The organism is Nonomuraea sp. B1E8, assembly GCF_039871515.1.
GTDB lineage: Bacteria > Actinomycetota > Actinomycetes > Streptosporangiales > Streptosporangiaceae > Nonomuraea.
In genome coordinates this window covers 113,579-342,457 of the sequence record NZ_JBDPLS010000010.1, presented here as the reverse complement: position 1 = coordinate 342,457, position 228,879 = coordinate 113,579, and the positions used below count along the sequence as shown (strand labels likewise).

Sequence of the window (228,879 nt, the reverse complement as noted above, 5' to 3'; positions counted from 1 at the left end):
CGAGCCCTCCGGCCCGTGCCACTCGCGCATCGTCCTCGTGAACGCGGCCGCCCGTTCCTTCAGTCCCGCCGGGTCGTGGAAGAGATGGGCCCCGTTGCCGTAGCCGCCGGCGGGCAGGTACTGCGTGCGCAGCGCCGTGCCGTCGGGCGCGACCCAGGCGAAGGCGTCGGTGGTCACCGAGGACGGCACCCCACGGTAGACGCAGGCGTGCAGCAGCCCCGCCCGGCGCAGGATCTGCGGCATCTGCGCCGCGTGCCCGAACATGTCGGGCAGGTAGCCGACCGGCATGGCCCCGCCGAGCTTGTCGGCCCTGGCCATGCCGAGTTCGAGGTTGCGGACGATGTTCTCGCCCGAGCACAGGAACTCGTCGAGCAGGATCTGCCACGGTCCCACCGCCAGGCGCCCCGACTCGACCAGCGCGGCCACCCGGTCGCGGTTCTCCGGGCGCACCTCCAGGTAGTCGTCCACGCAGGCGAGCTGCCCGTCGAGGGTGAAGTGGTAGGCGGGCTCGCGCTCCATCGTGTCGAGCACCTCGTCGAGCAGCGCCACGAGGCGCAGCCTGAACCGCTGGAACGGTTCGTACCACTCCCGGTCCCAGTGCGTGTGCGGTACGACCACGATCTCCGTGCTCACGCTGCCTCCCCTCCTATGGGCAGTCCATGTTGTACGGCGTAGCGGGCGGCGATCCGCTGGGCCGTCACGATGTCCTCGAGCGCGCCGCCCGCGTCGGTGAGCGGCGGCTCGCCATCGTTCACGAAAGCATGGAAGGCGGCCAGTTGTACTTCGAACGCCTCGGTCACCTCGCGCCAATGGGTGCGGCTCTCGCCGCCCTCGCCGCTCCCGTCGCCGGAGACGACGGTGAGCGTGGTGGGGGCGTTCATCAGGTAGGGCGCGGGGAAGACCAGTTCCAGCGAGCCCCTGTCGTGGTGAATGGCCACGGTCTCGCGGTAGGCGGGGTAGTCCTCCAGGTAGTGCCAGCGGATCTGGAACCGGCCGTGGACGGGCAGCGGGCCGGAGATCTCGATGGATCCGGGCGCGGGTCCCCACGTCTCAACGTGCGAGATTTCGGTGGGCGACCCGGTGAAGCGCCTCAAGAGCGACAAGTCGTGGCATATGGAGCCGAGCGCCACTCCGTACAGGTTCCGCACCGGCTCCGGCGCCGACTCCCCCAGCGCCCGCGAGACGAGGTCGCCCTCGGCGGCCCGCAGCGAGGCGAGCAGCCCGGGATCCACGTCACGGGCCTGCGTCAGGTTGGCGAAGGCGAGCTGCGACTCCCCGCTCGGGTGCAGCACGACCACCTCGACCGACCTGATCGCCTCGGGCCCGCCCAGCTCCGCCAGCAGCTTCTCGGCCCTGCGCACCGCCGGGTCGTACTGCTTCATGTAGCCGACCATCAGCCGCCCCTCGGGCAGCGCCGCCACCTCGGCCCTGGTCAGGGCGAGCGGCTTCTCGCACAGGACGGCGTACCCGGCGTTCATCGCCTGCCGCACGGCCTCGCCATGCGAGCCGGACGCCAGCATGACGACGGCGTCGAAGCCGCCGTCGGCCAGCATCTCCTCCAGGGCGGTGTACCGCCTGGCGGCCCCCAGCCGGTCGCCCACCGCGTCGGCCAGCGTCCGCGACAGGTCGCAGACGGCGCTCACCTCGAACAGGTCACGCCGCCTCGACAACAACGGCACATAGACCGCCTGGGTGACGGCTCCGCAGCCCACCAGGGCGATTCTCACCTGTGTCAAAGTCCCAGTTCCCTCAGTCGCTCGCGGTTGGCGGCCTGGTCGGCGATGTTCTGGGCGACCGTGCGGCGGCCCGGCAGCGTGTCCTGCTCGACGATGACCCAGCCCTCGTAGCCGATCTCGTCGAGCGCCGCGATCACCCCGGGCAGGTCCAGCTCGCCCTCGCCGAGGGAGGAGAACCCGCCGCGGCCCATGAGCTCGCGCAGGTCGACGCCGTCGTCCAGGGCCTGGGCCAGGATCTTGGTGTCGCCGTCCTTGATGTGCACGTGGCCGACCCGGCCGGCCCACTCGCGCAGCTTCGTCACCGGGTCTCCCCCGCCCAGCAGCAGGTGGCCGGTGTCGAGGCAGAGCTCGACGTCGGTCAGCTCCAGCAGCCGCTCCACGTCGTCGGGGGTCTCGACGTACGTGCCGAGGTGAGGGTGGAAGGCGGGCTCGAACCCGCGCTCGCGGCACCGGCCGACCGCCTCCTGCACGCGGGCGGCGTAGCCGGGCCACTCGGAGGACGGCAACCCTGGAACGCTCCCACCAGGGCGGGCGAACCTCTCGGGCGAGCCGGAGCAGCCCAGCGTGGGCCGCGGCGCCAGCTGCTCGGGCGCCGGCGGCGCGGCGGCGAACACGTCGAGCGTCCTCTCCAGCGCGGTCAGTCCCTTGCGGAACTCCTCGGCGTCGTTGTAGCGCAGGTCGGCCCAACCGCCGGCGAGCAGCATGCCGTCGAGCCGTTCCGCAAGGTCGTGGCTGGTGCCGAGGTAACCCACCGGACCCAGATCGATGCCCTCGTAACCGGCCTCGGACAGCGCGCCGACCATCTCGCCGGCGTTCAGCGGCGGGGGCGCGTCGCTCAGCTCGAACACGCCGAAACTCACCGGCGCGTTGGCGACCTTCCGCACTCGCGTGCTCATGACCTCACTCCGTTCGTCGGCACGTTCACTCGCATAGCGCCATCACCTCGTTCTCGTACGTTTCCAGCCGGTGGCGGCCGCCGGACGCGGGCAGGAGCGTACGGTCACCGCGGACGACCCGCCGCCGCCCGTCGGGGGCCACCAGCACCAGGCCGTCGGCGTCCAGCGCGAGCAGCTCGTCGCCCAGCCTGAGCAGCAGCGGCCCGTCGGGCCCGGCGGAGACGGCGGTGCGCCCCGCACGCACGCCGTCGAGCACCGTGGTGGTGTCCTCGGCCAGCACCCACGTCGTCGGGGCGCCGGGCAGGCCGTCGGAACCGTGGCGGTGGAAGTCGCTGCCGCCGATCACGGTCAGGTCGTGGCGCCAGGCGTCGGCCCAGGCCAGCGGCGCGCCCCAGCGGCGGTCCCACCAGCCGGAGTGCCACACTTCGGCGATCGCGGGCCGGCGCTCGATCGGCAGCAGCCAGGCGCAGTCGCCGCCGAGCGGGTGGTTGACGGACATCAGCCCGCCCGCGCGCTCGGCGTGCTCGGCCCAGGAGTCCGCGGGCTGCCGGAAGTCCACCCAGCCGACGTCGCCGAACACGTTCGCGTGGCCCCGGTCGGTCGTGACCTCCTGGCCGGGGATGAGCGTGATCTCGCGGTCGATCTTGGCCAGCCAGGGGTGGTGGCTGACGGTGTTGTGGTCGGTGACGGCCAGGAAGTCGAGCCCTCTACCGTGGGCGAGCTCGGCCAGCTCGGGAATGCTGAGCCCGCCGTCGCTGTGCAGGGTGTGGGCGTGGAAGTCGCCCGCGAACCACCGCAGCCCGCCGGCGTCGGGGATGGCGCGCCGCGCCGGGCGCTCGCCGTGCGGCGGCTCCGCCACGGCCGGCTCCGGTGGCGCGACGGTCGCGGTGGTGACCTCCAGCGTGTAGTCGAGGCCCTGCGGCGGGATGCGGTGCAGCCGCAGCCACACGTGCCACGTGCCCGGCTCGGGCTCGCCCGGCAAGTAGCCGGGGGTCGCCCAGTCCTCGCTGATCGTGTACGTGTCACGCGCGCCGCCCGACCAGCCGCGGAACCCGGCGGGTGAGCCGCACCCGAGGTCGATGACGCCCTGCGACCTGTCGTACGCCAGCCGCACGGTCACGGCGGCCGTGCCCGCGCTCACCTCGAAGGGCACCTCGCGCAGGATCTGCTCCAGCCTGTCGTCCAGGCTCCAGTGGCCTTCGATGATCACACCAGCTCACCGTCCCGGTAGACGAGGGCCCGGTCGCGGCGGGGCAGCGCGTGGCCGTCGTCGCCGACGGCGGGCTCGCTGCCCTCGGGCACGACGGCCTGCACCAGCACGTCGTTGACGTCCAGGGTCACGAGGTGGGACGCGCCCAGGTTCTCCACGATGGCCACCTTCCCGCTCAGCGCGCCCTCGGCGGGCCCGGCCGAGTAGGCCATGTACTCCGGCCGCACGCCGTAGACGATCTTCTCCCCGTCGGTCAGCCGGCCCTCGGCGGCGGCCGGGACCGCCACCTTGCAGCCCGCGACCTCCAGCGTGTCACCTCGTACGGTGCCATCCAGCAGGTTCATCGGCGTCGAGCCGATGAAGCCCGCCACGAACGTGTTGGCCGGCCGCTGGAACACCTCGGCCGGGGTGCCGATCTGCCGGATGTGCCCGTTCTCCATGACGGCCATCCGGTCGGCCATGGCCAGCGCCTCGGCCTGGTCGTGGGTGACGAAGACGGTGGTGACGCCCAGCTCCCGCTGGAGCTTCTTGAGGAACGTCCGGGCTTCGAGCCGCAGGCGGGCGTCGAGGTTGGACAGCGGCTCGTCGAACAGGAACGCCTGCGCCTGCGTGGCCATGACCCTGGCCAGCGCGACCCGCTGCTGCTGGCCGCCCGACAACTGCCCGGGCCGGCGGTCCATGAGGTGGTCGAGGCCGAGCCGCGCGCCGACCTCCTCCGCCTTCTCGCGGCGCGCGCCCTTGGCGACCTTCTTGATCCGCAGCGGGTAGGCGATGTTGTCCGTGACGTCCATGTGCGGGAACAGCGCGTAGTCCTGGAAGACCATCGCGACGTCGCGGCCGCCCGGCTGCACCCCGGTCACGTCGCGGTCGCCGATGACGACGGCGCCGCCGGTGGCCGTCTCCAGGCCGGCGATCGTGCGCAGCAGGGTCGTCTTGCCGCAGCCGGAGGGGCCGAGCAGGGCGAAGAACTCGCCGTCGGGGATGTCGAGGTCGAGTGAGTCGAGCGCTTTCACCCCGCCGGGATAGACCTTGGTCAGCCCGCGTAGTTCGATGGCGGCCATTAACGCTTGATCCCTCCGTGGAAGCGGAAGCCGTACTTCTTGCTGACGAACAGGTACATGAGCACCACGGGAATCGAGTAGAGCAGGCCGAACGTGGACAACATGCTGAGGTTGGCCTGGCCGCCCTCGGTGTAGAGCGTGTACGTGATCACCGCGGCCGGCTGCTTCTCGACGTCGCTCAGCAGCAGGTACGGCATCAGGAAGTTCCCCCACACGTTGGCCAGCGACCACACTCCGATCGTGGCCAGCCCGGGGCGTACCACCGGAACGACCACGTGGCGGACGATCTGCAGCGGCGAGGCCCCGAAGACCCGCGCCGACTCCTCGTAGGACTTCGGCGTGGAGTCCATGAAGTCCTTCAGCATGAAGATCGCCGCGGGCAGCAGGCCGCCGGTCAGGATGAGGATCAGCCCGAGCTGCGAGTCGATCAGGTTCAGCTCGACCGCGAGCTGGAACAGCGGCACCATGGCCGCCGTGCCCGTGATGATCGACGACAGCAGCAGCAGCGCGTAGAGCAGGGCGTCCCGGCCGGGCAGCCGCACCCGGCTCAGCGCGTACGCGGCCAGCGCCGCGAGCAGCACGACCAGCACGGCGGTGCCGACGGACAGGATGAGGGAGTTGTAGAGCGACGGCAGCGCGTACGGGTGCTCGACGACCGCCTGGAAGTTGTCCCAGGTGAAGTCGGGCACCTTGACCTCGTACGACGGGTCGGAGGTGAACGGCGCGGTCACCAGCCACAACAGCGGGATGGTGAAGAAGGCCAGCAGCACCGCGATGAGCGTGCAGAAGCCGATCCGGCCCAGGACGAAGCGCGTCATTTCTTGCTCCGGAGCAGCCGCAGGTAGAACACCGCGACGACCAGGTTGATCAGCAGGATGATCGTGGACACGGCGGCGCCGTACCCCAGCTCGCCGCTCTGCAGCGCGACCTTGTACACGTGCACGGCCAGCACCTCGGACCGGCCGTCGGGGCCGCCGGCGGTGATGAGGAACGGGGAGAAGTCGTTGAACGTCCACAGGCTGATGAGCAGCAGGTTGGTCAGGATGTGACCGCGGATGTGCGGGAAGACGACGTCCCTGAGCTGCTGCCAGCCGGAGGCCCCGGCCAGGCGGGCGCTCTCCAGGTGGGAGGGCGGCACGTTGCCGAGCGCGGCGCCGTACAACATCATCGAGAACGCGGTGCCGCGCCAGGTGTTGAAGATGATGATCGACAACATCGGGTGGTCGAGCAGCCACGGGAAGCCGGGGATGCCGAGCAGCGCGTTGAGCGTGCCGCCGTCGCGGTCGAGCAGCGCCACCCACAGGAACGACACGACGGCGCTCGGCAGGATCCAGGCCAGGATGACCAGGCCCTCGACCAGCCGCTTGAGCGGTCCGGCACGGTCGCGCAACATCCAGGCGATCGAGAAGCCGAGCACGACCTGGCCGATGACGGCCGAGCCGAGCACGAACTGCAGGGTCAGCCAGGTCGAGTTCCAGAACGTGGGGTTGGAGACCGCGTCGAGGAGGTTGGCGAGCCCGACGAACTGCGGCTCGGCCGCGGCGGCGCCGGTCAGGCGGTAGTTGGTGAGCCCCAGGTAGAGCACCCAGAGCGCGGGGAACACGAGGAAGGCGGCGATGAGCAGCAGGGCGGGGGCGACGAACGCCCCTGCCCGCAGGTTGCCCAGGCCCGCCGCGTCAGAGCTGTAGCCGCGGCGGGTCCGCTCGTCTTCCTTGACGACCTCAGGAGGCGATGTTGCCTGCGCCACCGACGATTCCTTCGAGTTTCTTCTGGTAGTCGGCCGCCGCCTGGTCGGGCGCGGTGCCACCGACCACGGCCGCGGTGGCCTCCTGCAGCGCCGCCGACACCTGCGGGTAGACGGCGACGGGCGGCCGGTAGGCCGTCACCGGCAGCACCTTCTCGGAGATGAAGGTGAGCAGCGGCTCGCCGGCGAGGATCTCCTTGTTGACATCGGTGCGCGGGGTGACGCGTACGTTGCCGTCCTTGGTCTCCTCCTTCAGCGCCTCGGGCGAGAGCGTGAAGGTCAGCAGCTCGAAGGCCTCCTTCGGGTGCTCGCTGTTGGGGTTGACCGTGCGCAGGGCGCCGCCTGACATGCTGACGAAGTCCTGGCCGCGCAGGCCCTTGCCGGGCTCCATCGCGGGGATCATGGCGTAGCCGACGACCTGGTCGCGGTCGTCCATCTTCGCCACGCCGGTCTTGGGGTTGACGACGCCGCGCCAGAAGTAGTCGCCCTCCATCAGGATGCCGACCTTGCCCTCGGCGAACTGCTGGAACGACTTGTCGCGGCCCTTGGCCTCCTGCTGGAGCTTGGGGTCACCGAGGCCGCCGCCGTAGATCTTCTGGTAGAGGCCGAGCGCGTCCTTCAGCGCCTGGGAGGCGCCCGTCCACTTGCCGTCCTGCTGCACCTCGCCGCCCGCGCCGGCGAGCAGCGGCAGCACGCCCTGCATCGAGGTGGCCTCGCCCATGGCGGTGCCGGCGTTGATCTGGATCGGCACGGGCACGCCGGCGGACTTCAGCTTCGTCCCCGCGTCGATGATCTCCTGCCAGCTCTTCGGCTGCCAGTCGGCGGGCAGCCCGGCCTTCTGGAAGAGCGTCTTGTTGAAGTAGAGCACCCGGCCGTCGGTGCCGACCGGCAGGGCGTACTTCTTGCCGTTGAACTCGGCCATGCCCTGGACGGCCTCGGGGATCTGCGACCAGCCGTCCCAGCTTTCGGCCTCCGGCCCGACCAGCTCCGGCAGCGGCTTGATGTAGCCCGCCTCGGCGAACTCGCCGGCCCAGATGCCGTCGATGTCCATGACGTCCGCGCCCTTGCCTGACTTGAGGTCGAGGGAGAGCTTGGTCTTGTACTGTTCGTCGTCGACTCCGCTGGGGACGAACTTGACCGTGACGTCCTTTCCCTTCGCCTTCTGGGCGGCCTCGAACTTGGGGATCACCCAGTCCTCGATGAAGGTCGCTCCGGCGGCGTTCTTGCCGCCCTTGATGGCGTTCTGGGTGATCGTCAGCTCGATGGCCTCACCCTCGCCTCCGCCGGACGACTGGCCGCACGCGGCGAGCCCCAGCCCGGCCGCGGCGAGGACCGCGACCACTCCCAGCGACCGTTTCCGCTCTGCCATGCATACCCTCCGACATGTCCTTAGGGGAGGAAGCCATGGGCCAATATGTCATGACATGCATATGACGTAAAGGCCCGCCCAAATCGCCGGGCCACGCTTCCGGACGTGCCCGTACGCTGTGCCTTTGCCCGAAGGAGAGGCTCAGCCGCGAGGATGGGCACGTCAGGCAACATAGCGGACATCCGAATGTCATGACAATATGCCATAGTGTCGAGAGAAGCCTCACCCTGGAGGTGCGTCAGGTGCAGACCCCGCTCCCCGCGACAGGCCGCCCGCCCGGGCCCGCCGTGCACGACCTGATCACGATCGGCCGCTGCGGCGTCGACGTCTACCCGCTGCAGACCGGCGTCGGGCTGGCCGACGTCGAGACCTTCGGCAAGTTCCTCGGCGGCAGCCCGACGAACGTCGCCGTGGCCGCGGCGCGCCACGGGCTGCGCCCGGCCGTGATCACCGCCGTGGGAGCCGATCCCTTCGGGGACTTCGTCCGGCGGGCGATCCGCGGTTTCGGCGTCGACGACGCCTACGTGAGCACCATCGAAGGCCCGCCCACGCCCGTCACGTTCTGCGAGATCTTCCCTCCCGACCACTTCCCGATCTACTTCTACCGCGGCGAGCATCCGCCCGACCTGCGCATCTCCCCCGACCTCCTCGACCTCGACGCCATCGCGGCCACCAGCCTGTTCTGGTTCTCGCTGACCGGCCTGAGCAAGGAGCCGAGCGCCGCGGCCCACGCCGCCGCCCTGTCGGCGCGCACCACGGGCTGGACGGTGTTCGACCTCGACTACCGGCCCAGCCTGTGGCCGTCGCGGGAGGCGGCGTACGAGGCGGCGAGCCGGGCGCTGCCCCACACGAACGTCGCGGTCGGCAACCTCGACGAGGTGGAGACCGCGGTCGGCGTACGCGACCCGGAGGCCGCGGCTCAGGCGCTGCTGGACGCCGGGGTGAAGGTCGCCATCGTGAAGATGGGCCCGGAAGGGGTTTTCGCCCGCACCGCCGAGGAGAGCGTCCTGGTGGAGCCCGTGGAGGTGAAGGTGGTCAACGGCATCGGAGCCGGCGACGCGTTCGGCGGCGCCCTCTGCCTCGGCCTGCTGCGCGGCTGGCCGCTGGAGCACACGATCCGCTTCGCCAACGCCGCAGGCGCCTTCGTGGCCGCCCGCCTGGCCTGCGCCGACGCCATGCCGGCGACGGCGGACGTGGAGGACCTGCTGAACGGCACCGAGAACGGGGATCGCTCTTGAGCGACATCACGCTGCCCAGAGCCGCCGGATACACGCGGCTCACCCACATCCGCGCCACCAAGCCGGAGGAGATCGCCGAGGCGGCGGCCCGGCGGCAGCGACGCGGAATGCCCGGCGAGGGCGAGCGGCTGCTCATCATCGCCGCCGACCACCCCGCCAGGGGGGCGCTGGCCGTACGCGACCGCCCGCTGGCCATGGCCAGCCGCGCCGACCTGCTCGGCCGCCTCCAGACCGCGCTGGCCAGGCCGGGCGTCGACGGCATCCTGGCCGCCCCCGACGTGCTGGAGGACCTGCTCCTGCTGGGGGCGCTGGAGGGCAAGCTGGCCTTCGGCTCCATGAACAGGGGCGGCCTGCAGGGCTCGGTCTTCGAGCTGGACGACCGCTTCACCGGCTTCGACGCCGCGGCGATCGACACGATGCGCCTCGACGGCGGCAAGATGCTCTGCCGCATCGACCCCGGCGACCACGCGACCGTGACGACGCTGGAATCGTGCGCCCGCGCGGTCACCGACCTGGCCCGCAGGCGCCTGGTCGCCATGGTGGAGCCGTTCTGGTCGCTGCGCTCGGAGACGGGCGCCGTCCGCAACGACCTGTCGCCCGACGCCGTGATCCGCGCGATCAGCGTCGCCCAGGCGCTCGGCGTGACCTCGGCCTACACCTGGCTCAAGATCCCCGCAGTTCCGGAGATGGAGCGGGTGATGGCGGCCACCACCCTGCCCGCCCTGCTGCTCGGCGGCGACCCACCGGACATCGACGCCGCCTACGCCGACTGGGACCGCGCGCTCGGCCTGCCGGGCGTGCGGGGACTCGTCGTCGGGCGCGCTCTGCTCTACCCTCCGGACGACGACGTAGCAACCGCCGTGGACGGCGCCGCCGCCCTGGTTCGAGAGGCCCGCGCATGACATACCTTCCGTACGGCAAGTCCGCCAACGGCCCCTGGGCGGTGGAGATCACCCCGTCCCTGGCCGGATGGACCTATTCGGGCCTGCGCGTCGCGAACCTGGCCGACGCCACCGTCTCGTTCGACACGGGCGAGGAGGAGATGCTCGTGCTCCCCCTGTCGGGCTCGTGCACGGTCGCCCTCGCCCCATCCGCCTCCCCGCCGCCCGGCACGCAGGGGCCCGATGCGGTGACGTACGAGCTGGCCGGGCGTTCCTCCGTGTTCGACGGCCCGTCCGACTTCGTCTACCTTCCGATCGGCGCCCACGTGACGCTCAGGGGCGACGGGCGCATCGCGCTGCCCTCGGCCCGCGCCACCCGCGCGCTGGAGCCCCGCCACGTGCCCGCCGCCGACGTCTCCGTGGAGATCAGGGGCGCGGGCCAGGCCAGCCGCCAGGTGAACAACTTCTGCGCCCCCGACGCCTTCGACTGCGACAAGCTCATGGCCGTCGAAGTGCTCACCCCCGGCGGGAACTGGTCGTCCTACCCGCCGCACAAGCACGACACCCCCAACCCGGGCGAGGCCGTGCTGGAGGAGATCTACTACTTCGAGGTCGCCGGCCGGGGCCTCGGCTACCAGCGCGTCTACTCCTCGGAACGCGGCCGGATCGACACCCTGGCCGAGGTCTCGTCCGGCGACGTCGTGCTGGTCCCGTACGGCTACCACGGGCCCTCCATGGCCGCGCCCGGCTACGACCTCTACTATCTGAACGTCCTGGCAGGCCCGGCGGAGCAGCGCTCGATGGCGTTCTGCGACGACCCCGGCCACGCCTGGATCCGCTCGTCGTGGGACTCCCAGCCCATCGACCCGAGACTTCCGTTCGGGAGGACACATGACTGAGCTTGCCGAGGTCTCCTCGGGGCCGGCGAAGGAGGTCTCATGACCACCCGGCTGACCGTGGCACAGGCCGTGGTGCGGTTCCTGGCGCAGCAGTGGAGCGAGCGCGACGGCGTGGAGCGGCGGTTCTTCGGCGGCTGCGCCGGCATCTTCGGCCACGGCAACGTCGCCGGCCTCGGCCAGGCGCTGGCCACCTCCGCCGACGACCTGCCCTATTTCCTGACCCGCAACGAGCAGGCGATGGTGCACACCGCCGCCGCCTACGCCCGCGCCGCCAACCGGCTGACGACCCTGGCCTGCACCACCTCGATCGGCCCCGGCGCGACCAACATGGTCACCGGCGCGGCCGGCGCGACGATCAACCGGCTGCCCGTGCTGCTGCTGCCCGGCGACATCTTCTCCACCCGCGTGGCGAGCCCGGTGCTGCAGGAGCTGGAGGACACGCGCTCCTACGACATCTCGGTCAACGACTGCTTCAAGCCGGTCTCCCGCTTCTGGGACCGGATCAACCGCCCCGAGCAGCTCCCGTCCGCGCTGCTGGCCGCCATGCGGGTGCTCACCGACCCCGCCGAGACCGGCGCGGTGACGCTGGCGCTGCCGCAGGACGTCCAGGCGGAGGCGTTCGACTGGCCGGACGAGCTGTTCGCCCGCCGCGTGTGGCACGTTCCCCGGCCGCGCCCCGAGCGCGCCGCCCTGGCCAGGGCGGCCGAGCTGATCACCTCGGCCGAGCGCCCGCTGATCGTCGCGGGCGGCGGCGCGATCTACAGCGAGGCCACGGACGAGTTGCGCGCCTTCGCCGAGGCGCACGGCATCCCGGTCGCCGAGACCCAGGCGGGCAAGGGCGCGCTCCCCCACGGCCATCCCCTCGCGATGGGCGCCGTCGGCGCCACGGGCACCACCGCCGCCAACACCCTGGCCCGCGAGGCCGACGTGATCATCGGCGTGGGCACCCGCTACAGCGACTTCACCACCGCCTCCCGGACGATCTTCGCCCCCGGCGCGCGGTTCGTGAACGTCAACATCACCGGCTTCGACGCCGCCAAGCTGTCCGGCCTGCAACTGGTCGCCGACGCCCGCGAGGCACTGGCCGACCTGGGCCAGGCGTGCGCGGGATGGAGCACGCCACCCGCCTACCGCGCCCAGGCCGCCGAGCTCACCCGCGCCTGGGACGCCGCTGTCGACGCGGCGTACGCGCTGGAGGGCTCGCCGCTGCCGCAGTCGGCGGTGATCGGCGCGGTCAACGCGGCGGCCGGCGACGACGGCGTGGTCGTGTGCGCGGCCGGATCCATGCCCGGCGACCTGCACAAACTCTGGCGGCCCAGCGGCCCGGGCAGCTACCACGTCGAGTACGGCTACTCCTGCATGGGCTACGAGATCGCGGGCGGCCTGGGCGTCAAGATGGCGGCGCCCGAGCGCGAGGTGTTCGTGCTCGTGGGTGACGGCTCCTACCTCATGATGGCTCAGGAACTGGTCACGGCCGTCTCCGAGGGCATCAAGCTGATCGTCGTCCTGGTCGACAACTCCGGTTTCGCCTCCATCGGCCGCCTGTCCGAGAGCGTCGGCGCCGAGCGGCTCGGCACCTCCTACGCCCGCCGCGACGGCAACCCGCTCCCCGTCGACCTGGCCGCCAACGCGGCCAGCCTCGGCGCCTCGGTGCTGCGCCCCGAATCGGTCGCCGACCTGCGCAAGGCGCTCGACGCGGCCCGGTCGGCGACGGAGACCACCGTGATCCACGTAAGCACCGACCGGCTGGCGGACGACGCACCCTCGTCGGAGGCCTGGTGGGACGTGCCCGTGGCGCAGGTGGCGACGACGAGCGCCACCTACGCCGCGCGGGAGGCGTACGAGTCCGGCAAGCGCTCCCAGCGCCCGCACCTCGCCCCGCCGGCCTGACCTGGGTTGCCCCCGATCTTCCGAGGGAAGGCCTCTGACCAGGCACGATCGAGGGGTGGGGCATGGGGCCGTGGCGGTTGCTCGGGTGGTTCGCGGTCACGGCGGTGGCCCTGTTCTGCCTGTACCACGTGCGTACGGTGGCCATCTCCATCATCATCGGCGTGTTCCTGACCGCACTGCTGCTGCCCCCGGCCCGCTGGCTCAGGTCACGGGGGCTCAACAGGGCGGCGGCCACCGCGGTCACGTTCGTCGGCGGGCTGGTGGGAGTGCGCCTAGTTACGCTGGTCGAGGACTTCGGCGATGTCGGCCAGGAAGGAGTCGACGTCCGCGATCAGGTAGCCGGACCGGAACATCACGGTGGAGAACGTGGCCTCCCGCACCTCCTTCGCCGTGACCGGATAGTCGGTCGTGCCGCGCAGGGTGGCCACGATCCGGTCGAGGAAGGTGTCGATCTCGTCCTCGTTGTAGCCGGTGCCCATGCGTCCGGGACGGAAGGCCACCCGCTCGACGCGGGCGGCCTGGGTCTCGAACCATTCCTCCCGCAACATCTCGCTGGTGGGCTCGGCCATGGCCAGGCGTACGGGCCGCTTGGCCTGTGTCTCCAGCGCCACCACGAACGCTTCGAGCGCGAAGTCGACGGCGGTCTCCTGGTAGCCGCCGCGTTTGGTGCGGAACGTCGCGCCGCGCACCTCGTCGGCGGTGACGGGCTCCATGGTGTGCGAGCCCCTGCCGAGGGTCGACTCGATCCGCGCGATCAGGGCGTCGACTTCGGCGGGGTCATAGCCTGAACGCATGCCCATGACCCGCGGAAAGCGGTTCAAGCCTTACTCCTCTTGAGATGGCGCCGGGACCTCTATTTTGACATTTCCCGCGTGTTCACTGATGCGGTCTTTTATCACGACGATGCGCCCCCGCCTATACCGTTGCAGCACCATGCGTCTCTCCCACGTGTCCTTCCGCTACCGGCGACGCGATGCACTGATCATCGAAGACGCCGACGCCGAACTCTCCCCCGGCGATGTGATCGAGCTGACCGGGGTGAACGGAGCCGGCAAGTCGACCCTGCTCCGCCTCCTCGCGGGCCTGGCCCGGCCGAGCGCGGGCACGATCACCGGCCGCCCGGCGGTCGTCGGCTTCGCCCCCGACCGTTTTCCCACGGGTCAGCCTTTCACGGTGACGCACTACCTGCGGCACATGTCGCGGGTGCGCGGCGGCGCCCGCTGGGAGCCGTGGGCGGAGCGCCTGGCCATGGGCCACCTGCTCGCTCTCCCGCTGGGCGAGCTGTCGAAGGGCAGCGCGCACAAGGTGGGGCTGGTCCAGGCGCTGATGGCCGAGCCGGGGCTGCTGATCCTCGACGAGCCGTTCGCCGGGCTCGACGCCGGCACGCGCGCGGCTCTGCCCGCGATCGCGGCCGAGGTGGCGGCCGGGGGCGGCATCGTCATCGCCAGCGACCACCAGGGCGGTCTGCGAGCCCTGCCCGGTGTCCGCCACTGGTCGATGGTCGCCGGCCGGCTCAAAGAGAGCACATCGCACGCCCCACCCGCAGTGAGCCAGGTCGCCACCACCGCGCAGGACGCCGCGGCCGCGCGGCGCTCAGGATGCTCTGGCGGCCCGGCCGAGCGAAGGCAGGCGACCGTGGAGGTGACGTTGCCGGCCGCCGACGTCCAGCGGTTCGTGGCCAGGATGCGCGGCGAGGGTTACCTGGCCCGCGAGATCGAGGAGAGCCGATGATCGCCCTGGCCGCCTTCCGCCTGGCCGCCTACGTCCGGTCCCACCGCGTCTACCAGGCGTTCCTGCTCGCCCTGGCCCTGCTCGCGATCCTCTACGGCAGCCGTGCCCCGAAGGGGGAGGAGACGTCCGTGCTCACCGACGGCGCCGTGCTGATCGTCCCGGTGCTGGCCTGGGCGGCCAGGAGCGTGCTCGACACCGAGCCCGACCGGCAGCGCGCGATGTCGGCGGTCCAGGCGGGCGGCCGGGGCAAGGAGGTGGCCGCGGGACTGATCGCGGCCTTCGCGGCGTGTGCCGGGCTCGCCGCGATCGCCTTGGGCTGGGCCCTGCTGCTCGGTGTGAGCGCCACCCCGCCGCGCGGGGTGCTGGTCGCCGTGATCGCGTTGTACGCCCTGGCCGCGCTGGCCGGAACGGCGCTGGGCGCGCTCACCAGCCGGGCGATCGTGCGCTCCCCCACCGTCTCGATCACCGTGCTGCTGCTCGGCTTCCTGGCGACGCTGCTGCTCAGCGCCTCATCCTTCTACTGGCTGACCGTGCCGCTGATCCCCTGGATGCGGGCCGCGAACGCCGGCGACCTGCTCGGCCGTTTCCCCGAGCTGGCCGCCCTCTCCCTGGCCTGGTGCCTGATCGGTCTGGCCGGCTATGCCTGGCGCCGCCTCAGGACGAGCTAGGTGCCGCCGGCATGTTCCTTGAGCCGGTGCCCATGAACGGGCCTGCGCTCACTCGGCGGCGGCGAGCTGCCCGCACGCGCCGTCGATCTCGCGCCCGCGGGTGTCGCGGACCGTCACGGGCACGCCGTGGAACTGCAGCCGTCGTACGAAGGCCCGCTCGTCCTCGGGCCGCGACGCCGTCCACTTGGAGCCAGGCGTGGGGTTGAGCGGGATCAGGTTGACGTGCACCAGTTTGTTCTTCACCAGCTTGCCGAGCAGGTCGGCCCGCCACTCCTGGTCGTTGATGTCCTTGATCAGGGCGTATTCGATCGAGACCCGCCGCTTGGTCCTGGCCGCGTACGCCCACGCCGCGTCGAGGACCTCGGCCACCTTCCACCGCGTGTTGATCGGCACGAGGGTGTCGCGCAACTCGTCGTCGGGCGCGTGCAGCGACAACGCCAGCGTGACCGGCAGCCCCTCGTCGGCGAGCTTGCCGATGGCAGGCACCAGCCCCACCGTGGAGACGGTGACGCCGCGCGCGGAGATGCCGAGGCCGTGCGGAGCGGGCTCCACCAGCCGCCGCACCGCGCCGATCACCTGCTTGTAGTTGGCCAGCGGCTCGCCCATGCCCATGAACACGACGTTGCTCACCCGGCCGGGGCCGCCCGGCACCTCGCCGGCGGCCAGGGCCCGAGCGCCGGAGACCACCTGCTCGACGATCTCGGCGGTGGACATGTTGCGGGTCAGGCCCGCCTGGCCGGTGGCGCAGAACGGGCAGTTCATGCCACAGCCGGCCTGCGACGACACGCACATCGTCACCCGGTCGGGATAGCGCATCAGCACCGACTCGACCAGCGCGCCGTCGAACAACCGCCACAACGTCTTACGGGTCGTGCCGCCGTCGGTGGCCATCTCCCTGACCGGCGTGAGCAGTTCGGGCAGCAGCGCGGACAGCTTCTCCCGGGACGCGGCCGGCAGATCGGTCATCGAGCCGACGTCGGTGGTCAGGCGCTCGAAGTAGTGGCGCGAGAGCTGGTCGGCACGGAACGCCTTCTCGCCCAGCTCGGTGACCGCGGCCCGCCGATCGGCCATCGACAGGTCGGCCAGGTGCCGTGCGGGCTTGGCTCGCCGGGGCGCGACGAAGGTGAGCTGGCCTGGGGGCTGGGACACGTTGCCGCCTTTGCTTGAGGGGTTGTCGGCCAGGGTAATGAACGTTGGGATAGGAGGTGGCATTCCTGGTGTTGGTTGGGCTCGCGTCGCGGTTGCCGCCCGATCTACAGTCATCTCGTATGGCGATTTTCCGGGCGGCAGCCGGCGAGGGTGGCGCCGAGGTGGTCCTCGCCGCGGGCAATCCGTACGGCAGCCGGACGCTCGTGGTCGAGCGTGATGAGGACTCCTCGGTAGCTTATCTGTGCTCGCCCGACGGCACGGTGCACGGCGCCGTGTGGCTGGCCAACCACCGCCCCGCCCCGCCCGTGGTCGACCTGGCCAGGATCAACGCCGGCCTGCCGCCGCTGATGCCGAGGGCCGGCACGCTGCACCCCGAGGGCCGCCGGCCGCTCGGGCAGCTCAGCGCGCTGTGGTTCGAGGAGGGCGACGGCGTGGCCCTCTACGAGGACGACGACCTGCTGGCGGTCATCCCCGGCTGGGCCGACATGAACCGGGGCATGCCCGGCTACGCGCGTGACGCGGTGGGCGAGTCGCCGTTCGCGTGGGCGCTGTCGGAGGCGCTCGAAGGTCTGCGCCCCCGCATCTCCAACGCCGAGTCCTACTGGCGCTGGCGGAACGGCGAGGGTTCATGGCCGTCGTTCCAGCAGTTCGTGATGGGCCACCTGGACCGCGCGCTCGGCCCGGCAGGCCGGTACTGGGACGCCGGCGGCGAGCGGCTGCCGACCGTGGGCATCACCGAGCGCCCGCCGCACCGCGATCGCGACTACACCGTCCTGTCGACGGTCGGGATGAGCTGCCAGCGCATGCCCACGGTGGAGCAGTGGATCGACAAGCCGGGCGCGTACGCCAGGATCGAGCTGGCCGTGGCCACCCGGGAGGATCCGAAGGACGCGGCGCTGCTGCTGGTGTGGTTGTCGCAATATCCGTGGCATTCGGTCACGTGGCTCGGCCACGGGCACACGGCGAAGTGGTATCACGAGCCCGCGACGTTCCCGCTGGGGCCGCAGTATTCGGGGGTGCTGATGATGCACAGCCCACCCCACATGCCCGACATGTCGGGGTTCGCGTTCGGGGGCGAGGCCGTACGGTGGCTCTGGCTGACCCCCGTCACGGCGCAGGCGCTGGAGACACACCGCTAGAAGAACAACGTCATCAGCAGCCAGGCCGGCACCAGCACCGTCACCAGCGAGTCGAGCCGGTCCATCAGACCGCCGTGGCCGGGCAGGATCGTGCCCAGATCCTTGATGCCGAGGTCCCGCTTGATCATCGATTCGATGAGATCACCCGCGGTCGCCAGCACCGCCGCGAGCCCGCCGATCAGCGCTCCCTGCCAGAGCTCGCCGCCGAGCAGCCACGTCACCAGCCAGCCGCCGACCGCCACGCACGCGACGAGCGACCCGGCGAAGCCCTCCCAGGTCTTCTTCGGGCTGATCACCGTCATCTGGTGGCGGCCGAACAACACCCCGGCGACGTAGCCGCCGATGTCGCTGGCGATGGTCACCGCGATGAAGATCAGCACCCGGTGGTCGCCGTCGTCCGGCTTGAGCAGCAGCGGCACGAACGCGGCAAGCAGGCAGGGGTAGAAGAGCGTGAACACCGACGCGGACGCGTCGCGTACGTAGCCCTCGGTGCCGTCACTGAACATCCGCCAGATCAGCAGGATGAGCGCGAACCCGGCGAACGCGGCCAGTAACCAGACGGAACCGCCCCAGTAGGCCGCCACCTGCATGGCCACCAGCCCGGCGAGCACGGGCGCGACCGGCACCTTGATGTCACGGGTCGCGAACGCCCTGATCAGCTCCACCGTGCCGACGCCGACGGCGCCCGCGACCACCACGAGGAACAGCTCTTTGACCGTGTAGAGGGTGCCGAGGACCAGCGCGCCCAGCACGACGCCCACCGCGATCGCGGCAGGCAGGTTCCTGCCGGTACGGCTGCCGCCGCTCGAGCTGGTGCCAGCCGTACTTTTTTCCACAGAGTTCTCCAAAGCCGCGGCCCCCGCCGTCCGGGCGAGGGCCGCAGAGTGCGTGCCCGCTGCCTTCGCCCCAGGGGCATGGGCCCACCGGAGGCGGCCCGCCGCCGGGCGCGCCGCTCAGACTTCGAGCAGTTCGGCTTCCTTGACCTTGAGCAGCTCGTCGATCTTGGCGACGTGCTTCTGGGTGATGTCGTCGAGCTCCTTCTCGGCCCGCCTGACCTCGTCCTCGCCCGCCTCGCCGTCCTTCATCATCTTGTCGAGGACCTCTTTGGCGGACCGGCGGATGTTGCGCACCGACACCTTGGCGTGCTCGCCCTTGTTCCTGGCGACCTTGATGTACTCCTTGCGGCGCTCCTCGGACAGCTCCGGGAACGTCACGCGGATCACCTGGCCGTCGTCGGTCGGGTTGACGCCGAGGTCGGAGTCGCGGATGGCCCTCTCGATGGCGGGCATGGAGCTCTTGTCGTAGGGCTGGATGAGCACCATGCGCGCCTCGGGCACGTGGAACGACGCCAGCTGCTGGATCGGCGTCGGCGTGCCGTAATATTCGGCGTTGATCTTGTTGAACATCGAAGGGGTGACCCGGCCCGTACGGATGCTCGCGAAGTCCTCCTTCGCGACAGACACGGCCTTGTCCATTTTGTCCTCGGCTTCGAGGAGGGTTTCGTCGATCACAGCGGCTCCCTGTCTTCTAGCTGGCGGTGTCGGGCTCGCTCGCTCATTTGCCTGCGGGACTGACCAGCGTGCCGATCTTCTCACCGCGGACGGCGCGCAGGATGTTGCCCTCGCCCATGAGGTCGAAGACCACGATCGGCAGATCGTTGTCCTTGCACAGGCTGATCGCGGTGGCGTCCATGACCGCGAGGTCGCGGAGCAGCACCTCGCCGTAGTCAAGGTGGTCGAATCTGACCGCATCCGGGTTCTTGCGGGGATCGGAATCGTAGATCCCGTCCACCTGTGTGCCCTTGAGCAGCGCCTCGGCGCCGATCTCGAGGGCCCGCTGGGACGCCGCGGTGTCGGTGGAGAAGAAGGGCGACCCGAGCCCGGCGCCGAAGATGACCACGCGCCCCTTCTCGAGATGCCTGATCGCGCGGCGCGGCAGGAACGGCTCGGCCACCTGCTGCATGGTGATGGCCGTCTGCACGCGTGTCTCCACGCCCCGCCGTTCGAGGAAGTCCTGCAGGGCCAGGCAGTTGATGACCGTGCCGAGCATGCCCATGTAGTCGGCCCTGGCCCGGTCGATGCCTCCTTGCGAGAGGGTGGCGCCGCGGAACATGTTGCCGCCGCCGACCACGACCGCGACCTGCACACCCTCCTGGACCGCCTCGGCGATCGAGTCGGCGAGGTGGTCGACGATCACCGGGTCGATGCCCAGCGGCTCGCTGCCGGCGAACGCCTCGCCGGACAACTTCAGCATCACCCGTTTCCACCGCAGCGGGTTAGGCGGGTGTGGAGACGAGGAAGCCGCCGTCCGTGGGGATTCGTGGGCTGGCTCCCGGTGTTCCTGCACGGCGGCGGCCTCCTTCGTTCGGCGGTTCGTTGAGCTGGCGGCTTGCCTAAGCCTAAGCCTGACCGACCTTGAAACGGACAAAGCCGAGGACCTCGACGCCGTTCTCCTCGGCGTACTTGCCCACGCTCTTCTTGCCGTCCTTGACGAAGGTCTGCTGGAGGAGGGTGAAGTCTTTGTACCAGCCGTTGACGCGGCCCTCGACGATCTTGCCGATCGCGGCCTCCGGCTTGCCCTCCTCGCGGGTCATCTCCTCGAAGAGCTTGCGCTCCTTCTCGACGACCTCGGCGGGCACGGAAGCCGCCTTGAGGTATTGCGGGGCCATCGCCGCGGCGTGCTGCGCGACGTCCTTGGCGACCTCGGCGTTGGGCTTGTCGAGCTGGACCAGCACGCCGACCGCAGGCGGCAGCGCCGGGTCGGTGCGGTGCATGTAGGCGCCGACGTAGCCGCCCTCCAGCACAGCGAACCGGCGGATCTCGATCTTCTCGCCGAGCGCGGCGTTGGCGGTGTCGAGGTGGTCCTTGACGGTCTTGCCGTCGAGCGAGGACTCCAGCAGCGCCGGCACGTCGGCGGGCCTGGTCTCGAGGATGTGCGCCACGACCTGGGCGGCCAGTTCCTGGAAGCGCTCGCCCTTCGCCACGAAGTCGGTCTCGCAGTTGAGCTCCAGGAGCGCGGCGGCGGAGTCGCCGTCCTGCTTGAGCGCGACGAGGCCGTTGGAGGCGGTGCGCGCCTCGCGCTTGCCCACGTCCTTGGCGCCCTTGAGGCGCAGCAGCTCGATGGCGCGGTCGAAGTCGCCGCCGGACTCCTCGAGCGCCTTCTTGCAGTCCATCATGCCGGCAGCGGTGATCTCGCGAAGCCGCTTGACGTCGGCCATGTTCACGGAAGCCATTGCTCTTATTCCTTGTGAAATTTCGTCGTCGTGGATCGGGTGGGCGCCGTGATCGGCGGCCCACCCCGGGGTCGGCACGGCGGGCGCGTGCCGTACAGGAACTCTGCCTCGCTCGGGGGCGCGCACCGGCCCGGCCCTACTGCTGCCTCGCCCGGTATGCTGCCCAGCCTCGCCGCGGCCTATCACCTGTGCGGGCCCGGCTTCGCCAGGCCGGGACGCGTCCCCGTCGGAGGGGACGCGTCCCTCGATCAGCTGTCAGGACTGCTGCTCGGGCTTGTCCTCGGCGGTGGCCGCGGGAGCGGTCTCGGCCTCGGGAGCGGCCTCGGCCGCGGGAGCGGCCTCGGCCGCGGGAGCGGTCTCGGCGGGAGCCTCGGCCGCAGCGGCCGGCTCGGCGGGAGCGGCCTCGGCCGGGGCCTCGGGAGCGGCGGCGGCGTCGGCCTCGCCCGCCGGACGCTCGCCGGTGCCCTGCTCGATGAGCTCGCGCTCCCACTCGGCCAGCGGCTCGGCGGCGGCCGGCTTCTCGTCACCGCGGGCGGCGCCGGAGCGGGCCATCAGACCGGCGGCGACACCGTCGGCGACGACCCGGGTCAGCAGCCCGACGGCGCGGATGGCGTCGTCGTTGCCCGGGATCGGGTAGTCGACCTCGTCGGGGTCGCAGTTGGTGTCGAGGATCGCGACGACAGGGATGCCGAGCTTCTTGGCCTCGCTGATCGCGATGTGCTCCTTCTTGGTGTCGACGACCCACACCGCGCTGGGCACGCGGCCCATGTCACGGATGCCGCCGAGCGTGCGCTCGAGCTTGTCCTTCTCACGCCGGCGCATGAGGAGCTCCTTCTTGGTGAGCCCCGAGGCGGCGACGTTGTCGAAGTCGAGCTCCTCGAGCTCCTTCAGGCGCTGCAGCCTCTTGTGCACGGTGGAGAAGTTGGTGAGCATGCCGCCCAGCCAGCGCTGGTTGACGTAGGGCATGCCGACCCGGGCCGCCTGCTCGGAGATCGCCTCCTGAGCCTGCTTCTTCGTGCCGATGAACAGGATCGTGCCGCCGTGGGCGACGGTCTCCTTCACGAAGTCGTAGGCGCGGTCGATGTAGGACAGCGACTTCTGCAGGTCGATGATGTAGATGCCGTTGCGCTCGGTGAAGATGAAGCGCTTCATCTTCGGGTTCCAGCGCCGGGTCTGGTGACCGAAGTGAACGCCGCTCTCGAGCAGCTGTCGCATGGTGACGACGGGGGCCATGTGCTGGTCCTCCAGGTCTGGGCGCCCTGCGGATGGGCGCGATTCTCGGTTGTGACGCGACAGCGCGTGTCTGCCGCCCTGATGCCCCGAAACCGCTCCAGCCGGGCGCCTGGCCCGGACCGATGGCGCGGTCCGCAATGAGGCATGCGAAGTCGGCCTGTGCCACAGGCCACCGGAAAGTCTACCTCCCACGCCGCCTCAGGCTGACCGCATGTGGTCGAACGGCACGGGTCAGCCCGGTTCCGCCTTCAGGTAGGCCAGTACGGCCATGACCCGGCGGTTGTGATCGTCGCTCGGCGGCAGTCCGAGCTTGGCGAAGATGTTGTTGGTGTGCTTGGCGACGGCCTTGTCCGTGACGAGCAGGCGGGCGGCGATCGCGGCGTTCGACAGGCCCTCGGCCATGAGCGCGAGCACCTCGCGCTCCCTGGGGGTCAGACGGCCCAGCGGTTCGTCGCGCTTCCTGCGGGTGAGCAACTGGCCGATCACCTCGGAGTCCATCGCCGTGCCTCCGGCCGCCACCCTGCGCACCGCCTCGACGAACTGCTCGACGTCGCCGATCCGGTCCTTCAGCAGGTAGCCGACCGCACCCGCCTGGTCGGACAGCAGCTCACGGGCGTAGAGCTGCTCGACGTACTGCGACAGGATCAGCACCGGCAGCCCCGGCCGGCGCCTGCGGGCCTCCAGCGCGACGCGCAGCCCCTCGTCGGTCAGGGTCGGCGGCAGCCGTACGTCGACCACGGCGACGTCGGGCCGGTGGCGAGTCAGCGCGCTGAGCAACATCGGCCCGTTGCCGACCGCCTCGACCACCTCGAACCCGGACGCCGACAGCAGGCGCACGAGCCCGTCCCTCAGGAGGGCGAGATCTTCTGCGATGACAACGCGCACGGTATCTCCACGATGAATTCGGTCGGCCCGCCGGCCGGGCTGCGGACGTCGAGCGTCCCGTCGAACGCCGACAGCCGGCGCCTGATGCCGTCGATGCCGGTGCCGCCCGGGTCGGCGCCGCCCCTCCCGTCGTCGCCCACGACCAGCCGCAGGACGCCTTTCGAGTGGCACAGCCGCACCCACGCGCGGTGGGCGCCGCTGTGCTTGGCCGCGTTCGTCAGGGCCTCGGCGGCGGCGAAGTAGACCGCGGACTCGACGGGCGCCTCCGGCCGGGAGGGCAGGTCGATGTCGACGTCCACCGTGAGGGGGACGTGCAGCGCGGCGGCCTCGAGTGCGCCGGCCAGGCCCCGGTCGGCCAGCACGGGAGGGTGGATGCCGTTCACCAGGTCGCGCAGGTCGGCCAGGGCCTGCCCGGCCGACTCCCACGCCTCCCCCACCAGCTCGCGAACCTGACCGGGATCGCTCGCCCGCCTGGCCAGGCCGAGGTTCATGCGCACCGAGACCAGCCTGGCCTGCGCGCCGTCGTGCAGGTCGCGTTCGATCCTGCGCAGCTCGGCCGCCTGCGCGCTCACCGCCGCGGCCCTCGACTCGGTCAGCTGCCTGACCCGGTCCGTGTCGCCGGGGCACAACAACAGCTCCGCCAGCCGCGCCTGCGTCCTGTGCAGGAGCGGGACGGCGGCCAGCGCGACGGCGACGATGGCGACGATCGCCAGCGACAGGGCGACCGTGAGCTGGGTGCTCGGCCGCACCGTCTGCAGCTTCCAGAGGACGGCGTCGGCCGACAGCACCCCGCCGACGACCAGCACGCCGCCGGGGCCGGTCACGGCCTGCACCGCGAGCCAGGCCGTCTCGCGGGCGTGAGCGCCCTCCCGCGACTCGCGTGCTCGAGCGTCCACCGGCGCCGCCGGCTCGTGGCCGAGCGCGCGGGCCGCCCAGGCCAGCTGGAACGTCGCCAGCGCGTGGACCATCGACCGCACCCCGGCCAGCGGGCGCACGCCGAGCCCGCCGATCGGGACCAGCGCCGCGCACCCGGCGAGCAGCAGGAGGAGCGCCCATGCCGCCACGCCGGCGGCGGCGTTCAGCAGCAGGCCGGCCACGGGCTCGGCCATGCGGCGCATCATGCTCACCCGAGCAGTCTGCCCGCTCCGCACGACCGGCGCGGTAGACCTGGGCCCACCATCATGGGTGGCCGAACTCCCCCGGCCCGGGGGACACAGGGCGATGGAGGCGGCGGCCCCGTTACGCGGAGGCTGGGCCTCATGATTGCAGTGACCGGCCTGACGATGCGGTACGGCGACGCCCTCGCGGTCGACGACCTGACCTTCGAGGTGCGGCCCGGCCTGGTGACCGGCTGCCTCGGCCCGAACGGCGCGGGCAAGTCCACCACGATGCGGGTGATCCTCGGCCTGGAGACGCCTGACGGCGGCACGGCCCTCGTGGGCGGACGCCCGTACGTCTCCTTCCGCCGTCCCCTGCGCGAGGTCGGCGCGCTCCTGGACGCGGGCGCGGTGCACGGCGGGCGTACCGCCGCCATGCACCTGCGCTGCCTGGCCCGCAGCAACCGCATCGGACGCGAGCGCGTCGGCGAGGTGCTGGAGCAGGTGGGCCTGGCCGAGGTCGCCGACCGGCGGATCGCCGGGTTCTCGCTGGGCATGCGGCAGCGGCTCGGCATCGCGGCCGCGCTGCTCGGGGACCCCGGGGTGCTGATGTTCGACGAGCCGATCAACGGGCTCGATCTCAAGGTCGCCGCCGCGGCCGACGTGATCAGTCCCGGCGCGGCCCCGGACTTCCCCAACTGGCAGCGCTTCGCCAGGTCCGTCGACCGCGCCGCGGCGGGCGACGCCTCAGGTTTCGCCGACCTCGTCGAGCAGGTCACGAAGAGCCTGAAGGTGCCGTCCTTCCGCGGCCAGAACGTCACTCACTGCACGGATGGGCTGGTGTACGCGGGCTACGAGGAGTTCCAGCGGCTCAAGGAGCTCGGTGAGCGGCTGTCGCCGAACTTCGCGGGCAACGAGCTCTGGCATCGGCTGGGGTGCGTCGGCTGGCCCTCGCCGATCATCAACCCCCCGGCCCCGATGCCCGCCGACCGGCTCCCGCCGATCCTCGGCGCGGGCACCTGGACCGACCACGCGGACGTCGCCACCGCCGCGGCCGGCGTGCCCGGCTCGGCCACGATCCGGTACGAGGGGCCGGGGCACGCGCTCTACCTGTCGGGCAACCAGTGCACGATCTCCCACGCCAACCGGTATCTCACGTACCTGCGCCTGCCTCCTGCCGGCACCACCTGCGCGCCTCCTCCCTCGTCGTGATCCTCGGCCCGGCGAGGTCGTCAGGGCGCGTCGTGGTCCTCGGCGGGCCGGCGAGGTCGTCAGGGCGCGTCGTGGTCCTCGGTGGGCAGGCCGGGGACCACCCGCTTCGCGACAGGGAACAGGCTGATCTGGGCCTCGGCGATCCTGGCTCCGCTCGGAGCTTCCTCCTGGCTGCGGAAGCGGGCGACGTACGGCTCGATCAGCTTCTTGATCTCCTCGTTGAGCCGGCCGAGTTCCTGGGCGTCGACCCTGATCCTGGTGCGGCTGAAACCGCTGGCGTAGCGCCACTCCTCCGTGTCGTCGTCGAGGTTGGCCCAGCTACGTTCCGCCTCCTCGTGGGCCTCCTTGTTGAACAGCGCGATCAACGACTTCTTCGCCTCGCGTACGTCCGGCGGGTCGCTGGGACTGACACCCACGCCGATCGGGGTGTCCACGACCTTCCACAATCGTTCCCTGCCGTCGCCGCGGGGCGGAGCGTCCTCGACGAAACCGTATTTGGCGAGCATGCGCAGGTGATAGCTGGCGGCGCTGGGCGTGATGCCCGCGTTCTCGGCCACCTCGGTGGCGGTGGCGCTGCCCTCGTCGGCCAGTCGGGTGAGGATCGCCAGCCGCGCCGAATGGGCCAGCGCCCGCATCGCCTTCGGATCGCTGAGCCAGCCAGGTTCCCGCGTCATGTGCCCACGGTACCTCTGTCCGTGAATATCTGAAAGGTTGCCTTCACAACTCTGAAGGATTAACTTCACATCTATGAAGGGAACCTTTCACACCCGGCGTGACCGTCGTGCCGCCGAGCGCCCAGCCGGGCTACCGCCCGGCCCGGACAGCCCGGCCACCGGGCCCGGGGCTCCTCCTCGTCCGTCCGGGCCCCATCTCGAAGCCGCCGCTCCTCTGCGCAAGCAGCGCGACTACCGCCTGCTCTGGACGGCCAGGACGGTCTCGATCACCGGATCAGAGGTGTCCAAGCTGGCCATCCCCCTGACCGCGGTGACCCTGCTGACCGCATCGCCCTCACAGATGGGCCTGCTGACCGCGGCCGCCTCGGTGCCCGCCCTGCTGTTCGGGCTGCAGTCAGGGGCGATCGCCGACCGGCTCGCGCGGCACCGTCCCCTGATGATCGGTTGCGAGCTCGTCTCCTGCGCGGCCGCCGCCACCGTACCCGTGGCCTGGTTACTGGGCGTGCTGAACGTCGCCTGGCTGATCATCGTGGCCCTCGTGATCGGCACGGCTGGAGTGCTGTTCAGAGCCGCTAACTTCCCCCACCTGGCGGCCGTCGTCCCCGCTGAGCAGCGCACCGAGGCGATGGCCGGCCTGCAGGCCTCCTACTCGGTGGCCTCCGTGAGCGGACCCGGACTGGCCGGGCTCCTGGTGCAGGTGCTCACGGCACCGCTGGCCGTCCTGGCGGAGGCGCTGTCGTTCCTGGCCTCGGCCCTGCTGCTGCGCTCCATCCGTACCCCGGAGCGGAACGAACCGGCCGCCTCCCGGGGGATGTGGCGCGACGTCAAGGAAGGACTGAAGGTCAGCGTCACCCATCCGGTCCTGCGCGCGCTGCTCGGCGCGGGCGTCACGATCAACTTCTTCGCGATGGCGTTCACGGCCGTCTACATGCTCTACATGGTGAACACCCTCGGCATCCCCAAGGGCCTGATCGGTGTCCTCATCGCGTTGAGCGGGGCGGGTGGCCTGCTGGGCGCCTGGCTCACGGCCCGCCTGTCCAAACGCTACGGCGAGAACCGGGTCCTGCTCGCCGCTGTCCTCTTCTTCCCCTCGGAGATCCTCGCAGTGGGACTGCTGACCGGCCCGCTGTGGTGGAAACTGTCGGTCCTGGCTGTGACGGGCACGCTCACGGGCGGCATCGTGGTGGCCTTCGCCACCTGCATGGGCGCGATCACCCTGAGCGAGACCACCGCCGAGTTGCGCGGCCGGGTCAACGCCACCATGACGTTCGCGGTGCAGGGCGTCCTCGCCCTCGGCGGTCTGCTCGGAGGCCTTCTCGCGGAGGCGATCGGGCTGCGTGCGGTCATCCTGGTCTGCGCCGCGGGGATCGCCCTGAGCACCGTGTGGATCTGGACGTCTCCGCTGCGTCCGCGCCGTACCAGGTTCAGGGCCTCGGGCGAGCCAGGCGCCGACCCGGCGCTCTCCTCGTCACTGAACGACCTCCTCAACTCCAAGCCCCAGGCCCACTGAACGACCCGCCGAGCAGCGTGGGCTCGCACCCCAAATCGGCACCCTGCCTGTGGACGACCCAGCGTCCTCCACAGAACGGCGTTCACCGACCCACCGCCAAGGCGCCGTAACCAAGACTCGCGCCATGAACGCCCACCCACCGACACACCGCCGCCCGCACCTCACCAGCACCGCCATCATCCGCACCGCCCTGACAGCCCTCACCACCACCCGCACCGCCCTGACGGCCGTCGTTTTCGCGGCCACCGTCCTCGCTGTCCCCGCGCCCGCAGCGGCGAGGGCCTCACCTCCTACATGGCGCTGGCCGCTGGACGGCCGCCCTCGCGTCATCCGTCGTTTCGCCCCGCCCCCGGAGCCCTGGCTGGCCGGTCACCGCGGTGTCGACCTGGCCGCCCCGGCAGCCGCCCCGGTGCTGGCGGCAGGCGCGGGCACGGTCCGATTCGCGGGACCGGTCGGAGGAAGGGGCGTGGTCACGGTCGAGCACGCAGGCGGCCTGCGCACGACGTACGTACCGGTCACGTCATCGGTGGCACAGGGCCAGTCCGTCGAGCAGGGAGCCGAGCTGGGCGTGCTCGAGTCGTCGACCGTTCACTGCCAGGAGCCGTGCCTCCATTGGGGTCTCCTCCACGACACCCGCTACCTCGACCCTCTCCTCCTCCTGGGCCACGCCCCCATCCGCCTTCTCCCCTTCTGGCAGGCGGACTCCACGGCAAGTCCTGAACCCCCAGGCCACCACGGTTCCCCGCCACCGTCAGACCTCCCCACCACGCCGCCACCGTCGGCGAGTTCAGGCACCGCTGCTCCACCGCAGGCGAGAGCGGCCGCGTTCGCCACTGTTCCTGCCGCGCGACCGGTCCACAAGGCACTGCCATCCACCACGCCCTCGCCGTTTCTGACGCGTTCGGCGTCAGCCACCCCACTCGTGAGCGCGATCGCCCTGGGCGCGCTACTGGGCGGGTTCCTTCTCCTCAGCCTCGCCACGACCGTACGCCGACGCCTGCGTTCCCGCCCCCGTCCCCGCCCTCGCTCTCGCCGACACGCCGCGCCACAGGGCCGCCACCGCAAGCAGCACCGCAGGAGAGGCACCCGCCGGCCGCACTGCGGTTGACCACGGACGACTGATGACCGGCACGGCCCTTATCCACAACCTCCCAGTAACCCACCCTGCCATCCCCAGAACCCCATTCGGCCGACCTCGCCCCACCCTCCATCCACGAGAGTCGGTGCCCGACAGCCAGACGGAGGTGGCACATGCCCGCGAACAAGAGACTCGACCTCGGCAGACAGGGCGAGCAGCTAGCCGTGACCTATCTGGAGGCACAAGGGATGAAAGTGATCGAGCGTAACTGGCGCTGCCGTGACGGCGAGATCGACGTCATCGCCGAAGAAGGCCCCAGCCTGATCGTGGTCGAGGTCAAGACACGATCGGGCACGTCCCACGGCACAGCCCTGGAAAGCGTGAGCCGGGCCAAGCTGGCCCGGCTCCACATGCTGGCGGCGAAATGGCTGGCCACGCAGCAACGCACCTTCGACACCGTGCGCGTCGACGTGATCGCTATCGAGCGCTTCGCCGGCGATTTCGCGCTGCGCCACGTACGGGGGGCGATCTGATGGCCGTGGCCCGCACCCGCAGCGTGGCCGTCGTCGGAGTCGCCGGGCGCACCGTCGAGGTCGAGGCCGACGTGGGCAACGGACTGGCGGGCATCCACCTCATCGGCCTTCCCGACACCGCACTCAGCGAGGCTCGTGACCGAGTCAGGTCGGCGGTCGTCAACAGCAGTTATCCCTGGCCCGATGCCCGCATCATCGTCAGTCTCTTCCCTGCCAGCCTGCCCAAACGCGGGTCCCAGTTCGATCTGGCCATAGCCGTGGCGATCCTGGGCGCGGCGGGAGTGATCCCTGCTGAGCGCATCGCGGAGCCGTTCTTCCTGGGTGAGCTCGGCCTCGACGGCCGCATCAGACCCGTGCGCGGCGTCCTCCCCTCGGTGCTCGGCGCCGCCGGACACGGTGGCGCCACGGTCGTCGTGCCGGCCGCCAACTCGGCCGAAGCGGCCCTGGTGCCCGACGTCAAGGTCGTTCCCATGTCCGGCCTGCGCCAGCTGGTCGAGTGGCTGCGCACCGGCGACGACCCGCCCGACGCCCGGACCGGCGACCTCGTGGAGCCTCAGAGGTCCGTCCCCACCCCCGCAGTCGACCTGTCTGACGTCGTCGGCCAGCCGGTGGCCCGCCGAGCCCTCGAAGTGTGCGCGGCAGGCGGCCACAACCTGTGGATGCTCGGCCCGCCCGGCACCGGCAAAACCCTGCTGGCCGAACGCCTCCCCACCCTCCTGCCGGATCTGGAGCTCGATCATGCCCTGGAGGTCACCGCCATCCATTCCGTCGCGGGTGTGCTGCCGCCCGACTCACCCCTGATGAGCAGGCCGCCGTTCGTCGCCCCGCACCACACGGCGACGTCCGCCGCGATCATCGGCGGCGGCAGCACGGTCGTGCGCCCAGGGGCGGTCTCCCTCGCTCACAGGGGCCTGTTGTTCATGGACGAGGCCCCCGAGTTCCCCCGCCATGTCCTCGACTCCCTGCGGCAACCGTTGGAGTCCGGCCGGGTGACGGTCTCCAGATCCGCGGGATCGGTCACATTCCCGGCCCGGTTCATGCTGGTCCTGGCCGCGAACCCCTGCCCCTGCGCCCAGGCCGACGACAGGAGCGAGACGTGTAAATGTTCCCCCACCACCAGACGCCGCTACCTCGGCAGGCTCTCAGGCCCGCTCCTTGACCGCATAGACATGAAGGTCACGGTCGTCCGCTCGTCAAGGCGCGAGCTCCTGGCCGACCGCCAGTTCGTGGAGACCAGCAAGACGGTGGCCGAACGCGTGCTGGTGGCCCGTGACCGAGCCGCCAAGCGCCTGGCCGGCAGCCCCTGGCGCACCAACGCCGAGATCCCCTCCTCCATGCTGCATGCCGACTACCGCCCAGGGGAGGCGGCCATGCGGTCCATGACGTCCTGCCTCGACTCCGGCATCCTCACCGCACGCGGCCTCGACCGGGTGGTCCGGGTCGCCTGGACCCTCGCCGATCTGGCAGGCAAGGACCGCCCGGAGGAGGACGAAGCCACCGGCGCCCTCAGTTTCTGGCTGGGAGTCACGTCGTGACACCGCCGAATCCGCACAACGGAGCCGCGATCGCCGCCGCGCCCCTTCCAGCTCGGACTTCCGGGTTCTTGAGAGGCCCTCCGGCCGGCCAGGGTCGACTGCAAGACCTCCGTACGCGCCCACCGCGTCCGAGCCCTGCGCCAGTTCTGGGCCGTCTCCGACGCCCCCGTCCCATCGTCCATCCCGCTCCACGAAGGCACCGTCAGCCCCATGCCATCCACTCCCGCCACCCCAGCGACCACGACGCCCCAGCCCTCTGCCTCCATTCCACCCATCCAGCCCACCCAGCAGTTCCACATCCAGGACACGAGTGCACAGACCTCTCCCATCCAGGAGGCTCCCACTGCGCCGGCTCCCAGCACGCCGGACGCCCGACCCCCACAAACCTGTCAACCCGCCGGGGACGGTGAGCGGGCCACGGTCGCCGTGACCCGACAATCAGGGCGGCAGGAGACAGACGAACTGGTGGCCAGGGCTGCTCTCATGCGCGCCGCCGACGTGGGTGACCCGGTCATGGGCCGCCTCGTCGCCCAGTACGGCGCATCGGAGGCGGCGGCAGCGATCCGTGCACGCGCCCTGCCACCCGACTTCGCCGCGCGGGAGGCCCAGCACGAGCGCCCGCCCGACCTGACCCGCCGGCTGAACGCCTGGTACGCCCGCCTGGCGACCGCCAAGCCCGCAGCCGACCTGGAAGCAGGCGAGAAGGCCGGAGCCAGGCTGATCATTCCCGGCAGCCCGGAATGGCCTACCCAGCTGGACCAGCTGGGGCCGAGCCGTCCCCTCGGGCTGTGGTTGCACGGCACGACCGACCTCCGCTTCGCGTGCCTCAAGTCCGTCGCCGTGGTCGGCGCCCGCGCCGCCACGTCATACGGTTCGCACATCGCGGCCCAGTTCGGTGTCGGTCTCAGCGAATCAGGCTGGACGGTCGTGTCAGGTGGCGCCTACGGCGTGGACGGGGCGGCCCACAGGGGAGCTCTGGCGTCGGATGCACCGACGGTGGCCGTTCTGGCCTGCGGCGTGGACGTCTGCTATCCGAGCAGTCACGACACCCTGTTCGCGGCCGTCAGGGAGCGGGGGGTCGTGATCAGCGAGTGCCCACCGGGCGTCCATCCCACCCGGGCACGCTTCCTCATCAGAAACCGTCTGATCGCCGCCCTGTCGAGAGGCACCGTGGTGGTGGAGGCGGCGTTGCGCAGCGGCGCGCTCAATACGGCCGCCCATGCGCTGTCCCTCAACAGGCACTTGGGGGCAGTGCCTGGCCCGATCACGTCGAGCATGTCGGCCGGCTGTCACCGGCTCCTTCGGGAGCGCAAAGCGGTGTGCGTGACGACCCCGGAGGAGATGATCGACCTCGTCGGCGTCATAGGCGACGACCTGGCCCCGCAGAGCCGGGTGGCCGCCGTTTCCAGGGACAAACTCAACGACTCCACCAAGAGGGTGCTGGACGCGGTCCCTGCCCGGGGCGGCGCCGGTCCAGCATCCATAGCGGTTGCTGCGGGAGTCGGCCTGGATGCGACCTTGAGCGCGCTGGGCGGCCTGGCAGCCGCAGGCTACATAGAACGCGCCGCCAGCGGCTGGCGCCTGCGCAAGCCGACAACGAGCTATCGCAAGGCTCCCGAATCAACTGCCCTGCAACCGCCGCTCGCCGCGGAAGCCGCCGAGCAGGCAGACGATCCTCCGTTTCCGGACCACCTGCCCCTCCCCCACCACGCGGCGGAGGGGACGGACGTCTGACGCCTCACGGTCCGCCTGACAGGCGTCGCGTCACCGGACCGCGGGCGGACATGGTGACGGCCACCGCGTGGTCCTTGGAGGGCCTGCATCAAGACCGTAGGAGAGCACCGCGATGGCCGCACACAACAGTCTGGCGTGTGTCCACCGGAAGGCGAAGAGAACCGCGCACCAGTGACTCCTACTTTTTGCTGACATAGTTGCGGATCACGACAATCGGTTGTCGAGGTTGCCTCTCGGCACATGAGGCGATGATGCGGGCAGTACGAAGCTCGCACCCACGACGGCGAAGGGAGTCGCCGGGCGCGGCACCCCGACCAGCGCCAAGCAAGGAGAACGCGGCATCATGACAGCGCAACCGGCTGCGATCGGCGCCGCGACATGACCGACCCGAAAGATGATGGTGACGTGGAAGACATGGCCCGGACTGACGGTGACGCGGCGGTGAGCAGGGACGACGTGCTGGCCGACTTCGGCCGGTATCTGCGGCTGGAGCGTGATCTGTCACCGCACACGGTCCGGGCTTACCTGACCGACATCACCTCTCTGCTCGATCACCTGGGCGGGCACCTCGCCTACCTGGACATCGGAGCTCTCAGGGAGTGGCTGGCCGGCCAGCATGAGGCGGGAAAGGCGCGGGCGACGCTGGCGCGCCGGACCGCCTGTGCTCGCACCTTCACCGCCTACTGTCACCGTCGCGGCTGGCTGTCCACGGACCCCGGATTGTTGCTGGGCACCGCCAGGACACCCCGGTCACTGCCGTCCGTGCTCGACCAGGAGCAGGCGCAGGCCGTGATGGACGTCCCCGCCACCGCGGAGCCGAAAGAACTGCGCGATCAGGCGTTGCTGGAGCTGTTGTACGCCACGGGTGTGCGGGTGAGCGAGCTGTGCGCGCTGGACGTCGACGATGTCGACCGTGACCGGAACGTCATCAGGGTTCTGGGCAAAGGGCGTAAGGAGCGTTCGGTGCCGTTCGGGCTGCCCGCTCTCCGAGCGCTGGACAGATGGTGTATTCACGGACGGCCGCTGTGGGCCCGGGCCAGGTCGGGGCTCGCGCTCTTTCTCGGGGTGCGCGGGGGCCGCATCGACGCGGGAACCGTGCGGCGGGTGGTGCACGCGCGACTGGCCCAGATCGATGGGGCGCCGGACATGGGGCCGCACGGTCTCCGGCACACCGCGGCGACGCACCTGCTGGAGGGCGGTGCGGACCTGCGTAGCGTTCAGGAGCTGCTCGGGCACGCGTCACTGAACACCACGCAGATCTACACCCACGTCTCTATCGAGCGTTTGCGGGCGGCCTACCGGCAAGCGCATCCCAGGGCCTGAGTGGGCTCACTGGCGTAACACCGGCAGGCTCCGGTACCCTCCGCGCGGTCACCCGGAGAAGCCCTCCTTGGGCATCTCCAGGTCTGCTTTGGCCAGTTCTTCGACGTTGACGTCCTTGAACGTGACGACCCGCACGTTCTTTACGAATCGGGCGGGCCGGTACATGTCCCACACCCAAGCGTCCTGCATCTTGACGTCGAAGAAGACGTCGCCGTTCTCCGCAGTGCGGACATCGAGATCGACCGAGTTGGTCAGATAGAACCGCCGCTCAGTCTCCACCACGTATGTGAACAAACCGACGACATCGCGGTATTCGCGGTAAAGCTGCAGCTCCATCTCGGTTTCGTACTTTTCGAGATCCTCTGCGCTCATCGCGGTCCTCCTGTCGTACCGGTCCCCCGGTTCGCCTGGTCAGGCAACCCCGGCCCCCATTTCATTTTCACCCATCCCCCTCGCCACCGTGACGAAGGAGTAACGGTGATCAGGACACGGACCATGCGTTTCCAGCGCCAGCCGGTGTCCTGGTGTGACATACCCCTTGTGCTCGGCGAAGCCGTACTGCGGGAAGCGCTCGTCCAGCGCGACCATCAGGCGATCCCTCGTCACCTTGGCCACGATCGACGCGGCCGCCACGCACGCGGCCACCTGATCCCCCTTCCAGACGGCGAGCGACGGCGCGGGCAACCCGGGCACCGGGAAACCGTCCGTCAGGATGTACTCAGGGTCACAGGACAACTGTGCGACAGCACGCCGCATTCCCGAGACGTTGCATTTGTGGAGACCTTTGGCGTCGATCTCCGTGGGCGGGATGGTCACGATGCCTACATCGGCGACGCGCACGATCGCGTCGTAGAGCCGTTCGCGCACCGCCGGAGCGAGCAGTTTCGAGTCGCCCAGGCCGTCGACCGGCTTGCGCAGGATGACGGCCGCGACCACGAGCGGCCCCGCGCACGCGCCACGGCCGGCCTCGTCGACACCCGCGATGGGGGTGAGGCCGCGGCGGGCGAGCGCCCGTTCGTAGGCGTAGAGTCCGGAATCTCGCCGGACGACGCTGGGGCGAGGGCGGAACGCAACTGTCATGACAGAGGCAGCGTACGCCTCATTCGCCGCAAACCGCGACCGGAAGCCGATCTACTTGACCTTGTCGAAAGCCTCGGGCTGAGAGAAGAGATAGCCCCGCGACAGCGGCCAATAGCGCACCACGGCCTTGCCGATCACCGCGTCTTCCGAGATGAACCCGCCACCCGGCTCCTCCATGTGCGCCCGTGAGTCGGCCGAGGCGCTGCGGTGGTCGCCCATCAGCCAGAGCTTGCCGGCCGGCACCTTGACGTCGAACTTATCGCCGGAAGCGTAATCGTCCGGGTAGAGGTAGGAGGACTCGTCAAGCGGCTTGCCGTTGATGGTGATGCGCTTGTCGGCGTCGCAACACTTGACGCGGTCGCCGCCGACCCCGATGACGCGCTTGATGGTGTCTTCGCCGTTCCAGCCCTTGAACACCACGATGTCGCCGCGCTCAGGCTTGCCAGAAAGCTTGTTGACGAAGATCCGGTCGTCAAGCTGCAGGGTGTTCTCCATCGACACGGACGGGATGTAGAACGACCCGACCACGAAGGCCTGCAGCAGCAGCGCGATGCCGACCCCCAGAACGAGCAGCAGCACCGTCTCGCGGAAGCTGCCCTTCTTTTTCTTCTCTTTGCCCACGCCCTCCGCCTTCTTGGTGACGGCCATCAGCGCTTCCTCCGCAGCCGGCGCCGAACCAGGACCAAGGGTACGGCCAGCCCGAACCCGGCGACCAGCGGTACGGACCCGCCGAGCGCGTGGAGCGCGGGTTGGGCGAACGTCTCGGGGATGTCTATCGAGCCGGCGCGGTCGAACGGCCACACGATCACGAACGCCCGTCCGATGACCTGGCCCACCGGAATGGACCCGCCGCCCGCGTCGCCGGTGTGGGCGCGGGAGTCGAGCGACACCGAGCGGTGGTCGCCCATCACCCACAGCCGCTCGGGCGGCACCGTGACGTCGAAGAACTTGTCAGAGGGCACGTTGCCTGGATAGAGGTAGCTCTCCTCGTTGATGGGCGTGCCGTTGACGGTGATGCGGCCTTTGGAGTCGCAGCACTTGACGTGGTCGCCGCCGATGCCGATGACCCGCTTGATGTAGTCCTTCTCGCCGGGGATGACGCCGAACGCCGTGCCGACCCAGCGGAAGAACGCCGCGACAGGGTTGGACGGCTCCTCCATCTGGAACTCGCCGTCCCAGGAATCGACGCCCGAGAAGACCACCACGTCACCGCGCTCGATGTCGCGCGTGTGGTAGACGAGCTTGTTGACGAGAACCCTGTCGTTGGTCAGCAGGGTGTTTTCCATCGACTCCGACGGAATGTAGAAGGCCTGGACCACAAAGGTTTTGATGATCAGGGCCAGCACCAGAGCGACAACGACAAGAACAGGAAGCTCTTTCCAGAACGACCCCTTCTTCTCCTTTTTTCCGCCCTTAGCCGGCTTCTGAGTCTCTTCGGCGACCACGTCCACCTCGTCCTCGACAGGGCGGCGCGCAGCGCCGTGCTCCTGGCTCTCGCTAGTCATCGCTGACGAGCCTAGATGATGTCCCGGCTCGACAAGCCTGGACCGACGTTACACCCACGCACGAGTCGCTCCACATAAAGGAAACGGCCCCGTAAAGCCGAAAGGCCCGCGCCGTAGCGCGGACCTCGGAAAGAGCAGGACCTACTTCGCGGGCGTCGTCTCGCGCTTCTCGCGGATGCGGGCGGCCTTGCCGCGCAGGTCACGCATGTAGTAGAGCTTCGCGCGGCGCACGTCGCCGCGGGAGACGAGCACGATCTTCTCGATGACGGGGCTGTGCACAGGGAAGGTGCGCTCGACGCCGACGCCATAGCTGACCTTGCGGACGGTGAAGGTCTCGCGGGCGCCGCTGCCCTGCCTGCGCAGCACGAAGCCCTTGAAGACCTGGATGCGGGAGCGGTTGCCTTCGACGACGCGTACGTGAACCTCGAGCGTGTCACCGGGGCGGAAATCCGGCACGTCGCTGCGCAGGGTCGCCTTCTCGAGCTCCTGGATCTTCGTGTGCATGAGAGCTGTCCTCAAGTCCTCGTGAGCACGCGGAGGTCCACCCGGCCATGGCTCGTGGCGGACACGCCTGCTGATGTGATGAAACCCAGGACCGTTTCCCGGGCATGACAGACCAACCACAACAGGTTGGCAGCGATTCAGTTTGCCATATCTTCCGGCTCGACGCGAAACGACAGCTCCTCGAGCAGTTTCCTGTCGTGCTTGTCGAGCGTCTCGGGGTCGAGCTCCGCCGCGAGTTCAGGCCGGTTTCGTACGGTACGGCGCAGCGCCTCGTCCCGGCGCCATCTCGCGATTTTTCCGTGATGTCCGGACAACAACACGTCGGGCACCTCGCGCCCCCGCCAGACGGGAGGCTTGGTGTAGACGGGCCCTTCGACGAGGTTGCGCATGGTCCCGGGGGCGAAGGAGTCGTCGACGGCCGACTGGGCGTTGCCGAGCACGCCCGGCAGCAGCCTGCCGACGGCCTCCACCATGACCAGCACCGCCACCTCGCCGCCGGCCAGCACGTAGTCGCCGATGCCGACCTCGTCGACCCGCAGCCGCTCGGAGTATTCCTCCACGACGCGCGAGTCGATCCCTTCGTAACGCCCGCACGCGAACAGCAGCCACGGCTCGCCCGCCAGCTCCTGCGCGAGCTCCTGGGTGAAGGGCCGCCCGCTCGGGGTCGGCACGACCATCCGCGGCGCGCCGTCACCGATCACGGAGTCGATGGCCTCGCCCCACACCTCGGGTTTCATGACCATGCCGGGACCCCCGCCGTAAGGGGTGTCGTCCACGGACTTGTGCACGTCGTGGGCCCAGTCGCGGAGCTGGTGCACGCGTACGTCGAGCGTGCCGCGCTCGCGCGCCTTGCCGATCAGCGAGACGTCGAGCGGCGCGAAGTATTCGGGGAAGATCGAGACGATGTCGATCCGCATCACAACAGGCCCTCCGGCGGATCGACGACCAGCCGTCCGGCCTCCACGTCGACCACGGGCACGAGGGCCTTGACGAACGGGATCAGCGCGTCGTCGGCACCGCGCCGGCGCACGACCAGAAGGTCCTGGCCGTGATGGAGCACATCGGTGATCTCGCCCACGGGCTCCCCAGAAGCGGTCTCGACCGCCAGTCCGATGAGCTGGTGGTCGTGGAACTCGTCGGGATCGTCGGGCGGCGGCACCTCGCCGGAGTCGATGACCAGCATGGTGTTGCGCAGATCTTCGGCCGCGTCGCGGCCGGCGACCCCGGCGAACGACACCAGCAGCATGCCCTTGTGCCAGCGGCGGCTCTCGACGACGAGCGGCCCCTTGCCGGCCGGATCGGTGGCGATCGACGTGCCGGGGGCGAAACGCAGCTCGGGATCGTCGGTGCGCACCTCCACGGTCACCTCACCGCGTACGCCGTGCGGACGGCCTATCCGGCCGACGACCAACTGCACGTGAATTCGCCCTTTCTCAACGCGAGCGCCCTCATCGGAAGGACCGATGAGGGCGCGCAAACCTGACGCTAACGGACTATTTCGTGCAGATCGAGCAGATCGACTCGCACGTACTTCCCGTCGGCCAGGGCGTTCACGACCGTGCGCAGCGCCTTGGCGGTGCGCCCGCCGCGTCCGATGACCTTCCCCAGGTCCTCGGGGTGCACCCGGACCTCCAGGACGCGCCCGCTGCGGATGCGGCGGGCGCGGACCCGGACATCGTCTGGATGTTCGACGATGCCCTTGACGAGGTGCTCGAGAGCCTCCTCGAGCACGTCAGGCCTCGCCCTCGGCCTGGGTCTCGGCGAGGGCCTCGGCCTCTTCCTTCTTCTTGGCCTTCTTCGGCGGCGTGGTGGCGGCCGTGCCGGTGTCGCCACCGGACAGCGCCTCCTTGGCCGCGGCCTCGTAAAGGGCGTGACGGTCAGGCGCGGGCTCGGCGACCTTGAGAGGCTCGGGGGCGGGCTCGCCCTTGAACTTCTGCCAGTCACCGGTGAGCTTGAGGAGCTTGAGCACCGGCTCGGTCGGCTGCGCGCCGACACCCAGCCAGTAGGCCGCACGCTCAGCGTCGATCACGATGCGCGAAGGGTTTTCCTTCGGGTGGTAAAGGCCGATCTCCTCGATCGCCCGGCCGTCACGCTTGGTGCGGCTGTCGGCGACGACGATGCGGTATTGAGCGTTGCGGATCATGCCGAGCCGCTTGAGCTTGATCTTGACTGCCACGGGTGTGGTCTCTCCTGCATTCGCATGTGGGTGAACGGCGCCTCGCCGAGTGGGGCACGACAGGACGACGCTCCAGGGACAGGCGTGTCCTGCGGGAGGTGAGAGGGCACCCGCCTGGTCACGATGTTCCAACATGTCATTCTGCCAGATCGACGACACTGCCCACGACCGTCGGCGGCACGTCGCCGCAAAGGGTCGGCAAGCTCCCGGCCTCACTTCCGTTACGACCCCATCGGCCCGGGTACGCCCCCATCCCGTGCCCATCACCACCCTCATCTGAGCGACCAGTGGACGGGGCTCGCGGGCGAAGCCCGAACCCTCACCGATGGGCCCGCCGGGCCTGGGTGTGCACCGGCGGGAGCGGGGTTATTTCTGGCCGGGGAGCCGGAGCTTGGAGGGGTCGAAGCCGGGCGGCAACTCCACCCCCGGGGGCAGTTTGCCGCCGAGGTTGCCGAGCACGCCGCCCTGCTTGGGCTCGGCGGGCGTCTCGGCGGAGGGCTTGCCCATGGCGGCCTTGCGAGGGTCGCCGCTGACGCGCCGCCCCTTCTTGGCCTTCTTCTGGGACTTGCCGCCCTTGCCGCGGCCGCCCCCGCCCGGCATGCCGGGCATGCCCATGCCGCCGGCCATCCGCTTCATCATCTTCTGGGCCTCGAAGAAGCGGGTCACCAGGTTGTTGACGGCGCTGACGGTGACGCCGGAGCCGGTGGCGATGCGGGCGCGGCGGGAACCGTTGATGATCTTGGGGTCCTGGCGCTCGGCCGGGGTCATCGAGCGGATGATGGCCGCGATGCGGTCGAGGTCGCGGTCGTCGATGGAGTTGATCTGGTCGCGCATCTGCCCCATGCCGGGCATCATGCCGAGCAGGTTTTTGATCGGCCCCATCTTCTGGACCATCTGCATCTGCTCGAGGAAGTCTTCGAGCGTGAAGCTCTCGCCCGAGGTGAGCTTGCCCGCCATCTTGGCGGCCTGCTCCTCGTCGAACGTCTTCTGGGCCTGCTCGATCAGGGTGAGGATGTCACCCATGTCGAGGATGCGGGAGGCCATCCGGTCGGGGTGGAAGGCGTCGAAGTCTTCCAGCTTCTCGCCCGTGGAGGCGAACATGATGGGCCGGCCGGTGATGTGCCTGACCGAGAGCGCCGCACCGCCGCGGGCGTCGCCGTCGAGCTTGGTCAGCACGACGCCGTCGAAGCCGACACCTTCCATGAACGCCTGCGCCGTCGTGACCGCGTCCTGGCCGATCATGGCGTCGACCACGAACAGGACCTCGTCGGGCTGGACCGCGTCGCGGATGTCGGCGGCCTGGCGCATCATCTCCTGGTCGATGCCGAGCCGGCCCGCGGTGTCGATGATGACGATGTCGTGCTGCAGGCGCCTGGCCTCGTCGATGGAGGTGCGGGCGACGCCGATCGGGTCGCCGACGCCGTTGCCCGGCTCGGGCGCGTAGACGGCGACCTCGGCGCGCTCGCCCACGACCTGGAGCTGCTGGACGGCGTTGGGGCGCTGGAGGTCGGCGGCGACCAGCATGGGCGCGTGCCCCTGCTCGCGCAGCCATCGGGCCAGCTTGCCCGCCAGTGTGGTCTTGCCCGCGCCCTGGAGGCCGGCGAGCATGATGATGGTCGGGGGCGTCTTGGCGAAACGGAGCCTGCGGGTCTCACCGCCGAGGATCCCGATCAGCTCGTCATTGACGATCTTGACGACCTGCTGCGCCGGGTTCAGCGCCTGGGAGACCTCTGCGCCGCGGGCGCGCTCTTTGACCTGGGCGACGAACGCCTTGACCACAGGGAGGGCGACGTCGGCCTCGAGCAGCGCGATGCGGATCTCACGGGTGGTGGCGTCGATGTCGGCATCGGACAGCCGCCCCTTGGATCGGAGGGAGGAGAAGACCGATGTCAACCGGTCGGATAGCGTCTCGAACACGTGGTTGGCCAGTCCTCGAAGCGAAGGTACGTCTAAGGGTCCAGCCTAGCCGCTCCGCTAGCCGCTCCAGCCGGGCACGGCCATCCGAACCGTGAGCGCGTGTTCGACCAGGTTGATCAGCGTGGCCTTCACGGAGTCCTTCGACCTGGCGTCGAGGCGCACCATCGGAATGTGCGGGGCCAGGGTCAGGGCGTCGCGGACCTCGGCGTCGCTGTGCGCGTACTGGCCGTCCCAGCCGTTCACTCCCACGATGAACGGCAGTTGCGCCTCCTCGAAGTAGTCGATGGCGGGGAAACTGTCGGCCAGACGCCGCGTGTCGACCAGCACCACCGCACCGATCGCACCCCGCACCAGGTCGTCCCACATGAACCAGAACCGATGCTGCCCGGGCGTCCCGAACAGATAAAGAATCAGATCACGGTCGAGCGAGACCCGGCCGAAGTCCATCGCCACGGTCGTCGTCGACTTCAACGGCGTCATACCCAGATCATCGATGCCCTTGGAGGCATCCGTCATGACGGCCTCCGTGGTCAACGGCATGATCTCCGACACCGCGCCGACGAACGTCGTCTTGCCCACCCCGAAACCCCCGGCCACGACGATCTTCGTCGAGGTCAAGCCCGGGCTAGAGCCTGCGAAGTCCACTGAGCACCCTTTCCAGCAGATTGACGTCCGGCCTACCCTCATCCAGCTGCGGTTGATGCACCCGGACCAGGCCCTCGGCGGCCATGTCAGCGATCAGAACACGCACCACGCCGAGCGGCATCCGCAGCAACGCCGAGACCTCGGCCACCGATCTGACCTGGAGGCACAGCTGGCTGATGGCTTTGTACTCGGGCGTGATGTGCGAGAACTCCCGGTGTTCGGCCGTGGCCGAGGAGACCAGGGCCTCCATCGCCAGCTTGACCCTGGGCGCGGTCCGCCCGCCCGTGACGGCGTAGGGCCGCACCGGCGAGGCCGGATCGGAGCTGGGGGGTTGCGGAGGGGGCGGGGGCTCCCAGCTGCCGCTGTTGTGAGAGTTCCAGCCGCCGCTGTTGGAGTTCCAGCCGCCGCTGTTCCATCGGGGGTCTGTCACCTACATCACCTGGTCTGGCTGGCGCGCAACTCCGCACGCACAGCCGGAGTCAGCACCTGACCGGCGCGATCCACCATCAGCGTCATCTGGTACGCCACCAACCCCATGTCACAATCCGGAGCCGCCAGCACCGCCAGACACGAACCATCACTGATCGACATGATCAGCATCAACCCACGCTGCATCTCCACAATTGTCTGATTGACCGCACCCCCCTCGAACACCCGCGCCGCACCCTGCGTCAAACTCACCAGACCCGACGCGATCGCCGCCAGCTGATCCGCCCGATCAGCCGGAAAACCCGACGACGCCGCAAGCGGCAACCCGTCGGACGAGACGACCACCGCGTGCGCGACCCCGGGAACTGAGTTGACGAAATCGGTGATTAACCAATCCACCCCGCGTGCCGACTGGCTCAGGTCACTCATGACCGCTCATCCCTGCTTTCAACACTCCTGGGGCCGGAGGGATACGTCCTGCCCTCGCTGATGTCATCACGTGCCGCCCGGAACCCCTGCTGGAAGCTGGAGAGCCGACTGCGCACCCGCTCCGGCGAGACCGCGGGCATCGGCGCGACGCCCTTAGGCGCGGAGACGGTGTCGGCGGAGCCGGGCACCAGGTTGGCCTTGGGCACCCTCTTGGGCAGCCCGGCGGCCGTCGCGCCGTCGCGTACGGGTTCGACGACGGCTTCGGCGGCGCTCCAGCCGGCGTCGGCCTTGGCGGAGCCCCAGGTGGCGCCGCTGTCAGGACCGTGTTCGAACCAGGCCGACTCGACCGAGGCGAAGATCGGCAGATATTCGTCCCCGGCGGAGGCGGGCTTCACGGCGGGCATCGGGCCCGTCGCGGCGGACTCGGTCTCGGGGAAGTCGTACCTTCCCGCGTCGGGGTCCGGTCTGCCGGCGTTCGCCCGGTCGCCGGTGGGCCGCTGCGGCAGCGGGTTGCTGCTGCTCATCCAGTTGCCGGGCGGGCTCGCGGGATTACGGGAGGGGACCCAGACGTCGGCGGTGTCGTAACCGCCGCCGTTGTTGCGCGGATCGGAGGGCCAGCCGGAGTCCGCGCTCCCCCGAGGGGAGAAGGAGGAGGGCTGCGAGGAGAACGACGGTTGCGACGGGAACGACGGCTCTGAGGGGAACGACGGGTGCCCGGGCCCCGGCTGGTAGCTTCCGCCCGCGCCCCACTGGGGGGCGGGCGGCTGCGCCGCGGGCTGGCGGGCTCCGAAGCTCTCGTCGAACGAGATGCTGTCCTGCTGGCCCATGCCGTTGTTCGCGGGGGTCGGGCCGTAGGCGGGGGCCTGCGAGCCCAGGAGCGCTTCCGGCATGAGGACCATGGCGGTCAGGCCGCCGGAGCCGTGGGGGCGCAGCTGCACCCGGATGCCGTGGCGGTGCGCCAGGCGGGCGACCACGAACAGGCCCATGCGCCGCGACACCGACACGTCCACGGTGGGGGCTTCCAGGAGGCGATCGTTGGCCTGGGCCAGTTCGTCGGGGGTCATGCCGATGCCGGAGTCGGTGATCGACAACATCACGCCGCCGCCGTCGATCCTGCTGCCCGACACCGTCACCCGCGTCTCACGCGGCGAGAACGACAGGGCGTTCTCCACCAGCTCCGCGATCAGGTGGATGACGTCGTTGACCGCCTGACCGGCCACCGACACCCCGTCGGGCACCTGCAACACGACCCGCTCGTAGTTCTCCACCTCCGACAGGGAGGCACGGGCGACGTCGACCAGCTTGACGGGTTTGCTCCAGCGGCGTGGCGGGTCCTGCCCCGCCAGCACCAGCAGGTTCTCACTGTTACGCCGCATACGCGTGGCCAGGTGGTCCAGCTTGAACAGGTTCCCGAGCCGCTGCTCGTCCTGCTCACCCTGCTCCAGACCGTCGATCAACGTGATCTGCCGCTCCACCAGCGTCTGACTACGCCGCGACAGGTTCACGAACATCGCGTTCACGTTGCTCCGCAGCCGCGCCTCCTCGCCCGCCAGCCGCACCGCCTCACGGTGCACCTCGTCGAACGCCCGCGCGACCTCACCGATCTCGTCGTTTGAGGCGACGCCGATCGGGGTCACGGGCCCGATCGAGTCTTCGCCGCTCTCGCGCAGCTGCTTGACGGTCTCCGGCAGGCGGCGGCCGGCGATGAACAGCGCTTCCCTGCGCAGCCTGCGCAGGGGGCCGCTCAGCGAGCGGGCCATGAAGACGGTGACCAGCAGCACGAGGAGGAGCAGAGCTGCGATCATGCCACCGACGATCACGGCGTTCTGCTGCTCCGCGCCTTCCAGGGTGCGGCTGCGCAGCACGATGGAGTCGGCCGTCTGCTGCTCGACGGAGCGCATCCCGTCGATGGTCTCGCTGATGGCGTCGAACCACGCCTTGCCGTCGCGGGTGAGGCCGAGCCTGCGGTCGCGCAGGGGCAGGCCGTCGTCCTGCAGGAGCAGGGCTCGGGCCAGCAGGACCTCGGCGCGGTCCACGGACCGGCCGCTGACGGAGTCGTCGTAAGCCTGGCGAAGCTGGAGGGAGACCTGCGACTTGAAGGTGGCGAGCTCGCTGTTCCGCTGGGCGCGGGCGGCGATGAAGGAGTCGAGCTCGGCCTTGCCGAACTCGCCGGTGGCCAGCGCGGCGACGAGCAGCGCGCGCTGGGTGGAGACGTACTGCTTGGCCCTGGCCAGGGCGGCGAAGCCGGACACGCTCGCGGACAGTTCCTTGTCGACCGCGCCCTGGTCGATCTTGTCGTTCAGCGAGAGGAGGTCGGAGATGGTCCGGTCGTAGAGCTCGATGACGGAGTTCACGTCGAGCTGGGAGGCGACCGCGGTCTCACGCGAGGTGGCGAGCTCGTTGAAGCGGTTCCAGATACGCAGGGCCTCGGGAGCCGCGGAGTTGTCGGAGGACATGAGGGACTCGATGCCCGGTGTGACCCCGGCGACGAGCTTGTCGACGTCCTTGTACTGGGTCGCGACGTCCCCGGGGACCTTCTCCCCGGCCTCGGCCTGGCGTCCCAGGGCGACGAACCGGGCGGTCAGGTCGCGTTCCCGCTCGATCTCGTGGGCGAGGGCGGTCAGCCGGCTCGCGAGCACGGCCACTTCGTTGACCTGGGCGTATTCACCGGCGGTGGCGATCGAGGTGGTGACGCGCAAGCCGCCGAACACGAGCGCGGCGAGGGTCGGGATGACGACGATGACCAGCAGCTTCGAGCGCACTCGCCAGTTGCGTAGGGAGAAGCGAGGCCCCGCCTGGCGTTTGTCGACCGCGTCCACGCCGTCCGGCTCGGACATCTCTGGCCCACGGGGGCCTTGTCGGGGGGCTTCTTCTGTTAAGCCCTGTTCGCCGCCCGTAGGGGGGACCACAGTCTTCACTTGCCTCCGCAACCTCTCCTCGGATGGCCTGGTGCACGTAGATCACGTCATTACGCATGTTTGCCATGTGACGCCGACGCACCCTTGGGGCGAGAGCTAATTGGAGCACATCTACCTGAGATCGGCCAATACCGCAAAGATCACAAGCAACACACGGCTCTGCATTTTACGCAATTCACCACGCCTGCCCCAGCAGTCCCAGGTCATGGACTCCAGATTTCCCGCTAAACGGACAAATCACCTCAAAATACCATATATGTGGATATATCTTGTTAATTTCCGGTGTTCCAGGTGACCTGGTAAACATGGCCTGCGCTAAGGTGCCAGCGTCGTTGAACACCCCGTTCGCACTCACCCCCCGGTTCAAAGGAGACCCGCAATGCGGTTCGGTGCATTAGGGCGTACTGCCCTGGTTGGGCTCGTGGCCACCCTCGTCATCACTGGGTGCTCCGGTTCTGACGACAAGGCCGAAGGCTCAGGCGCCGCCGCCGGTATGAAGACCGACCTGCTGATCGGCCAATATCCCGGCGCGGACTCGGCGCCGCTGTTCATCGCCATGGAACGAGGCTTCTTCAAGGAAGAAGGCCTCACCGTCAAGCAGGAGCCCATCCAGGCTCCGCAGCAGGTCCTGGGAAAACTTTCGAATGGCGCCATGGACGTCGTTCTCGGTAGCTACGCCACCATCCTGACGATCCAGGAACAGGGCACCGAGAAGTTCAAGTACATCGCCGACTCCTACCAAGGCGCGCAGGGCGCGTTCGGCATCATGGTGAAGAAGGACTCCCCCATCAAGAAGGTCGCCGACCTGAAGGGCAAGAAGGTCGGTGTCAACGCCTTGAAGGGTCTGGGCGTCCTCACCATGAACCCGCACTTCAAGGTCGCCGGTCTCGACCCCGACAAGGACCTCACGTACGTCGAGGTCCCGACGACCAACTGGCTCTCCTCGCTCGACAAGGGCGACGTGGACGCCGTCTGGATGACCGACCCCTACGTCAGCCAGGCGAAGAAGGAGCTCGGGGCCACCATGCTGGTGGACACGATGTCCGGCCCGACCGAGAGCCTGCCGATCACCGGCTGGGCCGCCACGGAGAAGTGGGTCGCCGACAACCCCAAGACGCTGGCGGCGTTCCAGCGGGCGATGGCCAAGGCCCAGAACATCGCGGCCACCGACCGTAGCGCGGTGACGAAGGTGCTGCCGACCTTCACCAAGATCCCGGCAGAGACCGCCGCCACGATCAACCTGGGCGCCTACCCGACCTCGCTGAGCGCGCAGCGCATCCAGCGCGTGGCGGACCTGATGCTCGACTCGGGCATGCTCAAGAAGGAGATGGACGTCAAGTCCATGATCTACACGGCTCCCACCCAGGGATGACAGCTACAGTCACTCCGGCGCGGCGCGAGCGGGCCCCGCTCGCCCGCGCCCGGCTGGTCAAGTACGCCCGCCACGCCGCAGGTGTGGCGGGCTTTCTGCTGATCTGGCAGGTTCTCGGCGCGTCGGGCGCCGTCAAATGGCTGCCTCCGGCCGTGGACACGCTGGCCAGGACCGTCGCGCTCGCCGTCGACCCGGAGTTCCTCGACCACCTGCTGGGCACGCTCACCGCCGCGGTCGTCGGGCTGCCGCTCGCCGTCCTGGTCGCGGTCCCGATCGGCCTGGTGCTGGGAACGGTCCCGGTGGTCGAGGAGATGACCCGGGTGTTCGTCGAATTCCTGCGGCCGATCCCGTCCGTGGCGCTGATCCCGCTGGCGCTGTTCTTCTTCCCTTCCGAGCTCAACGCCAAGGTCGCGCTCATCGTCTTCGCCGCGTCCTGGCCCATCCTGATCAACACCATGTACGCCATGCGTGACGTCGACCCGGTGAGCAAGGAGACGCTGCGCACGTTCGGGTTCGGCGCCGGAGCCGTGTTGTGGCGGGTGTCCCTGCCGAGCGCGGCGCCCTTCATCGCGACGGGAGTGCGGCTCGCCGCGTCCATCACGCTCATCCTGGCGATCAGCGTGGAGTACATCGTGGGCGGTTCGACCGGCATCGGCAGTTTCCTCATCCAGGCGAGCACGGGCATCGGCGCCGACGCCATGATCGACGTCCTGGCCGCCCTGCTGTGGGCGGGTTTCCTCGGGCTCGTCGTCAACACCGTGCTCGTACGGGCCGAGCGGCGTCTGTTCAGGTGGCGAACGACATGATGCGAACCTTGCTGAAGCGGCTGTGGCTGATCCCCGTCGTCCTCGGCGGCTGGGAGCTTCTGGCGCGCTCTCTCGACATCGCGTACCTGCCTGAGCCGACCCTGATCGTGACGCGGATGTACGAGATGTGGTTCTCCGGGCCGTACATCCTCACCGAAGAGGCCGTCGACAACTTCGTACCCAGCCTGGTCAGGGTGACGGGGTCGTGGGCCGTCGCCGTGGTCGTGGGCGTGGCGCTCGGCGTCGCGCTGGGCAGGACCGCCTGGCTGGCCGACGTCGTACAGCCGCTGGTCGAGTTCGCCCGGGCGGTGCCGCCGCCGGTCATGCTCCCCCTCTTCCTCGTGCTCTTCACGATGGGCACCCAGGTGCAGGTGGCGACGATCGTCTTCGGCATCATCTGGCCGATCCTGCTCAACTCCATCGACGGCGCACGCAGCGTCGACCGGCTGAAGGTCGAGACCGCCACCGTGTTCGGCGTGCCTGCCTCGCTCAGGCTCTTCCGCATCATCCTGCCCTCCGCGGCGCCGAAGATCTTCGCTGGCCTGCGCCTGAGCGTCTCGCTGGCGCTGATCCTCATGGTCATCTCCGAGCTCAAGGGCAGCACCGAGGGCATCGGCTACCTGCTCAGCCTGGCCAACAGCAACGCCGACATGCCGGCCATCTGGGCGGGCGTGCTGGTGCTCGGCGTGCTCGGCTTCGTACTCAACTCCCTGTTCCTCATGGTCGAGCGGCGCGTGCTGGCCTGGCACCGCGACGCCCACCGCATCGCTTAACCGCTTAGGAGAGACACTCCCCCGTGACCGAGCTGCTGCTGAAGAACGTGAAGGTCGTCACCCACGAGCACGACGAGCCCGTGGCGGCGGACATCGCCGTCGAGGACGGCCGCATCGTCCGGGTGGGGCCGGGGCTGACCGGAGCCGGCGAGGTGATCGACGGCGGCGGCAGGCTGGCCTTCCCCGGTGTCGTGGACGCCCACCAGCACTGGGGCATCTACAACCCGCTGCCCGAGGACACCGAGTCGGAGAGCCGGGCGAGCGCGCAGGGCGGCGTGACCACCGCGCTCACCTACATGCGGACCGGCCAGTACTACCTCAACAAGGGCGGCCCCTACGCCGAGTTCTTCCCCGAGGTGCTCAGGCAGGCCGAGGGCCGGGCCTACGTCGACTACGGATTCCACCTGGCGCCCATGTCGAGCGGGCACATCGACGAGCTGCCCGACCTGGTCGAGCGGTTCGGGGTGCCGTCGTTCAAGATCTTCATGTTCTACGGCGGGCACGGGCTGCACGGGCGCTCCGACGACCAGCGGGCGTTCCTCATGCTGCCGGAGGGCGAGCGCTACGACTACGCGCACTTCGAGTTCGTGATGCGCGGGGTGCAGGCGGCCAGGGAACGCCTGCCCGAGCTGGCCGGCGAGATCTCGTTGTCGCTGCACTGCGAGACGGCCGAGATCATGACCGCGTACACGAAGCTCGTCGAGGAGGCGGGAGACCTGAGCGGGCTGGCCGCCTACAGCGCCTCCCGCCCCCAGCACTCCGAAGGGCTGGCCGTCTTCATCGCCTCCTACCTCGCCCACGAGACGGGGCTGGCCAACGTCAACCTGCTGCACCTGTCGTCCCGCAAGGCCCTGGACGCGGCCGTCCGCATGGCGGCGACGTTCCCGCACATCGACTTCCGCCGCGAGGTCACGATCGGTCACCTGCTGGCCGACGTCGACACGGCCAGCGGACTCGGAGCGAAGGTGAACCCGCCGATCAGGCCGCGCGAGGACGTCGAGGCGCTGTGGGAGTACGTGCTCGACGGCACCGTGGACTGGGTGGTCAGCGACCACGCCTGCTGCCGCGACGAGCTCAAGTTCGGAGACCCGCGCGACGACGTCTTCGTGGCCAAGGCCGGGTTCGGCGGGGCGGAGTATCTGCTGCCCGGCCTGATCACCGAGGGCCGCCGCAGAGGCCTGCCGTACGGCAGGATCGCCGCGCTGACCTCCTGGAACCCCGCCAAGAGGTACGGTCTGCGCACCAAGGGCACGATCGCCCCCGGTTTCGACGCCGACATCTGCCTGGTCGACCCCGCGAGCACCTGGACGGTCCGGGCGCAGGACTCGGAGTCGACGCAGGAATATACGCCGTTCGAGGGTTTCGAGCTGACCGCCAAGGTGACGGACACGTTCGTGCGCGGCCACCACGTGCTGGACGCCGGCAAGGTCGTGGGCCGTCCGGTGGGACGCTACGTGTCCCGGCCGGCGTGACCCTTCACGCGCGCGTGCCCGTGGCGTAACGCACGGTGCGGGCCAGCAGGAAACCCTCCCGCGGCAACGACGCCTCCAGCGCGGCCCTGGCCTCGGGGCGCAGGGCCTCGGGGATGCTCTCCAGCGAGGCCCTGCGGGCGGCCGACCAGAGCCAGTCCCACACCTGCCCGGCCCCGACGGTCACCTCGAACACCACGTCCGCGCACTCGACGTCGCTCAGCCCGCCCTGCTCGAACAGCCCGGTCAGCTCCCCCGGCGCGCCCAGGGTGTGGTGGAACGGCGCGCTGCCCGCCCCCGTGGCGTAGGGCGCCAGCGCCCGCTCCACCAGCGCGAACAGCTCGGCCTCCGCGGGGCTCGACCGGACCAGCAGGCTGGCCGCCAGCCGCCCGCCCGGCCGCAGCAGCCCGGCCATGGAGCGCACGGCGGCGGGCGGGTCGGGCAGGAAGTAGAGCATCATCCCCGCCAGCACGATGTCGAACCGCTCGCCCGGCAGCAGGTCTTCTGCGTGCTCCGCGTCGCCGAGCACGACGGCCGCCTGGCTGAGGCCGTGGCGCTCCACCTCGGCGGTGGCGGCGGCCACCATCCCGGGTGCGAGGTCGAGACCGACGACCCGGCCGGTGGGGCCGACGGCCTGGGCGGCCGGCACGAGCGAGGCGCCGGTGCCGCATCCGGCGTCCAGCACGTGGTCGCCGGGGCCGGGGGCGGCGCGGCGTACGAGTTCGGCGGCGACGGGCGTGAAGAACGGCACACCGACGCGTTCGTAACTGCCGGACGCGCGGTCGAACACGCCGGCCATGTACTCCTTGGCATCCATCAGCTTTCTCGCAATCAGCAGGCACGCGGCCCGGGGGCGCCGTGCGGTGGGTCCGATGATCAGATGTGCCGGACCCGAGCTTGCCATGCCCATAGCTGATCGACAAAGGGCGAGTCAGACGAGATCGGCTACCGTAGGCTCGACGTCCTGACGACCCTCTGGGCACCCCCTTGTCCCCCAGAAAGGCAGAAGCGATGAAGCTGGCCAGGATACTAGCCGCGGGCATGGCGATCGCCCTCTCGCTGAGCGCGTGCGGAGGGGGCGGCGAGAGCGGTGACGGTGGCACAGCCGCTCCTGGAGGCTCGGCGGGCGGGCTGGAGAAGACCCAGCTGCTGGTCGGTGTGGTGCCGGTGCCGTCGTCGGCGCCGCTGTTCATCGCGGAGAAGCGCGGTTTCTTCAAGGAGGAGGGGCTGACCGTCAAGACGGAGATCATCCAGGCTCCGCAGGCGGTCATGCCGAAGATCCTCAACGGCAGCATGGACGCGTTCCTGACGAGCTACGTGTCACTGATGGCGATCAACGACTCCGGCGCGGCCACGCTCAAGCTCTTCCAGCACAGCCAGGAGGCCGCGCCCAACGTCGCGGGCGTCGTGGTGGCCGAGGGCTCGCCGATCAAGTCGGCCGCCGACCTCAAGGGCAGGACGGTCGCGGTCAACGTGCTGAAGGCGCTCGGGCAGACGCTGACCAACGCCCACCTGCAGGAGGCCGGGCTCAAGCCGGACGACGTCAAATACGTCCCGGTGCAGTTCGCCGACCAGATCAGCGCGCTGTCCTCGGGCAAGGTCGACGCCGCCTGGCTGGTCGAGCCGTTCCTGACCGCGGCGAAGAAGGACGGCGCCACCCAGATCATCGACACCACCGACGGCGTCACCGCCGGCGTGCCGATCGACGGCTGGGGTGTCACGGAAGACTGGCTGGCCAAGAACCCGAGGACCGCCGCCGCCTTCCACCGCGCCCTGGCCAAGGCCCAGCAGATCGCGGGCGAGGACCGCAAGGCCATCGACGAGGTCGTGCCGACGTACACGCAGATCCCGGCCGACGCGGCGGCGGCGATGACGCTCGGCACGTTCTCGCTCGAGGCCGACAGGGCCAGTGTGCAGAAGCTCGCCGACCTGCTGCACGGCTACGGCTACCTCAAGTCCAAGGTGGACGCGGCGCAGTTGTTCGCGCCGCTGGGCGGATGATCGACCGGCGGATCGCGCGGGCGGCGCTCGGCGTGCTCGGCGTGGCGGGTTTCCTCGCCGTCGCCGAGGCGGCCGGGCGCCTCGGGCTCGTCCCCGACGTGCTGCCGCATATGTCGCAGGTGCTGGTCACGGCGGCGCGGCTGCCGCTGGAAGCGCAGTTCAGGACCGACGTGCTGGCCACGCTGGAGGCGTGCGCGAGCGGGCTGGCGATCGCGATCGCGGTCGCCGTGCCCGCCGGGCTGCTGCTCGGGACGGTGCCGTTCGTGGAGCGGTCGGTACGCCCGCTGGTGGAGTTCCTGCGGCCGATCCCGTCGGTGTCGCTGATCCCCCTGGCCATGTTCCTGTTCCCGGTGAGCCACGACGCCAAGGTCGCGCTCATCGTCTACACCTGCTCGTGGCCGCTGCTGATCAACACGCTGTACGGCCTGGGCGACGTCGACCCGCTGGCCAAGGACACCCTGCGCAGCTTCGGCTTCGGGCCGCTGGCCGTGGCGCTGCGGGTGAGCCTGCCGAGCGCGGCGCCGTTCATCGCCACCGGCGTGCGCATCGCCGTGTCCGTCACCCTGATCGTGGCGGTGAGCGTGGAGTTGCTGGCTCCCGGCGGCGGCGGGATCGGCGCGTTCCAGTCGCTGGCGGGCAGCGCCAACCGGGCCGACCGCATGCTGGCCGCCCCGCTGTGGGCCGGGGTCGTCGGGCTGTCCGCCAACGTGCTGTTCACGTCCGCCGAGCGCCGCCTGTTCCGCTGGCACCGGGCGCGCGCGGGAGAGCCGTCATGACCGCCGCCGCCCGCCGGTTGGTGTGGTATTGGCTGCTGCCCGTGGCCGTGCTCGGCTGGGAGCTGGCCACCCGCTCGGCGGATGCCCCTTACTTCCCGCCGCCGTCGCGGATCGTCGTACGGCTGCACGAGATGTGGTTCTCGGGCCCGCCGTCGCGGGCGTTCCTCACCGACGAGGCCGTCGCCGACCTGCTGCCGAGCCTGGCCAGGTTGTTCGCCGGGTGGGCGGGGGCGTGCGCGGCGGGCGTGCTGATCGGCGTGGCGCTCGGCCGCTCGTGGCTGCTGTCGGCCCTGGTCGAGCCGCTGGTGCACTTCGGCCGCTCGGTGCCGCCGTCCGCGCTGGTGCTGGTGTTCCTGGTGCTGTTCAAGATCGGCACCCCGATGCAGCTGGCCTCCATCGTGTACGGCGTCATCTGGCCGGTGCTGATCAACTCCATGGACGGCGCCCGCCACGTCGACCGCCAGTACATCGAGACCGGCGTCGTCTACCGGCTGGGCCCCTGGCAGCGGCTCACCCGTGTCATCCTGCCCGCCGCCTCCCCGAAGATCTTCGCCGGGCTGCGGCTGAGCGTGTCGCTGGCGCTGATCATGATGGTGATCTCGGAGCTGGTCGGCAGCAGCGAGGGCATCGGGCACCGCATGCTGGAGGCGCAGAGCCAGTTCGACATCCCGGCGATGTGGGCGGCGATCGTGCTGCTGGGGCTGCTCGGCATCGCGCTCAACGCCGCGTTTTTGGGCGTCGAGCGGCTGGTGCTCTCCTGGCACCGCGGCGTCAGGGCCTAGCTTCGCCGTACAGCCGCTCGATCGCCTCGATCTGGCGGGCCGTGAACCAGGCCCGGTCGCGCGGCCCGGCCGCCAGGCCGCCGGGGCGCTCGCCGTCGTGGCGGGCATATTCCTCGGCCCACAGGCCGGTCTTCACGCGGCTGAGCAGGTTGCCCATCCCGGGGCGCCGCCGGTGCCGGCGCAGCGCCGTCAGGTCCAGCTCGGCGGCGGCCACCAGCGACTCGCCCGCACCCGCCCGCGCCAGCGCCCGGCCCTCGTGGTCGATCACCTCGGATCCGCCGTTGGTGGAGTCTCCGGGGATCGCGATGCCGGACAGGCCGCCGCTGTTGGCCGAGACGACGTAGGCGTGGTTCTCCACGGCCCTGGCGCGGCGGGCGATCGCCTTGGGCGTCAGCGCCGGCGAGGACGCCTCCGACGTGGGATGGCAGAAGACCTCGGCGCCGCGCAGGGCCAGCGCGCGGGCCAGCTCCGGCATGAGGACCTCCTCCGAGGCGAGCACCGCCAGGTTGCCGATCTCGGTGCGGGCCACCGGCAGCACCCCATCGATGCCGTAGACGTCGAGGTACCGCTCCCACACGTCGTACGGGGTCGGCGTGAACATCGAGTGCAGCCGGCGGTACCGCAGCACCGCCTCCCCCTGCGGGGAGAGGATCACCGACGCCTGGAAGTACAGCTCGGGGAAGTGCTCGTCGCGCTCGTACGCGTTCACGCACAGGAACAGCTCGTGCCGCGCGGCGATCTCCCCGAGCGCGCGGTATTCGGGGCCGCCGGGGTCGAGAGCGGCCCGTTCGCGCCACTCGGCGAAGCTCTCCCGCAGGGGGAAGCCGGTCAGCACGTATTCCGGCAACACCACCAGGCGCAGGCCGGGCCCGAGCCACGCCGCCGAGCCGCGGACCCGCTCGGCGATCCGCCCGACGGCGGCGGCGATCTCGGCCCGCGGATCGGCGGCCGCGTTGACGGCGCGGGTCTCCACCTGGAGGGCGAGCGCGGTGTAGGCGGTCATTCAGCCGACCCGCCGCTCGTTGATGAGGGTACGGCGCACGCACACGCCGTCGCGGATCCACTGCCAGACCCTGCTGCGGGTGTCGCCCGTCTCGCTCAGCACGATCAGCTCGAACAGCCGCAGGTCCTCCCCTTCCGCCTTGTACTGCCAGCGCAGGTAGATGGTGGACTCGTCCACCTCCCAGAACTCGCCCTTGAGCCGGTCGGTGTCGAACCCGCAGCGGCCGCCGCCGAGATGGCGGCCGGGGAACTCGTGCACCTCCACCCGGCCGTCGTCCCAGGTGTAGCGGTTGGTCTGGTGGTAGGCGGCGTCGCCGAGGATGGCGCAGGTCATCTCGACGCGGTGCCGGTCGAGCACGGCGCCGCCGGGGTCGACGTGCACGTACTCGCCCTCCCACCTGCCCTCGTGCCGCGCCAGCAGCGGCATGTCCTCGCGAAGTCCCACGCTCACTCCTTCTCCAGCGGGTGCCACCACGGGTCGGCGGCCGGCGACCGGTTCACCAGGAACGCCCGGCGGCGCACGAAGCGGCGGATCGAGGCGGCGCCCATGCGCGAGCGGCCCAGGCCGGACAGCCCGAACGAGTCCTTCGCGCCTTCGTGCACGAGGGCGGTCAGCGAGGCGTCGTTGACGCTGACCGCCCCAACGCGCAGCCGGGCGGCCACCTCCATGGCGTCCTGCTCCGAGGCGGCGAAGACGGCGGCCGACAGCCCGTAGACGGAGTCGTTGGCCAGGGCCACCGCCTCTTCGGCGCCGGCCACGGCCATGACCGGCAGCAGGGGGCCGAACGTCTCCTCCGTCATGACCCGCATCTCGTGGGTGACCCCGGACAACACCGTGGGCCGGCACCAGTGGCCGCCGCCGTGGCGTTCGATCTCCCCGCCTGTATGCACGATCGCGCCCCTGGCCGTCGCGTCGGCCAGCTGGGCGGCGATCACCTGCTCGTGTCCCGGCCGGATGAGGGGGCCTATCGGGCCGCCCTCGCATGTCAGCCCCACTCTGGCGGCCTTGCTCGCGAGCAGGTCGAGGAAGTCGTCGTGGACGTCGTGCTCGACGTAGACCCGCTCGATCGACTGGCAGGACTGCCCGGCGTTGGCGGTGCCGCCCCACAGGATCGCGGACGTGGCCCGGTCGAGGTCGGCGCCGGCCAGCACGATCGCCGGGTCCTTGCCGCCGAGTTCCAGGAACGCGGGCACGAACGCGCGGGCCGCCGCCTCGGCCACCCGCCGTCCTGTCTCGACGCTGCCGGTGAATACCACGGCGTCCACCATTCCCACCAGCGCCGCGCCGGTCTCGCCGTCGCCCTCGACCACCCTCAGCGGCAGCTCGGGAGGCACCAGCCGCATCAGCGGCTCGATGAACCGCGGCGTCATCTCGCTCGGCTTGACCAGCACGGAGCAGCCGGCCGCCAGCGCGGGAGCCGCGTCGATGAGGGCCATGAGCAGGGGGAGGTTCCACGGGCTGATCACGCCCACGAGATCGTAGGGGACCATGTCGCCGCCCACGACGATCCCCGGCGCCGACGCGGCGAACGGCTCGGGCGGCGCCAGCAGCGCGGGGGCCTCGCGGGCCCAGCGCCCGACCAGGTCCGCGGCGAGCCGCCGTTCCAGCGACGACTCCCCCACCCGCCCGGTGTCGGCCACCAGCGCGGCCAGCAGGTCGTCGTCGGCCGCCAGCGCGGCGGCGAACGCCGACAGGACCTTCTTCCTGTCCGCGCCCCGCCAGCCGCCGGCGCGCACGCGCAGCTCGGCCGCCAGGTCCGCCAGCCGCGCGGGCGTGGCGGGCATGAGCTCCCGCTCGGCCCAGCCGGTGAGCGGGTTGCGTACGGTGCTCATGACCGGCCGTTGGCGGCGCACCAGGCCGCCCAGGTGGTGGCGCCCTTGCCGAGCTGCTTGGTGTGGAAGGACGTCCAGGAGTTCTCGCTCGGGCCCGGCTCGGCGGGGGCGGAGGTGAAGCGCGGATGGTCCGCTTCGACCGCCGCGCGCAACCACGGCTCGACGTCGTCGTAGGAGTCGAGCGACCAGCCACGGGCGTGGTAGGTGAGCCCGCCGCGCACCTCGGTCTCCGCCAGGCACATGAACGGCGCCCACGGGCTGGTCCTGGCCCAGCTGACCTTGGTCTTCATCGCGCCGCGCGGGACGGTGCCGGGGACGGCGCGGGCGGCGACCTCGCGTGCGTCCACCGAGAAGTCGAACATCTCCTGCGCCGTGTAGACGCCGCCCACCAGGCCGAACCGCTCGCCGAGCGAGGCGCCCAGATCGGCGCGTACGGGGATGTCGCTGGTCCACACCGTCTCGTCGTGCAACCTCACCAGCGGGGGCCCCTGGAAGGAGGGCGTGATCGGGAACGGGCCGAAGTTGACCGCGTCGTTGTTGATGGGGACGACCGGGTACGTCCTGCCGTCGACCGGGTTCTTCCACTCGTGGACGATCCGCGCGGGGTCGGCGGGGTCGGTGTAGAACACGATCTCGCGCGAGAGCTGGTAGAGCTGGTTGGTGCCGGGCACCCGGTAGAGCCGCCGGATGTTGTAACCCTCGATGTTGAAGAGCTTCTGGCCGTGCCGCATGGCGGAGCCGAGGGTGTCGCCCGTGACGTCCGCGAAAACCGACCCCGAAATCCGGAAAACCATATCCTTGCCATCGGGCCGGCCGAAAGTCTGGAGCGAGAGCAGAGCACTTTTCCCGGTGACCGTTCTGAACACCGGACCGGGATGGGTCGGCGTCCCGGCCCCGGCATCCGCCGCCGCGCCGGGAATGGCGCCGCTCGCGAACAACAGGACGAGAGCAAAGGACGCCGTCAGTCTGCGTGTGAACATGGACGCTCCCCACCGAGAAAGCAGGACGACGCCTATTCTGATCATGCGCTCACCGGCATTGTCCAGCCGTGACTCCCCGCGGAATTCGGAGGTTCTTCCCTTTCGAGCACGGTGGAGCCGGGCCGCTCGCCGCGCGGGCGCGGCTGGAGCAGTCCGGCGCGGGCCATGTCCCGTCATGAGCCCTCCACCGGAGGCGTTCTCCACGGGCCGGGAGGCGGGGTGTTGCCCGTGCTGAGGTCGTCGCGCGCCGCGCGGACGCCCTGCTGGAAGCCGGCCAGGCGGTTGCGGACCCGGTCGGGCGAGATCCGGAGGATGGGGGCCACGCCCTTGGGAGTGGAGGCGCTGTCGGCGGTGCCGGGCACCAGGTTGGCCCTGGGCACGCGCTTGGGCAGGCCGGACGGGGTGACGCCGTCGCCGACCGGGCTGGCCGCGGCCTGCGCGGCGCTCCATCCGGCGTCCGCCCGGGGCGAGCTCCACACGTCGCTGCGGTTGCGGTCGAACCAGGCCGACTCCACGGCGGCGAAGATCGGCAGGTAGTCGTCCGCACCCCGCGCGGGCGGCCCCACCTGCAGCGGGTCGAATCCCGGTGATCCGGGCGGCGGGGCGGGGCCGTACGGACCGGGCGGGCCCGGCCAGGCCGGCGGCGGCGCGAGGTCCCCCGGTCCCGGGGCGTCCGAGGGGTCGGTGGCGAAGGACGGCCAGTTCGCGACCGCGGGCGTGGAGTAGGGCTCCGGCTCGGCGCCGGGCGTGACGTGCCGGGCCGCGGGCGTGCCGAAGGTGCCGCGCTCGGCGCCACGCGGGGTGTGAACCGCCGGCGTGCCGGAGTAGCCGGGCTCGGCACCGGGCGGGGTGTGAGCCGCGGGTACGCCGAACCGGCCGGGTCCGGAGCCGGGCGGGGTGTGCGGTCCGGGCGGGTGGGTGGTCCGGGGCGCGGGTGGAGAGGTGCTGGAGAAGGCGGGCGGTGGGGCGAAGAAGCCGGAGGGCCGGGCGGGCGAAGAAGGGAGGAAGGCCGGGGTGGCAAGGGCGGGGGTGGGCTGGGCCGGGCCCAGGTGGGAGTGGAGCAGGGAGCCGGGCAGGAGCACGATCGCGGTCAGGCCCGCCGCGTGCGAGCGCAGCCGCACCCGTACGCCGTGGCGCTGCGCCAGCCGGGCGACCACGAACAGCCCCATACGGCGGGAGACCGACACGTCCACCGTGGGCGCGCGGGCGAGCCGGGCGTTGGCCTGTTCGAGCTCGTCACGGGTCATGCCGATGCCGGTGTCGTCGATGGAGAGCATGAGCCCGCCGCTCTCCACGGTCCCGGTGGAGACGGTGACGCGGGTCTCGTACGGCGAGAAGGCCAGCGCGTTCTCGATCAGCTCCGCCAGCAGGTGGACGATGTCGTTGACCGCCTGTCCCGAGACGGCGACGCCGTCGGCGAGCTTGACCGCGACCCGCTCGGCCCCTTCGACCTCCGACAGCGCGGCGCGCACCACGTCGGCCAGGCCGACCGGCTCGTTCCACCGGCGGGGGGCGTCCTGCCCGGCCAGGACCAGCAGGTTGTCGTTGTTGCGCCGCATGCGCGTGGCCAGGTGGTCGAGGGTGAACAGGCCGGCCAGCCGCCGATCGTCCCGCTCGCCCTGCCCCAGCCCGTCGATGATCTGGAGCTGCCGCTGGACCAGGGTCTGGCTGCGCCTGGACAGGTTGACGAACATGGCGTTGACGTTGGCGCGCAGCCGGGACTCCTCGCCGGCCAGCCGGATGGCCTCGCGGTGCACCTCGTCGAACGCCCGGGCGACCTCGCCGATCTCGTCGCGGGAGTCGACTCCGATGGGCGCGGGCACGAGTCCCGTCTCGTCGCCGCGCTCGCGCAGCAGGCGGACCGTCTCGGGCAGGCGGGCGCCGGCGATGTGCAGGGCCTCGGTGCGGAGCCTGCGCAGCGGGCTGACCAGGGACCGGGCCATGATGGCCGTGACGATCAGGACCGCGAGCAGCAGCAGGAGGCTGTAGGCGGCGGCCAGGAGCGCGTCCTGGCGGGCGGCGTCCTTCATCGTCCTGCTGTGGACGTTGATCTCCTCGCCGAGCCGGCGCTGCATGGTCCAGATCCTGTTCACGGAGCCGCTGCTCGCCTCGAACCAGTGGTCGGCGTCGTCCTGGCGCTCCGGCTCGATGTCGACGCGGTTGCCGTCGGCGGCCTGGGCCAGCGCGCGCAGCCGGATCGCCTCGGCCCGGTCCACCAGGGCGCCGGTGACGGTGTCGTCGTACAACTGGCGCTGGTCCGGCGTGGCCACCGACCTGAACACGCTGACCTCGCTCTCCTGCCGCGCGCGGGCGGCGATGAACCGGTCGAGTTCGCCGCTCTGGAACCGCCCGGCGGCGGCCGCACCGGTGAGCAGGCCGCGCTGCTCGGAGGCGGCGTTGTACGCCCTGGACAGGGCGGAGAGCGCGGCCACGTCGCCGGCGAGCACCTCCTGGTCGCCTCCCTTGCCGATCTCGTCGTGGAACTGCGCGAGCACCGCGATGATCTGGGAGTACTTGGTGACGGTGGGCAGGGCGAGCAGGGCGGAGCCGAGCACGGTGTTGCGGGTGGCGGCGATCTCCGGCAGGCGGCTGAGCATCTGCCGGGTGAGGGTCGACGCGCTCTCGCCGTACGCGGGGGTGATGGTCGCGGCCTTTCTGCGGAACGCCTCGGCGGCGGCGTCCACGCGGCCGAACTGCGCGCGCAGCGGCTCCTCGCGTTCGGGGGTGCGGTCGGCGGCCACGTAGTGCACGGCGAGGTCGCGTTCCAGGGCCAGCTGGTGGGTCAGCTCGGTGACGGAGGCGCTGAGCTCGGATTTGTCCATGACGCGCTGGTATTGACCGGCCAGCGTCCACGACGTGATGACCTGCTGCGCGCCGACCACGATGCTCACTCCGGTCGGGATGACGATCAGGGCGATGAGCCGCGATCGTACCCGCCAGTCCCGGAACCGGAATTTGCGCCGTCCTTTTCCGCCGTTGCGGCCATGCGGCTTCGACGGTGAAGGCGGATGGGGACGGTGAACGTCCGCAGGCGATCGGTTGCTCACTGGTTCCACTCTCTGGCCTACATATACGCCGGCATCGGCACCTGATGCGCCCCCGAGACGAAGAGCAATTTCAACACACGCCAGGCAGGTTGCGCCAACCTTACAAATCACCTGACTGCCTGGAAATGATGACGTACTGCAAAACAACCCCCAGCGAAGCAGAGACGTCATGAAAGCCGGACAGCAACCGACAATCAGCGATGTTTCACTGAGCCGTGACTCAGCACCATTCATGGCATTAGCGACACTCCTGCTGTACGATCACCGCCTGCCGCCGCCTCCGGTTCCGTTTCCCGGCGTCCACTTCCCGGCGTTCACGGCGGCCTCGATGCCCCGGCCAAGGAGGACCATGCGATCCGGGCCCGCCCTCCGCGCCTGCGTGGCGCTCACCGCCGCAATCGTCCTCACCGCATGCGGCGGTGCCGACCCCGGACCGCCCTCAGGCAGTCAGCGGGGAGGCCTGGAGAAGACCGCGCTGACCATCGGCGTCAGCCCGACGCCCTCGTCGGCTCCGGTCTTCATCGCGGACCGCCGCGGGTTCTTCAAGGAGGAGGGCCTGACCGTCAGGACGGAGGTCATCCAGGCGCCGCAGGCCGTCATGCCGAAGATCCTCAACGGCACCATGGACATCTTCAAGGGCAGCTACGTGTCCCTGATCAACATCCAGGACAGCGGCGCGGCGAAGATCAAGATCCTGCACGACAGCCTGGCGGCCGCGCCGGGCATCGCGGGCGTCGTCGTCATGAACGACTCCCCGCTGCAGGGCCCGAAGGACCTCAAGGGCGCGACGATCGCCGTCAACTCGCTCGACAACCTGGGCACCATGTCGATGAGCGCCCACCTGAAGGCTTATGAGGTCGCCCCCGACCAGGTGAAGTTCGTCGTGGTGAACTTCGAGGCCCAGCTGGCCGCGCTCAAGGAGTCGCGGGTCGACGCCGCGTGGATGGTGGAGCCGTTCCTGTCGGCCGCCCAGCAGGCGGGCGCGCGGCTGCTGCTCGACACCAACACCGGCCCCACCGACGCGCTGCCGATCGACGGCTGGGCCGCGACGGAGGAGTGGACGGCCCGGCATCCGCGGACCGCCGCGGCCTTCCAGCGCGCCGTGTCCAGGGCGCAGCGCCTGGCCGCGACCGACCGCGCGGCGCTGGCCGAGGTCGTCCCGCTCTACACCCAGACCCCGAAGGAGGCGGTGATGACCATGGCGATGGGGACGTTCCCCACGTCGCTGAACGCCACGCGCATCCAGCGGGTGGCGGACCTGATGGACGAGTTCGGCTACCTGAAGTCGAAGGTCGACGTGGCCTCGATGGTCGTGCCCATGCCCGGGCGGTGACGCTCGCGCAAGCGGCTCAGCCGCCCCAGCCCGGCACGGCCATCCTGACCGACAGGGCGTGTTCGACCAGGTTGATCAGCGTGGCCTTCACGGAGTCCTTCGACCTGGCGTCGAGGCGCACCATCGGAATGTGCGGGGCCAGGGTCAGGGCGTCGCGGACCTCGGCGTCGCTGTGCGCGTACTGGCCGTCCCAGCCGTTCACTCCCACGATGAACGGCAGTTGCGCCTCCTCGAAGTAGTCGATGGCGGGGAAACTGTCGGCCAGACGCCGCGTGTCGACCAGCACCACCGCACCGATCGCACCCCGCACCAGGTCGTCCCACATGAACCAGAACCGATGCTGCCCGGGCGTCCCGAACAGATAAAGAATCAGATCACGGTCGAGCGAGACCCGGCCGAAGTCCATCGCCACGGTCGTCGTCGACTTCAACGGCGTCATACCCAGATCATCGATGCCTTTGGAGGCATCCGTCATGACGGCCTCCGTGGTCAACGGCATGATCTCCGACACCGCGCCGACGAACGTCGTCTTGCCCACCCCGAAACCTCCAGCCACCACGATCTTCGTCGAGGTGAGGCCGGGACTAGAGCCTGCGAAGTCCACTGAGCACCCTTTCGAGCAGATTGACGTCCGGCCTACCCTCATCCAGCTGTGGCTGGTGCACGCGGACCAGACCTTCGGCGGCCATGTCAGCGATCAGGACCCGTACGACGCCCAGGGGGATCCGCAGCAGGGCCGACACCTCCGCCACCGACCGGACCTGCCGGCACAGTTGGCTGATCGCCTGGTACTCCGGCGTGATGTGCGAGAACTCCCGCTGCTCGGCGGTCGCCGAGGACACGAGGGCCTCCATCGCCAGCTTGACGCGCGGCGCCGTCCGTCCGCCTGTCACCGCGTACGGGCGGACGGGCGACGCCGGGTCGGGACTCAGCGGCGACTGGGACTGGGGCTGAGGCGGAGGCACCCGGTCGCCGCTGTTCCATCGGGGGTCTGTCACCTACGTCACCTTGTCTGGCTGGCGCGCAGCTCCGCGCGCACAGCCGGAGTCAGCACCTGACCGGCGCGATCCACCATCAGCGTCATCTGGTACGCCACCAACCCCATGTCACAATCCGGAGCCGCCAGCACCGCCAGACACGAACCATCGCTGACCGACATGATCAGCATCAACCCACGCTGCATCTCCACGATCGTCTGATTGACCGCACCCCCCTCGAACACCCGCGCCGCACCCTGCGTCAAACTCACCAGACCCGACGCGATCGCCGCCAGCTGATCCGCCCGATCAGCCGGAAAACCCGACGACGCCGCAAGCGGCAACCCGTCGGACGAGACGACCACCGCGTGCGCGACCCCGGGAACGGTGCTGACGAAATCGGTGATCAGCCAGTCGACTCCGCGTGCCGCGTGACTCAGGTCTCTCATGCGTCCTCCTCCCTGTTGTCGTCCGCTGGGCCAGAGGGGAACGCCCTGCCCTCGCTGATGTCATCACGTGCCGCCCGGAACCCCTGCTGGAAGCTGGAGAGCCGGTTGCGGATCCGGTCCGGTGACACCGACGGCATCGGCGTCACCCCCTTCGGCGACGACGAGGTGTCCGCCGATCCGGGCACCAGGTTGGCCTTGGGCACCCGCTTGGGCAGCCCGGCGGCCGTCGATCCATTACGCACCGGCTCCACCACCGCTTCCGCCGCGCTCCAGCCTTCGTCCGCCTTGGACGGGCCCCAGCTCGCGCCGCTCCCGCCGCGGCCGAACCAGGCGGACTCGACCGCGGCGAAGATCGGCAGATAGTCGTCCCCGCCGGAGGCGGGCGGGGCTGCCGGGATGGACCCCGACGTGCCCGGATCCGGATCGTGGTGGTCGAACCCCGGCCGCTGCGGCGGCATCGTGTCGTTGCTCCAGCCGCCCGGCGGGCGCTCGGGCCCTGGCCGTCTGGGCAGGCCGCGGTCGCCGTTCAGCGCCGGGCCCCGGTGCGGGCCGCCCGGGTTCCACACGTCGGCCCCGTCGTAGCCGAGCGGCTCCTGCGGCCAGCCACCGGGCTCGGGCTGCCAGGGAGCCGACGGCGGCCAGTTGCCGCCCTGCTCCGGGTTCGACGGGAAGGACGGGTGGCCGGGGCCCAGCTGGTACGGGGGCTGCGGCCAGTCCACGGCCGGCGGGGCGGGATGCGGGCCGGAGTACGGCTCGTCCCTGGGCCCGCCGCTCGCCGCGCCCGCGAGGGCGGGAGGCTGGTTGCCGGAGAACGCGGAGGGCTGGTTGCCGGAGAGGGACGGCGTGCCGGTGAGGGGAGGCGCCTGCGTGCCCAGCATGTTCTCCGGGATCAGCACCATCGCGGTCAGCCCGCCGGAACTGTGCGGGCGCAGCTGCACCCGGATGCCGTGGCGGTGCGCCAGGCGGGCGACCACGAACAGACCCATGCGCCGCGACACCGACACGTCCACGGTCGGCGCGTCCGTCAGGCGATCGTTGGCCTGGGCCAGCTCCTCCTGCGTCATCCCGATGCCGGAGTCGGTGATCGACAACATCACGCCGCCGCCGTCGATCCTGCTGCCCGACACCGTCACCCGCGTCTCACGCGGCGAGAACGACAAAGCGTTCTCCACCAGCTCCGCGATCAGGTGGATGACGTCGTTGACCGCCTGACCGGCCACCGACACCCCGTCGGGCACCTGCAACACGACCCGCTCGTAGTTCTCCACCTCCGACAGGGAGGCACGCGCGACGTCGACCAGCTTGACCGGCTGGCTCCAGCGGCGTGGCGGGTCCTGCCCCGCCAGCACCAGCAGGTTCTCACTGTTACGCCGCATACGCGTGGCCAGGTGGTCCAGCTTGAACAGGTTCCCGAGCCGCTGCTCGTCCTGCTCACCCTGCTCCAGACCGTCGATCAACGTGATCTGCCGCTCCACCAGCGTCTGACTACGCCGCGACAGGTTCACGAACATCGCGTTCACGTTGCTCCGCAGCCGCGCCTCCTCGCCCGCCAGCCGCACCGCCTCACGGTGCACCTCGTCGAACGCCCGCGCGACCTCACCGATCTCGTCGTGCGTGTCCACGCCGATCGGGTCGACCGGCGGGACCGTTCCTTCCCCGCTTTCGCGCAGCTCGCGTACGGTGCCCGGCAGGCGGTTGCCCGCGATGTCGAGCGCCTCGCCGCGCAGCTTGCGCAGCGGCCTGATCAGCGAGCGGGCGATGAGCGAGATGATCGCGAGCACCACGAGCAGCAGCACCAGGATGAAGCCGCCGGAGATCAGCGCCGAGCGGTTGGCGCTCTCCTCCAGGGCCCTGGCACGCAGGATGACCGAGGAGGACAGCTCCTTCTCCACAGTGCGCAGCGCGTCGATCTTGCCGGTGCTGACCTCGACCCACGTGGCCGCGTCCTGGGCGGGCCGGCCACCGATGCTCAGCTCCTTGCCCTCGGCCGCCTGCGCCGTGGCCCGGAGTCTGAACAGGTCGGTCTGGTCGACGTCGTGGCCCACGACCGTGTTGCGGTAGAGCTCGAGCTGTTCGAGGTTGGCCAGGGTGGCGAACAGCGTCGTCTCGCTCTCCTCGCGCGACTTGGCGTCGGTGAGCGCGTCGAGCTCGCCGCTGTCGAAGCCCTTCCTGTCCAGCGCGCCGGCCAGGATGCCGCGCTGCTCGGACGCCTGCTCCTTGGCCCTGGCGATGGCGGCCCGCGAGCCGGCGCTGCGTGACACCTCGTCGTCCACCGCGACCTGGCCGACCTGGTCGTGGAACTGCAGCAGGGTCGCGATGATCTGCGAGTACTTCTGGATCATCGGCAGGGGCTGGATCTTCCCGTTGACCGCGGTGTCGCGTACCGTCCGGATCTCGTCGAGCCGGCGCAGCACCGGGCGTACGGCGTCGGCGTGGGTGTCCGTGATCGCCGCCGCCCGTTCCTTGGCCTCCTCGATGTGGCCGTTCACCGCGCTGTAGGTGGTGCGCAGCTGGGCTTCGCGGTTGTCGGGACGGCCCTGGGCGATGAAGAGCGCGGTCTCGTCGCGTTCGAAGGACAACTCGTGCGTGACGGTGCCGAGTTGCTGGCTGAACTCGGCGACCTCTCTGAGGGTCTGGTAGGTGTTGGCGTCACTGAGCGAGGTGATCACGTTCAGTCCGCCCAGCCCCACGGCCACGGCCGTGGGAACGACGATCAGCGCGACGAGCCGCGACCGTACGTGCCAGTTGCCCAATCCGAACCTTTTCGAGGTCGGCTGAGACAACCGTCGCTTCTCATGCCCGTGCGGCTCGCGGTCGGCGGAAGCTTCGGCGCTCTGCGTTCTCACTTGCCTTCGCAACCTCTCGCCTGGAGGGGGAATTCTCGGGGGCCGTGCAGGTTATTGCAGGTGGGGCAATATGTACGTCCAGATAAGCGCCATTTGAGCACAGGGGTCGCCAAGGGCCAACCACCACTAGTGCCCATATGGGGTGTTTATCCCTCAGTGTCCAGAAAATTCGACAGAATCGGTAGAGGGCCTCTCATCAGGCGAAACAGGCAATAGAGAACTGTCCGCGGGCCACCTCTTGACTCGCAGAAAAGATCGAATAGTATGCACCATCAGTTACTGATGTCTCGCGTACACCTCCAGCCCCAAAACGGACAAACATTCGGGCGCGTATCGGTCGCCAGAATTTCACGATAGAGCCCGAAACAGACATTGCAACCACAAGTGTTGTTCTCGCGATAATGACCGCTAATTTGGTGCTACGGTCGATCTCTGTTGTGCGTCAGGCACGCAGCCCCCCGGGAGCAGAAGCCCTCCGGTTCCCCCCTGGCTCCATCTGAAGGGAGTCCCTGACATGAGGCTTGGCCGTCCCGCCAGGACCGCCATCATCGGGATCGCTCTGATACTCGGTGTAGTCGCGTGCAGCACCGGCGGCTCAACAACCGCCGGCGCGCCATCGTCCGCATCCGCCAACGGCGGCCTGGAGAAGACGGAGATCAAGGTCGCCACCCTGCCCGCCATCGACAGCGCAGCCCTCTACGTGGCCATCGACCAGGGGCTCTTCGAGAAGGAGGGGCTGGAGGTCACCCCGCAGGTCGTCCAGGCCTCCCCCGAGGCCATCCCCATGATGCTGAACGGCGAGATCGACGCCATGTTCGGCAACTACGTCTCGATGTTCGCCGCCCACGACAAGGGCTCGCTCCAGCTGCGGATCCTGGCCGAGGGTTCGCGCGCCTCCCCCGACTCGCTGAGCATCATGGCGCTGCCCGACTCGCCCATCAAGGCGCCGAAAGACCTCGAAGGCAAGACGATCAACGTGAACGTCCTGCACAACTTCCAGGAGCTGGCGCTCACGCAGGTGCTCAAGGCCAACAACGTCGATCCGGCCACGATCAAATACGTGCAGGTGACGTTCCAGAACATCATGCCCTCCTGGAAGGGCGGCCAGATCGACGCCGCCTACCTCGGCGAGCCGATGGTCACCGCCGCCACGTCGTCCATGGGCGCCCGCAAGATCCTCGACCCCGCGTCCGGCCCAGCCGCGGAGTTCCCGATCTCCGGCTACGTCAGCACGCAGGAGTGGTACGACAAGAACCCCAAGGTCGCCGCGGCGTTCCAGCGGGCCATCCACAACGCGGGCAAGCTGATGGAGAACAACCGTGAGGTCGTGGCCAAGGTGCTGCCGACCTTCACGCAGATCAACGCCGCCACGGCGGCCACCGTCACCTTCCCCTACTTCTCCAGCAACGACAATCCGGTCCGCCTCCAGCGGGTGGCCGACTGGATGCTGGAGGCCAAGTGGCTGTCCAAGGCGATCGACGTGAAGACCCTCATGTCGCCCACCACGTCCGGGTGAGCGCCCAGACCCTGTCCCGTGCCCGTCCGGCGTCCACGGCCACCCGCTGGTCACGCCGGGCGGCCGGGGCGCTCGCCTTCGCCGCCCTGATCGAGCTGACGAGCCGGACAGGCCTGGCCGATCCGGAGTTCCTGCCCCCGGCCACGGAGATCGTCGGGCGGGCGGTCACGCTGATGGCCGATCCCGCCTTCCTCGGGCACGCCCTGACCAGCCTGCTCGCCTGGGCGATGGGGCTGGGCATCGCGGCGGCCATCGCGGTGCCGCTCGGCCTGCTGCTCGGCAGCGTCCCGATCGTCGACGCCGCGATGCGGTCGGTCGTGGAGTTCCTGCGGCCGATCCCGTCGGTGGCGCTCATCCCGCTGGTGGCCCTCGTCATCGGCACCGGGCTCCAGCTGCGCGTCACGCTGGTGGCCTACGCCTCGCTCTGGCCCATCCTCTACAACACGATGTACGGCCTGCGCGGTGTCGACCCGCTGGCCAAGGAGTCGCTCAGGTCGTACGGCTTCGGCCCGCCGGCGGTGCTGCTGCGCGTCTCGCTGCCGTCGTCGGCGCCCTTCATCACCACCGGGATCAGGCTGGCCGCCGGGGTGGCGCTCATCCTGACCGTCAGCACCGAGATCGTGGCCGGACGGGGTGAGGGCATCGGCGTGTTCATCTTCTTCGCCGGCATCGCCGTGCCCGCGCGGATGGCCGACATCCTGGCCGGCGTGTTCTGGGTCGGCCTGTTCGGAGTCGTGGTCAACGCGCTGCTGGTGGCCGCCGAGCGACGGGCGTTCCGCTGGCATCACGCGCAGTTGGGAGAGCGGCCATGAGGCGCGGAGGGCTGGGCACGGCGGCGTTCCGCTGGGTGGTGCTGCTCGTGCTCGTCCTGGTCTGGGAGGCGGCCACGCGGGTGGCGGGCAGCACGTTCTTCCCGCCGCCGAGCGCGATCGTGACCCGGATGCACGCCATGTGGTTCGCGGGCCCGCCGGATACGTTGTTCCTGACCGACGCGGCCGTGGAGAACATCCTGCCGAGCCTGGGCAGGATGGCCGCGGGGTTCGCGGGGGGCGCGCTGGCCGGGGTCGTGCTCGGGCTGGCGGTGGGGCTGTCCGCCAGGGCGTACGACTATCTCGACGGGGTGCTGCAGTTCCTGCGCGCGATCCCGCCGCCCGCGCTGGTCACCGTCTTCCTCGTGCTGTTCGGGTTCGGGCTGCGGATGCAGCTGGCGTTCATCATGTTCAGCATCGTGTGGCCGGTGCTGCTCAACACCGCCGACGGCGCACGCTCGGTCGAGCCGCTGCACCTGCAGACGAGCCAGGCGTTCCGGCTGTCGCGGGCCGAGCTGCTGTTGCGGGTGGTGGTGCCGTCCACGCTGCCCAAGATGTTCGCCGGGCTGCGGCTGGCCCTGTCGCTCTCGCTGATCGTCATGGTCTTCTCCGAGCTGCTGCCCGGCACCACCAACGGCATCGGCTTCCAGATCACCGACGCCTACTCGACGTTCGACCTGCCCGGCATCTGGGCCGGGATCGTGCTGCTGGGGGTGCTGGGATACTTGCTCAACGAGCTCTTCCTGGTCGCGGAGCGCCGGGTGCTCGGCTGGCACCACGCCGCCCAGCAACTGGCGGCTCCGTGAGCGTCCCCCATGGCGGTGGCGCCCGTGAAAGACTGAGATCACGTTCTCAATAGGTTACCTAACCGACATGTCCGGCAATTTACCCTCCGATAAAGTTGCTGTCCCCGGCTCCGCAAGAGCCGCCGTGCAATCCGCGGCCTCGCCCCCAAGGACATCCATTGCTCGAGATAGACAACCTCTCCCACGTTTACGGCGGCGGCAGCCCGAACGCGCACCACGCCATCGACGGGCTCAACCTGAGCGTCGCTGCGGGTGAGCTGCTGTGCATCGTCGGCCCCTCGGGGTGCGGGAAGTCGACGCTGCTGCGCTCGATCGCCGGCCTGATCAGCCCGACAGGTGGCGAGATCAGGGTCGAGGGCGACGTGGTGCAACAGACCCCCGACAACCTGGCCGTCGTCTTCCAGGACTACAGCCGCTCGTTGTTCCCGTGGATGTCGGTGGCCGACAACGTGGCACTGCCGCTGCGCCGCAAGAACATGGACAAGCGCCAGCGCCGCGAGGCCGCCCACGAGGCCCTGGAATCGGTCGGGCTGCAGGACGCGGGGCGCAAATATCCGTTCCAGCTCTCCGGCGGCATGCAGCAGCGGGTGGCGATCGCGCGTGCGCTGGCGTACCGGCCGACCCTGATGCTCATGGACGAGCCGTTCGGCTCGGTCGACGCCCAGACCCGCGAGGACCTGGAAGATCTGGTGCTCAAGGTGCGCGGCCACCACCAGATGACGATCGTGCTCATCACGCACGACATCGACGAGAGCGTCTACGTCGGCGACCGGGTGGTGGTGCTCTCCAAGGCCCCGGCGCACGTGGTGGGCGACCTCAAGGTGGACCTGCCCACGCCGCGCGACCAGATCTCCACCCGCGAGCACCCCGACTTCGTGCACCTGCGCGCCGAGGTCGGCCGCCTGGTCCGCGGCCACGCGACCGTGTGATCATCCGCACGTCCGCGCCCCTTCTGTCCGCAGCCACGCGGACTGCGACCATCCCTCTTCAGGGCCGCGTCCGGCCCTGGGGTCCGCAGCCACGTGGGCCGTGCGGAAAAACAGCATTCTTTACGGCTGGCGCCAAGGTCACCCTCACTCCAGGCAGGCGGGGCACCGTCGTGTTGCGGAGGGCCGGGGCTCACACGAGTTCCAGGCCGCCGTCGACGGTGAGGACCTGGCCGGTGATCCAGGTGGCGGTGGGGTCGGCGAGGTGCACGATCCAGGCGGCCACCTCGTCGGGCTCGCCACGGCGGCCGAGCGGGATGCGGGCGGCCTCGTCCTGCTTGATCTGCTCGACCGTGTCCTCGGGCAGCCCGGCGGCGGCCAGGGCCTCGCTCTCGGTCGGGCCGGGGGCCAGGGCGTTGACGCGGATGCCGTCGCGCGCGAGCTCCAGGGCCCAGCTGCGGGTCAGCTGCTCCAGGGCGGCCTTCGAGGCGGCGTAGTGGGCGGCGCCGGGCAGCGGGCGGTGCCCGTACGTGCTGGAGACGTTGACGATCGCGCCGCGGGCGGCCTTCAGGTGCGGCAGCGCGGCGCGGGCGAGCAGGCTGGGCGCGGTGACGTTGAGCGCGAACAGGTCTCCGACGCGCTCGGCGTCGGTGTCGGCCAGCGCCATCATGGCGGTGGCGCCGGCGCTGTTGACGAGCACGTCGAGACGCCCCCACCGCTCGATCGCCGCGCCGACGATCGTTTCCGGCGCGTGCTCGCCGCGGACGTCGGCGGCGCGGACGGCGATGCCGGGGTGCTGGTCCGCGGTCTCCCGCAGCACGTCGGCGCGGCGGCCCACCCCCAGCACGTGCGCTCCGGCGCGGGCGAAGGCGAGCGCGGCGGCGCGGCCGATCCCCGTGCCCGCCCCTGTCACGATCACCACTTTGCCTTCCATCCGGCCGCCTGGTCGATCGGTCACATCGTCCCCCCATGTTCGACGTTCGTGAAACGTCGAACAAGTTAGCATGGACGTATGCAGAAGGCACATCATCCCGAGTTGGGCGAGATCGCACTGACCGAGGTGATGGCCGCGCTGAGCGACCCGATCCGGGTCGGGCTGGTGCGCGTGCTGGCCGACGGCCGCGAGCGCGGCTGGGGGCAACTACGCGCACCGGTGGCCAAATCGACGCTCAGCCATCACCTGCGCGTGCTGCGCGACGCCGGGCTGACCCGCACCCGCCAGGAGGGCACCCGTTGTTACGTGACCCTGCGCGGCGACGACTTACAGGCCCGCTTCCCCGGCCTGCTCCAGGTCGTGCTCGCGGCGATGGAGATCGACGACGTGGGCTCCCAGGTCGGCCTGCGTGACGACGCCGATCGTTGACGCCCCGCCACACGCTTGCGGCGCTGTCGCGAGGCGAGTTACCGGTGGAGTCGGGGTTCTGACTGGTCCAGAGCCGGGGCAGCAAGCGGCCCGCCACCCCGGTCAGGCAAGGGTGGCGGGCCGTTGAGCCGGCTAGACCGGGCTGTGCATGCGGCGGGTCAGGGCGTGCTCGACCAGCGTGATCAATGTGCCCTTGACGGATTCGCGCTGCCGGGCGTCCAGCCGCACGATCGGGATGTGGCCGCCGATCGACAGCGCCTCGCGGATCTCCTCCTCCGCGTGCGCGAACTGGCCGTCCCAGCCGTTGATGCCGATCACGAAGGGCAGCTTGGCCTCTTCGAAGTAGTCGATGGCCGGGAAGCTGTCGGCCAGGCGGCGGGTGTCGACCAGCACCACCGCGCCGATGGCGCCGCGCACCAGGTCGTCCCACATGAACCAGAACCGGTGCTGCCCGGGCGTGCCGAACAGGTAGAGGATCAGGTCACGGTCGAGGGAGACCCGGCCGAAGTCCATCGCCACGGTCGTCGTCGTCTTGTTCGGTGTGAGCGAGACGTCGTCGACGTGCGCCGAGGCGTCCGTCATGACCGCTTCGGTGGTGAGCGGCAGGATCTCCGACACCGCACCCACGAACGTCGTCTTCCCCACGCCGAAGCCCCCGGCCACGACGATCTTCGTCGAGGTTAGGCCGGGGCTAGAGCCTGCGAAGTCCACTGAGCACCCTTTCGAGCAAGTTGAGGTCCGGCTTTCCCGCGTCCAGCGCAGGCTGGTGCACGCGGATCAGGCCCTCCGACGCCATGTCGGCGATCAACACCCGGACCACACCGAGAGGCTGGCGTAAAAGGGCGGAGATCTCGGCAACCGACCTGACGTTCCGGGTCAGCTGAATGATCGCCTGATACTCCGGACTAAGTAGGGAAATGTCTTGGTATTCCGATGTCACGGAGGACACCAGGGCCTCCATGGCGAACTTCATCCGCGGCGCGGTACGCCCCCCGGTCACGGCGTAGGGCCGTACCAGGGAACTCGGTTTCTGCGGACGGGGAACCGCCGGATGCGGCGGTGTACTATCACCAGCCCAACCCTGACCTGACACCATGATCTCCTGTCACCGCCCCCTAGCGGGGACGGGCCGCTTGCAGCTCCGCGCGCACTGCCGGAGTGAGCACCTGGCCCGCCCGCTCGACCAGCAGAGTCATCTGGTATGCCACCAGCCCCATGTCACAGTCTGGTGCGGCCAGCACAGCCAGGCAGGACCCATCGCTGATGGACATGATCATCAGGAGGCCCCGCTGCATTTCGATGACGGTCTGGGTCACCATACCGCCCTCGAAGACCCGAGCCGCTCCCTGGGTCAAACTGATCACGCCTGAGGCGACCGCGGCGAGCTGGTCGGCCCGGTCCTTGGGAAAACCCTCGGAAAAGGCCAGCGGCAGCCCGTCGGACGACACCACGACCGTGTGAGCGACGCCGGGCACGTTGTTCACGAAGTCCGTGATCAGCCAGCTGATCCCGCGCGCTCCCTGGCTCATTTCTCTCATTTGTCCTCCTCATTTTCTTCTCCGCGGGTGAACGCTCGGCCTTGCCGGACACCCTGCTGGAAGCTGGAGAGCCTGCTGCGCAACCGCTCAGGTGAGATCTGCGGCGCCGGTGATGTGGCCTGGGGCTCGGCGAGACCGGCCGTGCCGGGCACCAGGTTGGCCTTGGGGACGCGGCGGGGCAGCCCCGAAGCCGTCGTGCCGGCCTGCGCGGGCTGCGCGGCGGCCTGCGCGGCCTGGAAGCCGGTGTCCGCGGGCGAGGACCACGACGCGCCGGCGCCCGACTGCCCCGGCTTGCGCTGCGGCAGCTTGCCCGGCGTCTGCTGGGCGTGACCGGCGGGCGGCGGGTCCGCGGGCACCGCCGGGTTCACGGCGGTGGTCTCGGGCTCGGGCTCGGGCTGCGGCTCGTGACGAGGCAGCGCCTGCTCCGGATCCGGCCTGCGGAACCAGTCGGAGCCGACCGACGAGAAGATCGGCAGGAACTCCTCGCTCTGCTCCTCCATGGGCGAGTTGCGCACCGCGGGCAGCGGCCCGGTCATGTCCTGCGAGGAGTAGTCGCCCGGCCCGAACGGGTTGTAGCCGGGGTTCCCGTTCTGCTCGAACTGGTCGGCGGGCTTGGGCTCCTCCGAGAACGGCGAGTGGTACGACGGGTCGAACTGCGACTGCAGCCGGTCCTCCGCCTCGAACAACGACCTGCGCGGCAACGGGTCGGCGAACGACGACCACCGCGACTCCTCCTGCGGCTGCTGCTGCGGCGGCTCCGTCGCGAACGACGGCCAGCGCGGCTCGTCATCCTGCAGCGGCGGGGGCTGCTCGGCGAACGACGGCCACCGGTTCTCCGCGAACGGCTGCGACTCGGAGGAGGGCGGGGCCTCGTCCGAGAACGAGGGCCAGCGCTGCTCGCCGAACGGCGACGGCGTGGGCGGCGGCTCCTGGGCGAAGGACGGCCAGGCCGGCTCCTCCTGCGGTTGACCCGCGATCGGCGACGGCTGGTCGCCGAAGGCCGGCGGCTGCTCCCCGAACGCGGCCGGTTGTTGCTCGGGCTGCTCGCCGAAGGCGGCGGGCTGCTGCGGATCGCCGAACGACGGCCAGTTGCCGGTGCCCGGCGCGGGCAGCGACCCCGGCCACTGCGTGTCCACGACCTGCTCGGAACTCTCGCCCGAGGGCGCGCCGGAGCGGGAGCCCGATCCGTTCGTGGACGGCTGCCCGAACATGCTCGGGTCGAACGTCGTGAACGCTTCGTACTGGCCGCCCTGCTGCGGCGTGCCCGAGCCGTCGCTGATGAGCATGTCGGGCATCATGACGAGCGCGCTCAGACCGCCCGTCTCCCGCATGCTGAGCTGCACCCGGATGCCGTGGCGCAGGGCCAGGCGGCCGACCACGAACAGACCCATGCGCCGCGACACGGACACGTCGACGACGGGCGGGTTCGCCAGCCGCCAGTTGGCCTCGGCCAGCTCGTCCTGGCTCATGCCGATGCCCAGGTCGTTGATCGACACGAGCACGCCGCCCTCGACCGGCGAGCTGGTCACCTGGACCTTGCTCTCGCGGGGAGAGAACGAGATGGCGTTCTCGATCAGCTCGGCGAGCAGGTGGACGGCGTCGGTGACGGCCGGGCCGACGATGAGGGTGCCGGACGCGATCTGGATCTGGACGCGTTCGTAGTTCTCGACCTCGGAGAGCGAGGCGCGGGCGATGTCGACCAGCGGCACCGGCTCGCTCCACTTGCGCGCGGCCTCCTGTCCGGCGAGGACCAGGAGGTTCTCGCTGTTGCGGCGCATGCGGGTGGCCAGGTGGTCGAGGCGGAACAGGTTGGCGAGCCGCTGCTCGTCCTCCTCGCCCTGCTCCAGGCCCTCGATGAGCTGCAGCTGCCGCTCGACGAGAGTCTGGCTGCGCCGGGAGAGGTTGACGAACATGGAGTTGACGTTGGCACGCAGCTTGGCCTCGTCGCCGGCCAGCCGGATGGCCTCGCGGTGGACCTCGTCGAACGCCCGCGCCACTTCACCGATCTCGTCACGGGTGTTGATGCCGACCGACGGCATCTCGGGCACGTGGGCGCCCTCGCCGGACTCGCGCAGCAGGCGGACGGTCTCGGGCAGCCGGGTCGTGGCGACCTGGAGCGCTTCGGCGCGCAGCCGGCGCAGCGGGCGGACCAGCGAGCCGGCCACGCGGGTGGTGATGATCAGGACGAGGAGCAGCAGCACGAGGATCATCGCACCGGACATGATCGCGTTGCGCTGCTCGGTGTCGCTGAGGTCGCGGGTGCCGGCCACGATCTTGGTGGCCAGACCGTCCTCGACCTTGCGCATGGCGTTGCCGGTCGCGGTGGTGCTCTCGAACCAGCGCGTACGGTCGGCCCGCGTGGTGACGTCGAGGTCCCTGATCCGGTTGAGGGCGCGCACCTGGGCGAGCGCCCGCTGCCGCATGGCGTCGGCTTGGTCGACCTCCAGGCCTCGGAGGCCCTGGTGGTACGCCTCCAGGTCCGCCGGGTCGGCCTCCTGCTCGAAGGCGAGCTGCTCTGCCTGCTGCTTGTTCCAGGAGCCGAGGAACTCCGCCCAGTCGTCGCTGTCGAGCTCGCGCTGGACGAGCGTCACGAGGAGGATGATCTGCTGCCGCGACACCTCTTCCTTGGCCCGCTGGAGCGCGCCGAGCGCGGCCACGTCTCCCTGGAGGGAGTCGTCGGTGACGCCGTCGCCCATGCCGCCCTGGACCGACGAGAAGACGTCGATCATCGTGGTGTAGGTGCTGATGACGGCGCGCGGGGGCACGTTGCCGACCATGGAGGCGCGCAGGCTGTCGAGGCCGTCGAGCCAGCGGTTCATGCTTTCGACGCCCTCGCGGACGCGGGTCGAGTGGGTTGCGTCGATGGCCGAGGCCGCGTTGACGACGTCCTGCTTGGCCTTGTCGGTCGCCTGCCGCTGGGTCTTGACCTGGACGAGGCGCTGGGCCTTCCTGCGCTCGGCGATGTACCACGCGGTGAGCGTGCGTTCCTTGCCCAGCTCGTGGTTGAGCGCGCCGATGCGCTGCACCAGCTCGGCGACCTGGGTCAGCCGGCGGTATTCGGCGCTGGTGCCGATGGCGTCGGCCAGCTGGATGCCGGCGAGCAGCACACCCACGACCGTGGGGATGAGGATCAGCGCGACCAGCCTTGAGCGCACACGCCAGTTCCCCAGCCGGAACCATCCGCCTGTGTACTCCCCTGACCTCGTATGTCTGGGGTTATCCGTCCTCACTGACTCTCGCAACCTCTCGCCGGTACGTGCTCGAAAAAAATCAGACACGCGTGTGGCGCATGGGATTCTGTCCGGCTGGGTAATTGGAACACAACCCGTACCAGATCGGCCAACCGAACATATCCCATCAAACACGCCCAAAGCAGCACTTCGGGGCGTCTATCGCCGTACACGTTTTCAGGCGGGCCGGAACGAATCCCGCTCGGCCGGTGCCGCGTGCTTCACCATGAGGTGGCGCGTCACCGAATAGTCCTGCACCGCCTCCTGGCTCATGTCCTTGCCGAACCCGCTGCCCTTCACCCCGCCGTGCGGCGCCTCGCTGGCGATGGGCAGATGGTCGTTGACCCAGGTCACACCCACGTCGAGCCGATGCGACACGCGCATCGCCCGCGACACGTCGCGCGACCACACCGACGACGCCAGGCCGTATGTGGTGTCGTTGGCCAGCCTGACGGCCTCGTCCTCGCCCTCGAACGGCAGAGCGACCAGCACAGGACCGAAAAGCTCACCTTGGACGATCTCGCTGTCCTGACCGACCTCGCTGACAAGCGTAGGCGAATAGTAAAACCCCGGCCGGTCGATCGGCGACCCCCCGTGGAGAATCCGCCCGCCCGACCTCGAGACGAACCCGTGCACCCGGTCCCGGTGGGCCGCCGAGATCAGGGGGCCGATGTCGGTCGCCGGGTCCCACGGGTCGCCGACGGTGATATTGGCAAGAGTTGCCCGAATCGCCTCGACCGCGTCCGCGTACACCTCGCGGGCGACGTAGACGCGGGTGGCCGCCGTACAGTCCTGCCCGCTGTTGTACGTCGCCCCCATGGCCACGCCGTGAGCCATCTCGGCCAGATCGGCGTCCTCGAAGACCAGCGCCGGGGCCTTGCCGCCGAGCTCCAGATGGACCCGCTTGAGCGTGCCCGCCGCCCCGGCCATCACGGAGCGGCCGGTCTCCGTCGAGCCCGTGACGCTGACCATGTCGACTCCGGGGTCGGTGACGAGCGCCTGACCGACCTGCGCGCCTCCTGTGACCGCCTGGACGAGCCCTTCCGGCGCTCCCGCCTCGGCGAACAACTCCGCCAGCCGCAACGTCGTACGCGGCGTCTGAGGGGCGGGCTTGATCACCACCGCGTTGCCCGCGGCCACCGCCGGGCCGATCTTCCACACGGCCATGACGAAGGGGAAGTTCCATGGCGCGATCGACCCCACCACCCCGACGGGGCGGCGCAGCATGACCGAGGTGTAGCCGGGGCTGAACACGCCGGCGCCCGACCCTTCGAGCGAGCGGGCGGCGCCGGCGAAGAAGCGCAGGTTGTCGACGGCGAACGGCAGCTCTCCGTCTCTGAACACCGCGGCGGGCTTGCCCGTCTCCTCCACTTCGAGCCTGGTCAGCTCTTCGGCGTCGGCCTCCACCAGGTCGGCCAGCCGCAGCAGCAGGCGCTGGCGCTCGGCCGGAGTGGTCTGCGACCACGTCTCGAACGCCGCGCGCGCCGACCGTACGGCCGTCGCCACGCCCTCCACCGGCGTGTCCGGAATTTCGGCACACGGGAGTCCGGTGGCGGGGTTGATCAGTTCACGCATCGGAAGACTTCGCTCTCAGGGGTCGTGCTATTTGCCGAGCTGCTCGATCAGGTCGGCGGCCTTGCGCAGCCCGTCGCGGCGCCGGATCTCCTCGCCCGCGGCGGCCAGCCTCGCGCGCAGCTCGGTGTCGCCGAGCAGCCGCGCGACCGCCCCCTTCAGCTCGTCGTCGGTGAAGGTGTAGGTCGAAAGCCTGACACCATAGCCCAACTCATCCATTCTCTGGGCATTGTCGTACTGGTCCCAGAAGAGCGGCAGCAGGATCATCGGCTTGCCGAAGTGCAGCGCCTCGGTGGTCGTGTTGTTGCCGCCGTGAGTGATGACGAGGTCACACAGTGGGATGATCCTAGTCTGCGGAAGGAACTCCGCGCCCCACATGTTGGCCGGAAGATCGATCTCCTCGTGCAGCGGGCCCTTGGAGACGATGTACTGATGGGGGGTGTCGGCCAGCACGCCGATCACCCGCCGCATCAGCTCCACGTCGGACGAGCCGAGCGAGCCGAGCGAGAAGTAGATCAGCGAGCCCTCGCCACGCTGGAAGGGCAGCTCCCACTTCTCCTCCGTCTCGCGGACCGAGGAGTCGAGCCGGTGCCAGGTGCCGTCCAGCGGCCGGGCGTCGGCGTAGTCGGCCATCTCCGGATAGACGTAGAGGTTCAGGTCGCCGTTGTGCATGAAGTCGAGCTCGGGCAGCGGCTCGGTGCCCTGCCCGACGCACCACTCGTTCCAGGCGGTCCAGAGCTCGCGGTGGGTGCGGTCGTACTCCGCGCGGAAGGCCTCCCACTCCGAGCGGTCGCCGGCGGGCAACCCGGAGAAGACCGGCGCGACGTTCTCGCCGCGGACCTCGAGTGGATTGCAGGAGACGATGCGGACGAACTTCCTGCCCGCCGTGACCAGCGCCGGGAACGTGAGCACGTTGTCCTCGACGATGATGTCCGGCTGCACCCGCTCGATGATGGCCTTGAGCTGCGGCTCGCAGTATTTCGCGCCGTCGATCAGCTCGGCCCAGATGGGCTTGACGACGGTCTCGAGCTGCTCGCGGGTGCTCTTGCGGTATTCGGGCGCGGTCTCGCGGATGAAGTCCTTCCAGAACTGCCCGGGGTCCTGCTCCTCGGCGTCGTCGGGTGGGGGCGCGAGGTCGACCAGATCCTCCTCGAAGCCGAGTGCTTCGAGCTTGCCCTTCCACGACGCCTCGGCGGCGAAGACGACGCGGTGACCCCGGCGACGCAGGATGTCGCCGATGCCGATGCAGTTGTTGGTGGGACCGTAGGCGCTTTCAGGCATGAACAGGACGGTGAGAGACATCGAGACTCCGGAAGAGCTGAGCAATTTGAAGGGGAATTCAAAAACTCATCTAGCGTGAAGGTCAACTTACGGGCACTATGGTCACGGCCAACTGAACAGCAGCCGAACGGGTGAAGGTGGTGGGGGTGGCTCAGCGTAAAAGCCGGAGTGACCGGCGCATCGACTTGATCGAGGCCGCGCGCAGGGCCATCATCCGCCATGGCATCGACGGAGTACAACTCTCCCACGTGGCCGAGGAGGCCGGCCTGACCTCCGGAGCCGTGCTCTACCACTACCCCGACCTCAGCGAACTGCTGGTCGAGGCGCAGCACGCCGGCATGGAGCGCTTCTACGAGCAGCGGCTGCGCCGGCTCGCCGACTTCACCGATCCGGTGGAGAAGCTGGTCGTGACCATCAGGTCGGGGCTGCCGACCGGGCCGCTCGACCCCGACGTCCGCCTGCTCAACGAGCTGGGCGGGGCCGCGGGCCGCAACAGGGTCTACGGCGTGTTGCTCACCTCGCTCTATGACCGCCAGGTGTCGATGTACCAGGCGATCCTCGACACGGGGGCGGCGCTGGGGGTGTTCCGGCTGAGCGCCGACTCGCTGACGGTCGCGCGCAACCTCGTGGCGCTGGAGGACGCGTACGGCTACCGCATCACGGCCAGGCATCCGGTGATCGGCCCGGCCGAGGCGGCCGAACTGATCCTCTCCTACGCCCGGGCGGCCACGGGCAACGACCTGTCTCACTGATCGACCGCCATGATGACGGCGTCCTCGGCGTTCCAGCGCACCTTGACCTTGGCCCCGGCCTCCACCGCACTGGCGCCCTGGACGGCGACGAGCACCGGCTCGACCCGGCCCGGCACGTCCACGGAGATGTGCGACACGCCGCCGTAGAAGCTGACGTCGAGGACGCTGCCCCGCAGGCCCCCGGGCTCGCCCTCATCGACCAGCCTGACCCTCTCGGGGCGTACCGCGAGCAGTGCCTTGCCGCCCGCCGCGAGCTCGGCCATGGGCGTGCCCGCCAGCACGCCGAACTCCTCGCTCTCGAGCCCGTCGCCGCCGGCGACGCCCTCGAACAGGTTGTTGGCGCCGACGAAAGCGGCCACGAACGGCGACCGCGGCCGCTCGTACAGCGGGACGGGCTCGTCCACCTGGCACACCGTGCCGCTGTCGAAGACCGCGATGCGGTCGGCCAGCGACATGGCCTCCTCCTGGTCGTGCGTGACGACCACGAACGTGATGCCGACGTCGTGCTGCAGCCGCTTCAGCTCCAGCTGCATGTCGGCGCGGACCTTCTTGTCCAGGGCCGACAGCGGCTCGTCCAGCAGCAGCAGGCGCGGCCGCTTGACGATGGAACGGGCGAGCGCCACCCGCTGCCGCTGGCCGCCGGAGAGCTGGGCGGGCCTGCGCGAGGCGTGTGCGGTCAGCCCGACCGTCTCCAGCACCTCGCCGACGCGCTGCCTGATCTCCTGGCGGGGCAGGCGCTCCCGCTCCAGGCCGTAGGCGACGTTCTTGGCCACGGTCATGTGCGGGAACAGCGCGTACGACTGGAACATCAGGCTGATCGGCCTCCGGTTCGGCGGCAGGGCCAGCAGATCCTCCCCGTCGAGGGTGACCGTGCCCCGGTCGGGCGTCTCGAACCCGGCGATGATGCGCAGCAGCGTGGTCTTGCCGCACCCCGACGGCCCGAGCAGGGCGAAGAACTCGCCCTGGCCGATCTCCAGCGAGACGCCGTCGAGCGCGGTGACGTCGCCGAACCTGCGCGTGATCCCGTCAACCTTCAGCACGCCGTATCTCGTTTCTCATGGTCGAGTCCGCCTCACCTTGCACCTTGAGGTCCTCATGTGGTTCCCCCAGGTGTCCGGTTCGGCTCCCTCTCTCCGATTCTCGTCAGACGCTGGCCGGCGATCACCGCCACGAAGCTCACGAGGAGCAGGATCGCGGCCAGCGCGTTGATCTTGGGGGTCACGCCGAAACGGATCATCGAGTAGATGACGATCGGCAGCGTCGGCTCGGCGTTCCCGATCGTGAAGAAGGCGATCACGAACTCGTCGAGCGACAACGTGAACGCCAGCAGCGCCCCCGCCACGATGCCCGGCGCCAGCTGCGGCAACGTGATCTTCATGAACGTGACCACGTGTCCCGCGCCGAGGTCGCGCGAGGCCTCCTCCAGCGAGGTGTCGGCCCCGGACAGCCGGGTGCGCACCACCGCGGCCACGAACGCCATGGAGAACAGGGCGTGCGCGAGGACCACCGAGTAGTGGCCGAGCGTCAGCGCGATCACGCCGTAGAAGAGCAGCAGCCCGATCGCCAGAACCAGGTCGGGCAGCACCGCGGGCATCAGCGCGAGCGCGTCGAGGGCCTTGGACCGGGAGTGGCGGGCCAGGCCGACGGCCAGCAGCGTGCCCAGCACGGTCGCGATCGCGGTCGACCCCACGGCCACGATCAGCGTGTTGATCAGGCCGTTCCTGACGCGCTCGTCCGCGGCCAGCTCTCCATACCACTTGAGGCTGAAACCCTCATAGGTGTACGCCGATTCGCCGGCGTTGAACGACATGACGACGAGCACGACGATCGGCAGGTAGAGGAAGACGTACGTCACCCAGAGCGGGACGAACAGCAGCTTGGACCTACGCACGGCGCGCCACCCATGCCTGCGCCATCAGCAGCACCAGGAGCACCGCGATGAGCGCCAGCGCCAGCGTCGAGCCGAACGGCCAGTCGCGCGCCTTCAGGAACTGGTCGCGGATCAGGTTGCCGACCATGATCGACTTGTTGCCGCCCAGGATCTCGGGGATGACGAAGTTGCCGAAGCTCGGCACGAACACGAACAGGCAGCCGCTCAGCACGCCCGGGACCGTGAGCGGCAGCGTAACCTTCCGGAACGTGGTGAACGGCGAGGCGCCGAGGTTCGCCGACGCCTCTCTGAGCTGCGGGTCCAGCCGCTCGATCGCGGCGTACAGCGGCAGCACCATCAGCGGCAGGTACGAGTAGAGCAGCCCGGTGACGATCGCGCCCTGGTTGTAGAGCAGCTCGTACGGTCCGAGCCCGATCGCCGCCAGCCCGCTGTTGACCAGCCCGGGACCGCTGAGCAGGATGATCCACGCGTAGACGCGGATGATGAAGTTGGTCCAGAACGGCAGCACGATCGCGACCAGGGCGATCGTCTTCCACTTGGGTGACAGCCGCGCGATCGCGTAGGCCGTCGGATAGCCGATCAGCAGCGCGATGGCCGTCGTCAGGGCCGCGATGCGCAGCGAGCCGCCGACCACGCCCAGGTAGAGCGGGTCCATCAGGCGGGCGAAGTTCTCGGTGGTGAACTCGTACACGATGCCGCCGAAGCGCCCGCGCTGGAAGACGGTGTTGCTCAGCACCAGGGCCAGCGGCACCAGCAGCAGCACGACGAGGTAGGTCAGGCCCGGCGACAGGAACACGAACGCGCCCAGCCGGCGTCCGCGTGAAGGGGACGCCGGCCGGGCCTTGAGCTCAGAGGTCACCGCTGTTACGACTGCGCCGTGACTTCCGTCGACAGGCGGGTGTACTTCGTGGACGCCTGTCCGAGGTCGACGATCGACTCACCGTCGAGCAGCTCGTCCGGCTTGATGCCGAGCAGCGAGCCCTTGGGCACCTTCACGCGCTCCATGGCGGCCTTGTTGGGCACCTTGTAGTTGATGTTCTCGGCGGCCCAGCTGTGGTTCTCGGGGGCGAGGATGTAGTTGATGAGCGCGTGGGCGGCCTCCTTGTTCTTGGAGGACTTCATGATCACCATGGTGTCCACCCAGAGGTCGCTGCCCTCCTTCGGCACCTCGAACGCGATGTTGCCCTTCGGGTCGGTCGTCGGGCACCAGCCGTCCCACGCCTCGACCATGACGGCCTCGCCGGACTTCAGCTTGTCGCCGAAGGTCGTGTCGTCGTAGCCGAGCAGATGTGGCTTCTGGGCCACGAGGAGCTCCTTGGCCTTGGCGATCTCCTCGTCCTTGTCGGTGTTGACCGAGTAGCCGAGGGCCTTGAGCGCCGGCAGGGCCAGCCAGCGCTCGGTGGTCATCATGGTGACCTTCTTGTCTGCCCAGGCCGGCGGCTTGAGAAGATCGTTCCAACTGGTCGGCTTCTTCTTCACCAGGTCGGTCCGGTAACAGATGCCGGTCGTGCCCCAGGTGTAGGGCACGGAGATCTTGTTGCCCTTGTCGTGGGAGAGCTGGGTGGCCTCGGGGTAGAGGTTGGCCAGGTTGGGGATCAGCTCGGGGTGGATCGGCTCCAGCAGGCCCTGCTCGTTGAGCGCCTGGGCGTACTGGCCGGACACGAACGCCACGTCGACCCCGCTGTCACCGGAGGCGGTGAGCTTGGCCATCGCATCCTCGTTGGTGGCGTGCAGGGCGATCTTGATGTCCTTGACCTTGAGCTTGTCCTTGGCCCCCTTGGTGAACTCCTCGGGCAGGTAGCCGTCCCAGACGGTCACCTGGATCGACTGTTTGGTCAGGTCCGCGTTCGGCTTGAGGTCGTCGGCCGCCGCCGCGTTCGTGCCTTCTGGGCTTGTCGACGACTCACCGCCGCACGCCGCGACGGCAAGCGCGAGGCCGGCCACCGCGACGGTGGCCGGGAGACGACGGGTGAACCGGATACGGGACACGGCCGCTACTCCTTCTTGAATTTGCGGTGTTAGAGGGGTCGCGCGACCTTACCGGACACAGCGGACCAGATCAGGAGTGTTGCAGCAGATATCAACATGGGCAAGACTTTTTATGACATTGCTACCTGGAAGTTTGGCGATCGTGTTGAATTGGGATTCAATAGGGCCCCGGTTGATCTCTCTCGGTGAGAAGCCCCTCACCGGCCGAGATCGCGGGCTCACCACCGCGCTCGTGGGGCTGCTGGGCGAGGATCCGCCGCCGCCCTTCGCGGTGCGGCGCTTCCGCCCGCTGCCCACCTTCTCGTACGCCTCCGGGGATCTCCACACTGGGGCCCCAGGTGAGCGTGGTTTCGGCCCGCACGTGGACCAGACAAACTACTCCGTGGTCGTGGCCGAAAAGGTTGTTGTCAAGTGGCTGACCCCGCCGGCGCCCCTGCCGCATCCCGCCCCGGAACTCCTCGCCCATCTCGTTGAGGCGGGTTTCAACGACACCGCTCCTCCCTACGCGGCGCTGACCGCGGAGCTGGACGGCCGCGACCACCTCCTCGCCCTGGTCACGGGCTACCTGCCCGGGGCGCGCGACGGCTGGGAGTGGTGCGTCGACGAAGCCGCGTCGCCGGAGAGAGCCGGCGCCACCGCCTTCGCCACGCCGCTCGGCCGCCTGGCCGCCGACCTGCATCTCGCCCTCGCCACGCTGCCGCCGCCGCCCGGCGGGGCCGGTCCCGATCTGGCGGAGCGGGGGGCGGGCGCGCTCGCGCAGGCCCTGGAACTGACCGGCGGCGACGACGGCGAATGGCTGGCCACCAGGTCCGCCGCCCTCCGGCGCGACCTGGCCCCGCTGGACGTCTCCGCGACCGGCCCGCGCATCAGGATCCACGGCGACCTGCACGTCGGCCAGATCCTCCGGTGGGAGGGCGGGTACGCGGTGATCGATTTCGACGGCAACCCCACGGTCGCGGGCGCGGATCCGTACCAGCCGGCGGCCAGGGACGTCGCCCAGCTCACCACGAGCCTGGAGCACGTGGCGCAGGTGGCGATCAGGCGGCGGTCCACGCCGCCCGCCGAGGCCGCCGCGTGGGCGGCCGCCGCCCGCGCCGCCCTGCTGTCCGCCTACCGGGCCCGGCTGGCCGAGCGGGGCAGGCCCGACCTGCTGGACGACAGGCTGATCCGCCCGTTCGAGGTGGAGCAGGAGTGCCGGGAGCTCATCTACGCCGCCCGCCACCTGCCCCGCTGGCGCTACGCCCCCATGGGCGTCCTGCGCACCTGGTATCCCGAAGAGAACCCGGAGCAGGACCCCGAGCAGGACCCTGAGCAGAACTTCGAGCAGGACCCCGAGGAGAACGACGCGTGAATCCCGAGCTCTACCTGTCCGACCTGGAGGCCAAGCCGGAGGCGCTGCGGAGCCTGGCCCGCGCCCTGGCCGAGGAGAACCCGTTCCGCGCCCTGCCTCCCGGGGTCACGAGGGTGCTCTTCCTCGGCATGGGCAGCTCCCGTTACGCCGCCGGGGTGGCGGCCCTGCGCCTGCGCGCGGCGGGCGTCGACGCGTACGCCGACTACGCCTCCGCCGCCGCCACCTGGCCGGCGGGGCAGGACACCCTGGTCGTGCCGATCTCGGCCACCGGCGCCAGCGGGGAGACCCTCGACGCCACGGCCCGCTACGCGGGCGGCCCCTCCCCCGTCGCCGTGCTCACCAACACCCCTGGCTCGCCCCTCGCCGAGGCGGCCGACCTGGTGATCCCCATGCACGCGGGAGAGGAACGCGGCGGCGTCGCGTGCCGGACGTTCCAGCACACCCTGGCGCTCCTGCTGCTCATGGAGGCCACGCTCACCGGGCGGGACCGCGACGTCCCCGCCCTGGTGGAGCGGGCCGCCGAGGCCACCGCCGACCTGCTGGAACGCCGGGACGCCTGGCTCCCGCGGGCGCTGGAGCTGCTCGACGGCCCGCACGGCGTCTACACCGTCGCCCCCGCCGAGCGCCTGTCGTCGGCGGAGCAGTCGGCGCTGATGTTCCGCGAGGGCCCGCGCCGCCCGGCCGACGCGTGCGAGACGGGCGACTGGTCCCACGTGGACGTCTACCTCACCAAGACCCTCGACTACCGGGCCCTGCTCTACCCGGGTTCCCGCTACGACGACCAGGCCATGGACTGGGTACGCCTGCGGGGCTCGACCGTGCTGGCCGTCGGCGCGGAGGTGAAGGACGCCGCGGCCGCGATCCGCTACCGGCACGACGGCGACCCCGACGTGGCCCTGCTCACGGAGACCCTGGTGGCGGAGCTGGTGGCCGCCCACTGGTGGAGTGGACGGTAGGTCAGCCCGCGCGCACGGCCATGGCGTGTTCGACGAGCGTGATGAGGGTGTGCTTGACCGCCGGGCGCGCCCGCGCGTCCATGCGGACGATCGGCACGTTCGTCGAGAGCGTGAGCGCCTCCCGCACCTCGCTCTCAACGTGCGGGAACTCGCCGTTCCAGCCGTTCAGGCCGACCACGAACGGGATCCGCGCCTGCTCGAAGTAGTCGACGGCGGGGAAACTGTCGGCGAGCCTGCGGGAGTCGACCAGCACCACAGCGCCGATGGCCCCGCGCACCAGGTCGTCCCACATGAACCAGAACCGGTACTGGCCCGGCGTGCCGAACAGGTAGAGGATCAGGTCGTTCGCCAGGGAGAGCCGCCCGAAGTCCATGGCCACGGTGGTGGTGGTCTTGCCCGGCGTGTGGCCGAGGTCGTCGATGCCCGCCGACGCGTCCGTCATCACCGCCTCGGTCGTCAGCGGCAGGATCTCGGACACGGAGCTCACGAACGTGGTCTTGCCCACGCCGAACCCGCCCGCCACGACGATCTTCGTCGAGGTGAGCCGGCTAGAGCCTGCGAAGTCCACTCAGCACCCTTTCAAGCAGGTTCTTATCGGGTAATCCCGCGTTCAGCTGCGGCTGGTACACCCTGACCAGCCCGTCCGCCTCCATGTCGGCGACGAGCACCCGCGCCACTCCGAGCGGGACGCTCAGCAGCGCCGAGATCTCCGCCACGGACCGCACCTGCCGGCACAGCTCGCTGATCGCCCGGTATTCGCGGGTGTAGGTCGAACCGAGCCGGGCCGAGGTCGCCGACGACACCAGGGCTTCCATGGCCAGCTCGGTGCGCGGGGCGGTCCTTCCGCCGGTGACGGCGTACATGCGGACGAGCGAGCTGCGCTCGGGCTCCGGCTCGCCGTTATCCCACGATGCCACGGTCTACTCCCATCACCACGGACGCGCGGCGGACAGCTCCGCCCGTACGGCGGGCGTGAGCACCTGGCTCGCGCGCTCGACCAGGATCGTCATCTGGTAGGCGACCAGCCCCATGTCGCAGTCGGGTGCGGCCAGCACCGCCAGGCAGGATCCGTCGCTGATCGACATCACGAGCAGCAGCCCGTGCTCCATCTCGACGAGCGTCTGGGTGACCCCTCCACCCTCGAAGACCCGCGCCGATCCGTGCGTGAGGCTGACCAGGCCCGCCGCGATGGCGGCGAGCTGGTCGGCGCGGTCCTTGGGGAAGCCCCGCGAGTACGCCATGGGCAGCCCGTCGGCGGAGACCACGACGGCGTGCGCCACGCCGGGCACCTCTTCGACGAAGCCGGTGACCAGCCAGTTGACGTCTCTGGCGGCCTGGCTCAGCTCCTTCAAGAGTCCTCCTCGAGCTCGGCACGGCCCTTGCGCACGCCCTGCTGGTAGCTGGCCAGCCTGGAACGCAGCCGATCAGGGGACAGCGGTGGAGCGGGAGCGGGAGCGGGCGCCGGATTCGCGGTGCCCGGTACCAGATTCGCCTTCGGCGTCCTTTTCGGCAAGCCCGAGTTCGTGGTGCCGCTCTGGGCGGGCTCCGCGGCCGCGCCCGCGGCCTGCCATCCCTGGTCGGCGGGCGAGGTCCAGGAGGGATCGCGGTGGTCGGCGGTGGGGGCCGCCCTGCTGAACCAGCTGCTCTCCTCGACGGCGGTGAAGATCGGCAGGAACTCGTCCTGGGACGGCCCCGCCAGGCCGGGCGGCGGCTCGGCCGCCTGCGTGTACGGCGGCTGCTCGCCCGGATAGGTGTAGGGCGGCTGCTCTCCCAGGGTGGCCGGCCGGGTCGTCGGCGACGGGCCGAACCATGACGACGGCTCGGCCGCCACGGGTGCGGCGTCGAACGACGGATGCCCGGGCGGAGGGCCCGTGAGTGAGGCGGGCGGCGGTGTGTGCACGGGGGCGGCGAAGGAGTCGGCGGTTCCGAAGGACGGCGTACGCACCTGCGCCTGCCTGGGCACCTGGACCCGTGCCTGCGCGGGCATCGCGCTCGGCACCTCCGTGAGCAACATCGGCGGGACCAGCACCATGGCGGTCAGCCCGCCCACGTCCTGCGCCCGCAACTGGACCCTGATGGTGTGCCGCAGCGCCAGCCGGCCGACCACGAACAGGCCCATGCGCCGCGACACCGACACGTCCACGACCGGCGGATGGGCCAGCCGCCAGTTGGCCTCGGCCAGTTCGTCGGAGCTCATGCCGATCCCCTGGTCGGTGACCGACACCATCAGGCTGCCCTCGTCGAGGCGGCCGCTGGAGATGATGACCTTGGTGTCCCTGGAGGAGAAGGAGACGGCGTTCTCGACCAGCTCCGCGAGCAGGTGCACCACGTCGGTGACGGCCTGGCCGGCGATCGCGACGTCCGACTCGACCTGGATGCTGACCCGGTCGTAGCTCTCCACCTCGCCCAGCGCCGCCCGCACGATGTCCATCAGCTCGACCGGCTCGCTCCACTTGCGGGCGGCTTCCTGGCCGGCCAGGACGAGCAGGTTCTCGCTGTTGCGCCGCATGCGGGTGGCCAGGTGGTCGAGCTTGAACAGGTCGCCGAGCCGGGCGTCGTCGCGCTCTCCGCGCTCCAGCCGCTCGATCAGCGTGAGCTGCCGTTCGACGAGCGTCTGGCTGCGCCTGGACAGGTTGACGAACATGGCGTTGACGTTGGAGCGCAACCGCGCCTCGTCGCCCGCCAGCCGTACGGCCTCGCGGTGCACCTCGTCGAACGCGCGCGCGACCTCGCCCACCTCGTCCCTGGAGAAGATGCCGATGGGCGGCACCTCGGCGTCGACCGCGCCGTCGCGCGACTCCCGCAGGTGCTGCACGAAGTCGGGCAGCCGCCGGCCCGCGATCTCCAGCGCCTCGCTGCGCAGGCGGCGCAGGGGGCGTACGAGCGACCTGGCCACGCCGGTGGTGATCAGCAGCACGGCCACCAGCAGCGCGAGCACCGCGCCCGCGGTCACGAACGCCTTGCGCCGCTCGTCCGCGCTGAGCGCCTCGCTGCGGGCCACGATGCCCTCCGCCTGGCGCCGCTCGACCGTGCGCATGGAGTCGACGACCACGGCGGCGGCGTCGTGCCACTGCTTGGCGTCGTCGCGTTCGGCCTGGTCGAGCCCGCGCAGCGGCAGCTCGTTGGTGGCCCTGATCATCACCAGCTCGCGCAGGAACAACATGCGCTCGGCGGACCTGCCGTTGACGGTCTCGTCGAAGAAGCGGCGCTCGGCGGCGGTGGCCTCCTCGGCGAAGCCCCTGCGCTCGCTGGCCTCCTTGGACTGCTCGCCGAGGAACCGTTTGAGCTGGTCGGGGTCGAACGCCCCCTCGACCAGCACGATCGTGACCAGCGCCTGCTGGTAGGAGACGCTCTCCTTGGCCCGGGCGAGCGCGTCGAGCATGCGGGTCTGGCGGAACAGCTCGTCGTCGACGCTGCCCTTGACCAGCTCGTTGTGCACGGAGAGCAGGTCGGCGATCACGGTCGTGTAGAGCTCGACGGCCGGACCGGGCAGCAGGTCGGCGTCGAGCGCCTGCGCACGCAGGGTGCCCAGGTCGTTCAGGCGGCTGAGCAGGGTCTCGATCTGGTCCGCGGTGCGGCCGCTCACGTCGTTCAGCAGGGACTGCGCGAGTCCGCGCACCCTTCTGAGGGACAGGTCGGTCTGGTCCATCTGGGCGCGCACCGTGCCGAGCTCGCCCGCGGGCCGGTCACGCGCGATGTACCACGCGGTCCTGGCCCGTTCTGTGGACACCTGGTGGGTGAGTTCGCCCAGCTCCGCGGACATCCGGGCGAACTGGTTCGTACGGGCGTAGTCGCCGGCGGCGGAGGTCGAGGCGAGCACCTGGACACCGCCGAGCAGCACGGCGGCGGCCGTGGGGATGAGGATGAGCGCGACCAGGCGCGCCCGCACGCGCCAGTTGCGCAGCCGCCAGCGGCTCTCGCCGGCCTGCCTCTCGCCCAGCTGTGTACTCACCGAACGCACCTCGCCCGAATCGGCGTATATGAGGGGCATACGCCCCGGGGGAAATCAGCAAGTGCGGGTAATTGGAACACATCCCATACAGGACGGCCAACCGAACTTAACGCGACAAAAGTCGAGTCGTGTGACTCCTGAGGATAGAACTTGGGACACCATGCGTGAAGCACCCGGGCGAGAGATTAACCCACATCAAGATAGATGTCCGCTAATGAGTGGTTAGTACGTTTCGACGCATAACACGGAAGCCGCACCGTGATCTCTGGAGTGTCACAGCGTTGAGAATGTCGCTAATCACCACATATGTTGAGCCACGTCATAACGAGGAGGCGAGTGTGGGCGATTCTCACAGCGCGGCCATCACCGTCGACGGCCTATGGAAGATCTTCGGGCCCAAGGCGCAGAAAGTGCTGGACAGCGAGGACAGACATCTCGATCCCGCCGCGCTGAGAGAGAAGACCGGCTGCACCGCCGCGGTCAGGGACGTCGGTTTCGAGGTGCGCCCCGGCGAGGTGTTCGTGGTCATGGGCCTGTCCGGCAGCGGCAAGTCCACGCTCGTACGCTGCCTGACGCGGCTCGTCGAGCCCAGCGCCGGCGAGATCACCATCGGCGGCGAGGACATCGGCCGCGCCTCACCCGCCCGGCTCCGCGAGATCCGGCGGCACCAGGTCAGCATGGTATTCCAGCACTTCGGCCTGCTGCCGCACCGCAAGGTGATCGACAACGTCGCGTACGGCCTGGAGATCCAGGGCACCCCCAGGGCCGCCAGGCACGAGCGGGCCGAGGAGATCCTCACCCTGGTCGGCCTCGACGGCCACGCCGGCGCCTACCCCGACCAGCTCTCCGGCGGCATGCAGCAGCGGGTCGGGCTGGCCCGCGCGCTGGCCGTGGACCCGCAGGTGATGTTGTTCGACGAGCCGTTCAGCGCGCTCGACCCGCTGATCAGGCGCGACATGCAGGCCGAGGTCATCCGCCTGCACCGGGAAGTCGGCAAGACGATGGTGTTCATCACGCACGATCTGTCGGAGGCGCTCAAGCTGGGCGAGCGGATCGCGATCATGCGGGCCGGCTCGATCGTGCAGCTCGGCACCGCGGAGGAGCTGGTGGGCGCGCCGGCCGACGACTACGTGGCCGACTTCGTCCGTGACGTGCCGAAAAGCCACGTGCTGACGCTGCGCCGGCTCTGCCGGCCCCCCGAGCCGGGCGAGTCGCTGGACGGGCCCGAGTTACCGGTCACCACGGTCATCAGGGACGCCATCGCCGCCTCCGCCGCCTCCGCCCACCCGATCAGGGCCGTGGACGGCGACGAGCTGGCGGGCGTCGTGGACCGGGTCGACCTGCTGTCCTTCCTGTCGGGCCAGGAGAGCCCCGTGCGAGCGGGCGCATGAGCAGCGCCACGACCGTCGGCGGGCCGGCCTGGCCCGGCCTGCCGAGGTGGGCGGTCCCCGCAGGGGCCGCGGCCCTGGTCGCGGCGGCGTACCTGGTCTTCCGCGACACGGCGACACTGCCGCACAACAGGGAGGCGGCGCCGTTCCTGGCCGTCACCGAGCTGCGCGAGTGGATCGACGACAACAGGAACGACAACCCGCTCTTCCTGTACTTCCTCAACTACATCAGGCTGTTCGTCGGCGGGCTCTACGACGCCTTCCACACCGTCCTGTTCGCGCTCGGCTGGCCCGGCATCACGGGCGTCATGGGTGCGCTGGGCTGGTTGTCCGGCGGCCGGCGGATCGCTGCGCTCGCGGTGGGCGGCGTGAGCGCGTTCGGCCTGCTCGGCCTCTGGGAGTCGAGCGTCGACACGCTGGCCCTGGTCGCGGTGGCGGTGCTGCTGTCGCTGGCCGTCGGCATCCCGCTGGGCGTGTGGGCCGGGCTCTCCGAGCGCGTGCGCAGGGTGCTGACGCCGGTCCTCGACGTCATGCAGATCATGCCGACGTTCGCGTACCTGGCGCCGCTCGCGCTGTTCTTCCACATCGGCGCGCCCGCCGGCGCCATCGCGACGATGATCTACGCGATCCCGCCCGCCATCCGCATCACCGCCCTCGCCATCTCGGAGGTCTCCCCCACGGCGGTCGAGGCGTCCGCCTCGCTGGGCGCCACGGGCCGGCAGACGTTGTTCAAGGTCTACCTGCCGCTGGCCAGGTCCACGATGGCGCTGGCGGTCAACCAGACGATCATGATGGCGCTGTCCATGGTCGTCATCGCGAACCTGATCTCGGCCCCCGGGCTGGGCGGCGACATCATCCGCGGCCTGTCGCGAGCCCAGGTCGGCATCATGCTCCCGGCGGGCGTGGCCGTGGTGATCATGGCGGTGATGCTCGACCGGATGACGATGGCCCTGTCCCGCCGGGACGCGCACGCCCGGACCTCACGGGTCGACCTGGCCGGGGCGGGGGCGCTGGCGCTGGCCGGGCTCGCGCTCATCCCCGTGCTGCCGCGCGCCTGGCCGGAGACCCTCACCGTCAACGTCGTGGCGGAGGTGAACGCCGCCGTCCGCTGGGCCGAGACGACCTGGTACCCGGTGACGACGTTCATCAGGGAAGCCACCACCCAGGCCCTGCTCAACCCGCTGCAGTCGCTGCTCACCTCGGCCCCGTGGTGGCTGGTGGCGCTCGCGGTGCTGGCGGCGGCCTGGCGGGTGAGCGGGCTGCGTCCCGCGCTGACGGCGCTGGCCTGCCTGCTGGCCATCGCGCTGCTCGGCCTGTGGGAGCACAGCATGATGACGATGAGCACGGTCGCCGTGGCGGTGCTCGTCACGCTGGCCATCGGCCTGCTGCTCGGGGTGGCCGCGGCCCGCTCGCCGCGCTTCTCGGCCGTGCAGCGGCCCATCCTCGACGCCGCGCAGACCATGCCCGCGTTCGTCTACCTGCTGCCGGCGCTGGCGCTCTTCGGCACCACCAGGTTCACCGCGATCTTCGCCTCCGTCATCTACGCGGTCCCGCCGGTCGTACGCCTGGTCGAGGACGGCATCAGAGCGGTGCCCGCCACGGTCGTCGAGGCCGCCGCCTCGGCGGGCTCGACCCCGGGTCAGCTGCTGTGGAAGGTGCAGCTGCCCATGGCGAGGAGGGCCATCCTGCTCGCGGCCAATCAGGGCATCGTGATGACGCTGGCCATGGTCGTCATCGGCGGCCTGGTCGGGGCGGGCGCGCTGGGCTACGACGTGGTCCTCGGCTTCTCCCAGCGGACCGACTTCGGCATGGGCTTCGTGGCGGGCATCGCCACGGTGCTCCTCGGAGTCATGCTCGACCGCATCACGCAGGGCGCCGACAGGCGCTCTTCCCCCCGAAAGAGGAAGTTCACATGAAGATTCGCCTGCTCGCAGGCCTTCTCGCCCTGGGGCTCACCGCGATGGGCTGCGGCGGAGCCACGGTCGACACCTCGACCAGCTCGGCCGCGCCGGAGGCCGGCGCCAGCGCCTCGGGCGCCTCCGCCGGCACGGTGAAGATCGCCATCAATCCGTGGGTCGGTTACGAGGCCAGCGCCAACGTGGTGGCGTACCTGCTGGAGAACGAGCTCGGCTACGAGGTCGAGCTGCCCGAGATCAAGGAGCAGCTGGCCTGGGAGGGCTTCGAGACCGGCGACGTCGACGTCATCATCGAGAACTGGGGTCACCCCGACCTGAAGAAGCAGTTCATCGAGGAGAAGAAGGTCGCCGTCGAGGCGGGCTCCACCGGCAACAAGGGCGTCATCGGCTGGTACATCCCCAAGTGGATGGCCGACGAGCACCCCGGCATCACCGACTGGAAGAACCTCAACAAGTACGCCGAGCTGTTCAAGACCTCCGAGTCGGGCGACAAGGGCCAGCTGCTGTTCGGCGACCCGTCGTACGTCAGCAACGAGGCGGCGCTGATCAAGAACCTCAAGCTCAACTACAAGATCGTCACCGGCGGTAGCGAGGCGGCCCTGATCAAGGGCGCCCAGCAGGCGCAGGCACAGAAGAAGCCGCTGTTGTTCTACTTCTGGGACCCGCACTGGCTGTTCAGCCAGACCGAGCTGGTCCGGGTCAACCTGCCGCCCCACACCGAGGGGTGCGACGCCGACCCGAAGAAGGTGGCCTGCGACTACCCGGAGATGGACCTCGACAAGATCGTCAGCAAGAAGTTCGCCGACACCGGCGGCAAGGCGTACGAGCTGATCAAGAACTTCAGCTGGACCAACGCGGACCAGAACGCGGTCGCCGACGACATGACCAACAACGGCATGACCGGCGAGGAGGCCGCCAAGAAGTGGGTCGAGGCCAACCCCGCCAAGTGGCAGGCGTGGATCCCCAAGTAGCCCCTCGATGACCCGGGTCCCGGCGCGCGGGACCCGGGCACGGAGACCTCTGATGCGAACGAAGACGCTCGTCGGGCCGCTGGTCGCGGCCCTGCTCCTGACGGCCTGCACCACCGGGGAGCCCGACTCGGCCACCGTGTCCAAGGGGACGGTCGCCATCGACGTCCACGCCTGGGTGGGCTACGAGGCCCAGGCGGCCGTGCTGGCGTATCTGCTGAAGCACGAGCTGGGATACGCGGTGAAGACGCGCAAGGCGGCGGAGGCACAATCCTGGAAGGACTTCGAATCCGGCAAGGTGGACGTGATCGTCGAGAACTGGGGGCACAACGATCTGAAGAAAGAGTTCATCGAGGAGAAGAAGGTCGCCCTGTCGGCCGGTCTCACGGGGAACAAGGGAGTGATCGGCTGGTACGTCCCCGAGTGGATGGCCAAGAAATACCCCGACATTACGGACTACCGAAACCTCAATAAATACGCACACCTCTTCCGCACCCCAAAGACGGGAAATGCCGGACAGATCCTGGACGGCGACCCGTCGTTCGTGACCAACGACGAGACACTCGTCAAGAACCTCAAGCTCAACTACAAAGTCGTCTACTCGGGCAGCGAGGAGGCGTTGATCAGGGCGGCCCAGTCCGCGACGAGGAATCGGACGCCCTTGCTCATGTATTTCTACGAACCGCAATGGCTGTTCACCAAGGTCAAACTCGTCAAGGTCGCGCTGCCCCCGTACGCGGTGGGCTGCGACGAGGTCCCGGCCAAGGTCGCCTGCGACTACCCGCCCTACCTGCTCGACAAGATCGTCAGCCGGCGGTTCGCGGAGACCGGCGGGCCGGCGTACGAGCTGGTCCGCAACTTCAGCTGGACCAACGACGACCAGAACACGGTGGCCAGCGACATGATCAACGAGAAGCTGACCGCCGAGCAGGCGGCCGAGCGATGGGTCGCCGAGAACAAGATCGTGTGGAAGGACTGGATTCCCCGTTGAGGTACGACTACGTCATCGTGGGCGGCGGCAGCGCGGGCTGCGCCCTGGCCAACCGGCTCAGCGCCGACCCCTCGACGTCCGTGCTGGTGCTGGAGGCGGGCAGGCCCGACTACCTGTGGGACGTGTTCATCCACATGCCCGCCGCGCTGATGTTCCCGATCGGCAGCCGCTTGTACGACTGGAAATACGAGTCCGAGCCCGAGCCGCACATGCACGGCCGCCGTGTCTACCACGCCCGCGGCAAGGTGCTGGGCGGCTCCAGCAGCATCAACGGCATGATCTTCCAGCGCGGCAACCCGCTCGACTACGAGCGCTGGGCCGCCGACCCCGGCATGGAGCGCTGGGACTACGCGCACTGCCTGCCCTACTTCAAGCGTATGGAGACCTGCCTGGCCGAGCCCGGCACGGACTTCCGCGGCGGCGACGGCCCGCTGAAGCTCGAACGCGGCCCGGCCCGCGGCCCGCTCTTCGAGGCGTTCTTCGAGGCCGTGCAGCAGGCCGGGCACCCGCTGACCGACGACGTGAACGGCTACCGCCAGGAGGGCTTCGCCGCCTTCGACCGCAACGTCCACCGCGGCCGCCGGCTCAGCGCGGCCCGCGCCTACCTGCACCCCGTACGCCGGCGGCGCAACCTCACGGTCAGAACCCGCGCGTTCGTGGAGCGCGTGCTCTTCGACGGCACCAGGGCCGTCGGCGTGCGGTGCGACGGCGAGCGCGTCGAGGCGGGCGAGGTCATCCTGAGCGCCGGCGCCGTCAACACCCCCCAGCTCCTGCAAGTGTCCGGCGTCGGCCCGCGTGACCTGCTGGAGCCCCTGGGCGTGAAGATGGTGCACGACCTTCCCGGCGTGGGCGAGAACCTGCAGGACCACCTGGAGGTCTACGTCCAGCACGGCTGCAGGCAGCCGGTCTCGCAACAACCGTCGCTGGCCAGATGGCGCAGGCCCTTCATCGGCGCCGACTGGCTCTTCCGCAGGAGCGGCCCAGGGGCCACCAACCACTTCGAGGCCGGCGGCTTCATCCGCTCGAACGACGACGTGGCGTACCCGAACCTGATGTTCCACTTCCTGCCGATCGCGGTGCGCTACGACGGCTCCGCCCCGGCCGGCGGCCACGGCTACCAGGTGCACATCGGCCCGATGTACTCCGACGCCAGGGGCTCGGTGCGGATCACGTCGGCCGACCCCCGCCAGAAGCCGGCCCTGCGCTTCAACTACCTCTCCACCGACCAGGACCGCCGCGAGTGGGTGGAGGCCGTCAGGCACGCCAGGACCATCCTGGCCCAGCCCGCCTGGGCCGACCTCGACGCCGGCGAGCTCTCCCCCGGCCCCGCCGTGCAGAGCGACCAGGAGATCCTCGACTGGGTGGCCAGGGACGCCGAGACCGCGCTCCACCCCTCCTGCACCTGCAAGATGGGCACCGACGAGACGGCGGTGGTGGACCCGGGGACGATGCGCGTCCACGGCCTCGACGGGCTGCGCGTGGTGGACGCCTCAGCGATGCCGTACGTCACCAACGGCAACATCTACGCCCCGGTCATGATGCTCGCCGAGAAGTCGGCCGACCTCATCCTCGGCAACACCCCCCTGACCCCGGAGCCCGTGGAGTTCTACCGCCACCCCCGACCGGCCTGACCCGCGCTTCCTGGCTCCGGATCGTCGTTGCGCAGGTGCGCGACCACGCCCGACATCACACATGACTGCCGTACGGTGTACCGTACGACGGTGACCGTCGAGTACTCGGGCAAGGGCGACCCGGCGCGCAGCCTGGCGCTGCTCTGGCGCACCGGCGAGCGGGCCAGCCGCAAGGGCAAGCCGGAGCTGAGCGTCGACCGCATCGTGCGGGCCGCCATCGAGGTGGCCGACGCGGAGGGCCTGCAGGCGCTGTCCATGCGCCGCGTGGCCGAGCGGCTGGGCGTCGGGACGATGTCGCTCTACACGTACGTGCCCGGCAAGCCGGAGCTGTTCGACGTCATGCTGGACACCGTCTACGGCGAGACCGCCAGGCCGGAGGACGTGCCCGGCGGCTGGCGGGGCCGGCTGGAGCAGATCGCCAGGGCGAACTGGGCACTCTACCTGCGCCACCCCTGGTTGCTGCAGGTGGCGACGAGCCGCCCGGTGCTCGGCCCGAACGTCACCGCGAAGTACGACTACGAGCTGCGCGCGATCGACGGGATCGGGCTGACGGACGTGGAGATGGACTCGGTGATCACCCTGATCACCGGGTTCGTGCACGGCACGGCCCGGGGCGCGGTGGAGGCCGCGCAGGCCGAGACCCGGACGGGCATGACCGACGAGCAGTGGTGGGCCGCGCACTCGCCCTTCCTCGGCAGGATCGCCGACGTCGACCGCTATCCCACGGCAACCCGGGTGGGGCAGGCGGTGGGGGAGGAGCTCAACGCCGCCTACAACCCCGAGCACGCCTTCGAGTTCGGCCTCCAGCGCGTGCTCGACGGCATCGAGGCGCTGGTGGACAGCAGGCAGGCGCCGGGCGACGCCCGCCCGTAGGCCGGCAGCGTGTCCACGAGCACTAGCGCACGGGCGCGGAGCGCAGCCGTACGACGTGCTCGACCAGCGAGATCAGGGTCGACTTGACCGCCTCGCGGTTGCGGGCGTCGGTGCGCACGATCGGCACCTGCGGCGCCAGCGCCAGCGCCTCCCTCACCTCCTGGTCGGAGTGCGGGAACTGGCCCTCCCAGCCGTTGATGCCGATCAGGAACGGCAGCTTGGCCTCTTCGAAGTAGTCGATGGCCGGGAAACTGTCGGCCAGGCGGCGCGTGTCGAGCAGCACCACCGCGCCGATCGCGCCGCGCACCAGGTCGTCCCACATGAACCAGAACCGGTGCTGCCCGGGCGTGCCGAACAGGTAGAGGATCAGGTCACGATCCAGCGACAGGCGGCCGAAGTCCATCGCCACGGTCGTGGTCTGCTTGTGGGGCGTCAGACCGAGGTCGTCGATGCCCGCGGACGCGTCGGTCATCACCGCTTCCGTCGTGAGCGGAAGGATCTCGGACACCGCCCCCACGAACGTCGTCTTGCCGACGCCGAACCCACCCGCGACGACGATCTTGGTCGACGTGAGGCCGGGGCTAGAGCCTGCGTAGTCCACTGAGCACCCTTTCGAGCATGTTGAGGTCTGGCTGTCCCTCGCTGAGGTGTGGCTGGTGCAGGCGGACAAGCCCTTCATCGGACATGTCCGCCACGAGCACCCTGGCGACACCCAGCGGGACACGGAGCAGGGCCGAGATCTCGGCGACCGACCGGAACGTCCTGCACAGCTGCATGATGGCCTCCTGCTCGGGGGTGAGCAGGGCCATCTCGTCGTCCGGGATCGACATCGACGAGATCAACGTCTCCATCGCGAGGTGATAGCGGGGCTCGGATCGTCCGCCGGTCACCGCGTAAGGGCGGAACAAGGGCTCGTCGTCCCCGGTCCCGTCAACGCCGTACACGACCCTCTCCCATCCGTTCCATCACATCACCGCGTCCTGGCCGCCTGAAGCTCCGCTCGCAGGGCCGGCGTGAGCGCCTGTCCCGCCCTGTCCACCAGCAACGTCATCTGATAGGCCACGAGCCCCATGTCGCAGTCGGGCGCGGCCAGCACCGTGAGCACGGAACCGTCGCTGATCGCCATGACCAGGAGCAGGCCACGCTGCATCTCGACGACGGTCTGCGTCACCGACCCGCCCTCGAAGACCCTGGACGCGCCGACCGTCAGGCTCAGCAGGCCCGCGGAGACCGCGGCGAGTTGGTCGGCCCTGTCAGGTGGGAAGCCCTCCGACGCCGCCAGGCACAGGCCGTCGGCTGAGACGACGACGGCGTGCGCCACACCTGGCGTGTTGCGGACGAAGTCGGTGATCAGCCAGTCGAAGCGATGTGCCTCATGGCTAAGGGTTGTCACGCATCCTCCCCAGCGGGACGCTTACTCACTCTTGTTCCTCCTGTCCACGTACTTCCTGGCGGGCCCGTCGCACACCTTGCTGGAAACCGGCCATCCGGCTGCGCATCCGGTCTGCGGAGACCGGATGCGCGGGCGCCGGCCGCGACGGCTGTTGCTGCTGTGCCGCCTGGCCGGCCGCCGTGCCGGGGACCAGATTCGCCTTGGGTGTGCGCTTCGGAAGCCCGGCGGCGGTGATCCCGCCGAGACTCGGCTCGCTCGCGGCGGCCGCCGCCTGCCAGCCGGCGTCAGCGGCCGTTCGCCACGCTTCCTCCCCAGAGCGTACGGCCTGCCCCGGCGTGGCATCGCCGCCGCCCTCCGCCTGCGCCGCCTGCTCCTCCGGCGGCCTGCGGAACCAGGCCGACTCCACCGACGCGAAGATCGGCAGGAACTCTTCCTGCTCCTGCCCCACCGGCGACACGTCGACCGAGGGGACCGGGTCCGGCCTGCGCACGTCGTTCGTGGAGTACGACGGCGGCGGCGTCTGGAACGCGCCATTTCCGGATGGCGGAGAGCCCTTGCTCGGGTACGACGGGTAGGTCCCCGAGTCGAACGAGGCCGGCTGCCTGCGGTAGGAACCGCCGTCGGTGTCGGCGGTGAAGCCGTTGACACCCGCCCTGCCGGGGTCGGACGGGTGCGTCCCGAACGCGGGCCTCGGAGCCTCCGGCGCGCTGTCGTACGTGCCGGGGCCGGGCCGGGGCGCTCCCGCGGCCCTGCCGTTGGCGCCCGGATGGAAGGAGCCCGGGTCGAAGGAGTCGAAGCTGCCCAACGACCGGAATGTCCCGTTCGGGGCGGGCTGACCCGCCTGACCGGGCACCGGCGCACCCGCCTGCCCCGGGGCGGCCGCGTGACCTGGCATGGTCCCCCCGCCGAACGCCGGCCGCTGCGGCAGCGGCTGCTGCGCGCCGTCGGCGATCAGCGCGGGCGGCAGCAGCACCATGGCGATCAGCCCCGCGCCCTCGCCCTTCCTGAGCTGCACCCTGATGCCGTGGCGCAGCGCCAGCCGGCCGACCACGAACAGGCCCATGCGCCGGGAGACCGACACGTCCACGACCGGGGGCTCGGCCAGGCGGCGGTTGGCCTCGGCCAGCTCCTCCTCGGTCATGCTGATGCCGGTGTCGGTCACCGACACCAGCGCGCCGCCGCCCTCGATGAGGCTGCTGGTCACCGTGACCTGGGAGTTGTTCGGAGAGAACTGGATGGCGTTCTCGACCAGCTCGGCGACCAGGTGGACCAGGTCGTTGGCGGCGCTGCCGACCACCGAGGTGGCGCGGTGCACCTTGACCTGGACACGCTCGTAGCCCTCGACCTCCGACAGCGCGGCGCGTACGACGTCGACCAGCTTGGCCGGCTGGCTGCGCCGGCGGGTGGCCTCGTGGCCGGCCAGGACCAGCAGGTTCTCGGAGTTGCGGCGCATGCGGGTGGCCAGGTGGTCGAGCTTGAACAGGTCGGCCAGCCGGCCGCCGTCCTGCTCGCCCTTCTCCAGGCCGTCGATCAGCGAGATCTGCCGCTCGACCAGCGTCTGGGTCCGGCGCGAGAGGTTGACGAACATCGAACTGATGTTGCTGCGCAGCTCGGCCTCCTCGCCCGCCAGCCGCACGGCCTGCCGGTGCACCTGGTCGAAGGCCCTGGCCACCTCACCGATCTCGTCGTTGCCCTCGACCTCGATGGGGCGTACCTCGCCCACGGAGCCTTCGCCGCTGACGCGCAGCCGCCGGACCACGTCGGGGAGCCGGAAGCCGGCGATCTCCAGGGCCTCGGTGCGCAGCCGGCGCAGCGGGCCGACCATGGACCGGGCGATGGCCACGGTGAGGAGCAGGACGAGCAGTAGCAGCGCCACGATGAGCACTCCCGCGGTGACCGCGTTGCGGATCTCGGCGCTGCGCAGTTCCTGGCTGCGCAGGCCGACCTTGCCCGCCAGGTCCTCCTCGATGCCGTGGAGCACGTCGATGGTGGTCGTGTTCTGCTTGAACCACTGCTCGCGGTCGCCCGTGGCGGAGATCAGGTTCTCGGTGATCCGCGCGCCCGGCGACCGGCCGCTGACCAGGGTGATCGCGCGTGCCTTGGTGAGCTGGACGTTGACGTACTCCTCGGTGCCGGTCAGCCGCCTGGACAGGGCGAGCCCGACATCGGGGCCGGCCTCCGCGCCGACGGCGGCGATGTCGCTCTGCTGGCGCGCGTTGGAGGCGATGAACGCCTCGACCTCGTCGGCGCCCACCCGCTGGGTGTTGTAGGAGGCCTCGAGCAGCTGGACGCGCTGCCGGGAGATCTCCTCCTTGGCCGACGCGAGCGCGCTCAGCGCGCGGAACTGGCCGATGATCTGCGAGTCGTCGGACAGCAGGCTCAGCTCGTCGTGCAGCCTGAGCAGGGTGTCGGTGAGGAAGTCGTAGCGGACGGGGTCGGTCTGGCCCTCTTCCCTGATCTGCGCCAGCCGGCTCAGGTCGTATCTCGCCTGCTCGGCGGCCTTGACGATGCGGGGACCGTAGGAGGCGTCCATCGTGTCGAGGTCGGACCGCACGGCCTTGACCAGCGTGTCGACGGCGGCCTTGCGCTGCTCCAGCCGGGCGGCGAGCTGCTTGCGCACGGCGCGGCCGGCGCCCGCCCATCCGGCGGTGTCACGCTCCAGCCCGATCGCCTGCACGAGGTCGCGGATGCGCCCGGACTGCTCGGCCCCGATGGCGGTGCGGTCGTAGACGCCGATGCTCTGGATCGACTCGGCCACGCGCGCTCCCCCGAGCACGACGCCGGCGATGGTGGGCACCAGGATGAGCGCGGTGAGCCGCCACCGCACGCGCCAGTTGCGCAAGCCAAAACGAGGCAGTGACCGCCGTCCGCGGTCCCGCTGCGCGGCTGGGCCGCCGCCGGAGTTCCCCGTAGTCACTGCTTCCGCTACCCCTCAATCGTCCCCTCAGTCAACGGGCCCTCAAGCCGTCCACAAGGTATCCGCAGCATCCGACTTACCAGGCATTTCGGACACCATTGTTACAAAGATGTCCGCGAGTCGTGTGCTGTTGGTTATCTCAGTGCGGCAAGCACGTGATCACGGACTTGAGCCCTCTGCGCGTCGCCGCCGAGGGAGCGACCGGCGCGATCCACTACGTAGAAGACGTCCACCGCCTCCGCGCCGAGAGTCTCCACGCGGGCGGCCCTCACGTCAAGACCGCACTCGCCGAACGCCCGCCCGATGCGCCACAGCAGCCCCGGCCTGTCATGGGCCCTGACTTCCACCACGGTGGCGGTCGCGGAAGCGTCGTCCACCAACGTCACGCGGGGTGGGGCGACGGGCACGCGAGGCGGCCTCATGGAGCGTGTACGGCGGGCCAGCCGCTGCTCGATGTCAAGACGCCCAGCAAGGACCAGACGGAGATCGGCCTCCAGCGTCGCGGGGTCGGGCGGCGAGCCGTACTCGGGGATGACGGAGAACTCGATCACGGCCGTGGACCCCGCGGAGGCGGCCGAGGCCGAGCGTACGACGAGCCGGTGCGCGGCGAGCACGCCCGCGGCGCTCCACAGCAGGCCCACCCGGTCGGGAGCGACGACCGTGACCGCTCCCCCGTTGACGCGCACGGCGCCGCCGCCGTGCCGGGCGAGCGCGGCCTGCTCGGCCGAGAGCACGGGCGGCCTGGGCGGGGGCGAGCCGGCGAGCACGGACCTGACGCGGCGTACGAGGTCGGCGACGAGCCCCGCCTTCCAGCCGTTCCACGCCGCCGGGCCGGTCGCGTTGCCGTCGGCGACCGCCAGCGCGGCCAGCAGGTCGAGGACCTCCCGCGTGCCGACCGTGGCCGCGACCTTCTCGATCGTGACCGGGTCGTCGAGGTCCCTGCGGGTGGCGGTCTCCGGCAGCAGCAGGTGGTGGCGGACGACGGTCGCGAGGGTCTCCACGTCGGATGGGGGCAGGCCGATGCGGGTGGCGATGTCGCGGACCACGACCTCGCCGGTCACCGAATGGTCGCCGGGCCACCCCTTGCCGATGTCGTGCAGCAGCGCCCCGATCAGCAGGAGATCGGGACGGGAGACCTCGCGGGTGTGGCTGGCGGCGTTCGCGGCGGCCTCGATCAGGTGCCGGTCGACCGTGAACCGGTGGATCGGGTTGCGCTGGGGACGGTGGCGTACGCGCTCCCAGTCAGGAAGCAGCTTGACAAGGATGCCCGCCTGGTCGAGCTCCTCCCACACGGGCACGGCGGCGCGGCCCGCGCCGAGGACCGACACCAGCGCGTCGCGCGCCTCCTCGGGCCACGGCACCGGCATCGGCGGCGACTGAGCAGCCAGAACGGACACCGTGGCAGGGGCGAGCGGCAACCCCGAGTCGGCCGCCGCGGCGGCGGCCCGCAACACCAGGACGGGGTCCTTGCGCGGGTCGATCCCCCGGGCGAGCACCACCTCACCGCCGTGCTCGACCACGCCGTCCGCCAACGGGCGGCGGCCCCGGGGAGCGGGGCCTGACAGGAACCTGTCAACGGTGCGCCAGGTGGCGTCGAACGCGTGGGAGATGGTGCGGCCCGCCTCGGCGAGCCTGCGCATCAGCGCCTCGGCGTCGAGCAGGCCGAGCAGCCCGGCCACCGCGTCCTGCTCCTGCAACACCAGCCGGTCGGTGCCACGGCCGGTGACGACGTGCAGCGCGTGCCGCACGTCGAGGATGAGCTCGTACGCCTCCCGCGCCCGGGGGCCTGGCGCCGAGGCGACCCAGGCGGCGGACACGGCCTGCATGGCCTGGACGTCGCGGAGCCCGCCGCGGCCGTCCCTCAGATCGGGTTCGAGGAGGAAGGCCAGCTCGCCGCTGGCGCGGGCCCGCTGGTCGGCGGCGGCGCGCAACTCGCCGAGCCGGCGCCGGGAATCGGCCCGCCACTCGGCGAGCACCGCCTCCCTGGCCTTGCGGGTCAGCTCGGGATCGCCCGCCACGTGCCGGGCCTGGATGAGACCGAGCACGGCCTTCAGGTCCTGGCGGGCGACGGTCACCGCCTCCTCGACCGTGCGGACCGAATGGTCGAGGTTGACCGCCGAATCCCAGATCGGATACCAGATCCGGTCGGCGATCCTGGCGACGTCGGCCCGCCCGTTGTGCAGCAGGACGAGGTCGAGGTCACTGCCGGGGGCCAGCTCGCCCCTGCCCAGGCTCCCGACGGCGACCAGGGAAACGTGCCGGCCGTCGCCGGCCGTACGGAAGAGATCCTTGAGCCAGCGGTCGGTGTCCGCGGCCCGCTCCTTGCGCGCCGCGGCGTACGAACGGGCCTCGCCCCTCACTCCTGCGCCCCCTTGCCGAGCTCCGCCCGGACCCCGTCGTCCGGGCGTCGCCTGGGTTTCCTCACAGGGCCTCCGGGCCCCTCTCTCCCGTGCGCACGCGGATGACGGTGTCCACGGGCACGGACCAGACCTTGCCGTCGCCGATCTTGCCGGTGTGCGCGGCCTTGACGATGACGTCGATCACGTCCTCGGTGTCGTCCTCTTCGGCGAGGACCTCGATCCTGACCTTCGGCACCAGGTCGACCTGGTATTCGGCGCCGCGGTAGACCTCGGTGTGGCCGCGCTGCCGGCCGTAGCCGCTCGCCTCGCTGACCGTCATGCCCTTGATGCCGAACTGCTCGAGGGCGGCCTTGACGTCATCCAGTTTGAAGGGCTTGATGATCGCCGTGATGAGCCTCATGCGTCCACCTTCTTCGTCGCGGGAGCCGTGACGGGGCCGTTGGGCGAGCTCACGCCGGAGGCGTGAACGGTGCCGAGGTCATAGCCGGTCTCGGCGTGGGTGGTGATGTCGACGCCGGTGACCTCGTCCTCGGTGGAGATGCGGAAGCCCATCGTCCTGTCGATGATCTTGCCGATGACCCAGGTGAGAATGAAGGAGTAGCCGCCGACCGCGACGGGACCGAGCACCTGCAGGCCCAGCTGGCCGAGGCCGCCGCCGTAGAACAGGCCCTCGCTCTGCTGCTCCAGGAAGGGGTAGGCGGCCAGGAAGCCCAGGGAGACGGCGCCGACCACGCCGCCGACGAGGTGCACGCCGACCACGTCGAGGGAGTCGTCGAAGCCGAGCCTGTACTTCAGGCCCACGGCGTAGGCGCAGATCGCGCCGGCCAGCAGGCCGATGACCATCGCCGCCCACGGGTCGACGAAACCGCAGGCAGGGGTGATGGCGACCAGACCGGCGACCGCGCCGGAGGCGGCGCCCAGGCTGGTGGCGTGCCCGTCGCGCAGCTTCTCCACGACGAGCCAGGCGCCCACGGCGACCGCGGTGGCGACCTGCGTGTTCAGGAAGGCCAGGCCCGCCGTGCCGTCGACCGCGAGCTCCGAGCCGGCGTTGAAGCCGAACCAGCCGAACCACAGCAGGGCGGCGCCGAGCAGCACCAGCGTCAGGTTGTGCGGCCGCATCGGCTCCTTGCGCCAGCCCTGCCGCTTGCCGAGCACGAGAGCGAGCGCGAGCGCCGCGGCTCCGGCGTTGATGTGCACGACGGTGCCGCCGGCGAAGTCCTCGATGCCCATGGTGTTGAGCCAGCCGGTGCCCCACACCCAGTGCGCGACCGGGAAGTAGACGACCGTGGCCCAGATGACGGTGAAGAGCATCCACGCCCCGAACTTCGCCCGGTCCGCGATCGCGCCGCTGATCAGCGCGACGGTGATGATGGCGAAGGTCATCTGGAACATGGAGAAGACGAGGCTCGGCATGCCGGTGCCGTCGTCCGCGGTGGCGGTGTCGACCAGGCTCTGCAGGCCCAGGGCGTCGAAGCCGCCGACGAAGGTGTTGAGGGCCGAGCTGGGGTTGTCGGTGAAGGCCAGCGAGTGCCCGAAGAGCATCCAGGTGATGGTGACGGTGACGATGGCGCCGAACGACATCATCATCATGTTCAGGACACTCTTGGCCCTGGTCATGCCCCCGTAGAAGAACGCGAGGCCCGGAGTCATCAACAGCACCAGTGCGGCGGCTGTGAGCATCCAGGCAGTCGTGCCGCTATCGATCTTCACGACGCGACCCTCCTTACATGTGACGTGTGGCCACAGCGTGTTCGGCCGGGGTTTCGTGGCTCGACCAGGTGTGTTTCACATTCGTGAATCTCGCCGCACGGGTGTTTCGCGTACGTTTCGGTCTTCTCACAGGCACGATTTCCGCACCGCACTATCAGGGCATGGGATACTTAGGCTTGCCTAACCTAACGATCAAGGAATGCCGATGCGTCTCCGCCTGGCCCTCGCCGCCGCGCTCTCCTTCGCCCTCGTCGCCTGCGGTAGTTCCACCTCCTCGCAGGAGACCGGTCCCACCCGGACCGTCGAACACGCCATGGGCGAGACCGAAGTGCCCATGACCCCCAAACGGGTGGTGGTGCTCGACACCGACAAGCTCGACACCATGATCTCGCTCGGCCTCACGCCCGTCGGCGCCGCGCAGGCCTCCCAGAACCAGACCTGGCCCGAATACCTCGGCCCCGCGCTCAAGTCCACCAAGGCGGTGGGCACCCTCCAGGAGCTGAACATCGAGGCCATCATGGCGCTGCGACCAGACCTCATCCTCGGCTCCAAGTTCCGGCAGGCCCCCTTCTACGACAAGCTCAGCAAGATCGCGCCCACCGTCTTCACCGAGCGCGTCGGCATCACCTGGAAGGAGAACTTCCTGCTCGACGCCGAGGCACTGGGCAAGAAGGAACAGGCCACGCGGCTGCTGTCGGACTACGAGGCACGGGCCGAACAGGTGGGGGCGAAGTTCTCGAAGCTGGAGGTGAGCATCGTGCGCTTCATGCCCACCGAGATCCGGATGTACGGGCCCGAGTCGTTCAGCGGCATCGTGCTGGGCGACGCGGCCATCCCGCGGCCCGAAGCGCAGCAGTTGGCCGGCCAGGACGACAAGCGCTTCGGCAAGCTCAGCCAGGAGAACATCGCCAAGGCCGACGGCGACGCGATCTTCTACAGCGCGTACGGCGAGGCCGCCGCCAAGTCACAGGCCACGGTCACCGCCGGACCCCTGTGGAAGAACCTCGAAGCCGTCACCTCGGGCAACGCCCACAACGTGGACGACGAGATCTGGATGACCGGCATCGGCGTCACGGCCGCCGGCAAGATCCTCGACGACCTGGACAAACACCTCGCCCCCCTTACGTGATCCGCCCTGACCTCGGACATCCCATCCTGGCACCAGACCGAAAGTCCTGGGCGCCATGGCCGTACGGGCATGGCGCCGTCCGGGTCCTCGCCGCACGCCGCCTGGCGCGCCGTGGTGTCGGAGAAGCCTTTGGGGAACCCCCTCGGGCCGGGCGCCGCACTGCGTGCCTCCGGCCCGCTGGACTCGCCGACGACCGGGGTCGTGATCAGGCGGCGGCGGTGGCCATCTTGCGGAGGCGGGCCAGCGCGTCGCGCTCGATGCGGCGGGCGCGGTCGCGGCCGATGCCGTAACGCTCACCGACCTCCGTGAGCGTGTGCTCGCGCCCGTCGAGCAGGCCGTAGCGCCAGCGCAACATCTCGCTGGTGACGCCCTCGAGCCCGGTCAGCCACTCGTTCAGCCGCTCCCGCTCCAGGATGTCGATGGCCTGCTGCTCGGGATCCGCCCACGTCTCGTCGGCGATCATGTCGCCGAGCTCGGTCTCGTCCTCGTCGCCCACCCCGAGCTGGAGCGAGACCGGATCTGACGCCCACCGCCGCAGCTCCCGCACCCGCTCGATCGGCAGGTCGAGGATCTCGGCGAGGTCGTCGTCGGTCGGCTCGGCGTCGAACTCCGCCAGGATGTCGCGCCGCACGCGCATCAACCGGGTCATCTGCTCGCCCGCGTGCGTGGGCAGCCGCACCGGCCGCGCCTGCTCGTGGATGGCCCGGCCCACCGACTGCCTGATCCACCACGTCGCGTAGGTGGAGAACTTGTAACCACGCCGGTAGTCGAACTTCTCCACGGCGCGGACCAGGCCGAGGTTTCCTTCCTGCACCAGATCGATGAGCGGCATCCCCCGGCCGGAGTATTTCCTGGCCACCGCCACCACCAGGCGCAGGTTGGCCTGGATGAACTCGTCTTTCGCCCGCTGGCCGGAAATGGCCAGGCGCTCCAGCTCCTCGTCCGCCGCGTCCCCGATGCGCGGCTCCGAGCCCCCGCTGTCGAGCAGCTGCTCGGCGAAGAGCCCCGCCTCTATCCGCTTGGCGAGCTCCACCTCTTCCTCCGCCGTGAGCAGCGGGACCCGGCCGATCTCGGCCAGATAGGTCCCCAGCAGGTCGCGGTCGGCGACATGCTGCTCTTGCGTGCGACTCCCCGTAGGCCTTGCCATCCCCAGGCACCTCGTTCCCGCAGCTGCGTTCCCTACCGGGCCAACGTCCGGCCACAGGCAAAGATTCCCTAAAGCACTACGCCGGAGGGAGGGTTCTGGATGTCCTCCTCAAGGAGGAGGCCGCCGTGAAACACCTGGTGGACAAGGGGAACGCCAGGTCGGTAAGCGAGGTGCACATAAGAGGGGGCATCGAGGATGACGAGGTCCGCGCGGGCTCCGCGCCGCAACCAGCCTACGTCCGTACGCCGGAGCGCGCGTGCCCCGCCGTACGTCGCCGCCCTGATCGCCTCCAGCGGCGTCATCCGCATCTCGCGCACGGCCAGCGCCACGCAGAACGCCATCGACGACGTGAACGACGACCCCGGGTTGCAGTCGGTCGCCAGCGCCACCGTCGCTCCCGCGTCGAGCAGCCGCCGCGCGTCCGGGTACGGCGACCGCGTGGAGAACTCCGCCCCCGGCAACAGCGTCGCCACGGTGCCGGAGGAGGCCAGCGCGTCCACGTCGGCCGGCGTGAGGTGGGTGCAGTGGTCGGCGGAGGCGGCGCCGATCTCGCAGGCGATCCGCACGCCCGGCCCCTCGGTCAGCTGGTTGGCGTGCACCCGCGCCCCGAGCCCCGCCTTCACGCCCGCCGTCAGGATCTCCCGCGTCTGGTCACCGTCGAACGCCCCGCGCTCGCAGAACACGTCCACCCACTTCGCGTAGGGGGCGCACGCTTCGAGCATCTCCCCGGCGACGAGCCGCACGTACGCGTCGGCGTCCACGCCGGAGGGCACCACGTGGGCGCCGAGGAAGGTGGTCTCGTCGGTCAGCACGGTGGCGATCTCCAGGCAGCGGCGCTCGTCCTCGACGGACAGGCCGTAGCCGCTCTTGATCTCCACGGTGGTCGTGCCCTGGGCGAGCATCTCGTTCACCAGGCCGAAGGCGCGGGTGGCCAGCTCGGCGTCGCCGGCCCCGCGGGTGGCGGCGACCGTGGTCCTGATGCCGCCTCCGGTGTAGGGCTCGCCGGACATGCGGGCCTGGAACTCGGCGGTCCTGTCGCCGGCGAAGACCAGGTGGGCGTGGCTGTCGACGAAGCCGGGGATGACGGCCCTGCCTCCGGCGTCCACGCGCTCGTCGGCGTCGGGCGCCCGGCTCGCGGGCCCGGTCCAGGCGACCTGGCCGTCGTCGATGACGAGTGCCGCGTCGGGGATCTCCTCGCGTTCCGGGTCGCCGGTGTACAGGAGCCCGATCCCGTCGATCAGCGTCGTGCCCGTCATGGGTTCCTCCTGAGTGGTCGGTCTTCGCGAAGGCGCCGATCTACGCAATCACCGCAGGGCGGCTCTCTGAGGGCGTCACCGGGGTCCGGTCCGGGCGGTCATCGCAGGGCGCCGATCGCCTCGGCGAGCATGGAGCCGACGTCGCCGAGCCGGTGGCGCCCGTCGGTGACCACGCGCCGGCCGCCGGAGACGACCGCGTGCACGTCGGCCGCCGTGGCCGCGTACACCACGGCCTCCAGCCCGCGCGCGCCCGCCGTGCGCACGGAGTCGAGCCGTACGGACACCAGGTCGGCCCACGCGCCCGGCACGAGCAGCCCCGCGCCGGGGAAGCCGAGCGAGGTGTGGCCCGTGACGGTGGCGGCGGCGAGGAGCTCGTCGGCGCGCCAGTGGCCACGCTGGTGGCTGGCCAGCCGCTCGTCCAGCTCGACCGCCCTGGCCTCCTCGAACAGGTCGACCACGGCGTGGCTGTCGGAGCCGAGCGTGATGGACGCCCCGCGGTCGGCAGCCGCCCTGGCCGGGCCGACGCCGTCGGCGAGGTCGCGTTCGGTGGTGGGGCACATGCAGACGTAGGAGCCCGACTGGCCGAGCAGCTCGATGTCCACGTCGGTCAGGTGGGTGGCGTGCACGGCGGTCGAGCGGGGCCCCAGCACCCCCCGCTCGTGCAGCACCTGGACGGGCGTGGCCGCGTACGTCTCGATGCACGCGGTGTTCTCCGCCTGCTGTTCCGAGACGTGCACGTGCAGGGGCGCCGCGTTGCGGTGGGAGAACTCGGCCACAACCGGCATCTGCTCGGGCGGCACCGCCCGCACCGAGTGGACGGCCGCGCCGATCTCCACGTCGGGCTGCCCTTCGTACGCCGCCGCCAGCTCCTCCGCCCTGGTGTCCCAACCTTCGGCGTCGCCGTCGGTGAAGCGCAGCTGCGTGCCGGCCAGGGGCACGCCGATGCCTCCGGACAGGTAGCAGGTGTCGAGCAGCGCGATGCGCAGACCGGCGTCGCGGGCGGCCTGGATGAGGGCGTGGCCCATCGCGTTGGGATCGTCGTAGGGACTGCCGTCCGCGGCGTGGTGCAGGTAGTGGAACTCGCCCACGCACGTCACCCCGGCCAGAGCCATCTCGGCGTAGACGGCCCTGGCCAGGCGGAGATAGGAGTCGGGGTCGAGCTTGGCGGCCACGGCGTACATCCGCTCGCGCCAGGTCCAGAAGTCGCCCTTGCCCTCCTGGGCGCTGCCGCGCAACGCGCGGTGGAAGGCGTGGGAGTGGGCGTTGGCCAGGCCGGGAATGGTGAGCCCCGCCAGCCGCTCGGCGGAGCCCGGCGGGCCCTGGCCGATGTGCGCGATCCTGGCGCCCTCGATCTCGATGAGCACGCCGTCGGTGACGCCCTCGGGCAGCCACGCCTGCTCGCACCAGTACACGCGGAAGGCTTCGCCACCCGCGGCCCCTCCGAAAGGCACAGCGTTCCGCTTCCCCATCAGGAGCTCGACTTCGTCTCGGTCAGCGACACAGATCCTCCAGCACGTTCGCGAGTGCCACGACTCCCGCCTCGCAGTCTGCCCGTTCGGCGTGCTCATCGGGCGAGTGGGACACGCCGGTGGGGTTCCTGACGAACACCATGGCGCTCGGGACGCCCGCCGTCGCCAGGATTCCCGCGTCGTGCCCGGCTCCTGTCGCCAGGATCGGCGTGGGCGTGTCGCCTCCTGCCACCCTGGCCAGCCGGTCCCTGAGTGCCACGTCGAAGTCGACGACCGGCGTCCACGACTCCTCCCGCACGTCCGCCGGCGCCTCGGCCGTCAGGTCCGCGACGAGGGCGCGTACGGCCGCCTCGTCGGCGCCGCGCGCGTCGAGCCAGGCCGAGACCAGGCCGGGGATCGCGTTGGCGTTGCCGGGCGAGACGCGGACCTTGCCCACCGTGGCCACCACGCCGTGCCGCGCCGCCAGCTCGCGCGCGGCCAGCACCATGCGGGCGAACGGCACCATCGGGTCGTCGCGGTCGGCCAGCCGGGTGGTGCCCGCGTGGTCGGCCCGGCCGCGGAAGTCGAACCGCCACCGCCCGTGCGGCCAGATCGCGTCGGCCACCCCCACGGGGCGGCCCTCCGTCACGAGGCCGCGGCCCTGCTCGACGTGGAGCTCGACGAACGTGCCGATCATGGCCAGCGTCTCGTCGTCACGCCCGATCGTGCGGGGGGTGCGCCCCGCCCTGGTCATGACGTCGGCCAGCGTGTCGCCGTCGTCGTCCTTGAGCCCGAGCGCCCGATCGGGCTCAAGGAGGCCGGTGAGCAGCCGCGACCCCATGCAGGGGACGCCGAACCTGGCGCCCTCCTCGTCGGTGAAGCAGGCGACCCCGACGGGCACGGCGGGGGTGACGCCGCGCGCCTTCAGCAGGTCGAGCGCGGCGAAGGCCGAGACGACGCCCAGCGGCCCGTCGTACGCGCCGCCCTGGCGCACCGAGTCGAGATGGCTGCCCGTGACCACGCCGGGCCGCCGCGGCGAGGGGTCGCCCCACCATCCCCACAGGTTGCCGTTGCGGTCTTCGCGCAGGTCGAGCCCCCTGCGCGCGGCCTCGCCCGCGAACCATTCGCGCAGCTCCAGGTCAGCGGGCGACCAGGCGTCTCTGATGTAGCCGCCGGTCGCCGGATCTCGTCCTACGTGCGCGAGTGGTTCAAGCATGCCCCCACTCTAGTGAATGGACCCATTCAACCCCGGGGCCGGATGGTCAGCTCGGTGAGGTGGGCATCGGAACCCGCGGTGACGGCGGCCAGCACCGCCCGCGCCACGCTCTCCGGGGTGAGGTAACGCTCCGGCTCGAAGTCCCCGCCCTCGAACTCGCGCACGCCGCGCTGCATGTCGGTGGCCGTACGGCCGGGGTAGACCGTGGTGACCCGCAACTCGGGCTCCTCCAGGCGCAGCGCGTCGGCGAGGGCCTTCAACGCGAACTTGCTGGCGGAGTAGGAGCCCCAGCTGGGGTTCACCCGCTGGCCCGCGCCCGAGTTGACGCAGACGACGTGGCCGCCGGCCCGCCTGAGCGCGGGCAGGAGCAGCCTGGTCAGCTCGGCGACGGCGACGACGTTGACGTCCATGGTCCTGCGCCACACGTCGGCGGGCTGGTCGGCGATCCGGCCCAGCTCGCTGATCCCGGCGCAGTGCACGAGCACGTCGAGCCTCTCGACGTGCTCGACGTCGGCCTGCGTGACCCGCGTCAGCTCCGCCGGCCACGGCCGCGCGCCGGGCAGCTCGGCCGCCATCGCGGCGAGCGCGGCCTTGTCACGGCCGCCGAGCAGGACGTCGTGCGTCGGGGCCAGGGCCCTGGCGACGGCCGCGCCGACGCCCCGGGAGGCGCCGGTGACCAGCGCCGTCGGTCGTTCACTCATGAGCTCAGCTTATTGACCGGGGCGCGCCGGACCGTCGGCCCGCCCGCAGCCATGGTTTCGCCGCGAAAAAGGGGAGATTCTGGGCGCCTTGTATGGCAAGATGCGTCAGCTCTCGATCGAAACGTTTCCGGTGCCCGGGAAAGCGCCACGGCGCCCCCGGCACGCGGGCGAGAAACTCCGTCCGGCCACAACCATGTCGCGAACCCGGCCCTGACCGGGGCCGGCAGGCGATCGGGCGGGTCGAGGCGGACGAGTTGCCCTGGAAGGAGCGGGAACCCCCCATGATCATTCAGGCAGACGGCCTGCGCAAGACGTTCACCACCAGGAGCAGGAAAGGCACACAGACCGTCGAGGCCGTACGCGGTGTCGGCTTGGAGGTGAAGAAGGGCGAGATCTTCGGCGTGCTCGGCCCCAACGGCGCCGGAAAGACCACCACGATCCGCATGCTCTCCACGTTGATCGCCCCCGACGCGGGCACGGCCGTCATCGCCGGCCACGATCTGCTCAAGGAGCCCGCCGCCGTCCGCCGCAACCTCGGCTACGTGAGCCAGGCCGGCGGGGTGGAGGACACCACGAGCGCCAGGGCCCAGATCATGATGGCCGCCAGGATCCACGACGTGGCCGATCCGAAGCGGGCCACGGCCGAGGTACTGGATCGCTTCGACCTGACCGAGATGGCCGACCGCCCTGGCCGTACGCTCTCCGGCGGCCAGAAGCGGCGCGTGGCCATCGCGATCGGGCTGGTGCACAGCCCGCCGCTGCTCTTCCTCGACGAGCCCACCACCGGCCTCGACCCGCAGAACCGCGCCAACCTGTGGGAGCGCATCAGGCAGTTGCGCGAGGCGGGCACGAGCGTGCTGCTCAGCACCCACTACCTCGACGAGGCCGACGCCCTGTGCGACCGGCTGATGATCGTCGACCACGGCGAGGTCGTGGCCGAGGGCACCCCCGGCGACCTCAAGCGGCAGGTGTCCGGCGACGTGATCACGCTCAGGGCGGACGACCTCGGCAGGGCCGCCGAGACGCTCGGGCCGCTGGCCCGCGAGACCCGCGTCGACGAGGACGTGCTGCGCGTCTACGTCGACGACGGCGAGCACACGCTGCCCGCGCTGCTGCGGGCGCTGGAGGAGCAGGGGGTCGGGCTGAGCTCGATCGCGCTCGACAGGTCCACCCTCGACGACGTCTTCCTGGCCAAGACCGGCCGCACCCTTCGTGACGCTGGAGCCGACTCATGATCCGCCACACCGTCCTGTTCACCGGCTACGAGTTGAAGAAGTCGTTCAGCAATCCCGTATGGCCGCTGTTCGGCATCATGCAGCCGGTGCTCTATCTGCTGATGTTCGCGCCGCTGCTGAAGACCATGACGCCGGGCGGCACCACCGTCGACGCGCTGCGCATGTTCACCCCGGCGTCGATGATGATGATCGCGGTGTTCGGTTCGTTGTTCTCCGGGTTCGGCCTGATCGCCGAGCTGCGCAACGGCTCGCTCGAGCGCTACGCCGTCAGCCCCGCGTGGCGGCCGGCCATCGTGCTCGGGCGGGTGGCCAAGGACATGGTCGTGCTGGTGTGCCAGGCGATCCTCGTGCTGGTCGTGGCGACCGCGATGGGCGTGCGCATCGGGGTCGTCGAGCTGGTGCTGGTGCTGCTGCTCATGGCGGCCACCGGGTTGTTCGCCTCGGGATTGTCGCAGGGGCTGGCGCTGACCGTGCGCGACGAGAACGGCATGTCGCAGACACTCAACCTGTTCATGTTGCCGATCATGCTGCTGGCCGGGTTGTTCGTGCCGATCTCGTTCGCGCCCGACTGGATGAAGGCGCTGGCCCCGATCAACCCGCTCTATCACGCGGTCGAGGCCGGGCGGGCGTTGTTCGCCGGGCGGCTGTCCGACCCGTCGATCCCGGTGGCGTTCGGGCTGTTCATCGTGCTGGCGGTGCTCACGACGATCTGGTCGATGCGCTCGCTACGCAGGATCGCCGGTTAGGAACGTGCCGGTCTCGTCGGTCATCCGTTCGTACTCCTCCAGGCGCGCCCGGGTGCGCAGCGGCGCCGCGTCGGCCATGGCCTCCACCAGGGCCATGGCCAGGGCGAGCGGCGCCGCGTGGGAGTCGAACACGAGGCGGTCGCCGACGGGGGCGTCCAGCACGATCTCCGCGGGGAAGTCTGGTCTGTCGGTGATGGCGGCGACCCGGAGCCCGAGCTTGCCCGCGTACTCCAGCGCCTGCACGACTTCGACCGGATATCTCGGCAGCACCACGGCCACCACCCACTCGGCTCCCGCCCGGCGGGCCGCGTGCAGCCCGTCGGCCAGCTCAGACCCGCCGTGCGTGAGCAGCCGCACGTCGGGGTGGATGCGGCGGGCGTAGTAGGCGAAGGTGGTGGCCAGCCCGCAGGAGACCCGCAGTCCCACCACGGGCAGCGGCTCGGTGGCGGCCAGCTGCTCCCCCAGCTCCTTGAGGGGGAAGGCCGGCAGCCGCTCCCTGACGAGCGCGAGGTTGCGGATCTCGGCGTCGACGGCGCCGCGCAGCAGGCTCTCCTGCGGCGCCTGCGGCCCGCCGCCCAGCACGAGCGGCCGCAGCGCCTGCCGCAGTTCGGGATATCCGGCGAACCCCAGCACCATGGCGAACCTCGTCACCGAGGGCTGGCTCACCCCGGCCCGCTCGGCCAGCTCGACGCTGGACAGGAAGATCGCCTCGTCGAGGTGCTCACTGAGATAGTGGGCGATCCTGCGCTGCACGGGCGACAACCGCCGGCCGTCCAGCAGCACGCTCAGCCCACCGTGATATCCGTCCGCCACGTCACCTCCAACGCCGCCCGCCCCGCGTTCTCATCCCTCACCCTGGTCACGGAGGGCTCAGGACTCCCGCATCGGGACGCGGACACCGCGGTCGGCGGCCACCCGCGCGGCCTCCTCGTAACCCGCGTCCACGTGCCGCATGACCCCGGTGCCCGGGTCGTTGGTCAGCACGCGGTCGAGCTTCTCCGCCGCCAGCGCGGTGCCGTCGGCCACCGTGACCTGGCCGGCGTGGATGGAGCGCCCGATGCCGACCCCGCCGCCGTGGTGGATGGACACCCAGGCGGCCCCCGAGGCGGTGTTGAGCATGGCGTTGAGCAGCGGCCAGTCCGCGATCGCGTCGGACCCGTCGGCCATGGACTCCGTCTCGCGGTAGGGGGAGGCCACCGACCCGCTGTCGAGGTGGTCGCGCCCGATCACGACGGGCGCCTTGAGCTCGCCGGACGCCACCATGTCGTTGAACCGCTCGCCCGCCAGGTTGCGCTCGCCGTAGCCCAGCCAGCAGATGCGCGCGGGCAGGCCCTGGAAGTGCACCTGCTCGCCGGCCTTTTTGATCCACCTGGCGAGCGCCTCGTTCTCCGGGAAGAGTTCCAGGATCGCCCGGTCGGTGGCGGCGATGTCCGCCGGGTCGCCGCTCAGCGCCGCCCACCGGAACGGGCCCTTGCCCGCGCAGAACAGCGGCCTGATGTACGCCGGCACGAACCCGGGGAAGTCGAACGCCCGCTCGTAACCGGCCAGCCGGGCCTCGCCGCGGATGGAGTTGCCGTAGTCGAACACCTCCGCGCCGGCGTCCTTGAAGCCCACCATGGCGCTCACGTGCCGGGCCATCGAGGCCCGCGCCCGCTCGGTGAACCCGGCCGGGTCCTTGTCGCGCTCGGCCGCCATGTCCTCGAAGGCCACCCCCTCCGGGAGGTACATCAGCGGGTCGTGGGCCGAGGTCTGGTCGGTGACGATGTCGATCTCCGCGCCGCGCGCCAGCAGGTCGGGCACCGCCTCCGCGGCGTTGGCCACCACCCCGATCGACAGCGGCCTGCGGGCGTCGCGCGCCTCGCAGGCCAGCCGCAGCGCCTCGTCCAGCGACTCCGCGGCCACGTCGAGGTAGCGGTGCTCGATGCGGCGGGTGACCGAGCGCGGGTCGCAGTCGACGCAGATGACCACGCCGCCGTTCATGGTGACGGCCAGCGGCTGGGCGCCGCCCATCCCGCCGAGCCCGGCCGTCAGCGTGATCGTCCCGGCCAGCGACCCGCCGAAGCGCCTGTCGGCGACCGCCGCGAACGTCTCGTACGTGCCCTGCAGGATGCCCTGCGTGCCGATGTAGATCCACGAGCCGGCGGTCATCTGCCCGTACATGGTGAGCCCGGCCGCCTCCAGCCGCCGGAACTCCTCCCAGTTCGCCCAGTCGGGCACCAGGTTGGAGTTGGCGATGAGCACCCGGGGCGCCCACTCGTGGGTGCGGAACACGCCCACGGGGCGCCCCGACTGCACCAGCAGCGTCTCGTCGCCCTCGAGCGTCGTCAGCGTCCTGACCAGCGCGTCGAACGACGGCCAGTCACGTGCGGCGCGGCCCGAGCCGCCGTAGACGACCAGCTGCTCGGGGTGCTCGGCGACCTCCGGGTCCAGGTTGTTCTGGAGCATGCGGAGCGCCGCCTCCTGCGGCCACCCCTTGGCGGTGATCGTCGTGCCTCGCGGCGCGCGCACGCTGCGGCTCATGGTGACCCTCCTGAATGAGAGCATTCATCAATGTCACCCGCAGACTACATCGGCTAGCTCACCAGGAACTGGGTGGCCGCCAGCTCGCGATAGAGGTCGTCCAGGCCGACCAGCTCGTCGTGCGTGCCGACCGCGCGCACCCCTCCGCCCTCCATGACCACGATCCGGTCGGCGTTGGTCACGGTGGACAGGCGGTGCGCGATGACGAGCACCGTGGTCTCCGCGGCCACCTCGGCGATGACCTCGCGCAGCCGCAGCTCGTTGACCGCGTCGAGCTGCGAGGTGGCCTCGTCGAGCAGCAGCAGCCTGGGCTTGCGCAGCAGCGCCCTGGCGATGGCGACGCGCTGCCGCTCGCCGCCGGACAGCAGCACCCCGCGGTGCCCGACCGCCGTCTCCAGCCCTTCGGGCAGCCTGGCCACCAGGTCGTCGAGCCGGGTGCGGGCGATCGCGCGGCGCAGTTCCTCGTCCGTGGCGTCCCTGGCGGCGAAGAGCAGGTTCTCCCGCAACGTGCCGGCCAGCACGGGGGCGTCCTGCTCGACGTAGCCCAGTGCGCCCCGCAGCTCGCCCAGCGGCCAGTCGCGGATGTCGCGGCCGCCGATCCTGATCGTGCCGCCCTGGTGGTCGTAGAAGCGTTCGAGCAGGGCGAACACCGTCGACTTCCCCGCCCCCGACGGCCCCACCAGCGCGGTCAGGCCGCCGGGCGGCACCTCGAAGGTGACCCCGTCGTGCACGATCGGCCGGTCGTCGCCGTACCGGAACACCACGTCCTCGAACGTCACCCCGACCGGCTCCACGCTGCCCTGGGCGACGCGGACCGGCTCGGCCGGTTCCGCCGGCAGCTCCTCGATCTCCTTGATCCGCTTGAGCGCGGCCAGCCCCTGCTGGAGCTGCACACCGCCCTGGACCAGCTGCCCGATCGGCGGCACGAGGTAGAACAGGTAGAGCAGGAACGCGATCAGCGACGACACCTCGAGCGTGCCGGAGGCCACCCTCGACCCGCCGACGCCCAGCACGCACAGGAACGCGATCTGCACCGCCATCCACGTCGCCACGCCCGCGAGCGACGTCCACCCGGCGACCTGCAGGCCCCTGTCACGGGCGCGCACCGCCGCCTCGCCCACCTCGGCGATCTCCCGCTCCTCCGCGCCGCTCGCCTTCACCGTCCTGTACGCCTGCAGCGCCCGGTCCAGCACGGCCCCCATCTCGCCCACGGCCTCCTGGGCGTGCGTCTGGGCCCGCTGGATCCTCGGCATGATCAACGCGACCAGCCCGCCGATCACCACCACCACGAGCAGCGTGATCAGCAGCAGCACGCCGTCCATGGCCGCCATCATGACGATGGCCCCGACCAGCATGAACGCCGCGCTCACCGACTCGACGATGCCGTTGGTCAGCACGGCGCGCAGCAGCGTCGTGTCGCTGGTCACCCGCGACATCAGGTCACCGGGCTTGAGCCGGTCGACGTCGGCGACCTTGAGGCGCAACATCCGGTCCACGAGCCCGCGCCTGGCGCCGAGCACGATGCCCTCGCCCGTGCGCTCCATCAGGTAACTGCCACCGGCCGACACGACCGCGCCCACCAGCACCGCGGCGGTGAGCCCTAACAGCGGCCCGGCCATCGACGTGTTCTGGCCGAACGCGTCGACGACGTACTTGGCCAGCAACGGCATCGCCAGACCCGCCACCGAGCCGATCAGGCCCAGCAGGCCGCCCAGGAACAGGACCTTCCTGTGCGGGCGTACGTAGGCGAGCAACTCCTTGATCACCGCAACCCCCTTCACGACATTTCTCGACTTTGCTCCAACGAACGGGAGCCTTCGATCGGCACCGATCCGCCAGCGTCAACTTAAATTGACGACCTTAGTATGTCAACTTCAGTTGACAGCTTCGCCGCGAGGAGGAGACGACCGGGGTGGGACATCGGATTTTCGCGACCTCGCGGGCGTTCTACGGCCTCAACCGCCCGCGCCGCGTGGACGGCAGATCGTGCCGCCCTGAGAGGAACTCCTGGAAGGCGATCTTGGCCTTGATCACCGGCCGCCGCCAGCGTTCCTCCCGGTGGATCGCCTTGGCCATCTTGCGCGGTGACTTGCCGGTGAAGAACCAGTGGGCCCAGGGCGAGCCGGGCCGCGCCAGGCGGAACGCGCCCACCAGCAGCATGGGCGGGATGAACAGCCCCGCCATCCCGGTCCAGATCTTGCCCTTGAGCAGGGTGACGACGGCCAGGGCCAGGTTGGCGATGATGAGCACGGCGGGGTTGACCAGGGTGCCGTAGTCCCAGGTGAGCGGGCGCAACCCCATGAGGAGCAGGCCGGTGACGGCGACCGCGATGAAGACGGCGTCCACCGAGGTGCGCCCCTCCTCCTCCCAGTAGACGTCGTGCAGGTGCAGGATCAGTGCGAACTCGTCCAGCACCAGCGCCGATCCGATGCCGAACACGCACGCCGCGGCCGCCGTGCCCACCTGCGACGCGGGCGGGACGATGAGGCCGGCGACCCCGCCGGCCATCATCAGCACGACGCCGAACACGACGTGGTGGATGTGCATCTCGCCCACGCTCACGTTGCGGAACCAGCCGATCTTCGCCCTGATCAGGCGGACGTTGATGCGCGTGGCGATGAAGGCGACGATGAGCGCCACGAAGTAACAGAACAGCGGCAGCCGTCCCGTGGCGACGATGGTGTGCTGAAACCAGTTCCCCATGATGCTGCAACTGATGCTACGAGCCCATGGGCCCTGATGGCGCGCAACCGGCGGCGACTCTCAGGCCAGAAACGCGCGCAGAAGGGCCGCCGTGCCCTCCAGGTGCTCGGCCACCGCCTGCCGGGCCGCGTCGGGGTCGCCCGCCAGGATGGCGTCGACGATGGCCTGGTGCTGCACGGCGGCGTGGTCGAGGTTGACCTGGAGCATGGGGATGGCGTTGAGCAGGTCGCTGACCCGCGAGCGCGCGTCCGCGCAGGTCGTGGCGAGCAGGGGTGAGCCCGTCAGCTCGGCGATCGACAGGTGGAAGGCGGTGTCGAGCCGGCGGTAGTCGTCGAGGCCGGCCTCGTTCACGTCGGCGAGCCGGCGTACGAGCAGCGCCCGCTGCTCCTCCGCCGGCCGGGACATCGCCAGCACCTGGGCCGCCCCGCACTCGACCGCCAGGCGGAAGGTGAGGGCGTCCGACAGGTCGGCCATGCCCATCTCCTCGACGGCCTCGCGCAGGTGGCCGGCGTCCGGCTGGGGCGGCGCGTACGTGACGAACGCGCCGCCGTACCGGCCTCTGCGCACGTCGAGGTAGCCCGCGTCGGACAGCGCCCGGATGGCCTCGCGCAGCGTCACCCTGCTGATGCCGAGCCTGACGGCCAGCTCGCGCTCGGGGGGAAGCTTGTCGCCCGGCGCGACCAGGCCGAGCTTGATGGCCTGGAGCAGGCGTTCCACGGTCTCCTCGAAGGCGTTGCCGGCCCGGACCGGGCGCAGCACCGTCATCAAACGCGCCGACTCGTCCAACGTGTCCTCAGGTCTTGACAAGGGATCCCGCCATACACATCAATGGTCTAAGACTAGCCCAATCAACGGGGACGCGTGTCAGCGCAGATCGGAGCGGCGTAGCGTGAGCGAGGGAGCGAGCACCGGATACCTTTCCGTCAGCGAGCTGCGCGACGAGGTGGCGTCCGGGCGGATCGACACCGTGCTGCTCGCGATCGCCGACATGCAGGGCAGGTTGCAGGGCAAGAGGCTGTCCGCACGCTATTTCCTCGACGAGGTGCTGCACCACGGCTCCGAGGGGTGCAACTACCTGCTCGCGGTCGACGTGGACATGAACACCGTCTCCGGCTACGCGATGTCGTCCTGGGAGCGCGGATACGGCGACTTCGTGATGAGACCCGACCTGACGACGTTGCGCCGGGTGCCGTGGCAGGAGGGCACCGCCCTGCTGATGGCCGACCTGACGTGGGAGGACGGCGGCGACGTGCCGCCCTCGCCGCGCCAGATCCTGCGCAGGCAGCTGGCCCGCCTCGCGGAGCGCGGGCTGGCCGCGTACGTCGGCACCGAGTTGGAGTTCTGCGTCTACGACGACACCTACGAGCAGGCGTGGCAGCGCGGCTACCGCGACATGTCGCCCGCCAACCTCTACAACGTCGACTACTCGCTGCTGGGGACCGCCCGCATCGAGCCCCTGCTCAGGCGGATCAGGCGGGACATGGAGGGCGCCGGGCTCTACGTCGAGTCCGCGAAGGGCGAGTGCAACCTGGGCCAGCACGAGATCGCCTTCCGCTACGCCGAGGCGCTGAAGACCTGCGACAACCACGCCATCTACAAGAACGGCGCCAAGGAGATCGCCGCCCAGGAGGGCAAGTCGATCACCTTCATGGCCAAGCCGAACCAGCGCGAGGGCAACTCCTGCCACATCCACATCTCGCTCAGGAGCCTCGACGGCGACCCCGTCATGGCCGGGCCGGGGCCGTACGGGCTCTCGCAGCTCGGCGCCCGCTTCATCGCCGGGCAGCAGGCCTGCCTGCGCGAGCTCACCCTGCTGTACGCCCCCAACATCAACTCCTACAAGCGTTACACGCCGGGCAGCTTCGCCCCCACGGCGATCAAGTGGGGTGTCGACAACCGCACCTGCGCGCTCAGGCTCGTCGGCCACGGGCCGTCGCTGCGGATCGAGAACCGCGTGCCGGGCGGCGACGTCAACCCGTACCTGGCGGTGGCGGGGCTGGTGGCGGCCGGGCTGCACGGCATCGACAACGAGCTGCCGCTGGAGGACGCGTTCGAGGGCAACGCCTACGACTCGGGCGCGGAGACCGTGCCGCACACGCTGCGCGACGCGCTCCCCCTGTTCGAGGGGTCGAAGCTGGCGCGCGAGGCGTTCGGCGAGGACGTCGTCGAGCACTACGCGAACAACGCGCGCGTGGAGCTGGCGGCGTTCGACGCGGCGGTGACGGACTGGGAGATGTTCCGTGGTTTCGAGCGAATGTGACGGGTGACCGATGAAGATCGTCAATCCGGCGACGGAGGACGTCATCGCCGACGTCGAACTCGCCGACGCGGCCGAGATCGACCGGGCGGTGGAGCGGGCCAGGAAGGCGTACGCCGCCTGGCGGCAGGTGGCGCCCGGTGACCGGGCGCGGCTGCTGAGGAGGTTCGCCGACCTGGTGGGCGAGCACGGCGAGGAGCTGGCGCGGCTGGAGCTGGCCAACGCCGGGCACCCGATCGGCAACGCCCGCTGGGAGGCGGGCGCCGTACGCGACGTGCTGCACTTCTACGCCGGGGCGCCCGAGCGCGACCACGGCAAGCAGATCCCGGTGCCCGGCGGCGTGGATGTGACCTTCCAGGAGCCGCTGGGCGTGGTGGGCGTCATCGTGCCGTGGAACTTCCCCATGCTGATCATGTCGTGGGGGGTGGCCCCGGCGCTGGCGGCCGGCAACACGGTGATCGTCAAGCCGGCCGAGTGGACTCCGCTGACCGCGCTGAGGCTGGCCGAGCTGGCCCTGGCGGCGGGCCTGCCCGAGGGAGTGCTCCAGGTGTTGCCCGGGGCGGGGGAGGTCGCGGGCGCCCGGCTGGTGGAGCACCCCGACGTGGCCAAGATCGTGTTCACCGGTTCGACCGAGGTGGGCAAGGAGATCGCGGCCAAGGCGGCGGCCCAGGTCAAGCGGGTCACGCTGGAGCTAGGCGGCAAGTCCGCAAATATCATCTTTGCGGACGCCGATCTCGACAGAGCGGCACAAGCGGCCCCCTACGCGGTCTTCGACAACGCCGGACAGGACTGCTGCGCCAGGTCCCGGCTGCTCGTCCAGGCAAGCGTGTACGACGCCTTCATGGAGCGCCTCTCCGAGGCCGTACGCGGCGTCGTCGTCGGCGACCCCCGCGACGAGAGCACCGAGATGGGCCCGCTGATCAGCGCCGAGCACCTCGACCGCGTGCGCGGCTTCGTCCAGGACGGCGCCCCCTACCTCCAGGGGTCGTGCCCCGGCGGCAAGGGCTACTGGTTCCCGCCGACCGTGCTCACCCCGGACGTCACCGACCGTGCGTTCACCGAAGAGATCTTCGGGCCGGTCGTGTCGGTGGCGCCCTTCGAGGACGAGGCGGACGCCGTACGCATCGCCAACGACACCCCCTACGGGCTGAGCGGCTCCATCTGGACCCGCGACGTCGGGCGCGCGCTCCGCGTGTCCAGAGCGGTCGAGGCGGGCGCCCTGTCGGTGAACTCCAACGCGTCGGTCCGCTACTGGACCCCGTTCGGCGGGTTCAAGCAGTCAGGGCTGGGCCGGGAGCTCGGCCCCGACGCCCTGGCGGCGTTCACGGAGACCAAGAACGTCTTCATCTCCTGGGAGTGAGGCAGCACGTGAAGAGACTGCAGGATCGGGTGGCTGTGATCACCGGCGCGGGCGGCGGCATCGGGCTGGCCACCGCGCGCAGGTTCGCCGAAGAGGGCGCCAGGGTGGTCTGCGCCGACCTCGACGAGGAGGCGGGCGTCAAGGCCGCGAACGAGGTCGGCGGCCTGTTCGCGCGCGTCGACGTGGCCGACGAGGACGACGTCGCCCGGATGTTCCGTACGGCGTTCGACACCTACGGCAGCGTGGACATCGCCTTCAACAACGCCGGCATCTCGCCGCCCGACGACGACTCGATCCTGGAGACCGGCATCGACGCGTGGCGCCGCGTCCAGGACGTGAACCTGACCAGCGTCTACCTGTGCTGCAAGCACGCCATCCCGTACATGCGGCGCCAGGGCAAGGGCTCGATCATCAACACCGCGTCGTTCGTGGCCGTCATGGGCTCGGCGACCTCGCAGATCTCCTACACGGCGTCCAAGGGCGGGGTGCTGGCGATGTCGCGCGAGCTGGGCGTGCAGTTCGCCCGCGAGGGCATCCGGGTGAACGCGCTGTGCCCAGGGCCGGTGAACACGCCGCTGCTGCGGGAGTTGTTCGCGAAAGACCCCGAGCGGGCGCAGCGGCGTCTGGTGCACGTCCCGGTCGGGCGCTTCGCCGAGGCGTCGGAGATCGCGGCGGCGGTCGCGTTCCTGGCCAGCGACGACGCGTCGTTCATCACGGGCAGCGAGTTCCTGGTGGACGGCGGCATCTCCGGCGCCTACGTCACGCCGCTCTAGGAGGTCATCGTGCGACGTCCCGTCATCGGGGTCACGTGTTACGTGGAGCCGGCGACGTTCACGGTCTGGCAGGACATGCCGGTCGCGCTCCTGCCGTACATGTACGTCGAGCAGGTCGTCCGGGCCGGCGGCCAGCCGGTCGTGCTGCCGCCCGCGGGGGACGCCGCGCAGGTGGTGAGCCGCCTCGACGGGCTCGTCCTGGCCGGGGGCGGCGACATCGATCCGGCGAGGTACGGCGAGACGCCGGAGGAGCGTACCGGCTATATCCGCAAATTTCGTGACCAGGCCGAGTTCGCCGTGCTGGCCGCAGCCCTCGACGCCGGACTACCCTTCCTCGGCATCTGCCGGGGCCTCCAGGTGCTCAACGTGGCCCTCGGCGGCACCCTCCACCAGCACCTGCCCGACGTGGTCGGCCACACGGGCCACTCCCCCGCGCCCGGACGTTTCGGTCACCTGCCCATCACCCCCGTCCCCGGCACCCGGCTGGCCAAGGCGCTGGGCACGGCGCCCGTGACGGTGCCGCACTATCACCACCAGGCCGTCGACCGGCTCGCCCCCGGCCTCACCGTGACCGCGACCGCCGCCGACGGCACCGTCGAAGGGGTGGAGCTGGACTCGGGACCGTTCACCGTTGCGGCGCAGTGGCATCCGGAGGCGGCCGAGGACCACGCCCTCTTCGAGGCCCTGGTGGCCGCCTGCTGACGAGCGAACGCGACAAGACCCCCAAATCACTACTAGGCTGGCGGGACACACCAGCAAACCGTGCGGGAGAGCACCCTGACAGCCGGTCAGGGTCCCTGAAGGAGCAAGCCCTCCCCGCGAACCTCTCAAGGCAAAGGACCGCACGGCTGACCAGGAGCACGTCTCCTCGGAAGGTGACCTCTGGAAAGCAGGCCCGCAGGGCCTCGCCGAAGGTGAAAGTCCGGCAAAACTCGGGCGAAGCTCTCAGGCATCGATGACAGAGGGGGAGGATGCTGGCATCCAATCCTGTCCTGAGGTGCGATAAATGTCCCGACCTACTCCGCTACGAGACGTGCACGAAAGCCTCGGCGCGACGCTGACCGACTTCGCGGGCTGGCTCATGCCACTCCGGTACGGGAGCGAGTCCGCGGAGCACAGGGCCGTCCGCGAGGCCGCCGGGCTGTTCGACCTCTCGCACATGGGCGAGATCTTCGTGACCGGGCCGCAGACCGCCGCCGCGCTGGACTACGCGCTGGTCGGCAACATGTCGGCCGTGGCGCCCGGACGAGCGAGATACACCATGATCGTCAACGAGCGGGGCGGGGTGCTGGACGACCTCATCGTCTACCGGCTCGGGGACGAGGAGTTCATGGTCGTCGCGAACGCCTCGAACTACGAGAAGGTCGCCGGCGAGCTGGAGAGCCGCTCCAAGGCGTACGACGCCGTGGTCGACGACCGTTCGCAGCAGTACGCGCTGATCGCCGTCCAGGGACCCCGCTCCCAGGAGATCCTCGCCACGCTCACCGACGCCGACCTGGCCGGGCTCAAGTACTACGCGGGCCTGCCAGGGCTGGTCGACGGGCGGCAGGCGCTCATCGCGCGCACCGGCTACACCGGCGAGGACGGGTTCGAGCTGTTCGTGGCCGTCCAGGACGCGGTGCCGCTCTGGCACGCGCTCGTGGCCGCGGGCGAGCCGTACGGGCTCAAGCCCGCCGGACTGTCCAGCCGCGACACGCTCAGACTCGAAGCCGGCATGCCCCTGTACGGCAACGAGCTGAGCGCCGAGCTGACCCCGTTCGACGCGGGGCTGGGCAGGGTGGTGAAATTCGACAAGCCGGGCGACTTCGTCGGCAGGTCGGCGCTCGAGGCGGTCAAGGACGATCCGCCGCGGCGCCGTCTCGTCGGTCTGGTCGCCCGGGGCCGCCGGGTGCCGCGCCACGGCTACCCGGTCACCAAGGACGGCGCCGTCGTCGGCGAGGTCACCAGCGGTGCGCCCTCCCAGACCCTGGGCAAGCCCATCGCGCTGGCCTACGTGGACACCGGCGCCGACTCAGGCCTGGCTGTGGACATCCGGGGCAGCCATGAACCCATGGACCTGGTCGAGCTGCCCTTTTACAGGAGGAACAAGTGAGCAACATCCCTGACGACCTGAGCTACACCAAGGAACACGAGTGGGTTTCCGGGGTCGAGGACGGCCTCACCGTGACCGTCGGCATCACGGCCTACGCCGCCGACGCCCTTGGTGACGTCGTCTTCGTGCAGCTCCCCGAGATCGGTTCGATCACCGAGCCGGGCGACTCCGTCGGCGAGGTCGAGTCGACCAAGTCGGTCAGCGAGATCTACACGCCCGTCGGCGGCGAGATCGTCGAGGTCAACCAGGCCATCGTGGACGACCCGAGCCTGGCCAACAGCGACCCGTACGGCGAGGGCTGGATGTTCCGGGTGCGCATGGAGGGCGACCCGGAGGACCTGCTCTCCGCCGAGGAGTACGCCGCGCTCACCTCGGGCGAGTCCTGACCCTGCCGGGTCTCATCGGCTGACGCCGGGGCCCGCGTCCGGGCCCCGGCACTCATGAAGGGCGCGTCATCAATGGCGATCAGCGTCTTCGATCTCTTCAAGATCGGCATCGGGCCGTCGAGCTCCCACACGGGAGGCCCGATGGCCGCGGCCCACAAGTTCGCCCGCGGCCTGCACGAGGACGGCCTGCTGCCGCGCGTGGCCCGGGTGGAGGCCATCCTGTACGGCTCGCTCGGCCTGACCGGAAAGGGCCACGGCAGCGACAAGGCGGTCCTGCTGGGCCTGTCCGGCGAGAAGCCCGAACTGGTCGACGTGGACACCATCGAAGGGCGCCTGGCCGAGATGCGCGAGTCGGGCGGCGTCCGGCTGTACGGCACGCACGAGATCCCCTTCGTCGTCGGCCAGGACCTCGTCTTCGAGCGCAAGATCTCGCTGCCCGAGCACCCGAACGGCATGCGCTTCACCGCCTACGACGCGGCGGGTGAGCGGCTCAGGGAGAAGGTCTACTTCTCGGTCGGCGGCGGCTTCGTCGTGGACGAGAAGGCCACCGGCGCCGACCGCATCAAGCCGGACGACACCGTCCTGCCCTACCCCTTCACCACCGGGGAAGAGCTGCTCAAGCACTGCACGAACACCGGTCTGTCGATGTCCGCGCTCATGCTGGAGAACGAGAAGGCGTTCGGGCGCACCGAGGAGGAGGTCCGCGCGGAGCTGCTGCACCTCTGGCAGGTGATGTCGGAGTGCGTGCGCCGGGGCATCTCGAAGGAGGGCGTCCTGCCCGGCGGGCTCAAGGTCAGGCGCCGCGCCAACCAGCTGCACCGCCGCCTGCAGTCCGAGCCGGCCGAGAAGGACCCGCTGCAGGCCATGGACTGGGTGACGTTGTTCGCGCTGGCGGTCAACGAGGAGAACGCCGCCGGCGGCCGCATCGTCACCGCCCCCACCAACGGGGCCGCCGGCATCATTCCGGCGGTCCTGACGTACTACACCCGCTTCGTGCCCCACGCGGACGAGGACGGCGTGGTCCGCTTCCTGCTCACGGCCGGCGCGATCGGCGTGCTGTTCAAGGAGAACGCCTCGATCTCGGGCGCCGAGGTGGGCTGCCAGGGCGAGGTCGGCTCCGCCTGCTCCATGGCCTCGGCAGGCCTCACGGAGGCGCTCGGAGGCACCCCGGAGCAGGTCGAGAACGCCGCCGAGATCGGCATCGAGCACAACCTGGGGCTGACCTGCGACCCGATCGGCGGGCTGGTGCAGATCCCGTGCATCGAGCGGAACGCGGTCGCCTCCAACAAGGCCATCACGGCGGCCAGGATCGCCCTGCGCGGCGACGGCCGCCACTTCGTGGCCCTGGACAAGGCGATCAAGACGATGCGCGACACCGGCCGCGACATGCTCGACAAGTACAAGGAGACCTCACGCGGCGGCCTGGCCGTCAACGTGATCGAGTGCTGACCACCATCGAGTGGTTCCATAACGTTGTACGACTCGACAGGAGGAGACGTGTCCATCACCGCCGGCGAGGCGCGACGTCGCCTCCTTCCGCTCATCGAAGAGGTCAACAACGACCGCACTGCCGTGGAAATCGTCTCCAAGAGCGGCAACGCCTACCTCGTGGCTGCGGAGGAATACGAAGCACTCCAGGAGACGGCATATCTGCTCCGCTCCCCCGCCAACGCACGCCGGCTGATGGGGTCTTATCACGAGGCGGTCACAAGTCGCCACGAGCCGCACGAACTGCTGGACGACGAGGCAACCCGGTGAAGGTGGCGTTGCAGGCCCGCTACCACTACGACTAGAGGGCACGTGGATGACGATTGTCGCGTTGGTCGAAAATGCCGGGCCAGTTCGCTTGTGCGGGCGGGGGGATTCGAACCCCCACGGTGTCTCCACCAACAAGACCTAAACCTGCCGCGTATGCCATTTCGCCACGCCCGCGTAGTCCCCGCCGAAAGCGGGCTTCAGACAGTTTAGCGCTCTGGGTGAGGACGACGCGCATCCGTGATGAACGCCGGCCGGAGAAGGGCAGGGGAACGGCACGGGCCCTTTCCGCAGGGCCCGCGAACCGGCTCAGGCCAGGCCCAGCTTCTTCTTCAACGAGGCCACGTGCCCCGTCGCCTTCACGTTGTAGAGCGCCTGCTCCACCTTCCCGTCGCCGTCGATGACGAACGTCGAGCGGATGACCCCCACGATCTCCTTGCCGTACAACTTCTTGGGGCCATAGGCGGCGTACGCCTTGTGCACGACGAGGTCGGGATCGGAGAGCAGCGGGAAGGTCAGCGCGTCACGCTCGACGAACTTGGCCAGCTTTTCCGGTTTGTCCTTCGACACGCCGAGGACCACGAAACCCTCGGCGGTCAACTGGCTGAGGTTGTCACGGAAATCGCAGGCCTGCTTGGTGCAGCCGGGCGTCATCGCGGCGGGGTAGAAATAGAGGATCACCCGCTTGCCGCGGTGGTCGCCGAGGCAAACGGTGGTTCCGTCGGCGGCGGGTAGCACGAACTCGGGCGCAGCGTCGCCGGGCGCGAGCTTGGTCTCTGTCATGGGCCCTCCTCGGTTCTTCCCGCAAACCTACCGGCCTGGCCACCGTGCCGTACGGCCCGCCGACCTGACAGACTGATCACGACCACTACGGCCGCAGCCCGCACGGCACACGAAACGGCCGCGACCACGCGTACGGCCGGAAGGAGACGCCGTGACTCCTCCGCTCCCTGAAGGAAGCGGCTTCTCGCTAAGCCGCTTGCGCAGCCTGGCGAAGGGCAAGCCCTGCCCTCAAGATGTTGACCGCCGCATTCACGTCGGCGTGCGCGGCATGCCCGCACGCCGTACAGGCGAACCCGGCTTGGGTGAGGCGGTTGTCCTTCGCGCTGTGCCCGCAGCGGGCGCAGGTGCGGGAGGTGCCGGCGGGGTTCACCGCGATCAGCTTGCGACCGGCGCTTTCAGCCTTGTGCGCGAGGATCGTCAGGAACACCCCCCAGCCCGCGTCCAGGATGCTCCGGTTGAGGCCGGACTTGGCGGCGACATTCCGGCCGGGAGCTTCGATCCTGCCGGACGCCGAGCGGGTCATGTTCGCGATCCGCAGGTCCTCGTGCACGATCACGTCATAGGCGCGGACCAGGGCAAGCGCGGCCTTGTGCGCGCCGTCCAGACGTTGCCTGCGCACCTTGGCGTGCAACGCGGCCACGCGGGCCACCGCCTTACGCCGCCGCTTGGACCCCCGCCTCTTCCGGGCCAGAACCCGCTGCGCGGCGGCCAGCCGGTCAGCGGACGCGGCCAGGTGACGGGGGTTGCTCAGATGCTGTCCGTCGCTGGTCGTGACGAGCGACGCCACGCCCATGTCGATCCCCGCGACCGCGCCGGTGACGGGGAAGGACTCGGCGGGCACGTCGTCGCACGACAGGACCACGAACCAGCGGCAGCCCTCGCGCTTGACGCTGATCGTCTTCACCTGGCCGCGCACGGTCCGGTGCCGGTGGACGCGGACGTGCCCGACACCCTGGAGGCGCACGTAGGTCGTGGTGGGGTGGCCGGGCTGGGAGTCCCACCGGCAGCCGTCGCCGTCCTTCGGCCACTCGACCGTGTCGAACCGGCCGCGCCCCTTGAAACGCGGGAAGCCCGGGGTGCGACCCTCGCGGACCCGCTTGAAGAACGCGCGAAACGCCTTGTCGAGCCGTCGCAGGGTGGCCTGCTGGGCGGAGAACGACCAACGCGCCTGCCCGTCCGGGTCGTCGGCGCGGATGTGTTTCAGCTCGGCCGACTGATCGCCGTAGCGGACGCTCACGCCCGCCCTGGCGTAGGCGGTGCGGCGGTGCTCCAGAGCGGCGTTGTAGAGCGTGCGGTGGTCTTCCAGGCACGCCGCCAGTGCCGCCGCCTGCCGGGCGGTGGGGCGCAGCAGGAATCTGAACGACCTGCGCACACCCCACCCCCCATCACGTTCGGTAACGACACCACCACGATATCGGCTGGCGCCGACAAAACCAGGAAGGACATCCGTGATGCGCAGATGTGACAGGTCAGGGCACGATCGGGCCTTGACGGCCCTCCCGCTCCCGATTTTCCCGTTGCCTCAAGGCGACGGTCCCCTCGGGAGGATCTGATGGCTGACACCGATCCCGACGAGTTGGAGCGGCGGATCGCGCGGACGCGCGCCGAGTTGGCGCAGACGGTCGACGCCATTGCCGACCGGGTGAGCCCCAAGCGGGTCGCCGAACGCACGGTGACCGACGTCAAGAGCAGGGCGGGGCACTTCGTGGCGTCCGTGGGCGACGCGCTCGGGGTGGCGCCGCGACCGGCCGGCCACGTCGACGATGCCGAGCGGGCGTGGGACGATGAGCGGCCCGACCTCGGTCCTGTCCTCATCGGGGTCGGGGCGGTGCTGGTCGTGGGGGCGGCCCTCGTGCTCTGGCGCCGCCGGCGGCGGCAGCGCGCCTGACGCTCCGTACACCGGCCGGGCACGCCCGGCGCGCGTGACGCCGGAGGTCAGAGGAAGGTCTTGCCCTCGCCTCTGTACGTCGGCACCGATCCGGCCAGGGTGTCCCCGTCGACGAGGTGGAGCGTGTCGAACCGCTCGCACATCTCGCCCGCCTTGGCGTGCCTGAACCACACCCGGTCGCCGATCCGCAGGTCCTCGGCGGCCTGGCCGAGCAGCGGCGTCTGCACCTCCCCCGCGCCTTCGTCCGGGGAGAAGCGCAGCCCCGCCGGCAGGTAGGGCTGCGGCAGGCGGCTCCTGCCGGCCGCCCCCGAGGCCGGATAGCCGCCCCCGAGAACGGTGACGATGTCCGGAGCCGGGCGGCGTACGACCGGCAGGGCGAAGAGGGCCGCCGGATGGCCGGTGAAGCCGCGGTAGAAGTCGAACAACCTCGGGTGGAAGAGTCCGGATCCCGCCGTCACCTCCGTGACGGCCTTCTCGCGTACGGTGCGCTCGATGGAGCCGGTGCCGCCGCCGTTGACGAATTCGAGGTCGGCGACCCGGCGGACGGCGTTCACGACGCGGCCGCGCCTGACGATGAGCTCCCGGGCGGAGCACGCCTGCATGATTCTGACGGCACGGGTGAGCAGGGCGTTGCCCGGAGCGTCGTCGCCGACTCCGGCGATCTGGGCCTCGTACGCCAGCAGCCCGGCCAGGCGGAGCCCCGGGCGGCGTTCGGCGATGGCGGCGGCCAAGTCGGCGGCCTGCTCGGGCTCGCGGATCGGGGAGCGCAGGGCTCCCGCCCGGAATCTCCCGCCCAGGGCGACGTAGCCGGCGTCGATGTCGAGGCAGATCCGGAGCTCGGCCCGAGGACGCACCCCTTCCACGGCCGCCTCGATGAAGTCGAGGTGCGCGAGCGAGTCGACGGTCACGGTGACGCGCCCGGCCGCGACCGCGTCGCCGGCCAGTTCGGCGAGCGCGTGCCGGTCGGCCGTCGGGTAGGCGACGAGGACGTCCGCGCACCCGTGCCGGGCCAGCCACAGCGCCTCGGGCAGGGTGAAGGCCATGACGCCCTGGAAACCGTCCATGGCCAGGACGCGTTCGAGCAGCGGCCGGCTGCGCAGCGACTTGCTCGCCACCCGGATCGGTTTGCCCGCCGCCCGGCGGACGAGGTCGGCCGCGTTGGCCCGCATGGCCGCCAGGTCGAGGATCGCGAACGGAGGCTCAAGCGCCGCAGTGGCGCGATCATAGCGCTGGCGGGCATCCATACCAGCAGCGTAACGACATATCAGGCAAATGAATATGAGCGGCTTTCATATTAGTCCTCGTCCCCGTAATGATCGGGCAAATCGGCGGCGAGGGCGCGGTTCAGGCCATGCGGCTCCCCTGTACTTCTGTCCTTGTGATGACCACGCTTCAGCAGATACTGCCCGGCGCCGCCGCCACCCCACGGCTCACCGGACTGCGCAGGGCGAACAGGGCACTCAGGCCGGCCCGGACCGTCCCAGGGGCCGTCGTGGCGATCGCACTGACCGCCGGGATGGGCCTGACCACCGCGGAGCTGGTGTCGGGACTGCTCGGTGCGCCGCTCGGCTGGGTGCCGGTGAACGAGGTGGTGGAGCTGGCGGGCAGGACCACGTGGCCGAAGGTGTCCACCGCCGCCCTGGTCGTGGCCGTCGCCGGCGTGCTGATGGTGCTGCTGGCCGTCGTGCCGGGCACGTCCAGGCTGGTCGCGGTGGAGACGTCCGACCCGCTGATCGTCATCGGCATCACCCGCTCGGGCCTGCGCCGTACGCTCGCCGCCGCGGCCCAGCAGGTGGCGGGCGTGGACAAGGCCCGGGTACGCCTCCGCAGGCGCACCATCGAGGTCACCGTCGTGACCGACGCGGAGAGCACCGGGGCGATGCTCAGGCAGGTCGGCACCGCGGTGGGCGACCGGCTGGCGGGCGTGGGCACGCTCGGCACCGGCGAGGTCGTGGTCCGGCTGCGCAGGAAGGAGCTGTGATGCGGCAGTACGCCGGCAACCGGGTCGGGCTGGCCGTCGTGGGCACCGTGCTGGCCGGGCTGGGCGCGTACGCGTGGCTGCGCGGCGAGGGCCGCCTGTCCGAGCTGCCGCCCAAGGCGAAGGTCCTGCCGGCGCAGCTCCACCGGACGCTGGCCGAGGAGCCGTGGAGCATGTGGCTGCTGGCCTTCGCCCTGCTGCTCCTGTCGCTGGTCTCGCTGCGCTGGCTGCTGCTCTGTCTGGGCTGGGGCCGCCGCGGCACGCCCAACGGCACGGGCACCGCCATGTTGTTCGTCGGGCTGAAGAACGTGGAGGGCCTGGGCAAGGCCAAGGTGCGGGTCGGCGATGACGGCCTGCGGATCAGCGTGACCTGCCCGTCGGAGGCGGACATGGGCGCGGTGGTGGGCAAGCTCGACCAGGACATCGTGGGGCGCATCCGGCGCGAGGTCCGCGACGACGAGATGAGCACCGTGGTCAGCCTGCACGTTCGCCGTTAGGAGCGGGGCGGGCCTACTGGGTCGCGCGGCGTTTCCTCACCGCCGCGCGACCCGGGCATCATGATCATGATTCACACGATCTCCCTTTACTCACCCACAAGGGGCGCTCCCGATCACCCAGTATGCCCGGTCGCGCGTAAGCCGAGCGTAAGCGCCTGTGACGTCAGACCTGGGTCGTACTCGCACTTCACCCTTCAGGCTGACCAGGACCCCACTATAGGTACATATCGTGAGGATGTGTTCGGGAGCGTAAAGGCGTGGTCAAGGCGCCACGAGAAGGTGGCCGCCGTCCTGCGGGTGGCGCCGCTCGCCGCGGTGTGCCTGCTGACGTCGATACTGTACGCGAGCCGCGGCACCCCGGACGGCGGCGTCGACCCCGGCGTGATCTGGTACGTGGGCGTCTCCGTGGCGCTGCTCGTGCCGCTCGCGTGGCGCGACAGGCCACGCCTGTCCTTCGCCGTCATCGCCCTCGTCAGCTTCGGCCAGTGGCTGGCGGACCTCGGCCCGGTGCCCGCCAACGTGGCGGTGCTGATCGCCCTCTGGGGCGTGGCCTACCGGTGCTCGTTCCGCTGGGCGCTGGCGGCGCTCCTCGTGGCGGAGGTCGGGGTGCTGCTGGTGCTGATCAACTGGCTGGTGCCCACGTTCGGCATGTTCTTCAGCGGCTCGATCCTCGTGGTGACGATCTGGCTGACCGGCCTGTACGCCAGGACGCGCAGGCACTATCTCGAAGGGCTGGAGGAACGCGCCGAGCGGGCCGAACGCGAGCGGGACCAGCAGGCCAGGATGGTGGCCGGCGCCGAGCGCGCCAGGATCGCCAGGGAGCTGCACGACGTCGTGGCGCACAACGTCAGCGTGATGGTGGTGCAGGCCGACGGGGCGGGCTACGCCCTCGACCACGATCCCGAGCAGGCCCGCCTGGCCGTCACGACCATTTCCAGGACAGGCAGGGCCGCCCTCGCCGAGATGCGCAAACTGGTCGGGGTCCTGCGCGAGAACGAGAGCGCGGCGACCGACTACACCCCGCAGCCCGGCCTGGACGGGTTGGAGAAGATGGTGCGCGAATCGGCCGTGCCCGCCCGGCTGCGCATCGCCGGGAGCCCCGCCGACCTGCCCGAGGGCCAGCAGCTCGCGGTCTACCGCATCGTGCAGGAGGCGCTGACCAACGCGCTCAAACACGGCGGACCCGGCGTGCGGGCGGACGTGGAGATCGACTTCACCGGCCCCGACCTGCTCGTACGCGTGACCGACGACGGCCGGGGCGCGGCGGCGCCCAGGAGCCATGACGGGCACGGCCTGATCGGCATGCGCGAGCGCGCCGGCATGTACGGCGGCGCGGTCTCGGCCGCCCCCCTGCAGGGCGGCGGCTTCGAGGTGCTGGCCCGGTTGCCCATGGCGGAAGCGGCGTACGGGGAGGCGGCCGGGTGATACGCGTGATGCTCGTCGACGACCAGGAGTTGCTGCGGGCCGGGTTCAGGATGGTGCTGGGGGCGCAGCCCGACATCGAGGTCGTGGCGGAGGCCGGCGACGGCGTCACCGCGCTGGAGGTCCTCGAGTCCACCGAGGTCGACGTCGTGCTCATGGACGTGCGCATGCCCCGCATGGACGGCGTCGAGGCCACCCTGCTCATCGAGGGGGCGAAGGTGCTGATCCTCACCACGTTCGACCTCGACGAGTACGCGTTCGCGGCGATCAGGGCGGGCGCCGCCGGGTTCCTGCTGAAGGACGTGCCGCCGGCCGACCTGGTCGACGCCATCAGGCTCGTGCACGCAGGCGACGCCGCGGTCTCGCCGCGCACGTTGCGGCGGATGCTGGACACGTTCGCCGCCCAGCTCCCGAGCCAGGCGCCGGCGGCGGCGGACGACCTGACGCCGCGCGAGCGCGAGGTGCTGCTCATGGTGGCGCGCGGCCTGTCCAACGGGGAGATAGCGGCCGGGCTGGAGGTCGCGGAGGCGACGGTGAAGACGCACCTCGGCCGGGTGCTGGCCAAGCTGGGCCTGCGGGATCGGGCGCAGGTGGTGGTGTACGCGTACGAGGCCGGGCTGGTGGTGCCCTCCCATCGGCCGAAAGGCTGACCGGGGTCATCTGGGGGCGCACCTGAAGTCCCTCCTCAGGGCCCATGGATACCGGAATCTCCGCCCCTAGCGTTGGTCGCGTTCAAGCCCGCGCCCCCAGGGAGAAGGAGTGACGGTGACGCTCACCGAACGCCGAGCCGCGACCGCTGTCGTGGCCACGGAGCTGACCAAGGTGTACGGCCGGGGCGACGCCCGGGTGCACGCCCTGCGCGAGGTGAGCGTGGCCTTCGCCACCGGGGCGTTCACCGCCATCATGGGCCCGTCGGGCTCGGGCAAGTCCACGCTGATGCACTGCCTGGCCGGTCTCGACACGGCCACGTCGGGCACCGTGCACCTCGGCGACGTGGAGCTGACCGGGCTGTCCGACCGGCAGCTCACCCTGCTGCGCCGCGAGAGGATCGGGTTCGTCTTCCAGGCGTTCAACCTGCTGCCGACGCTGACCGCCGAGCAGAACATCCGCCTGCCCCTGGAGATCGCCGCCCGCCAGGCCGATCAGGCGCTGTTCGACCGGGTCATCGAGACCGTCGGGCTGACGGACCGGCTCTCGCACCGGCCGACGGAGCTGTCCGGCGGCCAGCAGCAGCGTGTGGCCGTGGCCAGGGCGCTCATCAGCAAGCCGCAGGTGATCTTCGCCGACGAGCCGACGGGGAACCTGGACTCCCGCGGCGGCGCCGAGATCCTGTCGTTCCTGCGCACGTCGGTGCGCGAGCTAGGCCAGACCATCGTCATGGTCACGCACGATCCGGTCGCGGCGTCGTACGCCGACCGCGTGGTGTTCCTGCGCGACGGCGAGCTGGTCACCGAGATCGCCGCCCCGACGCCGCAGACCGTGCTGGACACGCTCGTGAAGCTGGAGGCGTGAGGTGCTGAAGACGGCTCTGGCCGGGCTACGCGCCCACACGCTCCGGCTGCTGCTCACCTCGCTGGCGATCATGCTGGGCGTGGGGTTCATCGCGGGCACGTTCGTGCTGAACGACACCATCGAGGCGGGTTTCGCCCAGCGGGTCACCGCCGACGCGGGCAAGGTGGACGTCGCCGTCCTGCCCGAGGGCGCCGGCTCCGTGCTGCCCGAGCGCGTGCTGGAGCGGATCCGCGCCCTGGACGGCGTGACGGAGGCGGAGGGCCTGGTCCGCGGCCCCGCGCCGCTGCTCGGCAAGGACGGCAAGACCGTCGGAGACCTGCCCACCACGGCGATCTCGATCGTCACCGGCCCGCTCGACCGCGCCGACATCGTCGCCGGCACCGGGCCCGGCACCGACGACAGGGCCGCCGTGCTCGACGAGAACACCGCCAAGGCCCACGGCTTCCGGCTCGGCGACACCATCACCGTGCTCGACGCCGGCAAGGCCGAGCACCGGTTCAAGCTCGTCGGCCTCCTCGACACCGGCGTGGACCAGGACCTGTCCATCACCGGCGCGGTCGGCTTCACCACGGCCACCGCGCAGCGCATGACGGACGCCAAGGGCTACCGCGAGATCGACGTCGCGGGCACGGCCCCCGGGCTCAAGCAGGCCGTCGCGGAGGCCGTCGGCGGCGCGTACACCGTCAAGACCGGCGACGAGCTGGCCGCCGACCTGGCCCGTGCGGCCGGGGTCGAGACACAGATGTTCACGCTGGGCCTGCTGCTGTTCGGGGCCGTGGCCATGATGGTGGCCGCCCTGGTCATCTACAACACGTTCAACATCCTCGTCGCCCAGCGCACCAGGGAGATGGCGCTGCTGCGGTGCATCGGCGCCACGCGGGGGCAGGTGTTCGGCTCGATCCTGCTGGAGTCGGCCGTCGTGGGCGCGCTCGCCTCCGCGCTGGGCCTGCTGCTCGGGTACGGCCTGGCCGTGCTCACGCTGGCGGTGCTCGCCGCGGTCGACGCCCCGCTGCCCACCGACGCCGCCGTCACGCTCTCACCGGTCACCATGGCGACAGGGCTGGCCGTCGGCCTGGTGGTCACGGTGTGCGCGGCCCTGCTGCCCGCCAGGTCCGCCACCCGCGTACCACCGGTCGCGGCGCTGCGCACCCAGCCCGAGGAGCAGACGTTCCGTGCGGGCCTGCTGCGCGGGCTCTTCGCCGCCTTCTTCCTGGTGGCCGGGATCGGCACCACCGCCGTCGGCGTGTTCGTGCTCGAACCCGGCCGGGAAATCTCGCTGCTCGTCGTGATGGGCGGTGGCACGCTGACGTTCCCGGCCGTACTGATCTTCGGCCCGGTGCTGGTCAGGCCGCTGAGCGCGCTGATCGGCTGGATCCCCGGCAAGCTGTTCGGGGTGCCGGGGCGCCTGGCCGTCGGCAACTCGGGACGCAACCCGAAACGCGCCGCGACCACCACGGCCGCCTTGACGATCGGGGTGACGCTCATGACACTGATCTCAGTGGTCACCGCGTCCACCCGGCTGACGATGACGGCCAAGCTCGACGAGCAGTTCCCCATCGACTACGTCCTGATGGACCAGGAGCGCGACTCCGTCATCCCGAGGTCCATGGCCGAGAGCCTGCGAGGCGCGCCGGAGCTGGCTTCCGTGCTGCAGATCCGGCAGGCCGAAGCCACGATCGACGGCCGGCACGTGATCGCCGGCACGTACCGCGGGCCCGTCGAGCCCAACGCCATCGCCGGCTCCATGACGGGCTTCGGCGCCGGCCGGGTCGCGCTGCGCGACAGCGTGGCCGAGGACCTGGGCGTGCGGGTCGGCGACTCGGTACGACTCAAGACCACGAAGGCCGGTACGGTGCCGCTGAAGGTGGTCGCGCTGCTCGACGGGAACCAGTCGGCGTTGCCGTCGGTCACCGTGGCGGAGAACGCCTTCGACACCTATTTCGGCGTGATGCCCGACGCTCGGGTGATGATCCGCATCGGCGACGGCGTGCCCCCCGACCAGGCGCGCAAGGTCGTCGACGCGGCCGCGGCGCCCTATCCGAGCGTGAAGGTGTCGAGCTCGACAGAAGTGCGCGGCCAGTTCGACGAGACGCTGGAGATGCTCCTCATGATCATCACCGGCCTGCTGGGCCTGGCGATCCTCATCTCGCTGCTGGGCATCGCCAACACCCTGTCGCTGTCGGTACACGAGCGCACCAGGGAGACGGCCCTGCTACGGGCGCTGGGGCTGACCCGGCGGCAGCTGCGCGCGATGGTGTCGGTCGAGGCGCTGGTGCTCGGGCTGATCGGGGCGCTGGTGGGGGTCGTGCTCGGAGGCGTCTTCGGATGGGCCGCGATCAAGGCCATGCTGGACGGCGCCGTCTTCTCGGTGCCGGCGGGACAGATCGCCCTGTTCGTGGTGCTCTCGGGTGTGGCCGGGGTGCTGGCCTCCGTCCTACCCGCCCGCCGCGCCGCCCGCGCGTCAATAACCGGCTCCCTCGCCACCGGCTGACCCCCGGGCCGTCACTGCCCCGGGCGGGACGCTGGTCACGTGCTCAAGGCGGTGGAGCTGGGTCCACCTCCCAGGTGGCGATTTCCCACCCCGGGAGGTGGGCCGGCACCCATGGAGGCCGGCCCTCCGGACCGCGAGGCTGGGCAGGCCCGATCGGAACCTGCCGATCGTGCCCGGCCAAGCCAAGGAGAGCGGGACGTGATCGAAGTGAGGGGACTGAGCATGCGGTACGGCCGCACGCTCGCCGTGGACGACCTGACCTGCACGGTGAAACCAGGGCTGGTGACCGGGTTCCTGGGACCGAACGGCGCCGGCAAGTCCACGACCATGCGGGCCGTACTCGGGCTGGAGGTCCCCGCTTCGGGTGAGGCGCTGGTGAACGGGCGACCGTACGCGTCGCTGCGCCGGCCCATGCGCACGATGGGGGCGCTGCTGGACGCCGGGGCGGTGCACGGCGGCCGCTCGGCCCGCGACCATCTCGGCTGCCTGGCGCGCAGCAACGGCATCGGCCGCGCCCGCGTGACCGCCGTCCTCGATCAGGTCGGCCTGACAGACGTCGCCGGCAAGCGGATCGGCGGGTTCTCCCTCGGCATGAAGCAGCGGCTGGGCATGGCGGCGGCGCTGCTCGGGGACCCGCCGGTGCTGATGTTCGACGAGCCGCTGAACGGACTGGACCCTGAGGGCATCCGCTGGCTCCGCGGCCTGCTGCGCTCGCTGGCGGACGAGGGCCGTACCGTGCTGCTGTCCAGCCACCTGATGAACGAGATGGCACTCACCGCCGAGCACGTCATCGTCATCGGACGGGGCCGACTGATCGCTGACACCGCCATGGACGCCCTGGCCGGGCACTTCAAGGGCGACGTGCTGGTCCGCACGCGTCACCCAGAGCAGCTCACCGCCATCATGCGCACGCACGGGGCGACGGTGGTGGCCGAGGACGACGGCGCCCGGTCCGTTGGCCTGTCCGTCCGTGGCCTGGACGCGGCCGAGATCGGCGTGATGGCGCTGTCCGCGGGGATCGCGCTAATGGAGCTGTCTCCGCGCGACGCGTCCCTGGAGGAGGCGTTCATGCGGCTCACGGAGGACAGCACCGAGTACAGAAGCGAGAGCGGGACCGCTCCGAAGGAGGCCGTGCGATGATCGACGTCATCGCTTCCGAGTGGCTGAAGCTCCGCTCGCTCCGCTCGAACGTCTATGTGCTGGCCTGCTCGGTGGCGGCCGTCCTGGCCTGCGCCGGGATAGCGTTCATGATCGGCCGCGGGTTCGACGACCAGACGTTGGACGAGAAAATGGCCTTCCCCGGCAACGGGGACGGCATCGGCAACGGGATCGCGGTCGCCTACTTCGTGTTCGCCGTGCTGGGTGCGCTGGCGATCACCTCGGAACACAGCACCGGGATGATCCAGACGAGCCTGGTGGCCGTGCCGCGCAGGCGGATGCTCCTGCTGGCCAAGGTGCCGGGCCTGGCCGCGGTCGTGCTGGTGGCGGGCCAGGTTCTGGCGTTCGTCATGCACGCGGCCTCCATGGCGGCGCTCGGCGACCGAGCCGGGCAACTGCTCCGCGAAGGGGTGACGCTGGGCACGCCGCTGTCGGAGCCGGGCGTGCTCGCCTCGGTGATCGTCGCCGGGCTGTCGATGGCCGCGGTCGCGCTGGTCGGGCTCGGCGTCGGGGCCGCCGTCCGCTCCACCCCGGGCGCGCTGGTCGTGCTGACGGTGCTCATCGTGGTGCTGCCGGTGGTGGCCAAGACGCTGCCCATGCCGCTGCGCGCACAGGCCGGCTCCTTCATGATCGAGAACCTGCCGCTCCAGATCGCGGGCGTCGGGGGCGGGATCCTGCCGCCCGCCGCGGCGGCGGGGCTGCTTGTCGCGTACGTGCTCGCCGCGCTGACCGCGGGCGCCACGATGATCACGATGGCCGGGCACCGGATCAAGGTGCTGGCGATCGGCCTGGCCGCGGCCGTCCTGGTCTCGGGTGTGCCTGCCGCCGCGGCGAGTTCGCCGGGCCCCTCATCGAGGCTGGCCTGGGCGGTTTGCGCGGACAAGACCCTCGTCAAGGAGCTGCGCTGCGCCTCGGTCGAGGTGCCCGTGAACTGGGCCGAGCCGTCCGGACGGAAGATCGATCTGACCGTCGGCCTGCTCCCGGCCACCGGCGCCCAGCGCAGGATGGGCACGGTGTTCGCGATCCCCGGCGGGCCGGGCGGCTCGGGCGTGGAGGACCTGAGCAACAACGCGGGCAGCTTCGCCGAACTGCGCGATCGGTTCGACGTGGTCAGCGTCGAGCCCCGCAACACCGTCGACAAGGGCGTGCTGTCGTTCGACTGCCTGTTCTCCGGCCCGTGGATCGCCTTGCCCGCCACCCGCGCCGAGTACGCCGAGCTGGGCAGGCGCAACCGGGCGGCGGCTCAGCGATGCCGCAGCGCCGACCCCGAGTTCTTCGACCACATGGACTCCGCCTCCGTGGCGCGGGACATGGAGGCGATCCGCGTCGCTCTGGGAGAGGAGAAACTGAGCTTCATCGCCAACTCCTACGGAGGCAGACCCGGGATCGAATACTCCCGGCTGTTCCCCGGCCGGGTGCGCGCGATGGTGTTCGACGGCGCGGTCAACCCGTACGCGCACCGTGCGCAGAGCAGGCTCCCCCACGAGAAGTCCTTCACCCGCTTCGCCGCCTGGTGCGCGGCGAACACCACCTGCGCGCTGCACGGCCAGGACGTCGGCGAGGTCTGGAGGGCGCTGGTGGCGCGGGCCGACCGGGTCCCGGTGCCGGTCAGAGGCGAATCGCCGGCGGCCGCCTACAGCGGGTTCGACATCAAGGAGGCCGCCGCCCCCAGCATCATCTCGCCAGGTGAGGAGCCCGACCTCCCCCGATGGACGGAGCTTGCCGAGGCGATCAAGCGGGCCGTCGACGGTGACGCCTCAGGGTTCGCCGACTACGTCCGGCAGGCCAGGAAAAGCCCGAAGGTGCCCTCGTCCACCGGGATGAACATGACCCACTGCCTCGACGGCATCGTCTTCCGCGACTATGAGGAGTACCGGAAGAGGCGCCGCGAAGGTGAGCGCCTGCTGCCCAACATCGCCGGGACCGAGCTCTGGCACCCGCTCGGCTGTGTCGGCTGGCCGACCCCCGTCACCAATCCGCCCGGGCCGCTGCCCGCCGAGGAACTGCCGCCCTACCTGGGTGTCGGCTCCTGGACGGACTACGGCAGGAGCGCGGACATCGTACGGCGGGTACCGGGCTCGGCGGCGGTCCAGTACCAGGGACACGGCCACGGCCTCTACAACGCCGGGAACTCCTGCATCATCGGCCACGTCAACCGCTATCTGATCAGCCTGCGCCTCCCCGCGCAGGGCACCGTGTGCCCCAAGACCGTCACCTGACGGCCGCCCGGGTCTCAGCGGGGTCTGCGGCCGGGCCACAGCTCGGCCACCGTCTCCGGGTCGAGGAGCGGCCGGGCCACCACCTCGCCGGTGGCCCGGTCGATCACGATGCACCCGCCACCCACGACGTCCGGCAGCCTGGCGGGATCGTCGGGGTCGAGATCTCGCACCCACGCGACGTAACCCGCGTCGAACGCGTACACCCCCACCGGCACCGCCGCATCGAGCGGGAGCACCCCGTTGAAGTACTCCTCCGCCAGCGACCTGGCCTGGTCCAGGTTCATCGCGGCCGCCCCTGCCGGTCGAGCACCAGGCAGAACACCCCGGTCACCGTCGTGTACGGCGGCTCGACGGACATGTGCCCCCGTTGCGCGTCGATCCAGATCACCTCGCCGTCGGCGTTGACCGCGTTCCAGGCGTGGGAGCCGCCGCCTGGCCAGCGCACCACGATGACGGCGCTCGCGCCGTGCCCGGCGTCGAGCAGCCGCCGGGCGATCAGCGGGTAGGCGTGCCGCCCTTGCCCCGCGTACTGCAGGCGGTGGCCCGCCCACCGCTCGATCCTGGCCGTGCTTCCCCGCTCGCCGGTCAGCACCGGCCGGCCGATCGTGTCGTACTCGGGCAGCCGGGGCGCTGCCGTCGCGGGCTCGCCGTGCCAGGTGGACAGCACGGCGAGCGCGCAGTCGGCGGCGTTGGAGGCTCTGAACGGGTCGTCGGCGGGCCCGCCGCCGTTGATCAGCCGCACCCAGGTGCCGCGCGGGTCGGGGAAGCGGGCGCCGGGCTGCAGCGACTCGGCGAGGTCCCGCTCGACCTGCGGGTCCGGCCTGGCCAGCCCGCCCGGCACGCCGTACGGCCGGCAGTCGGCGAGCCTGGGCGGCCGCCGCGGCCGATCGAACCAGTCGACCTCCACCGGCTCCGAGACCTCAGCGGGCGCACCGAGGTCCGTGGGCCCTCCCAGCTCCGCGAGCTCCCACTGCTGCCTTGAGCGCGCGGGCCCTTCCGGCTCCCTCAGCGTCCCGGGCCTCACGGGCTCCCTGAGCGCCCCGGCCTCGCTGGACTGCGCGGCCTCCTTCAGCAACCCGGGACCCCTTGACTGCGCCGACTCCCCGGGCCCCCTGGACTGCGCGGGTCCTGCGGGCATCCTGGGCCCACCGGGCTGCGCGGGCCGTCCTGGATCGGGGGTGGTGGGGCTGAGGGGTTGGCCGTCCGGGGCGGCCTGGTGCGCGGGGATGGAGCCGCCGTCAGGGGGCTCCTCGGCGGCCCGCTCGTAGTCGAGCCACCGCACCCCTTCGGCCACCACAGGGTCGTAACGCCCCTCTGGAAGGACCCACCGGACACTCGGCTTGCGCTCGCGGAACACGGCCTGCCTCCTGTCATGCTCGACGACCGATCGTAGAGGCGTCACCACGGCAGGGAGGTGAAGTCAGGCAGATTGACCGCCAGAGTTCCCCTCTCTACCTGGGCAAACAGCGCAAACCCCGACACGGATCAGACGACGTTCACCGTGATCGTGTGCCAGCCCGTCGCGCCGTCCGGCGCCACCGGCGCGAGTTCGCCGGTCTGGGTGTAGCCGGACGCGTCCGTCGCGCGCACCTCGATGCGGTGCTCGCCCGGCCGGGCGTCCCAGTCGATCGACCACTGCCGCCAGGTGTCCGGCCCGGGCACCTCGGCCAGCTTCGCCTGCCTCCACTCACCGCCGTCGAACCGCACCTCCACGGCGTCCACCCCCGTGTGCTGCGCCCACGCCACCCCGGCGACCGTGTTCCGCCCCGGCTTCAACGTGTCCGCGGGCTTCGGCACGTCGATGCGCGACTGCGTCTTGATCGGGCCCTTGGCCGACCATCCGCGGGGCGTCCAGTACGCCTCGTCCCTGTCGAACCGGGTCACCTTGATGTCCACGACCCACTTGGTGGCCGAGACGTACCCGTACAGGCCCGGCACCACCTGGCGCACGGGGAACCCGTGGTCGACGGGGAGCACCTCGCCGTTCATCGCGACCGCGAACAGCGCGTCGCGCCCGTCCATCACCACGTCCACCGGGGTGCCGCAGGTGAAGCCGTCCGCGGAGGTGGACAGGAGCATGTCGGCACCGGATCGGAGCCCGGCCTGGCGCAGCACCTCGGCCATGCGTACGCCCAGCCACCGGGCGTTGCCGGCCAGCGAGCCGCCGACCTCGTTGGAGACGCAGGTGAGCGTGACGTCAGCCTCGGTGAGCGGCATCTTCAGCAGGTCCGCGTAGGTGATCTCGACGGGCCGGTCGACCATGCCGTGGATGCGCAGCGTCCAGTCGCGGGGATCGACCTGGGGGACGACGAGCGCGGTGTCGACCCGGTAGAAGTCCTTGTTGGGCGTGATGAACGGCGACAGCCCGCCGATGCGCAGGTCCGCGCCGGCCGGGATCGGCCTGGCCGGGGTCGCGGGCCCGGGCAGCGCCACCCCGGCCCGCGCGGTGTCGACCATCTGCCGCCCCCCGAGGGTCTGCCCGAGCAGGTAGGCGGCCCCGGCCGCCACCGCGCCGCCCGCCGCGCCGGTCAGCAACCGGCGGCGGTCGAACGCCGGCGGCTCCCCCGCGACCCACATGACGGCGGGCCGCTCCACAGCTCCCCCGCCACCACTCGCGGAGCCGCTCTCCCTGCTGCTCTCCCTGCCGCTCTCCGGGCCGCTCTCCGGGCCGCTCTCCGGGCCGCTCTCCGGGCCGCTCTCCGGGCCGCTCTCCGGGCCGCTCTCCGGGCCGCTCTCCCTGCCGCTCTCCCTGCCGCTCTCCCTGCCGCTCTCCCTGCCGCTCTCCCTGCCGCTCTCCCTGCCGCTCTCCCTGCCGCTCTCCGGGCCGGCTTCGCCGGCGGCCGGGGCGCCGACCTCGGCGGGTTGCAGGGGCGGCCGGGCGTCGATCCCGTGGAAGGGGTCGCCGTCGCCGATCGCCCGGCGTACGAGCCAGGCCAGAGCCCAGGCGCCCGCGCCCACGCCGGCCAGGGTCGGAAGCGTGTCGAGCACCCCCGCCTCCGGCCGGGTCAGCACCGCCAGCAGCCCCACCACACCGAACACGGCCAGCCCCGCGAAGCCGTAGGAGAGCCGGCGCAGGGCCAGCATCCCGATGAGCGGCGCGACCCCGAAGAGCACCACCACCAGCACGCCGCCGACGAGAACGGCCTTGTCGCTCTCGCCGAACGTCCTGATCGCGAATTCCTTGACCGGCGCCGGCGTCAGATCGACCGTCGCATCGCCCACGGCGAGCACGGGAGACGTCTCAGGACCGACGAACGCGGCCACGAGCTGCGCGATCCCGAGAGCCACGCCCCCCGCGACCAGCCCCAGCAAAGCCCTGGCCCAGGCGGGCACCACCGTTTTCCTCTGCACGTCTCGACGGTACGCCGCCCCGCCCCCGGCGGTTCTTACACGGTGGTTACGAGCCGAGCAGCTCGCGCACGATCGGGGTCAGCGCGCGGAAGGCCCGCCCCCGGTGGCTGATCGCGTCTTTCTCGTCGGGCGACATCTCAGCGGTCGTGCGGTCGTCACCGTCGGGCACGAGGATCGGGTCGTAGCCGAACCCGTTACTGCCGCGCGGCGTGGTGACGAGCCGCCCCGGCAGGACGCCCTCGACCACCCGCGACTCCCCCGACGGCAGCGCCAGCGCGGCGGCGCAGGCGAAGTGGGCGGTCAGCCGGTCGGCGGGCACGTCGGACAGCTGGGCCAGCAGCAGGTCGAGGTTGGCCTGGTCGTCGCCGTGCCGGCCCGACCAGCGGGCGGAGAACACGCCCGGCATGCCGTTGAGCACGTCGACGCAGAGCCCCGAATCGTCGGCGACCGCCGGCAGCCCGGAGCCCTGGGCGACGGCATGCGCCTTGAGCAGGGCGTTCTCCTCGAACGTGACGCCGGTCTCGGCGACCTCTCCGATCTCGGGGAACGCCTCCAGCCCGACGATCTCGAAACCGGCCAGGATGCGGCGCAGCTCCGCGATCTTGCCCGCGTTGCGGGTGGCCAGCACGATCTTCATGACTCCAGCGCCTCCTGCTGGATGAGCGTGAGCTCCTCGCAGCCCGCCACGGCCAGGTCGAGCAGCTGGTCGAGCGCCGCGCGGTCGAACGGCGCGCCCTCGGCCGTGCCCTGCACCTCGACGAAGCTGCCCTCGCCGGTCATCACGACGTTCATGTCGGTCTCGGCGGCGACGTCTTCGGTGTAGCAGAGGTCGAGCATCGGCACCGAGCCGACCACGCCGACGGAGACGGCCGCGACGGAGCCGATCAGCGGGTCGCCCGGGCACATCTTGCGCCCGCGCATCCACGCCACCGCGTCGGCCAGCGCGACGTAGGCGCCGGTGATGGCGGCGGTGCGGGTGCCGCCGTCGGCCTGCAGCACGTCACAGTCGAGCAGAATGGAGTTTTCCCCCAACGCTTTGTAATCGACGCAAGCGCGGAGCGAACGGCCGATCAACCGCGATATCTCGTGGGTCCTGCCACCGATTTTTCCCCGAACCGATTCACGATCGTTACGAGTATTGGTCGCCCGGGGCAACATGGCATATTCGGCCGTAACCCACCCCTGCCCGCTGCCGCGGCGCCAGCGGGGCACGCTGTCCTGGACGGAGGCCGCGCACAACACCCTGGTGCCGCCGAATTCGACGAGCACGGATCCTTCGGCATGGGTGAGCCATTGCCTCGTGATGGTTATGGGACGTAGCTGGTCAGGGTTGCGGCCATCCTGTCGCGACATGCAGATCACCCTATCTCCGCGACACGACGCTCTTGACCAAATGTGTCCGACACATGGATCCTTACGCAATGACAACGGGGGTGTTGCGAAACCCTGACTTCCTACGGTTCCTCGGTTCTCACGTCGCCAACGAACTCGGCGCGAATATCTCGCGGGTGGCGCTACCGCTGGTGGCCGTGCTGGCATTGCACGCCGGCCCCACTGAGGTCGGCCTGCTGTCGGCGTTGCAGACAACGGCGTTCCTTCTGATCGGCCTGCCCGCGGGGGTGTGGGTCGACCGGATGCGCAGGCGCCGCGTGCTCATGGCCGCCGATCTGGCCAGGTTCCTGCTGCTGGGCAGCATTCCCGTCGCGGCCGAGCTGGGGATCCTGACGATCGAGATGATGTTCCTGGTGGCGCTGCTGGTCGGCGCGGCCCAGGTCTTCAACGACGTGGCCGACCGCACGTACCTGCCCGATCTGATCAGCACCGCGCAGCTCGGCGACGCCAACTCCAAGCTGGAGGTCGTGCGCTCCAGCGGGTCGCTGTCGGGCCCGGCCATCGGCGGCGCGCTCGTGCAGTTGCTGGGGGCGTCGCGCACGCTGGCCGCCACCGCGCTCGGCGCGCTCGCCTCGGTGCTCCTCCTGAGCCGGATCAAGGCGCCGGACAAGCCGCCCGCGGCCACCGAGCCCACGCCGCTGATGCGCGGCATCCGCGAGGGCCTCGCGTACGTCTGGGACGACCGGCTGATGCGCACGTTCGTGATCACGTCGGCGGCCATGAACCTCTTCGTGAGCGCTGTCCTCGGCCAGTCGGTGTTGTTCCTGGCCGACGAGGTCATGCTCGAGCCCGGCCTCATCGGCGTGCTGCTCATGTCGGGCGGCATCGGCGGCCTGATGGGCGGCCTCAGCGGCGGCTGGTTGTCCAGGAAGTACGGCACCGCGCGGATGACCTGGCTGGCCGTCACCATCGGCTCGCCCTTCGGCCTGCTGTTACCGATGACGCAGCCCGACTGGCGGGCGGTGTTCTTCGCGATCACCTCGATCGGCCTGTCGTGGAGCTCGGTCCTGCTGAACGTCGGCCAGGTCACCTACCGGCAGACCGTGACCCCCGAGCACGTCCTCGGCCGGGTCAACGCGTCGGTGCGGTTCATGACCTGGGGCATGATGCCGCTGGGCGCGCTGCTCGGCGGCCTCGTGGCCCAGCAGATCGGCGTGCGGCAGGCCCTGTGGGTGTTCATGGGGGGCAGGCTGCTGGCGTTCCTGCCGTTGCTGTTCTCGCCGCTGCCGCGCATGCGCGACTTCGACGAGGTTCAGGCCAGGTCGTAGACGGCGCCGCTGCGGGCCAGCTCGAGCGGGCCGCCGTAGCCGCCTTCCGAAGCCTCCCTCAGCACGGTCGCCTGGTCGTTCCACGGGACGAGGTGGGTGAGCACGAGGCGGCCGACATCGGCCTTGGCGGCGTGCTCGGCCGCCTGCCGGCCGGTCAGGTGCAGGCCGGGCGGCAGTCCCGGGCGCTCGACGAACGACGCCTCGCACAGCAGCAGGTCGGCGCCCGCGGCCAGCTTCACCAGCTCGCTCGACTCGCCGGTGTCGCCGGAGTAGGCCACGGACCTGCCGCCGCCGGTCACCCGGAAGCCGTACGCCTCGACCGGGTGGTTGACCAGGCCGGCGGTCAGGGTGAACGGCCCGATCTCGAACGTTCCAGGCTCCAGCGGCACGAAGTCGAAGGCGGTCTCGAGGCCGGGCTCGTCCGGCATGCCGTACGCGGCCGCCAGCCGGCGCGGTGCGTCCGCGGGGGCGTAGATCGGCACGATCGGGTACGGCGCGGCCGGCCCGTACGTGCGGACCACGTGGTAGCCGCAGACGTCGAGGCAGTGGTCGGCGTGCAGATGGGTCAGGCAGATGGCGTCCACGTCATACAGGCCGATGTGGCGCTGGAGCGCGCCGAGCGAGCCGCTGCCGAAGTCGAGCAACATCCTGAACCCGTCCGCCTCGATCAGGTAGCAGGACGCGGGACTGTCGGGGCCGGGATAGCTTCCCGAGCAGCCGACGATGGTCACCTTCATGTGGGCTCCTTCCCAGTGCGACGCTCCGCGTCGCGGCTCGGCCCCTCGATCCCGGCGTCTTCCCTCGGCACGCCGGCGGCTGTGCTCCCGCCGCCGCGAAGGCCGGACACGGATGCGGCCGAGTGGCCGTTCGAGGTGGTACCCCCCAGCGGTGCGACTTCGACCGCGTCGATCTCCGGCCCCAGGAAGCGCTGCCCGAGCCGGGCGAAGAGCAGGGTGTCGCCGGTGGCGCGGAAGCGGTGCCGGGGGGTGGCCTCGCCTCCCGCCGCCAGGCCGCGGTCGTGCAGGATCCGGTAGACGTCCTTGGCCGTCTCCTCGGCGCTGGAGACCAGCGTGACGCCGTCGCCGGCGACGTAGGAGATCGCACCGGTGAGCAGGGGGTAGTGGGTGCAGCCGAGGATGAGGGTGTCGCACCCGGCGGCCCTGATGGGCTCCAGGTAGTCGCGCACGACCTCGATGAGCTCGTCGCTCATCGTCTCCCCTCGCTCGACGTACTCCACGAGGCGCGGGGCGGCCACGCCGGTGAGCTGCACGTCGGGCGCCGCGGTGAAGGCGTCGTGATAGGCCATCGATTCGATGGTGGCCCTCGTGGCGATCACGCCGACCCTGCCGGTGCGGGTGGCGCGCACAGCCCTCCTGGTGGCCGGCTGGATCACCTCGACGACCGGGACGTCATAGCGCTCGCGCGCGTCGCGCAGCACGGCGGCGCTGGCGCTGTTGCACGCGATGACGAGCATCTTGACGTCGTGCTCGACGAGGTGGTCCATGACCTCCAGGGCGTAGGCGCGGACCTCCGCGATGCTCTTCGGCCCGTACGGCTGGCGGGCCGTGTCGGCCACGTACGTGATCGACTCGGAGGGCAGCTGGTCGATGATCGCGCGGGCGACCGTCAGGCCGCCGACCCCGCTGTCGAAGATCCCAATACTCGCGTCCGGCACGCCTTCGAGGGTAGGCGACCTGCCCGATCAACTCTGCGTAAGAATGCTCACAGTCGCGCGCCGCGCTCGCTCATTTGGCAAACATGGTCGTGATGTGGTGGCGCCTTGGTCACGACCACTCGCTCATCCCCTGCCGACGCGGGCCAGCTGGCGCGACTGGGCCACGAGCCGGCCGGTCGAGTCGCGCACCTCCGCCTCCTCGTCGAACCAGCCGTCGGAGACGAGCCGGCCGCCGCAGAGCACGGTGAGCCAGCCCGGCGCCGGCAGGGCGCGCAGGTGCAGGGTGAGGTCCACGGTGGGCGCCCAGCCGCGCGCGCCCGCGGAGAACACCACGGGCGGCAGCGCGTCCACGGCCAGCGCCAGCACGTACGGGTCGGGGTCCTGCGGCTCGGCCATCCTGAAGTAGGCCCGCGACTCGGGTCTGCCGCTGGGCTCGCCCTTCAGCCAGCCGACCGTGGGCGGGTCGAAGAGCACCTCCATCTGGGCGTTCAGCATCATGCCCGACTCGGGTCTGGGGTCGGGGAGCGCGACGCAGTCGTCGATGCTCGGCATGGCGCAGGCCGGTTCGCCGGCGTAGACGGGCTCGGCGCCGTGCAGGGTGGCCGTCGTGATCGAGCTCGCGATCTGCGCGACGCCGTCCTGCACGAGCGTGGCCCTGGCGAAGGCGGCCGTCCTGCCCGCTTTGAGAGGCTCTATCTTGACCTGGGCGGGGCCGGGGACCGGCGCCTTCAGGAACTGCGCGCTCGTGGTCACGGGATGGTCGAACGGCGAGGCCTCCACGGCCGCACGCATGATCACGGCCAGCAGGTAGCCGCCGTTGAGCGGGCCGCCGATCCCGTATCCGGGGTCGAGGCACACGTCGTAGGTGTTGTCGTCGACCCTGATCGCCTGCGTCGCCTCGTCGAACTTCGTCATCCGCACCCACCTCGTATGGAACTTAGTTCTAGTGCTTCCACACTCTAGCGGCGTGGCGGGGAGACGTACCGCTGCGAAAGGGTCCAACCGGGTGCGAAGTCGTACTTCAGCGCATTGCAAGCGGCGGTCTACCAACATCAGCTACCTTCACTGTGGCCATAAGTCCACTTTGTGAGTTGAGTGATGTCTGTGAATAATCCCCCGTCTGGCCAGGACCCTGACCGGACCACGGCATACAACTGGAACCAGGGGCAGCAGCCGGTGAACCCCCCGACGATGCCGATGTCACAGGGTGAGCCGTACCCACCGCAGCAGCCTTACGGCCAGCAGGCCCAGGGGGGCTATGGCCAGCAGCCCCAGCACGGATGGCAGCAGCAGCAGGCGTACGGGCAGCAGCCCTCCTACGGGCAGCAGCCCTCCTACGGGCAGCAGCCACAGCAACCCCAGCAGCAGTGGCAGCAGGGCGGCTGGCAACAGCAGCAGCCCCAGCAGGGGTGGCAGCAGGAGCAGGGCCGGCAGCAGCAGAACCAGCACGCGCAGGGCGGCTGGCAGCAGCAGGGCCCCGAAGGCTTCGGCCCCGCCGAGCCGGCCAAGAAGGGCCCCAAGACTTGGATCATCGCCGTCGCCGCCGCGCTCGCGGTGGTGCTGCTCGGCGGCGGCGCCGTGTGGGCCGTGGGCGCCATCGGCGGTGGCGGCACCCAGCCGCACGAGGTGCTGCCCGCCGACAGCATCGCCTACGCCAGGCTCGACCTCGACCCTGCGGCCAACCAGAAGGTGGCGCTGTTCCAGCTGGCCAGGAAGTTCACCGTCACCAAGGACACCTTCTCCGGCGAGGACCCGCGCCAGGCGCTGTTCGACACGATCACCAAGGACGACGACTCCAAGGTCGACTTCGCCAAGGACGTCGACCCGTGGCTGGGCAGCAGGATCGGCTTCGCCGCCGTCCCCTCCGGCAAGGACGAGCCCGACTTCGCGGTGGCCGTCCAGATCACGGACGAGGAGCAGGCGAAGGCCGGCATCGCCAAGCTGATGGAGGGCGACAAGTACGGCATCGCCTTCCGCGAGGACTACGCGCTCCTCACACCCACGCAGGAGCTCGCCGACAAGTACGCGCAGGCCGAAGGCAGCCTGGGCGACAACACCGCCTTCGACGACGACATGGCCGCCGTCGGCGAGCAGGGTGTGCTGTCGTTCTGGACCCACATCGGCGGCATCGCGCAGGCGGCCAAGAAGGAGCTGACCGCCGAGCAGGCCGCGGCCATCGAGCAGGTGAAGGACACCAGGTTCTCCGGCGCCCTCCGCTTCGACAGCGCCTACGTCGAGCTCGCCGGCATCGTCAGCGGCGCCAAGGGCATGGTGCCCGAGGGCGAGCTGCCCCTGGCCAACCTGGGCAGCCTGCCTGCGACCACGGCCGGCGCCCTGTCGGTCTCCGGCCTCGACCAGGTCGTCACCAAGAACTGGGCCACCATCGAGAAGCAGGCCACGGCCACCGGCGCCGCCCAGGTCCAGCAGATGCTCGCCCAGGTCAGGACCCGCTTCGGGCTGGAGCTGCCGGGCGACCTCGCGACGCTCTTCGGCAAGAACTTCACGTTCGCGGTCGACAGCGAGGGCCTGGACACCAACCAGTTCAAGGGCGGCGTACGCATCGCCACCGACCCGGCCAGGGCCCAGGCGATCTTCGACAAGATCCAGCAGGCGATGGCCTCCGGCGGGCAGGGCGCCCCGCAGGTCGCCAAGGTCGCCGGCGACGGCGTCTTCACCGTGGCGACGACGGACGACTACGCCAAGAAGCTGGCCGAAGAGGGCACGCTGGGCGACTCGGAGACGTTCCAGACCGCGATCGCCAACCCGGACGAGGCCAACGCGGCGCTCTTCGTCGACCTCGACAAGATCGAGAACCTGTACCTGAACTCCATGCAGGGCGACGACAAGGCCAACGCGCAGGTGCTCAGGGCCGTCGGCATGAGCACGTCGATCACCGACAGCACGGCGACGTTCTCGCTGCGGGTGCTGTTCAACTAGACGCCGGGACGAGAGAGCCAGACACGCCACGAGGGCGGCCGGTCAGCGAACCGGCCGCCCTCGTGCTTCCGCGAACACTGCCGCGGCCTCCTGGCTGGGCGTCACAGCCCAACCGGCGGTCACGCCCAGAGCTGGCCTTCGAGGCGGTCCTCCGCCTCCTCGAGCGTGCCTTCGTACGCGCCCGTGGACAGGTATTTCCAGCCGCCGTCGGCCACCACGAAGGCGATGTCGGCGCGCTCGCCCGCCTTGACCGCCTTCTTGGCCACGCCCAGCGCCGCGTGCAGCGCCGCACCGGTCGAGACCCCGGCGAAGATGCCTTCGGAGGCCAGCAGCTCGCGGGTGCGCCGCAGCGCGTCGGCCGAGCCGACCGAGAAGCGCGTGGTCAGCACGGACTCGTCGTAGAGCTCGGGGATGAAGCCCTCGTCCACGTTGCGCAGGCCGTAGACCAGCTCGCCGTAACGCGGCTCGGCGGCGACGATCTGCACGTCGGGCACCCGCTCGCGCAGGAACCGCCCGACCCCCATCAGCGTGCCCGTCGTGCCGAGCCCGGCCACGAAGTGCGTGACGGTGGGCAGGTCCGCCAGGATCTCCGGGCCCGTGGACTCGTAGTGGGAGCGCCAGTTGGCGGGGTTGCCGTACTGGTAGAGCATCACCCACGACGGGTTCTTCGCGGCCAGTTCCTTGGCCACGCGCACGGCCTCGTTGGAGCCGCCCGCGGCGGGCGATGAGATGATCTCGGCGCCCCACATGCGCAGCAGCTGGCGGCGCTCCTCCGAGGTGTTCTCCGGCATCACGCAGATCAGGTTGTAGCCCTTGAGCTTGGCCGACATGGCCAGCGAGATGCCGGTGTTGCCGCTGGTGGGCTCGAGAATCGTGCAGCCGGGCGTGAGCCGCCCGTCCTTCTCGGCCTCCTGGATCATCCAGAGCGCCGGACGGTCCTTGATCGACCCGGTCGGGTTGCGGTCTTCGAGCTTGGCCCAGATCCGCACGTCGGCGGCGGGTGACAACCTCGGCAGCCCCACCAGAGGCGTGCGGCCGACCGAGTCGATCAATGAGTCGAAACGCATGTCACCCACCGGCGACGGCGGGAAGCACGGTCACCGTGTCGCCGTCGGACAGCGGCGTGCCCAGGCCGCCCAGGAAACGTACGTCCTCGTCGTTGAGGTAGACGTTGACGAAGCGGCGCAGCGCGCCCTGGTCGACCAGGCGGTCCTTGATGCCGGGGTGGCGCGACTCGAGATTGCTGATCAGCTCGTCGAGCGTGGCGCCCTCGGCGTCGACGGCCTTGGCGCCGTCGGTGTAGTTGCGCAGGATGGTCGGAATGCGAACCTCGATGGCCATCGCGGTCAGTCTCCTCAGGTCAGTCGTCGTCCCATCGGCAGCAACGCCGACGGCAGGATGCGGATTCCGGGGAAGTTCCACCAGGAGATCGGCTCGCCGGACCGCCGTGCCCCTCAGGGCCGTGACGGCAGCCCGCGCAGCGGATCGCTCACGGACAGTCGTAGACGACGACAGCCGCGGTGTGCGCGAAGAGGAAGCTCTGCACCTGCCGGACCATCATGGGATGAACCTTACCTCTTCCTCGGTGATGACGCCTTCGAGGATGCGGTAGGAGCGGAACTCCACCTCGGTGTCGTCCTTGGTGGAGACCAGGACGTAGTGGGCGTTCGGCTCGGAGGCGTAGGACACGTCGGTGCGCGACGGGTAGGCCTCGGTGGCGGTGTGGGAGTGGTAGACCACGACGGGCTCCTCGTCGCGCTCGTCCATCTCCTTCCAGACCTTGAACTGCTCCATCGAGTCGAAGCGGTAGAAAGTCGGCGAACGCTCGGCGTTCTCCATCGGGATGAACCGCTCGGGCACGCCGCCCCGGCCCGCGATGACACCACACGCCTCGTCGGGATGATCGGCGCGAGCATGCGCGACGATCTTGTCCGCGAGTTCCTGCGAGATCGACAGCATGCCCCGGAAGCTACCAGAGGGCCCGGACCAGGCTGTCCTGCAGGTAGGTCAGCCAGTCGTAGGTGACGTAGGCCGGGTAGCGGGGATCGTCTTCCGACATCATCGCGATCTCGTCGTGAACCTCCTCGGTCACGTCGAGCTTGATGCCGAGCGTCAGGCGCACGTCGTTGAGCGAGCGCAGCCACGCCTGGGCCTGCTCGGCCGTGAGCTCGGCGTGGCCCGCCTCGGCGGTGTCGAAGACGGTCCGCGCGTCCGCCCGCTTGCCGTCGCGCAGCGTCGCCTCGGTGTAGCGGCGGAACTCCGCGGAGTCCTTCTCGTCCTCGTACGCCGACGGGAACAACCTGGCCAGCACCGGATCGGACGGCACCGCCGTGTCACCGATCCCGAGCGCCCGCTCCAGCGGGTCGTCGCTCGTCTGCCCCGGAGAGACGATGCCGAGCATCATCGACACGAGCGAGCGCAGCAGCGAGACCTCCGCGGCCTCGAAGACCGCGATGACGCCGCCGTTCCTGCCCGGCTTGAACCCCGAACTCACCCGTGCCGCCTCACTTGACCGAATCCGGCTGGACCGTCGCCCACAGGCCGTAGGAGTGGAGAATCTGCACATCGCGTTCCATCTCTTCACGCGTGCCACTGGACACGACGGCCTTGCCCTTGTGGTGGACGTCCAGCATGAGCTTCTCGGCCTTCTCCCTGGTATAGCCGAAGACCGTTTGGAAGACATAGGTCACGTAGGACATGAGGTTGACCGGGTCGTTCCAGACGATGGTCACCCAAGGCAGATCGGGTCGGACGTCCGATGACGGACGCTCAACGGCGATTGGAGCGGTGCTACCCACATCCCCGAGTCTGCCCTATCTGGGCCGTAGTCTTCGACTCGTGACAATGACCATGAGCACCGCGTTGCTCACAGATCACTATGAGCTGACGATGCTGCAGGCGGCCCTGCGAAGCGGCGCGGCGCACCGGCGCGCCGTCTTCGAGGTGTTCGCCAGGCACCTGCCAGGCGGGCGGCGTTACGGGGTTGTCGCTGGAACGGGACGTGTCCTGGACGAGCTTGAACGCTTCCGCTTCGGTGACGAAGAACTCACCTACCTGCGCGAGCGCCGGGTCGTCGACGAGTCCACTCTGGCGTTTCTCGCCGATTACCGGTTTTCGGGAAACATCTACGGCTATCGCGAGGGCGAACTCTACTTCCCCGCCTCCCCCATCATGATCGTCGAGGGCACCTTCGCCGAGGCCGTGCTCCTCGAAACGATCGCGCTGTCCATCCTCAACCACGACTGCGCCATCGCCTCCGCCGCCTCCCGCATGGTCAACGCCGCGGGCAAGCGTCCCCTCATCGAGATGGGCTCGCGCCGCACGCACGAAAGCGCCGCGGTGGCCTCCGCGCGGGCCGCGTACATCGCCGGGTTCGCCTCGACCTCCAACCTGATGGCCGGCCGCGTGTACGGCGTCCCCACGGCCGGCACGGCGGCGCACGCGTTCACCCTGCTGCACGACTCGGAGCGTGACGCGTTCGAGGCCCAGATCGCCTCACTCGGGCCGGAGACGACGCTGCTGGTGGACACGTACGACGTGGCCGAGGCCGTCCGCACGGCCGTCGAGCTGGCCGGACCCAAGCTCGGGGCGGTCCGCATCGACTCCGGCGACCTGGCGGCGGCCGCGCAGGAGGTGCGCGAGCAACTGGACGCGCTCGGGGCGTTCAACACCCGCATCCTCGTCACCTCCGACCTCGACGAGTACGCCATCGCCGCCCTGGCCGCCGCCCCGGTGGACGGCTACGGCGTCGGCACCTCCCTCGTGACCGGGTCGGGCGTGCCCACGGCGGCGCTGGTGTACAAGCTGGTGGCCCGGGAGACGGCCGCGGGCAGGCTGGAGGCCGTGGCCAAGCGCTCGGTGGGCAAGCCGTCGCGCGGGGGCCGCAAGGAGGCGTACCGGCTCTTCGACGAGAGGGGCCACTGCGACACCGAGCTGATCACGACCGGCGGGCTCACCCCTGAAGGCGGCATCCCCCTGCTGCACGAGCTGGTGCGCGACGGCGAGGTCGTCGGCGGGGAGCCCCTGTCCGCCGCCCGCGAACGTCACGCGAAGGCCGTCACCACCCTCCCCCTGGACGCCCTCCACCTCGGCAGGGGCTATGCGGCGATCCCCACCGAATTCGCCTGACGTATCGTGGCCCGTATGGGCAGCGCGCTGATCATCGTCGACGTGCAGAACGACTTCTGCGAGGGCGGCAGCCTGGCCGTCACCGGCGGCTCGCAGGTGGCGGGGGCGATCACCCGTCACGTGGCCGACCACCCCTACGACCATGTGGTGGCCACCCGCGACCACCACATCTCGCCCGGCGAGCACTTCTCCGACACCCCCGACTACGCCTCCACCTGGCCCGCCCACTGCGTCGCCGGCACGCCCGGCGCCGACTTCCACCAGGCCCTCGGCCTGTCGGAAGTGGACGAGGTGTTCAGCAAGGGCGCCTACGACGCGGCGTACAGCGGGTTCGAGGGCACCTCACGCGACGGGGTGCCGCTGCTGGAGTGGCTCGAGGAACGTGGGGTGCGCCAGGTCGACGTGGCGGGCATCGCCACCGACCACTGCGTGCGCGCCACCGCCCTCGACGCGCTCCGACACGGGCTGGAGGTGCGGGTGCTGCTCGACCTCACGGCGGGCGTGGCACCGGCGACCACGGAGGCGGCGCTGGCGGAGCTGAAGGCCGCCGGCGCCACCCTGCGCGGGACGCCCGTACTGGGCTGACCTGGGCCGGTCAGTTCGCGTCGGCGGGAAGCACCGTGAAGGCGGCCTTGTCGACGGCGGCGAGTGCACCACTCGTGTCGAGGATGAGCATCAGTCGAGCCCATCCCTTCCGAACCCTCGCGCCAGGACGTCGTCGACGCTTCCAGCGAAGCTCGGGTCGCCGCTGTCGAACAGCGGGAGTCTGGGACGGGGTCGTTCGCCGACGATCTCCTCGGCGAGAGCGCGTGTGACCGCCTCGCGAATGTAGTCCCCTTCGGACATCTCGTGCGCGCGGGCCGCCTCGGCGACCCGGCTCAGGACGTCCTCGGGCAGGTACAGGCTCACTTCAGGCACCTCTCCACAGTAACCCGGCACCCCTGCGGCACCGGTGATCACGAAGAGTACTCACACGGCGACGCTACGGTCATGTGAAGGTCAACGCCCGCCGGAGAGAACCTCATACGGCGAGGGAGAGATCTTCACCCGCGCGACAGATTCTCAGCCCCGGGCCAGCCGCAGGGCGTCGTCGGTGTGGTCGAAGACCTCGAAGGCGTGCCGGAGACCGGTGATCGACAACACCCGCTCCATCACCCCCTGCACCCCTCCGAGCAGCAGCCTGGTGTCCCTGGCCTCGCAGCGCTGCAGGACCTCGACGAGTTCGTTCATGCCCATCGAGTCGCAGAACCAGACCGCGCTCAGATCCATGACCAGGAACGGCTTCGGGGGCAGCTCCCACACGCGCTGCAGGTGCTCTCTCAGCACCGGCAGCCCGTTGACGTCGAGTTCGCCTTCGAGTCTGATGATGACGACGGCGCTGCGAGAGAGGCCGGAAGTGACGATCAGCGTCGACCTACCGGTGGCCTCAGACGACATGGGCGAAGCCCTTCTGCATATCCCAAGACAGCCAATCGTGGTTGTTGCCGCTTGAGTCGAGCTTCTAACAGAAGGCCACTGCTCTGTGTCCAAACACACAGAGTCACTCAGCGTGACCGCGCCCGCGGCGGCGCGGCCGGCGCGCGCGCAGCGCAGGGGGCGGTGCGCCGCGCGCGGTGACCGCCTCAGGTCGCTCCGAAGGTGATCAGGTAGGCGAGGGCGAGGACGGAGAGGACCACGAGCAGGGCGCTCGTGCCGCTGATCACCATGATCAGGCGCGTACGCTTGAGCAGCCCGCGGATCGCGGCCAGCGTCAGCGTGATCATGGTTGCCAGCATGAAGAGGGACATGGTCCGGGAATCGGATGACATGGGCGTGGCCACCGAGAGGTGGAGGACTAGTGTGGTCATGAAGGTTTCCCTGGTGCGGAGACGCGCTCTGACAAGAAATCCGGGATCGCGGGCCACCCCTTCGCTGTCGCCTCAGGGTGCCTGCGCTCGTTTTCCGCGCGGGATGCCGCTCTGGCCTGGTACGGCTCATGGAAATCGGGCCGCGATACCACCTCCACCTCTATTCAGTAAACTTCAGCTTCGATTAACTGAATCTCTCTATGCAGAGATTTACCCACTCTGAACCCACACATTCCCCCTTGGCAGCCACGGAGCTGTGGCTAGACTGGTGCTTCCTGTGCGATCCGTTTGCGCACGTAGTCTGGTTGTGCTGCCCTAGCTGCGACTTCTTCACCGACTTCGCCGTCAGGGCCTATATTCACTGAAGTTCACTTGAATGAGGCTTGGCATGAGCGGTGACGAATCCGCGCGGACCGCGCTGGCGCGCCGGCTGCGCGAGCTCCGCGACAGCCGATGGCCCGGCCTGCGGGTCACCCAGGCACAGTTGCGCGACGCGTTCGGGGTCAGCGTTCCGCTGATCTCGTCGTGGGAGTCGACCCACCTGGTCAAGATTCCGCCCGTGCACCGCCTCGAGAAGTACGCCGCGTTCTTCGCCACCAGGCGATCGCTGGCCAACGGGCACGCCCGCGTGCTCCCGCTGTCGGACATGACGGCCGAGGAACTGGCGGAGCACCGCGCCCTGCTCGACGAGCTCATCCGGCTGCGCAAGAAGGCGCTGCGCTTCCAGGGCGCCGAGAGCTCCGACCCGGCGCCGGACGCCCTCCATGGAGGGCCGTGGCACTTCGCCGACGGCGAGCCGATCACGATCATCTGCTCGCAGATCCCCCACGACGAGCGGGAGAAGATCACCTACGCGGACCCGTCGAGCCCCGACTACATCGAGCTCTACAAATACTCCGATCTTGACTCCCTGTTCGAGCTGTGGGGCCATGTCAGAGCCGCCAACCCGCACAGCCTCGTGACGCTGCGCGCGACGGAGGACCTTCGCGCCGACGACCTCACCACCCACGTGGTGCTCCTGGGCGGCGTCGACTACAACGAGGTCACCGCGTACATGCTCTCGCGGATCGAGCTCCCGGTGCGGCAGGTGCCCGACTGGGAGGGCGAGAGGGGGCCGTACTTCGAGGTCGACGAGGGCGGCGAAACGCACAGGCACTACACCGTCACCAGCGGCTCAGGCGATGGTGTACGGCTCACAGAGGATGTCGGCTTCTTCTACCGTGGCGTCAACCCGGACAACACCAGCCACACCTTGACCATCTGCAACGGCATGCACTCGCGAGGCGTCTACGGCGTGGTGCGGGCGCTCACGGACGCACGCTTTCGCGACCGCAACACCGCCTATCTGCGTGACCGGTTCCGCGACGCGGAGGCGTACAGCATCCTCACGAGGGTCAGGGTGCAGGGCCGCGTCGCCGTCACACCCGACTGGACGGTCGCCTCGTACCGGCTACACGAATGGCCGGGGCCCGTCCGTGGAGCATGAGAGAGCACAGGCCGGCACGGAGCATCATCACGGCTCCCACAGGCATCTGGTCGACCTGTACCGCGAGCACGCGGAGTCCGGGACCGTCGACGCGATCGTCGTACCGACGATCCGGCATCCGAGCTGGCTCGGCCACGCGATCCGCCTGGCCGTCGCGCTGGGCTGCCCGCTGGTGACGCTGCACAGCCGCAGGTGGAGCCGCCCGGACGAGGCTGCGGCGCTCCTGCTGCCGACCGGCGTGGACTACATCGTGATCGACGTCGACGACACGGCCCGGCTCAACCTGCCGGATTTCGCAACCTCCGCGCTGGTGAAGGGCACGCCGTTCCACCGCGCGACCGATCTCAGCGCCAAACGCAACACCGGGCTGCTCCTCTCCCGCCTGATGGGCTGGCGGCGGGTCGTCTTCCTGGACGACGACATCGTGGTCGGAGGGCACAAGGAGGTCGCGGCGGCGGCGGCCCTGCTCGACGACTACGATGCCGTGGGCATGCACATCGGCGGTTATCCGGACAACTCTGTGGTGTGCCACGCGCATCGGCTCACCGGCGGCGACCAGGACTCGTTCGTGGGCGGCGGCGCCCTCGCCGTCGAGACCACCCGCAGGCCGTCGTTCTTCCCGAACATCTACAACGAGGACTGGTTCTACCTGCTGGGCGAGACGTCGCTGCGCCGGCTCGCGGTGACGGGCATGGTGACCCAGCGCCCGTACAACCCGTTCGACCGGCCCGTCCGCGCCCGTGACCAGGAGCTCGGCGACGTGCTGGCGGAGGGCGTCTACTGGCTTCTCGACGGCGACGGGGCGAGCTGGGCGGCCGCCACCCGGCCGGCGCACTGGAGGAGTTTCCTGGCCAGGCGCAGGGCGTTCATCGAGGACGTGCTGCGCCGCGTCAGACGGCGGCCCGGCTCCACCGACCGCACCGCCATGGAGGAGTCGCTGCTCGCCGCGCTCGGCCGGCTCAAGCTGATCACCCCCGGCTTCTGCGTCTCCTACCTGCTGGCGTGGAAGGCGGACCGCCATCGCTGGGCCGGCCATCTGGCCGGGATCCCGCAGCTCGAATCAAGCGTGGCGGACGCCATGAAGTGGGTGGTCAGGCCGGGGGCCAAGCCGTTGCGCTGGTGGGCGTCCCGGTAAACGCCTGTTGATTCAGGGGAGCGGCATCCGGGAATCTGTGGTCCGTGGGGGCCTCCGAAATTCGCAAAGCCATCCATACTGACCTCCCTGCCATGGTCCGGTCCCTCGGCCAGGAGGCCTATTTCGCCGACCGGCTGGGCAGGCAGGACACCGGCCACGGGCTCCTGCTCGTCGCATGGGACGGGCAGGAGGCGGTGGGCGACGTGTACGTCTGGCTGGCCCCGGCGGAGGAGCCCGAGTTACGCACCCATCTACCGGGCGTGGCCCTGCTCACCCACCTGGAGGTCGTGCCCTGGCGGCGCAAGCAGGGCATCGGGACCGAACTGCTGTGGGCGGCCGAGGACCGGCTCGCCGCCCTGGGCCACGAACGGGTCGCCCTGGGCGTCGGGCTGGACAACGAGGACGCGCAGCGGCTCTACCTGCGTCTCGGATACGCCGAATGGCCGTACGGGCAGGTCGCCACGACAGAGGTCGTCTACCACCCGGACGGCCGGCGCGAGCTCCGGCCCGAGCGGTGCCGCATCATGGTCAGACGCCTCGCCGCGTCAGCTGAGCCGCCTGCCAGAGACGGCGAACGAAGCCCTCCCGTCGGGTGAAGACGGCGTCTCCACCACGACGGGAGGTCATCCCGTCGGGCCGGCACGTCACCGGCCTCCTGACCGGTGCTCCTAGCGCCGCTGGGTGGCCCAGCGGCGGATGGTGGCGATGCGCTCCTGGATCTGCTCGGCGGTCGCCTGGGCGATCGGCGGGCCACCGCAGGCGCGGCGCAGCTCCGAGTGGATGACCCCGTGCGGCTGGCCCGTGCGGTGGTTCCACGCGCCGACCAGGCCGTTGAGCTCGCGCCGCAGCTCGGCGATCTGCTCGTGGGGCGCCAGCGTCTGCCGCGGCTCGTCGGCCGGCTGCTTGCGCTTGGCGGCCTGCTGGTCGGACTGGCGTTTACGCAGGAGCGTGGCCACCTGGTCGGGCTCGAGCAGGCCGGGCAGGCCGAGAAAGTCTTCTTCCTCGGCCGAGCCGAGCTCGGCCCCCGTGCCGAACTCACCGCCGTCGAACAACACCCGGTCGAACGTGGCCGACGTCTGCATCGTCTCGAACGGCAGCTCGTCGCCCAGGACGTCGGGGTTGTCCTTCTCGCGGTTGGCCTGTTCGAGGAGGGTGTCGTCGAGGCCGTCCTCCGGCGGCCGCTTGTTGAGGACGTGGTCGCGCTCGGCCTCCATCTCGTTGGCCAGGCCCATGAGCGTGGGCACCGAGGGAAGGAAGACGGACGCGGTCTCGCCGCGCTTGCGGGCGCGGACGAACCGGCCCACGGCCTGCGCGAAGAAGAGCGGGGTCGAGGTCGAGGTGGCGTAGACGCCCACGCACAGGCGGGGGATGTCGACGCCCTCGGACACCATGCGCACGGCCACCAGCCAGCGGTCCTCGGACGCGGCGAACTGCTTGATCTTCTTCGACGCGCCGGGGTCGTCGGAGAGGACCACGGTGGCCCCCTCGCCGCTGATGGTGCGCAGGTGGCGGGCGTAGGCGCGGGCGGTCTCGTGATCGGTGGCGATGACCAGGCCGCCGGCGTCGGGGACGCCCCTGCGCACCTCGGTGAGACGGCGGTCTGCGGCCTGCATGACCTGGCGGATCCAGTCGCCCTTCGGATCGAGCGCGGCCCGCCACGCCTGGGAGAGCTGGTCCTTGGTGAGCGGGGTGCCCAGGGTCGCGGCGATCTCGTCGCCGGCCCGCGTGCGCCACTTCATCTCGCCGGAGTAGGCCAGGAAGATGACCGGGCGCACGACCCCGTCGTCGAGGGCGGGGCCGTAGCCGTAGGAGTAGTCGGCGACGCTGCGCTTGAGGCCCTCAGCGTCCTCCTCGTAGGCGACGAACGGGATGGGGTTGTCGTCGGACCTGAACGGGGTGCCGGTGAGCTGGAGCCGCCGCGTGGCGGGCTCGAACGCCTCGCGCACGCCGTCGCCCCACGACTTGGCGTCGCCCGCGTGGTGGATCTCGTCGAAGATCACCAGGGTCTTGCGCGCCTCGGTGCGCGCCCGGTGCAGCGCCGGGTGCATGGCGACCTGCGCGTAGGTCACAGCGACCCCGGTGTAGTCGCGCGACGTGGCGCCCTGGCTGTTCTTGAACTCGGGGTCGATGTTGATGCCCACCCGCCCGGCCGCGTCGGCCCACTGGCGCTTGAGGTGCTCGGTGGGCGTCACGATGGTGACCGCTCTGATCACCCCGTTGGCGAGCAGTTCGCTGGCGATGCGCAGGGCGTAGGTCGTCTTGCCCGCGCCCGGGGTCGCCACGGTGAGGAAGTCGCGCGGCTCTCGCCTGAAGTAGAGGTCGAACGCCTCCTGCTGCCACGCGCGCAGCTTGGGGGCGGTGCCCCAGGCTGCTCGGTCGGGATAGGAAGGCGAAAGGTGGGACGCGGCGAAGGTGCTCACCGCATCACCTCTGGGGTTGGTGTGCTTCGCTTTCTCACAGTGACCCTAGAGTAATCGGGCCCACCGACAAGACGTGCCGTGCGCCGGGGATTCTGGCCAAGGTGATCCTCACGTGTTAGAGGGCGGGCGGGCTCTCATCCCGGCCGCAGGCTCGTCATGACCGTGTCGAGTTCCTGCCTGCGCCCGGTGTCGGCGGGCTGGAGCAGCCCGACGAGCAGGACGGCCCTGGCGCCGCGGGTGAGCAGCATCACGCGCAGGAAGGCCGGCCGGTTGACCACGTCCCGATATTCCGCCCGCAGTGCCCGGGTGTGGCCACCCGGAACCTGCTTGTCCTCGACGACGGTCACGCGGTCCCCTTTGAGCAGGAGCCTGGAGTAGAGCTCCGCCGCCTCCTTGACGGCTTTCCCCGCGTCCTTCACCGGCGGCATCGGTCTGGCCATGACGAGTGCTCCGGCGTCGTCCCTGACGACCGAGGTGAACCCGGTCACGGGCGGCACCGGCCCTTCGCGCCATCCCTGCGGCAGCGCCGCCGACACCCCCGCCCGCGAGTCGCTCAGCCGGCCCGTCTCCGCCGGCGGCGCGGCGAAAGTCAGCACCACGACGGCCACCACCACGATCAACCCCGCCCCGGCAGGCAACGCCACCAGCACGCCCGCCCACCGGCGCCACCTCCTGCCTCCCACCCGCCCGCGCGCTCCAGGATCGGCCGGGGAGCCGTAGAGGCGGGCCGACGGCGGAAGGGACTCGCCGGTCGGCGACGTGCCGCTCCCACGGCCGCGTCCGCCGCCGAGCCCGGTGTCCTGGCCGTTGTGCCGGCCGGGGTACGTGGCCCCGCGGATCCGCGGGTTCCACGGCTCCTGCTCGTCCTCCGGGTCAGGGCCGAGGTCCAGCGGATGGGACCGTTCCCGCCGTCCCCGCGACGGCCCGTCGTCACGCCCGGGAAAGTCCCCCCAGCCCGTCTCGTACGGGACCTCGGGAGAAGCCCCCCAGCCGGGCTCGGAAGCAGACCCCCAGCCCGTCTCACGTCCGGCCCCGGAAACAGGCCCCCAGCCCGCCCCCTGAGCAGGATGGGAAACGGACCTCCTGTTCCTTTCCTGCGCGGGGTCCGCGGGCGCAGGAGGGCGCTTGGCCTCGGCGGCGGTGTCCCTGACGCTCGCGAAGGGGTTCTTGCCCCGCCGCGGCCTCCCCTCGCGGTGCGCGCCCCACACGGGCTTGCCGTCCTCAGGAGAGACGCTGCCTTCCGGAGAGGCGCCGGACTCAGGAGAGGTGCCGTCCTCGGGAGCGGTACGGTCCTCAGGAGGGGTACGGCGGTGCCGGGCGCCCGTCTGCGGGGGCCAGACACGGTGATCACCCTCCATGACACCTCCTTGTCCCGCTGTCCTATCACTCCTCGCGACGAGGATCAGGCGATCCGTTGTCGTTGTGACAGGAGAGGCGGAATTCAGCGGGTGCGGCCGGCGAGCACGGTGCCGCTCAGCGCGATGGTGGCCATGAGGATCGAGATGACGACGAACCCGGTGGCGATCTCGGCGGAGGAGTGCCCGATCAGGTTGACCAGCGCGCCGCCGACGCCGATCGACAGCGCCGAGCCCAGCATGTCCGTCACCGACAGCGACGCCGAGTTGGCCCCCTGCTCGTTGACCGGAGACTGCTTCAGCGCCGTGATGCTGACCGTGGTCATGCCGAACCCCATCCCGAAACCGGCGATGATCCACGCGGGCACGGCGATCCATCCGCTCACCCCGGGCAGTACGGCCAGCAGGCAGAGCAGGACCGCGACGGCGATGCATCCCATGCCCAGCCGGATCCGCAGGTGCGCCTGCCCTTCTTTCCTGCTCTGCAGGTAGGAGCCGGCGGACCAGCCGAGCGCCCCGGTGGTCAGCGCGACGCCCGCGCTCGACAGGTCGAAGCCCATCACCTCCTGCAACACCAGCGGGATGAAGGAGTTGACGCCGAAGAAGGAGGCCGAGAAGAAGCCGCGCATCATCACGGTGGTGGGCAGCCCGCGCCCGAACCGCAGCGCCCGGGGAGGCAGCAACCGGAACAGCCCGTACGCCAGGGACGCCAGCCCCGCCGCCGTCTCCAGGGCTCCCGTGACGGGATGCAGGTGCAGCCGGTCGATGCCGTGCAGCAGCACCCCGGCACCGGCGGCCGCGGCGGTGGCGGCCAGCGTCATGGCCACCGGCCTTGACCTCGGCCCGCTCGACGGCGCCTCGCCCGGCGATGACGGCTGACGCAGCGCAGGGACGAGCATCACCAGCGCGGGCACCACCAGCGGGATGATCCCGTAGAAGACGAAGCGCCAGCCCCAGTTCTCCGCCACGAATCCGGCCACGGCCGGGCCCACCATGGCGGGCACCACCCAGGCCGCGGAGATGGCCGCGAACGCCTTGGGCCTCGACTCCACGGGATAGACCCGGGCGATCATCACGTACAGCGCCACGATGGTGGTTCCCGCCCCCAGCCCCTGCACGGCCCGCGCCACGAGGAACACCACCGCCGACGACGACGCCCCGGCCAGTGCCATCCCGATGACGAACAGCACCACTCCCGTCACGAACGGGATGGGGTAGCCGCGCCGGTCCGACCAGAGGCCGGCCACCACGTTGGCGAACAGGCTGGCGATCAGGAAGGCCGAGAAGCTGATGCCGTAGAGGTTGAGCGCGTCGAGCTCTTCGGCGATGGCAGGCATGGCGACGCCGACCGACATGCCCTCGAAGGCGACCAGCGTGACCACGAGGAGGATGCCGAGGGTCGCGGTGCGGTAGCGCGGACCGAAGATCCGCGGCGGCTGGTAGGGAGTGTCGAGTGCCTTTGGTGCTGTCACCAGCACATCGTAGTCAGCACCGCATCGCTCACGGCGTCGCCTGCCGGTACGCCGCCCACATCTCGTGCATCCGTTTGGCCTGTCCTTGGGTGAACTCCGACATGCACCGGTCGTGGGCGTAGTCCATGAAGTTGTGCACGGGGTCGAGGCCCGCCTTCGCACAGGAGTCGGCGCGCTCGGGGCAGCCCTTGGTCGGCTTGGCCTGGGCGGGGGTGTCGTCGATGCCGTCGCCGGGCTCCTTGCAGCCGTTCTCGAAGGTGTGGAACAGCCCGAGCCAGTGGCCGATCTCGTGGACGCCGGTGAAGCCGCGGTTGTAGTTGGTCATCGCGCCGCCGGGCAGGCTGCGCCAGTCGATGACCACGCCGTCGAGCACCGGCGCGTCGGCGTACCAGTAGGGGTAGCTGGCGAAGCCCAGCATGTGCTCGCTGAGCTGGGCGATGTAGAGGTTGAGCGTGCCGGGGCCGCCCTGGTGCAGCGCGCTCTTCATGGCCCGCTCGTGACCGACGGGGTCGCCGAACCAGGCGGCGTTCTGCCTGACCGTGATGGCGTCGAGCCGGAACTCCACGCCGGTGTCCACGCCGCCGAAGCGGCCGGCGTACGCGGAGTTGAGCACGTCGATCTGCGCTTCGACCACCTGGTCGGAGACCTGGCGGTCAGGCCTCGTGATGACGTGCACCACGGTGGGCACGGTGATCTGAGTCGGCGGCGTGACGCCCGCCAGGCGCCGGGCGAGCTCGGACTGGACCTTGGCCACGTCTCCCGGCTGGGGCGAGCGCGGCCATGGCTCCTTCGGCGCATGACGGCTGCAACCGGCCGCGTGGGCGATGCCGGCCCGCACCGGCGGGGCGAACCAGACCGCCAGCAGGCATGCCAACGAGGCGGCCGTCGCACGCCGAGCCATAGATCCTCCACTACGGAATAAGCCGATATGGCTACAGACCGTAGCTGTTTAGCGGAGGATTACCGCTCAGCAACACTCACTGCTTGTCGTCGCCCTCGCCGTCACCGGAGGGAAGGCCCTCGTAGATCTCTTTGCACTCCGGGCAAACGGGGTATTTCTTCGGGTCACGGCTGGGCACCCAGATTTTGCCGCACAGGGCACGGATGGGCGTGCCCGTCACCATGCTCTCTGTGATCTTGTGTTTGTCCGCGTAGTGGGCGAAGCGCTCGTGATCGCCGTCGCCGTGCGAGGTCCGCGGCGTGGTCTCCTGCTCTGGGAGGATCTTCGTGCTGCTCACCCCACCGAGTTTATGCCCGCTCGCGACCGCGTCCTCCACCCGGCGGTACGGCCCCCGCCGCGAAGGCGAGGGCCGCGGGCGCGAGCAGCGGGCGGGCCACGGCGCGAGCGGCCCACCCGGCCGGCGGGCGACGGGCGGGCCGGCCAGCCCACCCGATCAGCCCACCCGATCAACCCGCCCGGTCAGCCCACATGGACCTGCACGCCCTCGGCCTTTCGCCCGGCCTTGACGAACAGCGTCAGCAGGGCGGTCAGCACGGCGATGCCGGTGCTCACCAGGAAGGCGAGGTGCATGCCGTCCATGAAGGAGTGGTGCACGGCGTCGACGATCACCTGCGGCACCCCGGGAGGCGCCGCGCCGAAGGCGGCCGCCTTCTCCAGCCCGATCATCTGCTCGGGCGGGATCGCCTGCGCGGCGGGGCCGAGGTAGCCGGGCAGCGTGCCGGAGATCTCGGCGGCCATGACGGCGCCCAGGATCGCGGTGCCCAGCGCGCCGCCGACCTGCATGGCCGACTGCTGGACGCCACCCGCGACACCGCTCAGCTCAAGCGGCGCGTTGCCCACGATGATCTCCGTAGCGCCCACGAAGACCGGCGACATGCCGAAGGCCAGCAGCACGAACGGGATGGCGCTCGCGAGGAACGACGCGTCGATGCTGAGCTGGGACATGAGGAACATGGCGAACGCGGTGATCAGCAGACCGGCCGCCATCGTGATCTTCGGCCCCAGCCTGCCGATCGCCATGCCCGCCAGCGGCGAGGCGACGATCATGCCGGCGCTCATCGGCAACATGCGCAGGCCGGCCTCCAGCGGGGTCAGGCCGTGCACGCCCTGGAAGAAGAAGCCCAGGAAGAACATCGCGCCGAACATCGCGAACGCCACCATCATCATCAGCAGGGTGCCGATGGAGATCGAGACGTTCCTGAACAGCGACAGCGGGACCAGCGGCTGCCTGCCGATCTTCTGCGCCCTGTTCTGCCAGAAGATGAACGCGGCGATCAGCACCGCGAACGCACCCAGGAAGGCCAGCGTCGTGCTGTCGCCCCAGCCCCAGTCGGGGGCCTTGATGATCGTCCACACCAGCGAGAACATCGCGCCCGACAGCAGCAGCACGCCGAGCCAGTCGATCCGCGCCATCGTCTGGGCGCGGTTGTCCTTGATCAGGAAGATGCCCATGACGAGGGCGATGATCCCGACCGGCGCGTTGATGAAGAAGACCGACTCCCAGCTCACGTTCTCGACCAGCACACCGCCCACGATCGGCCCTGCGGCGCTGGACAGGCCGATGATGCCGCCCCAGGCCCCCATCGCCTGGTTGAGCTTCTCCCCCGGGAACGCTCCACGCAGCAGCGCCAGGGCGGCGGGCTGGAGCAGCGCGCCGAAAAGGCCCTGCAGCACCCGCAGGCCGATGAGCGCGCCGACGGGCGAGAGGCCGGGAATGACGCCGGCCAGTTCGGCGCTGAGACCGATGCCCACGGACGTGATCGCAAAGCCGGCGACACCGATGAGAAAGACGCGCTTGTGCCCGAACAGGTCGCCGAGCTTGCCCGCGGTGATCAGGAACACCGCCAGCGCCAGCAGATAGCCGCTGGTCACCCACTGCAGGTCCGACAGCGTGGCCTTCAGGTCGGCCTGGATGACCGGGTTGGCGATGCCCACCACCGTGCCGTCGAGCATCACCATGATGACGCCCAGGCTGACCGCCAGCAGCACCAGCCACGGATTGGCGCCGGCCCCCGTCCGGTCCGGGCCGGGCGACGACGGCGCGTCGACCGCCTTCGCTTGAGCCATGACTCCCCCTTAAATGACATATAGCCCCAGATCAGGGCATAGATATCGCAAGCCTCACTAACTTAGGGCAGCCGACGACTTTAGACAACTGACTTTCAGATGACGGTGTATGACTTGTGGCACACTATGACAGAAAGGTTTCGAGGGAGTGACCACTGTGGGTCTGCGTGAACGCAAGAAGGAGAAGACGCGCCTGGCGATCCTCGACGCGGCGCTCGACCTGTTCCTCGAACAAGGATACGAGTCGACCACCGTGGAGCAGATCGCAGGGGCCGTCGAGATCTCCCCCCGCACCTTCTTCCGCTACTTCACCAGCAAGGACCACCTGGTGCTGTGGTTCCACGACCACGGCGAGCAGCTCATGGTGGAGACCCTGCGCTCCCGCCCGCGGGACGAGCCGCCGTTCACGGCGCTCATGCACGCGGTGCGAGCGGTGCTGAGCGACATGGAAGGCTCAACGGAGGACGAGCACCAGAGGTTCCTCAAACTCCGCCGGATCCTCGAGGAGAATCCGCAGCTGATCGGCCAGTCGGTGGCCAGGGGCGCCGGCACCGAGCGCCGTCTCGCGGAGCTGGTCGCCGAGCGCAGGGGGGTCGACGCCGACACCGACCAGCTCTCCCATCTGATCGTCGCGTTCGCCATGTCGGCGATGCGGGTCGGCTTCGAGTGCCCGCGCCGCGACGGCTCGGTGCCGGAGATCACCGGCCGCATGGCAGAGACGATCGAGCTGGCCGAGCGCTCGCTGCGGCCGGGGTGGGACCTCTGAGGCGCGGGGCTCGTCGAGAGCTCAGTTCATCGTCGGATCGTCCGGGCAGGTCGCCACGAAGGCCAGCTCACCGTGCTGGCGCCGCAGCACGTGCCGCCAGAGCGAGCCTGGATCGGCGTAGAAGGTGTCGCCGGCCTCGGAGTCGACGACGTACCAGGCTCCCTCGGCGATCTCGCTCTCCAGCTGGCCCGACGTCCACCCCGCGTACCCCGCGAAGATGCGCATCTGTGCGATCTCCCCTTGCAGGATCTCGGGCGGCGCGTCCAGATCGACCGTCCCCAGCCGCGAGACGGCCGGAGTGCCGGCGTGCAGCCTGCGCCAGCCGAGCGGCTCCTCACCGCTCGGGACCGCCGCCAGCGCGAGCGCGCTGTCGGTCTGCACGGGCCCGCCCTCGAAGAGCACCGGAGGCCCCGTCACCAGCGGATCCCACACGGGCAGCACCTGCGTCACCGAGATGTCGCTCGGCCTGTTGAGCACCACGCCCAGAGTGCCCCCGTCGTGGTCGTGTTCGAGGATCAGCACGACGCTACGCCGGAAGTTGGGGTCGTCAAGGAGCGGCGTCGCCACCAACAACCCGCCGACGTAGATCGCTTCCGCCATACATCCATCATGGCGTGTATCCGGGGGCGTGCGCTCCCCTCGTGAGTCGATGTTACTTTTCGTGGCTGCTTGGGCACCTTACGTAGCAAAGATCACACTCCGGGGGGAGCGCATGCGTATCGGTACTCGTGTCGTCCTGGCCACGCTGCCCATGACCGTGGCGCTGCTCCTCCCGGCCACCGCCTGGGCCTGGCCGCGGCTGGATCCGGGAGACCCGTTCACGATGACGGTCGACGACGTGGCCTGCCGCTCAGGCCGGGCGACCGTCACGCTCCGCAACGTGACCCGCCAGCTGGCGAGGTACGACCTGCGGGCCGACGGCAGGACGGTGGCGAGCGGCTCGATCCCTGCGCGCAAGACGGTCGTCAAGCAGGTCCGGGTGAGGAAGGGCAGCCGCGCCGAGATCGAGGCGTACTCGGTCGCCGAGCACAACCCCGACACGCTGATCGACTCGACCGACATCGAGAACGACTGCCCCTGGGGCCACCACCTCGACCGCCTCCCCTTCACCGGTCCACCCGTGGACCTCATGGCCAAGCTGGCCACGGCGGGCGGACTGGTGATCATGGGAGGCGTCCTGTGGTGGTACGGCTGGATCTGGCCGCGCTCGGCCCCGTGAGCCCGGACGGCGCCCGCTAGGGGTCAGTAACGAACGCCCCGGCCCGCGCGGCGGCCAGCCCGCGCGACACCGACCACTCGGCGTCCCGCCGCGTCACCGGCTCCCTCGTGACCACCAGGCGGTAGTAGAGTGGAGCCGAGATCGCCCTGACCAGCTCACCCCCGTCGGTCCCCTCGGGCAGCTCTCCCCGCTTGACGGCCAGGTCGACGACGGTGGCCCACTCGTCGATGCGGCGGGCGAAGAAGGTCCGCAGCGCGTCGGCGGCCTCCTCGTCGCAGGTCCCGGCGGCGATCACCGCCTGCAGCGTGGCGCCGAGCCGCCCGTCGGTGACCGCCTCCCAGACGGACACGGCGTTGGCCAGCAGGTCACGCTCGACGTCGCCCGTGTCGGCGTGCGGCGACGACTGGTTGGCCAGCTCTTTCATGAGGTCGGCCACCAGGCCCGGGGTGCTCCCCCAGCGCCGGTAGACCGTGGTCTTGCCCACGCCGGCCCTGGCCGCCACCTGATCCATGGTCAGGCCATGGAAGCCGTGCTCGACCAGGATGTCCTGGGTGGCCTCGAGTACGGCTGCGCGCACCCTCGCGGTGCGGCCCCCCGGCCGCACGGTTCCCGCCAGACGGGAAGGTTGTTCCATCTAAACTCCTCACCGCATACCGGCATGCCCGGCTAACGGGACCACCGTCCCGTTGATGGCGCATGTTCTTACGGCCCCGGCCTCTTACGACCCGCGGCGGACCAGGCGCCCCTGCTCGCGGACAGGGCCGCCGGCCTGGTCAGGCGGCGCAGGCATCTCCTTGTCGGCATGGCGTGCTCGGGCTCTCCTCGTTCACGGGAGGGCTGGCGACCTCGCCGGGGGTTGTGCTCGTGACAGGTGACCCGGGGACTCGCCGCCGCCATCGCACGCCCGCCGGGCTCTCCCTGCTGACCGTGTCGTTGCTGAGGGGGCATTCCGGGGTCGGGCGCGGGGCTGAACGGGGCATTGTGGTCTGCCGGGTTCACCGCTGGCGACATTCTAGGCCGACTCCGGCTGCCGCGCTGCTGGTGGGCGGGCACTTTTTCGCGATCCGCGCGCCCGTCGACCGCCGCACGACCACCGTTCGGCAATATCGAACTCCTCTGCACTAAGGTGCGAGGTGTGGGAGAGACGATTCAATCGGTCGAGCGGGCCGCCGCGATCCTGCGGCTGCTCGCCTCGGGCCCGCGCCAGCTCGGCGTGGCCGAGCTGGCCAAGGCGCTGGGCCTGCCCAAGGGGACACTGCACGGAATCCTGCGCACGCTGGTCCGCGTAGGGTTCGTCGAGCAGGACCAGGCGACGGGGAAATACCGGCTCGGCGCCACGCTGCTCCACCTCGGCAGCAGCTACCTCGACGTCAACGAGCTGCGCACCCGCTCGATCAACTGGGCCGACGCCCTGGCGGGGCGCAGCAGGGAGAGCGCCTGGATCGGCACCCTGCACGAGGGGCACGTGCTGGTGATCCACCACGTGTTCAGGCCGGACGACAGCATGCAGACCCTCCAGGTCGGCACCTACCTGCCGACGCACGCCAGCGCCCTCGGCAAGGTCCTGCTCGCCCACGATCCCTACGGCGAGGCGCCGGCCGAGCCGCTGCGGGCGTACACGAAGGCCACGCTCACCGACCCCAAGGCGCTGGAGGCCGAGCTCGACCAGGTCAGGACCCGCGGCTGGGCGGCCGAGACGGAGGAGCTGACGGAGGGCGAGGTGGCCATCGCGGCGCCCATCAAGGACGCGCGCGGCATCGTGGTCGGCGCCATCGGCATCAGGGGCGCCGTCGAACGGCTGGCCTCGGACGGAGCCCTGCACATGGAGTACGTCTCATACGTGCGCGACGCCGCCCGCGCGATCACGCGCGCCCTCGCCCGCTGACTTGTCCACCCCCATGACGACCGCATAACATCTGTCACATCGTTCGACATTGTCGAACCCTGATCCAAGCGAGGAAGCTCGTGCCTCGACCGCACTACGTCGCAGCCATCGACCAGGGCACCACGTCCAGCCGGTGCATCGTCTTCGACGAGGCCGGCAACATCATCTCCGTCGCCCAGCGCGAACACCGCCAGATCTTCCCCAGGCCCGGCTGGGTGGAGCACGACGCGGACGAGATCTGGCAGGCCGTGCGCGGCCTGCTCGGAGAGGCCGTGAGCGGCGCCGGCATCGAGGACGCCCAGATCGCCGCGCTCGGCATCACCAACCAGCGCGAGACCACCGTGTTGTGGGACCGCGAGACCGGCCGGCCCGTCCGCAACGCGATCGTCTGGCAGGACACCCGCACCGACGCGCTGACCCGGGCCCTGGCCGAGCACGAGAGCCTGTTCAAGGAGCGGGCCGGGCTGCCGCTGGCCACCTACTTCTCCGGGCCGAAGATCCGCTGGCTGCTCGACGAGACCCCCGGCCTGCGGGAGCGGGCCGAGCGCGGCGAGGTGCTGTTCGGCACGATGGACAGCTGGTTGTTGTGGAACCTCACGGGCCGCCACATCACCGACGTCACCAACGCCAGCCGTACGATGCTGATGAACATCCACACGCTGGGCTGGGACGACGAACTGCTGGCCGCGATGGGCGTGCCGCGCGCGATGTTGCCGGAGATCCGCCCGTCCGCCGAGGTCTACGGCCGCACGGCGGGCGGCGTCCCGGTCGCCTCCGCGCTCGGCGACCAGCAGGCCGCATTGTTCGGGCAGACGTGCTTCGCCCCCGGCGAGACCAAGAGCACCTACGGTTCCGGCAGCTTCCTGCTGATGAACACCGGCCACGAGCCGGTCGTCTCCAAACACGGCCTGCTGACCACCGTCGGCTACCAGATCGGCTCGGCCCCGGCCACGTACGCGCTCGAAGGCGCCATCGCCGTCACCGGCTCCCTGGTGCAGTGGCTGCGCGACAACCTGGGCCTCATCTCCAGCGCGGCCGAGATCGAGACGCTGGCGAGGACGGTCGACGACAACGGCGGCTGCTATTTCGTGCCGGCGTTCTCCGGGCTGTTCGCGCCCCACTGGCGTTCCGACGCGCGCGGGGTGATCGCGGGACTGACCGGGTTCGTCAACAAGGGCCACCTCGCGCGGGCCGTGCTGGAGGCCACGGCGTGGCAGACCCGCGAGGTGGTCGACGCGATGAACGCCGACTCGGGGCTCGACCTGACCACGCTGCGCGCCGACGGCGGCATGACCGCCGACAACCTGCTCATGCAGACGCTCGCCGACGTGCTGGCGGTGCCGGTCATCCGGCCGATGGTGGCCGAGACCACCGCGCTGGGCGCCGCCTACGCGGCGGGCCTGGCCACCGGCTACTGGCCCGACGTCGACAGCCTGCGGGCCAACTGGCACAAGGCCGCCGAGTGGCGTCCCGCGATCGACGAAGCCGTACGCGAGCGCGAATACCGCAACTGGAAGAAGGCCGTGGCGCGCACCCTCGGCTGGGTGGAGCAGGAGGAGGGGAGCAGAGCATGACACTCGCGATCGGCACCGACCGCGCGGAGACCAGGCACGAGCTGGCCGGCACCGCCTACGACCTGCTTGTGATCGGCGGCGGCATCCTCGGCACGTCGGTGACCTGGATGGCCGCGCAGGCGGGGCTGCGGGTGGCGATGGTCGACGCGGGCGACTTCGCCGGCGCCACCTCCAGCGCCTCCTCCAAGCTCGTCCACGGCGGCCTGCGCTACCTGCAGACCGGCAACGTGCGGCTGGTCGCGGAGAACCACCGCGAGCGGCGCGCCCTGGCCGCCGACATCGCACCCCACCTGGTCAAGCCGCTGACGTTCGTGGTGCCGATCTACAAGGGCGGCCCGCACGGCGCCGCCAAGCTCGGTGCGGGGGTGTTCCTGTACTCCGCGCTGTCGGTGTTCGGCGACGGCATGGGCAGGGTGATCACGCCGCAGCAGGCCATGGCCAAGGTGCCCGCCCTGCGCTCCGAGGGCCTGCGGGCCGCCGCCGTCTACGGCGACCACCAGATGAACGACAGCCGGGTCGCGGTCATGACCGTGCGGGCCGCGGTGGACGCGGGCGCGGTCGTGCTCAACCACGCCGAGGTCGTCGGGCTGCGCCAGACGGGCGGCACCGTGACGGGCGCCGACCTGCGCGACCGGCTCGACGGGACCGAGTTCGGCGTGTCGGCCAGGCTCGTGCTGAACGCCACCGGGCCGTGGGTCGACCACCTGCGCCGTATGGAAGACCCCTCCGCGGCGCCCAGCATCCGGCTGTCCAAGGGCGCTCACCTGGTGCTGCGCAGGCAGGAGCCGTGGAAGGCCGCGCTGACCACGCCCATCGACAAGTACCGCGTGTCGTTCGCCATCCCGTGGGAGGACCACCTGCTCCTCGGCACCACGGACGAGGCGTACGAAGGCGACCCGGCCGCGGTGCGGGCCACCGAGGCCGACATCGCGCAGATCCTCGACGAGGCGGGCCACTCCGTACGCGACTCCCAGCTCAGGCGCGAGGACATCACCTACGCCTTCGCCGGGCTGCGGGTGCTGCCCGGCGGCCCCGGGCAGGTCGCGGCGGCCAAACGGGAGACCGTGGTGACCAGCGGCTCGGGCGGCATGCTCTCCGTCGCCGGCGGCAAGTGGACCACCTACCGGCACATCGGCAGGCACGTGCTCGACACGCTCGCCCGCCTGCCGGGGCAGCCGCTGGGCGACGACCTCGCCGACATCCTGCCGGCCGTGCCGCTGCCGGGGCTGGCCAGCCCCGACGCGGTGGCCATGCGGCTGTGGACCGACCGCGACCCGGGCGCCCGTATGGACCCGCTGGTGGCCAGGCACCTGGCCACGCACTACGGATCGATCGCGTTCGACCTGGCGCGGCTCATCCGCGAGGACCCGGCGCTCGGCGAGCGCATCCACCCCGACGGGCCGGACATCTGGGCCCAGGCGGTCTACGCCCGCGACCGCGAGTGGGCGGCCACGGTGGACGACGTCGTACGCCGCCGCACGACGCTCACGGTGCGCGGCCTCGACACGCCCGACGTGCGCGCCAGGATCGAGAAGCTGCTCGCCTGACGGCCCCGTTCGCGTAGGCGGTTCGGCGCGGCGGGTCCGCGGCGCGCGCGGCGCGGTCCGCGGTTCCTACGTGGCGCTGAGCGCAGGTGCGGGTAGGGCGGCGACGAGGGCCTGCCGGGAGGTGGCCTGGCGAACCCGCTGGGCAGGGGGGAGGCATGCGAACTCCCATCAACGAAGCCCTGCTCAGGCACTTCCGTGACCTGCGCGACGGCACTCATGGGCAGGCCGTCTCGCGGGACGACAAGGAGCAGGTGTTCATCACGGCGGTCGGGCTGCTGGACCCGGTGGCGCGCACCGCCCTCGACGAACTCAACGCCGACCTGCTGCTCGGCGCCGGGGAGGTGGTCGCCAGCGGCGTCACCCGGTCACGCGAGGGCGGGCTCAACGCGATGTGGTCGCTGACGTGGCAGGAGCAGCGCGCGTGCCACGCCCAGCCGGTCGCGGTGGTCGCCCACTACGGCAGCGACTTCCACCATCCGCACCTGCGGGGCAACACGGTGGGCGACTGGCCGCTGAACGTCTTCGACGAGGCGGACGCCGCGGCGCAACTCGACACGTTGCGGGTGATCGCCGCCGGGGACGCCCACAACCTGGTCTTCCAGGAGAGCTACCGCCTGATGCCCGCCCTCACCCGGGAGGAGCCGGGCCAGGAGAGCCTCACACTTCGCTGCACCACCCGGGTGAAACGGATCGGGAATGGCGAGGCATCGGAAACGGCGTAGAAACGTCGGCTGTCTTACAAAGGGAAGCAATTCGGCGCCGCGCACAATCGTCCTGCGGTTCCCAGCGCTGTGCCGATCTTCGACCACAGGGAGCTTCTCGTGATCCAATCGATCGCCACGCGTGTCGCCGGCCTGGCCTGCGCTGTGCTGACGCTGGGCGTGGCCTCCCCGCCTGCTGCCGCGACCACCGGCGCTGACCTGCCCCGTTTCGGCGACGTGCAGCGGGCCCTCACCGAGCTGGCGGAGTCCGACCTGGTGGTGGGCGCCATCGGCGCCGTCTATGTCGACGGCAGGCTCGTCGGCAAGGGCTCGGCGGGCACCCGCCTCCTGAACGGGGGCGGCAAGATTCCCGCCGACGCCCGCTACCGGGTCGGGTCGCAGACCAAGCAGATGGTGGCCGCCGTGGTAGTGCAGCTCGTCGGCGAGGGCAAGATCAGCTTGGACGACAAGCTCAGCGACGTCCTGCCGGACACGGCTGGTCAGGATCTGGTGGAGCTGGCCGGCCAGATCACCGTCCGGCAGTTACTCGACCACACCTCCGGCATCCCGGACTACTTCGGCGCGCTGGACAAGGACTCCCTGTTCGACTTCACGACCTACTACCGTCCAGCCGAGCTGGTGAAGCGCTCGCGTTCCCTTGACCGGCAGCAGGAGCCGGGCCAGGCGTTCAGCTACTCCAACACCAACTACATCCTGCTCGGCATGATCATCGAGAGGTTGACCGGGAAGTCCCTGGCCGACGAGCTCGACCGGCGGGTGTTCGGCCCACTGCACATGAACCGCACGTACCTGCCCACCAAGCCTCCTGAGGGCATCCGCGGCCCGCACGGACACGGATACCAACCCGACTCCCAGGGCGAACTCCGCGACGTCGACCGCATCAACGCCAGCAGCCTCTGGGCGGCCGGCGGCGTCGTCTCGACCGCGCGCGACATCAGTGTCTTTCAACGCGCGTTCGCTCAGGGCGGCCTGGTGCCGCCGGAACTGCAAGAGGTGCTGCGGGCGCTCGTGATCGGGGGCGGGGGCAGCGGCGGCGGCGAACGGCCCTGCGCGGGCACGGAGCTCGAGATCTCCGCCTCCACGGGGAGCGCGCCCGGATTCCGCGCCACCACGTTCACGACGAGCGACGGGCGCGTGCAGTTCGCCATGTCCACCACGCTGACCAAGCATGACAATGCCGCCCTCAGCGCACTCTCACGGACTGCGGCAGAATCGGTGCTGTGCCCCGGGAAGTGACGCGGACTTCCTCCACGTGAGTCGCCGGTGGTGGCCCGCACCGCAGGTGAAGGCGGGCGACAGGAGAAGATCTTATGCTTCGGTGAAGCCCCGCGCGCGCCCGCCGGCCGACTCGCGGACGGCGGCGGCGACGGCGGTGGCCACGTCGGGGTGGAAGACGCTCGGGATGATGTAGTTGGGGCCGAGCTCCTCGGGCGTGACGACGGCGGCGAGCGCGCCCGCGGCGGCCAGCAACATCTCCTCCGTCACGACGGACGCCTGAGCGTCGAGCAGGCCACGGAAGACCCCAGGGAAGGCCAGCACGTTGTTGATCTGGTTGGGGTAGTCGGAGCGCCCGGTGGCCACCACGGCGGCGTGCTCGCGGGCGTCGTCGGGCGACACCTCGGGCTCGGGGTTGGCCAGCGCGAACACGACCGCGTCCTTGGCCATCGAGGCGATGTCGTCGCCGGTCAGGATGCCGGGCGCGGAGACGCCCACGAAGACGTCGGCGTCCTTGACCGCGCCCCGCAGGTCGCCCGCGTAGCCCTCGGCGTTGGTGTTGTCGGCCATCCAGCGCAGCGAGTCGTCGAGGTCTTCACGCCCCTTGTGGACGGCCCCGAGGTAGTCGCACACGATCACGTCGCGGGCGCCCGCCGCCAGCAGCAGCCGCAGCACGGCGTAGCCGGCCGCCCCCGCCCCCGCCATGGTGATCTTGACGTTCTCGATGTTCTTGTCGACCACCCGCAGGGCGTTGGTGAGCGCCGCCAGCACGCAGATCGCCGTGCCGTGCTGGTCGTCGTGGAAGACCGGGATGTCGAGCAGCTCGCGCAGCCGCCGCTCCACCTCGAAGCAGCGGGGCGCGCCGATGTCCTCCAGGTTGATCCCGCCGAACCCGGGCGCGATCACCTGCACCGTGCGGACGATCTCGTCGACGTCCTGCGTGTCGAGGCAGATCGGCCAGGCGTCGATGCCCGCGAACCGTTTGAACAGCGCCGCCTTGCCCTCCATGACGGGCAGCGCCGCCTCGGGCCCGATGTTGCCCAGCCCCAGCACGGCGGAGCCGTCGGTGACGACCGCCACGGTGTTGCGCTTGATGGTCAGGCGCCGCGCGTCCTCCTTGTTGCGCGCGATCGCCATGGACACGCGCGCCACACCCGGCGTGTAGGCCATGGACAGCTCGTCGCGGTTGCGCAGCGGCACCTTCGACACCATCTCGATCTTGCCGCCGAGGTGCATGAGGAAGGTGCGGTCGGACACCTTGTGGATGACGACGCCCTCGACCGCCTCGAGCTGGTCGACGATGGCCTGGGCGTGGTCGGTGTCCCTGGCGGCGCAGGTCACGTCGATGCGCAGCTTCTCGTGGCCTGCGTTGGTGACGTCGAGGGCGGTCACGACACCCCCTGCCGACTCTACGGCGTGCGTGAGCAGGCTCACGGCCTTACCGCCTGCGGGCACCTCGAGGCGCACGGTGATGGAGTAAGACACACTGGGGACGGTCGCCACGTCAATCGCTCCTTCGGGACTGACCAAGAATGCATCCATGTTAGAGGTCATTCGGTCAATCCCGCGCCTCGGCGGCCATGACGATCAGGTCGGCACAGGTGCCCACGGGGATCGTGGTGCTGTCGATCACCAGGTGATAGAGGCAGGCGTCGGCCGGGTCGGTGCGGTAGAAGTGGCGCACGTAGGCGCTGCGCGCCCGGTCGTTGTCCTCGATGATCTGCCGGGCCTCGCGCTCGCCCAGCTGCCCCAGCGTGGCGGTCTGCCGCACCCGGCGGGCGACGGGGGCGTCGAGCCGGACGTGCAGCGCGCCGGGATGGTCGGCCAGCACCAGCGCCCCCGCCCTGCCGAGGAACACGCCGCCCTGGAGGCGCGCGGTGTCTTTCAGCACGCGCTCGGTGCGGCTGACGAACTCCTCGGGCGCGAGCGGCATCGCGCCGGGAACGTACATGTCGACGCCGCCGAACGTCACCGTGGGCAGCCGCATCGCTCCGGAGAAGAGCCGGCCGATGCCGTGCTCGGCCCGGTCGTCGTGGGCCAGCGCCTCCTCCAGCGTGCAGCCCAGCTCCTCGGCGACGGCACTGGGGATCGCGCGGTCGACGAAGGGCACGCCGAGGCGCTCGGCCACGGCCGGGCCGATCTGGCTGCCGGCCGTGCCGTATGTCGCCGATATGGTGACGACCCGCATAAATTCAGGTTAGAACAGCGCGCTCGCCAACGCTCTACGGGCCTTGGCCAAGGATGGGTCTTCGGGGGGCAAAGCCTCGAACAACCCGAGCAGGTGCCGCCTGGCCTTGTCGCGCTCGTCGCCCGAGGTGCGCTTGACCACGGCGATGATGCGCTCGAACGCCTGGTCGACCGCGCCCGACATCATCTCGAGGTCGGCCGCGAGCAACTGCGCGTCCAGGTCGGCGGGGTCCTGCGCACGGCGCTGGACGTCGGCGGGGTCGGCCTCGGACGTGCGCTTGAGCAGGCCCACCCCGGCCAGCCCCATCTTCGCGTCCTCGTTGCCCGGCTCGCGGGCCAGCAGCCGCTGGTAGGCCTGCATGGCCGCGTCGAAGTCACCACGGTCGATCGCCTGCTCGGCCGCCACCATGTCGGGGTCGGCGGGCGGCCCCGACGGCGCCTCCTGCTCACCGGGCTGGCCGGCCTCGCCGGCCTCCGGGGGCCTGGCGCCGGGGTTGGCCTGGTAGAACTGCTCGACCGCGCCCATCAGCTCGTCGAGCCAGCGGCGCACCTCCTGCTCGGGCAGCACCTGCTGGAAACCGGTCACGGCCTGGCCCTGGAAGATCGCCAGCACGGTCGGCACGGCCTGGACGCGCAGCGCCTGCGCGATCTGCGGGCTGGCGTCGACGTTGACCTTGGCCAGCACGGCCTTGCCGCCGAGGTCGCCGACCACCTTCTCCAGCACCGGGCTGAGCTGGGCGCTGCCCGGCGCCCTCGGCGACCAGAGGTCGAGCACGACGGGCACCGTCATGGACTTGTCGATGACGTCGCTCGTGAACGTCTCCTCGGTCACGTCGACGACCGAGGCCGTGGCCGCCTGGGGACCTGCGGCCTCCCGCCGGGCCTGCGCCTCCAGTGCCTGCTTGCGCGCGCCCAGGTCCACAGCTCCGTAGAGCGACCCGGGTTTAGAGAAGTCCGCCATGCTCCTCATCTTGCCGCATCGATGACCCGGCGAAGTCACCAGCCGCCACCCGGAGGGTGCGCAACTGGTCGAACATCTCCTGGAGTTCGTCCTCGGCGTACATCGACAGGCCGAACTCGGCGGCCATCAGGTCACCGGTGGCACGGCGTACGACGTCGCGCCCGGACTCGGTGATCTCGGCGAGCACGCCGCGCCCGTCGCGTGGATTGGGCAACCGCCGGACGAACCCGGACTTCTCCAGCCTGTCCACCGTGTTCGTGACACTGGTGGGGTGGACCATCAACCTTTCCCCGATCTTTGACAAGGGCAGCGCCCCCGCCCTGCTGAACGTCAGCAACACCAGCGCCTCATACCGCGCGAAGGTCAGGCCGTAGGGCTTGAGCAGCGCGTCGAGCTGCGACAGCAGGATCTGGTGCGCTCGCATGATCGACGTCACCGCGGCCATGGCCGCGGACGGACCGAAATGCGCGCGCCAGCTCTCCGCGGCGCGGTCAATCGGGTCGAACGGCAGGTTGAGCGGCTTCGGCTGCGTCACAGCGATACGGTAGCGCGCTGGTCGTCCCGGTTCGTCTGGCTACTCACAGCGACAGGCCTCTCCGCTTGGCCAAGAGTCCGGACATCAATCATCACGCTCAGTTATGGTTCTCCTACGAATGGTGACGCGGATGCCAAGTCCATCAGCCTGTGGGGACCGGCCGGACTGATCGTTTCCGCCTTGCCGAGGGGCACGGGGGGTGCTTGATGAACTTCAACGGGAAAACGGGTGCGTGAGCACGGGGGCGTTTCACGGGAGGAGCTGAAGCAGAGCGCGGCCGTCACTGTGGCCGTGTTGCTCGCTGTCGGCCTGGTCGCGGCGTGGAACGTCCTGATACCCGGCGTCGACGCCTGGGAGAACATCGTGGCCGCGGTCATCGGGTCGCTGCGGTTGACCGGGCCGGTCGCCGCGGCCTTCGCCGCGTGGGTGGCGCTGCGCAAGCGCAAGGCGCTGCGCGGGCGCTCGCTCACGACGTGGCGGGCGCTCAAGGCGCCGCTGGCGATCGTGGTGGTGGTGCTGGGGTCGTTCGGGGCGACGGTGCTGGTCCTGGCCGTCAAGACGGTGCTCACCGACCAGGCGGGCCGGCTGAGCCTGGCGGGCCTGGGCATGGGCATGGCGGGCCTGGCCCTCTACTCGGTGATCGGGTGGGTGGCCGGCTGGGTGCTGCCGCACCCGTTCACGCCGCCGGTCGCCGGGCTGGCCTGCTATGGGGTGTTCTCGTGGCTGGCCGACGACCGCGGGTGGGCCGACAAGCTGGCGCCGGGCACCGGTGAGCCGTACGACCTGTTCCAGGGGCTGAGCGGGGCGGCGTTCTTCGACCAGACGATCTGGCTGCTCGGCCTGACGGCAGCGCTGCTGCTCGGCTGGGCGGCGCTCGTGACCAGGCAGGCGCTGGTGCTGGCGTGCGCGCTGCTGGCCGTGCTGGCCGCGGGGATGGGCGTGTCCCGTGTCCTGACCCACTCCAAGCCGGCCGCCGCCGAGGAGATCGCCTACAGCTGCCAGGAGTGGCCGATCACGGTGTGCGTGCATCCGGGCATGCGGGCGGGGCTGACCGAGCTGGGGGCGTCGTTCACGCAGATCGCCTCCAGGCTGGCGGGCACGCCGGCCGCGTTCACGCGGGTGGAGCAGCGGCCGCTCGACGACGAGCTGAAACCGTCGAACGGGCTCGCGCCGATCCACGTGCCCGACCTTTCCGCCGGGTTCGCGGAGGAGGCGGCGTACGAGTACATCGAGTCGCTGGCCGCCCGCTGCCCCGGCACGGTCGCCGACGGCTACCGGGAGATCGTGATGGCCTGGCTGCGCGGCGAGCCGTTGCCCGGAGGACCGCTGCCGGAGCACCAGTACGCCGCGTCGTGGTTCTCGGGGCTGAGCGAGCACCAGCGCAGGGAGTGGCTGCGGATGTTCTACAGCGACTTCCAGAGCTGCCGGCTGGCCGGCACGCACTTCGGCGGCGGGCCGGCCCACGCCCAGGTGGCGCCCTCGCCCGTACGCCCCACGCCCTCGTCGAGCCACGTCTATCCCGTCTACCCCGACGCGGGCGGCACCCCGGCATCGACCTCGGCCCCCGGAACGAGCTCGCCCCCGTTCGGACGGGGGCCGGGGACGTCCTCTCCGGTCGGTGGGGTCACGGTGGCGCCGGCGGTCGCGGCCGGGGACAGGTCCGCTGCCGCGAAGGGACCGGAGATGTCACCGATCGGCTGGCGATGGTGATCGCCGGGAGGGTAGTCATGCTCCCATGACGACTTCCCGTACGACGCCGCCCGAGGTGACGCCGGGGCGGCGCCGCAGGTGGCGATATCTCGCGGCGTTCCTGGTCCTGGCGGTCCTGCTCGTGGTGGGCGGCCGCCTGGCCTGGTCCTGGCTCGACCCGTTCGGCGGGCGGACCATCGACCGCAGCCAGCCGGCGCTGCTGCAGTCGATCAAGGACATGAGCCGCTTCGAGGCGGCGACCGGCACCTTCCAGGTGGTGGTCGACCTGGAGAAGGACGCCAACTTCCTGCCCGACGCCGTCAAGGGCACCCGGACGTTGTTCGTCGGGGCGGGCGGCGTGGACGCGTACGTCGACTTCTCCGCCATGGGCACCGACGCGGTCACCGTCTCGCCGGACCGCACGGAGGCGACCATCCGCCTGCCGCACGCCCAGCTCGAGAAGCCCAACCTGGACAACAGCCGCTCTTACGTGTTCGCGCACCAGCGAGGGCTGTTCGACCGGGTGCAGGACTTCCTGTCGGGCTCGCCGAGTGACCAGCGGGAGCTCTACCTGCTGGCCGAGAAGAAGATCACAGAGGCGGCGGTGGCCAGTGACCTGCGCGCCAGGGCCGACGCCAACACCAAGGCGATGTTGTCGGGCATGCTCAAGTCGCTCGGGTTCACGAAGGTGACGGTCGAGTTCACCGGCGAGCCCTAGCCGCGCCTCAGAGGCCTTAGCCGCCCGTGCCCCCGCTTACGTACCTGCCCGCGTCCAGAGATAAGGCATCCGCCCGATGTGGCGGGGAGGGCCTTAGGACGAGTCTTGAGAGTGCAGGCAACAGAGCAGAGGAGCACTCGGATGAACGCCGAACTCGAATACACCGTGATGCAGCACCACGCGTCAGAGCTGCGCCGCGCCGCCGCCGAGCACCGGCGGGTCATGGAGGCGCGCAGGGGCCCGCGGGGCGAGCGCCGCCACCGCTCGGTCCTCGCCAGGTTCCTGGCCTCATGACCGCCCACAAGCAGCCCGGCCGCAACCTCCCTCGCGGCCGGGCTGAACAGCCCCCTTGAGGGGGCGCGCTCGGGCCCTGAATTCCTGGTGAGGGCCTGAGCGGTGCGTTACGGGGCCCCGGTCCAATTCCTGGTCGGACCGGGGCATCGCGCTGTCCGATGTCGGCCGGACGGCAGTGCATGCATAATGCATGCATGAGTGTTGCACTCCAGATCCGTGACGTCCCCGAGCCGGTGCGGGACGCCCTGGCTGCGCGGGCACGCGCCCAGGGCAAGAGTCTCCAGTCTTACCTCCTCAGGCTGGTCGAGGAGGATGCTCGTCGCACCAGGAACGTTGATCTGATCAATATGTTCGAGAACCGCGCGGATGGCTACAGCGGCGACGAGGACACCGCGGACATGGTCCGCGGGATGCGCGCCGAGCGCGAAGTCCGCCTCTCGGACGGCAGCGGCGCGCAATGATCGTCCTCGACGCTTCCGTCGTTATCGACGCGCTGACACGCGACGACGACAAGGGACGCGCCGCACGTAAGCTCATGATGAGCGACCCTCATTGGGCCGCCCCCCACCACATGGTCACCGAAGTCGTCTCCGGCATTCGCGGTCTGCTTCTTGGCGGCAAGATCAGCCAGGAACGCGCGGAAGAGGCGTTGTCCGCGCTGGGCAACGCCGAGCTCGACCTGGTCGACGTGCGTCCGCAGCTGCCACGGATGTGGCAGCTGCGCGCCGATCTCACGGCTTACGACGCCGCGTTCGTCGCCGTGGCGGAGGCCGCGGAGTGCGTCCTTATCACGAGAGACCGCCGATTGGCCGTCGCCGCGGGGGTCCGCTGTCCCGTCCACGTCATTTGACGCCCGGTAGGTGCGTGCTGACCCGGGCTGGCGCGCCGGTCTTCCTACGGGAGTGTGAGGAGCTCCTCCAACCGCCGTACGACCTGGCCGAGCGGTGCGGGTAAAACCTGCCCTTGTTCCGAGGCGGGCTCAGGGGACGCGGATGAGCAGCGCGTCGCCCTGGCCGCCACCGCCGCACAGGCCCGCCGCTCCCAGGCCGCCGCCCCGCCGCTTCAGCTCGTACGCAAGCGTGAGCACGATCCGGGCGCCCGACGCCCCGATCGGATGGCCCAGGGCGATGCCGCCGCCGTTGACGTTGACCTTGTCCAGCGGGACGCCCAGCTCCTGCGCGGACTGGAGCACCACACTGGCGAAGGCCTCGTTGATCTCCACCAGGTCGAGGTCACCGGCCGACACGCCCTGCTTGGCCATGGCCTGCTTGATGGCGTTCGCGGGCTGGGACTGGAGCGAGGCGTCGGGGCCCGCCACGTTGCCGTGCCTGCCGATCTCGGCCAGCCACGGCAGGCCCAGCTTCTCGGCCCTGGACTTCGACATGACCACCACGGCGCAGGCGCCGTCGGAGATCTGGGAGGCGGAGCCGGCGGTGATGGTGCCGTCGGCGGCGAAGGACGGGCGCAGCTTGGCCAGCGTCTCCACCGTCGTGTCGCCGCGTACGCCCTCGTCCTCCTTGACGACGACCGGCTCGCCGCGCCGCTGCGGGACCGGCACCGGGACGATCTCGTCCTCGAAGACGCCGTTCTTGATGGCGGCGGCGGCCAGTTGGTGGGAGCGGGCCGACACGGCGTCCTGCTCCTCGCGGCCGATGCCCAGCCTGGTGTTGTGGCGCTCGGTGGACTCGCCCATCGCGCACTGGTCGAACGCGCAGAACAGGCCGTCGTGGGCCATCGAGTCGACCACGTCGGCCCCGCCGTACTTGACGCCCTTGCGCAGGCCGGGCAGCAGGTGGGGGGCGTTGGTCATCGACTCCATGCCGCCGGCCACCACGATGTCGAACTCGCCCGCCCGGATGAGCTGGTCGGCCAGGGCGATGGCGTCGAGGCCCGACAGGCAGACCTTGTTGACGGTGACCGAGGGGACGGTCATGGGGATGCCGGCCTTGACGGCGGCCTGGCGGGAGGGGATCTGGCCCGCGCCGGCCTGGAGGACCTGGCCCATGATGACGTACTCGACGGATTCGGGCGCCACGCCGGCCCGCTCGAGCGCCGCCTTGATGGCGATGCCCCCCAGGTCGACGGCGGTCAGTCCGGACAGGGCGCCGAGCAGCTTGCCGATCGGGGTGCGAGCTCCGGCGACGATGACGGAACTGGACATGGACACGGGCCTCCTGTGCTCGCCATCTGGTTCTTTGACACCATACCCACGAGTAGGTGACCGTTCGCCATGGAGGTGGGCCACATATGTTCCTGCGGATCGACCACATCGGTATCGCGTGCCGGGACCTCGAAGAGAAGATTCGTCTCTTTTCTGACACGTTCGACCTGACAGTAGTTGCCCGGGAGGTCAACGAGGAGCAAGGTGTCAAGGAGGCCATGTTGCACATCTCCGACGGCGAAGGCGGGGGCTCCTACATTCAGCTCCTGGAGCCTCTCTCCGAGGACTCCCCTGTGGGAAAATTCCTCACCAAGCGTGGCGAGGGCGTCCATCACGTGGCATTCGGCGTACGGGACGTGACGGACGCCATGGGTAAGATCAACGAGAGAGGAGTGAGGCTCCTGGACGAGCGTCCCAGACACGGGTCGATGGACTCACGGATCGCGTTCCTGCATCCCAAAGACGTGGGAGGAATGCTGACCGAGTTGGTCCAGGCGACCAAACGCTAGAAAAGCCATATAACGCGCATATGTAACTAGTCACGCAGAAAGTTGGACGGGGCTTCGCAGGTGGCACCAGCGGAGTACGCTTGACCTTCCACCGGACATGGAGCCTGCCGCGAGGCACAGGCTCCTGGATCGGATGCCCCGAACCCCCCGTCCGGCCCGTGTAGCCGTCTCGACAACCCAGGATCGAGCCTCCATGCAGTCCGACATCGACGCCCAGCTCAACAACTTTTTCGAGGACGCCCCAGCGCGCGAGTTCGACGTGGTGCTCCGTGGTTACGACCGGCATCAGGTCCATGATCACTTGAAGCAGCTCGACGGAGAGCTACGCCAGGCGCGCGAGCAGGTTGCCGGCCTGCAGCGCGATCTGTCCGACTCCCAGCGCCAGCTGCAGGAGCAGGAGCGCCCCACCTACTCCGGTCTCGGCGCCCGCATCGAGCAGTTGCTCCGCCTGGCCGAGGAGCAGGCCACCGAGCTCGTGCAGGCCGCCAGGTCCGAGGCCAACGAGATCAAGGCCGCCGCCAAGGTCGAGGCCGCCGACGTGCGGGCCGCCGCCGAGGCCGAGGCGGCCGAGAAGCGCGCCCAGGCCACGCGCGAGTCCGACGAGATGCGCACCTCCGCTGAGCGGGACGCCGAGGAGATCCGCTCGACGGCTCGCCGCGAGGCCGACGAGCTGACCAACACCACCGAGCGCGAGGCCGCCAAGCTGCGGGCCACGGCCGACCACGAGGTGGCGGAGAAGCGGGCCGACGCCGAGCGCGAGATCGCCAAGCTCCGCACCACCACCGAGCGCGAGGTCGCCCAGCTGCGGGCCTCGACCAAGCGCGAGCGCGACGAGGTGCTGACCACCGCCAAGCGGCAGGCCGACGAGATGCGCGCGCAGGCCCAGCGGGTGCTGGAGGAGTCGGAGGCCAAGCGGGCCCAGGACGAAGCCGAGTTCGAGATCCAGCTCGCCGCCCGCCGCGAGGACGCCGAGCGCCAGGAGGCCGAGCGCCACGCCTCCGCCCAGGCCGCCACGCAGAAGCTGGTCGCCGAGGCCGAGCAGCGCGCCGCCACGGCCGAGTCGAGGGCCACGAAGGCGACCCAGCAGGCCGACCAGACCCGCCGCGAGGCCGACCTGCACGCCAAGCAGCTCGTCGCCAACGCCCGCAAGAGCGCCGAGACCATCGTGGCCGACGCCAAGTCGAGCGCCGAGACCATCGTCACCGAGGCGAAGAACGAAGCCGAGCGCACCCGCACGGCGATGCAGCGCCAGGTCGACGAGCTGACCCGCCAGCGTGACAGCATCACCAGCCACCTGGCCCAGCTGCGCCAGCTGCTCGGCGGCGCCGCTCTGCCGGGCCAGGAGCAGCCGGAGATCGCGGTCGCGGCCGCCCCGGCCAAGCCGGCGATCGCCGCGCCCGTGGTCGAGGCCTCTCCCGCGGAGCCGGTGCCGGCGCCCGCCGCCAAGGCCCAGGGCAAGGCGGAGGACGACGCGGAGTGGTGGCAGGAATAGCCGAAGTTCACACGGGGGCTGAGTGACGGCTGAGAGAGCCTGGCGACCTGATCGTCGCTAGGCTCTCTCTTTGTTGCCGGGCCGACATGCCCCCGTGCGAGCTCGGCATGGCACGTCGACGACCCCCATGGAGTTCCCATGTCCACAGATGCCGAATCCGCCAGGGCCGAGCCCGCCGCCGGGCCCGTGACCGCACCCGCGGAACGGCCTGAGGGCGGCAGGACCGTGGCCCCGACCGGAGAACAGCCTGAGGACGGCGGACTCGAGGCCACGGGTGGGGGTGGCGAGGCGGGCGCACAGCCGTACGGGCTGCCCGGCAAGCCGCTGGCCCGGGGGCCGTTCCTGTTCGGGCTGGTCGGCGGGCTGGGGGTGCTGACGGCGATCGCGATCGCCCAGATGGTCGTCAACTCGCTGAGCACGATCATCCTGGTCGTGGTGGCGATGTTCCTGGCCGTCGGGCTCAACCCGGCCGTGGAGGCCCTGCAGCGCTGGGGGCTGGCCAGGCGCGCGGCGATCTCGATCGTCTTCACCGGGGTGATCGTGGCGTTCGTGCTGTTCGGCCTGGCCGTGGTGCCGCCGGTGAGCAAGCAGTTGTCGGAGTTCATCGAGGCGGTGCCGGGCTACATCACGGAGCTGAGCAACCATCCGACGCTGCGCCAGATCGACGCCGACTACCAGGTCCTGCCGCAGCTGCGCACGTTCGTGACGAGCACGCTGGGGCCGTCGCTGGCCACCGGGATCATGGGTGCGGGCCTGGTGGTGCTGAACGGCGTGTTCACCACGGTGACGCTGCTGGTGCTCATGCTCTACTTCCTCGGCTCACTGCACACGATCAAGGACTACCTGCTCAAGCTGGTGCCCGCCTCGCGCAGGGAGCGCACGAGCGCGATCAGCGAGGAGATCCTCACCGGCATCGGCGGTTACGTGGCGGGCAACGTGCTGATCTCGGTCATCGCGGGGGTGGTGGCCTGGATCTTCCTGTCGATCGTGGACGTGCGCTACGCGCTCGCGCTCGCTCTGGTCGTGGCGCTGCTGGACCTGGTGCCGCTGGTGGGCGCCACGATAGGCGCGGTGTTCGTGAGCCTTGTCGCGCTGCTGCAGTCGCTGCCCGCGGGGATCGCCTGCGCGATCTTCTTCGTGCTCTACCAGCAGGTCGAGAACTACTTCATCTATCCCAAGGTGATGAAACGCTCGGTGGACGTGACGCCCGCCGTGACGGTGATCGCCGCGTTGTTCGGGGGCGCACTGCTCGGCATCGTCGGCGCGCTGCTGGCCATCCCGGTCGCGGCGGCGATCTCGCTGATCATCCGTGAGGTCGTGCTGCCCCGCCAGGCCCGCGCCTGAGCGACGGGCTCAGACCCCGCCGAGTCCCCGTGGAGCGCGACCTGAGCCGGACCTCAGTCCCAGGCTCAGACTCCCGGGCGATCCCCTTGAGCGCGGGGTCTCAGCGTGTCCCGCCGAGCTCTGACCTGAGGAACTCGGTCACCGCGGCGTTGAACGCCTCAGGCTGCTCGACCGCGCTCAGGTGGCCGGCCTTCGGGATGACCTCCAGCCGCCCCTCCGGCACGGCGCGTACCATCTCCTCGGCGTCAGCGGGTGGGGACAGCTCGTCCTCCTCCCCCACCACGACGAGCAGCGGCACCTTCAGCGCCCGCAGCGTCTCGAACGAGCCGCCCCGCGCGGCCATCGCCCGTTGCGCCCAGGCGACGGCGCCCGGCGGAGCCGACTGCACCAGCCCTTTGACCCGCCCGAACACCATGGCCCGCCGCTCCTTGGTGGTCGGCCCGATGAGCGCCGGAAGCACCTCGCTGACCAGCACGTCGCTGCCTTCCGCCAGCACGGCCCTGGCGATGCGCTCCCTGTTGTCCCTGGCCGGGGGCGGGTCCTCGCCCGCCTTGGTGTCGGCCAGGATCACGCCGAGCACCCGGTCGGGATGCCGGCGGCAGAACGCCATGGTCACGTAGCCGCCCATGGACAGCCCGCCGACCACCGCCCTGTCGATGCGCTCATCGTCGAGCAGCCTGGCGACGTCGTCGGCCATCAGGTCGAGTGACGGCTCGTCGTCGCCCAGCCGCGAACCGCCGAAGCCCCGCAGGTCAGGTGTGATGACCCGGCAGACTGTGGCCAGCCCTTCCCGCTGTGCCAGCCACATGGCCGACGACAGGGGGAACGCGTGGAGCAGCACAACCGGGATCCCCGTCCCGGCCGATCTCTTATAGAGCTGCACAGGCCCCACGGTAACCCGGTTCACGGCGACAATCACTCCATGTCCTGAACTCCTCCCCGGCCTGAAGGTGGAGACCGAGGGCTCTCCCGTCGCGTCGCGGGCTGGCGGCGCGCGGGGTTGACCCCGCACCCGGGCCGAAACGAGGGCCCGCCCCCGAGCAGGGGCGCGCCCTCGCACCGGATGACCCGTCAGAAGCCGCCGAAGATGATGTCCAGGGCGTCTCCCAGACCGCCCTTGTCGATCCAGCGGGTGAACCGGGCGCCGGTCTCGGCGACGGTGCCGGCCCGCGTGCTCTCCGGCTCGATCTTCTCCGGCTTGAAGATCTGCTTCTCACCCTGGCCGCTGCCGCTGCCCCGGCCCAGGTTCGACGGGGGCCGCCCCTGGGGGTACATCCGGCCGTTGCCGTAGACGGTGTAGGACTGGGTCGGCTGCCTCGTGCCGTCGTTGCGCCAGATGTGGCTCGGCCGTGGCTGGGCCGGCTGCCGGTTCACCTTCGGCGGCGACTGCCGCTGCGTCGACCTGTGGCTGGTCGGCCGGCTCGCCGGGCGCGACCGCGCGCGCTGGATGCCGCGCGGCAGCCTGCCGGCCCGCCGGTTGCGCGCCCTGGCCGCGGCCGCGGCGCGCCTCCTGGCCGCCGCCTCGCGAGCCTCCTTCCTCGCCTTCCTCCGTGCCGCAGCCGCGGCCCTGCGCCGCGCCGCCGCCTCCCGCGCCTTCCTGGCCTTGGCGGCCGCTCGTTTCCTGGCCGCCGCGAGCGCCCGCTTCCGGGCCGCGGCCGCCGCTCTCCTCCTGGCCGCCTCGGCGGCCTTCTTCCTGGCCAGCGCCGCGGCACGGCGCCGGGCCGCCGCGATCGCCGCGCGCCTGGCCGCGGCCCGCCTGGCAGCGGCCAGCGCCGCCCGCCTGGCCGCCGCCTGGGCGGCCCGCCTGGCCGCCCACCGGATCGCGATCCGGGCCGCGATGCCGGCCGCGAACCAGAACAGCTGGCCGTCGGGGTCGCTCATGGTGACGGGGCTGTTGTTGGCGTAGGCGTAGGCGTTGAGCTGCTGCGGGTCGAGATCGTCGATGACGGGGTCGACCGACAGGAAGCGGCCGTTGCGCGCGTCGTACTCGCGGGCTCCGAGGTGGATGAGCCCGGTCGTCGGATCCTTGGTGCCGCCGACGAAGGCACGCTGGCCCGGCCACCATGGCGGTGGCGAGCCCCGGTCCTCGCCGAACGGCGTCTGCCTGCGGATCGCCAGCTCACCGTTGCCGGCGTTCACGGCCGCCTGCGCGGTGCCCTGATGGTCGTTGGCGAGGAAGTGGACCTGGTCGTCCGGCGTGCGCACCGCGATGGGCTGGTCGTTGACGGTGTAGTAGCGGGTCTGCTCGACGGCGTCCTTGGCGAAGTCGAAGCGCAGCTCCATGTCATCGACGTAGAGCGTGGCGTCGGCCGGCGTCCTGCGGATCAGCCGCTCGCCGTCCGCGTCGTAGACGAACGACGTCGTCTTGCCGGCCTCCGTCACCGACTCCAGGTTGCCCTCGGCGTCCCAGACGAGGGTCTGGTCGGAGGCGCCGACCTTGCGCCTGGTGGTGTTGCCGGTCGCGTCGTACTCGAAGAGGTCCGATCCGGCGCTCAGCAGCGCGTGCGGTCGCTGCTCGCCCGGCTTCGGGTAGGTGGAGGCGCGCACGGTCTCGGGCGCGCCGCCCCAGGCGTGCTTGGTCTCCTTGACGCGGTTGCCCGTGACGTCGTAGGCGTAGCTGACCGCGTACGGGGCCGCGCCGCCGATCGTGCCGGACTGCGGGGAGCCGGAGGCGCAGTCGTCGGTGGCCGTCCACGCCGACGTCATGCGGCGCAGGTGGTCGTAGGTGAAGCACTGCGTGTCCTGGCCGCCCGCCCGCTCGGCGATCTTGGTGATGTTGCCGACGGCGTCGTAGGAGTAGTGGAGGTCGAGATCCGTGTCGGCGGCGCCCTCCCTGTCCAGCCGCATGCTGGTGAGCCTGCGGGTGGACTCGTCATGGGTGTAGGTGAGCCAGGTCTTCTTGCTTCCCGAGCCCAGCTCGTACTGCAGGGTCTCGCCCAGCTTGGAGTAGCGGGTCGTGTTCACGTACGTCGACAGGCCGGCGAGCCTGACCGGCTGGCCGAGTTCGTCGTAGCTGTAGACGACCGACTCCTCCGCCAGGCCGCCGGCGGCCGGGAAGCTGATCGACTGCACCTGGTCGTCGAGCGTGTAGCGGGTGTTGAGCACGTACGCGCCGGCCAGCTTGCCCTCGCGCTCGGGGATGGTGACCGTCTGGCGCAGCGTGCGGTAGTCGGCGTCGATGGCGTTGATCTCCGCCTTGTACGCCTGCCCGCCCGCGTAGCGGATGGTGGCGTTCATGTGCCCCTTGGCCAGGCCGTCGTACTTCCACTCGGCCAGCAGCGGGCCGCTCGCCGAGCCGTCGCGCAGCTCCTTCTTGCGGCCCAGCTCGTCGTAGACGTACCAGAGCGTCCTGCCGCGGGCGTCGGTGGTGCTGACGACCTCGTCGGCGTCGTTGTACGTCATCGTGGTGACGCCCTTGTCGGGGTCCTCGGTCTTGATCTCCCGTCCGCGCATGTCGTAGTGGTGGCGCCACACGTTGCCCGCGGGGTCGGTCACCGTGGCCAGCCGGCCCGCGTGGTCGTAGGTGTACTTCGTGGACTCGTAGTCGCCCGTCGGGGTCGCGCCCTTGTACTGGCGCAGCTCGATCAGACGGTCCTCGGCGTCGCCGATGCGGGTGGTCGCCGTGCCGCCCGGCGGCGGCGTCACGTGGATCCTGTCGCCCTCCTGCTCGGCGCTCACCCGGTACTTCTCCACGCCCTTCGCCTTGAGGACCTGGGCGGTCACGTCGCCCGAGCCGTCGAAGGACGACACGATCTGTGCCGGCACGTCGGCGTCCGCCACCGCCAGCAGCTCGGTGGAGGGCGTCCCGGTGGCGAAGTAGCCGGTGTTCGACTTGTACTGCTCGCCGAGCGAGTTGTGGAAGGTGTCAGTGATCGTGCGCCCCTCGCGCAGCGCGGGGTCGTCCGTCTGGTCGTCGCGGGGCGCGGGCTCCTGCGTCTGCCGCTCGCGCAGCAGGCCGTCGTACAGCTCGTGGCTGGTGGTGTAGCCGCCGTCGGCGCGCAGCGTCTTCGTGGTGACGACGCTGGGGCCGTCGTTGCGCATCAGGTACGTGTACTCCGTGCTGGGCGACTGCCCGGCCGCCTTGCTGCGGTCGGGCTGCCAGACCTTGATCAGGCGGCCGAGCGCGTCGTGCTCCATGTCGACGCGGCGGTTGTTGGCGTCGATCTCGGCGACGGGCTCGCCCCACGCCGGTTCGAGCAGGGTGCGCTCGACGTGGCCGAGCTGGTTGGTCTGCCTGACCTCGGTCGCGGGGGCGCCCGCGGCCGGGACGTAGGTGGTGACGGACCGGGTGCCGGCCGCGTCGGTCTCGCTGGTCTCGCGGCCGTAGGCGTCGTAGGTGTGGACGCGGTCGGTGATCGTCGCGCCGTCCCCGGACACGAGCTGCTGGACCTGGGTCACGTCGCCCTTGCTCGGGGCCTGGCCGAAGTCCTTGCCGTCGTACTGCACCCGCTCGTCGGAGATCACCTCTCCGGCGGAGAGCGTGGACACGGCCGTGTCACAGCTCGCCGCGACCTTCTGGATCCTGCTGGTGTAGTCGAGCATCCAGGCCGCGTCGTTGCGGGCGTAGGTGTAGCGGGTGCACTGGTCGTCGTCCGCGACGGCCAGGTCGCCCTTCTCCTCCACGTGCGTGAGCAGGCCCTTGGCGTCGTACGTGCGCTCCTCGCCGGTCCGCCGCCACGTTCCGCCGCCCAGGGCGGTGCGGGTGACCATGGACTCCGGCTCGACCACGTACGCGGCCTTGGTGACGCCGTCGTGCGTGGACGCCGCGGTCTTGAGCGACCACGGCTTCTCGACGGTCGAGGTCACGATGGGCCCGCCGTCGCCGTCGTACAGGATCTCCTCCCGCTCGAACCCGGCCAGCTGGTCGAGGTCGTCGAGCTTGACGCCCTCGGTGTCCTCGACCTGCGCGCTGCGCTTGGAGCCGTCGGACTGCCGGTCACCGTGCAGCCCGCGGAAGTAGCGGAACTCCGTGAGCGTGCGCTCGGTGTCCTGGCCGTCGCCCTGGCGGACGCGCACCCGGCCGAACCCCCGGTAGTCCGCCCACGTGCGGTGCTCGGGCTTGACGAGGATGTTGTCGGCGTAGCGCCAGCCGGCGCCGCCGAGATACTCGTAGTCGGTGACCACGCTCGGCGAGCCCGCGACGCGGTCCACCTCGACCGTCTGCGTCACCACGTACTTGTGGAACCAGTCGGTGACCTCGGCCTCGTCCGGCGGTGACCAGCGCTGCGGGTAGCAGCGTTTGTCGTTCTTGTCAGCGGCGGGCAGGTTGCCCGGCTCGCACTCGGCGGCCGAGTAGTGGACGCGCAACTCGCCGCCGGACTCGTTGTCGACGGCCTGCACGCGCCACTTGACCAGCGGGGCGCGGCCCTCGTCCGCGTCGACCCGGTTGGGCAGCTGAACGCCGGTGAACGTGGTCTTGGGCAGCGTGATCGTGCCGCCCACGTGGCCGGTCTGCTGGATCGAGGCCAGCCACAACGACGGGCTCATGCCGTCGCCGGTGGCGGGGAACTGGTGGTCCAGCGCCCAGGAGTCCACCGCCGCGTACTGTCCCGAGCCGTTGAGGATCTGCGTGGTGACCTTGGCCAGCCGCTTGCGGGTGAAGAACGTGGGCGCCAGGCGGTCGGTGCACTTCTGCCCCGAGCCGCAGATCTGGTCGAACGGCACGTCCGGCCAGTGCTTGGCGGTGTCCTTATTGAGCTGGTCGGGGGCGCAGGTGACCGTGCCGCTGGGCAGGCAGCGCTCGGCCACGTCGAAGACCACGCGGGCGGCGGGCGCCTTGGTGAACAGCTCACCCTTCAGGTAGCCGTAGTCGATGCGGGTCAGGTAGGCGCCGCGCACGTACTGGGTGCCCTGCTCGGGCTTCATGTTGCGGCCGTAGTAGTTGCTCTCCTGGGTGTACCAGTAGGTGGTGGCGTTGCCGTGGGGGTCCACCGCCGAGTCCAGGTTCCACCGGTACGCCTGCCGGCACCAGGCGTTGGCCGGGGTGCTGGAGTAGCAGGGCTCGCCGCTGTTGTTGCCGAACACCGGCACCGTCTGCACCGACTTGGTCTCCGGCTTGCCGGAGGCCCAGCCGGGCAGGCGGTTCAGCCCGAACGTGTACTGCGTGCCGTCGGCGGTGGTGACCCGCCAGTACTCGCCGTTGTTGTCGCCGTTGGTCGCCCCCGTGAGCTGCTCGATCCTGGTGCCGTCGTCGCGCTTGGGCCGCCACTGCTTCGTCGTGGCGTCCTTGACCAGCTCCATGGAGGAGTTGCCGAGCGACAGGGTGGCGTTGTCCTGGTCCCAGCACAGGTCGCCGGTCTTCTTGCCGTCGACCATGCAGGACTTGAAACGGCGCTCGACGTAGCCGGCGGGGTTCAGCTCGAAGCCCTCACCGGCCCAGGACGGCTGGTTGTTGGTGGAGGCGGTGCGGCCGTCCACGCTCTGGGAGGAGTAGACGAGCGACACGTCCGGCTCCTCGCCGCCCAGCGCCGGAGGCGTGCGCAGCTCGTACGTCCAGCTGAAGTCGCCCGACTGGGTGCCGACGCTCCAGTTGGCCGAGGGGGCCAGGCCGGTGGCGGAGTGGTCGCCTGACGGGCCCGACGCGGCGGCGGTCACGGCGTACAGGCCGGTCGTCGCCACCTCGGCGGTCAGCGTGCCCGCCTCGGTGTCGTTCACGCTCTTGACGGGCCGCGGCTGGGCGCAGCCGGTGGCCTTGGCGTCGAGGGCGCACTCCTCCAGCTCGACGACCCGGAGCCGGGCGCCGTAGTCGCCGCCGTACGCGTGGCGGAAACTGGAGTAGTCGATCTCCAGGCGGGTCCTGGCCTCGGCCGCCTTCGCCGTGGCCCCTCCGCCGGGGGAGACGCGCAGCGCGAGGCCCAGCCTGCCGGTGGCCTCGGCGTCGAGGATCTCGACCTTCACCGGGGCCGCCGCCGTCACACCCTTCCGCGCGGCCAGCCGTACCGGGAATCCGGCCGCCTGGGTCTTCGCGCCGGCGCCTCCGAGCTCGGCCGTCTGCGGCTTGGGCCAGGAGACGCCCGGCGGAGCCTGCCACGCCTGCTTCTTCACCGGGTCGGCCATCGGCGGGACCACCGGGACCTTCTCGCCCTTGACCGGCGTCTCCTTCTGCACGGACGGGGCCTGGCGGGGCGCGGCGTGGGCGGGCATGGCGTACGCCATGGGCACGACGAGGACGATCGAGAGGGCTGTGGCCAGCCGGCGTGGCCAGCGAGGCTCCGGCTTGGGCTCGGTGAGCCTGTTCCAGGAGGGGTCTGCGATGTCTGGTTCGCCCGGTTCCCGGGGTTGCTGAAAACGATTCCAGCGGGATTCGGGCAGGTCTAACTCGCTCTGCGGGTCCATGGATCTCTCCCAGTGAGGTGCTGCCAGGGGGAATTACTGGGTTAGTCGGGACTTACTGCGACACTTATTGGGCGGCCAGTTGAGCGATCTGCTCGGCGTTGAGCACACCGTCGTACGTGCGGACGTCGTCGAGGGCACCCGGCCAGTAGCCGGTGAGGACGCCCGCGGTCCTGGTCCGGCCCAGGTGCAACGGGCCGGTCGCGTTCCAGGCGCTGATGTGGTCGGTCACGGTGGTCGTGGACAGGCGGCCGTTGACGTAGATGCGCAACTCTCCGGCCAGGGGGTCGTACACGCCGGCCACGTGCGTCCACTCCAGGGGGACGGGAACGGCGTCCGAGCGGGTGCTGACGAGCGCGGCGGTGTCGGTGTCGGCGGCGGCCATGCCCAGGGCCCACCGCCCCTGGTCGAAGCCGAGCTGGAAACCGGCGGCGCGGCTGCCGGTCTGGGCCACGGCCGCGGCGGCGCGGGTGGGAAGGTAGTCGAGCTGGGTCCAGGCGGCGACGGTGAAACCCGTCCTGGTGTTGACGGCGGGCGCGCTCGTCTGCGCGTGCCCGTCGACGCCGTCCAGCGCGAGCGCGCCGTCCAGCCACCCGCCCGTCCACGAGGCGGCTCCGGACAACGACGCGGCGGTCGCGCGGCCCGAGGAATCGGCGGCCGACGAGCCGGACTCCTCGTCCAGCCTCCAGTGGCCGACCAGCGTGGCAGCGCTGTTGACCAGATCGGCGACCTCGTCGGCGAACATGGCGCGGGCGTACACCCGCACCTCGTCGACGTCCCCTTGCCAGTGGTCCGAAGCCGCCCCGCCGACCCTTCCGCGGCCGATCGTCAGGGGGCCTGTGGCGTTCCATGGTGGTGTGACGGCGACCGTGGACTCCAGCCGGCCGTTCACGTAGAGCGAGATCTGGCCGGCCGCCGAGTCGTAGACGCCGGTCAGGTGGGTCCATTCGCCGAGCCGGGGCGCGGCCTGCGACAGGGCCCGGGCCACCGGCGCGCCGTCCGCGTCCGCGCCGGGCAGGCTCAGCGCCCAGCGGTCGTCGGCCCTGGCGTACTGCAGCGCGAACGCGCCCGTCCTGCCGCCCTCCTGGGTGACGGCCGTCGCGGAGGCGGCCGTGCTGGTCAGGCGGGCCCAGGCACTGACGGTGAAGTTGCGACTGGTGTCGATGACGGGGCCGGACGTCTGGGCGTACGCGCCGGCCAGCCCCAGCGCGGACCCGGTCCTGCCGGCCGTCCAGGTGGCCCCGTGCAGCGTCGCCGGGTGCGCGCCGGTGGCGTCGGCCGCCACCGTCCCCTGGCCGTCGTCCATCGTCCAGTGCCCGCTCGGCGGCTTGCCGGTGTTGACGTTGAAGACGTAGGTGCGGATCGGGCCGAGGTGTCCGGCGCGGTCCCTGCTGCGCACCGCCAGCACGTTGGGGCCGCTGTGGCGCGGGGTGAGCACGATCGAGGCCGTGCCGTCCGCGGCGGGCACGGACTCCGCCTTGGGCGTCGTGTCGAGGCCCCAGAGGTACGCGGCGACGTCAGGGACGCCGTTCGGGGCGAACGCGAACGTGCCGGGCAGGCCGACGCCGTCGCTCCAGCCGTTCTCCGTGTAGTCCGGCGAGGAGACCTGCGGTTCCCTGCCGGGGGCCGTCGCGTCCACCGTGGCCTCGCACCACGGGCTCCACGCGCCGGTGGCCGTGCCGTCCTCGGCGCGCACCCGCCAGCGGATCATCGCGCCGTCGGCGAACAGGCTGTTCGGGATGGTCGCGGAGAACGCGCCGCCCGACGAACCCAGCGGGGTGACGTACTCGCCCGACTTGACCCCGCCGGCGTCGTACCACTCGAACCGGCCCCTGACCGAGTCGTCGGCGTCCGTCAGCTTGGCCCACAACTTGGGTGTGTCGGTGCCGATGACCGGCCTGCCGTCGCCGGAGACGCAGGCGCCGCCCGGGTCCGACCACAGGTCCGCGGCCACGGGGTCGGCGGGCACCGAGTTGTACTCGATGACCAGGCTCGGGTTGTTCCTGAACTTCTTCCAGGCGTACTGGTCGGTCTCGCTGGTCGCGCGCAGTCCGATGGTGACGTTGGGCCACTGTTTGGCGGCGGCGTTGACCACCTGCGGGGTGACGTCGAACTCGACCCCTCCGGGCAGGCAGCTCGGTCCCCAGCCCTTGGCGACGTTCTTCGTGTCCAGCTTGGTGACCCATGCGGGCTGCTTGTTCCAGGTGGTGCTCTTGCTGATGGTGTTGGTCGCCCAGGCCTCCACCTTGCGGGCGCTGCACGAGTACGACCACGTCTCGTACGTGCGCAGCGTGGCCTTGAGTATCTGCTTGCCGTGGATGGCCGAGCCGGTGTTCATCTGGAAGAACGAGCGGTTCTTCTGCGAGTTGACGTGGCCCACCCTGGCGACGTCGCTGGAGTTGAGGTAGTTCGAGTTGGGCCAGTTGCTCCAGACGGCCGTCCAGGCGTTGCGGGCGGCCGAGAAGTAGGGATCGAGGTAGACGGGGAAGCGGGTCCCCGGGTCCGTCAGCATCTTCCTGTCGGGCCTGAGCCGCAGCCGGCCGTCCGCCAGCCGCACGCCCATCGTGGTCTCCCTGGCCTCCGGCGAGCGGCCCTCCTTGAGCGCCTGCGGGCTCGTCATGCCCTCGGAGTCCCACATCTTCGGGGTGGGCGCGACGAAGATCGTGCCGTCGTTGTCGTCGATGGCCTCAAGGTTGCCCGCGTTGTCCGCCTTCACCGACAGGCCGGAGACGGAGAGCGGGAACGTCAGCTCGGTCAGCCCGGCCGCGGCGGCCCGCGACTTGACCACCAGGAGGTGCGAGAAGCCGTCCACGTCCGCGGTGACCTGGAGGTCCACGCCCGGCATGACCTCGGGATAGGTGGCGGTGTCGCCCTTCAGCGCCGGCCTGGGCAGGGCGCCCGTCCACCCCAGCCGCATCGACTTGCCCCCGCGCGACATGGCGGCCAGCGGGCCGCTGCCGCCGCCGGAGAACGTCAGGCCGACCGCCGTGGCGACCGGCTCGACCGCGCCGTCGGGGCGCAGGCGGAGCGTGGTGTCGACGGGGACCCAGCGGTCCCCCTTGCGCACGCGTACGGGCCGCACGTGCATCTCCATGGTGAGCCTGCCGTCGGGCTGGGCGAACACCTGGCGGGTCTCGTTGCGCATCGACGCGACCTCGACCGGCCTGCCCGCGCGCCGGGCCATCGCGAGCGCGGCCTCTTCGGTCTCCGCCGGGCCGTGCGCCGGCGGCCCGGCCACCCGCTGTGATCGTTCCTGTGCGGACACCGACTGCGGAACCACTAAGATCGTCGCCGATAACGCCGCCGCAGCCACTCCACGCATTACCCGCATACGTTCCTCGCCCACGCTGAGCAGGGGTTACGCGCGGGATTCAAGCACCCGGCGTCTCCACGATCTTCGGTTGACGATCGGATTTTCACCCCGGTTGATTCACTTGGTCCAGAGTTCTGCTCATTCTGCTCAAAAAAATCTTCAGTGATCTTGGGCACATGGAAGTATCCGCCAAGACGGTCTCAGACCTCCGTCGGGAGTGGCCAGGCCCCCGGATTCACCCGCTTGACGATCTCGTCCAGCGCGACGCGCACGTACGGCTCCCCCACCCACAGGTGCTTGGCGCCGTCGACCCCGACGACCTCGGCCTGCGGCACCCGGGCGAACCGCTCGCGGGCCTCCTCGGGCCGCAGGTAGTCGTCGAACTCGGGCACTAACGCGACCAGCGGCCGCCCGAACCGCGCCCAGGCGTCCAGATCGTCGTCGGTGGCCCGGTGGAGAGGGGGCGAGAGCAGGATCGCGCCCTCGACGAGCGGATCGTGCGCCCATTTCAGCGCCAGCTCAGTGCCGAACGACCAGCCGACCACCCACACGTGCGGCAGATCGTGGAACTCGGCGTATTCGAGGGCCGCGGCCACGTCGAACCGCTCACCCTGACCGCCGTCGAACGTGCCCTCCGAGGTGCCGCGCTCCGACGAGGTGCCGCGCGTGTTGAAGCGCAGCACGGCCAGGTCGGCGAGGGCGGGCAGGCGGTTGGCGGCCTTCTTGTAGACGTGGCTGTCCATGAAACCGCCGTGGGTGGGCAGCGGGTGCAGCGTGACCAGCGTGGCCGCGGGAGGCCGGTCCAAGGGCAGGGCCAGCTCGCCGACCAGGGTCAGGCCGTCGCCGGTGTGCAACTCGATCGGCTCTCGCCGGGCGGGCAGCACCGTGGCCGCGCGAATCTCCACCATGGGTCCTCTCAGTAACGGCTGCGGCCTGGGCCGCGGTCGAGTCTCTTACGCCAGCAGGCCTGGTGCCAGTGGCGGCGCTCCTCGTCGCCGCCCGGCCAGGCGGGCCAGGCCACGATGTGCGGCAGCCCGACGCGGATCTCCTGGTCGCAGCCCGGGCACCGGTAGTTCTTCGTGGACGACGAGCCGGTCAGCATGCGCACTTTCCACGAGCCGTCAGGCCACTCCTCCACCATGTCCAGGCCGGTCGGGAAGCCGAAGGGGCGGGAGGACTCCCTACGGCGGGCGCGACGCGGGCTCATCGGCTCCGGGGACCCATCACACCCACGTCCGCCATCCGCGCCGTGCCCATCCTGCCCGGCCCGGCCGCTCCCACCCGTTCGAACGCCATGCGACCAGTTTTCCAGAGCCGCTAAGGTGGGGCGTCATGCGGTTGGTCATCGCGCGGTGCAGCGTGGATTATGTCGGACGGCTCACGGCGCACCTGCCGATGGCGCCGAGACTTGTGCTGATCAAAGCGGACGGCAGCGTGAGCATCCACGCCGACGACCGCGCGTTCAAGCCGCTCAACTGGATGAACCCGCCGTGCAAGCTCAAAGAGGACGGCGAGACCTGGACGGTCACGCACGGCAAGACCGGCGAGAAGCTCGTCCTCACCATGGCGGAGATCCTCCACGACTCCAGCCACGAGCTGGGCGTCGACCCCGGGCTGATCAAAGACGGCGTGGAAGCCCACCTGCAGGAGCTGCTCGCCGAGCACATCACCACGCTGGGCGACGGCTACTCGCTGATCCGGCGCGAATACATGACGGCGATCGGCCCCGTCGACATCCTGTGCCGCGACGGGCACGGAGCGACGGTGGCCGTCGAGATCAAGCGCCGGGGCGAGATCGACGGCGTCGAGCAGCTCACCCGCTACCTCGAACTGCTCAACCGCGACCCGCTGCTGTCGCCCGTGCGCGGCGTCTTCGCCGCCCAGGAGATCAAACCCCAGGCCCGCGTCCTCGCCTCCGACCGCGGCATCACCTGCGTCACCCTCGACTACGACGCCCTGCGCGGCATCCAACCGGAGAATCCGACTCTTTTTTGATCATCTTTTACGGCTTCGCCTAGTCCAGCCACCCGCCGTAGCCGGCTGACGGCCTTCCAGGGGAACGGCTTCTGACCTGGCTCCCTTCTAGATCCTTTACGGCTCCGCGGAGGCCAGCCACCCGCCACACTCCGGCTGACGGCCTTCCAGGGAAACGGCTTCTGACCCTTCAGTGGTGGCCCGCCGCTACGGCGCGCCCTGTGGGCCCTGTAAGTAGCGAAATGTCGGCCCTCGCCGGGTCTCCTTCCCTTCAGGAGCTTTCCGGCGTGGGTGGGGCTGTGGTAGGCGGAGGGTGGGCGGTTTATGGTGACGCCATGGCGACGCTGACGTTCGACTCACTCAATCCGGCGACCGGCGAGATCGTCGGCAGTCACCCCAACCAGGCCCCCGAGGCCGTGCGCCAGGCGGTGGGGCGGGCGGAGGAGGCCGCGCGGTGGTGGGCCGCGATCGGGGCGGCCGAGCGGAGGCGGCGGCTGCTCGACTACAAGGCGGTCGTCACCCGGGAGCTCAGGGCCCTCGCCAAGCTGGTCCACGAGGAGACCGGCAAACCGGTCGGCGACGCCACGCTGGAGCTCGTCCTCGCCATCACGCACCTCGACTGGGCCGCCCGCAACGCGGCTAAGGTGCTGGGCCGCCGCCGGGTCGCCACCGGCGTGATCGGCCTCAACCTGACCGCTACCCTCGAATACCTGCCGCTGGGCGTGGTCGGCGTGATCGGCCCGTGGAACTACCCGGTCTTCACCCCGATGGGCTCCATCGCCTACGCGCTCGCCGCCGGCAACGCGGTCGTGTTCAAGCCGAGCGAGCTCACTCCCGGCATCGGCGTGCGGCTGGCGGAGCTGTTCGGGGAGTCCGTCCCGGAGCACCCGGTGTTGCAGACCGTGACAGGGCTGGGCGAGACGGGGGCGGCGCTGGCCGCGGACCCGAGGGTGAGGAAGGTGGCGTTCACCGGCTCGACCGCCACGGCGAAGCGCGTCATGGCGGCCTGCGCCGAGAACCTCACGCCGATCGTGGCCGAGTGCGGCGGCAAGGACGCGTTCATCGTGGACGCCGACGCCGACCTGCGGGCGGCGGCGGACGCCTGCCTGTGGGGCGCGATGTCCAACGCGGGCCAGACGTGCGTGGGCGTCGAACGTGTCTACGTCGTCGACGCCGTCTATGACGGCTTCATGCGCGAGTTGTCCGAGCGGGTGGCCGGGGTGCGGGCGGGCGAGCACTACGGCCCGATCACGATGCCCGGTCAGGTGGACATCATCAAGCGGCACATCGACGACGCCGCCAAGGCGGGGCGCGTGGTGGCCGGCGGCGCCGGCTCGGTGCGGGCGCCGTACGTCGATCCGGTGATCGTGGAGGACGTGCCGGAGGACTCCCCCGCGGTGCGGGAGGAGACGTTCGGGCCGACCATCACCGTGCGGCGCACCCGTGACGCGCACGAGGCGCTCGAACTGGCCAACGCCTCGGCCTACGGGCTGGGCGGCACGGTGTTCTCCAGGAACGCGCGGCGGGCGACGGACCTGGCCAGGAGGATGCGCACGGGGATGACCGCCGTCAACTCGGTGATCTCGTTCGCGGGGGTTCCGGCGCTGCCGTTCGGCGGGATGGGCGATTCGGGGTTCGGCCGGATCCACGGAGCCGACGGCCTGCGCGAGTTCGCCAGGCCCAAGGCGATCTCCCGGCAGCGCTTCGCGATGCCCGGGATGAACCTGACGTCGTTCTCCCGGAGGCCCGCGGAACTTGAGCGGCTGATCAGGCTTGTCACGTTCTTGCACGGGCGACGTAAGAGATAATCGCCGCGCTCTTTCCCCGATCCGATCATCCGTCCATAATTGTGTGCTCTGGGGGCCACGATCATGTTGGACGGGTGGAATGTGAACCGGTCTTACCGGGGAATGTCGGCTGAGCAAAGGCTGGCGGACAGACGAGAGCGGCTGATGACGGCCGCGTACACGCTATACGCGAAACCGGGTTTCGCGGCGACGACCATCGAAAGGTTGTGCTCGGAGGCGAGGATCTCCAACCGGGCCTTCTACGAATGTTTCGGCGGCCGCGAAGAGCTCCTTCAGGCGTTGCACGAACGCTGCGTGGAGGAAACTCTGGCCATCGTGGCCAAGGCGTTACAGGAAGCGCCCGACACGCTGGCGGGCCGGGTCGAGGCGGGGATCCGCGCGTATGTCGAGTTCGCCACGGCCGACTGGCGCCGGGCCCGCATCATGCACGTCGAGGTGCGCAGGTCAGGGGATGTGCTGGCCCTGTCGCGCCAGCGCGCGATCGAGTCGTTCGCCCGGCTGGTGGAGGAGGCGTCCGCCGATTTCCCGCAGGCCGCCCCGTCCAGTCGGCGCCTGGTGGCGCTGGGTGTCATTGGCGCGCTCCAAGAGTTGCTCATCGAATGGCTGCTCTCGGAGGACCAACCGGAGATCGACGAACTCGTCGCCGTCGCCGTGCACATCTTCTCCCGTAGCCTCGGCTCCGGCTGACTCCGCATAACCGTCTCTTTTGCACGAGGATTCAGAGCGGTATCACGGACAGCCGTAATCTGCTTTTTGTCTAAGCCAAGAAAGAGCGGGCGACGGCTGATCGTCGCCCGCTCCGATATGTCACCTCAGGCCACCGCGGCGGCGGGAACCTCCACGTGCAGCACCCGATTCAGCCGGGTCACCGCGAGTATCCGCATGATCCGCGGGGGCACCCCCCGAAGAACGAGGCGACGTTGCACGCTCAACGCGCGCCGATGCGCTCCCACGAGCACCCCGAGACCGGTCGCGTCGATCATCTCCAGCTTGGAGAGATCGAGGATCAGGTCGCCTTCACCGGTGTCGAGAGCTTTGTGCAGGCGCTCGCGCACCCCGGCCGACGTCCCGGCGTCAAGCCGGGCCCCTATCCGCACCACCTGGGCTCTCGGATTCCCCCGGACGCGCATGTCACCTCCTCAGTCACGCCTACGAGCAGGTCACCGGCCATCGCGAACCGCGCCGGTGAAACTTCCCGCAAACCTCTCCTACCCACGTATCGGAAGTGACACGACTGCGTTCAGCACGAACTCGCCATCACCTGCCGGCTGGGCGCTCACCTTCCCGCCCGCTGCGGCCAGCCGCTCCCTCAGGCCCGCCAGGCCGCTCCCCAGGTCCTCACTCTGGCGCTCGACCGCCCCGTCGTTACGCACCTCCAGCTCCGCCTCCTCATCGGTGAAGCGGATCGTGATGCGGCAGAATGTCGCGGCGCTGTGCTTGAGCACGTTGGTCACCGCCTCGCGGACCGCGTAGGCGAACACCGGCGCCACCCCGTCCGGCAGCTCGCGGTAGGGAAGGCGCGTCTCGCAGCGGACCCCCGCCGCTTCGAGTACGCCTTCAACGCTATTCAGTTCGGCGGCCAAGTCAAGCTCGCGGTAGCCGCGCACCGCCTGGCGCAGCTCCTTGAGCGCCTTCCTGGTCAGCGTGTTGACCTCCGCCATCTCGGCCTTCGCCGCGCCGGTGTCCTTGTCCGAGAGCCGTACGGCCAGCTCGGTCTTGACCGCGATGGCGGACAACTGGTGCCCCACGAGGTCGTGCAGGTCCCTGGAGAAGCGCAGGCGCTCCTCGGCCACAGCCAGCCGCGTGTGCGCGTCGCGGCCCTCGTGGGCCTCCACGGCCAGCCTCCAGATCAGGAGCCAGACCCGGCCGGACGGCGGCAGAACGACGCACCAGAGGCCGTAGAGCAGGGCGTAATAGCAGAATTCCCGATCCGTGGGCACGTCGAGGGCCATGGCGCCCGGCGCCAGCCCCAGCGTGACGCCGGCCGCCCAGGTCCCGAGCATCTGCAGGACGAGCGTGCGGATGGAGACGCCGAGCATGGCGATGCCCAGCCAGGCCACGAGGACGAAGCCCCATCCGGCCGGGTCCGCCCCGCCCGCGCCCGCCGCGACCAGCGCGAGAACCGCCGCCACCACCACCTGCCTGGTGGGGTAGCGGCGGTCCAGGATCGCGTCGGCCATGCGCGGGTAGAGCCAGGTGAGCCCGCCGGCGGCGATCAGCGCCGGAACGGCCCGCCACCACGAGAGCGTGCCCTCCACGTGCGCGTCCACGGACGAGACGACGATGAGGAGCCACATCGTCAGCAGGCCCGAGATGATCATCGCCCAGGTGAGGCGCCGCGCCCGCCTGATCGGATCCATCTAGTTCGTGCGCAGCACGTCGCCGAGTTTGAGCCGGGCACCCGTCCGCAGCACCGCGCGCTCGTAGATCTTGGCGCCGAAGGCCAGCACCGCGAGCACGGCCAGGACCATCGCCGCCATGGACGCGCCCACCTGCCACAGCGGCACCTCGGTCGCCGCCATCCGCACCGGCATGACCATGGACGAGAAGGGCGGGATGTACGACACGACCGTGGCCAGCGTGCCCGTCGCGTCATTGGTGGCGTAGAAGGCGACGAAGTACGTGATCATGATGAGCATGGTCAGCGGCGTCATCACCGAGCCCACCTCCTCCTGCCGCGAGACCAGCGACCCGAAGGCCGCCGCCAGCGCCGCGAAGAAGGCGTAGCCGAGCACGAACCACACCAGCACCGCAGCCACCAGCCCGGGGATGCCGGGCGGGAAGTCGGTGGCGATGCCCGAGGCCATAGCCGAACCGAGCCCGACGACCAGGATGGTGACCAGGTTGATCAGGCCGAGCGCACCCAGCCCCACGATCTTGCCGCCGAGCAGTTGCCACGGCCGCACGGTGGAGAGCAGGATTTCCACGATCCTGCTGCCCTTCTCCTCCACCACGCCCATGGCCACCATCATGACCTGGCCCATGATGAGCATGAAGAGCACGAGGACGAGCACCACGGCGATGCCGGCGCGCGCGGACTCGTACCGCGTGTCGGCACCCACGGACTGCATCTGCAGCGGCGGGATGGACACGCCCGCGGCGCCGAGCCTGACCTCGCGGTTCACGCTCTGCAGCAGCACGCCGAGCTCATCGTCGATCTTCCCGTCCGTCAGCACCTTGGAGCCGTTGACGAGCACCGCGTCCACGTCGCCGTCGAGCAGCGCCTGCGACGCCGCACCCTCGTCGGGGAACGCCCGCCACTCGAACGTCGTGTCGGGCGCGGCGGCCTTCAGCGGGAGCTGCTGGGAGTTGACGGTGCCCAGCGTGTAGGAGTCGTCACCGCCCAGCACCTTGGGAGCGAACGAGACCGCCGCCACCAGCGCCGCCGTGATGAGCAGGCCGATGACGAACCCCTTCGTCCGCACCTGCGTCGTGATCTCTCTGCGGGCGACCAGCATCAGTCCGTTCACGCCACGGCCTCCTTGAAGATCTCGGTGAGGCTCGGCTGCTCGGCCCCGAAGTGTTCGACCCGCCCCGCCTTCACGGCGCGACGCAGGATCTCCTGGTCGTCGCCGCCGGAGGTGCGCAGGGTGTGCCGGTCGCCGTCGACGGTGACCGTGCCCGGCAGGCCGTCCGCCCAGCCAGGCGCGGGGTTCCTGACGACCACGCGCAGCTCGTTCCGCTCGGCCGCCCGCAGGTCGGCCACCGCGCCCGCGGCGACCATGCGCCCGGCCGAGACGATGCCCACGGAGTCGCACAGCCGCTCCACCAGCTCCAGCTGGTGGCTGGAGAAGATCACCGGTACGCCTCCCCTGCACCGCTCCTGCAACACCGTGGCCAGCGCGTCGACCGCGATCGGGTCGAGCCCGGAGAACGGCTCGTCCAGGATGAGCAGCTCGGGGTCGTGCACCAGGGCCACGGCGAGCTGCACCCGCTGCTGGTTGCCCAATGAGAGGGCCTGTACCGCGTCGTTCCTGCGCTCGGTCAGCCCGAGCTGCTCCAGCAGGCCGTCGGTGGCCTTCGTGGCGGCCGTCGAGCTCATCCCGTGCAGGCGGCCGAAGTACTCGATCTGCTCGGCGACCCGCATCTTCTGGTACAGACCGCGCTCCTCCGGCATGTAGCCGAAGCGCCGGCGGTCGTCTGGCGAGAGCGGCGCCCCCCGCAGGGCCACCGAGCCGGAGTCCGCCTGGAGCACGCCCATCACGATGCGCATCGTCGTGGTCTTGCCCGCGCCGTTCGCACCGACGAACCCGAACATCTCGCCCGGCCGTACGGTGAAGCTGATCCCATCCAAGGCGATCTTGGTCGCTGGGGAGCCTGGGCCGCCCGCGAAACGCTTGCGCAGCTCGTTGATCTCGAGCATCAGGTCATCTCCTTCATCATGCGTCAATCATGGCTTTCACCCGTTTCTTCGAGCCAGTCGCCGAAATCACAGGCGCGATATGGACTTCGCGTCCCGTCCCGATGACATTTGTCACGAGTACGCTGGGGCCATGACGCGCGCCGACAAGGACAAGCCGGTCGTCCTCTCCCGCATCTACACCCGCACGGGCGACGACGGCACCACCACGCTGAGCGACATGAGCCCCGCCCCGAAGACCGACCTGCGGCTCGCGGCCTACGCCGACGTGGAAGAGGCCAACGCCCACCTGGGGGTCGCGCTGTCGCACGGCACCCTGACCGCCGACCTGGTGGAGGTGCTCGTACGCGTCCAGAACGAGCTCTTCGACCTGGGGGCCGACCTGGCCACGCCGGTCGTGGCGAACCCCGACTTCCCGCCGCTGCGGGTGGAGCAGTCGTACATCGACTGGCTGGAGACGCAGTGCGACCGCTTCAACGCCGGGCTCAAGCCGCTGCGCAGCTTCATCCTGCCCGGCGGCGATCCCGCCACGGCGGCGCTGCACGTCGCCAGGGTCACGGTGCGCAGAGCCGAGCGTACGGCCTGGGCCGCGCTCCAGGCGCACGACGACATGAACGTGCTGACGGCGAAATACCTCAACCGGCTGTCCGACCTGCTCTTCATCGCCTGCCGGATCGCCCACGCGGGCGACGAGATCCTCTGGAAGCCCGGCGGCACCCGCTGAACGCGACCGTCCGCCGCTGAGGCCCTGAGACAGCCCTGAAACGCTGACGCCCCGAGGCGCCGAGCCGGGGTCAGGCGACGTCGAGGTAGGCGCTCGGCGGCGCCGACTCCAGCCACGCGAGGAAGCCCGTCAGCGCGTCGGCGCTCATCGCGATGGACACGCCGCGCGTGCTCCCGCTGAGATCCACCGCGAACATCCCGCCCTCGATCTCGCGGCGGGGAGAAACGACGAGGCCGCGCCTCGCGATAGCGTGGCGCGGCCTCAGTCGGACACCCAGAAGAGGGATCCAGTGGAGCTCCCCGTCGGCGTAGCGGGCTACGCCGCTCTGCCAGGCCCGCTCCCCCACCCGCAGACGACAGGGCACGCTCCCGCGCGAGCGGGTCAGCGTGACCCAGCGCAGGACCACGAGGGCGGCGAACAGCACCAGGACCACCACAACCGTCGCCATCATGCCGCCCCCTGCGCCCCGTTGAGAATATTAGACCTCTTCGCCCGCCGCGCGGAGCCGAGCCCTGGCGCGCTTGGCCTCGATCGCCGCGTCGGCGTCCTCCTGGTTGGCCTCGATCGAGGCCTGGGCCCGATCGAGAGCGTCACGGGCCGCCGCGACGTCGACCTCGGAACCGAGCTCGGCCACCTCGGCGAGCACGGACACCTCGTCGTCGGCCACGGAGATGAAGCCTCCGTGCACGGCCGCCGCGAGATCGCCCTCGCCCTCCCGCTTGATGCGCAGCACGCCGCCCTCGACGAGGACGCCGAGCACAGGTGCGTGTTGCGGCATAATACCGATCTCGCCGTCCACGGTCTTGGCAATCACCATGTCGGCCTCGCCCGACCAGATCTCACGCTCGGGTGAGACAACCCCTACGCGTAGCTTCGCCACTTGTGTAGGTTCCTTTCCGATCAGGTGGTGGCACGGCGGGCGGCCGTACCACCACCGTAGGTCCGGGCTCGCAGAACTCGCCCTCTAGGTAGGTCCTGGCTCGAAGCCCTTCGACTGGGCGATTTAGCGGCGCTCGAGTTCCTTGGCCTTGGCCACGGCCTGCTCGATGCCACCGACCATGAAGAACGCCTGCTCGGGGAGGTGGTCGTACTCACCCGCGCACAGGCCCTTGAAGGAGGCGATGGTCTCGTCCAGCGGGACGGTCTCGCCCGGCTGGCCGGTGAACGCCTCGGCGGCGTACATCGGGTGCGACAGGAACCGCTCGATGCGGCGGGCCCGCTGCACGGTGACCTTGTCCTCCTCGGACAGCTCGTCGATACCGAGGATCGCGATGATGTCCTGGAGCTCGCGGTACTTCTGCAGGATCCGCTTGGTCTCCTGGGCGACCCGGTAGTGCTCCTCGCCCAGGATCTGCGGGTCGAGGATCCGGGAGGAGGAGTCGAGCGGGTCCACCGCGGGGTAGATGCCCTTCTCCGAGATCGGCCGGGAGAGCACGGTCTGCGCGTCGAGGTGCGCGAACGCGTTGTGCGGGGCCGGGTCGGTGATGTCGTCGGCGGGCACGTAGATCGCCTGCATGGAGGTGATCGAGTGACCGCGCGTCGAGGTGATGCGCTCCTGGAGCACACCCATCTCGTCGGCCAGCGTGGGCTGGTAACCCACGGCGGACGGCATACGGCCGAGCAGGGTCGAGACCTCCGAACCGGCCTGCGTGAAGCGGAAGATGTTGTCGATGAAGAGCAACACGTCCTGCTTCTGCACGTCACGGAAGTATTCGGCCATGGTCAGCGCCGACAGCGCCACGCGCAGACGGGTGCCCGGCGGCTCGTCCATCTGGCCGAAGACGAGCGCGGTGTCCTTGAGAACGTCCGCCTCCTCCATCTCCAGCCAGAGGTCGTTGCCCTCACGGGTGCGCTCGCCGACACCGGCGAAGCACGAGGTGCCGCCGAAGTTACGGGCGACGCGGCGGATCATCTCCTGGATGAGCACCGTCTTGCCCACGCCGGCGCCGCCGAACAGGCCGATCTTCCCGCCCTGCACGTAGGGGGTGAGCAGGTCGATGACCTTGATGCCGGTGACGAGCAGCTCGGTGCGGGACTCGAGCTGGTCGAACGCCGGGGAGGGACGGTGGATGCCCCACCGCTCCTCGACCTTGAGCGACGCGGTGGGCACGTCGAGCGTCTCGCCCAGCGCGTTCCACACGTGGCCCTTGACGACGTCGCCGACCGGCACCGAGATCGGGCCGCCGGTGTCCTGCACCGCCTGGCCGCGGACCATGCCGTCGGTGGGCTGCATGGAGATGGCGCGCACGAGGTTGTCGCCCAGGTGCTGGGCCACCTCAAGGGTCAGGGTCCTGGTCTCGCCGCCGAGGGTCACCTCGACCTTGAGCGCGTTGTAGATCTCGGGCATCGCGTCGACGGGGAACTCCACGTCGACGACCGCGCCGGTGACACGTGCCACGCGGCCTGTGCCGGCCGCCGCGGCTTCCACAGTTTCAACAGCCTCTGCAGTCATTTCACTCTTTCCCCGCTGCGGCGTCAGCGAGCGCGTTGGCGCCACCGACGATCTCGCTGATTTCCTGGGTGATCTCCGCCTGGCGAGCCTGGTTCATCTCCTGGGTGAGCAGCCGCATCAGCTCGTTGGCGTTGTCGGTCGCGGACTTCATCGCGCGCCGCCGCGCTGCCTCCTCGGAGGCAGCCGACTGCAGCAGCGCCGTGAAGATCCGGGACTCGACGTAACGCGGCAGCAGCGTCTCGAGAACGTCACCCGCGGTCGGCTCGAACTCGAAGTAGGGCGGGATCGCGGTGGACTCCGTCGCCTCGGTCTCCTCGACCTCGAGCGGCAGGATCCGCTTGACCACGACGTTCTGGGTCAGCATGGAGACGAACTCGGTCGAGACGATGTGGATCTCGTCGATCCCGTTGTCGTCCTTGAACGAGTCGATCAGCGTCTGCGCGATCTCCTTGGCGTCGGCGTAGGCCGGCTTCCTGGAGAAGCCGACCCACTGGCCGCCCATCTCGCGCTGGCGGAAGGTGTGCCAGGTGACACCCTTGCGCCCGGTGACGAACGGCACGACGTTGAGGCCGCGGCCCTCCAGCAACCCGCGCAGGGCCTCGGCCTCGCGCAGGACGTTGGCGTTGAAACCGCCGCAGAACCCGCTGTCGCTGGTGACGATGAGGACACCCGCCTTCGCGGGGTTGTCCTTCGCCACGGTCAGCGGATGGTCGACGCTGGCCGCGTTGCTGACGACGCCGGTGACGGCGCGAGTGATCTCACGCTCGTACGGCAGCGCCGCCTGCATCCGCTGCTGCGCCCTCACGATCCGTGAAGAGGCGATGAGCTCCTGGGCACGCGTGATCTTCGCGGTCGACTTGACCGAGTTGATCCGCCGCCGCAGCAGCCTTAGCTGGGCACCCATGACCTACTTCTCCGCCCGACGGACGACCTTCTTGATCTTCTCCTGGCCGACCTCTTCGGCCTCCAGCGGCGCCACCGGCTCGTCCTTGACCAGCAGCTCGCCCGAGGAGGTGGTGAAGCCCTTCTTGAACTCCGTGATGGCGTCCTTGAGCGAGGTCACCGTGTCGTCCGTGAGCTCGTTGGTCTCGCGGATGGTGTCGAGGATGCCCTTGTGCGAGGACTGCAGGAAGTCGAGGAACTCCGTCTCGAAACGCCGCACGTCGTCGACCGGCACCTCGTCGAGCTCGCCCGTGGTGCCGGCCCACACCGACACGACCTGGCGCTCGACGGGGAACGGTTCGTACTGGGGCTGCTTGAGCAGCTCCACCAGGCGCTGACCGCGTTCGAGCTGGGCCTTGGAGGCCGCGTCGAGGTCGGACGCGAACGCCGCGAAGGCCTCCAGGTCGCGATACTGCGACAGCGACAGCTTCAGCGTGCCCGCGACCTTGCGCATGGCCTTGACCTGCGCCGAACCACCGACTCGGGACACCGAGATGCCGACGTTGATGGCCGGGCGCACACCCGCGTTGAACAGGTCGGTCTCGAGGAAGCACTGGCCGTCGGTGATGGAGATGACGTTGGTCGGGATGAAGGCCGACACGTCGTTGCCCTTGGTCTCGATGACCGGCAGGCCCGTCATCGAGCCGCCGCCCATGTCGTCGGAGAGCTTGGCGCAGCGCTCCAGGAGCCTGGAGTGCAGGTAGAAGACGTCGCCGGGGAAGGCCTCGCGGCCCGGAGGGCGACGCAGCAGCAGGGACACGGCGCGGTAGGCGTCGGCCTGCTTGGTCAGGTCGTCGAAGACGATCAGAACGTGCTTGCCCTGGTACATCCAGTGCTGGCCGATGGCCGAGCCGGTGTAGGGGGCAAGGTATTTGTAGCCGGCCGGGTCAGAGGCGGGGGCGGCCACGATCGTGGTGTATTCGAGCGCGCCGGCCTCCTCCAGGCGGGCCTTGACCTGCGCGATCGTCGAGCCCTTCTGGCCGACCGCGACGTAGACGCAGCGCACCTGCTTCTCGGGGTCGCCCGACGCCCAGGCCTCGCGCTGGTTGAGGATCGTGTCGACCGCGATCGCCGTCTTGCCGGTGCCGCGGTCGCCGATGATCAGCTGGCGCTGGCCGCGGCCGATCGGCGTCATGGCGTCGATCGCCTTGATGCCGGTCTGCAGCGGCTGCTTCACCGGCTGCCGCTGGACGACCGAGGGGGCCTGCAGTTCGAGGGCACGGGTGCCCTCGGCCTGGATGGCGCCCTTGCCGTCGAGCGGGTTGCCCAGGGGGTCGACCACGCGGCCGAGGAAGTCGTCGCCGACGGGCACGGACAGGACCTCGCCCGTCCTGCGGACCGTCTGGCCCTCCTCGATGCCGCTGAAGTCGCCCAGAATAACGGCACCGATCTCGCGGGTGTCGAGGTTAAGTGCCAGACCGCGCGTGCCACCCTCGAACTCGAGCAGCTCGTTCGCCATCGCCGAGGGAAGGCCGGAGACATGGGCAATGCCGTCGCCGGCGTCGACGACGGTCCCGATCTCCTCGCGCGCGGCGCCTTCCGGTTCGTACGCCTGGACGAAGCGCTCAAGCGCGTCCCGGATCTCGTCCGGCCGGATCGTAAGCTCCGCCATCTCTACTCTGTCTCCCTATTCGCCTTAGCCGGCCAACCGGCGGCGGACTTCTTCGATTCGTCCCACAATGGTGGTGTCGATGATCTCGTCGCCGATGCGGACCGAGAACCCACCGAGCACTCGCTTGTCCACCTCGACGTTCAGGTGCACGTCACGGCCGTAGGAGGTGCGCAGCCACGCCGTCAGGCGCTCGCGCTGCGCGTCGGTCAGCTCGACCGCGGTGCGCACCACCGCCACGAGGCGCCGGCGCTGCTCCGCCACGAGCTGACCGACCTCTTCCAGGCCTGACTCCAGGCTACGCCCACGCGGGTGCAGCACCAGCTGGCTGATCAGGCGCAGGCTCGTGGGGGCGACCTTGCCATCGAGCAGCCGGCTCAGCAGCTCCTGCTTGCCGGCCCCCGGCGCACCCGCGTCGGTGAGTGCCCGGCGCAGCTCCGGGTTGGCGGCGACGATGCGGCCGAAGCGGAAGAGCTCGTCCTCCACCTCGTCGAGCCGTGACTGGCCCTCCGCCTCCGCGGCCGCGGCGGCGACGCCGAGCCGTTCGAGCACGTCGGCCAGGTCACCGGCGCGCGACCACCGCGCCGAGACCGCGGTCTCGGCGGTGGCGAGCGCCGCCTCGCCGACCTTGCCGTCGAGCAGCGAGCGGATCGTGCCCGCCTTCTGCTCGCCCGGCCTGGACGGGTCGGACAGGGCACGGCGCAGGCCATGCTCGCGGTCGAGCAGATCCGCGACCGCGAACAACTCGTCGGAGAGCGTGCCGAGGTCGGCACTGCCGGCGACCGCGTTGAACCGCTCCTCGACCTCGGCCAGCGACGCCCTGCTCAGGCCCCTCATTAACGCACCGCCTGCGCGTTGGAGCTTTCCAGCTCGTCGAGGAACCGGTCGACGATGCGGCTCTGCCGGGCTTCGTCCTCGAGGGACTCGCCGACGATGCGGCCGGCCAGGTCGGTCGACAGGCGGCCGATCTCGGCGCGGAGCTGGGCGAAGGCCGCCTGGCGGTCCGCCTCGATCTGCGCGTGCGCGGCCTCGACGAGACGCCGGGCCTCGGCCTGGGCCTCCTCGCGGAGCTCCGCCTTGATCTGCGCGGCCTGCTCGCGAGCCTCCTCACGCAGCCTGGCAGCCTCCTGCCTGGCCTCGGCCAGCTGGTCGCGGTATTCCTGCTGCAGGACCTGCGCCTGGGCCTGCGCTTCTTCCGCCCTCTTGATGCCGCCCTCGATGGCGTCCGTCCGCTCGGCCAGCGTCTTCTGGATGCGCGGGACGAGGATCCGGCCGACGACGAAGAGGACGACGAGGAAGGAGAAGATGCCGACGACGAGCTCGTACGTGTGCGGGATGAGGGGGTTGGCGCCCTCCTCCTGCGCGAGGAGCGTAGCTGCCATAGTCATGGATGCAGCCTTTCGTCAGGTGGGGATCGTCAGGCCGCGCCGATGTTCTGGAAGATGAACGGTGCGACCAGGCCGATCAGGGCGAGGGCCTCGGTGAGGACGAAGCCGAGGAGCATGTTCTGGCGGATCAGGCCGTAGGCCTCGGGCTGGCGCGCGATGGCCTGCACGCCCTGACCGAAGATGATGCCGACGCCGATGCCGGGGCCGATGGCGGCGAGACCGTAACCGATGGCGGTGACGTTGCCGGAGACCTCAGCGAGAACGCTCATTGCTGTTTTCCTTTACTGGACGGCCGGTGAAGCGGAGTCTCACCGGTCTGGACTGATCCGGTCTGTGGTTCTCAGTGATCGGGATGCAGGGAGCCGCCGATGTACATCGCGGCCAGCATCGCGAAGAGGAACGCCTGCAGATACTGGATGAAGATCTCCAGGCCCGTGAGCAGGATGGTCATCACCACACCCACGACGCCGATGGGCGCGCCGAGCGGGGTCAGCTTCTCGAACAGGAACCAGAAGCCCACCATGCTGAAGAAGGCCAGCAGCATGTGGCCCGCGAACATGTTCGCGAACAGTCGCACCGCGTGCGTGAAGGGCGCGATGATCATGTTCGACAGGAACTCGATCGGGGCCAGCAGGACGTAGATCGGCTTCGGCAGGCCGGGCGGGAACATCATGTTCTTGAAGTAGCCGACGCCGCCCTGGTGCTTGACGCCCAGGTAGATCTTGAGGCCGTAGATCAGGAGGGCCAGCACGGCCGGGAAGGCGATGTGCGAGGCGACGGGGAACTGGAGCACCGGGACGACGCCCATGACGTTCCAGACGAGCACCAGGAAGAACACGCTGACCAGCAGGCCCATCCACCGGTCTGCGTCCTTGCCCAGGAAGGGCCGGGCGACCTGGTCGCGGACGAACATGTAGCCGAGCTCGACGGCGTTCTGGACGCCCCTCGGCACGAGCTTGGGCTTGGCGAAGGCCGCCCAGCACACGCCGACCACGAGGATGGCGCTGATGATGGCCAGCAGCACCGGCTTGGTGAACCAGTAGACCCCGGGGATGATGGGAGGCAGGTTGAACAACTCGTCTGGCGTAGGCGCCCCGAATTGATCGCCAGCGGGAGCGAGGACCGTCAGCGCATTCACGCGGCGTTCCCTTCAACGTCGTAGTGGATCACAAGAGTTTCCTCAGCGAAGCGGTTGCTGCTCCGGGCTAGCGACCGAACTTCCGGTAGACCAGGTAGCCGCCGAGCACAACCCCCAGGACCACGCCTATGGGGAAGAACGCGGACATGTCCAACCACCGGTCCAGCAACCATCCGAGGCCGCCGTAGATAGCCATCCCGGCGAGTAGTGAGCTGGGGACTGACCACATGGCGTCGGCGAAGTCGCGACCGTCTTCTTCGGGTCGGCGTTCCTGTGCGCTCATCGCGGGCCCGACGATAGCAGGCGAACAGCGGACTAGTCATATCGGACCCCGTCCAGGCAAGAGCGTCATGCGTCGCCCTTTCCCGGAACTCCGGCCTCGGGGTCGACGTAAAGCATCTTGGTCTTCATGAAGGCGCGGACCTCGAAGCCCGTCCACACGAGGGTGCAGACCACCACGGACCACGCGAAGGCCTGGGTGTTCCAGGCCGTGGTGTCACGGAAGGCCGACAACACGGCCATGATGGCCAGGACCTTGACGAGATAGCTCACCATCGCGGCGATCGCCATCATCTGCGGGGAGACCCGGGCGGCGTAGGACACCACGACGACGCTGACGCTGAAGAAGATCCCGACGAGCAGGGCGCCCATGGCCGCGCCGAGCGCACCCTTGCCGCCCGCCGCCAGGAAGGCGACCAGCACGGCGACCACCCCAACCACTGCGGTCGGAATCGCGGCGCTCTTGAGGACGCGCACGTCATTGGCCTGCATCGGTGCTCCATCAGCCTGTTGTCAAGCGAGCGTTTGCTACCTCCAGAACCGGTAGGTCTGGAGTCCCTGCTCGTGAAAGATATCACAAGCTCACGGAAGACCGCTTTTACCTGCCGTTTCTAGTTCGCGATCACGAACGCCCCGGATGGGCGGGAATGACCGGATTGCCGTCGGCCGTCGAGCGGCCCTGCCGCGAGCCGTCTCCCGGCGGCGGCATCCGCCGTCTGACCTCGGGCTCCGGCGGGATCGGCGGCATCGGCCCCGTGGGCGGACCGTCGTCGGGGTCGTCGCGCGACGCCGTGTGCGCCCCGCCCCGGCCCCGCCAGCGCGGCAGGGCCATCAGCACCAGCACGGCCAGTGCGAGCACGATGACCACGGGGAACAGCAGCACCGGCACGCCGATCGTGGACATGCCCACGATGCCGAAGGCGAACAGGAACGCCCACGCGTACATGATCAGCACGGACCTGCGGTGGGAGTGGCCGATGTCCATCAGCCGGTGGTGCAGGTGGCCGCGGTCCGGCGCGAACGGCGACAGGCCGCGCGAGGTGCGCCGCACCACCGCGGTGATCAGGTCGACCAGCGGCAGCACCAGCACCGCGGCCGGCAGGAGCAGCGGCAGCAACACCGGCACCTTGTTCATGCCCTCGATGATCGCCGGGTCGAGCGGCGTCACGGTGACGATCGACGAGGCGAGCACGAGCCCGATGAGCATGGCCCCCGTGTCGCCCATGAAGATCTTCGCCGGATGGAAGTTGTGCGGCAGGAAGCCCAGGCAGGCGCCGATGAGCACGGCGGCGATGGCGGCCGTCGTCGTGATGCGGCCTCCGCTGATCTCCTCGGCCAGGAAGATCGAGTAGGCCCAGGTGGCCATGCCCGCGATGCACACGACCCCCGCCGCCAGGCCGTCGAGCCCGTCGACGAAGTTGACCGCGTTGATCGTCACGACCACGACCATGATCGTGATGACGGTGCTGAGCGTGTAGTCGAGGCTGGTGGAGCCGCCCCAGTCCTGCGGCAGCGGGATGTAGAGGAGCCGCAGGTCGAAGAAGACCAGCACGCCGGCCGCCGCGATCTGCCCGGCGAGCTTGACGAAGGCGTCCATGCCCCACCAGTCGTCGAGGAAGCCCGTGACCGTGATGAGCCCGCCCGCGACGATCAGTGCGGTGACGGCGTCGCCGTCGGACTCCGCCAGGGCCGCGCCCGTGTGGGTGAGCCTGCTCGCCACCAGCAGCCCCACGACCAGGCCGCCGTACATCGCCAGGCCGCCCAGCCTGGGTGTGGGCGTGGTGTGCACGTCGCGCTCGCGAACCTCGGGCATGGCGCCGATGGCGATGGCGAAGCGGCGCACCAGAGGAACCAGCAGGTAGGTCACCGCTGCCGAGATGAGCGCCATGAAGAGGTATTCGCGCACGAACCTAGTTTCCCGGATGCTCCGGCCCGCTGTGACCGGAAAACGACACAGACCGGCTCAAAATTCGCTGAGATATGGCTGATGGATGGCGAGAAGGGCCGTCACCCTTGCCCTGACCTCCTCCGCGCCGCCCGGATCGCGCACGGCCCTGGCGACCAGGGACCCCAGCTCCTTCAGATCCTCGGGCTCCATGCCCTGCGTCGTCACGCACGGCGTACCGACCCGGATCCCCGAGGTCACGGCCGCCGGCTCGGGATCGTACGGGATCACGTTGCGGTTGAGCGTGATGCCCGCGGCCGCGCACCTCCGCTCCGCCTCGACGCCCGACACCCCCACCCCGCGCAGGTCGATCAGCGCCAGGTGCGTGTCGGTGCCCCCGGACACGGCCCGCATGCCCTCCGCGTCCAGCGACTCCGCCAGCGCTCGCGCGTTCGCGATCACCTTCCTGGCGTAGCCGGCGAACTCCGGCCGCATCGCCTCAGCGAACGCCACCGCCTTGGCCGCCACCACGTGCATGAGCGGCCCGCCCTGGACGAACGGGAACACCGCCCGGTCGATCCTGGCGGCCAGCTCCCCCGTGCACAGGATGGCGCCGCCGCGCGGCCCGCGCAGCGCCTTGTGCGTGGTGAAGGTCACGACGTCCGCGTACGGCACCGCCGACGGGATCGCACCGCCCGCCATCAACCCGATCGGGTGCGCCACATCCGCCAGCAACCACGCCCCCACCTCGTCCGCGATGCCGCGGAAGGCCGCGAAGTCGATCAGCCTCGGGTACGCCGTCGCGCCACACACGATGAGCTTCGGCTGGTGCCGCAGCGCCAGATCCCGCACCTCGTCGTAGTCGATGAGTTCGTTGTCACGACGCACCCCGTACGACACGACGTCGAACCATTTTCCCGAGAAGTTCACCTTGGAGCCGTGCGTGAGATGGCCGCCGTGCGACAGGGCCATGGCCAGCATGGTGTCGCCCGGCTGGAGGAGCGCCGCGTAGGCGGCCAGGTTCGCCGAGGCGCCCGAATGGGGCTGGACATTGGCGTGCTCCGCCCCGAACAACCGGCACGCCCGCTCGATCGCCAGCCGCTCGGCTCGGTCGACGACCTCGCAACCGCCGTAATAGCGCCTGCCCGGGTAGCCCTCGGCGTACTTGTTCGTCAGCGTGGAGCCCAGCGCGGCCAGGACGGCGGGCGAGGTGAAGTTCTCGCTCGCGATCAGCTGGATCCCGCCGCGCACGCGCTCGAGCTCGTCGAGCAGAACCTGCGCGAGCTCGGGATCCTGCCGGCGCAGCAGCCCGAAGTCGGGACCGTAGTAGGGTTCCGCACCCATTTCCCCACTGTACGACCTGGTGTCCGTTTCTCCCATAGGGAGGTGATGCCCGGAATCCGTTCCTGCAGGGATGCGCCCGCGATGGGCGGCCGCCCCGTCCGATCCGGCCGGCGAACGTCCGGTGCTCCTGCTCGTCCGCGTTCGGCCGCATGTCGCGATCGACGATCGACCAGACGTGCGGGCGCAGCCCGTCACTGGAACGCGTGCGGCGCGTTGGCCGTCGTCTGGATCCACCTCGGCGTGTCGGCGGCCTCGTCGCTGATCGCGGTCAGCACGGCATGCCGGTAGACCGACAGCCTGGTGCGCCACTCACGGATGTCCTTGACGTAGCGTTCGCCCACCGGGGCGTCCCACGTCTGCGGGCTCTTGGCCAGGGCGTACGCCTTGTCCAGGACCGTCCTGAGCGCCTCCAGCTGGGGCAGGACGGTGTTCCATGCGACGACCAGGCGCTGGTAGTCGGGATTGAACTCCCAGGCCCGCTGCGGGTCGTCCAAGGGGCCCGTGGAGCTGATGGGCGGGGTCTCGTCGCGCTGCTTGGCCTTGGGGGCGGGCGGGTCCACGTACATCACGCGCTCCTCTCCGGCGTACCGGGATCGACCGACCCGCTCGGGCCGTCCGGCCTGATGTCCTCGGGCGCCCACCGGCCCTCGCCGTACTCACCCGGCGGGACCGCGACGGAGGGCATGTCGGCGGGCTCGATGTCCCTGTGGTGCTCGATGACCGTCCTGAGGGCGTCAAGGTCGGGCGGGGTGACGTTCACGGAGACCACGTCGCGGGCGTCGCCCGCCCCCGCGCTGCCGTAGGCCGGCTCGGCCCGGGATGATGCGCTGCCGTGGACGGGCTCAGTGCCGTAGGCGATCTGCACGGTGTAGGCCGGGCCCGTACCATCCGCTTGACGTGGTTCCGCGCCGTACACGGTCGCCGTCCCGTCGCCCCGTCCCGTTGCGCGGCCGGGGTCGGAGTCAGCGACGGCCGTCGTGGCCGGGGCGCCGGTGGAGTCGCCGTCGGGCGGGTCGACCGAGGGATTCGTCGGCGGGATCGTGACGGGTTCGCCCTGCTCACCCGTCCTGCCGGCTCCTTGGCCTCCCGTCTCCTGGTCACCAGTTCCTCGGTCGCCCTGGTCTCCGGCCTCACGACCACCCGTGTCCTGACCGTCACCCGTACCTTGGCCTGGTTCGTCCCCCACCGGTCTGCTGGGCGTCGTCCCACCGTCGCCCGGAGTTGTGTCGCCTGGTGTCCTGCCCGTGCCACCCGGCTGCTCGCCGGCGCCGGGGGCGCAGGTGCCGTCCTTGCCGCCTGCGGAGTCGCTCGACGGCGGGGTGGCGGCGTCGCCGGTGCTCGGACGGCCGGGGTCGACGGAGCCCGCGGGGCCGTCAGGGCGGATGTCGCGTTCGGCCCACTCGCCCTTGCCGTATTCGCCCGCCGGAACCCCGACTCCCGGCATGTCCAGCGGCCGGATGTCGCGGTGGTGCTCCACCACGGTCTTCAGGGCGTCATGGCCGGGCGGGGTCGTGCCGGCGGAGACCACGTCGCTGCCGTCGTTCGCCCAGGCGTTGACGGTGGAGGCGGTGGTGGTGCCGTCGGCCGGCGGCCGGGGCATCTCGGCCGGGGCCACCTTGTCGGTGTTCTCCAGCAGGTCTTCGAGTTGCTCGGCGGTGGGCGGGTCGAGTGGCACCTGCAACACCTTGACCCCGTCGACCACCACGACCTGCGGTTGGTTCACACCCTGCCCGTTCTGGGCCGGGGTGTCGGACGGGTCGTCCCTCGTGCCGGTCCCGGCCTCGGCACCGCGGTCGCGTCTGCTGTCCAGCTCGTCGTCCTTGGGCATGCCGACAGGCTGATCATCGGTCCGGGCGTCCTGATCGGTCCCGGTGTCCTGACCTGTGCCGGTGTCCTGACCTGTGCCGGTGTCCTGACCGGTGCCGGTGTCCTGACCTGTGCCGTCGCCGGTGCCCTCGTCGTCGCAACCGTTCCCGCCGGGAGCGGTCCCGGACCGGTCATCCCCTCTGGGCTGGTCACCCGTCCGGGGCTCGTCACCGGTCCCCGGCCGGTCACCCGTCCTGGGTTCGTCACCGGCTCTCGCGCTGTCGCCTGTCCTGGGCTGGTCGCCCGTACGGGGCTCCTCGCAGGTCTTCCCGTCATCACCCTTGGGAACGTCGTCGCTCTTCGGGGCTTCCTCGCCCTTCGGAACGTCGGTGTCGCCCTTGCCGACCCCCCTGTCCTGGTCGGTCTTCGGGGCGTCACCCTTCGGATCGTCGCCCGTCTTGGGAGGAGCGTCACCGCTCCTGGGTGGATCATCCGCCGCCTTCGGAGGTGCATCCCCCGTCTTCGGCGGATCGTCCGCGGACTTCGGAGGAGCATCACCCGTCTTCGGCGGAGCATCGCCACTCTTCGGCGGATCGTCCGCGGACTTCGATGGAGCGTCACCCGTCTTCGGCGGATCGTCGGCCGTCTTCGGGGGGACCTTGTCGGTCTTGTCGTCGGCGCGCGGGTTCTCGTACCGCTCCCGATCCCCGCGAACCCCCTTGGGATCGTCGGAGGCGCCCGCCCCCATCCCGGGCGGATCGGCGCGCTTCTCCAGCACCTCGAGCCGGACGTTGACGTCTTTGACCATGGTGTCGACCGCGTCGGCGATCTGGGCGGGACGGTGGGTGGTCTGGGTGGAGAGCCCGGCCCGGTTCAGAGTGAGCCGGACCTGGTCCTCGACCTTGCGCATCTCCGCGGCCGCGTGTTTCGCCTCGGCCAGCAGGTCACGGACCAGCTTGGGATCCATGCCGTCGAACTTGCCCATGGGCCACTCCCGACGTCCGATGAGAAACCCGTCACGTGGACTGCCGCCACGGCGGTGGCCGGGAACGACAGCGGGGCGGCAGTCTGGCGAGCAGGTTTCTCGATGGCAGCCGCTCCGCGCCTCACCGTAATTTGGCGCGAGCGCGACCGCAGCCGGAATAAGCAGCCGGTATATGTCAGTCGTCGGTGGCGACGTAGCCGATGATGCCGCGCAGCTTCTCCACCGGGATCGCCCCTCGCCGCAACATCCTGGGCACGGCCGTGGTGAGGTCGAGGATGGTGGAGGGCGTCTGGTCGGTGGTCTTGCCGGCGTCGAGATAGACGGCGACCGACTCTCCGAGCTGCTCCTCCGCCTCCTCGGCCGTGGTGGCGGCGGGCGCGCCGGAGCGGTTGGCGCTGGAGACGGCCATCGGCCCGGTCTCCTTGAGCAGGTCGAGGGCGACCGGGTGGAGCGGCATGCGGACGGCCACCGTGCCCTTGGTGTCGCCCAGGTCCCAGGAAAGCGCCCTGTTGGCCTTGCAGACGAGCGTGAGCGGCCCCGGCCAGAACGCGTCAATCAGGTCCTGCCCATAGGGCCCCAGGTCGTCTATGAGCGCTGTGGCGGCCCTGACGGTGCCCACCAGCACCGGCGGCGGCATGTCACGGCCACGGCCCTTGGCGTCGAGCAGTGCGGTGACCGCCGCCGGGGTGAATGCGTCGGCGCCGAGGCCGTAGACGGTGTCGGTCGGCAGCACCACGAGCTCGCCGCGGCGTACGGCGGCCGCCGCCTCCGTCAGCCCTTCGGTCCGCTGCTCGAGGTCGGAGCAGTCAAAGCGTCTTCCCACGGTTTCGTTGCCTCGCTCCGCTCGGCTACGAGCGGCGCTCTCGAGGCCTCCTCCCCTCAACTCGTTCGGTGGCTTCGCTCTCTCTCGCCGTGCGGGAGAAGGCCGGGCCGCTGGCGTGCATCTTAGTCCTGACCCAGGCGGGCCGTGACGAAGCGGTCTCGTCTGGTGAGATCCTGGCGCAGGCGTACGTCACGCCAGCCGTTGTCCTCGGGGAACGTCAGGTAGACGGCCCTGCCCTGCTCGTCGGCGTGCTCGACGGCCACCCAGCCGCCGGGGCGCAGCAGGCGGCGGGCCGTGCGCTCCACCGCGCGCACCTCTCCCAGCCCGTCGTCGCCCGAGCCGAAGAGGGCGCGCGTGGGGTCGTAGTCGCGCACCTCGGGGTCGCGGGGGATCGCGCCCGGCGGGATGTAGGGAGGGTTGGAGATGACCAGGTCGACCTTGCCGTTGAGCTCGGGCAGCGCCTCCGCGAGGTCTTCCGGGTGCAGGTGGGTGCGGCCCTGACCGTGCTCGGAGATGTTGCGCTTGGCCCAGGTGTACGCCCCGGGGTCGACCTCGACGGCGTGGACCTCGGCCAGCGCCACCTCCTGGGCGATGGAGAGCGCGATCGCACCCGAGCCGGTGCCGAGGTCGACCACCAGGGGGGCGGTGACGTCCATCGCGCGCAACGTCTCGATGGCCCAGCCGGCCATCACCTCGGTCTCCGGCCGCGGCACGAACACGCCGGGCCCGACCGCCAGCTCGAGGTAGCGGAAGTAGGCGTGGCCGGTGATGTGCTGCAGCGGCTCGCGGGCCTCGCGCCTCGCCACGCCCTCCCAGAACAGCGCGTCGAAGTCGGCGTCCTTGACCGTGTGGAGCTCGCTTCTGCGCACGCCGTGGACGAACGCCGCGATCTCCTCAGCGTCGGTGCGCGGTGAGGGGACACCTGCCTCGGCCAGCCGGGCAGTGGCCAGGGCGATTTCGTCCAGCAGAAATGTCATGAGTGTTGTGCGAGCTTCTCCGCCATTTCGGCGTCGATGAGGGCCTGGGTGACGGCGTTGAGCTCGCCGTCGAGAACCTGGTCGAGGTTATACGCCTTGAAGCCGACCCGGTGGTCGGAGATGCGGTTTTCCGGGAAGTTGTAGGTGCGTACGCGCTCGGAGCGGTCAACGGTGCGGACCTGCGACTTGCGCTCGGCCTGAGCGGCGGCGTCGGCCTCCTCCTGCGCGATGGCCAGCAGCCGCGCGCGCAGGATGCGCAGGGCCGACTCCTTGTTCTGCAGCTGGCTCTTCTCGTTCTGGCACGAGACGACGACGCCGGTGGGCAGGTGGGTGATGCGGACCGCGGAGTCGGTGGTGTTGACGCTCTGGCCGCCTGGGCCGCTGGAGCGATAGACGTCGACGCGCAGGTCGTTGGGGTCGATCTGGACGTCGACCTCCTCAGCCTCGGGGTAGACGAGCACGCCCGCGGCGCTGGTGTGGATGCGGCCCTGGGACTCGGTGACGGGCACCCGCTGCACGCGGTGCACGCCGCCCTCGTATTTGAGCCTGGACCACACGCCCTCGTCGCCCTTGGCCCTGATGCCGACCGTCACGTCTTTGTAGCCCCCCAGGTCGGAGGGCTGGTTGTCGATGATCTCGGTCTTCCAGCCGAGCCGCTCGGCGTAGCGCAGATACATGCGCAGCAGGTCGCCCGCGAACAGCGCGGACTCCTCACCGCCCTCGCCCGCCTTGATCTCCATGATGATGTCCTTGTCATCGTTGGGATCGCGCGGGATGAGCAGGTGCCTGAGCCGCTCCTCAAGCTGGGGGATGCGCTCTTCGAGCTCGGCCGCTTCGGAGGCGAACGTTTCGTCCTCGCCGGCCAGCTCTCTGGCGGCGGTCAGGTCTTCGCGGACCGACTCGAGCTCGCGGTAGGTGCCGATGATCGGCGTGAGCTGGGCGTAGCGCCTGCCGAGGGTGCGGGCCTTGTGCTGGTCGGCGTGCACGGCGGGATCTCCAAGCTGCAGCTCCAGCTCGGAATACTCCTTGAGCAACTCGTCGAGATTCACCGTGCGTCCTTCGTCGTGGGTTGGGGCGTCGCAACCGACAACGCCGACCCGGCGCACCGGGGTGCGTCCGGGCCGGCGTCGGTGGAGCTATTTGCCCGCAGGCTTCTTGCCGAAGCGCTTCTCGAAGCGAGCCACTCGGCCGCCGGTGTCGAGGATCTTCTGCTTGCCCGTGTAGAACGGGTGGCAGGCCGAGCACACGTCGGCGTGGATCACGCCGTTCTTCGCGGTGCTCCGCGTGGTGAACGTGTTGCCGCAGGAGCAGGTCACCTGCGTCACGTGGTATTCGGGGTGGATGTCGCGCTTCATCGCTGTCCTTTCGGGCTGCGGCCGCCGGGTCGCCCTGATCGCAGGGCGTGAACCGGAACCGCAAAATGGTCAGCTACCAGTGTGCCAGATCGTGTAACCATCCCAGGCCATCAGGGATTCCCGATCAGGCTCGGCGGGCGCGGCCGGTGACCGTCAGGCCGGGCCCTCGCTCGTACGGCTCTCCTCGCCAACGCCACGAGAGGCGGCGGGGATGCCCCGTCCGCCTCTCACGTGACGCGCCGCCGGCCAGAAGGCCGTCAGTCGCGGTCGTTGCTCACCGTGGTCTTCTGGACCTGCAGGAGGAACTCCGCGTTGGACTTGGTCTCCTTCATCTTCTCCAGGAGCAGCTCGAGCGCCTGCTGCATGTCGAGCGCGTGGAGCACCCGGCGCAGCTTCCAGACGATCTGGAGCTCTTCCTTGGCCATGAGGATCTCTTCCTTGCGCGTGCCGGACGCGTCGACGTCGACCGCGGGGAAGATGCGCTTGTCGGCCAGGGAGCGGTTGAGCTTGAGCTCCATGTTGCCGGTGCCCTTGAACTCCTCGAAGATGACCTCGTCCATCTTGGACCCGGTCTCGACCAGGGCCGTGGCGAGGATCGTCAGCGAGCCGCCGTTCTCGATGTTGCGGGCGGCGCCGAAGAAGCGCTTGGGCGGGTAGAGGGCGGTGGAGTCGACACCGCCCGACAGGATGCGACCGGACGCCGGGGCCGCCAGGTTGTAGGCGCGGCCGAGGCGGGTGATCGAGTCGAGCAGGACGACCACGTCGTGGCCCAGCTCCACCAGGCGCTTGGCCCGTTCGATGGCGAGCTCGGCGACCGTGGTGTGGTCTTCCGCGGGACGGTCGAAGGTCGAGTGGATGACCTCGCCCTTGACCGACCGCTGCATGTCGGTGACCTCTTCGGGCCGCTCGTCCACGAGCACGACCATCAGGTGGCACTCGGGGTTGTTGCGGGTGATCGCGTTGGCGATGGACTGCAGCACCATCGTCTTGCCGGCCTTCGGCGGCGAGACGATGAGACCGCGCTGGCCCTTGCCGATCGGCGACACGAGGTCGATGATCCGCGTGGTCAGGATGTTGTGCTCGGTCTCGAGGCGCAGGCGCTCCTGCGGGTAGAGCGGCGTCAGCTTGTTGAAGTCGGGCCGGTTGCGGGCCTGCTCGGGGTCCATGCCGTTGACGGTGTCGAGGCGGACCAGAGCGTTGAACTTCTCGCGCCGCTCGCCCTCGCGGGGCTGGCGCACGGCGCCGGTGATGACGTCGCCCTTGCGCAGGCCGTTGCGGCGGATCTGGGCGAGCGAGACGTAGACGTCGTTGCTGCCGGGCAGGTAGCCGCTGGTCCTGACGAACGCGTAGTTGTCGAGGATGTCGAGGATGCCGGCGATCGGGATGAGCACGTCGTCGTCGCCGATGACCGGCTCGCCGCTGTCGAAGCGGTCGCGGCCACGGCCACGGTTGCGCTCCCTGAAGCGGCCCCTGCGCCCGCGCCCGCCACGCTCGTCGTCATCGCCGCCGCGCTGGTCGTTGCGCTGGTCGCCGCGGTTGCCCGAGTCGGTGCCGCGCTGGTCGCCACGGCCGCCGTCACGGCCGTCACGGCCGTCACGGCCGCCGTCACGGCCGTC

Annotated in this window: 216 protein-coding genes, 1 tRNA gene and 2 riboswitches (2 of these 219 only partly in view); of the genes, 81 read left to right on the top strand and 136 right to left on the bottom strand. The window is 70.3% G+C overall.

Translation table 11 applies throughout. The features are described 5' to 3' along the window. The 8 genes in view from ABGA98_RS31060 to ABGA98_RS31025 are tightly spaced (at most 25 nt apart) and all read right to left on the bottom strand, a layout consistent with a single transcriptional unit that may run on beyond the window. Positions 1-633: the 5' end (the start) of an alpha-mannosidase gene (locus ABGA98_RS31060; RefSeq protein WP_347621944.1), read on the bottom strand. Its footprint begins 2,109 nt before the window's first position; only the first 633 of its 2,742 coding nucleotides appear in the window; its start codon is at positions 631-633; its stop codon lies beyond the left edge, outside the window. Continuing rightward, positions 630-1,727, bottom strand: a complete 1,098-nt coding sequence (locus ABGA98_RS31055; protein WP_347621943.1) for a Gfo/Idh/MocA family oxidoreductase — start codon at positions 1,725-1,727, stop codon at positions 630-632. Before ABGA98_RS31055 ends, ABGA98_RS31060 begins: the two co-directional genes overlap by 4 nt. 5 nt (positions 1,728-1,732) lie before the next feature. Then, positions 1,733-2,632, bottom strand: a complete 900-nt coding sequence (locus tag ABGA98_RS31050; RefSeq protein ID WP_347621942.1) for a TIM barrel protein — start codon at positions 2,630-2,632, stop codon at positions 1,733-1,735. 25 nt (positions 2,633-2,657) lie between these two features. Then, the gene (locus tag ABGA98_RS31045) at positions 2,658-3,842 is read right to left on the bottom strand and encodes a CehA/McbA family metallohydrolase (RefSeq protein WP_347621941.1); all 1,185 of its coding nucleotides are present in this window, start codon (positions 3,840-3,842) and stop codon (positions 2,658-2,660) included. Continuing rightward, positions 3,839-4,903, bottom strand: coding sequence for an ABC transporter ATP-binding protein (locus tag ABGA98_RS31040; protein WP_347621940.1), 1,065 nt, complete (start codon positions 4,901-4,903; stop codon positions 3,839-3,841). Before ABGA98_RS31040 ends, ABGA98_RS31045 begins: the two co-directional genes overlap by 4 nt. Beyond that, the gene (locus ABGA98_RS31035; protein ID WP_132631655.1) at positions 4,903-5,721 is read right to left on the bottom strand and encodes a carbohydrate ABC transporter permease; all 819 of its coding nucleotides are present in this window, start codon (positions 5,719-5,721) and stop codon (positions 4,903-4,905) included. The genes ABGA98_RS31040 and ABGA98_RS31035 overlap by 1 nt, the downstream gene beginning before the upstream one ends. Continuing rightward, entirely contained in the window at positions 5,718-6,650 is a 933-nt protein-coding gene (locus ABGA98_RS31030) for a sugar ABC transporter permease (RefSeq protein ID WP_347621939.1), read from the bottom strand. Before ABGA98_RS31030 ends, ABGA98_RS31035 begins: the two co-directional genes overlap by 4 nt. After that, complete coding sequence (locus ABGA98_RS31025) at positions 6,625-8,016, bottom strand: extracellular solute-binding protein (protein WP_347621938.1); 1,392 nt, start codon at positions 8,014-8,016, stop codon at positions 6,625-6,627. The genes ABGA98_RS31030 and ABGA98_RS31025 overlap by 26 nt, the downstream gene beginning before the upstream one ends. Positions 8,017-8,258: 242 nt before the next feature. On the opposite strand from ABGA98_RS31025, the gene iolC reads away from it, so the two are divergent. From iolC to iolD, 4 genes are read left to right on the top strand one after another with little or no spacing between them, the layout of a single operon-like run. Further along, positions 8,259-9,254: a 5-dehydro-2-deoxygluconokinase gene (gene iolC, locus ABGA98_RS31020; RefSeq protein ID WP_347621937.1), complete on the top strand. Its 996-nt coding sequence runs from the start codon at positions 8,259-8,261 to the stop codon at positions 9,252-9,254. A gap of 5 nt (positions 9,255-9,259) precedes the next feature. Next, positions 9,260-10,156, top strand: a complete 897-nt coding sequence (locus ABGA98_RS31015) for a deoxyribose-phosphate aldolase (RefSeq protein WP_347621991.1) — start codon at positions 9,260-9,262, stop codon at positions 10,154-10,156. Next, on the top strand, positions 10,153-11,034 hold the full coding sequence (gene iolB, locus ABGA98_RS31010; RefSeq protein ID WP_347621936.1) for a 5-deoxy-glucuronate isomerase: 882 nt from the start codon (positions 10,153-10,155) through the stop codon (positions 11,032-11,034). The genes ABGA98_RS31015 and iolB overlap by 4 nt, the downstream gene beginning before the upstream one ends. 39 nt (positions 11,035-11,073) lie before the next feature. Continuing rightward, complete coding sequence (gene iolD, locus ABGA98_RS31005) at positions 11,074-12,924, top strand: 3D-(3,5/4)-trihydroxycyclohexane-1,2-dione acylhydrolase (decyclizing) (protein ID WP_347621935.1); 1,851 nt, start codon at positions 11,074-11,076, stop codon at positions 12,922-12,924. 272 nt (positions 12,925-13,196) lie between these two features. Here the strand turns inward: iolD and ABGA98_RS31000 are convergent, their stop codons facing one another. Continuing rightward, on the bottom strand, positions 13,197-13,745 hold the full coding sequence (locus tag ABGA98_RS31000) for a DivIVA domain-containing protein (RefSeq protein WP_347621934.1): 549 nt from the start codon (positions 13,743-13,745) through the stop codon (positions 13,197-13,199). A 112-nt stretch (positions 13,746-13,857) separates the two neighbouring features. On the opposite strand from ABGA98_RS31000, the gene ABGA98_RS30995 reads away from it, so the two are divergent. Further along, positions 13,858-14,655, top strand: a complete 798-nt coding sequence (locus ABGA98_RS30995; protein WP_347621933.1) for an ATP-binding cassette domain-containing protein — start codon at positions 13,858-13,860, stop codon at positions 14,653-14,655. Next, positions 14,652-15,323, top strand: coding sequence for a hypothetical protein (locus tag ABGA98_RS30990; RefSeq protein ID WP_347621932.1), 672 nt, complete (start codon positions 14,652-14,654; stop codon positions 15,321-15,323). The genes ABGA98_RS30995 and ABGA98_RS30990 overlap by 4 nt, the downstream gene beginning before the upstream one ends. 48 nt (positions 15,324-15,371) lie before the next feature. On the opposite strand, the gene rlmN is transcribed toward ABGA98_RS30990, so the two are convergent. Continuing rightward, positions 15,372-16,472, bottom strand: coding sequence for a 23S rRNA (adenine(2503)-C(2))-methyltransferase RlmN (rlmN, locus tag ABGA98_RS30985; protein WP_347621931.1), 1,101 nt, complete (start codon positions 16,470-16,472; stop codon positions 15,372-15,374). Between the two features lie 119 nt (positions 16,473-16,591). On the opposite strand from rlmN, the gene ABGA98_RS30980 reads away from it, so the two are divergent. Further along, on the top strand, positions 16,592-17,611 hold the full coding sequence (locus ABGA98_RS30980; protein ID WP_347621930.1) for a suppressor of fused domain protein: 1,020 nt from the start codon (positions 16,592-16,594) through the stop codon (positions 17,609-17,611). On the opposite strand, the gene ABGA98_RS30975 is transcribed toward ABGA98_RS30980, so the two are convergent. The 7 genes from ABGA98_RS30975 to ABGA98_RS30945 all read right to left on the bottom strand — a co-directional run bounded on the left by ABGA98_RS30975 (position 17,608) and on the right by ABGA98_RS30945 (position 24,082). Further along, entirely contained in the window at positions 17,608-18,447 is an 840-nt protein-coding gene (locus ABGA98_RS30975) for a phosphatidate cytidylyltransferase (RefSeq protein WP_347621929.1), read from the bottom strand. The genes ABGA98_RS30980 and ABGA98_RS30975 overlap by 4 nt on opposite strands. Before the next feature lie 117 nt (positions 18,448-18,564). Then, positions 18,565-19,122, bottom strand: coding sequence for a ribosome recycling factor (frr, locus tag ABGA98_RS30970; protein WP_347621928.1), 558 nt, complete (start codon positions 19,120-19,122; stop codon positions 18,565-18,567). Between the two features lie 43 nt (positions 19,123-19,165). Continuing rightward, positions 19,166-19,864, bottom strand: a complete 699-nt coding sequence (pyrH, locus tag ABGA98_RS30965; protein ID WP_220447049.1) for a UMP kinase — start codon at positions 19,862-19,864, stop codon at positions 19,166-19,168. A 145-nt stretch (positions 19,865-20,009) separates the two neighbouring features. Next, the gene (gene tsf / locus ABGA98_RS30960; protein WP_347621927.1) at positions 20,010-20,843 is read right to left on the bottom strand and encodes a translation elongation factor Ts; all 834 of its coding nucleotides are present in this window, start codon (positions 20,841-20,843) and stop codon (positions 20,010-20,012) included. A 255-nt stretch (positions 20,844-21,098) separates the two neighbouring features. Then, complete coding sequence (rpsB, locus tag ABGA98_RS30955; protein WP_347621926.1) at positions 21,099-22,076, bottom strand: 30S ribosomal protein S2; 978 nt, start codon at positions 22,074-22,076, stop codon at positions 21,099-21,101. Positions 22,077-22,307: 231 nt separating this feature from the next. Next, entirely contained in the window at positions 22,308-22,961 is a 654-nt protein-coding gene (locus ABGA98_RS30950) for a response regulator transcription factor (protein ID WP_347621925.1), read from the bottom strand. Continuing rightward, complete coding sequence (locus ABGA98_RS30945; RefSeq protein ID WP_347621990.1) at positions 22,925-24,082, bottom strand: histidine kinase; 1,158 nt, start codon at positions 24,080-24,082, stop codon at positions 22,925-22,927. The genes ABGA98_RS30950 and ABGA98_RS30945 overlap by 37 nt, the downstream gene beginning before the upstream one ends. Positions 24,083-24,220: 138 nt before the next feature. On the opposite strand from ABGA98_RS30945, the gene ABGA98_RS30940 reads away from it, so the two are divergent. Next, on the top strand, positions 24,221-25,270 hold the full coding sequence (locus ABGA98_RS30940) for an ATP-binding cassette domain-containing protein (RefSeq protein ID WP_347621924.1): 1,050 nt from the start codon (positions 24,221-24,223) through the stop codon (positions 25,268-25,270). Positions 25,271-25,329: 59 nt separating this feature from the next. Here the strand turns inward: ABGA98_RS30940 and ABGA98_RS30935 are convergent, their stop codons facing one another. Then, a complete protein-coding gene (locus ABGA98_RS30935; RefSeq protein ID WP_347621923.1) occupies positions 25,330-25,944 on the bottom strand; it encodes a winged helix-turn-helix domain-containing protein in 615 nt (204 codons plus the stop codon). A 73-nt stretch (positions 25,945-26,017) separates the two neighbouring features. On the opposite strand from ABGA98_RS30935, the gene ABGA98_RS30930 reads away from it, so the two are divergent. From ABGA98_RS30930 to ABGA98_RS30910, 5 genes are all read left to right on the top strand, one after another. Then, the gene (locus ABGA98_RS30930; RefSeq protein ID WP_347621922.1) at positions 26,018-27,454 is read left to right on the top strand and encodes an MFS transporter; all 1,437 of its coding nucleotides are present in this window, start codon (positions 26,018-26,020) and stop codon (positions 27,452-27,454) included. A 1,251-nt stretch (positions 27,455-28,705) separates the two neighbouring features. Then, positions 28,706-29,065, top strand: coding sequence for a YraN family protein (locus tag ABGA98_RS30925; protein ID WP_347621921.1), 360 nt, complete (start codon positions 28,706-28,708; stop codon positions 29,063-29,065). Continuing rightward, positions 29,065-30,600 carry a YifB family Mg chelatase-like AAA ATPase gene (locus ABGA98_RS30920; protein WP_347621920.1) on the top strand — a complete coding sequence of 512 codons (1,536 nt, stop codon included), beginning with the start codon at positions 29,065-29,067 and terminating at the stop codon, positions 30,598-30,600. The genes ABGA98_RS30925 and ABGA98_RS30920 overlap by 1 nt, the downstream gene beginning before the upstream one ends. Positions 30,601-31,083: 483 nt before the next feature. Then, positions 31,084-32,334: a DNA-processing protein DprA gene (gene dprA, locus ABGA98_RS30915; protein WP_347621919.1), complete on the top strand. Its 1,251-nt coding sequence runs from the start codon at positions 31,084-31,086 to the stop codon at positions 32,332-32,334. 414 nt (positions 32,335-32,748) lie between these two features. Continuing rightward, positions 32,749-33,657: a tyrosine recombinase XerC gene (locus tag ABGA98_RS30910; RefSeq protein ID WP_347621918.1), complete on the top strand. Its 909-nt coding sequence runs from the start codon at positions 32,749-32,751 to the stop codon at positions 33,655-33,657. 48 nt (positions 33,658-33,705) lie between these two features. Here the strand turns inward: ABGA98_RS30910 and ABGA98_RS30905 are convergent, their stop codons facing one another. The 14 genes from ABGA98_RS30905 to ABGA98_RS30840 form a co-directional block, all read right to left on the bottom strand. Next, a complete protein-coding gene (locus ABGA98_RS30905; RefSeq protein ID WP_026215037.1) occupies positions 33,706-34,029 on the bottom strand; it encodes a DUF2469 domain-containing protein in 324 nt (107 codons plus the stop codon). A 39-nt stretch (positions 34,030-34,068) separates the two neighbouring features. After that, complete coding sequence (locus ABGA98_RS30900) at positions 34,069-34,737, bottom strand: ribonuclease HII (RefSeq protein WP_347621917.1); 669 nt, start codon at positions 34,735-34,737, stop codon at positions 34,069-34,071. A 51-nt stretch (positions 34,738-34,788) separates the two neighbouring features. Further along, entirely contained in the window at positions 34,789-35,385 is a 597-nt protein-coding gene (gene lepB, locus ABGA98_RS30895) for a signal peptidase I (RefSeq protein ID WP_347621916.1), read from the bottom strand. Continuing rightward, positions 35,385-36,242, bottom strand: coding sequence for a signal peptidase I (lepB, locus tag ABGA98_RS30890; RefSeq protein WP_347621915.1), 858 nt, complete (start codon positions 36,240-36,242; stop codon positions 35,385-35,387). The genes lepB (ABGA98_RS30895) and lepB (ABGA98_RS30890) overlap by 1 nt, the downstream gene beginning before the upstream one ends. A 141-nt stretch (positions 36,243-36,383) precedes the next feature. Continuing rightward, positions 36,384-36,746, bottom strand: a complete 363-nt coding sequence (gene rplS, locus ABGA98_RS30885; RefSeq protein ID WP_132601383.1) for a 50S ribosomal protein L19 — start codon at positions 36,744-36,746, stop codon at positions 36,384-36,386. Positions 36,747-36,883: 137 nt separating this feature from the next. Further along, the gene (trmD, locus tag ABGA98_RS30880) at positions 36,884-37,663 is read right to left on the bottom strand and encodes a tRNA (guanosine(37)-N1)-methyltransferase TrmD (protein ID WP_347621914.1); all 780 of its coding nucleotides are present in this window, start codon (positions 37,661-37,663) and stop codon (positions 36,884-36,886) included. After that, positions 37,663-38,163, bottom strand: coding sequence for a ribosome maturation factor RimM (rimM, locus tag ABGA98_RS30875; RefSeq protein WP_347621913.1), 501 nt, complete (start codon positions 38,161-38,163; stop codon positions 37,663-37,665). The genes trmD and rimM overlap by 1 nt, the downstream gene beginning before the upstream one ends. Positions 38,164-38,231: 68 nt before the next feature. Next, a complete protein-coding gene (locus ABGA98_RS30870) occupies positions 38,232-38,477 on the bottom strand; it encodes an RNA-binding protein (protein WP_347621912.1) in 246 nt (81 codons plus the stop codon). Position 38,478: 1 nt separating this feature from the next. After that, on the bottom strand, positions 38,479-38,922 hold the full coding sequence (gene rpsP / locus ABGA98_RS30865; RefSeq protein ID WP_347621911.1) for a 30S ribosomal protein S16: 444 nt from the start codon (positions 38,920-38,922) through the stop codon (positions 38,479-38,481). 366 nt (positions 38,923-39,288) lie between these two features. Then, positions 39,289-40,839: a signal recognition particle protein gene (ffh, locus tag ABGA98_RS30860; protein ID WP_347621910.1), complete on the bottom strand. Its 1,551-nt coding sequence runs from the start codon at positions 40,837-40,839 to the stop codon at positions 39,289-39,291. Positions 40,840-40,896: 57 nt separating this feature from the next. Continuing rightward, positions 40,897-41,457 carry an ATP/GTP-binding protein gene (locus tag ABGA98_RS30855; RefSeq protein WP_347621909.1) on the bottom strand — a complete coding sequence of 187 codons (561 nt, stop codon included), beginning with the start codon at positions 41,455-41,457 and terminating at the stop codon, positions 40,897-40,899. A gap of 7 nt (positions 41,458-41,464) precedes the next feature. Then, positions 41,465-41,788: a DUF742 domain-containing protein gene (locus ABGA98_RS30850; protein WP_347621989.1), complete on the bottom strand. Its 324-nt coding sequence runs from the start codon at positions 41,786-41,788 to the stop codon at positions 41,465-41,467. 131 nt (positions 41,789-41,919) lie between these two features. Further along, a complete protein-coding gene (locus ABGA98_RS30845) occupies positions 41,920-42,342 on the bottom strand; it encodes a roadblock/LC7 domain-containing protein (RefSeq protein WP_132515580.1) in 423 nt (140 codons plus the stop codon). After that, positions 42,339-45,179, bottom strand: coding sequence for a nitrate- and nitrite sensing domain-containing protein (locus ABGA98_RS30840; protein WP_347621908.1), 2,841 nt, complete (start codon positions 45,177-45,179; stop codon positions 42,339-42,341). Before ABGA98_RS30840 ends, ABGA98_RS30845 begins: the two co-directional genes overlap by 4 nt. Before the next feature lie 502 nt (positions 45,180-45,681). On the opposite strand from ABGA98_RS30840, the gene ABGA98_RS30835 reads away from it, so the two are divergent. Genes ABGA98_RS30835 through ABGA98_RS30820 form a run of 4 tightly spaced genes read left to right on the top strand, consistent with a single transcriptional unit; the run spans position 45,682 to position 49,683 of the window. Beyond that, positions 45,682-46,632: an ABC transporter substrate-binding protein gene (locus tag ABGA98_RS30835; RefSeq protein WP_347621907.1), complete on the top strand. Its 951-nt coding sequence runs from the start codon at positions 45,682-45,684 to the stop codon at positions 46,630-46,632. Further along, entirely contained in the window at positions 46,629-47,438 is an 810-nt protein-coding gene (locus tag ABGA98_RS30830) for an ABC transporter permease (RefSeq protein WP_347621906.1), read from the top strand. The genes ABGA98_RS30835 and ABGA98_RS30830 overlap by 4 nt, the downstream gene beginning before the upstream one ends. Continuing rightward, complete coding sequence (locus tag ABGA98_RS30825) at positions 47,438-48,211, top strand: ABC transporter permease subunit (protein ID WP_347621988.1); 774 nt, start codon at positions 47,438-47,440, stop codon at positions 48,209-48,211. The genes ABGA98_RS30830 and ABGA98_RS30825 overlap by 1 nt, the downstream gene beginning before the upstream one ends. A 23-nt stretch (positions 48,212-48,234) precedes the next feature. Beyond that, positions 48,235-49,683, top strand: a complete 1,449-nt coding sequence (locus ABGA98_RS30820) for a dihydroorotase family protein (RefSeq protein ID WP_347621905.1) — start codon at positions 48,235-48,237, stop codon at positions 49,681-49,683. A 4-nt stretch (positions 49,684-49,687) separates the two neighbouring features. Here ABGA98_RS30820 and ABGA98_RS30815 read toward each other — a convergent pair whose 3' ends face one another. Continuing rightward, positions 49,688-50,497: a methyltransferase domain-containing protein gene (locus tag ABGA98_RS30815; protein ID WP_347621904.1), complete on the bottom strand. Its 810-nt coding sequence runs from the start codon at positions 50,495-50,497 to the stop codon at positions 49,688-49,690. A gap of 224 nt (positions 50,498-50,721) precedes the next feature. On the opposite strand from ABGA98_RS30815, the gene ABGA98_RS30810 reads away from it, so the two are divergent. Genes ABGA98_RS30810 through ABGA98_RS30800 form a run of 3 tightly spaced genes read left to right on the top strand, consistent with a single transcriptional unit; the run spans position 50,722 to position 53,239 of the window. Continuing rightward, entirely contained in the window at positions 50,722-51,681 is a 960-nt protein-coding gene (locus ABGA98_RS30810) for an ABC transporter substrate-binding protein (RefSeq protein WP_347621903.1), read from the top strand. Then, positions 51,678-52,457, top strand: a complete 780-nt coding sequence (locus ABGA98_RS30805; protein ID WP_347621902.1) for an ABC transporter permease — start codon at positions 51,678-51,680, stop codon at positions 52,455-52,457. Before ABGA98_RS30810 ends, ABGA98_RS30805 begins: the two co-directional genes overlap by 4 nt. Then, positions 52,454-53,239, top strand: a complete 786-nt coding sequence (locus ABGA98_RS30800; protein ID WP_347621901.1) for an ABC transporter permease — start codon at positions 52,454-52,456, stop codon at positions 53,237-53,239. Before ABGA98_RS30805 ends, ABGA98_RS30800 begins: the two co-directional genes overlap by 4 nt. Here ABGA98_RS30800 and ABGA98_RS30795 read toward each other — a convergent pair. From ABGA98_RS30795 to ABGA98_RS30775, 5 genes are all read right to left on the bottom strand, one after another. After that, a complete protein-coding gene (locus tag ABGA98_RS30795; RefSeq protein ID WP_347621900.1) occupies positions 53,229-54,242 on the bottom strand; it encodes a nitrilase-related carbon-nitrogen hydrolase in 1,014 nt (337 codons plus the stop codon). The genes ABGA98_RS30800 and ABGA98_RS30795 overlap by 11 nt on opposite strands. Further along, positions 54,243-54,686, bottom strand: coding sequence for a hypothetical protein (locus ABGA98_RS30790; RefSeq protein ID WP_347621899.1), 444 nt, complete (start codon positions 54,684-54,686; stop codon positions 54,243-54,245). Positions 54,687-54,688: 2 nt separating this feature from the next. Continuing rightward, the gene (locus ABGA98_RS30785) at positions 54,689-56,074 is read right to left on the bottom strand and encodes an aldehyde dehydrogenase family protein (RefSeq protein ID WP_347621898.1); all 1,386 of its coding nucleotides are present in this window, start codon (positions 56,072-56,074) and stop codon (positions 54,689-54,691) included. Continuing rightward, positions 56,071-56,868, bottom strand: a complete 798-nt coding sequence (locus ABGA98_RS30780) for a DUF1838 family protein (RefSeq protein ID WP_347621897.1) — start codon at positions 56,866-56,868, stop codon at positions 56,071-56,073. Before ABGA98_RS30780 ends, ABGA98_RS30785 begins: the two co-directional genes overlap by 4 nt. Before the next feature lie 359 nt (positions 56,869-57,227). Then, entirely contained in the window at positions 57,228-59,945 is a 2,718-nt protein-coding gene (locus tag ABGA98_RS30775; RefSeq protein WP_347621896.1) for a nitrate- and nitrite sensing domain-containing protein, read from the bottom strand. A gap of 505 nt (positions 59,946-60,450) precedes the next feature. On the opposite strand from ABGA98_RS30775, the gene ABGA98_RS30770 reads away from it, so the two are divergent. Next, positions 60,451-61,434 carry an ABC transporter substrate-binding protein gene (locus tag ABGA98_RS30770; RefSeq protein ID WP_347621895.1) on the top strand — a complete coding sequence of 328 codons (984 nt, stop codon included), beginning with the start codon at positions 60,451-60,453 and terminating at the stop codon, positions 61,432-61,434. A gap of 16 nt (positions 61,435-61,450) precedes the next feature. On the opposite strand, the gene ABGA98_RS30765 is transcribed toward ABGA98_RS30770, so the two are convergent. The 4 genes from ABGA98_RS30765 to ABGA98_RS30750 are packed head-to-tail and all read right to left on the bottom strand — an operon-like array spanning position 61,451 to position 65,613. Beyond that, positions 61,451-62,038, bottom strand: a complete 588-nt coding sequence (locus ABGA98_RS30765; RefSeq protein WP_347621894.1) for an ATP/GTP-binding protein — start codon at positions 62,036-62,038, stop codon at positions 61,451-61,453. After that, entirely contained in the window at positions 62,019-62,399 is a 381-nt protein-coding gene (locus tag ABGA98_RS30760) for a DUF742 domain-containing protein (RefSeq protein ID WP_132601579.1), read from the bottom strand. The genes ABGA98_RS30765 and ABGA98_RS30760 overlap by 20 nt, the downstream gene beginning before the upstream one ends. A 38-nt stretch (positions 62,400-62,437) precedes the next feature. Beyond that, the gene (locus ABGA98_RS30755) at positions 62,438-62,860 is read right to left on the bottom strand and encodes a roadblock/LC7 domain-containing protein (protein WP_132339573.1); all 423 of its coding nucleotides are present in this window, start codon (positions 62,858-62,860) and stop codon (positions 62,438-62,440) included. Beyond that, positions 62,857-65,613 carry a nitrate- and nitrite sensing domain-containing protein gene (locus ABGA98_RS30750; RefSeq protein ID WP_347621893.1) on the bottom strand — a complete coding sequence of 919 codons (2,757 nt, stop codon included), beginning with the start codon at positions 65,611-65,613 and terminating at the stop codon, positions 62,857-62,859. Before ABGA98_RS30750 ends, ABGA98_RS30755 begins: the two co-directional genes overlap by 4 nt. Positions 65,614-66,220: 607 nt before the next feature. Between ABGA98_RS30750 and ABGA98_RS30745 the strand changes: the two genes are divergently transcribed. From ABGA98_RS30745 to ABGA98_RS30730, 4 genes are all read left to right on the top strand, one after another. Continuing rightward, positions 66,221-67,222 (top strand): ABC transporter substrate-binding protein, encoded by a 1,002-nt coding sequence (locus ABGA98_RS30745; RefSeq protein WP_347621892.1) that lies wholly within the window; start codon positions 66,221-66,223, stop codon positions 67,220-67,222. Further along, positions 67,219-68,034 (top strand): ABC transporter permease, encoded by an 816-nt coding sequence (locus ABGA98_RS30740; protein ID WP_347621891.1) that lies wholly within the window; start codon positions 67,219-67,221, stop codon positions 68,032-68,034. Before ABGA98_RS30745 ends, ABGA98_RS30740 begins: the two co-directional genes overlap by 4 nt. Continuing rightward, on the top strand, positions 68,031-68,837 hold the full coding sequence (locus ABGA98_RS30735; protein WP_347621890.1) for an ABC transporter permease subunit: 807 nt from the start codon (positions 68,031-68,033) through the stop codon (positions 68,835-68,837). The genes ABGA98_RS30740 and ABGA98_RS30735 overlap by 4 nt, the downstream gene beginning before the upstream one ends. Before the next feature lie 158 nt (positions 68,838-68,995). Next, positions 68,996-69,766 carry an ABC transporter ATP-binding protein gene (locus tag ABGA98_RS30730; protein ID WP_347621889.1) on the top strand — a complete coding sequence of 257 codons (771 nt, stop codon included), beginning with the start codon at positions 68,996-68,998 and terminating at the stop codon, positions 69,764-69,766. A 190-nt stretch (positions 69,767-69,956) separates the two neighbouring features. On the opposite strand, the gene ABGA98_RS30725 is transcribed toward ABGA98_RS30730, so the two are convergent. Beyond that, the gene (locus ABGA98_RS30725; protein ID WP_347621888.1) at positions 69,957-70,697 is read right to left on the bottom strand and encodes an SDR family oxidoreductase; all 741 of its coding nucleotides are present in this window, start codon (positions 70,695-70,697) and stop codon (positions 69,957-69,959) included. A gap of 78 nt (positions 70,698-70,775) precedes the next feature. On the opposite strand from ABGA98_RS30725, the gene ABGA98_RS30720 reads away from it, so the two are divergent. Then, on the top strand, positions 70,776-71,126 hold the full coding sequence (locus ABGA98_RS30720; RefSeq protein ID WP_347621887.1) for a metalloregulator ArsR/SmtB family transcription factor: 351 nt from the start codon (positions 70,776-70,778) through the stop codon (positions 71,124-71,126). Between the two features lie 132 nt (positions 71,127-71,258). Here the strand turns inward: ABGA98_RS30720 and ABGA98_RS30715 are convergent, their stop codons facing one another. From ABGA98_RS30715 to ABGA98_RS30690, 6 genes are all read right to left on the bottom strand, one after another. Further along, on the bottom strand, positions 71,259-71,789 hold the full coding sequence (locus tag ABGA98_RS30715; protein WP_347621886.1) for an ATP/GTP-binding protein: 531 nt from the start codon (positions 71,787-71,789) through the stop codon (positions 71,259-71,261). A gap of 28 nt (positions 71,790-71,817) precedes the next feature. Then, entirely contained in the window at positions 71,818-72,222 is a 405-nt protein-coding gene (locus tag ABGA98_RS30710) for a DUF742 domain-containing protein (protein ID WP_226898832.1), read from the bottom strand. A 19-nt stretch (positions 72,223-72,241) separates the two neighbouring features. Beyond that, the gene (locus tag ABGA98_RS30705) at positions 72,242-72,655 is read right to left on the bottom strand and encodes a roadblock/LC7 domain-containing protein (protein ID WP_201760494.1); all 414 of its coding nucleotides are present in this window, start codon (positions 72,653-72,655) and stop codon (positions 72,242-72,244) included. A 5-nt stretch (positions 72,656-72,660) separates the two neighbouring features. Beyond that, entirely contained in the window at positions 72,661-75,819 is a 3,159-nt protein-coding gene (locus ABGA98_RS30700; RefSeq protein WP_347621885.1) for a nitrate- and nitrite sensing domain-containing protein, read from the bottom strand. Between the two features lie 252 nt (positions 75,820-76,071). Further along, positions 76,072-77,469: an aminobutyraldehyde dehydrogenase gene (locus ABGA98_RS30695; protein ID WP_347621884.1), complete on the bottom strand. Its 1,398-nt coding sequence runs from the start codon at positions 77,467-77,469 to the stop codon at positions 76,072-76,074. Between the two features lie 27 nt (positions 77,470-77,496). Further along, positions 77,497-78,747, bottom strand: a complete 1,251-nt coding sequence (locus ABGA98_RS30690) for a glycosyltransferase (protein ID WP_347621883.1) — start codon at positions 78,745-78,747, stop codon at positions 77,497-77,499. Positions 78,748-78,893: 146 nt separating this feature from the next. Between ABGA98_RS30690 and ABGA98_RS30685 the strand changes: the two genes are divergently transcribed. Next, on the top strand, positions 78,894-79,499 hold the full coding sequence (locus ABGA98_RS30685) for a TetR family transcriptional regulator (RefSeq protein WP_347621882.1): 606 nt from the start codon (positions 78,894-78,896) through the stop codon (positions 79,497-79,499). On the opposite strand, the gene ABGA98_RS30680 is transcribed toward ABGA98_RS30685, so the two are convergent. The 4 genes from ABGA98_RS30680 to ABGA98_RS30665 are packed head-to-tail and all read right to left on the bottom strand — an operon-like array spanning position 79,493 to position 83,379. After that, positions 79,493-80,539, bottom strand: coding sequence for an ABC transporter ATP-binding protein (locus tag ABGA98_RS30680; RefSeq protein WP_347621881.1), 1,047 nt, complete (start codon positions 80,537-80,539; stop codon positions 79,493-79,495). The genes ABGA98_RS30685 and ABGA98_RS30680 overlap by 7 nt on opposite strands. Positions 80,540-80,592: 53 nt before the next feature. After that, a complete protein-coding gene (locus ABGA98_RS30675; RefSeq protein ID WP_347621880.1) occupies positions 80,593-81,390 on the bottom strand; it encodes an ABC transporter permease in 798 nt (265 codons plus the stop codon). Further along, positions 81,383-82,249, bottom strand: coding sequence for an ABC transporter permease (locus ABGA98_RS30670; protein WP_347621879.1), 867 nt, complete (start codon positions 82,247-82,249; stop codon positions 81,383-81,385). Before ABGA98_RS30670 ends, ABGA98_RS30675 begins: the two co-directional genes overlap by 8 nt. A gap of 5 nt (positions 82,250-82,254) precedes the next feature. Next, complete coding sequence (locus ABGA98_RS30665) at positions 82,255-83,379, bottom strand: spermidine/putrescine ABC transporter substrate-binding protein (protein WP_347621878.1); 1,125 nt, start codon at positions 83,377-83,379, stop codon at positions 82,255-82,257. Positions 83,380-83,551: 172 nt separating this feature from the next. Here ABGA98_RS30665 and ABGA98_RS30660 point away from each other — a divergent pair, with 172 nt between their 5' ends. Beyond that, on the top strand, positions 83,552-84,730 hold the full coding sequence (locus ABGA98_RS30660; RefSeq protein ID WP_347621877.1) for a hypothetical protein: 1,179 nt from the start codon (positions 83,552-83,554) through the stop codon (positions 84,728-84,730). Then, a complete protein-coding gene (locus tag ABGA98_RS30655) occupies positions 84,727-85,686 on the top strand; it encodes an SIS domain-containing protein (protein WP_347621876.1) in 960 nt (319 codons plus the stop codon). The genes ABGA98_RS30660 and ABGA98_RS30655 overlap by 4 nt, the downstream gene beginning before the upstream one ends. Position 85,687: 1 nt before the next feature. Here the strand turns inward: ABGA98_RS30655 and ABGA98_RS30650 are convergent, their stop codons facing one another. The 4 genes from ABGA98_RS30650 to ABGA98_RS30635 form a co-directional block, all read right to left on the bottom strand. Further along, positions 85,688-86,254, bottom strand: a complete 567-nt coding sequence (locus tag ABGA98_RS30650; protein WP_347621875.1) for an ATP/GTP-binding protein — start codon at positions 86,252-86,254, stop codon at positions 85,688-85,690. After that, positions 86,235-86,549 carry a DUF742 domain-containing protein gene (locus ABGA98_RS30645; protein ID WP_347621987.1) on the bottom strand — a complete coding sequence of 105 codons (315 nt, stop codon included), beginning with the start codon at positions 86,547-86,549 and terminating at the stop codon, positions 86,235-86,237. The genes ABGA98_RS30650 and ABGA98_RS30645 overlap by 20 nt, the downstream gene beginning before the upstream one ends. Before the next feature lie 66 nt (positions 86,550-86,615). After that, the gene (locus ABGA98_RS30640; RefSeq protein ID WP_347621874.1) at positions 86,616-87,038 is read right to left on the bottom strand and encodes a roadblock/LC7 domain-containing protein; all 423 of its coding nucleotides are present in this window, start codon (positions 87,036-87,038) and stop codon (positions 86,616-86,618) included. Continuing rightward, a complete protein-coding gene (locus tag ABGA98_RS30635; RefSeq protein WP_347621873.1) occupies positions 87,035-89,638 on the bottom strand; it encodes a nitrate- and nitrite sensing domain-containing protein in 2,604 nt (867 codons plus the stop codon). Before ABGA98_RS30635 ends, ABGA98_RS30640 begins: the two co-directional genes overlap by 4 nt. Before the next feature lie 338 nt (positions 89,639-89,976). On the opposite strand from ABGA98_RS30635, the gene ABGA98_RS30630 reads away from it, so the two are divergent. The 6 genes from ABGA98_RS30630 (at position 89,977) to ABGA98_RS30605 (ending at position 97,405) form a co-directional block, all read left to right on the top strand. Then, complete coding sequence (locus ABGA98_RS30630; RefSeq protein ID WP_347621872.1) at positions 89,977-91,029, top strand: glycine betaine/L-proline ABC transporter ATP-binding protein; 1,053 nt, start codon at positions 89,977-89,979, stop codon at positions 91,027-91,029. Next, complete coding sequence (locus tag ABGA98_RS30625) at positions 91,026-92,942, top strand: ABC transporter permease subunit (RefSeq protein WP_347621871.1); 1,917 nt, start codon at positions 91,026-91,028, stop codon at positions 92,940-92,942. The genes ABGA98_RS30630 and ABGA98_RS30625 overlap by 4 nt, the downstream gene beginning before the upstream one ends. Then, positions 92,939-93,913 carry an ABC transporter substrate-binding protein gene (locus ABGA98_RS30620; RefSeq protein ID WP_347621870.1) on the top strand — a complete coding sequence of 325 codons (975 nt, stop codon included), beginning with the start codon at positions 92,939-92,941 and terminating at the stop codon, positions 93,911-93,913. The genes ABGA98_RS30625 and ABGA98_RS30620 overlap by 4 nt, the downstream gene beginning before the upstream one ends. A gap of 52 nt (positions 93,914-93,965) precedes the next feature. After that, positions 93,966-94,901 (top strand): ABC transporter substrate-binding protein, encoded by a 936-nt coding sequence (locus tag ABGA98_RS30615; RefSeq protein WP_347621869.1) that lies wholly within the window; start codon positions 93,966-93,968, stop codon positions 94,899-94,901. Then, a complete protein-coding gene (betA, locus tag ABGA98_RS30610; RefSeq protein WP_347621868.1) occupies positions 94,898-96,532 on the top strand; it encodes a choline dehydrogenase in 1,635 nt (544 codons plus the stop codon). The genes ABGA98_RS30615 and betA overlap by 4 nt, the downstream gene beginning before the upstream one ends. Positions 96,533-96,622: 90 nt before the next feature. Next, entirely contained in the window at positions 96,623-97,405 is a 783-nt protein-coding gene (locus ABGA98_RS30605) for a TetR/AcrR family transcriptional regulator (protein ID WP_347621867.1), read from the top strand. Between the two features lie 22 nt (positions 97,406-97,427). On the opposite strand, the gene ABGA98_RS30600 is transcribed toward ABGA98_RS30605, so the two are convergent. The 7 genes from ABGA98_RS30600 to ABGA98_RS30570 all read right to left on the bottom strand — a co-directional run bounded on the left by ABGA98_RS30600 (position 97,428) and on the right by ABGA98_RS30570 (position 105,785). Continuing rightward, positions 97,428-98,006 carry an ATP/GTP-binding protein gene (locus ABGA98_RS30600; protein WP_347621866.1) on the bottom strand — a complete coding sequence of 193 codons (579 nt, stop codon included), beginning with the start codon at positions 98,004-98,006 and terminating at the stop codon, positions 97,428-97,430. Further along, positions 97,987-98,349: a DUF742 domain-containing protein gene (locus ABGA98_RS30595; RefSeq protein WP_132509931.1), complete on the bottom strand. Its 363-nt coding sequence runs from the start codon at positions 98,347-98,349 to the stop codon at positions 97,987-97,989. Before ABGA98_RS30595 ends, ABGA98_RS30600 begins: the two co-directional genes overlap by 20 nt. A 26-nt stretch (positions 98,350-98,375) precedes the next feature. Continuing rightward, entirely contained in the window at positions 98,376-98,798 is a 423-nt protein-coding gene (locus tag ABGA98_RS30590; protein WP_132330743.1) for a roadblock/LC7 domain-containing protein, read from the bottom strand. Between the two features lie 25 nt (positions 98,799-98,823). Beyond that, positions 98,824-101,640 (bottom strand): nitrate- and nitrite sensing domain-containing protein, encoded by a 2,817-nt coding sequence (locus ABGA98_RS30585; RefSeq protein WP_347621865.1) that lies wholly within the window; start codon positions 101,638-101,640, stop codon positions 98,824-98,826. A gap of 209 nt (positions 101,641-101,849) precedes the next feature. Beyond that, the gene (locus tag ABGA98_RS30580) at positions 101,850-104,075 is read right to left on the bottom strand and encodes a [protein-PII] uridylyltransferase (protein ID WP_347621864.1); all 2,226 of its coding nucleotides are present in this window, start codon (positions 104,073-104,075) and stop codon (positions 101,850-101,852) included. A 61-nt stretch (positions 104,076-104,136) separates the two neighbouring features. Further along, complete coding sequence (locus ABGA98_RS30575) at positions 104,137-104,475, bottom strand: P-II family nitrogen regulator (protein ID WP_132594180.1); 339 nt, start codon at positions 104,473-104,475, stop codon at positions 104,137-104,139. After that, on the bottom strand, positions 104,472-105,785 hold the full coding sequence (locus ABGA98_RS30570; RefSeq protein ID WP_347621863.1) for an ammonium transporter: 1,314 nt from the start codon (positions 105,783-105,785) through the stop codon (positions 104,472-104,474). Before ABGA98_RS30570 ends, ABGA98_RS30575 begins: the two co-directional genes overlap by 4 nt. A gap of 205 nt (positions 105,786-105,990) precedes the next feature. Here ABGA98_RS30570 and ABGA98_RS30565 point away from each other — a divergent pair, with 205 nt between their 5' ends. Continuing rightward, the gene (locus ABGA98_RS30565) at positions 105,991-106,914 is read left to right on the top strand and encodes an iron-siderophore ABC transporter substrate-binding protein (RefSeq protein ID WP_347621862.1); all 924 of its coding nucleotides are present in this window, start codon (positions 105,991-105,993) and stop codon (positions 106,912-106,914) included. A gap of 205 nt (positions 106,915-107,119) precedes the next feature. Here the strand turns inward: ABGA98_RS30565 and ABGA98_RS30560 are convergent, their stop codons facing one another. The 5 genes from ABGA98_RS30560 to ABGA98_RS30540 form a co-directional block, all read right to left on the bottom strand. Beyond that, positions 107,120-108,061 carry a sigma-70 family RNA polymerase sigma factor gene (locus ABGA98_RS30560; protein ID WP_132509943.1) on the bottom strand — a complete coding sequence of 314 codons (942 nt, stop codon included), beginning with the start codon at positions 108,059-108,061 and terminating at the stop codon, positions 107,120-107,122. A 68-nt stretch (positions 108,062-108,129) separates the two neighbouring features. Continuing rightward, complete coding sequence (gene hutI / locus ABGA98_RS30555) at positions 108,130-109,317, bottom strand: imidazolonepropionase (protein WP_347621861.1); 1,188 nt, start codon at positions 109,315-109,317, stop codon at positions 108,130-108,132. A gap of 98 nt (positions 109,318-109,415) precedes the next feature. Further along, on the bottom strand, positions 109,416-110,768 hold the full coding sequence (locus ABGA98_RS30550) for a formimidoylglutamate deiminase (protein ID WP_347621860.1): 1,353 nt from the start codon (positions 110,766-110,768) through the stop codon (positions 109,416-109,418). A 40-nt stretch (positions 110,769-110,808) separates the two neighbouring features. Beyond that, positions 110,809-111,981, bottom strand: a complete 1,173-nt coding sequence (locus tag ABGA98_RS30545; protein WP_347621859.1) for an allantoate amidohydrolase — start codon at positions 111,979-111,981, stop codon at positions 110,809-110,811. A 26-nt stretch (positions 111,982-112,007) separates the two neighbouring features. Then, complete coding sequence (locus ABGA98_RS30540) at positions 112,008-112,682, bottom strand: SDR family oxidoreductase (RefSeq protein ID WP_347621858.1); 675 nt, start codon at positions 112,680-112,682, stop codon at positions 112,008-112,010. 281 nt (positions 112,683-112,963) lie between these two features. Between ABGA98_RS30540 and ABGA98_RS30535 the strand changes: the two genes are divergently transcribed. Together ABGA98_RS30535 and ABGA98_RS30530 are read left to right on the top strand one after the other, a co-directional pair. After that, a complete protein-coding gene (locus ABGA98_RS30535) occupies positions 112,964-113,917 on the top strand; it encodes an ATP-binding cassette domain-containing protein (RefSeq protein ID WP_347621857.1) in 954 nt (317 codons plus the stop codon). Beyond that, positions 113,914-114,663: an ABC transporter permease gene (locus ABGA98_RS30530; protein WP_347621856.1), complete on the top strand. Its 750-nt coding sequence runs from the start codon at positions 113,914-113,916 to the stop codon at positions 114,661-114,663. Before ABGA98_RS30535 ends, ABGA98_RS30530 begins: the two co-directional genes overlap by 4 nt. Here the strand turns inward: ABGA98_RS30530 and ABGA98_RS30525 are convergent. The 5 genes from ABGA98_RS30525 to ABGA98_RS30505 all read right to left on the bottom strand — a co-directional run bounded on the left by ABGA98_RS30525 (position 114,643) and on the right by ABGA98_RS30505 (position 120,651). Then, on the bottom strand, positions 114,643-115,476 hold the full coding sequence (locus ABGA98_RS30525; protein WP_347621855.1) for a MurR/RpiR family transcriptional regulator: 834 nt from the start codon (positions 115,474-115,476) through the stop codon (positions 114,643-114,645). The genes ABGA98_RS30530 and ABGA98_RS30525 overlap by 21 nt on opposite strands. Positions 115,477-115,533: 57 nt before the next feature. Beyond that, positions 115,534-117,183 (bottom strand): urocanate hydratase, encoded by a 1,650-nt coding sequence (gene hutU / locus ABGA98_RS30520; protein ID WP_347621854.1) that lies wholly within the window; start codon positions 117,181-117,183, stop codon positions 115,534-115,536. A 53-nt stretch (positions 117,184-117,236) separates the two neighbouring features. Further along, a complete protein-coding gene (locus ABGA98_RS30515; RefSeq protein WP_347621853.1) occupies positions 117,237-118,949 on the bottom strand; it encodes an ABC transporter ATP-binding protein in 1,713 nt (570 codons plus the stop codon). A gap of 181 nt (positions 118,950-119,130) precedes the next feature. After that, complete coding sequence (locus ABGA98_RS30510) at positions 119,131-119,886, bottom strand: hypothetical protein (RefSeq protein ID WP_347621852.1); 756 nt, start codon at positions 119,884-119,886, stop codon at positions 119,131-119,133. 60 nt (positions 119,887-119,946) lie between these two features. Then, positions 119,947-120,651: an FCD domain-containing protein gene (locus tag ABGA98_RS30505; protein WP_347621986.1), complete on the bottom strand. Its 705-nt coding sequence runs from the start codon at positions 120,649-120,651 to the stop codon at positions 119,947-119,949. A 124-nt stretch (positions 120,652-120,775) separates the two neighbouring features. Between ABGA98_RS30505 and ABGA98_RS30500 the strand changes: the two genes are divergently transcribed. From ABGA98_RS30500 to ABGA98_RS30465, 8 genes are all read left to right on the top strand, one after another. Next, on the top strand, positions 120,776-122,146 hold the full coding sequence (locus ABGA98_RS30500) for a glutamine synthetase family protein (protein WP_347621851.1): 1,371 nt from the start codon (positions 120,776-120,778) through the stop codon (positions 122,144-122,146). 10 nt (positions 122,147-122,156) lie between these two features. Continuing rightward, positions 122,157-123,503, top strand: coding sequence for an aldehyde dehydrogenase family protein (locus tag ABGA98_RS30495; RefSeq protein WP_347621850.1), 1,347 nt, complete (start codon positions 122,157-122,159; stop codon positions 123,501-123,503). Positions 123,504-123,511: 8 nt separating this feature from the next. Next, positions 123,512-124,276, top strand: a complete 765-nt coding sequence (locus tag ABGA98_RS30490; RefSeq protein WP_347621849.1) for a 3-oxoacyl-ACP reductase — start codon at positions 123,512-123,514, stop codon at positions 124,274-124,276. A gap of 9 nt (positions 124,277-124,285) precedes the next feature. Continuing rightward, on the top strand, positions 124,286-124,978 hold the full coding sequence (locus ABGA98_RS30485) for a gamma-glutamyl-gamma-aminobutyrate hydrolase family protein (protein WP_347621848.1): 693 nt from the start codon (positions 124,286-124,288) through the stop codon (positions 124,976-124,978). A 53-nt stretch (positions 124,979-125,031) separates the two neighbouring features. Further along, positions 125,032-125,129: riboswitch (glycine riboswitch) on the top strand. A 19-nt stretch (positions 125,130-125,148) separates the two neighbouring features. Continuing rightward, positions 125,149-125,248: riboswitch (glycine riboswitch) on the top strand. 34 nt (positions 125,249-125,282) lie between these two features. Continuing rightward, the gene (gcvT, locus tag ABGA98_RS30480; RefSeq protein ID WP_347621847.1) at positions 125,283-126,368 is read left to right on the top strand and encodes a glycine cleavage system aminomethyltransferase GcvT; all 1,086 of its coding nucleotides are present in this window, start codon (positions 125,283-125,285) and stop codon (positions 126,366-126,368) included. Continuing rightward, positions 126,365-126,754 carry a glycine cleavage system protein GcvH gene (gcvH, locus tag ABGA98_RS30475; RefSeq protein ID WP_347621846.1) on the top strand — a complete coding sequence of 130 codons (390 nt, stop codon included), beginning with the start codon at positions 126,365-126,367 and terminating at the stop codon, positions 126,752-126,754. Before gcvT ends, gcvH begins: the two co-directional genes overlap by 4 nt. A 72-nt stretch (positions 126,755-126,826) precedes the next feature. Then, positions 126,827-128,203, top strand: coding sequence for an L-serine ammonia-lyase (locus ABGA98_RS30470; protein ID WP_347621845.1), 1,377 nt, complete (start codon positions 126,827-126,829; stop codon positions 128,201-128,203). Between the two features lie 48 nt (positions 128,204-128,251). Then, the gene (locus tag ABGA98_RS30465; protein ID WP_347621844.1) at positions 128,252-128,512 is read left to right on the top strand and encodes a type II toxin-antitoxin system prevent-host-death family antitoxin; all 261 of its coding nucleotides are present in this window, start codon (positions 128,252-128,254) and stop codon (positions 128,510-128,512) included. Between the two features lie 91 nt (positions 128,513-128,603). Here ABGA98_RS30465 and ABGA98_RS30460 read toward each other — a convergent pair. The 3 genes from ABGA98_RS30460 to ABGA98_RS30450 all read right to left on the bottom strand — a co-directional run bounded on the left by ABGA98_RS30460 (position 128,604) and on the right by ABGA98_RS30450 (position 130,664). Beyond that, positions 128,604-128,686: transfer RNA gene (locus ABGA98_RS30460), tRNA-Leu, on the bottom strand. A 132-nt stretch (positions 128,687-128,818) separates the two neighbouring features. Then, positions 128,819-129,292 (bottom strand): thioredoxin-dependent thiol peroxidase, encoded by a 474-nt coding sequence (bcp, locus tag ABGA98_RS30455; RefSeq protein ID WP_347621843.1) that lies wholly within the window; start codon positions 129,290-129,292, stop codon positions 128,819-128,821. 187 nt (positions 129,293-129,479) lie between these two features. Further along, entirely contained in the window at positions 129,480-130,664 is a 1,185-nt protein-coding gene (locus ABGA98_RS30450; protein ID WP_347621842.1) for a transposase, read from the bottom strand. Between the two features lie 180 nt (positions 130,665-130,844). Between ABGA98_RS30450 and ABGA98_RS30445 the strand changes: the two genes are divergently transcribed. Next, on the top strand, positions 130,845-131,180 hold the full coding sequence (locus tag ABGA98_RS30445; protein ID WP_347621841.1) for a DUF3618 domain-containing protein: 336 nt from the start codon (positions 130,845-130,847) through the stop codon (positions 131,178-131,180). Between the two features lie 47 nt (positions 131,181-131,227). Here the strand turns inward: ABGA98_RS30445 and ABGA98_RS30440 are convergent, their stop codons facing one another. After that, the gene (locus ABGA98_RS30440) at positions 131,228-132,424 is read right to left on the bottom strand and encodes an amino acid deaminase/aldolase (protein WP_347621840.1); all 1,197 of its coding nucleotides are present in this window, start codon (positions 132,422-132,424) and stop codon (positions 131,228-131,230) included. A gap of 137 nt (positions 132,425-132,561) precedes the next feature. On the opposite strand from ABGA98_RS30440, the gene ABGA98_RS30435 reads away from it, so the two are divergent. The 8 genes from ABGA98_RS30435 (at position 132,562) to ABGA98_RS30400 (ending at position 142,457) form a co-directional block, all read left to right on the top strand. Further along, a complete protein-coding gene (locus tag ABGA98_RS30435) occupies positions 132,562-133,161 on the top strand; it encodes a DUF6286 domain-containing protein (protein ID WP_347621839.1) in 600 nt (199 codons plus the stop codon). Then, positions 133,161-133,655, top strand: a complete 495-nt coding sequence (locus ABGA98_RS30430; protein ID WP_347621838.1) for a hypothetical protein — start codon at positions 133,161-133,163, stop codon at positions 133,653-133,655. The genes ABGA98_RS30435 and ABGA98_RS30430 overlap by 1 nt, the downstream gene beginning before the upstream one ends. A gap of 237 nt (positions 133,656-133,892) precedes the next feature. After that, positions 133,893-135,080 carry a sensor histidine kinase gene (locus tag ABGA98_RS30425; protein ID WP_347621837.1) on the top strand — a complete coding sequence of 396 codons (1,188 nt, stop codon included), beginning with the start codon at positions 133,893-133,895 and terminating at the stop codon, positions 135,078-135,080. Further along, complete coding sequence (locus tag ABGA98_RS30420) at positions 135,077-135,727, top strand: response regulator transcription factor (RefSeq protein ID WP_347621836.1); 651 nt, start codon at positions 135,077-135,079, stop codon at positions 135,725-135,727. Before ABGA98_RS30425 ends, ABGA98_RS30420 begins: the two co-directional genes overlap by 4 nt. 115 nt (positions 135,728-135,842) lie before the next feature. Continuing rightward, entirely contained in the window at positions 135,843-136,589 is a 747-nt protein-coding gene (locus ABGA98_RS30415; protein WP_347621835.1) for an ABC transporter ATP-binding protein, read from the top strand. 1 nt (position 136,590) lies between these two features. Then, positions 136,591-139,080: an FtsX-like permease family protein gene (locus ABGA98_RS30410; protein WP_347621834.1), complete on the top strand. Its 2,490-nt coding sequence runs from the start codon at positions 136,591-136,593 to the stop codon at positions 139,078-139,080. Between the two features lie 198 nt (positions 139,081-139,278). Continuing rightward, entirely contained in the window at positions 139,279-140,220 is a 942-nt protein-coding gene (locus ABGA98_RS30405) for an ATP-binding cassette domain-containing protein (protein ID WP_347621833.1), read from the top strand. Beyond that, complete coding sequence (locus ABGA98_RS30400) at positions 140,217-142,457, top strand: alpha/beta fold hydrolase (protein WP_347621832.1); 2,241 nt, start codon at positions 140,217-140,219, stop codon at positions 142,455-142,457. The genes ABGA98_RS30405 and ABGA98_RS30400 overlap by 4 nt, the downstream gene beginning before the upstream one ends. A gap of 14 nt (positions 142,458-142,471) precedes the next feature. On the opposite strand, the gene ABGA98_RS30395 is transcribed toward ABGA98_RS30400, so the two are convergent. The 5 genes from ABGA98_RS30395 to rph all read right to left on the bottom strand — a co-directional run bounded on the left by ABGA98_RS30395 (position 142,472) and on the right by rph (position 147,161). Beyond that, on the bottom strand, positions 142,472-142,741 hold the full coding sequence (locus ABGA98_RS30395) for a hypothetical protein (protein WP_347621831.1): 270 nt from the start codon (positions 142,739-142,741) through the stop codon (positions 142,472-142,474). Continuing rightward, positions 142,738-143,859 (bottom strand): toxin glutamine deamidase domain-containing protein, encoded by a 1,122-nt coding sequence (locus tag ABGA98_RS30390; RefSeq protein WP_347621830.1) that lies wholly within the window; start codon positions 143,857-143,859, stop codon positions 142,738-142,740. The genes ABGA98_RS30395 and ABGA98_RS30390 overlap by 4 nt, the downstream gene beginning before the upstream one ends. An 83-nt stretch (positions 143,860-143,942) precedes the next feature. Next, on the bottom strand, positions 143,943-145,808 hold the full coding sequence (locus ABGA98_RS30385; RefSeq protein ID WP_347621829.1) for a molybdopterin-dependent oxidoreductase: 1,866 nt from the start codon (positions 145,806-145,808) through the stop codon (positions 143,943-143,945). A 46-nt stretch (positions 145,809-145,854) separates the two neighbouring features. After that, positions 145,855-146,445, bottom strand: a complete 591-nt coding sequence (gene rdgB, locus ABGA98_RS30380; RefSeq protein ID WP_347621828.1) for an RdgB/HAM1 family non-canonical purine NTP pyrophosphatase — start codon at positions 146,443-146,445, stop codon at positions 145,855-145,857. Next, complete coding sequence (gene rph / locus ABGA98_RS30375) at positions 146,442-147,161, bottom strand: ribonuclease PH (RefSeq protein WP_132511116.1); 720 nt, start codon at positions 147,159-147,161, stop codon at positions 146,442-146,444. The genes rdgB and rph overlap by 4 nt, the downstream gene beginning before the upstream one ends. A 53-nt stretch (positions 147,162-147,214) precedes the next feature. Here rph and ABGA98_RS30370 point away from each other — a divergent pair, with 53 nt between their 5' ends. Further along, positions 147,215-148,468, top strand: a complete 1,254-nt coding sequence (locus ABGA98_RS30370) for an MFS transporter (RefSeq protein WP_347621827.1) — start codon at positions 147,215-147,217, stop codon at positions 148,466-148,468. Here the strand turns inward: ABGA98_RS30370 and ABGA98_RS30365 are convergent. From ABGA98_RS30365 to ABGA98_RS30355, 3 genes are all read right to left on the bottom strand, one after another. Beyond that, positions 148,453-149,205: an MBL fold metallo-hydrolase gene (locus ABGA98_RS30365; RefSeq protein WP_347621826.1), complete on the bottom strand. Its 753-nt coding sequence runs from the start codon at positions 149,203-149,205 to the stop codon at positions 148,453-148,455. The two genes, ABGA98_RS30370 and ABGA98_RS30365, sit on opposite strands and share 16 nt — an antisense overlap. After that, positions 149,202-150,143, bottom strand: a complete 942-nt coding sequence (murI, locus tag ABGA98_RS30360) for a glutamate racemase (RefSeq protein ID WP_347621825.1) — start codon at positions 150,141-150,143, stop codon at positions 149,202-149,204. The genes ABGA98_RS30365 and murI overlap by 4 nt, the downstream gene beginning before the upstream one ends. Positions 150,144-150,266: 123 nt before the next feature. Then, complete coding sequence (locus ABGA98_RS30355; protein ID WP_347621824.1) at positions 150,267-151,058, bottom strand: thioesterase family protein; 792 nt, start codon at positions 151,056-151,058, stop codon at positions 150,267-150,269. A gap of 261 nt (positions 151,059-151,319) precedes the next feature. Between ABGA98_RS30355 and ABGA98_RS30350 the strand changes: the two genes are divergently transcribed. After that, positions 151,320-153,080 (top strand): DUF3352 domain-containing protein, encoded by a 1,761-nt coding sequence (locus ABGA98_RS30350; protein ID WP_347621823.1) that lies wholly within the window; start codon positions 151,320-151,322, stop codon positions 153,078-153,080. A 119-nt stretch (positions 153,081-153,199) separates the two neighbouring features. On the opposite strand, the gene ABGA98_RS30345 is transcribed toward ABGA98_RS30350, so the two are convergent. The 5 genes from ABGA98_RS30345 to clpS all read right to left on the bottom strand — a co-directional run bounded on the left by ABGA98_RS30345 (position 153,200) and on the right by clpS (position 155,878). Then, on the bottom strand, positions 153,200-154,147 hold the full coding sequence (locus ABGA98_RS30345) for a cysteine synthase (protein WP_347621822.1): 948 nt from the start codon (positions 154,145-154,147) through the stop codon (positions 153,200-153,202). A gap of 1 nt (position 154,148) precedes the next feature. Continuing rightward, positions 154,149-154,421 (bottom strand): MoaD/ThiS family protein, encoded by a 273-nt coding sequence (locus tag ABGA98_RS30340; protein ID WP_347621821.1) that lies wholly within the window; start codon positions 154,419-154,421, stop codon positions 154,149-154,151. Between the two features lie 216 nt (positions 154,422-154,637). Next, the gene (locus ABGA98_RS30335) at positions 154,638-155,039 is read right to left on the bottom strand and encodes a M67 family metallopeptidase (RefSeq protein ID WP_347621820.1); all 402 of its coding nucleotides are present in this window, start codon (positions 155,037-155,039) and stop codon (positions 154,638-154,640) included. A gap of 10 nt (positions 155,040-155,049) precedes the next feature. Further along, a complete protein-coding gene (locus tag ABGA98_RS30330) occupies positions 155,050-155,574 on the bottom strand; it encodes a DUF2017 domain-containing protein (protein ID WP_347621819.1) in 525 nt (174 codons plus the stop codon). A gap of 10 nt (positions 155,575-155,584) precedes the next feature. Beyond that, entirely contained in the window at positions 155,585-155,878 is a 294-nt protein-coding gene (clpS, locus tag ABGA98_RS30325) for an ATP-dependent Clp protease adapter ClpS (RefSeq protein ID WP_132330654.1), read from the bottom strand. Between the two features lie 46 nt (positions 155,879-155,924). On the opposite strand from clpS, the gene ABGA98_RS30320 reads away from it, so the two are divergent. Together ABGA98_RS30320 and ABGA98_RS30315 are read left to right on the top strand one after the other, a co-directional pair. Further along, positions 155,925-157,208 (top strand): nicotinate phosphoribosyltransferase, encoded by a 1,284-nt coding sequence (locus ABGA98_RS30320; protein ID WP_347621985.1) that lies wholly within the window; start codon positions 155,925-155,927, stop codon positions 157,206-157,208. 15 nt (positions 157,209-157,223) lie between these two features. Beyond that, complete coding sequence (locus ABGA98_RS30315; RefSeq protein WP_347621818.1) at positions 157,224-157,793, top strand: isochorismatase family protein; 570 nt, start codon at positions 157,224-157,226, stop codon at positions 157,791-157,793. 90 nt (positions 157,794-157,883) lie between these two features. Here the strand turns inward: ABGA98_RS30315 and ABGA98_RS30310 are convergent, their stop codons facing one another. From ABGA98_RS30310 to ABGA98_RS30300, 3 genes are all read right to left on the bottom strand, one after another. Further along, a complete protein-coding gene (locus ABGA98_RS30310; RefSeq protein ID WP_347621817.1) occupies positions 157,884-158,126 on the bottom strand; it encodes a CopG family transcriptional regulator in 243 nt (80 codons plus the stop codon). A 144-nt stretch (positions 158,127-158,270) separates the two neighbouring features. After that, entirely contained in the window at positions 158,271-158,645 is a 375-nt protein-coding gene (locus tag ABGA98_RS30305) for an STAS domain-containing protein (RefSeq protein ID WP_347621816.1), read from the bottom strand. Between the two features lie 185 nt (positions 158,646-158,830). Continuing rightward, the gene (locus ABGA98_RS30300) at positions 158,831-159,055 is read right to left on the bottom strand and encodes a hypothetical protein (RefSeq protein ID WP_347621815.1); all 225 of its coding nucleotides are present in this window, start codon (positions 159,053-159,055) and stop codon (positions 158,831-158,833) included. A 388-nt stretch (positions 159,056-159,443) separates the two neighbouring features. Here ABGA98_RS30300 and ABGA98_RS30295 point away from each other — a divergent pair, with 388 nt between their 5' ends. The 3 genes from ABGA98_RS30295 (at position 159,444) to ABGA98_RS30285 (ending at position 162,272) form a co-directional block, all read left to right on the top strand. Further along, positions 159,444-160,541, top strand: a complete 1,098-nt coding sequence (locus tag ABGA98_RS30295) for a helix-turn-helix transcriptional regulator (protein ID WP_347621814.1) — start codon at positions 159,444-159,446, stop codon at positions 160,539-160,541. Next, entirely contained in the window at positions 160,531-161,676 is a 1,146-nt protein-coding gene (locus ABGA98_RS30290) for a hypothetical protein (RefSeq protein WP_347621813.1), read from the top strand. Before ABGA98_RS30295 ends, ABGA98_RS30290 begins: the two co-directional genes overlap by 11 nt. 92 nt (positions 161,677-161,768) lie before the next feature. Further along, positions 161,769-162,272 carry a GNAT family N-acetyltransferase gene (locus tag ABGA98_RS30285; protein ID WP_347621812.1) on the top strand — a complete coding sequence of 168 codons (504 nt, stop codon included), beginning with the start codon at positions 161,769-161,771 and terminating at the stop codon, positions 162,270-162,272. A 72-nt stretch (positions 162,273-162,344) separates the two neighbouring features. Here ABGA98_RS30285 and ABGA98_RS30280 read toward each other — a convergent pair whose 3' ends face one another. The 6 genes from ABGA98_RS30280 to ABGA98_RS30255 form a co-directional block, all read right to left on the bottom strand. Further along, on the bottom strand, positions 162,345-164,096 hold the full coding sequence (locus ABGA98_RS30280; RefSeq protein ID WP_347621811.1) for a DEAD/DEAH box helicase: 1,752 nt from the start codon (positions 164,094-164,096) through the stop codon (positions 162,345-162,347). A 134-nt stretch (positions 164,097-164,230) separates the two neighbouring features. Continuing rightward, on the bottom strand, positions 164,231-165,454 hold the full coding sequence (locus tag ABGA98_RS30275; protein ID WP_347621810.1) for a hypothetical protein: 1,224 nt from the start codon (positions 165,452-165,454) through the stop codon (positions 164,231-164,233). Positions 165,455-165,537: 83 nt separating this feature from the next. Beyond that, on the bottom strand, positions 165,538-166,923 hold the full coding sequence (locus ABGA98_RS30270) for an MFS transporter (protein WP_347621809.1): 1,386 nt from the start codon (positions 166,921-166,923) through the stop codon (positions 165,538-165,540). 28 nt (positions 166,924-166,951) lie between these two features. Next, entirely contained in the window at positions 166,952-167,824 is an 873-nt protein-coding gene (locus ABGA98_RS30265; RefSeq protein WP_347621808.1) for a zinc metalloprotease, read from the bottom strand. A 76-nt stretch (positions 167,825-167,900) separates the two neighbouring features. Then, positions 167,901-168,161, bottom strand: coding sequence for a DUF3039 domain-containing protein (locus ABGA98_RS30260; RefSeq protein ID WP_132509798.1), 261 nt, complete (start codon positions 168,159-168,161; stop codon positions 167,901-167,903). A 182-nt stretch (positions 168,162-168,343) separates the two neighbouring features. Further along, entirely contained in the window at positions 168,344-169,951 is a 1,608-nt protein-coding gene (locus ABGA98_RS30255; RefSeq protein ID WP_347621807.1) for a DHA2 family efflux MFS transporter permease subunit, read from the bottom strand. A gap of 148 nt (positions 169,952-170,099) precedes the next feature. Here ABGA98_RS30255 and ABGA98_RS30250 point away from each other — a divergent pair, with 148 nt between their 5' ends. Then, positions 170,100-170,717, top strand: coding sequence for a TetR family transcriptional regulator (locus ABGA98_RS30250; RefSeq protein ID WP_347621806.1), 618 nt, complete (start codon positions 170,100-170,102; stop codon positions 170,715-170,717). A 21-nt stretch (positions 170,718-170,738) separates the two neighbouring features. On the opposite strand, the gene ABGA98_RS30245 is transcribed toward ABGA98_RS30250, so the two are convergent. Next, positions 170,739-171,317, bottom strand: a complete 579-nt coding sequence (locus ABGA98_RS30245; RefSeq protein ID WP_347621805.1) for a YqgE/AlgH family protein — start codon at positions 171,315-171,317, stop codon at positions 170,739-170,741. Positions 171,318-171,429: 112 nt separating this feature from the next. Here ABGA98_RS30245 and ABGA98_RS30240 point away from each other — a divergent pair, with 112 nt between their 5' ends. Further along, positions 171,430-171,936 (top strand): hypothetical protein, encoded by a 507-nt coding sequence (locus ABGA98_RS30240; RefSeq protein WP_347621804.1) that lies wholly within the window; start codon positions 171,430-171,432, stop codon positions 171,934-171,936. Between the two features lie 16 nt (positions 171,937-171,952). On the opposite strand, the gene ABGA98_RS30235 is transcribed toward ABGA98_RS30240, so the two are convergent. After that, on the bottom strand, positions 171,953-172,570 hold the full coding sequence (locus ABGA98_RS30235; protein ID WP_347621803.1) for a TetR/AcrR family transcriptional regulator: 618 nt from the start codon (positions 172,568-172,570) through the stop codon (positions 171,953-171,955). A 501-nt stretch (positions 172,571-173,071) separates the two neighbouring features. Here ABGA98_RS30235 and ABGA98_RS30230 point away from each other — a divergent pair. The 5 genes from ABGA98_RS30230 (at position 173,072) to ABGA98_RS30210 (ending at position 178,900) form a co-directional block, all read left to right on the top strand. After that, positions 173,072-173,821 carry an IclR family transcriptional regulator gene (locus ABGA98_RS30230; protein WP_347621802.1) on the top strand — a complete coding sequence of 250 codons (750 nt, stop codon included), beginning with the start codon at positions 173,072-173,074 and terminating at the stop codon, positions 173,819-173,821. Positions 173,822-173,901: 80 nt separating this feature from the next. Further along, positions 173,902-175,395 carry a glycerol kinase GlpK gene (gene glpK, locus ABGA98_RS30225; RefSeq protein ID WP_347621801.1) on the top strand — a complete coding sequence of 498 codons (1,494 nt, stop codon included), beginning with the start codon at positions 173,902-173,904 and terminating at the stop codon, positions 175,393-175,395. After that, positions 175,392-176,942: a glycerol-3-phosphate dehydrogenase/oxidase gene (locus ABGA98_RS30220; protein ID WP_347621800.1), complete on the top strand. Its 1,551-nt coding sequence runs from the start codon at positions 175,392-175,394 to the stop codon at positions 176,940-176,942. Before glpK ends, ABGA98_RS30220 begins: the two co-directional genes overlap by 4 nt. A 155-nt stretch (positions 176,943-177,097) precedes the next feature. Then, entirely contained in the window at positions 177,098-177,664 is a 567-nt protein-coding gene (locus ABGA98_RS30215; RefSeq protein ID WP_347621799.1) for a hypothetical protein, read from the top strand. A 99-nt stretch (positions 177,665-177,763) separates the two neighbouring features. Further along, positions 177,764-178,900 carry a serine hydrolase domain-containing protein gene (locus ABGA98_RS30210; protein ID WP_347621798.1) on the top strand — a complete coding sequence of 379 codons (1,137 nt, stop codon included), beginning with the start codon at positions 177,764-177,766 and terminating at the stop codon, positions 178,898-178,900. Positions 178,901-178,972: 72 nt separating this feature from the next. On the opposite strand, the gene ABGA98_RS30205 is transcribed toward ABGA98_RS30210, so the two are convergent. From ABGA98_RS30205 to ABGA98_RS30190, 4 genes are read right to left on the bottom strand one after another with little or no spacing between them, the layout of a single operon-like run. Continuing rightward, the gene (locus ABGA98_RS30205) at positions 178,973-180,382 is read right to left on the bottom strand and encodes an NAD-dependent malic enzyme (RefSeq protein ID WP_347621797.1); all 1,410 of its coding nucleotides are present in this window, start codon (positions 180,380-180,382) and stop codon (positions 178,973-178,975) included. Positions 180,383-180,437: 55 nt separating this feature from the next. Next, positions 180,438-181,067, bottom strand: coding sequence for a cytidylate kinase-like family protein (locus ABGA98_RS30200; RefSeq protein ID WP_347621796.1), 630 nt, complete (start codon positions 181,065-181,067; stop codon positions 180,438-180,440). A 9-nt stretch (positions 181,068-181,076) separates the two neighbouring features. After that, complete coding sequence (locus ABGA98_RS30195) at positions 181,077-182,027, bottom strand: tetratricopeptide repeat protein (protein ID WP_347621795.1); 951 nt, start codon at positions 182,025-182,027, stop codon at positions 181,077-181,079. Continuing rightward, entirely contained in the window at positions 182,011-182,562 is a 552-nt protein-coding gene (locus ABGA98_RS30190; RefSeq protein WP_347621794.1) for a MarR family transcriptional regulator, read from the bottom strand. Before ABGA98_RS30190 ends, ABGA98_RS30195 begins: the two co-directional genes overlap by 17 nt. Before the next feature lie 228 nt (positions 182,563-182,790). Here ABGA98_RS30190 and ABGA98_RS30185 point away from each other — a divergent pair, with 228 nt between their 5' ends. From ABGA98_RS30185 to ABGA98_RS30165, 5 genes are all read left to right on the top strand, one after another. Beyond that, the gene (locus ABGA98_RS30185) at positions 182,791-184,272 is read left to right on the top strand and encodes a hypothetical protein (protein ID WP_347621793.1); all 1,482 of its coding nucleotides are present in this window, start codon (positions 182,791-182,793) and stop codon (positions 184,270-184,272) included. 25 nt (positions 184,273-184,297) lie between these two features. After that, entirely contained in the window at positions 184,298-184,969 is a 672-nt protein-coding gene (locus tag ABGA98_RS30180) for a DUF4230 domain-containing protein (protein WP_347621792.1), read from the top strand. Between the two features lie 141 nt (positions 184,970-185,110). Beyond that, positions 185,111-185,263, top strand: a complete 153-nt coding sequence (locus ABGA98_RS30175; RefSeq protein ID WP_347621791.1) for a hypothetical protein — start codon at positions 185,111-185,113, stop codon at positions 185,261-185,263. Between the two features lie 194 nt (positions 185,264-185,457). Then, positions 185,458-185,724, top strand: coding sequence for a hypothetical protein (locus ABGA98_RS30170; protein WP_347621790.1), 267 nt, complete (start codon positions 185,458-185,460; stop codon positions 185,722-185,724). Next, positions 185,721-186,113 carry a type II toxin-antitoxin system VapC family toxin gene (locus ABGA98_RS30165; RefSeq protein WP_347621789.1) on the top strand — a complete coding sequence of 131 codons (393 nt, stop codon included), beginning with the start codon at positions 185,721-185,723 and terminating at the stop codon, positions 186,111-186,113. The genes ABGA98_RS30170 and ABGA98_RS30165 overlap by 4 nt, the downstream gene beginning before the upstream one ends. A 129-nt stretch (positions 186,114-186,242) precedes the next feature. On the opposite strand, the gene ABGA98_RS30160 is transcribed toward ABGA98_RS30165, so the two are convergent. After that, a complete protein-coding gene (locus tag ABGA98_RS30160; protein ID WP_347621788.1) occupies positions 186,243-187,424 on the bottom strand; it encodes an acetyl-CoA C-acetyltransferase in 1,182 nt (393 codons plus the stop codon). Between the two features lie 86 nt (positions 187,425-187,510). Between ABGA98_RS30160 and mce the strand changes: the two genes are divergently transcribed. The 3 genes from mce (at position 187,511) to ABGA98_RS30145 (ending at position 190,769) form a co-directional block, all read left to right on the top strand. Continuing rightward, positions 187,511-187,933 carry a methylmalonyl-CoA epimerase gene (mce, locus tag ABGA98_RS30155; RefSeq protein ID WP_347621787.1) on the top strand — a complete coding sequence of 141 codons (423 nt, stop codon included), beginning with the start codon at positions 187,511-187,513 and terminating at the stop codon, positions 187,931-187,933. 193 nt (positions 187,934-188,126) lie between these two features. Further along, entirely contained in the window at positions 188,127-189,425 is a 1,299-nt protein-coding gene (locus tag ABGA98_RS30150) for a DivIVA domain-containing protein (RefSeq protein ID WP_347621786.1), read from the top strand. A gap of 138 nt (positions 189,426-189,563) precedes the next feature. Next, positions 189,564-190,769, top strand: coding sequence for an AI-2E family transporter (locus ABGA98_RS30145; RefSeq protein ID WP_347621785.1), 1,206 nt, complete (start codon positions 189,564-189,566; stop codon positions 190,767-190,769). A 100-nt stretch (positions 190,770-190,869) separates the two neighbouring features. Here ABGA98_RS30145 and ABGA98_RS30140 read toward each other — a convergent pair whose 3' ends face one another. From ABGA98_RS30140 to ABGA98_RS30120, 5 genes are all read right to left on the bottom strand, one after another. Continuing rightward, positions 190,870-191,652: an alpha/beta fold hydrolase gene (locus ABGA98_RS30140; RefSeq protein WP_347621784.1), complete on the bottom strand. Its 783-nt coding sequence runs from the start codon at positions 191,650-191,652 to the stop codon at positions 190,870-190,872. Between the two features lie 188 nt (positions 191,653-191,840). Next, entirely contained in the window at positions 191,841-197,924 is a 6,084-nt protein-coding gene (locus ABGA98_RS30135) for an RHS repeat-associated core domain-containing protein (protein ID WP_347621984.1), read from the bottom strand. Between the two features lie 244 nt (positions 197,925-198,168). Then, complete coding sequence (locus ABGA98_RS30130) at positions 198,169-201,366, bottom strand: LamG-like jellyroll fold domain-containing protein (protein ID WP_347621783.1); 3,198 nt, start codon at positions 201,364-201,366, stop codon at positions 198,169-198,171. Positions 201,367-201,614: 248 nt separating this feature from the next. Further along, entirely contained in the window at positions 201,615-202,319 is a 705-nt protein-coding gene (locus ABGA98_RS30125) for an alpha/beta fold hydrolase (RefSeq protein WP_347621983.1), read from the bottom strand. A gap of 11 nt (positions 202,320-202,330) precedes the next feature. Continuing rightward, complete coding sequence (locus ABGA98_RS30120; protein ID WP_347621782.1) at positions 202,331-202,621, bottom strand: ATP/GTP-binding protein; 291 nt, start codon at positions 202,619-202,621, stop codon at positions 202,331-202,333. A gap of 125 nt (positions 202,622-202,746) precedes the next feature. Here ABGA98_RS30120 and nucS point away from each other — a divergent pair, with 125 nt between their 5' ends. From nucS to ABGA98_RS30105, 3 genes are all read left to right on the top strand, one after another. Beyond that, entirely contained in the window at positions 202,747-203,409 is a 663-nt protein-coding gene (nucS, locus tag ABGA98_RS30115; RefSeq protein WP_347621781.1) for an endonuclease NucS, read from the top strand. 314 nt (positions 203,410-203,723) lie between these two features. Then, positions 203,724-205,196, top strand: a complete 1,473-nt coding sequence (locus tag ABGA98_RS30110; RefSeq protein WP_347621780.1) for an aldehyde dehydrogenase family protein — start codon at positions 203,724-203,726, stop codon at positions 205,194-205,196. A gap of 63 nt (positions 205,197-205,259) precedes the next feature. Further along, complete coding sequence (locus tag ABGA98_RS30105) at positions 205,260-205,883, top strand: TetR/AcrR family transcriptional regulator (protein WP_347621779.1); 624 nt, start codon at positions 205,260-205,262, stop codon at positions 205,881-205,883. Between the two features lie 125 nt (positions 205,884-206,008). Here the strand turns inward: ABGA98_RS30105 and ABGA98_RS30100 are convergent, their stop codons facing one another. The 4 genes from ABGA98_RS30100 to ABGA98_RS30085 form a co-directional block, all read right to left on the bottom strand. Continuing rightward, positions 206,009-206,326 carry an STAS domain-containing protein gene (locus tag ABGA98_RS30100; RefSeq protein ID WP_132509772.1) on the bottom strand — a complete coding sequence of 106 codons (318 nt, stop codon included), beginning with the start codon at positions 206,324-206,326 and terminating at the stop codon, positions 206,009-206,011. A gap of 78 nt (positions 206,327-206,404) precedes the next feature. Continuing rightward, positions 206,405-207,556, bottom strand: a complete 1,152-nt coding sequence (locus ABGA98_RS30095) for a histidine kinase (RefSeq protein ID WP_347621778.1) — start codon at positions 207,554-207,556, stop codon at positions 206,405-206,407. Next, entirely contained in the window at positions 207,557-208,666 is a 1,110-nt protein-coding gene (locus ABGA98_RS30090) for an ABC transporter permease (RefSeq protein ID WP_347621777.1), read from the bottom strand. Then, a complete protein-coding gene (locus ABGA98_RS30085) occupies positions 208,663-209,559 on the bottom strand; it encodes an ATP-binding cassette domain-containing protein (RefSeq protein ID WP_347621776.1) in 897 nt (298 codons plus the stop codon). The genes ABGA98_RS30090 and ABGA98_RS30085 overlap by 4 nt, the downstream gene beginning before the upstream one ends. A gap of 130 nt (positions 209,560-209,689) precedes the next feature. Between ABGA98_RS30085 and ABGA98_RS30080 the strand changes: the two genes are divergently transcribed. Further along, positions 209,690-210,280 carry a cob(I)yrinic acid a,c-diamide adenosyltransferase gene (locus ABGA98_RS30080; protein ID WP_347621775.1) on the top strand — a complete coding sequence of 197 codons (591 nt, stop codon included), beginning with the start codon at positions 209,690-209,692 and terminating at the stop codon, positions 210,278-210,280. A gap of 70 nt (positions 210,281-210,350) precedes the next feature. Here ABGA98_RS30080 and ABGA98_RS30075 read toward each other — a convergent pair whose 3' ends face one another. From ABGA98_RS30075 to rho, 20 genes are all read right to left on the bottom strand, one after another. Then, positions 210,351-210,731, bottom strand: a complete 381-nt coding sequence (locus ABGA98_RS30075) for a DUF2550 family protein (protein ID WP_132331954.1) — start codon at positions 210,729-210,731, stop codon at positions 210,351-210,353. Positions 210,732-210,758: 27 nt separating this feature from the next. Then, on the bottom strand, positions 210,759-211,160 hold the full coding sequence (locus tag ABGA98_RS30070) for a F0F1 ATP synthase subunit epsilon (RefSeq protein WP_132331956.1): 402 nt from the start codon (positions 211,158-211,160) through the stop codon (positions 210,759-210,761). Between the two features lie 123 nt (positions 211,161-211,283). After that, positions 211,284-212,732 (bottom strand): F0F1 ATP synthase subunit beta, encoded by a 1,449-nt coding sequence (gene atpD / locus ABGA98_RS30065; RefSeq protein WP_132509766.1) that lies wholly within the window; start codon positions 212,730-212,732, stop codon positions 211,284-211,286. A gap of 1 nt (position 212,733) precedes the next feature. After that, a complete protein-coding gene (locus ABGA98_RS30060) occupies positions 212,734-213,636 on the bottom strand; it encodes a F0F1 ATP synthase subunit gamma (RefSeq protein ID WP_347621774.1) in 903 nt (300 codons plus the stop codon). 3 nt (positions 213,637-213,639) lie between these two features. Further along, positions 213,640-215,286 carry a F0F1 ATP synthase subunit alpha gene (atpA, locus tag ABGA98_RS30055; RefSeq protein WP_347621773.1) on the bottom strand — a complete coding sequence of 549 codons (1,647 nt, stop codon included), beginning with the start codon at positions 215,284-215,286 and terminating at the stop codon, positions 213,640-213,642. Between the two features lie 24 nt (positions 215,287-215,310). Further along, complete coding sequence (locus ABGA98_RS30050; RefSeq protein WP_347621772.1) at positions 215,311-216,120, bottom strand: F0F1 ATP synthase subunit delta; 810 nt, start codon at positions 216,118-216,120, stop codon at positions 215,311-215,313. After that, positions 216,120-216,665: a F0F1 ATP synthase subunit B gene (locus tag ABGA98_RS30045; RefSeq protein ID WP_201761528.1), complete on the bottom strand. Its 546-nt coding sequence runs from the start codon at positions 216,663-216,665 to the stop codon at positions 216,120-216,122. The genes ABGA98_RS30050 and ABGA98_RS30045 overlap by 1 nt, the downstream gene beginning before the upstream one ends. Positions 216,666-216,700: 35 nt before the next feature. Beyond that, positions 216,701-216,940, bottom strand: coding sequence for an ATP synthase F0 subunit C (gene atpE / locus ABGA98_RS30040; RefSeq protein ID WP_132331967.1), 240 nt, complete (start codon positions 216,938-216,940; stop codon positions 216,701-216,703). Between the two features lie 71 nt (positions 216,941-217,011). Beyond that, positions 217,012-217,746 carry a F0F1 ATP synthase subunit A gene (gene atpB / locus ABGA98_RS30035; RefSeq protein WP_347621771.1) on the bottom strand — a complete coding sequence of 245 codons (735 nt, stop codon included), beginning with the start codon at positions 217,744-217,746 and terminating at the stop codon, positions 217,012-217,014. 130 nt (positions 217,747-217,876) lie between these two features. Beyond that, positions 217,877-218,038 (bottom strand): AtpZ/AtpI family protein, encoded by a 162-nt coding sequence (locus ABGA98_RS30030; protein ID WP_347621982.1) that lies wholly within the window; start codon positions 218,036-218,038, stop codon positions 217,877-217,879. 119 nt (positions 218,039-218,157) lie between these two features. Continuing rightward, entirely contained in the window at positions 218,158-218,580 is a 423-nt protein-coding gene (locus tag ABGA98_RS30025; RefSeq protein ID WP_347621770.1) for a hypothetical protein, read from the bottom strand. Between the two features lie 130 nt (positions 218,581-218,710). Beyond that, a complete protein-coding gene (locus ABGA98_RS30020) occupies positions 218,711-219,994 on the bottom strand; it encodes an MraY family glycosyltransferase (RefSeq protein WP_347621769.1) in 1,284 nt (427 codons plus the stop codon). Positions 219,995-220,051: 57 nt separating this feature from the next. Next, positions 220,052-221,317: a serine hydroxymethyltransferase gene (glyA, locus tag ABGA98_RS30015; RefSeq protein WP_347621768.1), complete on the bottom strand. Its 1,266-nt coding sequence runs from the start codon at positions 221,315-221,317 to the stop codon at positions 220,052-220,054. Between the two features lie 191 nt (positions 221,318-221,508). Beyond that, the gene (locus ABGA98_RS30010) at positions 221,509-221,883 is read right to left on the bottom strand and encodes a hypothetical protein (protein WP_347621767.1); all 375 of its coding nucleotides are present in this window, start codon (positions 221,881-221,883) and stop codon (positions 221,509-221,511) included. Beyond that, on the bottom strand, positions 221,883-224,108 hold the full coding sequence (locus tag ABGA98_RS30005; RefSeq protein WP_347621766.1) for a hypothetical protein: 2,226 nt from the start codon (positions 224,106-224,108) through the stop codon (positions 221,883-221,885). Before ABGA98_RS30005 ends, ABGA98_RS30010 begins: the two co-directional genes overlap by 1 nt. A gap of 175 nt (positions 224,109-224,283) precedes the next feature. Continuing rightward, the gene (locus tag ABGA98_RS30000) at positions 224,284-224,931 is read right to left on the bottom strand and encodes an L-threonylcarbamoyladenylate synthase (RefSeq protein WP_347621765.1); all 648 of its coding nucleotides are present in this window, start codon (positions 224,929-224,931) and stop codon (positions 224,284-224,286) included. A gap of 122 nt (positions 224,932-225,053) precedes the next feature. Next, positions 225,054-225,908: a peptide chain release factor N(5)-glutamine methyltransferase gene (gene prmC / locus ABGA98_RS29995; protein WP_347621764.1), complete on the bottom strand. Its 855-nt coding sequence runs from the start codon at positions 225,906-225,908 to the stop codon at positions 225,054-225,056. Continuing rightward, entirely contained in the window at positions 225,905-226,957 is a 1,053-nt protein-coding gene (gene prfA / locus ABGA98_RS29990) for a peptide chain release factor 1 (protein WP_347621763.1), read from the bottom strand. The genes prmC and prfA overlap by 4 nt, the downstream gene beginning before the upstream one ends. A gap of 87 nt (positions 226,958-227,044) precedes the next feature. After that, positions 227,045-227,263 (bottom strand): 50S ribosomal protein L31, encoded by a 219-nt coding sequence (gene rpmE / locus ABGA98_RS29985; RefSeq protein WP_132518486.1) that lies wholly within the window; start codon positions 227,261-227,263, stop codon positions 227,045-227,047. A gap of 257 nt (positions 227,264-227,520) precedes the next feature. After that, positions 227,521-228,879, bottom strand: the 3' portion of a protein-coding gene (rho, locus tag ABGA98_RS29980; protein ID WP_347621762.1) for a transcription termination factor Rho. It continues 690 nt past the right edge of the window; 1,359 of the gene's 2,049 nt are visible here — the last part of the coding sequence; its start codon lies off the right edge, out of view; it ends in the stop codon at positions 227,521-227,523.

Bases quoted from the DNA above. Each gene is read 5' to 3' on its own strand.
- ABGA98_RS31050 (WP_347621942.1), bottom strand. From the start codon at position 2,632: ATGAGCACGCGAGTGCGGAAGGTCGCCAACGCGCCGGTGAGTTTCGGC.
- ABGA98_RS31040 (WP_347621940.1), bottom strand. From the start codon at position 4,903: ATGGCCGCCATCGAACTACGCGGGCTGACCAAGGTCTATCCCGGCGGG.
- ABGA98_RS31035 (WP_132631655.1), bottom strand. From the start codon at position 5,721: ATGACGCGCTTCGTCCTGGGCCGGATCGGCTTCTGCACGCTCATCGCG.
- ABGA98_RS31025 (WP_347621938.1), bottom strand. From the start codon at position 8,016: ATGGCAGAGCGGAAACGGTCGCTGGGAGTGGTCGCGGTCCTCGCCGCG.
- iolB (WP_347621936.1), top strand. From the start codon at position 10,153: ATGACATACCTTCCGTACGGCAAGTCCGCCAACGGCCCCTGGGCGGTG.
- iolD (WP_347621935.1), top strand. From the start codon at position 11,074: ATGACCACCCGGCTGACCGTGGCACAGGCCGTGGTGCGGTTCCTGGCG.
- ABGA98_RS30995 (WP_347621933.1), top strand. From the start codon at position 13,858: ATGCGTCTCTCCCACGTGTCCTTCCGCTACCGGCGACGCGATGCACTG.
- ABGA98_RS30990 (WP_347621932.1), top strand. From the start codon at position 14,652: ATGATCGCCCTGGCCGCCTTCCGCCTGGCCGCCTACGTCCGGTCCCAC.
- ABGA98_RS30980 (WP_347621930.1), top strand. From the start codon at position 16,592: ATGGCGATTTTCCGGGCGGCAGCCGGCGAGGGTGGCGCCGAGGTGGTC.
- pyrH (WP_220447049.1), bottom strand. From the start codon at position 19,864: ATGCTGAAGTTGTCCGGCGAGGCGTTCGCCGGCAGCGAGCCGCTGGGC.
- tsf (WP_347621927.1), bottom strand. From the start codon at position 20,843: ATGGCTTCCGTGAACATGGCCGACGTCAAGCGGCTTCGCGAGATCACC.
- rpsB (WP_347621926.1), bottom strand. From the start codon at position 22,076: ATGGCCCCCGTCGTCACCATGCGACAGCTGCTCGAGAGCGGCGTTCAC.
- ABGA98_RS30945 (WP_347621990.1), bottom strand. From the start codon at position 24,082: ATGATGCGCCGCATGGCCGAGCCCGTGGCCGGCCTGCTGCTGAACGCC.
- ABGA98_RS30940 (WP_347621924.1), top strand. From the start codon at position 24,221: ATGATTGCAGTGACCGGCCTGACGATGCGGTACGGCGACGCCCTCGCG.
- ABGA98_RS30935 (WP_347621923.1), bottom strand. From the start codon at position 25,944: ATGACGCGGGAACCTGGCTGGCTCAGCGATCCGAAGGCGATGCGGGCG.
- ABGA98_RS30930 (WP_347621922.1), top strand. From the start codon at position 26,018: ATGAAGGGAACCTTTCACACCCGGCGTGACCGTCGTGCCGCCGAGCGC.
- ABGA98_RS30925 (WP_347621921.1), top strand. From the start codon at position 28,706: ATGCCCGCGAACAAGAGACTCGACCTCGGCAGACAGGGCGAGCAGCTA.
- ABGA98_RS30920 (WP_347621920.1), top strand. From the start codon at position 29,065: ATGGCCGTGGCCCGCACCCGCAGCGTGGCCGTCGTCGGAGTCGCCGGG.
- dprA (WP_347621919.1), top strand. From the start codon at position 31,084: ATGCGCGCCGCCGACGTGGGTGACCCGGTCATGGGCCGCCTCGTCGCC.
- ABGA98_RS30910 (WP_347621918.1), top strand. From the start codon at position 32,749: ATGGCCCGGACTGACGGTGACGCGGCGGTGAGCAGGGACGACGTGCTG.
- ABGA98_RS30905 (WP_026215037.1), bottom strand. From the start codon at position 34,029: ATGAGCGCAGAGGATCTCGAAAAGTACGAAACCGAGATGGAGCTGCAG.
- ABGA98_RS30900 (WP_347621917.1), bottom strand. From the start codon at position 34,737: ATGACAGTTGCGTTCCGCCCTCGCCCCAGCGTCGTCCGGCGAGATTCC.
- lepB (WP_347621916.1), bottom strand. From the start codon at position 35,385: ATGGCCGTCACCAAGAAGGCGGAGGGCGTGGGCAAAGAGAAGAAAAAG.
- lepB (WP_347621915.1), bottom strand. From the start codon at position 36,242: ATGACTAGCGAGAGCCAGGAGCACGGCGCTGCGCGCCGCCCTGTCGAG.
- rplS (WP_132601383.1), bottom strand. From the start codon at position 36,746: ATGCACACGAAGATCCAGGAGCTCGAGAAGGCGACCCTGCGCAGCGAC.
- trmD (WP_347621914.1), bottom strand. From the start codon at position 37,663: ATGCGGATCGACATCGTCTCGATCTTCCCCGAATACTTCGCGCCGCTC.
- ABGA98_RS30845 (WP_132515580.1), bottom strand. From the start codon at position 42,342: ATGAGTGACCTGAGCCAGTCGGCACGCGGGGTGGATTGGTTAATCACC.
- ABGA98_RS30840 (WP_347621908.1), bottom strand. From the start codon at position 45,179: ATGTCCGAGCCGGACGGCGTGGACGCGGTCGACAAACGCCAGGCGGGG.
- ABGA98_RS30830 (WP_347621906.1), top strand. From the start codon at position 46,629: ATGACAGCTACAGTCACTCCGGCGCGGCGCGAGCGGGCCCCGCTCGCC.
- ABGA98_RS30825 (WP_347621988.1), top strand. From the start codon at position 47,438: ATGCGAACCTTGCTGAAGCGGCTGTGGCTGATCCCCGTCGTCCTCGGC.
- ABGA98_RS30815 (WP_347621904.1), bottom strand. From the start codon at position 50,497: ATGGATGCCAAGGAGTACATGGCCGGCGTGTTCGACCGCGCGTCCGGC.
- ABGA98_RS30810 (WP_347621903.1), top strand. From the start codon at position 50,722: ATGGCGATCGCCCTCTCGCTGAGCGCGTGCGGAGGGGGCGGCGAGAGC.
- ABGA98_RS30805 (WP_347621902.1), top strand. From the start codon at position 51,678: ATGATCGACCGGCGGATCGCGCGGGCGGCGCTCGGCGTGCTCGGCGTG.
- ABGA98_RS30800 (WP_347621901.1), top strand. From the start codon at position 52,454: ATGACCGCCGCCGCCCGCCGGTTGGTGTGGTATTGGCTGCTGCCCGTG.
- ABGA98_RS30795 (WP_347621900.1), bottom strand. From the start codon at position 54,242: ATGACCGCCTACACCGCGCTCGCCCTCCAGGTGGAGACCCGCGCCGTC.
- ABGA98_RS30785 (WP_347621898.1), bottom strand. From the start codon at position 56,074: ATGAGCACCGTACGCAACCCGCTCACCGGCTGGGCCGAGCGGGAGCTC.
- ABGA98_RS30780 (WP_347621897.1), bottom strand. From the start codon at position 56,868: ATGGTTTTCCGGATTTCGGGGTCGGTTTTCGCGGACGTCACGGGCGAC.
- ABGA98_RS30770 (WP_347621895.1), top strand. From the start codon at position 60,451: ATGCGATCCGGGCCCGCCCTCCGCGCCTGCGTGGCGCTCACCGCCGCA.
- ABGA98_RS30755 (WP_132339573.1), bottom strand. From the start codon at position 62,860: ATGAGAGACCTGAGTCACGCGGCACGCGGAGTCGACTGGCTGATCACC.
- ABGA98_RS30745 (WP_347621892.1), top strand. From the start codon at position 66,221: ATGAGGCTTGGCCGTCCCGCCAGGACCGCCATCATCGGGATCGCTCTG.
- ABGA98_RS30735 (WP_347621890.1), top strand. From the start codon at position 68,031: ATGAGGCGCGGAGGGCTGGGCACGGCGGCGTTCCGCTGGGTGGTGCTG.
- ABGA98_RS30725 (WP_347621888.1), bottom strand. From the start codon at position 70,697: ATGGAAGGCAAAGTGGTGATCGTGACAGGGGCGGGCACGGGGATCGGC.
- ABGA98_RS30720 (WP_347621887.1), top strand. From the start codon at position 70,776: ATGCAGAAGGCACATCATCCCGAGTTGGGCGAGATCGCACTGACCGAG.
- ABGA98_RS30710 (WP_226898832.1), bottom strand. From the start codon at position 72,222: ATGGTGTCAGGTCAGGGTTGGGCTGGTGATAGTACACCGCCGCATCCG.
- ABGA98_RS30705 (WP_201760494.1), bottom strand. From the start codon at position 72,655: ATGAGCCAGGGAGCGCGCGGGATCAGCTGGCTGATCACGGACTTCGTG.
- ABGA98_RS30695 (WP_347621884.1), bottom strand. From the start codon at position 77,469: ATGCGTGAACTGATCAACCCCGCCACCGGACTCCCGTGTGCCGAAATT.
- ABGA98_RS30690 (WP_347621883.1), bottom strand. From the start codon at position 78,747: ATGCCTGAAAGCGCCTACGGTCCCACCAACAACTGCATCGGCATCGGC.
- ABGA98_RS30645 (WP_347621987.1), bottom strand. From the start codon at position 86,549: ATGTACGCCGTCACCGGCGGAAGGACCGCCCCGCGCACCGAGCTGGCC.
- ABGA98_RS30625 (WP_347621871.1), top strand. From the start codon at position 91,026: ATGAGCAGCGCCACGACCGTCGGCGGGCCGGCCTGGCCCGGCCTGCCG.
- ABGA98_RS30620 (WP_347621870.1), top strand. From the start codon at position 92,939: ATGAAGATTCGCCTGCTCGCAGGCCTTCTCGCCCTGGGGCTCACCGCG.
- ABGA98_RS30615 (WP_347621869.1), top strand. From the start codon at position 93,966: ATGCGAACGAAGACGCTCGTCGGGCCGCTGGTCGCGGCCCTGCTCCTG.
- ABGA98_RS30575 (WP_132594180.1), bottom strand. From the start codon at position 104,475: ATGAGGCTCATCACGGCGATCATCAAGCCCTTCAAACTGGATGACGTC.
- ABGA98_RS30565 (WP_347621862.1), top strand. From the start codon at position 105,991: ATGCGTCTCCGCCTGGCCCTCGCCGCCGCGCTCTCCTTCGCCCTCGTC.
- ABGA98_RS30560 (WP_132509943.1), bottom strand. From the start codon at position 108,061: ATGGCAAGGCCTACGGGGAGTCGCACGCAAGAGCAGCATGTCGCCGAC.
- hutI (WP_347621861.1), bottom strand. From the start codon at position 109,317: ATGACGGGCACGACGCTGATCGACGGGATCGGGCTCCTGTACACCGGC.
- ABGA98_RS30545 (WP_347621859.1), bottom strand. From the start codon at position 111,981: ATGCTTGAACCACTCGCGCACGTAGGACGAGATCCGGCGACCGGCGGC.
- ABGA98_RS30540 (WP_347621858.1), bottom strand. From the start codon at position 112,682: ATGAGTGAACGACCGACGGCGCTGGTCACCGGCGCCTCCCGGGGCGTC.
- ABGA98_RS30535 (WP_347621857.1), top strand. From the start codon at position 112,964: ATGATCATTCAGGCAGACGGCCTGCGCAAGACGTTCACCACCAGGAGC.
- ABGA98_RS30530 (WP_347621856.1), top strand. From the start codon at position 113,914: ATGATCCGCCACACCGTCCTGTTCACCGGCTACGAGTTGAAGAAGTCG.
- hutU (WP_347621854.1), bottom strand. From the start codon at position 117,183: ATGAGCCGCAGCGTGCGCGCGCCGCGAGGCACGACGATCACCGCCAAG.
- ABGA98_RS30510 (WP_347621852.1), bottom strand. From the start codon at position 119,886: ATGGGGAACTGGTTTCAGCACACCATCGTCGCCACGGGACGGCTGCCG.
- ABGA98_RS30505 (WP_347621986.1), bottom strand. From the start codon at position 120,651: ATGACGGTGCTGCGCCCGGTCCGGGCCGGCAACGCCTTCGAGGAGACC.
- ABGA98_RS30495 (WP_347621850.1), top strand. From the start codon at position 122,157: ATGAAGATCGTCAATCCGGCGACGGAGGACGTCATCGCCGACGTCGAA.
- gcvT (WP_347621847.1), top strand. From the start codon at position 125,283: ATGTCCCGACCTACTCCGCTACGAGACGTGCACGAAAGCCTCGGCGCG.
- ABGA98_RS30470 (WP_347621845.1), top strand. From the start codon at position 126,827: ATGGCGATCAGCGTCTTCGATCTCTTCAAGATCGGCATCGGGCCGTCG.
- bcp (WP_347621843.1), bottom strand. From the start codon at position 129,292: ATGACAGAGACCAAGCTCGCGCCCGGCGACGCTGCGCCCGAGTTCGTG.
- ABGA98_RS30445 (WP_347621841.1), top strand. From the start codon at position 130,845: ATGGCTGACACCGATCCCGACGAGTTGGAGCGGCGGATCGCGCGGACG.
- ABGA98_RS30440 (WP_347621840.1), bottom strand. From the start codon at position 132,424: ATGGATGCCCGCCAGCGCTATGATCGCGCCACTGCGGCGCTTGAGCCT.
- ABGA98_RS30435 (WP_347621839.1), top strand. From the start codon at position 132,562: ATGACCACGCTTCAGCAGATACTGCCCGGCGCCGCCGCCACCCCACGG.
- ABGA98_RS30430 (WP_347621838.1), top strand. From the start codon at position 133,161: ATGCGGCAGTACGCCGGCAACCGGGTCGGGCTGGCCGTCGTGGGCACC.
- ABGA98_RS30400 (WP_347621832.1), top strand. From the start codon at position 140,217: ATGATCGACGTCATCGCTTCCGAGTGGCTGAAGCTCCGCTCGCTCCGC.
- ABGA98_RS30395 (WP_347621831.1), bottom strand. From the start codon at position 142,741: ATGAACCTGGACCAGGCCAGGTCGCTGGCGGAGGAGTACTTCAACGGG.
- rdgB (WP_347621828.1), bottom strand. From the start codon at position 146,445: ATGAAGATCGTGCTGGCCACCCGCAACGCGGGCAAGATCGCGGAGCTG.
- rph (WP_132511116.1), bottom strand. From the start codon at position 147,161: ATGTCGCGACAGGATGGCCGCAACCCTGACCAGCTACGTCCCATAACC.
- ABGA98_RS30370 (WP_347621827.1), top strand. From the start codon at position 147,215: ATGGATCCTTACGCAATGACAACGGGGGTGTTGCGAAACCCTGACTTC.
- ABGA98_RS30365 (WP_347621826.1), bottom strand. From the start codon at position 149,205: ATGAAGGTGACCATCGTCGGCTGCTCGGGAAGCTATCCCGGCCCCGAC.
- ABGA98_RS30355 (WP_347621824.1), bottom strand. From the start codon at position 151,058: ATGACGAAGTTCGACGAGGCGACGCAGGCGATCAGGGTCGACGACAAC.
- ABGA98_RS30345 (WP_347621822.1), bottom strand. From the start codon at position 154,147: ATGCGTTTCGACTCATTGATCGACTCGGTCGGCCGCACGCCTCTGGTG.
- ABGA98_RS30340 (WP_347621821.1), bottom strand. From the start codon at position 154,421: ATGGCCATCGAGGTTCGCATTCCGACCATCCTGCGCAACTACACCGAC.
- ABGA98_RS30335 (WP_347621820.1), bottom strand. From the start codon at position 155,039: ATGCTGTCGATCTCGCAGGAACTCGCGGACAAGATCGTCGCGCATGCT.
- ABGA98_RS30320 (WP_347621985.1), top strand. From the start codon at position 155,925: ATGACCATGAGCACCGCGTTGCTCACAGATCACTATGAGCTGACGATG.
- ABGA98_RS30315 (WP_347621818.1), top strand. From the start codon at position 157,224: ATGGGCAGCGCGCTGATCATCGTCGACGTGCAGAACGACTTCTGCGAG.
- ABGA98_RS30305 (WP_347621816.1), bottom strand. From the start codon at position 158,645: ATGTCGTCTGAGGCCACCGGTAGGTCGACGCTGATCGTCACTTCCGGC.
- ABGA98_RS30300 (WP_347621815.1), bottom strand. From the start codon at position 159,055: ATGACCACACTAGTCCTCCACCTCTCGGTGGCCACGCCCATGTCATCC.
- ABGA98_RS30295 (WP_347621814.1), top strand. From the start codon at position 159,444: ATGAGCGGTGACGAATCCGCGCGGACCGCGCTGGCGCGCCGGCTGCGC.
- ABGA98_RS30285 (WP_347621812.1), top strand. From the start codon at position 161,769: ATGGTCCGGTCCCTCGGCCAGGAGGCCTATTTCGCCGACCGGCTGGGC.
- ABGA98_RS30275 (WP_347621810.1), bottom strand. From the start codon at position 165,454: ATGGAGGGTGATCACCGTGTCTGGCCCCCGCAGACGGGCGCCCGGCAC.
- ABGA98_RS30265 (WP_347621808.1), bottom strand. From the start codon at position 167,824: ATGGCTCGGCGTGCGACGGCCGCCTCGTTGGCATGCCTGCTGGCGGTC.
- ABGA98_RS30255 (WP_347621807.1), bottom strand. From the start codon at position 169,951: ATGGCTCAAGCGAAGGCGGTCGACGCGCCGTCGTCGCCCGGCCCGGAC.
- ABGA98_RS30245 (WP_347621805.1), bottom strand. From the start codon at position 171,317: ATGGCGGAAGCGATCTACGTCGGCGGGTTGTTGGTGGCGACGCCGCTC.
- ABGA98_RS30240 (WP_347621804.1), top strand. From the start codon at position 171,430: ATGCGTATCGGTACTCGTGTCGTCCTGGCCACGCTGCCCATGACCGTG.
- ABGA98_RS30235 (WP_347621803.1), bottom strand. From the start codon at position 172,570: ATGGAACAACCTTCCCGTCTGGCGGGAACCGTGCGGCCGGGGGGCCGC.
- ABGA98_RS30220 (WP_347621800.1), top strand. From the start codon at position 175,392: ATGACACTCGCGATCGGCACCGACCGCGCGGAGACCAGGCACGAGCTG.
- ABGA98_RS30215 (WP_347621799.1), top strand. From the start codon at position 177,098: ATGCGAACTCCCATCAACGAAGCCCTGCTCAGGCACTTCCGTGACCTG.
- ABGA98_RS30200 (WP_347621796.1), bottom strand. From the start codon at position 181,067: ATGCGGGTCGTCACCATATCGGCGACATACGGCACGGCCGGCAGCCAG.
- ABGA98_RS30195 (WP_347621795.1), bottom strand. From the start codon at position 182,027: ATGGCGGACTTCTCTAAACCCGGGTCGCTCTACGGAGCTGTGGACCTG.
- ABGA98_RS30180 (WP_347621792.1), top strand. From the start codon at position 184,298: ATGACGACTTCCCGTACGACGCCGCCCGAGGTGACGCCGGGGCGGCGC.
- ABGA98_RS30175 (WP_347621791.1), top strand. From the start codon at position 185,111: ATGAACGCCGAACTCGAATACACCGTGATGCAGCACCACGCGTCAGAG.
- ABGA98_RS30170 (WP_347621790.1), top strand. From the start codon at position 185,458: ATGAGTGTTGCACTCCAGATCCGTGACGTCCCCGAGCCGGTGCGGGAC.
- ABGA98_RS30165 (WP_347621789.1), top strand. From the start codon at position 185,721: ATGATCGTCCTCGACGCTTCCGTCGTTATCGACGCGCTGACACGCGAC.
- ABGA98_RS30160 (WP_347621788.1), bottom strand. From the start codon at position 187,424: ATGTCCAGTTCCGTCATCGTCGCCGGAGCTCGCACCCCGATCGGCAAG.
- mce (WP_347621787.1), top strand. From the start codon at position 187,511: ATGTTCCTGCGGATCGACCACATCGGTATCGCGTGCCGGGACCTCGAA.
- ABGA98_RS30150 (WP_347621786.1), top strand. From the start codon at position 188,127: ATGCAGTCCGACATCGACGCCCAGCTCAACAACTTTTTCGAGGACGCC.
- ABGA98_RS30145 (WP_347621785.1), top strand. From the start codon at position 189,564: ATGTCCACAGATGCCGAATCCGCCAGGGCCGAGCCCGCCGCCGGGCCC.
- ABGA98_RS30135 (WP_347621984.1), bottom strand. From the start codon at position 197,924: ATGGCGTACGCCATGCCCGCCCACGCCGCGCCCCGCCAGGCCCCGTCC.
- ABGA98_RS30120 (WP_347621782.1), bottom strand. From the start codon at position 202,621: ATGAGCCCGCGTCGCGCCCGCCGTAGGGAGTCCTCCCGCCCCTTCGGC.
- nucS (WP_347621781.1), top strand. From the start codon at position 202,747: ATGCGGTTGGTCATCGCGCGGTGCAGCGTGGATTATGTCGGACGGCTC.
- ABGA98_RS30110 (WP_347621780.1), top strand. From the start codon at position 203,724: ATGGCGACGCTGACGTTCGACTCACTCAATCCGGCGACCGGCGAGATC.
- ABGA98_RS30105 (WP_347621779.1), top strand. From the start codon at position 205,260: ATGTTGGACGGGTGGAATGTGAACCGGTCTTACCGGGGAATGTCGGCT.
- ABGA98_RS30100 (WP_132509772.1), bottom strand. From the start codon at position 206,326: ATGCGCGTCCGGGGGAATCCGAGAGCCCAGGTGGTGCGGATAGGGGCC.
- ABGA98_RS30095 (WP_347621778.1), bottom strand. From the start codon at position 207,556: ATGGATCCGATCAGGCGGGCGCGGCGCCTCACCTGGGCGATGATCATC.
- ABGA98_RS30085 (WP_347621776.1), bottom strand. From the start codon at position 209,559: ATGCTCGAGATCAACGAGCTGCGCAAGCGTTTCGCGGGCGGCCCAGGC.
- ABGA98_RS30080 (WP_347621775.1), top strand. From the start codon at position 209,690: ATGACGCGCGCCGACAAGGACAAGCCGGTCGTCCTCTCCCGCATCTAC.
- ABGA98_RS30075 (WP_132331954.1), bottom strand. From the start codon at position 210,731: ATGATGGCGACGGTTGTGGTGGTCCTGGTGCTGTTCGCCGCCCTCGTG.
- atpD (WP_132509766.1), bottom strand. From the start codon at position 212,732: ATGACTGCAGAGGCTGTTGAAACTGTGGAAGCCGCGGCGGCCGGCACA.
- ABGA98_RS30060 (WP_347621774.1), bottom strand. From the start codon at position 213,636: ATGGGTGCCCAGCTAAGGCTGCTGCGGCGGCGGATCAACTCGGTCAAG.
- atpA (WP_347621773.1), bottom strand. From the start codon at position 215,286: ATGGCGGAGCTTACGATCCGGCCGGACGAGATCCGGGACGCGCTTGAG.
- ABGA98_RS30050 (WP_347621772.1), bottom strand. From the start codon at position 216,120: ATGAGGGGCCTGAGCAGGGCGTCGCTGGCCGAGGTCGAGGAGCGGTTC.
- ABGA98_RS30045 (WP_201761528.1), bottom strand. From the start codon at position 216,665: ATGGCAGCTACGCTCCTCGCGCAGGAGGAGGGCGCCAACCCCCTCATC.
- atpE (WP_132331967.1), bottom strand. From the start codon at position 216,940: ATGAGCGTTCTCGCTGAGGTCTCCGGCAACGTCACCGCCATCGGTTAC.
- ABGA98_RS30030 (WP_347621982.1), bottom strand. From the start codon at position 218,038: ATGTGGTCAGTCCCCAGCTCACTACTCGCCGGGATGGCTATCTACGGC.
- ABGA98_RS30025 (WP_347621770.1), bottom strand. From the start codon at position 218,580: ATGCAGGCCAATGACGTGCGCGTCCTCAAGAGCGCCGCGATTCCGACC.
- glyA (WP_347621768.1), bottom strand. From the start codon at position 221,317: ATGGGTGCGGAACCCTACTACGGTCCCGACTTCGGGCTGCTGCGCCGG.
- ABGA98_RS30010 (WP_347621767.1), bottom strand. From the start codon at position 221,883: ATGTACGTGGACCCGCCCGCCCCCAAGGCCAAGCAGCGCGACGAGACC.
- ABGA98_RS30005 (WP_347621766.1), bottom strand. From the start codon at position 224,108: ATGGGCAAGTTCGACGGCATGGATCCCAAGCTGGTCCGTGACCTGCTG.
- prmC (WP_347621764.1), bottom strand. From the start codon at position 225,908: ATGACATTTCTGCTGGACGAAATCGCCCTGGCCACTGCCCGGCTGGCC.
- rpmE (WP_132518486.1), bottom strand. From the start codon at position 227,263: ATGAAGCGCGACATCCACCCCGAATACCACGTGACGCAGGTGACCTGC.